General features: G+C 58.7%; 214 protein-coding genes, 4 tRNA genes, 4 pseudogenes and 1 riboswitch (2 of these 223 only partly in view). Of the genes and pseudogenes, 110 read left to right on the top strand and 112 right to left on the bottom strand.

The window, feature by feature from the left end:
• From KB890_RS18435 to KB890_RS18455, 5 genes are all read right to left on the bottom strand, one after another.
• A protein-coding gene (locus tag KB890_RS18435; protein WP_020324915.1) for a DsbA family protein crosses the window boundary here: on the bottom strand, window positions 1-430 show its 5' portion. It extends 182 nt beyond the left edge of the window; the window shows 430 of its 612 coding nt (coding positions 1-430); its start codon is at window positions 428-430; its stop codon lies off the left edge, out of view.
• A gap of 1 nt (window position 431) precedes the next feature.
• Window positions 432-2,441, bottom strand: coding sequence for a protein-disulfide reductase DsbD family protein (locus KB890_RS18440; protein WP_020324913.1), 2,010 nt, complete (start codon window positions 2,439-2,441; stop codon window positions 432-434).
• A 49-nt stretch (window positions 2,442-2,490) separates the two neighbouring features.
• The gene (locus KB890_RS18445; RefSeq protein WP_020324911.1) at window positions 2,491-2,850 is read right to left on the bottom strand and encodes a hypothetical protein; all 360 of its coding nucleotides are present in this window, start codon (window positions 2,848-2,850) and stop codon (window positions 2,491-2,493) included.
• A 124-nt stretch (window positions 2,851-2,974) separates the two neighbouring features.
• Entirely contained in the window at window positions 2,975-4,408 is a 1,434-nt protein-coding gene (bglA, locus tag KB890_RS18450; RefSeq protein ID WP_004185559.1) for a 6-phospho-beta-glucosidase BglA, read from the bottom strand.
• A 118-nt stretch (window positions 4,409-4,526) separates the two neighbouring features.
• A complete protein-coding gene (locus KB890_RS18455; protein WP_002916321.1) occupies window positions 4,527-5,255 on the bottom strand; it encodes a MurR/RpiR family transcriptional regulator in 729 nt (242 codons plus the stop codon).
• Window positions 5,256-5,304: 49 nt separating this feature from the next.
• On the opposite strand from KB890_RS18455, the gene yqfB reads away from it, so the two are divergent.
• Both yqfB and trhA read left to right on the top strand, forming a co-directional pair.
• On the top strand, window positions 5,305-5,616 hold the full coding sequence (gene yqfB / locus KB890_RS18460) for a N(4)-acetylcytidine aminohydrolase (protein ID WP_004144734.1): 312 nt from the start codon (window positions 5,305-5,307) through the stop codon (window positions 5,614-5,616).
• A gap of 163 nt (window positions 5,617-5,779) precedes the next feature.
• Window positions 5,780-6,439, top strand: a complete 660-nt coding sequence (gene trhA, locus KB890_RS18465) for a PAQR family membrane homeostasis protein TrhA (RefSeq protein WP_002916317.1) — start codon at window positions 5,780-5,782, stop codon at window positions 6,437-6,439.
• Window positions 6,440-6,589: 150 nt separating this feature from the next.
• Here the strand turns inward: trhA and ygfZ are convergent, their stop codons facing one another.
• Window positions 6,590-7,573 carry a tRNA-modifying protein YgfZ gene (gene ygfZ / locus KB890_RS18470; protein WP_020324927.1) on the bottom strand — a complete coding sequence of 328 codons (984 nt, stop codon included), beginning with the start codon at window positions 7,571-7,573 and terminating at the stop codon, window positions 6,590-6,592.
• A 245-nt stretch (window positions 7,574-7,818) separates the two neighbouring features.
• Between ygfZ and sdhE the strand changes: the two genes are divergently transcribed.
• Together sdhE and KB890_RS18480 are read left to right on the top strand one after the other, a co-directional pair.
• The gene (gene sdhE / locus KB890_RS18475) at window positions 7,819-8,085 is read left to right on the top strand and encodes an FAD assembly factor SdhE (protein WP_002916312.1); all 267 of its coding nucleotides are present in this window, start codon (window positions 7,819-7,821) and stop codon (window positions 8,083-8,085) included.
• Complete coding sequence (locus KB890_RS18480; protein ID WP_002916310.1) at window positions 8,066-8,476, top strand: protein YgfX; 411 nt, start codon at window positions 8,066-8,068, stop codon at window positions 8,474-8,476. Before sdhE ends, KB890_RS18480 begins: the two co-directional genes overlap by 20 nt.
• A gap of 6 nt (window positions 8,477-8,482) precedes the next feature.
• Here KB890_RS18480 and fldB read toward each other — a convergent pair whose 3' ends face one another.
• Window positions 8,483-9,004: a flavodoxin FldB gene (fldB, locus tag KB890_RS18485; RefSeq protein WP_004144730.1), complete on the bottom strand. Its 522-nt coding sequence runs from the start codon at window positions 9,002-9,004 to the stop codon at window positions 8,483-8,485.
• A gap of 100 nt (window positions 9,005-9,104) precedes the next feature.
• Here fldB and xerD point away from each other — a divergent pair, with 100 nt between their 5' ends.
• The 5 genes from xerD (at window position 9,105) to lysS (ending at window position 15,187) form a co-directional block, all read left to right on the top strand.
• Window positions 9,105-10,001 carry a site-specific tyrosine recombinase XerD gene (gene xerD / locus KB890_RS18490; protein WP_004144729.1) on the top strand — a complete coding sequence of 299 codons (897 nt, stop codon included), beginning with the start codon at window positions 9,105-9,107 and terminating at the stop codon, window positions 9,999-10,001.
• Window positions 10,002-10,023: 22 nt separating this feature from the next.
• A complete protein-coding gene (dsbC, locus tag KB890_RS18495; protein ID WP_002916301.1) occupies window positions 10,024-10,737 on the top strand; it encodes a bifunctional protein-disulfide isomerase/oxidoreductase DsbC in 714 nt (237 codons plus the stop codon).
• 5 nt (window positions 10,738-10,742) lie between these two features.
• A complete protein-coding gene (gene recJ / locus KB890_RS18500) occupies window positions 10,743-12,476 on the top strand; it encodes a single-stranded-DNA-specific exonuclease RecJ (protein ID WP_004149758.1) in 1,734 nt (577 codons plus the stop codon).
• 85 nt (window positions 12,477-12,561) lie between these two features.
• Window positions 12,562-13,660 (top strand): peptide chain release factor 2 gene (gene prfB, locus KB890_RS18505; RefSeq protein ID WP_095858446.1). Its coding sequence is split into 2 segments (ribosomal slippage): window positions 12,562-12,636 and window positions 12,638-13,660, totalling 1,098 coding nucleotides; the frame shifts between segments, so codons are not numbered across the junction.
• A 9-nt stretch (window positions 13,661-13,669) separates the two neighbouring features.
• Window positions 13,670-15,187, top strand: a complete 1,518-nt coding sequence (lysS, locus tag KB890_RS18510; protein ID WP_002916299.1) for a lysine--tRNA ligase — start codon at window positions 13,670-13,672, stop codon at window positions 15,185-15,187.
• Between the two features lie 234 nt (window positions 15,188-15,421).
• On the opposite strand, the gene idi is transcribed toward lysS, so the two are convergent.
• From idi to KB890_RS18530, 4 genes are read right to left on the bottom strand one after another with little or no spacing between them, the layout of a single operon-like run.
• The gene (gene idi, locus KB890_RS18515) at window positions 15,422-15,976 is read right to left on the bottom strand and encodes an isopentenyl-diphosphate Delta-isomerase (RefSeq protein WP_002916298.1); all 555 of its coding nucleotides are present in this window, start codon (window positions 15,974-15,976) and stop codon (window positions 15,422-15,424) included.
• A gap of 53 nt (window positions 15,977-16,029) precedes the next feature.
• Window positions 16,030-16,746 carry a DUF554 domain-containing protein gene (locus tag KB890_RS18520; RefSeq protein ID WP_004144724.1) on the bottom strand — a complete coding sequence of 239 codons (717 nt, stop codon included), beginning with the start codon at window positions 16,744-16,746 and terminating at the stop codon, window positions 16,030-16,032.
• Between the two features lie 12 nt (window positions 16,747-16,758).
• A complete protein-coding gene (locus KB890_RS18525) occupies window positions 16,759-17,337 on the bottom strand; it encodes a UbiX family flavin prenyltransferase (protein ID WP_020324920.1) in 579 nt (192 codons plus the stop codon).
• An 11-nt stretch (window positions 17,338-17,348) separates the two neighbouring features.
• Window positions 17,349-18,842, bottom strand: coding sequence for a UbiD family decarboxylase (locus KB890_RS18530; protein WP_020324928.1), 1,494 nt, complete (start codon window positions 18,840-18,842; stop codon window positions 17,349-17,351).
• A gap of 211 nt (window positions 18,843-19,053) precedes the next feature.
• Between KB890_RS18530 and KB890_RS18535 the strand changes: the two genes are divergently transcribed.
• The 3 genes from KB890_RS18535 (at window position 19,054) to KB890_RS18545 (ending at window position 20,923) form a co-directional block, all read left to right on the top strand.
• A complete protein-coding gene (locus KB890_RS18535; protein WP_004181230.1) occupies window positions 19,054-19,953 on the top strand; it encodes a LysR family transcriptional regulator in 900 nt (299 codons plus the stop codon).
• A gap of 102 nt (window positions 19,954-20,055) precedes the next feature.
• Window positions 20,056-20,769, top strand: a complete 714-nt coding sequence (gene actS, locus KB890_RS18540; RefSeq protein WP_004157874.1) for an amidase activator ActS — start codon at window positions 20,056-20,058, stop codon at window positions 20,767-20,769.
• Window positions 20,770-20,849: 80 nt separating this feature from the next.
• A tRNA-Gly gene (locus KB890_RS18545) sits at window positions 20,850-20,923 on the top strand.
• A 167-nt stretch (window positions 20,924-21,090) separates the two neighbouring features.
• Here the strand turns inward: KB890_RS18545 and KB890_RS18550 are convergent.
• Complete coding sequence (locus KB890_RS18550) at window positions 21,091-22,479, bottom strand: MFS transporter (protein ID WP_094965644.1); 1,389 nt, start codon at window positions 22,477-22,479, stop codon at window positions 21,091-21,093.
• Between the two features lie 129 nt (window positions 22,480-22,608).
• Between KB890_RS18550 and KB890_RS18555 the strand changes: the two genes are divergently transcribed.
• On the top strand, window positions 22,609-23,538 hold the full coding sequence (locus KB890_RS18555; protein ID WP_002916293.1) for a LysR family transcriptional regulator: 930 nt from the start codon (window positions 22,609-22,611) through the stop codon (window positions 23,536-23,538).
• A gap of 362 nt (window positions 23,539-23,900) precedes the next feature.
• On the opposite strand, the gene KB890_RS18560 is transcribed toward KB890_RS18555, so the two are convergent.
• The 4 genes from KB890_RS18560 to KB890_RS18575 are packed head-to-tail and all read right to left on the bottom strand — an operon-like array spanning window position 23,901 to window position 26,651.
• A complete protein-coding gene (locus KB890_RS18560; protein WP_004181228.1) occupies window positions 23,901-24,704 on the bottom strand; it encodes a carboxymuconolactone decarboxylase family protein in 804 nt (267 codons plus the stop codon).
• Window positions 24,705-24,736: 32 nt separating this feature from the next.
• Complete coding sequence (locus KB890_RS18565; protein WP_004181227.1) at window positions 24,737-25,756, bottom strand: aldo/keto reductase; 1,020 nt, start codon at window positions 25,754-25,756, stop codon at window positions 24,737-24,739.
• 20 nt (window positions 25,757-25,776) lie between these two features.
• Window positions 25,777-26,334, bottom strand: coding sequence for an NAD(P)H-dependent oxidoreductase (locus KB890_RS18570; RefSeq protein WP_004181226.1), 558 nt, complete (start codon window positions 26,332-26,334; stop codon window positions 25,777-25,779).
• An 8-nt stretch (window positions 26,335-26,342) separates the two neighbouring features.
• Window positions 26,343-26,651: a superoxide dismutase gene (locus KB890_RS18575; RefSeq protein ID WP_004151785.1), complete on the bottom strand. Its 309-nt coding sequence runs from the start codon at window positions 26,649-26,651 to the stop codon at window positions 26,343-26,345.
• Between the two features lie 138 nt (window positions 26,652-26,789).
• Here KB890_RS18575 and KB890_RS18580 point away from each other — a divergent pair, with 138 nt between their 5' ends.
• On the top strand, window positions 26,790-27,689 hold the full coding sequence (locus tag KB890_RS18580) for a LysR family transcriptional regulator (protein ID WP_004174493.1): 900 nt from the start codon (window positions 26,790-26,792) through the stop codon (window positions 27,687-27,689).
• Window positions 27,690-27,860: 171 nt separating this feature from the next.
• Window positions 27,861-28,136, top strand: a complete 276-nt coding sequence (locus KB890_RS27745) for a hypothetical protein (protein ID WP_004174494.1) — start codon at window positions 27,861-27,863, stop codon at window positions 28,134-28,136.
• Window positions 28,137-28,139: 3 nt separating this feature from the next.
• Here KB890_RS27745 and KB890_RS18590 read toward each other — a convergent pair whose 3' ends face one another.
• On the bottom strand, window positions 28,140-28,712 hold the full coding sequence (locus KB890_RS18590) for a DUF1349 domain-containing protein (RefSeq protein ID WP_002916283.1): 573 nt from the start codon (window positions 28,710-28,712) through the stop codon (window positions 28,140-28,142).
• A 30-nt stretch (window positions 28,713-28,742) separates the two neighbouring features.
• Window positions 28,743-29,036, bottom strand: a complete 294-nt coding sequence (locus KB890_RS18595; RefSeq protein ID WP_002916282.1) for a YciI family protein — start codon at window positions 29,034-29,036, stop codon at window positions 28,743-28,745.
• Between the two features lie 218 nt (window positions 29,037-29,254).
• Here KB890_RS18595 and KB890_RS18600 point away from each other — a divergent pair, with 218 nt between their 5' ends.
• The 5 genes from KB890_RS18600 (at window position 29,255) to KB890_RS18620 (ending at window position 33,870) form a co-directional block, all read left to right on the top strand.
• Window positions 29,255-29,584, top strand: coding sequence for a metalloregulator ArsR/SmtB family transcription factor (locus KB890_RS18600; protein WP_002916281.1), 330 nt, complete (start codon window positions 29,255-29,257; stop codon window positions 29,582-29,584).
• Between the two features lie 51 nt (window positions 29,585-29,635).
• Entirely contained in the window at window positions 29,636-30,928 is a 1,293-nt protein-coding gene (locus KB890_RS18605; RefSeq protein ID WP_004181225.1) for an arsenic transporter, read from the top strand.
• A 9-nt stretch (window positions 30,929-30,937) separates the two neighbouring features.
• Window positions 30,938-31,360, top strand: a complete 423-nt coding sequence (arsC, locus tag KB890_RS18610) for a glutaredoxin-dependent arsenate reductase (protein ID WP_004181224.1) — start codon at window positions 30,938-30,940, stop codon at window positions 31,358-31,360.
• Window positions 31,361-31,832: 472 nt separating this feature from the next.
• Window positions 31,833-33,386: a peptide MFS transporter gene (locus KB890_RS18615; protein ID WP_002916277.1), complete on the top strand. Its 1,554-nt coding sequence runs from the start codon at window positions 31,833-31,835 to the stop codon at window positions 33,384-33,386.
• A gap of 184 nt (window positions 33,387-33,570) precedes the next feature.
• Window positions 33,571-33,870, top strand: coding sequence for a DUF1889 family protein (locus KB890_RS18620; RefSeq protein WP_002916274.1), 300 nt, complete (start codon window positions 33,571-33,573; stop codon window positions 33,868-33,870).
• Between the two features lie 62 nt (window positions 33,871-33,932).
• Here the strand turns inward: KB890_RS18620 and KB890_RS18625 are convergent, their stop codons facing one another.
• Genes KB890_RS18625 through KB890_RS18640 form a run of 4 tightly spaced genes read right to left on the bottom strand, consistent with a single transcriptional unit; the run spans window position 33,933 to window position 38,632 of the window.
• On the bottom strand, window positions 33,933-35,381 hold the full coding sequence (locus KB890_RS18625) for an MdtP family multidrug efflux transporter outer membrane subunit (protein ID WP_020324924.1): 1,449 nt from the start codon (window positions 35,379-35,381) through the stop codon (window positions 33,933-33,935).
• The gene (gene mdtO, locus KB890_RS18630) at window positions 35,378-37,315 is read right to left on the bottom strand and encodes a multidrug efflux transporter permease subunit MdtO (RefSeq protein WP_004181223.1); all 1,938 of its coding nucleotides are present in this window, start codon (window positions 37,313-37,315) and stop codon (window positions 35,378-35,380) included. The genes KB890_RS18625 and mdtO overlap by 4 nt, the downstream gene beginning before the upstream one ends.
• Window positions 37,316-37,327: 12 nt before the next feature.
• Window positions 37,328-38,353 (bottom strand): multidrug transporter subunit MdtN, encoded by a 1,026-nt coding sequence (mdtN, locus tag KB890_RS18635; protein ID WP_004181222.1) that lies wholly within the window; start codon window positions 38,351-38,353, stop codon window positions 37,328-37,330.
• Between the two features lie 6 nt (window positions 38,354-38,359).
• A complete protein-coding gene (locus KB890_RS18640) occupies window positions 38,360-38,632 on the bottom strand; it encodes a YtcA family lipoprotein (RefSeq protein ID WP_002916204.1) in 273 nt (90 codons plus the stop codon).
• Window positions 38,633-38,837: 205 nt separating this feature from the next.
• Here KB890_RS18640 and yjdI point away from each other — a divergent pair, with 205 nt between their 5' ends.
• Together yjdI and KB890_RS18650 are read left to right on the top strand one after the other, a co-directional pair.
• Entirely contained in the window at window positions 38,838-39,068 is a 231-nt protein-coding gene (gene yjdI / locus KB890_RS18645) for a 4Fe-4S mono-cluster protein YjdI (RefSeq protein WP_002916202.1), read from the top strand.
• 11 nt (window positions 39,069-39,079) lie between these two features.
• The gene (locus tag KB890_RS18650) at window positions 39,080-39,352 is read left to right on the top strand and encodes a GNAT family N-acetyltransferase (RefSeq protein WP_002916201.1); all 273 of its coding nucleotides are present in this window, start codon (window positions 39,080-39,082) and stop codon (window positions 39,350-39,352) included.
• A 42-nt stretch (window positions 39,353-39,394) separates the two neighbouring features.
• Here KB890_RS18650 and KB890_RS18655 read toward each other — a convergent pair whose 3' ends face one another.
• The 11 genes from KB890_RS18655 to KB890_RS27750 all read right to left on the bottom strand — a co-directional run bounded on the left by KB890_RS18655 (window position 39,395) and on the right by KB890_RS27750 (window position 49,939).
• Window positions 39,395-40,807: an EAL domain-containing protein gene (locus KB890_RS18655; RefSeq protein WP_004181221.1), complete on the bottom strand. Its 1,413-nt coding sequence runs from the start codon at window positions 40,805-40,807 to the stop codon at window positions 39,395-39,397.
• Complete coding sequence (locus tag KB890_RS18660) at window positions 40,804-41,709, bottom strand: fimbrial protein (protein ID WP_004151788.1); 906 nt, start codon at window positions 41,707-41,709, stop codon at window positions 40,804-40,806. The genes KB890_RS18655 and KB890_RS18660 overlap by 4 nt, the downstream gene beginning before the upstream one ends.
• A 17-nt stretch (window positions 41,710-41,726) precedes the next feature.
• Entirely contained in the window at window positions 41,727-42,212 is a 486-nt protein-coding gene (locus KB890_RS18665) for a type 1 fimbrial minor subunit FimG (protein WP_004229447.1), read from the bottom strand.
• 27 nt (window positions 42,213-42,239) lie between these two features.
• Window positions 42,240-42,767 (bottom strand): type 1 fimbrial adaptor subunit FimF, encoded by a 528-nt coding sequence (locus KB890_RS18670; RefSeq protein WP_004181218.1) that lies wholly within the window; start codon window positions 42,765-42,767, stop codon window positions 42,240-42,242.
• Window positions 42,768-42,777: 10 nt separating this feature from the next.
• Entirely contained in the window at window positions 42,778-45,390 is a 2,613-nt protein-coding gene (locus KB890_RS18675) for a fimbrial biogenesis usher protein (protein ID WP_004181217.1), read from the bottom strand.
• 81 nt (window positions 45,391-45,471) lie between these two features.
• A complete protein-coding gene (locus KB890_RS18680; RefSeq protein WP_004144024.1) occupies window positions 45,472-46,158 on the bottom strand; it encodes a fimbria/pilus periplasmic chaperone in 687 nt (228 codons plus the stop codon).
• Between the two features lie 67 nt (window positions 46,159-46,225).
• Window positions 46,226-46,762: a type 1 fimbrial minor subunit FimI gene (locus tag KB890_RS18685; protein WP_004174507.1), complete on the bottom strand. Its 537-nt coding sequence runs from the start codon at window positions 46,760-46,762 to the stop codon at window positions 46,226-46,228.
• 70 nt (window positions 46,763-46,832) lie between these two features.
• Window positions 46,833-47,381, bottom strand: coding sequence for a type 1 fimbrial major subunit FimA (fimA, locus tag KB890_RS18690; protein ID WP_002916190.1), 549 nt, complete (start codon window positions 47,379-47,381; stop codon window positions 46,833-46,835).
• Window positions 47,382-47,861: 480 nt separating this feature from the next.
• A complete protein-coding gene (fimE, locus tag KB890_RS18695) occupies window positions 47,862-48,470 on the bottom strand; it encodes a type 1 fimbria switch DNA invertase FimE (protein WP_002916189.1) in 609 nt (202 codons plus the stop codon).
• A 464-nt stretch (window positions 48,471-48,934) separates the two neighbouring features.
• A complete protein-coding gene (gene fimB / locus KB890_RS18700; protein ID WP_022631422.1) occupies window positions 48,935-49,540 on the bottom strand; it encodes a type 1 fimbria switch DNA invertase FimB in 606 nt (201 codons plus the stop codon).
• A gap of 150 nt (window positions 49,541-49,690) precedes the next feature.
• Complete coding sequence (locus KB890_RS27750; protein WP_002916186.1) at window positions 49,691-49,939, bottom strand: hypothetical protein; 249 nt, start codon at window positions 49,937-49,939, stop codon at window positions 49,691-49,693.
• Between the two features lie 818 nt (window positions 49,940-50,757).
• On the opposite strand from KB890_RS27750, the gene KB890_RS18705 reads away from it, so the two are divergent.
• The gene (locus tag KB890_RS18705; RefSeq protein ID WP_020324914.1) at window positions 50,758-51,714 is read left to right on the top strand and encodes a nickel/cobalt transporter; all 957 of its coding nucleotides are present in this window, start codon (window positions 50,758-50,760) and stop codon (window positions 51,712-51,714) included.
• On the opposite strand, the gene KB890_RS18710 is transcribed toward KB890_RS18705, so the two are convergent.
• A complete protein-coding gene (locus tag KB890_RS18710) occupies window positions 51,711-52,217 on the bottom strand; it encodes a MarR family winged helix-turn-helix transcriptional regulator (RefSeq protein WP_002916184.1) in 507 nt (168 codons plus the stop codon). The genes KB890_RS18705 and KB890_RS18710 overlap by 4 nt on opposite strands.
• An 81-nt stretch (window positions 52,218-52,298) precedes the next feature.
• On the opposite strand from KB890_RS18710, the gene KB890_RS18715 reads away from it, so the two are divergent.
• The gene (locus KB890_RS18715) at window positions 52,299-53,195 is read left to right on the top strand and encodes an EamA family transporter (protein WP_004181213.1); all 897 of its coding nucleotides are present in this window, start codon (window positions 52,299-52,301) and stop codon (window positions 53,193-53,195) included.
• A 95-nt stretch (window positions 53,196-53,290) separates the two neighbouring features.
• Here the strand turns inward: KB890_RS18715 and KB890_RS18720 are convergent, their stop codons facing one another.
• Window positions 53,291-53,500 (bottom strand): YdgH/BhsA/McbA family protein, encoded by a 210-nt coding sequence (locus KB890_RS18720; RefSeq protein ID WP_002916131.1) that lies wholly within the window; start codon window positions 53,498-53,500, stop codon window positions 53,291-53,293.
• A gap of 705 nt (window positions 53,501-54,205) precedes the next feature.
• On the opposite strand from KB890_RS18720, the gene mrkA reads away from it, so the two are divergent.
• From mrkA to mrkF, 5 genes are all read left to right on the top strand, one after another.
• On the top strand, window positions 54,206-54,814 hold the full coding sequence (gene mrkA / locus KB890_RS18725) for a type 3 fimbria major subunit MrkA (RefSeq protein ID WP_000756959.1): 609 nt from the start codon (window positions 54,206-54,208) through the stop codon (window positions 54,812-54,814).
• A 95-nt stretch (window positions 54,815-54,909) separates the two neighbouring features.
• Window positions 54,910-55,611, top strand: coding sequence for a type 3 fimbria chaperone MrkB (gene mrkB, locus KB890_RS18730; RefSeq protein ID WP_000820818.1), 702 nt, complete (start codon window positions 54,910-54,912; stop codon window positions 55,609-55,611).
• A gap of 11 nt (window positions 55,612-55,622) precedes the next feature.
• Window positions 55,623-58,109, top strand: a complete 2,487-nt coding sequence (mrkC, locus tag KB890_RS18735) for a type 3 fimbria usher protein MrkC (protein WP_004181211.1) — start codon at window positions 55,623-55,625, stop codon at window positions 58,107-58,109.
• Window positions 58,100-59,095, top strand: coding sequence for a type 3 fimbria adhesin subunit MrkD (mrkD, locus tag KB890_RS18740; protein WP_004149659.1), 996 nt, complete (start codon window positions 58,100-58,102; stop codon window positions 59,093-59,095). The genes mrkC and mrkD overlap by 10 nt, the downstream gene beginning before the upstream one ends.
• 13 nt (window positions 59,096-59,108) lie before the next feature.
• Complete coding sequence (gene mrkF, locus KB890_RS18745; protein ID WP_002916122.1) at window positions 59,109-59,744, top strand: type 3 fimbria minor subunit MrkF; 636 nt, start codon at window positions 59,109-59,111, stop codon at window positions 59,742-59,744.
• 34 nt (window positions 59,745-59,778) lie between these two features.
• Here the strand turns inward: mrkF and mkrJ are convergent, their stop codons facing one another.
• The 6 genes from mkrJ to KB890_RS18775 form a co-directional block, all read right to left on the bottom strand.
• A complete protein-coding gene (gene mkrJ, locus KB890_RS18750) occupies window positions 59,779-60,495 on the bottom strand; it encodes a cyclic-di-GMP phosphodiesterase MrkJ (protein ID WP_004181208.1) in 717 nt (238 codons plus the stop codon).
• Window positions 60,496-60,638: 143 nt separating this feature from the next.
• Entirely contained in the window at window positions 60,639-61,211 is a 573-nt protein-coding gene (mrkI, locus tag KB890_RS18755) for a transcriptional regulator MrkI (protein WP_002916079.1), read from the bottom strand.
• A gap of 17 nt (window positions 61,212-61,228) precedes the next feature.
• Window positions 61,229-61,933: a transcriptional activator MrkH gene (gene mrkH / locus KB890_RS18760; RefSeq protein WP_094965481.1), complete on the bottom strand. Its 705-nt coding sequence runs from the start codon at window positions 61,931-61,933 to the stop codon at window positions 61,229-61,231.
• A 382-nt stretch (window positions 61,934-62,315) separates the two neighbouring features.
• A complete protein-coding gene (locus KB890_RS18765; protein ID WP_004181205.1) occupies window positions 62,316-63,194 on the bottom strand; it encodes an aldo/keto reductase family oxidoreductase in 879 nt (292 codons plus the stop codon).
• Between the two features lie 118 nt (window positions 63,195-63,312).
• Window positions 63,313-64,542, bottom strand: a complete 1,230-nt coding sequence (locus tag KB890_RS18770; protein ID WP_002916058.1) for an amino acid permease — start codon at window positions 64,540-64,542, stop codon at window positions 63,313-63,315.
• 123 nt (window positions 64,543-64,665) lie between these two features.
• Complete coding sequence (locus tag KB890_RS18775; RefSeq protein ID WP_002916056.1) at window positions 64,666-65,127, bottom strand: multidrug/biocide efflux PACE transporter; 462 nt, start codon at window positions 65,125-65,127, stop codon at window positions 64,666-64,668.
• A gap of 102 nt (window positions 65,128-65,229) precedes the next feature.
• On the opposite strand from KB890_RS18775, the gene KB890_RS18780 reads away from it, so the two are divergent.
• From KB890_RS18780 to ompK26, 3 genes are all read left to right on the top strand, one after another.
• Window positions 65,230-66,099, top strand: coding sequence for a LysR family transcriptional regulator (locus KB890_RS18780; protein WP_004181203.1), 870 nt, complete (start codon window positions 65,230-65,232; stop codon window positions 66,097-66,099).
• Between the two features lie 118 nt (window positions 66,100-66,217).
• Window positions 66,218-67,396 carry an acetyl-CoA C-acetyltransferase gene (locus tag KB890_RS18785; RefSeq protein WP_002916052.1) on the top strand — a complete coding sequence of 393 codons (1,179 nt, stop codon included), beginning with the start codon at window positions 66,218-66,220 and terminating at the stop codon, window positions 67,394-67,396.
• A gap of 248 nt (window positions 67,397-67,644) precedes the next feature.
• Complete coding sequence (gene ompK26, locus KB890_RS18790) at window positions 67,645-68,340, top strand: KdgM family porin OmpK26 (RefSeq protein WP_004143995.1); 696 nt, start codon at window positions 67,645-67,647, stop codon at window positions 68,338-68,340.
• Window positions 68,341-68,475: 135 nt separating this feature from the next.
• Here the strand turns inward: ompK26 and KB890_RS18795 are convergent, their stop codons facing one another.
• Together KB890_RS18795 and KB890_RS27700 are read right to left on the bottom strand one after the other, a co-directional pair.
• On the bottom strand, window positions 68,476-69,651 hold the full coding sequence (locus KB890_RS18795; protein WP_002916048.1) for an oligogalacturonate lyase family protein: 1,176 nt from the start codon (window positions 69,649-69,651) through the stop codon (window positions 68,476-68,478).
• A 143-nt stretch (window positions 69,652-69,794) separates the two neighbouring features.
• A complete protein-coding gene (locus KB890_RS27700; RefSeq protein ID WP_004143992.1) occupies window positions 69,795-69,926 on the bottom strand; it encodes a hypothetical protein in 132 nt (43 codons plus the stop codon).
• Window positions 69,927-70,136: 210 nt separating this feature from the next.
• On the opposite strand from KB890_RS27700, the gene kduD reads away from it, so the two are divergent.
• Window positions 70,137-70,898: a 2-dehydro-3-deoxy-D-gluconate 5-dehydrogenase KduD gene (gene kduD / locus KB890_RS18800; RefSeq protein ID WP_002916003.1), complete on the top strand. Its 762-nt coding sequence runs from the start codon at window positions 70,137-70,139 to the stop codon at window positions 70,896-70,898.
• A gap of 295 nt (window positions 70,899-71,193) precedes the next feature.
• A complete protein-coding gene (locus tag KB890_RS18805) occupies window positions 71,194-72,615 on the top strand; it encodes an arabinose-proton symporter AraE (protein ID WP_002916001.1) in 1,422 nt (473 codons plus the stop codon).
• On the opposite strand, the gene KB890_RS18810 is transcribed toward KB890_RS18805, so the two are convergent.
• A complete protein-coding gene (locus KB890_RS18810) occupies window positions 72,612-73,607 on the bottom strand; it encodes a LacI family DNA-binding transcriptional regulator (RefSeq protein ID WP_004181200.1) in 996 nt (331 codons plus the stop codon). The genes KB890_RS18805 and KB890_RS18810 overlap by 4 nt on opposite strands.
• A 94-nt stretch (window positions 73,608-73,701) precedes the next feature.
• Between KB890_RS18810 and KB890_RS18815 the strand changes: the two genes are divergently transcribed.
• From KB890_RS18815 to KB890_RS18830, 4 genes are all read left to right on the top strand, one after another.
• Window positions 73,702-73,836, top strand: a complete 135-nt coding sequence (locus tag KB890_RS18815) for a hypothetical protein (RefSeq protein ID WP_020325082.1) — start codon at window positions 73,702-73,704, stop codon at window positions 73,834-73,836.
• 12 nt (window positions 73,837-73,848) lie between these two features.
• A complete protein-coding gene (locus KB890_RS18820; RefSeq protein ID WP_002916000.1) occupies window positions 73,849-75,090 on the top strand; it encodes an MFS transporter in 1,242 nt (413 codons plus the stop codon).
• 19 nt (window positions 75,091-75,109) lie between these two features.
• Entirely contained in the window at window positions 75,110-76,543 is a 1,434-nt protein-coding gene (locus KB890_RS18825; RefSeq protein WP_004193635.1) for a glycoside hydrolase family 32 protein, read from the top strand.
• A gap of 121 nt (window positions 76,544-76,664) precedes the next feature.
• Window positions 76,665-78,008 (top strand): carbohydrate porin, encoded by a 1,344-nt coding sequence (locus KB890_RS18830; RefSeq protein ID WP_004181196.1) that lies wholly within the window; start codon window positions 76,665-76,667, stop codon window positions 78,006-78,008.
• Between the two features lie 59 nt (window positions 78,009-78,067).
• Here KB890_RS18830 and KB890_RS18835 read toward each other — a convergent pair whose 3' ends face one another.
• The 5 genes and pseudogenes from KB890_RS18835 to KB890_RS18855 all read right to left on the bottom strand — a co-directional run bounded on the left by KB890_RS18835 (window position 78,068) and on the right by KB890_RS18855 (window position 83,075).
• Complete coding sequence (locus tag KB890_RS18835; protein WP_002915998.1) at window positions 78,068-79,354, bottom strand: ABC transporter substrate-binding protein; 1,287 nt, start codon at window positions 79,352-79,354, stop codon at window positions 78,068-78,070.
• Window positions 79,355-79,370: 16 nt separating this feature from the next.
• Window positions 79,371-80,498 (bottom strand): ABC transporter ATP-binding protein, encoded by a 1,128-nt coding sequence (locus KB890_RS18840; protein WP_004149643.1) that lies wholly within the window; start codon window positions 80,496-80,498, stop codon window positions 79,371-79,373.
• Between the two features lie 12 nt (window positions 80,499-80,510).
• Window positions 80,511-81,413: pseudogene (locus KB890_RS18845) on the bottom strand (carbohydrate ABC transporter permease).
• A complete protein-coding gene (locus KB890_RS18850) occupies window positions 81,406-82,296 on the bottom strand; it encodes a carbohydrate ABC transporter permease (protein WP_002915995.1) in 891 nt (296 codons plus the stop codon). The pseudogene KB890_RS18845 and the gene KB890_RS18850 overlap by 8 nt, the downstream one beginning before the upstream one ends.
• Before the next feature lie 452 nt (window positions 82,297-82,748).
• Window positions 82,749-83,075 carry a cupin domain-containing protein gene (locus KB890_RS18855; protein ID WP_002915993.1) on the bottom strand — a complete coding sequence of 109 codons (327 nt, stop codon included), beginning with the start codon at window positions 83,073-83,075 and terminating at the stop codon, window positions 82,749-82,751.
• Window positions 83,076-83,214: 139 nt separating this feature from the next.
• Here KB890_RS18855 and KB890_RS18860 point away from each other — a divergent pair, with 139 nt between their 5' ends.
• Window positions 83,215-83,928, top strand: coding sequence for an aspartate/glutamate racemase (locus KB890_RS18860; RefSeq protein WP_004174519.1), 714 nt, complete (start codon window positions 83,215-83,217; stop codon window positions 83,926-83,928).
• Here KB890_RS18860 and KB890_RS18865 read toward each other — a convergent pair.
• Window positions 83,894-84,820, bottom strand: a complete 927-nt coding sequence (locus KB890_RS18865) for a LysR family transcriptional regulator (RefSeq protein ID WP_004181193.1) — start codon at window positions 84,818-84,820, stop codon at window positions 83,894-83,896. The two genes, KB890_RS18860 and KB890_RS18865, sit on opposite strands and share 35 nt — an antisense overlap.
• Before the next feature lie 136 nt (window positions 84,821-84,956).
• Here KB890_RS18865 and lysA point away from each other — a divergent pair, with 136 nt between their 5' ends.
• Complete coding sequence (gene lysA / locus KB890_RS18870; protein WP_004181191.1) at window positions 84,957-86,219, top strand: diaminopimelate decarboxylase; 1,263 nt, start codon at window positions 84,957-84,959, stop codon at window positions 86,217-86,219.
• Here the strand turns inward: lysA and KB890_RS18875 are convergent.
• The gene (locus KB890_RS18875) at window positions 86,212-87,213 is read right to left on the bottom strand and encodes a LacI family DNA-binding transcriptional regulator (RefSeq protein WP_004229436.1); all 1,002 of its coding nucleotides are present in this window, start codon (window positions 87,211-87,213) and stop codon (window positions 86,212-86,214) included. The genes lysA and KB890_RS18875 overlap by 8 nt on opposite strands.
• Before the next feature lie 299 nt (window positions 87,214-87,512).
• On the opposite strand from KB890_RS18875, the gene KB890_RS18880 reads away from it, so the two are divergent.
• The 4 genes from KB890_RS18880 (at window position 87,513) to KB890_RS18895 (ending at window position 91,602) form a co-directional block, all read left to right on the top strand.
• Window positions 87,513-88,850, top strand: a complete 1,338-nt coding sequence (locus KB890_RS18880) for a PTS sugar transporter subunit IIC (RefSeq protein ID WP_004174520.1) — start codon at window positions 87,513-87,515, stop codon at window positions 88,848-88,850.
• A 7-nt stretch (window positions 88,851-88,857) separates the two neighbouring features.
• On the top strand, window positions 88,858-90,285 hold the full coding sequence (locus KB890_RS18885) for a glycoside hydrolase family 1 protein (RefSeq protein ID WP_004174521.1): 1,428 nt from the start codon (window positions 88,858-88,860) through the stop codon (window positions 90,283-90,285).
• Window positions 90,286-90,352: 67 nt separating this feature from the next.
• Window positions 90,353-91,126: a GntR family transcriptional regulator gene (locus KB890_RS18890; protein ID WP_002915985.1), complete on the top strand. Its 774-nt coding sequence runs from the start codon at window positions 90,353-90,355 to the stop codon at window positions 91,124-91,126.
• A complete protein-coding gene (locus tag KB890_RS18895) occupies window positions 91,123-91,602 on the top strand; it encodes a GNAT family N-acetyltransferase (RefSeq protein ID WP_002915983.1) in 480 nt (159 codons plus the stop codon). The genes KB890_RS18890 and KB890_RS18895 overlap by 4 nt, the downstream gene beginning before the upstream one ends.
• Here the strand turns inward: KB890_RS18895 and galR are convergent.
• Entirely contained in the window at window positions 91,563-92,579 is a 1,017-nt protein-coding gene (galR, locus tag KB890_RS18900; protein WP_002915981.1) for an HTH-type transcriptional regulator GalR, read from the bottom strand. The genes KB890_RS18895 and galR overlap by 40 nt on opposite strands.
• A 621-nt stretch (window positions 92,580-93,200) precedes the next feature.
• On the opposite strand from galR, the gene aas reads away from it, so the two are divergent.
• Both aas and lplT read left to right on the top strand, forming a co-directional pair.
• A complete protein-coding gene (aas, locus tag KB890_RS18910; RefSeq protein WP_002915977.1) occupies window positions 93,201-95,360 on the top strand; it encodes a bifunctional acyl-ACP--phospholipid O-acyltransferase/long-chain-fatty-acid--ACP ligase in 2,160 nt (719 codons plus the stop codon).
• Window positions 95,353-96,546 carry a lysophospholipid transporter LplT gene (gene lplT / locus KB890_RS18915; RefSeq protein WP_002915976.1) on the top strand — a complete coding sequence of 398 codons (1,194 nt, stop codon included), beginning with the start codon at window positions 95,353-95,355 and terminating at the stop codon, window positions 96,544-96,546. The genes aas and lplT overlap by 8 nt, the downstream gene beginning before the upstream one ends.
• 102 nt (window positions 96,547-96,648) lie before the next feature.
• Here lplT and KB890_RS18920 read toward each other — a convergent pair whose 3' ends face one another.
• From KB890_RS18920 to KB890_RS18940, 5 genes and pseudogenes are all read right to left on the bottom strand, one after another.
• Window positions 96,649-97,689 carry an NADP(H)-dependent aldo-keto reductase gene (locus KB890_RS18920; RefSeq protein ID WP_002915975.1) on the bottom strand — a complete coding sequence of 347 codons (1,041 nt, stop codon included), beginning with the start codon at window positions 97,687-97,689 and terminating at the stop codon, window positions 96,649-96,651.
• Window positions 97,690-97,909: 220 nt separating this feature from the next.
• Window positions 97,910-98,128, bottom strand: coding sequence for a YgdI/YgdR family lipoprotein (locus KB890_RS18925; RefSeq protein ID WP_002915974.1), 219 nt, complete (start codon window positions 98,126-98,128; stop codon window positions 97,910-97,912).
• A 123-nt stretch (window positions 98,129-98,251) separates the two neighbouring features.
• On the bottom strand, window positions 98,252-98,965 hold the full coding sequence (locus tag KB890_RS18930; RefSeq protein ID WP_002915973.1) for a TerC family protein: 714 nt from the start codon (window positions 98,963-98,965) through the stop codon (window positions 98,252-98,254).
• Window positions 98,966-99,028: 63 nt separating this feature from the next.
• Window positions 99,029-99,724, bottom strand: a complete 696-nt coding sequence (gene mutH, locus KB890_RS18935) for a DNA mismatch repair endonuclease MutH (RefSeq protein ID WP_004143967.1) — start codon at window positions 99,722-99,724, stop codon at window positions 99,029-99,031.
• 88 nt (window positions 99,725-99,812) lie between these two features.
• Window positions 99,813-99,953, bottom strand: a pseudogene (locus tag KB890_RS18940) (hypothetical protein); the annotation flags it as partial.
• Between the two features lie 453 nt (window positions 99,954-100,406).
• Between KB890_RS18940 and rppH the strand changes: the two are divergent.
• The 12 genes from rppH (at window position 100,407) to recD (ending at window position 118,891) form a co-directional block, all read left to right on the top strand.
• Window positions 100,407-100,937 (top strand): RNA pyrophosphohydrolase, encoded by a 531-nt coding sequence (gene rppH, locus KB890_RS18945; protein WP_002915936.1) that lies wholly within the window; start codon window positions 100,407-100,409, stop codon window positions 100,935-100,937.
• Window positions 100,938-100,949: 12 nt separating this feature from the next.
• Window positions 100,950-103,196, top strand: coding sequence for a phosphoenolpyruvate--protein phosphotransferase (ptsP, locus tag KB890_RS18950; protein ID WP_002915935.1), 2,247 nt, complete (start codon window positions 100,950-100,952; stop codon window positions 103,194-103,196).
• A gap of 245 nt (window positions 103,197-103,441) precedes the next feature.
• A complete protein-coding gene (gene lgt / locus KB890_RS18955) occupies window positions 103,442-104,317 on the top strand; it encodes a prolipoprotein diacylglyceryl transferase (RefSeq protein WP_002915934.1) in 876 nt (291 codons plus the stop codon).
• Window positions 104,318-104,323: 6 nt separating this feature from the next.
• Window positions 104,324-105,118: a thymidylate synthase gene (thyA, locus tag KB890_RS18960; protein ID WP_002915933.1), complete on the top strand. Its 795-nt coding sequence runs from the start codon at window positions 104,324-104,326 to the stop codon at window positions 105,116-105,118.
• A gap of 185 nt (window positions 105,119-105,303) precedes the next feature.
• Complete coding sequence (locus KB890_RS18965) at window positions 105,304-105,855, top strand: prepilin peptidase-dependent protein (RefSeq protein ID WP_002915932.1); 552 nt, start codon at window positions 105,304-105,306, stop codon at window positions 105,853-105,855.
• Window positions 105,852-106,409, top strand: a complete 558-nt coding sequence (locus KB890_RS18970) for a prepilin peptidase-dependent protein (RefSeq protein WP_004143963.1) — start codon at window positions 105,852-105,854, stop codon at window positions 106,407-106,409. The genes KB890_RS18965 and KB890_RS18970 overlap by 4 nt, the downstream gene beginning before the upstream one ends.
• A complete protein-coding gene (locus KB890_RS18975; RefSeq protein WP_004181182.1) occupies window positions 106,406-106,813 on the top strand; it encodes a DUF2509 family protein in 408 nt (135 codons plus the stop codon). Before KB890_RS18970 ends, KB890_RS18975 begins: the two co-directional genes overlap by 4 nt.
• Entirely contained in the window at window positions 106,798-107,121 is a 324-nt protein-coding gene (locus KB890_RS18980; RefSeq protein WP_002915888.1) for a prepilin-type N-terminal cleavage/methylation domain-containing protein, read from the top strand. Before KB890_RS18975 ends, KB890_RS18980 begins: the two co-directional genes overlap by 16 nt.
• A 12-nt stretch (window positions 107,122-107,133) precedes the next feature.
• Window positions 107,134-110,511, top strand: coding sequence for an exodeoxyribonuclease V subunit gamma (gene recC, locus KB890_RS18985; protein WP_004149621.1), 3,378 nt, complete (start codon window positions 107,134-107,136; stop codon window positions 110,509-110,511).
• A 120-nt stretch (window positions 110,512-110,631) separates the two neighbouring features.
• Window positions 110,632-113,517, top strand: a complete 2,886-nt coding sequence (gene ptrA, locus KB890_RS18990) for a pitrilysin (RefSeq protein WP_022631423.1) — start codon at window positions 110,632-110,634, stop codon at window positions 113,515-113,517.
• On the top strand, window positions 113,514-117,050 hold the full coding sequence (gene recB / locus KB890_RS18995) for an exodeoxyribonuclease V subunit beta (protein WP_004181180.1): 3,537 nt from the start codon (window positions 113,514-113,516) through the stop codon (window positions 117,048-117,050). The genes ptrA and recB overlap by 4 nt, the downstream gene beginning before the upstream one ends.
• Complete coding sequence (recD, locus tag KB890_RS19000) at window positions 117,047-118,891, top strand: exodeoxyribonuclease V subunit alpha (protein WP_004181177.1); 1,845 nt, start codon at window positions 117,047-117,049, stop codon at window positions 118,889-118,891. Before recB ends, recD begins: the two co-directional genes overlap by 4 nt.
• Window positions 118,892-118,948: 57 nt before the next feature.
• Here recD and KB890_RS19005 read toward each other — a convergent pair whose 3' ends face one another.
• Complete coding sequence (locus tag KB890_RS19005) at window positions 118,949-119,269, bottom strand: hypothetical protein (RefSeq protein WP_002915873.1); 321 nt, start codon at window positions 119,267-119,269, stop codon at window positions 118,949-118,951.
• 229 nt (window positions 119,270-119,498) lie between these two features.
• Complete coding sequence (argA, locus tag KB890_RS19010; RefSeq protein ID WP_004149616.1) at window positions 119,499-120,830, bottom strand: amino-acid N-acetyltransferase; 1,332 nt, start codon at window positions 120,828-120,830, stop codon at window positions 119,499-119,501.
• 227 nt (window positions 120,831-121,057) lie between these two features.
• Here argA and amiC point away from each other — a divergent pair, with 227 nt between their 5' ends.
• Together amiC and cobD are read left to right on the top strand one after the other, a co-directional pair.
• Window positions 121,058-122,311 (top strand): N-acetylmuramoyl-L-alanine amidase AmiC, encoded by a 1,254-nt coding sequence (gene amiC / locus KB890_RS19015; protein WP_004174538.1) that lies wholly within the window; start codon window positions 121,058-121,060, stop codon window positions 122,309-122,311.
• A gap of 17 nt (window positions 122,312-122,328) precedes the next feature.
• Window positions 122,329-123,405, top strand: coding sequence for a threonine-phosphate decarboxylase CobD (gene cobD, locus KB890_RS19020; RefSeq protein ID WP_004143954.1), 1,077 nt, complete (start codon window positions 122,329-122,331; stop codon window positions 123,403-123,405).
• A gap of 3 nt (window positions 123,406-123,408) precedes the next feature.
• Here the strand turns inward: cobD and KB890_RS19025 are convergent, their stop codons facing one another.
• The 21 genes from KB890_RS19025 to pduA all read right to left on the bottom strand — a co-directional run bounded on the left by KB890_RS19025 (window position 123,409) and on the right by pduA (window position 140,176).
• On the bottom strand, window positions 123,409-124,275 hold the full coding sequence (locus KB890_RS19025; protein WP_004193729.1) for a GHMP family kinase ATP-binding protein: 867 nt from the start codon (window positions 124,273-124,275) through the stop codon (window positions 123,409-123,411).
• A gap of 91 nt (window positions 124,276-124,366) precedes the next feature.
• Window positions 124,367-125,581, bottom strand: coding sequence for an acetate/propionate family kinase (locus KB890_RS19030; protein WP_004181173.1), 1,215 nt, complete (start codon window positions 125,579-125,581; stop codon window positions 124,367-124,369).
• The gene (gene pduV / locus KB890_RS19035) at window positions 125,578-126,018 is read right to left on the bottom strand and encodes a propanediol utilization protein PduV (protein ID WP_004181172.1); all 441 of its coding nucleotides are present in this window, start codon (window positions 126,016-126,018) and stop codon (window positions 125,578-125,580) included. Before pduV ends, KB890_RS19030 begins: the two co-directional genes overlap by 4 nt.
• A gap of 4 nt (window positions 126,019-126,022) precedes the next feature.
• Window positions 126,023-126,373 (bottom strand): propanediol utilization microcompartment protein PduU, encoded by a 351-nt coding sequence (pduU, locus tag KB890_RS19040; protein ID WP_002915850.1) that lies wholly within the window; start codon window positions 126,371-126,373, stop codon window positions 126,023-126,025.
• Window positions 126,373-126,927: a propanediol utilization microcompartment protein PduT gene (pduT, locus tag KB890_RS19045; RefSeq protein ID WP_004181171.1), complete on the bottom strand. Its 555-nt coding sequence runs from the start codon at window positions 126,925-126,927 to the stop codon at window positions 126,373-126,375. Before pduT ends, pduU begins: the two co-directional genes overlap by 1 nt.
• A gap of 2 nt (window positions 126,928-126,929) precedes the next feature.
• A complete protein-coding gene (locus KB890_RS19050) occupies window positions 126,930-128,282 on the bottom strand; it encodes a 4Fe-4S dicluster domain-containing protein (protein ID WP_004181170.1) in 1,353 nt (450 codons plus the stop codon).
• Window positions 128,279-129,391 (bottom strand): 1-propanol dehydrogenase PduQ, encoded by a 1,113-nt coding sequence (pduQ, locus tag KB890_RS19055; protein ID WP_004174554.1) that lies wholly within the window; start codon window positions 129,389-129,391, stop codon window positions 128,279-128,281. Before pduQ ends, KB890_RS19050 begins: the two co-directional genes overlap by 4 nt.
• Window positions 129,392-129,402: 11 nt before the next feature.
• Entirely contained in the window at window positions 129,403-130,791 is a 1,389-nt protein-coding gene (gene pduP / locus KB890_RS19060) for a CoA-acylating propionaldehyde dehydrogenase PduP (RefSeq protein WP_004143947.1), read from the bottom strand.
• The gene (pduO, locus tag KB890_RS19065) at window positions 130,788-131,804 is read right to left on the bottom strand and encodes a two-domain cob(I)yrinic acid a,c-diamide adenosyltransferase PduO (RefSeq protein WP_004181169.1); all 1,017 of its coding nucleotides are present in this window, start codon (window positions 131,802-131,804) and stop codon (window positions 130,788-130,790) included. The genes pduP and pduO overlap by 4 nt, the downstream gene beginning before the upstream one ends.
• Window positions 131,805-131,814: 10 nt before the next feature.
• Window positions 131,815-132,090, bottom strand: coding sequence for a EutN/CcmL family microcompartment protein (locus tag KB890_RS19070; protein WP_002915814.1), 276 nt, complete (start codon window positions 132,088-132,090; stop codon window positions 131,815-131,817).
• Window positions 132,091-132,093: 3 nt separating this feature from the next.
• On the bottom strand, window positions 132,094-132,585 hold the full coding sequence (gene pduM / locus KB890_RS19075; protein ID WP_004181168.1) for a microcompartment protein PduM: 492 nt from the start codon (window positions 132,583-132,585) through the stop codon (window positions 132,094-132,096).
• Entirely contained in the window at window positions 132,582-133,214 is a 633-nt protein-coding gene (locus KB890_RS19080) for a phosphate propanoyltransferase (RefSeq protein WP_004181167.1), read from the bottom strand. Before KB890_RS19080 ends, pduM begins: the two co-directional genes overlap by 4 nt.
• A complete protein-coding gene (locus KB890_RS19085) occupies window positions 133,214-133,660 on the bottom strand; it encodes a BMC domain-containing protein (RefSeq protein WP_004181166.1) in 447 nt (148 codons plus the stop codon). Before KB890_RS19085 ends, KB890_RS19080 begins: the two co-directional genes overlap by 1 nt.
• 21 nt (window positions 133,661-133,681) lie before the next feature.
• Window positions 133,682-133,957, bottom strand: coding sequence for a propanediol utilization microcompartment protein PduJ (pduJ, locus tag KB890_RS19090; RefSeq protein ID WP_002915806.1), 276 nt, complete (start codon window positions 133,955-133,957; stop codon window positions 133,682-133,684).
• Between the two features lie 18 nt (window positions 133,958-133,975).
• Window positions 133,976-134,326, bottom strand: coding sequence for a glycerol dehydratase reactivase beta/small subunit family protein (locus KB890_RS19095; RefSeq protein ID WP_002915803.1), 351 nt, complete (start codon window positions 134,324-134,326; stop codon window positions 133,976-133,978).
• Window positions 134,316-136,148 (bottom strand): diol dehydratase reactivase subunit alpha, encoded by a 1,833-nt coding sequence (locus KB890_RS19100; RefSeq protein WP_004149610.1) that lies wholly within the window; start codon window positions 136,146-136,148, stop codon window positions 134,316-134,318. Before KB890_RS19100 ends, KB890_RS19095 begins: the two co-directional genes overlap by 11 nt.
• A gap of 12 nt (window positions 136,149-136,160) precedes the next feature.
• The gene (gene pduE / locus KB890_RS19105; protein WP_002915750.1) at window positions 136,161-136,685 is read right to left on the bottom strand and encodes a propanediol dehydratase small subunit PduE; all 525 of its coding nucleotides are present in this window, start codon (window positions 136,683-136,685) and stop codon (window positions 136,161-136,163) included.
• 14 nt (window positions 136,686-136,699) lie between these two features.
• The gene (gene pduD / locus KB890_RS19110; protein WP_022631424.1) at window positions 136,700-137,389 is read right to left on the bottom strand and encodes a propanediol dehydratase medium subunit PduD; all 690 of its coding nucleotides are present in this window, start codon (window positions 137,387-137,389) and stop codon (window positions 136,700-136,702) included.
• A gap of 10 nt (window positions 137,390-137,399) precedes the next feature.
• Window positions 137,400-139,064, bottom strand: a complete 1,665-nt coding sequence (gene pduC, locus KB890_RS19115; protein WP_020325071.1) for a propanediol dehydratase large subunit PduC — start codon at window positions 139,062-139,064, stop codon at window positions 137,400-137,402.
• 18 nt (window positions 139,065-139,082) lie between these two features.
• Entirely contained in the window at window positions 139,083-139,895 is an 813-nt protein-coding gene (gene pduB, locus KB890_RS19120) for a propanediol utilization microcompartment protein PduB (protein ID WP_004181165.1), read from the bottom strand.
• Window positions 139,892-140,176 carry a propanediol utilization microcompartment protein PduA gene (pduA, locus tag KB890_RS19125; RefSeq protein WP_002915737.1) on the bottom strand — a complete coding sequence of 95 codons (285 nt, stop codon included), beginning with the start codon at window positions 140,174-140,176 and terminating at the stop codon, window positions 139,892-139,894. The genes pduB and pduA overlap by 4 nt, the downstream gene beginning before the upstream one ends.
• A gap of 523 nt (window positions 140,177-140,699) precedes the next feature.
• Here pduA and pduF point away from each other — a divergent pair.
• From pduF to KB890_RS19235, 22 genes and pseudogenes are all read left to right on the top strand, one after another.
• Window positions 140,700-141,509, top strand: a complete 810-nt coding sequence (gene pduF, locus KB890_RS19130) for a propanediol diffusion facilitator PduF (RefSeq protein ID WP_002915732.1) — start codon at window positions 140,700-140,702, stop codon at window positions 141,507-141,509.
• 203 nt (window positions 141,510-141,712) lie between these two features.
• Window positions 141,713-142,624 (top strand): transcriptional regulator PocR, encoded by a 912-nt coding sequence (gene pocR, locus KB890_RS19135; protein ID WP_004181164.1) that lies wholly within the window; start codon window positions 141,713-141,715, stop codon window positions 142,622-142,624.
• A gap of 281 nt (window positions 142,625-142,905) precedes the next feature.
• Window positions 142,906-143,084, top strand: a riboswitch (cobalamin riboswitch).
• Between the two features lie 92 nt (window positions 143,085-143,176).
• Entirely contained in the window at window positions 143,177-144,553 is a 1,377-nt protein-coding gene (locus KB890_RS19140) for a cobyrinate a,c-diamide synthase (RefSeq protein ID WP_004181163.1), read from the top strand.
• Window positions 144,550-145,509 carry an adenosylcobinamide-phosphate synthase CbiB gene (gene cbiB / locus KB890_RS19145; protein WP_004181162.1) on the top strand — a complete coding sequence of 320 codons (960 nt, stop codon included), beginning with the start codon at window positions 144,550-144,552 and terminating at the stop codon, window positions 145,507-145,509. The genes KB890_RS19140 and cbiB overlap by 4 nt, the downstream gene beginning before the upstream one ends.
• Before the next feature lie 10 nt (window positions 145,510-145,519).
• Window positions 145,520-146,155 (top strand): cobalt-precorrin-8 methylmutase, encoded by a 636-nt coding sequence (locus KB890_RS19150; RefSeq protein ID WP_004181161.1) that lies wholly within the window; start codon window positions 145,520-145,522, stop codon window positions 146,153-146,155.
• Entirely contained in the window at window positions 146,152-147,291 is a 1,140-nt protein-coding gene (gene cbiD / locus KB890_RS19155; RefSeq protein WP_004181160.1) for a cobalt-precorrin-5B (C(1))-methyltransferase CbiD, read from the top strand. Before KB890_RS19150 ends, cbiD begins: the two co-directional genes overlap by 4 nt.
• Window positions 147,285-147,890, top strand: coding sequence for a cobalt-precorrin-7 (C(5))-methyltransferase (locus tag KB890_RS19160; protein ID WP_004174583.1), 606 nt, complete (start codon window positions 147,285-147,287; stop codon window positions 147,888-147,890). Before cbiD ends, KB890_RS19160 begins: the two co-directional genes overlap by 7 nt.
• Window positions 147,880-148,449 (top strand): decarboxylating cobalt-precorrin-6B (C(15))-methyltransferase, encoded by a 570-nt coding sequence (locus KB890_RS19165; protein WP_002915684.1) that lies wholly within the window; start codon window positions 147,880-147,882, stop codon window positions 148,447-148,449. The genes KB890_RS19160 and KB890_RS19165 overlap by 11 nt, the downstream gene beginning before the upstream one ends.
• Window positions 148,442-149,215 (top strand): cobalt-precorrin-4 methyltransferase, encoded by a 774-nt coding sequence (locus tag KB890_RS19170; RefSeq protein WP_004149602.1) that lies wholly within the window; start codon window positions 148,442-148,444, stop codon window positions 149,213-149,215. The genes KB890_RS19165 and KB890_RS19170 overlap by 8 nt, the downstream gene beginning before the upstream one ends.
• Window positions 149,196-150,251, top strand: a pseudogene (cbiG, locus tag KB890_RS19175) (cobalt-precorrin 5A hydrolase). The gene KB890_RS19170 and the pseudogene cbiG overlap by 20 nt, the downstream one beginning before the upstream one ends.
• A complete protein-coding gene (locus KB890_RS19180) occupies window positions 150,251-150,976 on the top strand; it encodes a precorrin-3B C(17)-methyltransferase (RefSeq protein ID WP_004143930.1) in 726 nt (241 codons plus the stop codon). Before cbiG ends, KB890_RS19180 begins: the two are co-directional and overlap by 1 nt.
• Complete coding sequence (locus tag KB890_RS19185) at window positions 150,973-151,758, top strand: cobalt-precorrin-6A reductase (RefSeq protein WP_002915627.1); 786 nt, start codon at window positions 150,973-150,975, stop codon at window positions 151,756-151,758. Before KB890_RS19180 ends, KB890_RS19185 begins: the two co-directional genes overlap by 4 nt.
• A 10-nt stretch (window positions 151,759-151,768) precedes the next feature.
• Window positions 151,769-152,563: a sirohydrochlorin cobaltochelatase gene (cbiK, locus tag KB890_RS19190; RefSeq protein WP_004181158.1), complete on the top strand. Its 795-nt coding sequence runs from the start codon at window positions 151,769-151,771 to the stop codon at window positions 152,561-152,563.
• On the top strand, window positions 152,560-153,270 hold the full coding sequence (locus KB890_RS19195) for a cobalt-factor II C(20)-methyltransferase (protein WP_004181157.1): 711 nt from the start codon (window positions 152,560-152,562) through the stop codon (window positions 153,268-153,270). Before cbiK ends, KB890_RS19195 begins: the two co-directional genes overlap by 4 nt.
• Complete coding sequence (cbiM, locus tag KB890_RS19200) at window positions 153,270-154,007, top strand: cobalt ECF transporter S component CbiM (RefSeq protein ID WP_002915621.1); 738 nt, start codon at window positions 153,270-153,272, stop codon at window positions 154,005-154,007. Before KB890_RS19195 ends, cbiM begins: the two co-directional genes overlap by 1 nt.
• 1 nt (window position 154,008) lies before the next feature.
• On the top strand, window positions 154,009-154,290 hold the full coding sequence (locus KB890_RS19205; RefSeq protein WP_002915619.1) for an energy-coupling factor ABC transporter substrate-binding protein: 282 nt from the start codon (window positions 154,009-154,011) through the stop codon (window positions 154,288-154,290).
• The gene (locus tag KB890_RS19210; protein ID WP_004181156.1) at window positions 154,277-154,954 is read left to right on the top strand and encodes an energy-coupling factor ABC transporter transmembrane protein; all 678 of its coding nucleotides are present in this window, start codon (window positions 154,277-154,279) and stop codon (window positions 154,952-154,954) included. Before KB890_RS19205 ends, KB890_RS19210 begins: the two co-directional genes overlap by 14 nt.
• Window positions 154,955-154,962: 8 nt before the next feature.
• Window positions 154,963-155,787, top strand: a complete 825-nt coding sequence (locus KB890_RS19215) for an energy-coupling factor ABC transporter ATP-binding protein (protein WP_004181155.1) — start codon at window positions 154,963-154,965, stop codon at window positions 155,785-155,787.
• Window positions 155,784-157,307 (top strand): cobyric acid synthase, encoded by a 1,524-nt coding sequence (locus tag KB890_RS19220; RefSeq protein WP_004174595.1) that lies wholly within the window; start codon window positions 155,784-155,786, stop codon window positions 157,305-157,307. The genes KB890_RS19215 and KB890_RS19220 overlap by 4 nt, the downstream gene beginning before the upstream one ends.
• Window positions 157,301-157,846, top strand: a complete 546-nt coding sequence (cobU, locus tag KB890_RS19225; RefSeq protein WP_004181154.1) for a bifunctional adenosylcobinamide kinase/adenosylcobinamide-phosphate guanylyltransferase — start codon at window positions 157,301-157,303, stop codon at window positions 157,844-157,846. The genes KB890_RS19220 and cobU overlap by 7 nt, the downstream gene beginning before the upstream one ends.
• 43 nt (window positions 157,847-157,889) lie before the next feature.
• Entirely contained in the window at window positions 157,890-158,945 is a 1,056-nt protein-coding gene (gene cobT / locus KB890_RS19230; RefSeq protein ID WP_004181153.1) for a nicotinate-nucleotide--dimethylbenzimidazole phosphoribosyltransferase, read from the top strand.
• Window positions 158,946-158,964: 19 nt separating this feature from the next.
• Window positions 158,965-159,102: a hypothetical protein gene (locus KB890_RS19235; RefSeq protein ID WP_153236425.1), complete on the top strand. Its 138-nt coding sequence runs from the start codon at window positions 158,965-158,967 to the stop codon at window positions 159,100-159,102.
• A gap of 68 nt (window positions 159,103-159,170) precedes the next feature.
• Here the strand turns inward: KB890_RS19235 and tssE are convergent, their stop codons facing one another.
• From tssE to KB890_RS19320, 17 genes and pseudogenes are all read right to left on the bottom strand, one after another.
• Window positions 159,171-159,596 carry a type VI secretion system baseplate subunit TssE gene (gene tssE, locus KB890_RS19240; RefSeq protein ID WP_004181152.1) on the bottom strand — a complete coding sequence of 142 codons (426 nt, stop codon included), beginning with the start codon at window positions 159,594-159,596 and terminating at the stop codon, window positions 159,171-159,173.
• A 3-nt stretch (window positions 159,597-159,599) separates the two neighbouring features.
• On the bottom strand, window positions 159,600-160,133 hold the full coding sequence (gene tssJ, locus KB890_RS19245) for a type VI secretion system lipoprotein TssJ (RefSeq protein ID WP_004181151.1): 534 nt from the start codon (window positions 160,131-160,133) through the stop codon (window positions 159,600-159,602).
• Window positions 160,114-161,196, bottom strand: coding sequence for a type VI secretion system baseplate subunit TssG (gene tssG / locus KB890_RS19250; RefSeq protein ID WP_004181150.1), 1,083 nt, complete (start codon window positions 161,194-161,196; stop codon window positions 160,114-160,116). Before tssG ends, tssJ begins: the two co-directional genes overlap by 20 nt.
• Window positions 161,160-162,920, bottom strand: a complete 1,761-nt coding sequence (tssF, locus tag KB890_RS19255) for a type VI secretion system baseplate subunit TssF (RefSeq protein ID WP_004181149.1) — start codon at window positions 162,918-162,920, stop codon at window positions 161,160-161,162. The genes tssG and tssF overlap by 37 nt, the downstream gene beginning before the upstream one ends.
• A 124-nt stretch (window positions 162,921-163,044) precedes the next feature.
• On the bottom strand, window positions 163,045-166,380 hold the full coding sequence (locus KB890_RS19260) for an ImcF-related family protein (protein WP_004181148.1): 3,336 nt from the start codon (window positions 166,378-166,380) through the stop codon (window positions 163,045-163,047).
• Entirely contained in the window at window positions 166,380-167,528 is a 1,149-nt protein-coding gene (locus tag KB890_RS19265) for a hypothetical protein (RefSeq protein ID WP_004181147.1), read from the bottom strand. Before KB890_RS19265 ends, KB890_RS19260 begins: the two co-directional genes overlap by 1 nt.
• Window position 167,529: 1 nt before the next feature.
• Window positions 167,530-167,790, bottom strand: coding sequence for a PAAR domain-containing protein (locus KB890_RS19270; protein ID WP_020325073.1), 261 nt, complete (start codon window positions 167,788-167,790; stop codon window positions 167,530-167,532).
• Window positions 167,791-167,969: 179 nt separating this feature from the next.
• Window positions 167,970-169,073, bottom strand: coding sequence for a T6SS immunity protein Tli4 family protein (locus KB890_RS19275; RefSeq protein ID WP_004181146.1), 1,104 nt, complete (start codon window positions 169,071-169,073; stop codon window positions 167,970-167,972).
• Complete coding sequence (locus tag KB890_RS19280; RefSeq protein ID WP_004181145.1) at window positions 169,048-170,829, bottom strand: esterase/lipase family protein; 1,782 nt, start codon at window positions 170,827-170,829, stop codon at window positions 169,048-169,050. The genes KB890_RS19275 and KB890_RS19280 overlap by 26 nt, the downstream gene beginning before the upstream one ends.
• 19 nt (window positions 170,830-170,848) lie before the next feature.
• Window positions 170,849-173,328 (bottom strand): annotated as a pseudogene (locus tag KB890_RS19285) (DUF2345 domain-containing protein).
• 215 nt (window positions 173,329-173,543) lie between these two features.
• Window positions 173,544-175,247, bottom strand: a complete 1,704-nt coding sequence (locus KB890_RS19290) for an OmpA family protein (RefSeq protein ID WP_004181142.1) — start codon at window positions 175,245-175,247, stop codon at window positions 173,544-173,546.
• 2 nt (window positions 175,248-175,249) lie between these two features.
• The gene (gene tssL, locus KB890_RS19295; RefSeq protein WP_004181140.1) at window positions 175,250-175,915 is read right to left on the bottom strand and encodes a type VI secretion system protein TssL, short form; all 666 of its coding nucleotides are present in this window, start codon (window positions 175,913-175,915) and stop codon (window positions 175,250-175,252) included.
• Window positions 175,912-177,252: a type VI secretion system baseplate subunit TssK gene (gene tssK, locus KB890_RS19300; RefSeq protein WP_211778003.1), complete on the bottom strand. Its 1,341-nt coding sequence runs from the start codon at window positions 177,250-177,252 to the stop codon at window positions 175,912-175,914. The genes tssL and tssK overlap by 4 nt, the downstream gene beginning before the upstream one ends.
• Window position 177,253: 1 nt before the next feature.
• On the bottom strand, window positions 177,254-177,502 hold the full coding sequence (locus KB890_RS19305) for a hypothetical protein (protein ID WP_020325078.1): 249 nt from the start codon (window positions 177,500-177,502) through the stop codon (window positions 177,254-177,256).
• 1,246 nt (window positions 177,503-178,748) lie between these two features.
• Window positions 178,749-178,825, bottom strand: a tRNA-Met gene (locus KB890_RS19310).
• Window positions 178,826-178,857: 32 nt separating this feature from the next.
• Window positions 178,858-178,934 (bottom strand) — tRNA-Met (locus KB890_RS19315).
• 33 nt (window positions 178,935-178,967) lie between these two features.
• Window positions 178,968-179,044: transfer RNA gene (locus KB890_RS19320), tRNA-Met, on the bottom strand.
• A 210-nt stretch (window positions 179,045-179,254) separates the two neighbouring features.
• Here KB890_RS19320 and mltA point away from each other — a divergent pair.
• Together mltA and tcdA are read left to right on the top strand one after the other, a co-directional pair.
• Window positions 179,255-180,352 (top strand): murein transglycosylase A, encoded by a 1,098-nt coding sequence (gene mltA / locus KB890_RS19325; RefSeq protein ID WP_002915579.1) that lies wholly within the window; start codon window positions 179,255-179,257, stop codon window positions 180,350-180,352.
• A gap of 87 nt (window positions 180,353-180,439) precedes the next feature.
• On the top strand, window positions 180,440-181,261 hold the full coding sequence (gene tcdA, locus KB890_RS19330) for a tRNA cyclic N6-threonylcarbamoyladenosine(37) synthase TcdA (RefSeq protein ID WP_004181136.1): 822 nt from the start codon (window positions 180,440-180,442) through the stop codon (window positions 181,259-181,261).
• Between the two features lie 42 nt (window positions 181,262-181,303).
• Here the strand turns inward: tcdA and csdE are convergent, their stop codons facing one another.
• Window positions 181,304-181,735: a cysteine desulfurase sulfur acceptor subunit CsdE gene (csdE, locus tag KB890_RS19335; RefSeq protein ID WP_004142894.1), complete on the bottom strand. Its 432-nt coding sequence runs from the start codon at window positions 181,733-181,735 to the stop codon at window positions 181,304-181,306.
• Window positions 181,735-182,940, bottom strand: coding sequence for a cysteine desulfurase CsdA (gene csdA / locus KB890_RS19340; protein WP_004174604.1), 1,206 nt, complete (start codon window positions 182,938-182,940; stop codon window positions 181,735-181,737). Before csdA ends, csdE begins: the two co-directional genes overlap by 1 nt.
• 197 nt (window positions 182,941-183,137) lie before the next feature.
• On the opposite strand from csdA, the gene KB890_RS19345 reads away from it, so the two are divergent.
• The 4 genes from KB890_RS19345 (at window position 183,138) to rlmM (ending at window position 186,139) form a co-directional block, all read left to right on the top strand.
• Window positions 183,138-183,362 carry a YgdI/YgdR family lipoprotein gene (locus KB890_RS19345; RefSeq protein WP_002915549.1) on the top strand — a complete coding sequence of 75 codons (225 nt, stop codon included), beginning with the start codon at window positions 183,138-183,140 and terminating at the stop codon, window positions 183,360-183,362.
• Window positions 183,363-183,713: 351 nt separating this feature from the next.
• Window positions 183,714-184,631 (top strand): glycine cleavage system transcriptional regulator GcvA, encoded by a 918-nt coding sequence (gene gcvA, locus KB890_RS19350; RefSeq protein WP_002915545.1) that lies wholly within the window; start codon window positions 183,714-183,716, stop codon window positions 184,629-184,631.
• A 19-nt stretch (window positions 184,632-184,650) separates the two neighbouring features.
• Window positions 184,651-185,046, top strand: coding sequence for a DUF423 domain-containing protein (locus KB890_RS19355; protein ID WP_002915543.1), 396 nt, complete (start codon window positions 184,651-184,653; stop codon window positions 185,044-185,046).
• Window positions 185,039-186,139 (top strand): 23S rRNA (cytidine(2498)-2'-O)-methyltransferase RlmM, encoded by a 1,101-nt coding sequence (gene rlmM, locus KB890_RS19360; protein ID WP_002915541.1) that lies wholly within the window; start codon window positions 185,039-185,041, stop codon window positions 186,137-186,139. Before KB890_RS19355 ends, rlmM begins: the two co-directional genes overlap by 8 nt.
• A gap of 48 nt (window positions 186,140-186,187) precedes the next feature.
• On the opposite strand, the gene fucR is transcribed toward rlmM, so the two are convergent.
• The 5 genes from fucR to fucP all read right to left on the bottom strand — a co-directional run bounded on the left by fucR (window position 186,188) and on the right by fucP (window position 192,025).
• The gene (gene fucR, locus KB890_RS19365; RefSeq protein WP_004142883.1) at window positions 186,188-186,898 is read right to left on the bottom strand and encodes an L-fucose operon activator; all 711 of its coding nucleotides are present in this window, start codon (window positions 186,896-186,898) and stop codon (window positions 186,188-186,190) included.
• Window positions 186,899-186,956: 58 nt separating this feature from the next.
• Window positions 186,957-187,379: an L-fucose mutarotase gene (gene fucU, locus KB890_RS19370; protein WP_002915538.1), complete on the bottom strand. Its 423-nt coding sequence runs from the start codon at window positions 187,377-187,379 to the stop codon at window positions 186,957-186,959.
• A gap of 1 nt (window position 187,380) precedes the next feature.
• Window positions 187,381-188,799: an L-fuculokinase gene (fucK, locus tag KB890_RS19375; RefSeq protein ID WP_004181132.1), complete on the bottom strand. Its 1,419-nt coding sequence runs from the start codon at window positions 188,797-188,799 to the stop codon at window positions 187,381-187,383.
• Between the two features lie 107 nt (window positions 188,800-188,906).
• Entirely contained in the window at window positions 188,907-190,682 is a 1,776-nt protein-coding gene (gene fucI, locus KB890_RS19380; RefSeq protein WP_022631428.1) for an L-fucose isomerase, read from the bottom strand.
• 32 nt (window positions 190,683-190,714) lie between these two features.
• On the bottom strand, window positions 190,715-192,025 hold the full coding sequence (gene fucP, locus KB890_RS19385) for an L-fucose:H+ symporter permease (RefSeq protein WP_004151076.1): 1,311 nt from the start codon (window positions 192,023-192,025) through the stop codon (window positions 190,715-190,717).
• Window positions 192,026-192,591: 566 nt separating this feature from the next.
• On the opposite strand from fucP, the gene fucA reads away from it, so the two are divergent.
• Together fucA and fucO are read left to right on the top strand one after the other, a co-directional pair.
• On the top strand, window positions 192,592-193,239 hold the full coding sequence (fucA, locus tag KB890_RS19390; protein ID WP_004181130.1) for an L-fuculose-phosphate aldolase: 648 nt from the start codon (window positions 192,592-192,594) through the stop codon (window positions 193,237-193,239).
• A 27-nt stretch (window positions 193,240-193,266) separates the two neighbouring features.
• Entirely contained in the window at window positions 193,267-194,415 is a 1,149-nt protein-coding gene (gene fucO, locus KB890_RS19395) for a lactaldehyde reductase (protein WP_004181128.1), read from the top strand.
• A 70-nt stretch (window positions 194,416-194,485) separates the two neighbouring features.
• Here the strand turns inward: fucO and xni are convergent, their stop codons facing one another.
• On the bottom strand, window positions 194,486-195,241 hold the full coding sequence (gene xni / locus KB890_RS19400; RefSeq protein WP_004142871.1) for a flap endonuclease Xni: 756 nt from the start codon (window positions 195,239-195,241) through the stop codon (window positions 194,486-194,488).
• 96 nt (window positions 195,242-195,337) lie between these two features.
• Window positions 195,338-197,281 carry a sigma-54-dependent Fis family transcriptional regulator gene (locus KB890_RS19405; RefSeq protein WP_004142865.1) on the bottom strand — a complete coding sequence of 648 codons (1,944 nt, stop codon included), beginning with the start codon at window positions 197,279-197,281 and terminating at the stop codon, window positions 195,338-195,340.
• Window positions 197,282-197,358: 77 nt separating this feature from the next.
• On the opposite strand from KB890_RS19405, the gene KB890_RS19410 reads away from it, so the two are divergent.
• The 9 genes from KB890_RS19410 to KB890_RS19450 all read left to right on the top strand — a co-directional run bounded on the left by KB890_RS19410 (window position 197,359) and on the right by KB890_RS19450 (window position 207,087).
• A complete protein-coding gene (locus KB890_RS19410) occupies window positions 197,359-197,475 on the top strand; it encodes a hypothetical protein (RefSeq protein ID WP_004219275.1) in 117 nt (38 codons plus the stop codon).
• 77 nt (window positions 197,476-197,552) lie between these two features.
• Window positions 197,553-198,725, top strand: a complete 1,173-nt coding sequence (ssuD, locus tag KB890_RS19415; RefSeq protein ID WP_002915347.1) for an FMNH2-dependent alkanesulfonate monooxygenase — start codon at window positions 197,553-197,555, stop codon at window positions 198,723-198,725.
• Window positions 198,726-198,771: 46 nt separating this feature from the next.
• Complete coding sequence (locus KB890_RS19420; RefSeq protein ID WP_004181126.1) at window positions 198,772-200,169, top strand: FAD/NAD(P)-binding protein; 1,398 nt, start codon at window positions 198,772-198,774, stop codon at window positions 200,167-200,169.
• Between the two features lie 73 nt (window positions 200,170-200,242).
• Window positions 200,243-201,649 carry an LLM class flavin-dependent oxidoreductase gene (locus KB890_RS19425; protein WP_004181125.1) on the top strand — a complete coding sequence of 469 codons (1,407 nt, stop codon included), beginning with the start codon at window positions 200,243-200,245 and terminating at the stop codon, window positions 201,647-201,649.
• The gene (locus KB890_RS19430; RefSeq protein WP_004174621.1) at window positions 201,646-202,668 is read left to right on the top strand and encodes a methionine ABC transporter ATP-binding protein; all 1,023 of its coding nucleotides are present in this window, start codon (window positions 201,646-201,648) and stop codon (window positions 202,666-202,668) included. The genes KB890_RS19425 and KB890_RS19430 overlap by 4 nt, the downstream gene beginning before the upstream one ends.
• Window positions 202,665-203,363: a methionine ABC transporter permease gene (locus KB890_RS19435; protein WP_002915267.1), complete on the top strand. Its 699-nt coding sequence runs from the start codon at window positions 202,665-202,667 to the stop codon at window positions 203,361-203,363. The genes KB890_RS19430 and KB890_RS19435 overlap by 4 nt, the downstream gene beginning before the upstream one ends.
• Window positions 203,360-204,238, top strand: a complete 879-nt coding sequence (locus KB890_RS19440; protein ID WP_002915265.1) for a MetQ/NlpA family ABC transporter substrate-binding protein — start codon at window positions 203,360-203,362, stop codon at window positions 204,236-204,238. The genes KB890_RS19435 and KB890_RS19440 overlap by 4 nt, the downstream gene beginning before the upstream one ends.
• Window positions 204,239-204,431: 193 nt before the next feature.
• Complete coding sequence (locus tag KB890_RS19445) at window positions 204,432-205,853, top strand: MFS transporter (protein WP_004181124.1); 1,422 nt, start codon at window positions 204,432-204,434, stop codon at window positions 205,851-205,853.
• Between the two features lie 10 nt (window positions 205,854-205,863).
• Window positions 205,864-207,087 (top strand): acyl-CoA dehydrogenase family protein, encoded by a 1,224-nt coding sequence (locus tag KB890_RS19450; protein ID WP_004181123.1) that lies wholly within the window; start codon window positions 205,864-205,866, stop codon window positions 207,085-207,087.
• A gap of 45 nt (window positions 207,088-207,132) precedes the next feature.
• Here KB890_RS19450 and KB890_RS19455 read toward each other — a convergent pair whose 3' ends face one another.
• The 5 genes from KB890_RS19455 to queF form a co-directional block, all read right to left on the bottom strand.
• Entirely contained in the window at window positions 207,133-208,074 is a 942-nt protein-coding gene (locus tag KB890_RS19455) for an aliphatic sulfonate ABC transporter substrate-binding protein (protein ID WP_002915261.1), read from the bottom strand.
• Window positions 208,075-208,212: 138 nt separating this feature from the next.
• Entirely contained in the window at window positions 208,213-209,580 is a 1,368-nt protein-coding gene (locus KB890_RS19460) for an L-serine ammonia-lyase (RefSeq protein ID WP_002915259.1), read from the bottom strand.
• A gap of 65 nt (window positions 209,581-209,645) precedes the next feature.
• Window positions 209,646-210,935 carry an HAAAP family serine/threonine permease gene (locus KB890_RS19465; RefSeq protein WP_004151070.1) on the bottom strand — a complete coding sequence of 430 codons (1,290 nt, stop codon included), beginning with the start codon at window positions 210,933-210,935 and terminating at the stop codon, window positions 209,646-209,648.
• A 509-nt stretch (window positions 210,936-211,444) separates the two neighbouring features.
• On the bottom strand, window positions 211,445-212,812 hold the full coding sequence (gene ppnN, locus KB890_RS19470; RefSeq protein WP_004181118.1) for a nucleotide 5'-monophosphate nucleosidase PpnN: 1,368 nt from the start codon (window positions 212,810-212,812) through the stop codon (window positions 211,445-211,447).
• Between the two features lie 111 nt (window positions 212,813-212,923).
• Entirely contained in the window at window positions 212,924-213,769 is an 846-nt protein-coding gene (queF, locus tag KB890_RS19475) for an NADPH-dependent 7-cyano-7-deazaguanine reductase QueF (RefSeq protein WP_004181116.1), read from the bottom strand.
• Window positions 213,770-213,837: 68 nt separating this feature from the next.
• Between queF and syd the strand changes: the two genes are divergently transcribed.
• The 8 genes from syd to KB890_RS19515 all read left to right on the top strand — a co-directional run bounded on the left by syd (window position 213,838) and on the right by KB890_RS19515 (window position 222,323).
• Complete coding sequence (syd, locus tag KB890_RS19480) at window positions 213,838-214,383, top strand: SecY-interacting protein (RefSeq protein WP_004181114.1); 546 nt, start codon at window positions 213,838-213,840, stop codon at window positions 214,381-214,383.
• A 631-nt stretch (window positions 214,384-215,014) separates the two neighbouring features.
• A complete protein-coding gene (locus KB890_RS19485; RefSeq protein WP_002915249.1) occupies window positions 215,015-215,344 on the top strand; it encodes a YqcC family protein in 330 nt (109 codons plus the stop codon).
• Window positions 215,344-216,138, top strand: a complete 795-nt coding sequence (truC, locus tag KB890_RS19490; protein ID WP_002915236.1) for a tRNA pseudouridine(65) synthase TruC — start codon at window positions 215,344-215,346, stop codon at window positions 216,136-216,138. The genes KB890_RS19485 and truC overlap by 1 nt, the downstream gene beginning before the upstream one ends.
• Before the next feature lie 4 nt (window positions 216,139-216,142).
• Complete coding sequence (locus KB890_RS19495; protein WP_002915235.1) at window positions 216,143-216,586, top strand: flavodoxin; 444 nt, start codon at window positions 216,143-216,145, stop codon at window positions 216,584-216,586.
• A gap of 471 nt (window positions 216,587-217,057) precedes the next feature.
• Window positions 217,058-218,410 (top strand): MFS transporter, encoded by a 1,353-nt coding sequence (locus KB890_RS19500; protein ID WP_002915225.1) that lies wholly within the window; start codon window positions 217,058-217,060, stop codon window positions 218,408-218,410.
• 2 nt (window positions 218,411-218,412) lie between these two features.
• Window positions 218,413-219,753, top strand: a complete 1,341-nt coding sequence (locus KB890_RS19505) for an enolase C-terminal domain-like protein (RefSeq protein WP_020324693.1) — start codon at window positions 218,413-218,415, stop codon at window positions 219,751-219,753.
• Between the two features lie 17 nt (window positions 219,754-219,770).
• Window positions 219,771-221,111 carry a glucarate dehydratase gene (gene gudD, locus KB890_RS19510; protein ID WP_002915223.1) on the top strand — a complete coding sequence of 447 codons (1,341 nt, stop codon included), beginning with the start codon at window positions 219,771-219,773 and terminating at the stop codon, window positions 221,109-221,111.
• A 72-nt stretch (window positions 221,112-221,183) separates the two neighbouring features.
• Entirely contained in the window at window positions 221,184-222,323 is a 1,140-nt protein-coding gene (locus KB890_RS19515; RefSeq protein WP_002915222.1) for a glycerate kinase, read from the top strand.
• 157 nt (window positions 222,324-222,480) lie between these two features.
• Here KB890_RS19515 and barA read toward each other — a convergent pair whose 3' ends face one another.
• A complete protein-coding gene (gene barA / locus KB890_RS19520; RefSeq protein ID WP_004151066.1) occupies window positions 222,481-225,231 on the bottom strand; it encodes a two-component sensor histidine kinase BarA in 2,751 nt (916 codons plus the stop codon).
• Between the two features lie 113 nt (window positions 225,232-225,344).
• On the opposite strand from barA, the gene rlmD reads away from it, so the two are divergent.
• The 3 genes from rlmD to mazG form a co-directional block, all read left to right on the top strand.
• Entirely contained in the window at window positions 225,345-226,649 is a 1,305-nt protein-coding gene (gene rlmD, locus KB890_RS19525) for a 23S rRNA (uracil(1939)-C(5))-methyltransferase RlmD (RefSeq protein ID WP_004181108.1), read from the top strand.
• Window positions 226,650-226,770: 121 nt separating this feature from the next.
• Window positions 226,771-229,008 (top strand): GTP diphosphokinase, encoded by a 2,238-nt coding sequence (relA, locus tag KB890_RS19530; protein WP_002915217.1) that lies wholly within the window; start codon window positions 226,771-226,773, stop codon window positions 229,006-229,008.
• A 111-nt stretch (window positions 229,009-229,119) separates the two neighbouring features.
• On the top strand, window positions 229,120-229,199 hold the 5' portion of the coding sequence (mazG, locus tag KB890_RS19535; protein WP_002915215.1) for a nucleoside triphosphate pyrophosphohydrolase. The gene runs 712 nt beyond the window's last position; only the first 80 of its 792 coding nucleotides appear in the window; its start codon is at window positions 229,120-229,122; its stop codon lies off the right edge, out of view.

The raw sequence follows: 229,199 nt of genomic DNA on the forward strand, positions 1-229,199 counted from the left end.
TATCGGTGGCGGTTTTCTTCTGCGCGGCGGCGATACTGGCGTCATCGTGATAGCCTTTTTTCGCCATCAGCCGCTGATGCAGCGCCCAGAATTTATCGGGCTGCTGACGCCAGGTGGAGAGCGCGATTTTAGCGGCATTCACCGAACTCTGCCCTTTAAACGGCAGCAGCTTAACGATGAGCTGGATGTCCGGATTATCGTGGACGATTTTTTCCAGCAGCGGATCAAACTGTTTGCAGTAAGGGCAGTTGTAATCGGTAAACGAGAGGATCGTGAGTTTTGGCTCTTTCGCGCCGGTGCGCGGGCTATTCGGATCGTTAAACAGCAGCTGGGCTAACTGGTCATTACCGTTCGATTGTGGTCCTTCCGCCGGGGCGGCGAAACTGAAGGCCGATACGCACAGCAGTAATAAGGCGGTGATAGCTCTCATGTTATTTTCCTTTAGCGGCGGACAGGGTGGCGAGAAGGTGTTCGCGGTCTAACAGCGCAGGCAGAATCTGTCCCTGCGGCAATTCCGGTCCGTAAATCTGGTTAAACGGCACCGCGGCGCTGCCGCGTGCGGTTAAAAACTGACTAATGTCAGCGGAGGGGCGGCTCCAGTCGCCGCGCAGGGCGACTACGTCTGGCGCTAACAGCGCCTGCTGGACGTCGTCGCGCAGCAGCACGTTGTATTTATTGGCTTTACAGGTCACGCACCAGTCGGCGGTGACATCAATAAATACCCGCTTATGCTCCGCCAGGGCGCTGGCGATAGCCTGCTCGCTGAGCGGCTGCCAGTTAACCCGGTCGCGGCGCGGGCCCTGGCCGTCCTGTTGGGCGACAAAGGCGACGGCGCCCGCTACCACGATGGCCAGGGCGCCCGCGCGCAGCGCCGTCTGCCAGCGGTAGCGCCAGGCGGTGGCCACTAGCAGGGCGATGGCCAGAATCACCAGCAGGGTAAGCACCGGCGTACGGCCGATGTGGATCGTCAGCAGGCTGACCAGCCATAGCGCTGAACCAAGCATCATTAGCCCCAGCACCACCCGCAGATGATTCATCCAGCGGCCCGGGCGTGGCAGTCGTTGCGCCAGACCCGGCCACGCGACGATCAGCAGCCACGGCAGGCTCATGCCGATCCCCATGGCGAAGAAAATGCCCCACAGCAGCGGCAGGGGCGCCACCAGCGCCACCGAAACGGCGGTGCCAAGGAACGGAGCGGTGCAGGGCGTCGCCAGCAGGGTGGCGAAGGCGCCCTGCCAGAAATGGCCCATTAAGCCGTTGCCGCCCCTGGTGGCGAGGAAAGTGCTGGCGCTGGAGGAGAGGCGGATTTCGAACAGCCCCAATAAACTGGCGCTGAACAGCACCATCACCAGCGCCATCGCGCCGATAAACCACGGGTTCTGGAACTGGATGCCCCAGCCGAGCGCCTGATTCCCCAGGCGTAGCGCGGTCATCATCAGCGCCAGCGCCAGGAACGAGACGACGATCCCGCACACCGAGGCGAGGAACTGCCGCCGCACCGCGCCGCGTTCGCGACCTTCGGTTTGCACCAGCGAGCCGAGCTTCATGGCCAGCACCGGCAGCACGCAGGGCATGACGTTGAGAATAAGCCCGCCGGCCAGCGCCATCAGCAGCACCCAGCCTAACGCCAGCCCCGGCGCGGCGCTGCCGGCGGCGACGGCGATTTGGCTTTCCTGCGCCTGACCGCTATCGGCCAGCACCAGCGACAGCGTTTTGCCGCTCAGATCCGGCGCCGCTTCGCCCCAGCTATCGGTGACTGGTACGGTGGCGGTCAGCGTATCGCCGCGGCTGGTAAAGCTCGGCTTACCGAAATCGACATCCTCCATGCTGTCGATAAACAGCGCTGGCTGCTGCCAGCCGGCATCGCGGCGGGCGGTCACCGTCAGTTTGCCGCTGACGTAGCTGGCGGTCAGCTGCGAAGTCAGGCCATCGCGCAGCGGCAGTGTGCCCATCGCGCGGGTAAAATCATAATTAAATCGCTCCCCCGCCAGAGTCGTCATATCCAGCGAAAAGGGATAGTCAGTGAGAATACAGACATTGCTGCAGGTAGAGAGCGTCAGGACGCCGCTAAGCGTCGGCGGTATCTTCCCGCGCAGCGTCATCGGAAAGCTGACGTCGCCGTGATAGCCCTGAGTGGAAATGCCCGCGACGTCGAAGCGCTGCGGCGTCGGCCAGCGCCAGCTCACCTCCAGCGGCGTGTGCCAGGCGATAGCCGGCGCGATGCCGCCTTCCCCTGGCGAGCGCCAGTAGGTTTTCCAGCCCTTTTCCAGCGCTACGTCTAAAAGCAGGCGAGTGTCGCCATTGCTCTCGGTTTGCGCCCGCAGGCGCACGCTGGCGTGTTGATTGTCGGCGGCGCGCAGCCAGCCGCTGTCGGCGGCCTGGCTGACGGGCAGCCATAGCCAAAGCAGGCAGACCAGTAGTCGCCTGAATACCATATACATAAGTTTGCTCCGTAAGTGATGAATTAACCTGAACTGTCAGGAGAATCAATCACTCACGGAAGATGCATAATCGCAGATGCACCCGCAATCGGGGTGAGGAGATAACGCGGGGAGGCCACTGGCGTTCGATAGGCGGCGGGATCGCCGCCAGCACCGCCAGCAGCAGGGTGATAGCCAACAGCGCCCCTTCAAACAGCATCGGCGGAACGGCCATCAGCGACTTGGCGCTGAGCTCGCACGGCGTGACCGGCGCCTCGGCCTGATCCTGGTTTTGCTGTAGCGACGGGCTGTCGACGGTGAGGTTCATGACCAGCGCGTGCATCCCGGCCATCCGTTGAGCGGTGCAGGTTAGCACCACCAGACAGGCCAGGAGGACAAAAAGAATGGCTTTGCGTTGTCGCTTAATCATGATTGCCTCAAATATTCACGAGGCTTATCTTAACGGGCGAACGGGTTTTGGCAATGGTAAAGCTGTAAAGAAGTGTCTGGCGGATAAGCAATTAGCCCTCCCCCGGCCGGGAGAGGGCGGTTAGTTACAGGTTCTCACCGTTGCTGGCGATGACCTCTTTGTACCAGTTAAAGCTCTTCTTGCGCGAGCGGGACATGTCGCCGGTGCCATCGTCGTGTTTGTTGACGTAGATGAAGCCGTAGCGTTTGCTGTACTGCCCGGTGGTGAAGGAGACGCAGTCGATGCAGCCCCATGGGGTATAGCCCAGCAGATCGACGCCGTCATAAGTGACCGCTTTGATCATCTCTTCGATGTGGGCGCGCAGGTAGTCGATGCGGTAGTCATCGTTGATGCTGCCGTCGGATTCTACTTTGTCGTAGGCGCCAAAGCCGTTTTCCACGATAAACAGCGGCTTCTGATAACGCTCATACAGTTCACACAGAGAATAGCGCAGGCCGACCGGGTCAATCTGCCAGCCCCAGTCGGAAGCTTTGACGTGCGGGTTCGGCACGCTGCCTTCGAAACCGGAAATGGCGTCGCCAGTGCCGCCCTCGGCTTTCACCGCGTTGGTCATGTAGTAGCTGAAGCCGAGATAGGCGCAGGTACCTTCGCGCAGGATCTGCGCGTCGCCGTCTTCCATCCTGATGTTGAAGCCGCGGCGTTCCCATTCATTCAACACATAGCTCGGGTAGTAACCGCGCAGCTGGACGTCGGTAAAGACGTAGCGCTCGCGCATCGACTCCTGGGCGAACATGACATCTTCCGGTTTGCAGGAGTAAGGGTAGAGGGCGACCATCGCCAGCATGCAGCCGACCTGCATGTCCGGGTTGATGCGCCGCGCCGCTTTCACCGCCAGCGCGCTGGCCACGAACTGGTGATGCAGCACCTGGTACATGGTCTCTTCCGGATTGTCATGCTCGGTATAGACCACCCCGGAGCAGCAGTAGCCGAACAGCGGCGCGCGCCAGTTGCGCTGGTTGTTGATCTCGTTAAAGGTCATCCAGTATTTCACTTTGTGCTTATAGCGCTCGAAGACCACTTCGGCGAAGCGCACAAAGAAATCGACCACTTTACGATTGGTCCAGCCGCCGTACTGCTGCACCAGGTGCAGGGGCATCTCGAAGTGGGAGAGGGTGATCACCGGTTCGATGTTGTACTTCAGTAGCTCGTCGAACATGTCGTCGTAGAACTTCAGCCCCTCTTCATTCGGCTGGGTTTCGTCACCCTGCGGGAAGATGCGGGTCCAGGCGATAGAGGTGCGGAAGCACTTGAAGCCCATCTCGGCGAACAGTTTGATGTCTTCTTTGTAGCGACCGTAGAAGTCGACGGCTTCGTGGTTCGGGTAGTATTTTCCCGCTTCGACCTGGTGAGTGATTTCGCGCGGCACGCCGTGCGCCCCGCCGGTCAACACATCGCAGATGCTGGGGCCTTTGCCGCCCTGATCCCAGCCGCCTTCAACCTGATGCGCGGCGACCGCGCCGCCCCATAAAAAATCTTTCGGAAGGGTTAATTTTTTCATCCTGGCTAATCTCTCTAATAACTATTGTTCTCGAGTCTAGCAAAGTGAAAGTGAATGTCACGATATAACAAATTCCGCCAAAGGTAATATGTTACATCAAAAAAACAGGCTGTTATTTTTAGCTGATTTTGCGCGCTAATTTACGTCCGAGGGATTCGAGAATATAGATCACTGGAATTTGCGTTGTAATATCGTAGACGCCGCCAATGCGCGTCTGCGGCACGTGCCAGGAGAGATTGAAATCAGCCAGTTTGGCCAGCCGCGAATGCTCATGGCTGGTAATCGACATCACCTTGCAATGATGTAGGCTGAACTGGCTGGCAAAGCGCAGGATCTCTTCCGTCTCGCCAGAGACGGAAAGCACGATCGCCAGCGCGTTGCGGGCCATATCGTTGGTTACCGGAAAATAGGGGTCGTCAATATGGTTGCTGAATTTACCGACGTTGGAGAAGAAGCGTGCGCCATATTTCGCCAGCGCGCCGGAGGTGCCGGCGCCGACAAAAATAATACGTTCGGAGGCGAGAATAATATCGACGGCCTGCTCGAGTAATTCATCGAACTCGTCATTATTGACGCTTTTAAAAAAGCTCATTATTTCGCTGGCGCCGATATTTGCCTGTTGAGGCTCATTCTGCTCGAGATATAATTTAAAGCGCACGCGAAATTCAGAGTAGCCCTCGCACTGCAGTTTGCGGCAGAAGCGTAACACGGTGGTCGTGGAGACCCCGGCGGCCTCGGCCAGTTCGCGGATGGTCATGTACATCACTTTGTCACGATTTTTAATGACGTAGTGGTAGACCATCATCTCAAGATTATTGAGACTGGCGACAGCGGCGTGGGAGAACATACTCACAGGGCGAACTCACAATTCATAATGACCAGGACGGAATTATATCATGCAGGCCAATGACATTACCTTTTTTCAGCGTTTTCAGGACGACATCCTCGCCGGGCGCAAAACCATCACCATTCGCGATGCAGCGGAGTCGCACTTTAAGCCCGGCGATGTGCTGCGCGTTGGGCGCTATGAAGATGACGGCTATTTTTGCACCATCGCCGTGACCGCGACCTCGACGGTGACGCTCGATACGCTGACCGAACAGCATGCGCAACAGGAGAATATGACTCTCGGGCAGCTGCGGCAGGTCATCAGCGACATCTATCCTGGCGAGAGCCAGTTTTATGTCATTGAATTCAAAACGCTTTAAGATAATCAGGAACAGCTGTGAGTTGAAATAAAAATGTAACTTTATGATTTTAAAGTATTTACAAATATACATCGTTTTATTTTAGCTAACAGGTGTTCACTGGAATCATTCTCAGTTACCCTAAGTGGGCAATGAAAGCGTTCTTGTTTTCACGGAGTCCAGTATGGTTCGCAAACCATTAATCACTCAGGGATATTCTCTGGCAGAGGAAGTTGCCAACAGCATCAGCCACGGGATCGGGCTGGTGTTCGGTATCGTCGGCCTTGTGTTGCTGCTGGTGCAGGCGGCGGATACAAACGCCAGCGCGACGGCGATCGCCAGCTACAGCCTGTACGGCGGCAGCATGATTATGCTGTTCCTCGCTTCCACGCTCTATCACGCGATCCCGCATCAGCGGGCGAAACAGTGGCTGAAGAAATTCGACCACTGCGCCATCTATTTGCTGATTGCCGGGACCTACACGCCGTTTTTGCTGGTGGGGTTGAATTCACCGCTGGCGAAGGGGCTGATGATCGTCATCTGGAGCCTGGCGCTGCTGGGGATCCTGTTTAAGCTGACCATCGCGCACCGCTTTAAAATTTTGTCGCTGGTGACCTATCTGACCATGGGGTGGCTGTCGCTTATCGTGGTCTATCAGCTGGCGGTGAAGCTGGCGGTGGGCGGGGTAACGCTGCTGGCGGTTGGCGGGGTGGTGTACTCGCTGGGGGTCATCTTCTACGTCTGCAAACGTATTCCTTATAACCACGCTATCTGGCACGGCTTCGTGCTCGGCGGCAGCGTGTGTCACTTCCTGGCGATTTATCTTTACATCGGCCAGTCCTGATAAACATCCCACGGTGGCGCTGCGCTTACCGTGGCTACAATACTCTACGGCCTGGAAATTCCACGGTGGCGCTACGCTTACCGTGGCTACGATATTCTGCGGCCGGGTAGCCCGGCTAAGGCGCAAGCGCCGCAAGCCGGGAACTTTTCCTTAATTTTCTTCCAGCGAATACGGCAATGGTTTGATGCTCAGGCTGCCGGCATCGTCGCGTACACGGAACACGCTGTCCGGTTCCATGTCGTTATTCATCACTACCTGGACCATCAGGCTTCCGTCATCCAGCTGTACGGCTGCCAGCACCGTACCGGTGCGGCGCCAGTTGTCGCCCATCTTCAGCTCCAGGTCTTCCCCGGCTTCCGGCACCCGGCTGGCGGTCCCTGACAGCGTCCACAGCGCGCGCTTATTGGCGCCGCGGAATTTCGCCCTCGCGACCATTTCCTGGCCGGTGTAGCAGCCTTTTTTGAAGCTGATGCCGCCCAGCGCCTGCAGGTTGGTGGCCTGCGGAATGAACTGCCCGCTGTTAGCGCTGTCGATAACCGGCAGGCCGGCTTCAATATTCAGCGCCAGCCACTGTTGGCTGTTGTTAAACTGCGCTTCGCCGCGCAACGCGTCGGTGACGCGGTTGGCGGTGTCGACACCGGTCACCAGCAGGAAGCGCTCGCCCGGGTGTTCAAACCACAGCAGGCTGGTGGCGCCTTCGCTGACCACCGGGGTGGCAGCGTCGGGCAAGGCGGCGAACAGCGGCGCCAGCGCGGCGCGCGCCTGGAAGCCGGCCACCCCCAGCAGAACCAGATCGTCGTTGGCGGCAATGGTGACTTTGGAGAAGACGGCATATTTTTTCAGCTCGGTCAGCTGCGCGTCGCGCAGGCTGCGGCGCTCAATCCACGCGAAGCCGCCCTCGCGACGGAATACGCGCAGGTTGCTCCACATCTTGCCTTTGGCATCACAGTGGGCGGCAAGCAGATGCTGGGCATCGGTGAGATGACTCACATCGGCGGTAATCTGCCCCTGCAGATATTTTTCGCTGTCCGGCCCGCTAATTGTCGCCAGCGCCCAGTCATCCAGGGTCATCAGCGTTAACGGCAGACGAGCGGAAGAGGAAGGCTGACGCGGAGGAAAAGGTGTAAAAGCCATAGTCATATCCTGAATCGCTTAACGCAGTGTGTGTGACCAATGGTAAAAGAGCTATAGTGCATTGCAAGTGCTTTCAACAGGCCATTTGTGCGCTGGCGTGAGACAGCCGCCTGACGCAGGGAATCAATAAACCCATCATTATTTTAAGGTTTTTATGGAAGGATGCTCGCATTCAGCGATATTCCTGTAAAGTTACGGCAGAAAACGGGTTAAACTAACCTATATTTTGCTGCTGGAAGGTCAACATGGACATTAACAATAAAGCACGTATCCACTGGGCATGCCGCCGCGGGATGCGCGAACTCGACATCTCCATCATGCCGTTCTTTGAGTATGAGTACGATACCCTCAGCGACGCTGACAAACAGCTGTTCATTCGCCTGCTGGAAAATGACGATCCGGATCTGTTCAACTGGCTGATGAACCACGGCAAACCGGCCGATGCGGAGCTGCAGCGGATGGTAACCTTAATTCAGACACGGAATCGGGAACGTGGTCCTGTGGCAATCTGATCTCCGTATCTCCTGGCGCGCGCAGTGGTTTTCCCTGCTGCTTCACGGCGTGGTGGCGGCCCTGGTGCTGTTGGTTCCCTGGCCGCTGAGCTATACCCCGATCTGGCTGCTGCTGCTGTCGCTGGTGGTCTTCGACTGCGTGCGCAGCCAGCGACGGATCCATGCCCGTCGCGGGGAAATAAAACTGCTCACCGATTCCCGTCTTCGCTGGCAAAACGCCGAATGGGAGATCCTCGGGACGCCGTGGGTTATCAATAGCGGTATGCTGCTGCGTTTGCGCCATGTCGATACCCGGCGCGGACAGCATCTTTGGCTGGCGGCGGACAGCATGGACGCCGGAGAGTGGCGCGATCTGCGCCGGCTGGTGCTGCAAAAACCGGCGCAGGAGTAAGCCGCGTCAGGAAAAGTGTTCGGCCATTTCGCCGAGGATCTGCTCGCACCAGCTCTGGATGCGCTCGTCGCTCAGGTCGTACTGGTTGGTTTCATCCAGCGCCAGGCCAACGAACAGTTGGCCATCGGCGATCACCGGTTTCGGGCTGGTGAACTCATAGCCTTCGGTTGGCCAGTAGCCGACAAACTTCACGCCCTTGGTCGCCAGCTTGTCATGCAGCATGCCGAGCGCGTCAAGGAACCATTCGCCGTAGCCCAGCTGATCGCCCATGCCGTACAGCGCGACGATCTTTCCCTCGAGGTTCAGGGTGTCCAGCTGATCCCAGACCGCTTCCCAGTCTTCCTGAATTTCGCCGAAATCCCAGGTCGGGATGCCAAGGATCAGTACGTCGTACTGGCTCATCAGCGCGGGGGAGTCATCTTTCAGATTGTGCAGCGTCACCAGTTCGGGGCCGATGATATCGCGGATTTTCTCCGCGGCCATTTCGGTGTAGCAGGTACTGGAGCCGTAAAACAGACCTATATTCATCGCGTAAACATCTCGATTCTTGCCGTGAATGGCGGGCAGTGTACCAGAAAGGCGTCCTCTTAAGGCATAATGAGAGCGTTTAACGAACAAAGAGGCCGATGTGAAACAGGATCTGGCACTAATCGAACAGTTTCTCGATGCCCTTTGGCTGGAGCGCAACCTGGCGGAGAATACGCTCAGCGCCTACCGTCGCGATTTGACGATGTTAGTTGAGTGGCTGCACCATCGCGGCCTGTCGCTGGCAAGCGTTGGCAGCGACGATCTGCAGGCGCTGCTGGCTGAGCGGCAGTCCGGCGGCTACAAAGCCACCAGCACCGCGCGCCTGCTGAGCGCCGTGCGCCGTTTTTTCCAGCATCTGTACCGGGAAAAAATTCGCCCGGACGATCCCAGCGCGCTGCTGGCCTCGCCGAAGCTACCGCAGCGGCTGCCAAAAGATCTCAGTGAGGCGCAGGTTGAGCGCCTGCTGCAGGCGCCGCTGGTGGAGCAGCCGCTGGAATTGCGCGATAAAGCGATGCTGGAGGTGCTGTATGCCACCGGCCTGCGCGTCTCGGAGCTGGTGGGACTGACGATGAGCGACATCAGCCTGCGGCAGGGCGTGCTGCGGGTGGTGGGAAAAGGCAACAAAGAGCGGCTGGTGCCGCTGGGGGAAGAGGCGGTACTGTGGGTGGAAAATTACCTCGAGTATGGTCGCCCCTGGCTGCTGAACGGCGTGGCGTCGGATGTCTTATTTCCCAGCCAGCGCGCCCAGCAGATGACGCGCCAGACCTTCTGGCATCGGATTAAACACTATGCCGTACTGGCGGGGATCGACAGCGAAAAGCTTTCCCCGCACGTGTTACGCCATGCGTTCGCCACGCATTTGCTCAATCATGGCGCCGATCTGCGCGTGGTGCAGATGCTGTTAGGACACAGCGATCTCTCCACCACGCAGATATACACCCACGTGGCGACCGAGCGTCTGCGACAACTTCATCAACAGCACCACCCGCGGGCGTGAGTGCTGAACAAAAGGACTGATTATGAAAAAAGGTTTATTGATGTTCACCCTGCTGGCGGCCTCCCTTTCAGGAGCGGCGCACGCCGATAGCGCGGCAATTAAACAGTCGCTGGCGAAGCTGGGTGTGCAGAGCACCGATATTCAACCATCGCCGGTTTCCGGGATGAGCACGGTGCTGACCGACAGCGGCGTGCTGTACGTGACCGACGACGGCAAACATATCATCCAGGGGCCGATGTACGACGTGAGCGGCGCGCAGCCGGTCAACGTCACCAACCAGCTGCTGCTGGGTAAGCTGAACGCGCTGAGCAATGAGATGATTGTCTACAAAGCGCCGAAGGAGCAGCACGTCATCACCGTCTTCACCGATATTACCTGCGGCTACTGTCATAAACTGCACGAGCAGATGAGCGACTACAACGCGCTGGGGATCACCGTGCGCTATCTGGCTTTCCCGCGCCAGGGTCTGCAAAGCCAGGCGGAGCAGGACATGAAGGCCATCTGGTGCGCGAAAGATCGCAACAAAGCGCTGGATGACGCCATGAATGGTAAAGGCGTGCAGCCGGCGAGCTGCAGCGTAGATATCGCCAAACATTACACCCTCGGCGTGCAGATGGGCGTCAACGGCACCCCGGCGATGGTCCTCAGTAACGGCATGGTGCTGCCGGGCTATCAGGGGCCGAAAGAGCTGAAGGCGTTCCTCGATGAGCACAAAAAACAGACAAGCGGTAACTGATTCGCGTGAAACAACAGATACAACTACGCCGCCGCGAGGCGGTTGACGGCGTCGAACTCCCCGCCGACCTGCCGCCGCTGCTGCAGCGGCTATATGCCAGCCGCGGGGTGCGCAGCGCGCAGGAGCTGGAGCGCAGCGTCAAAGGCATGCTCCCCTGGACGCAGCTCACCGGCGTTGAAAAAGCGGTCGAGATGCTGCATGACGCGTTCCAGAAAGGGTTGCACATCGTGGTGGTCGGTGATTTTGACGCCGACGGCGCCACCAGCACCGCGCTCAGCGTGTTGGCCCTGCGCGCGCTGGGTTACGGCAACGTCTCCTATCTGGTGCCGAACCGCTTTGAAGACGGCTACGGTTTAAGCCCGGAAGTGGTCGATCAGGCCCATGCTCGCGGCGCGCAGATGATCATGACCGTCGACAACGGGATCTCGTCCCATGCCGGCGTCGATCATGCCCATGCGCTGGGGATCCCGGTGCTGGTGACCGATCACCATCTGCCGGGCGAGACGCTGCCGGCGGCGGAAGCTATCGTTAATCCCAACCTGCGCGATTGCGACTTCCCGTCAAAATCACTGGCCGGGGTGGGGGTGGCGTTTTATCTGATGCTGGCGCTGCGCACTTTTCTGCGCGATAAAGGCTGGTTCGACGCTCGCGGCATCCCCGCGCCGAACCTTGCCGAGCTGCTGGATCTGGTGGCGCTTGGCACCGTCGCGGACGTCGTGCCGCTGGATGCTAACAACCGTATCCTCACCTGGCAGGGGTTAAGCCGCATTCGCGCCGGCAAATGTCGGCCCGGTATTAAGGCGCTGCTGGAAATTGCCAACCGCGATCCGCAAAAGCTGGCGGCCAGCGACCTCGGTTTCGCCCTCGGGCCGCGCCTGAACGCGGCGGGACGGCTGGACGACATGTCGGTCGGCGTCGCGCTGCTGCTGTGCGACAACATCGGCGAAGCGCGGGTGCTGGCCAACGAGCTCGATGCGCTTAATCAGACGCGCAAAGAGATTGAGCAGGGGATGCAGGCGGAAGCGCTAACGCTCTGTCAGCAGCTGGAGCGCAGCGCCGATACCCTGCCCGGCGGGCTGGCGATGTACCATCCGCAATGGCATCAAGGGGTAGTCGGCATTCTCGCCTCGCGGATTAAGGAGCGCTTCCATCGCCCGGTTATCGCTTTTGCGCCTACCGGCGACGGCACGCTGAAAGGCTCCGGTCGTTCCATTCAGGGGTTGCATATGCGCGATGCGCTGGAGCGCCTTGATACGCTTTATCCCGGGCTAATCCTGAAGTTCGGCGGCCACGCGATGGCGGCGGGCTTATCGCTGGAGGAGGCGCGTTTTGAAGAGTTTCAACAGCGCTTCGGCGAGCTGGTGACCGAATGGCTGGATCCTGCGCTGTTGCAGGGCGAGGTGGTTTCCGATGGCCCGCTGGCGGCGGCGGAGATGAGCATGGAAGTGGCGCAGATGCTGCGCGACGCCGGGCCGTGGGGGCAGATGTTCCCGGAACCGCTATTTGACGGTCGTTTTCGCCTGCTGCAGCAGCGGCTGGTGGGCGAGCGTCACCTGAAGGTGATGGTCGAACCGGTTGACGGCGGGCCGCTGCTGGACGGTATCGCCTTCAACGTTGATACTTCCATCTGGCCGGATAACGGCGTGCGTGAAGTCCAGTTAGCCTACAAGCTCGACATCAACGAGTTCCGCGGCAACCGTAGCCTGCAGCTGATCATCGATCACCTCTGGCCAAATTGACAACAGTGTAGGAATAAGGGCGCGAATCCGGTAGAATTCCGCTCTTATCACCGCATTTTGACAAATCCATTAAAAGAAACCGACCATGTTTGAAATAAATCCGGTAAAAAACCGCATTCAGGACCTCACGGAGCGCTCCGACGTTCTTAGGGGGTATCTTTGACTACGATGCCAAGAAAGAGCGTCTCGAAGAAGTAAACGCCGAGCTGGAACAGCCGGACGTGTGGAACGAACCCGAACGCGCCCAGGCGCTGGGTAAAGAGCGTTCTTCCCTGGAAGCCATCGTAGATACCCTGGATCAGATGTCCCAGGGGCTGGAAGACGTTGCCGGCCTGCTGGATCTGGCCGTGGAAGCGGATGACGAAGAGACCTTTAACGAAGCCGTCGCCGAGCTGGATACCCTGGAAGAGAAGCTGGCGCAGCTTGAGTTCCGCCGCATGTTCTCCGGCGAATACGACAGCGCCGATTGCTACCTTGACATTCAGGCCGGTTCCGGCGGCACCGAAGCCCAGGACTGGGCCAGCATGCTGATGCGCATGTACCTGCGCTGGGCGGAAGCGCGCGGCTTTAAGACCGAAATCATCGAAGAATCCGAAGGTGAAGTCGCGGGGATTAAATCCGTGACCATCAAGATCATTGGCGATTACGCCTACGGCTGGCTGCGTACGGAAACCGGCGTTCATCGTCTGGTGCGTAAGAGCCCGTTCGATTCCGGCGGCCGCCGTCATACCTCCTTCAGCTCCGCGTTCGTTTACCCGGAAGTGGAAGACGATATCGATATCGAAATTAACCCGGCCGACCTGCGCATTGACGTATACCGCGCCTCCGGCGCCGGTGGTCAGCACGTTAACCGTACGGAATCCGCGGTGCGTATTACCCATATCCCGACCGGGTTGGTGACGCAGTGCCAGAACGACCGTTCGCAGCACAAAAACAAAGACCAGGCCATGAAGCAGATGAAAGCAAAGCTTTATGAACTGGAGATGCAGAAGAAAAATGCCGAGAAGCAGGCGATGGAAGACAACAAGTCCGATATCGGCTGGGGCAGCCAGATCCGCTCTTACGTGCTGGATGACTCGCGTATTAAAGATCTGCGTACCGGGGTGGAAACCCGCAACACTCAGGCGGTGCTCGACGGCAGCCTGGACCAATTTATCGAAGCAAGTTTGAAAGCAGGGTTATGAGGAACCAACATGTCTGAACAACAAGCACAGGGCGCTGACGCGGCAATTGACCTTAATAATGAACTGAAAACCCGTCGCGAGAAGCTGGCTGCGCTGCGTGAGCAGGGCGTCGCATTCCCGAACGATTTCCGTCGTGACCATACCTCTGACCAACTGCACGCTGACTTCGATGGCAAAGAAAACGAAGAGCTGGAAGCGCTGAACGTTGAAGTGGCCGTTGCTGGCCGCATGATGACCCGTCGTATCATGGGTAAAGCGTCCTTCGTGACCCTGCAGGACGTAGGCGGCCGCATCCAGCTGTACGTGGCGCGTGATGACCTGGCGGAAGGCGTTTATAACGACCAGTTCAAAAAGTGGGACCTCGGCGACATCATCGCCGCCCGCGGTAAGTTGTTCAAGACCAAAACCGGTGAGCTCTCTATCCACTGCACCGAGCTGCGTCTGTTGACTAAAGCTCTGCGCCCGCTGCCGGACAAATTCCACGGCCTGCAGGATCAGGAAGCGCGTTACCGTCAGCGTTACCTGGACCTGATCTCCAACGATGAATCTCGTAAGACCTTCAAAGTGCGTTCGCAGATCCTGGCGGGCATCCGTCAGTTCATGGTTGGCCGCGGCTTTATGGAAGTAGAAACCCCGATGATGCAGGTGATCCCGGGCGGCGCTTCCGCGCGTCCGTTCATCACCCATCATAACGCGCTGGATCTGGACATGTACCTGCGTATCGCGCCGGAACTGTACCTCAAGCGTCTGGTGGTTGGCGGCTTCGAACGCGTCTTCGAGATCAACCGTAACTTCCGTAACGAAGGGATCTCCGTTCGTCATAACCCAGAGTTCACCATGATGGAACTCTACATGGCTTATGCGGATTACAAAGATCTGATCGAGCTGACCGAATCTCTGTTCCGCACCCTGGCGCAGGACATCCTCGGCAATACCGAAGTGCCTTACGGCGACCAGGTGTTCGACTTCGGCAAGCCGTTTGAAAAACTGACCATGCGCGAAGCGATCAAGAAATACCGTCCGGAAACCGAGATGGCGGATCTGGATAACTTTGATTCCGCGAAAGCGATCGCTGAATCTATCGGCATCAAAGTGGAGAAGAGCTGGGGTCTGGGCCGTATCGTGACCGAGATCTTCGAAGAAGTGGCGGAAGCGCACCTGATCCAGCCGACCTTCATCACCGAATACCCGGCGGAAGTTTCTCCGCTGGCGCGCCGTAACGACGTCAACCCGGAAATCACCGACCGCTTTGAATTCTTCATTGGCGGCCGTGAGATCGGTAACGGCTTTAGCGAGCTGAACGACGCCGAAGACCAGGCGCAGCGCTTCCAGGATCAGGTTGATGCGAAAGCCGCAGGCGACGACGAAGCAATGTTCTATGACGAAGACTATGTCACCGCGCTGGAACACGGCCTGCCGCCGACCGCTGGTCTGGGTATCGGTATCGACCGTATGGTCATGCTGTTCACCAACAGCCACACCATCCGCGACGTTATTCTGTTCCCGGCGATGCGTCCGCAGAAATAATCGCCCTTCGCGAAAAGCAAAAAACCCGGCTTGCCGGGTTTTTTTATGTCTGATGTGAGGTCCTAAGGCTGGCGTAGCCTGGCTCAGCGCAGCGCAAGCCGGGGATCCCGGATGGCGGCGTAAACGCCTTATCCGGGCTACGCAATGGCGCAGAACCGTAGGCCTGTGCAAGCGTAGCGCCGCCAGGCATTAATGACAGGCACAGGGCTGCGCCTGGCCTGGAGAATAGTCAGCTTACCCGCGCAGACGCGCAACAAAGTCGGTCAGCGCCTGGCGGGCGTCCCGATTTTCCGCTTCCAGCACCATCCACGGGCTGAACGCCCACGGCGTGGCGGCCAGCGCGCTTAACATGGTTGCCAGGTCAACCCACTGATAGTCCATGACTTCATCGTCGTTAGGCTGCACTTCGCTTACCACGCGCGCGGCATATACCGGGCACACTTCGTTCTCAACGATACCGTTTGGAGCGACCGCCCGGTAGCGGAAGGCCGGGTGAACCGGCGCGATATCAGAGATCTCCACACCGAGTTCGAAGCGACAGCGGCGCGTGACGGCCTGCTCGAAGGTCTCGCCCTGCTGGGGGTGTCCGCAGACCGAGTTGGTCCATACCCCGGGCCAGGCTTTTTTGCCCAACGAACGGCGAGTGACCAGTAACTGACCCTGCTGGTTAAACAGCCAGCAGGAAAACGCGAGATGTAAAGGGGTATCAAACGTATGGGCGGCATACTTCTCCAGCATACCGGCAGGCTGATCCTGCTCATCCAGCAAAATGACGTGTTCCCCGGCCATGACGACTCCTGAAAATAAAAAATGACCCGGCACAAACCCGCCGGGTCATGTACTCAGGCCACTAGGGTAGCCCATAAATGGGAGAAAGGCATTACCAAAACAAGCCCTGGCAGCATGTTGGCGACCGGGAAAAGCTTAATGTTGCAGATGCGCAATCCAGTGGCCACCATCAGCAATCCACCGGCGCAGGAGAAATCCGCCATCATTGACGGCGTGATCATCGGCAGAATAAACACCGCTAGCATCGCCAGCGCTACCTGAATCACGATCTGCGGGATAGCGATGGTCATCACCGCGTAGCCCAGCAGCGTCGCGAAGATCCCGGCGGTAAAAAGATCGAGGATGGTTTTAATGTACAGGATTGATGGATCGCCGCTCATACCTTCGGTCATGGCACCAAAAATACCGGTACCGCTGGCGCAAAACAGGACCAAAATAGCCACGAATTTTTCGGTGAACTCTTCATGACCTAATCCCTGAACGGGTGGAAGAACTTTATTAATCAACCCGCGCGTTGATCCCGCCGCGCTGCCGATGCGTTTTTCCAGATGCAGCAGTTCGCCGAGGAAGGCGCCGAGTACCATCGCCAGCACTACCGCCGGCATATATTTCACCTTCAGTACCAGGGTGATACCCAGGCCGACGGAGCAGAGACCAAAGGTCATCGGCAGGGCTGTTTTGACGCGTTCCGGAAGTTTTCCTCCGGCCATTGCGCCGATCAATCCGCCGATAATCACGGCGGAACCATTTACATACGGACCAATTAACATTGCGAGTTCCTGTTACGTGTAAAGCAGCTCGCCCTCACCCCAGCGCGGGATGTTATTGACCTCCAGGTCAAACAGGTCAAGCGCGCGGTTTACGCTATGGGTAATAATGTCATCTGCGCTTTGCGGACGCTGATAGAGTGCAGGCACCGGCGGAAAGATGATGCCGCCCATCTCGGTAACTGCCGCCATATTACGTATATGGCCGAGATTAAACGGCGTCTCGCGCGCCAGCAGTACCAGCCGACGACGTTCCTTTAGCACTACGTCCGCCGCGCGGGTAAGCAGATTATCGGTGAGACAGTGGGCGATAGCGCCCAATGATCGCATCGAGCAGGGGGCAACCAACATCCCCAGCGTTTTAAACGAGCCGCTGGAGATGGACGCGCCCAGATGGTTGATGGGATGTACCACGTCAGCCAGCGCCATCACTTCATCTAAGCGGTAATCCGTTTCCAGCTCGCAGGTTTTTTCCGCACCTTTGGAGACCACCAGATGAACCTCTATCGCCAGTGGCCGCAAAAGTTCCAGCGCTTTCACGCCGTACTGGAACCCGGAAGCGCCGCTAATCCCAATGATGATGCGTGGTGTCATGGTATTCGCCCTTATTCGAAGTCCGGCAGGAAACGTTTTACATCAACCGCTTTGAACTTAGAGCGCTCAAAGTTGTGTTTCAGATGGAACGGTACGGTGCAGTCGAAAATGGTTTTGCACGACATTCCCTGCTGCAGCACGCTCGGGCTGTACTCTGGCACCTGCGACGGGTCGAGCGGATGACAGCGCACACCCGGGATCATTACGGTATCGACATCACCCTGGTAGCGGGTTTGCATCGCCCACAGCACATCGTCGCTATCGAAAATATCAACATCCTCATCCACCAAAATGACGTGCTTCAGCTCCGGGAAAGCGGAGAACGCCAGGAGCGCCGCCTGGCGCTGGCGGCCTTCATCGGCAGGGGAAGATTTCTTAAATTGCAGTACCGCCAGTAGTTTGCCGCCGCCTGCCGAGTGGGCGAAGACGTTGAGTAATTTGCCCGGCATGGCGCGCTCCACCATATCGAGAATACTCGCTTCGGTCGGGATCCCGGCCATGTTGACATGTTCTTCGCCAGGTCCGACGGTGGTGCGCCAGATAGGCTGAGTACGATGGGTGACGGCTTTGACTTTAATAACCGGAATCGCCTCTTTCGCTTCACCGGTATAGCCCGGGAACTCCGGCATTGCGCGGCCGGTATGGGTGTTCTGATCTTCGCGTACGCGCACGTTCGGCAGCAGTTCGCCTTCGATAACGATTTCGGCGTGGGCAATGGCTTTTTCATTAATAGTCTTACATTGCACCATCTCCACCGCGCGGCCACGCAGCGCGCCGGCGATGCTTAGCTCGTTGAAACCCAGCGGGGTGGTCGGTGGCTCAAAGCAGGCGGCGATTTCGATAGCCGGATCGACGCCGATACTGATCGAAATAGGCAGCGGCTGGCCCGCCGCTTCCGCCTTCATGCGGAAGGCATCGATATGACGACCCGGCGTCAGCCACATTGATAGCTCATCGCGGCTCTGGACACACAGGCGATGAATAGTGATATCGGATTCGTGGGTTTGCGGGTCGGAGGCGTAGCACAGGCCCATAGTGATATACGGACCGGCATCTTCTTCGGTGTTAGTTGGCGCAGGCAGCAGTTTACGCAGATCAAAATCAGCATCGCTGGCGAGGTGAACCACTTCCTGGCATACCGCCGTGCCCTGTACTATGGTTGGGCTAATAGCATTTTCAACGGAATCTTTCAGCAAATGACCCAGTTTTGCCGGTTCACACTGCAGGAACTGGCTAACGCGCTGGCGCGAGCCGTTCAGACCGATGGCCACGCTGATATCGTCGAACCCCTTAATTTTGTTAAAGACCATGACCGGGCCGTTCTTGCGCGTTGGGCGCTGGCAGGTGCCGCCGGCGCCCACGTAGCGGTAAACGCCTGAGAGCTCGGCGTGAGGATCGACTTCGGTATCGGTCTCAACATATTCGTCCGGCAGCGTTTTTAACAGTGCCAGAGCCGAACGTAAATCATGCACCGGTGACGGCGTTTTTTTATCTGAATTTGCCATGAGTGTTCCTTTAAAAAGCAATTTTGCTAAGCGCACAATATTTTTCTTCGATAAATTAAACAAATACCGTTTACCGGATGGTCAGTAGATCAAAAAAGTTGGTTTTAAAAAAATGTTAATAAACAATTAATCAATATGGTGAATTCGACGCGGCTTTTTATTTCTCAGCGTTAGTGTGATACTGCCCGGAAGATAATTAATGAGGCCGGTCATGGATCTTAAACGCTTACGCTATTTTTGCCGGGTAGTGGAACACGGTTCGGTGAGTCAGGCGGCGAAGTCGCTCAATATGGCGCAACCACCGCTCAGCAAGCGGATTCAGGAGCTTGAAGAAGAGCTGCAGGTTTCACTTTTCGAGCGCCGCGGCAACCGCATTGAACCGACGGAAGCGGGGTATTTCTTATATCGAAAAGGCTGTGAAATTTTACGCCAGGTGGAGGATACCGCTCGGGAGACGGCCGATATTGCGCAAAAGACCCGCGTGGAAGTACGTATTGGCTTAACTCATCTGTACCAGAATTATTTTCAGCCTTTATTAATGGAGCTCTATCGGCGCAATCCTGAAACCGCGATAAATATCTCGGTGACTGACTCAAGTCATCTGGAAACATTATTAAATGAAGGCGCTATCGATCTGGCATTAATACAGCGACCCTACCGCGGAGAAGGCTTCGATTATATCTCCTTCGACCCCATTAAACTGGTAGCGGTCATTAATAAAAAATGCCTGTCGCAACCGCCTTCCAACCCCTATGACTACAATGCTCTGGCGGAGATGCCGCTGGTGCTGCTGCACCGGGCGAAAGATTCCGGCACCTATGAAATGTTAATGGACCTGTTCCGTAAATCCGGCGTTAGCGCGAAGGTGATTATGCATATTACCCAGCCCGGAGTGATCCTCGACTGGCTGGAGGACGGGCTGGAAGCGGCGACATTGCTGCCATCTTCGGAAGTGAATGCCGAAAAACTTCCTCATTGCTATGTGGTTGATGTCTTCCCCTCACCGCAAATATTTTATCCGGCTCTGGTGAAATTGCCGTCGATGCCGTATCTGCCGGCGCTGATGGATATTATCGCCGGGGGTTATCCTTTTACCGCGCCGAGGGAGTAGAGATCAGAGAAAAAGCGTAGAGCATTGGGGATTGTTGCACGGACTGGTATGATATTCGCCCTGATTGCGAGGTAAGTGGTTGTGTTAAGTGCAGGATGCCTGATGATGAAACGCTTTTATATGACACTGATGCTGGCGGCAAGCCTGGTGCTGGCCGGCTGCTCCAGCACCTCCGATTCCGGTGGCACCTACACCGTTAAACGCGGCGATACCCTGTACGGCATCTCCCGCACCACCGGCACCAGCGTTCGCGATCTGGCCCGCCTGAATAACATCTCCCCGCCTTACACCATTGAGGTGGGGCAGAAGCTGAAGCTTAACGGCAGCAGTTCAACGAAGACAACGAAGAAAAAATCTTCCTCTACGCGCACCGCGGCGGTCACGCCTTCGTCCGCGGTACCTCAGTCCTCTTGGCCGCCGGTGGGACAGCGCTGCTGGCGCTGGCCGACCAGCGGCAAAGTGGTCCTGCCTTATTCCACCGCCGATGGCGGCAATAAAGGCATTGATATCGCCGGAACCCGCGGCCAGCCGGTGTATGCCGCCGGGGCGGGCAAGGTGGTCTACGTCGGCAATCAGCTGCGCGGCTATGGCAACCTGATCATGATTAAGCACAGCGAGGATTACATCACCGCCTATGCCCACAACGATAAGCTAATGGTGAATAATGGCCAGAGCGTGAAGGCCGGCCAGCAAATTGCCACCATGGGCAGTACGGATGCCGACTCAGTGCGGCTGCATTTCCAGATCCGCTACCGGGCGACAGCCATCGATCCGCTGCGTTACCTGCCGCCGCAGGGAAGTAAACCTAAGTGCTAAAAGGTTATTTTATCGCCAGTCAGCATCCGGCAGGCTTGTCACAGGGTGCGTAAGGGCTATAATGCTTCTCGCACCTCTTCGCGGGCGTAGTTCAATGGTAGAACGAGAGCTTCCCAAGCTCTATACGAGGGTTCGATTCCCTTCGCCCGCTCCAAATTCAAGTCTCCTGAAGTCTACCAAACTCAATTTTCCCTTGATAAATCAGCGGTTATAGCATTCTGTTAGTCTATTGAACTCCGACGGAAGACTCCGCTTTGGTTGCGGGATCGGCGTTTTGCGCTGCTGGCGCTGGAGTCGTAGCGTTTAGTGATATTTTCGCGCTTATCCTGTTTCCGCAGGATGAGTGATTTTACGCAACCGGCTCGCGCTGACGACGACCGATACCGCAGAGGCCGCGGCGGCGCTCCACAGCGCAACATGAATTGACCTTTCATCTGCTGCCAGCAGAACGGCTACGGCGGCGGCTCCCAGGCACTGCCCGAAAGTGCGCATAATGGATAAAACACCGGACGCATAACTCGCGTGCTCACGAATAACGTTTGAGAGCATTTCCCGGTTATTGGGACTCTGAAAGCAGCCAAACCCTATTCCGCATACCAGACTTCGCAGGCAGATATCCCACATTGAAGGTCTGGCGGGTAACGTCGCCAGCAGGATCAAACTGACGACAAATATCACCAGCCCCAGGGTGGATATCGCCGGGGCTGATATCGTGTCCGCCCAACGGCCTGCATGCGGCGCAATCAGCACGATCCCTAATGGCCACGGCGTAAACAGCAGGGCAGACACTACCGGACTGTAGCCGTATTCGCTCTGAAACAGGAAGGGTAGCGCAATAAAGGTGATCCCCTGGCTGACGAAAGCAACCATCGACGTGAAGGCCGCGAGGGTAAAACGTTCATTTTTAAACATGCTCGGCGGCAGTAAGGGAGAACCCGTGCGGCGGATTTGCCAGATAAAAGCCATGCCGCTCAGCGCAGCGAGAGCCATCCAGCAAAGGCTGCCGAATTGAGAAGTAGCGTTCTGTAGGCTGTTCGCCGCCATGATCGTCGAACCCAACAGCAGCGCCGACAATATGGCGCCCACGGTGTCGAAGGTCGCCTGCATACGGATCGCATCCCGCGGCAGCGCTCTGACCGCCAGCAGTAAGGCGAGGGTGCCGGGAAGAACGTTTATCGCAAACAGCCATTGCCAGCTAAGGGTGTGAAGGATCGTACCGCCCAATACCGGGCCGATAGCGGAGCTCGAGGCAATGAGCAGGGCATGGAACCCCAGAATGCGGCCAAGTAAGCGTCCGGGAAATACGGACCTGAGTATTGCGGGGGCAATACTCAGCGTCGCCGCGCCGCCGATCCCCTGAAGCACGCGCATACCGATAAGCACTTCGGGCTTATTCGCCAGCGCACAACCCAGTGATGTCAGGGTAAAGGTCGTCAGGCCCGCCAGAAATACGGGGCGATAACCCAGACGGGCCGCAAGCGCCGCGAATATCGCCAGCGTCATCGCAGCCGCCAGCAGATACCCGTTGGCGAACCAGACGGCAATACTGGCAGGTACCTGCATCTCCTGAGCCATGGAGGGCAGGGCAATGTTGATCATGGTGCCATCAAACACGCCCATTAAGGTGGTGGTCATTATTGCGGCCATCACCCGTGCGCGCGCCGGGCCAGGTAGTCCTTCGTCGCCGGGGTGACTGGAAAAGAGCGTCATCATTTGTCCTCTGAGAAGAGTGTATGGATGACAAAACTATAAAGATGGCTTTTACCAGGCGGAAGGCGCACTATTTTCACTTTATTGTTGCATCAAACGCCTTATCTTAATGTGCTGGGAGGAAGGGTAATGTCTGATCCCGATTTTAATTTGCTGGTAGCTCTCGACGTATTGCTGAGTGAAGCGAGTGTCGCAGGTGCGGCTCGTCGTCTGAACCTCAGCACTTCGGCCATGAGCCGGACATTAAGCAGGTTACGCGATGTCACAGGAGACCCGATCCTGGTACGCGCCGGGCGTAACATGGTACTGACCCCGTGGGCCGAAGCGACCCGGGATCGCGCCAGGCGTGCAGTGCACGATGCCAGGGCGGTATTACAGCCCTCAACTGAAACGTTCAGCGCGCAAAATCTGGCGCGTCTTTTTACCATCAGGGCAAACGATGGTTTTGTGGTGGCGTTTGGGCCTGCGCTTATAGCAGCGGTTGCCGACGCCGCGCCGGACGTCTGTATACGCTTCGCGCCTAAGCCGGAAAAAACGTCGCGCTATCTTCGGGAAGGGCTGGTTGATCTGGAGATTGGCGTTCAGAGTAATATGGGGCCAGAAATACGGCTGCAACGACTGTTTGAGGATCGGTTTGTTGGCGTCGTCCGTAAAGGGCACCCGCTGGCTAAGCAGGCTGAAATAGGCGTGAGTGATTATGTCGCCTGGGGCCATGTGGTAGCGTCACCCGAGGGCGCGTTGCACGGATCCGTTGACGATGCGCTGGCCGAACTGGGGACAAAACGTAAAATTGCGAGCGTCGTACCGGGATTTCCGACAGCACTTTCCGTGGCGCTGGAATCGGATCTTATTGCCATGATACCCGCACTCTATTTACTCAATCAGCAGGTAACGGACCAGGTACACCTTTTCGAGCTGCCGTTCAAAAGCCGTCGTATTACGGTATCGCAGATGTGGCACCCAAGAATGGAACGCGACCCCGGTCACCGCTGGCTGAGAGAGCAAATTCTTGCGATATGCGGTGTGGCCAGGTCAGTCATGACTAAGGAGCCTGTATAGCGATTGCTATAACATCAATGTATATTAAATTAATAATTCAACTTGCTGATATTTAAGGTTAAATGCATCAAGCGAAGTAGCGGTGTATTAGCTAAATTGAGATGTCCATCTCTGACCAAATAGACATGTCCGCGCTACCGTCTCGCCACAGCGATCGCTGCTTTCAAAGGATGAGACTCATGACGGCATACGTAACGGAAATTTTCTCAATGAGCGATGTGAACAGACTCACGATCGAAGTCTCTATACTTCAATAGACCGTTTATGTTCTTTCCGCGAGACCTGATCGAAAGCCCTCGTGGTACCTTTAAATTAACAATTAACGATAAATAAAGGACAGCTTCCCTGTCCTTTATTCTTTTTTATTCAGTTTTGCTCTCGCGCGATCGTAATACCTCACCGACCACCGGGGCGGCGGTAAACGCATTTGGCCATCCCGCGTAGAACGCCGCCTGGGCGACCACTTCTCCGGCCTCTTCAGCCGAAAGCCCATTATCCATAGCTCTGTTTAGGTGGTAGCCAATCTGCGCGCTCTGTCCGGCGGCGATTAACGCGCTGACCGTCACCAGACTTCTGTCGCGGGGCGTAAGCGCGGGCCGTTGCCAGAGGTCGAGAAACAGCGGGTCGGCGGTAAATTTAACCAGGCCAGGCGAAATGGGGCCGACATTTTTTTCCACGGTGTCTGCACGCTGTTTCTCTACCTGTTCATTGAGTGGCAGCAGCGTTGGCGAGGCGGCGGGCAGGGCCTCTGCCGTCACGCCCCTGGCTTCAAAGATGGCTTTAGCGACGCTGACGGCTGACATCGCATTGGGCCAGCCAGCGTAGAAGGCGAGGTGAGTAATGATCTCTGACACTTCCGCTGGCGTCACGCCGCTATCGAGCGCAACGGCAATATAGTGCTTCAGCTCGCCTGGCTGGTTGCGGGCAATCAGCATCGCTACGGTCACGATGCTACGGTCGCGGGCGGAGAGGGTGTCACGTTGCCAGAGGTCGTTGCTGATGGCCTCGCGGCCGAAGCGCGCCAGCGCCGGGGAGACCGCTTGAATATCAGCGTCCGCAAGGGTGGAAGGGGTAATTTTCATCATAGCTTCATCTCTTTGTTCGTGGGCATAAGTAAAATCAGACAGCACAAGCGACAAGGCTGCCGCGGCAATCACGTTTTTCATATTTGCTCCTTTCCGATCCGCAGGGCGGATCGTTAGCGCGTCCACACCTGAGGACGGTCTTTGGCTTGCGGCGTGTTTTGCGCCATCACGCCTGTGAGGAAGTGCGGCTGATAGGCTTCTTCCAGATAACGGATGTCTTCCGGGCTCAGTTGAAGGGCTACAGCGTTGACCGCGCCGTCAACATGATGCTTTTGCGTGGCGCCGATCACCGGGGCGGTGACTTTAGTCAGCAGCCAGGCCAGCGAAATTTCGGTCATGGAGACCTGATGCCGTTCGGCAAGTTCGGCGACGCGGGCAATAATGAGCCGGTCCTGCTCTGCCGTGCCGTCGTATTTGCCCCGGGCATAATCATCTTCCACCTCTCGCCGCGTGTGGCCTTCTAAGCGGGAGAGACGGCCGCTGGCCAGCGCGCTATAGGGAGTCATGGCGATACCCTCTTCTGCGCACAGCCCGAACAGCTCTCGTTCATCTTCACGCATAATCAGGTTGTAGTGGCTCTGCACAGAAACAAAGGATGTCAGCCCTTCGCGTTCGGCAAGGGCGTTCGCCTTCGCCAGCTGCCAGGCATAGCAATTGGAAATGCCAATCGCGCGCACCTTGCCGGCGGTCACTGCGGTGTGCAGCGCCTCCAGCACGTCGATAACCGGGGTGTTGTAATCCCAGATGTGGTAGATGTAGAGGTCGATGTAGTCCATCCCGAGGTTTCGCAGACTCTGGTCAAGCGAGCGGGCTATCGCCTGTTTTCCGCTGATCCCCTCGGCAATCTGCGCGGCGGTTCGTGGCAGAAACTTGGTGGCCAGCACCACCTCCTCGCGTTTTGCCATCTCCCGCAGCGCCCGGCCAACGTACCGTTCGCTGGAGCCGTTCTGATAGGCGATGGCGGTATCGTAAAAATTGATGCCCTGTTCCAGAGCGTGGCGGATGATGTCCCGGCTGGCTGTTTCGTCCAGCGTCCAGCGATGCTGACCCGTTGACGGATCGCCAAACCCCATACATCCCATGCAGATACGGGAGACCAGTAAATCACTCTTCCCGAGCCGGGTATACTGCATCGTTATTTTCTCCCTTTGGGTTATTCCACCAGAGTATTAAGCCGCGCGATCAGTCTGGCCGCGTGTTCCCGGGCAAGCGTTTTTTGCTGAGCGATTTTGTCGGCATCCCGGTCGGCGTAGCTAATACCGCAGGTATAAACCGGCGCCAGCAGCTCAAGATTGCACAGCCTGGCCGTGGTCTCGAAGGGAAGGAGATACTCCTCAATGGCATGGCCAAAGAAACCGTCAGCGGTATAGAGCGCCTGTGGCGCTCCCGTGGTGAAGGAGAGGATCAGCTTTTTACCACCCAGTTTCGCCGTTGAGCCATGGGCGAAGCCGTGGACAAATACCTCGTCCAGCCACTGTTTCATTAACCCGGGCAGCCCATACCAGCTAAAGGGAAACTGCCAGACAATCACATCCGCCTGCAGCAGGCTTTCCTGCTCAGCGGCGATGTTGAATTTGCCGTCCGGATAGAGCCAGTCCAGACGACGGATTTCCGCATCAGGCAGGGCGGTCGCCAGCTCATCGAGGATGGTGGCGTTGGCGATGGAATGGTTAAGATCCGGATGCCCGGAAACGACAAGAATATGAGCCATTCCCAACGTTACTCCTGATGTTTAAATTCAGCAGAGAAGAGATTTTCCCAGCTAATAAACGAGCCGAGTGGAATACACTCGAAGGTTAATAGACCCGCTTTTGCCAGCGGAAATTCGGCCATGACATTATTCGCCTCTTCCACGGTGTCGCACTCGAGGAAAATAGCGACGCCGGGTCGATCCTGACGGAAATAGATGTCGCGAATAAAGCCTGACTTGTACAGTCCCCAGGCGTGCAGGGCTTCTGCGGTAAGGTGCGGCGCATAGTGTTCCAGCGTCGCGCCGGGGGCAGGGATATCCAGACATAAAATTCGCATAGTTGTCTCCGGAAAGTCGTTGTCAGCGGGAAGAGACAAAAGTATACGAGCCGCAGGGGGGGAAGATTAGGCGGTCATTGACTTAAGAATATTTAGCCTGTACTTAATAATCAGGCGAGGGTGTCTTAAGGAGATGCTATGAATAACGCGCTTTATAATCAGATACGCATCTTTCAGAGCATTGCGCGCGAGGGCAATATCTCGGCCGCCGCGCGCAAGCTCGAAATCACGCCGCCGTCGGTCAGCAATGCGCTCAGGCTGCTGGAGGAGCATATTGGCCACCCCCTTTTTGTGCGCACTACCCGGCGTATCGAGCTGACGGAAACCGGGCAACAGCTGCTGGAGCAGACCGCCGCGGCGGTGGAGACACTGGAAAAGTCGCTGGAAATCATCCGCGACCAGAATCAGGAGCCCTCCGGGGCAGTGAGAATAACCCTCTCGCGCTTTGCCTACCTGCTTATTCTCAAACCGGCGATGGCGGCATTTTGTCAGCAATATCCGGGGATCCAGCTGGAAATATCGGTCTATGACGGTACCGTCAATATTATTGAAGAACGTTTCGACCTTGGGATCCGCTTTGGCGATATTCTCGAAGGCGGCGTGGTCGCCCGCCCGTTAATGAAGCCGTTTCGTGAAGGGCTATACGCCTCCTCTGCCTATCTTGCCGAATATGGCGTGCCCGCGATGCCTGCCGATCTCCATCATCACCGGCTGATTGGCTATCGCTTTATTACCAACAACCGCATCCTGCCGCTGATCCTCAATGACCACGGCGAGCAGCTCACCGTCGAGATGCCCGGACAGTTAATCAGCAATGATATTGACGTCATGGCCGACGGTATTCGCCACGGACTGGGGATTGGCCGTTTATTTGAACCTATCCTGCAATTACAGCCCGATCGTGAGCAGTTTATTCCCGTGATGGAGGACTACTGGAAAACCTATCCGCCGGTTTATCTCTATTACCCAAAAAACGCAGGCAGAACGAAAAGGGTGAAAGCCCTGATTGATTTCCTGATAATGCATGCCGCGGAATAAAGGCTATTTTGCGTGCGAAATATCTGAAGGCACAGATCCTGTCTTTCCCTCAGTCTTAACCCTATACTCCTTGCGGATAAAGCGGTTTTTATCGCGATGATTTTTGCCGCTCAACGGCTTAACCCATCACCAACGTCATAGGCTGGGAATATCAATAAGGGAGAGGTATCAATGGGCAGACGCTTCATAGTCTGTATATTCGCGCTGGTGGCGTTTTCGGCCAGTGCTGCGCATGGTGTTCACGGTGGCCATAACGGGCAGTCGGTGAGCGCTGGCGCCGACGGCGGCAACGGTTCGAACGGCGGCGATATCGATAATTCCTCGGGTCGGGCAGGGTGCCCTGGCGGCACCGATCCCGATAAGCACGGTCATTTTTATCTCCCTGGCACCAGCGAACCCTGCAATCCTGGGCCCCAGGATGCAGAGAAAGTCGGGTCTTCCCGCTAGCGTTCAGCTCAGATCGTGCAGCGCTTTGTCCAGCGGCGGGGAAAGCTGAATATCCTGAAACGCAACCGCCAGTCCGCCACGCTCCGGTGAGCAGCACATGACGCCCGCTTTCACCGGGCCTGGCGGAAAGTAGCCGAGCCGCAGCAGCGGCCAGCGCTCGCCGTCGGTTGAATACTGCAGCCTTAACGCGTCGCCCTTGCGGGTCAGCCGCAGCCAGAAGGTGCGCGGGTCGCCGGGGAAAAGCCCGGTGGCCCAGTCGGAGTGGGTTAGCGTCAGTACGCTGCCGATGGCCGGGGCATCGTCATTGAATTCAATTCCCGCCTTCAGCCAGGTCTGCTCGTCGGCCATCATCATCAGCCCGGCCTGGTCGTAAAGCGTGGTGAAATCCGCACAGATTTTTGCCTGCAGGGTAAAATCGCCCGCCACTTCTGCGGCATAGAGATGGCCAGAGAAGCGCTCGAAGCCATACCAGGTATGGCGCCAGAAGTCGGTATGCTTATTAGTGACCACCGTCAGGCCGTCGGAATCGCGGCGCCACTCGGCAGGTTCATTGATCCAGTGAAAGTACGGCTGCATTTTTCCTCCGGGATATGCTTTCAGACAGGGTTATAACAGCGACTGCAGCGCGGGTGACGCCATGCTGGCCTCAAAGGGAATAATCTCTGTACGGGCGAGACCCAGCTGCTGGAAGGGATCCTGGCTCAGACGCGCTTGCAGAGTTTCCCGGCTATCGCATTTTGCCAGAATGACGCCGCCGGTGCGGGGAATACGGCGGCCGGAGGCGAGAAAGAGGCCGTCGGCATAGCCTTTTTTGAGCCATTCGATGTGGGCGGGGATCGCACGGTCAACCTCTTCGAGCGGTTTTATATACGTTAAAACAACCACATAAATCGTACTCATCCTGAAAGCCCTGGCAATCCAATGGGATCTCCAGCCTGACATATTTCGATGATGGATAAAAGAAAACGCGGCATTTTTCCGTGCTATTTAGCAGGGATGGCGGGGCGAAAAATCCCGGATGCTCACCGCAGACGTGAATTAATATATATGTTTTTTCGCATGTATATTGATCTTTCTTTGTGGCCCCGTATGCTGTCCGTCACGCTTGAGGAGAAATCATGTCTTTATTGCCCCTGCAACTGTTCAAAAACCTCGCCGATGAAACTCGGCTGGGGATCGTATTGCTGCTCAAGGCGCGTGGAGAGCTGTGCGTGTGCGATCTCTGTACGGCGCTCGCCCAGTCCCAGCCCAAGATCTCCCGCCATCTGGCGATGCTCCGTGAGAGCGGATTGCTGCTGGATCGTAAACAGGGTAAGTGGGTCCATTACCGCCTCTCTCCGCAGATGCCGGCCTGGGCGGCGCAGGTGATTGAGCAGGCCTGGCTCAGTCAGCAGGAGGATGTGCGGCTGATGATCAGCAGACTGGCTGGCGGGCCGGGTTGCCGGTAAAAAATTTATCTTAACATATATGATTTTTCGAATGTGATTGGCGGAGGAACGATGTTGCTGGCAGGTACGATTTTTATCCTGACCCTGGTGCTGGTGATCTGGCAGCCGCGGGGGTTAGGGATCGGCTGGAGCGCGGCATTTGGCGCGGCGCTGGCGCTGGCCACCGGTGGCGTACAGGTAGCCGATATCCCGGTGGTATGGCATATCGTCTGGAATGCGACCGCCACCTTTATCGCCGTTATCATTATCAGCCTGCTGCTTGATGAGTCTGGCTTTTTCGAATGGGCCGCGCTGCATGTTTCCCGCTGGGGAAGAGGCCGGGGTCGTCTGCTGTTTACCTGGATTATCCTGCTCGGCGCGGCTGTGGCGGCGCTGTTTGCCAACGATGGGGCGGCGCTGATCCTCACGCCAATCGTGATTGCCATGCTGCGAGCGCTGGGGTTCAGCAAGGGAACGATGCTGGCCTTTGTCATGGCCGCCGGATTTATTGCCGATACCGCCAGCCTGCCGCTGGTGGTGTCGAATCTGGTGAATATCGTTTCGGCAGATTTCTTTGCCATCGGCTTCAGGGAGTACGCTTCGGTGATGGTGCCGGTCGATCTCGCGGCGATCCTCACCACCCTGGCGATGCTGCACCTGTTCTTTCGCAAGGATATCCCGCCGGCCTGGGATATGGCGTTACTGAAAGCGCCGGCCACGGCGATAAAAGATCCAGCGACGTTCCGCACCGGCTGGGGCGTGCTGCTGCTGTTGCTGGCTGGCTTTTTCGTCCTTGAACCGCTGGGGATCCCGGTCAGCGCCATCGCGGCGCTCGGCGCCGGGATCCTGTTTGCTGTCGCGAAGCGCGGGCGGGTAATTAACACCGGCAAGGTGCTGCGCGGCGCCCCGTGGCAGATAGTGATCTTCTCGCTGGGAATGTATCTGGTGGTGTATGGTCTGCGAAACGCCGGGTTAACGGACTATCTGACCACGGTGCTGAACATGCTGGCGGAGCGCGGCCTCTGGGCCGCGACGCTGGGCACTGGTGTTCTGTCGGCCTTCCTCTCTTCGATCATGAATAATATGCCCAGCGTACTGGTCGGCGCCCTGTCGATTGAAGGCAGCACGGCATCAGCGGCTATCAAAGAGGCTATGATATATGCCAACGTCATCGGCTGCGATCTGGGGCCGAAAATTACGCCAATTGGTAGCCTGGCCACGCTGCTGTGGCTGCATGTGCTGGCGCAAAAGCACATCACCATCGGTTGGGGTTATTATTTTCGCTGCGGCATTATCATGACCCTGCCGGTACTGCTCGTGACGCTGGCCGCGCTGGCGCTGCGTCTCTCCTTCAACCAGCCATGAGAACGTACTATGAGCATCACCATTTACCATAACCCTGACTGCGGCACCTCGCGTAATACGCTGGCGCTGATCCGTAACAGCGGCGCCGAGCCCACCATTATCTATTATCTGGAGACGCCGCCGTCGGGTGATGAGCTGCGCCAGCTGCTCGCCGCGATGGGGATCCCGGTGCGCGCGCTGCTGCGGAAAAACGTCGAACCCTACGACGCGCTGGGCCTGGCGGAAGACCGGTTTACTGACGACCAGATAATCGACTTTATGCTTCAGCATCCGATCCTGATTAACCGTCCGATCGTAACGACGCCGCAGGGCACCCGACTCTGCCGCCCGTCAGAGGTGGTGCTGGAGATCCTGACGGCGCCGCAACAAGGCGCATTCGTGAAGGAGGACGGTGAGCCAGTCATTGATGCCGCAGGGCAGCGTGTGAAATAGCGCGCAGAATGGCGCCGGCTGTAGCAGCCGGCATGCCGTGTTAAACCTGCTGTATGGTAGGCTCTCCAGGTATGTAGCGCCTGGATTGCTGACAATATTCTCGCTTAGCGCTATTTCTCCACTATCCAGTCTGTTTCCCTTACTTTTCCTGCCGTTATACACCGCCTCTGCGCCGGTGGTTTATGTCTCTCGATAAATTATTAACTGTTTGTTTTTAATGGGTAAAATTTCGTTTTGTGCGTAATGATATAAAGTCAACGTCGTTTGCATTATTGCGAACATTAAATCTGTAAAACTAGATGTTTGTCGACTTTTCATCTAAAAAGGGAAGGTAAGGGGCTGGACAAAACCATTGCGTGGTTATCAAATGGTTAAAAATGCTCGTGTTTGATGTTAATACAAACAAATTATAAATCGTCAGCCTGCTTTATACGGTTAACTTGCGCTGCGGCGCACCTTACCTGGAGAATTTATGCATTCCTCTGTTAATAAAAACGAAAGCCGTACCTTTTTCGGCCATCCTTATCCGCTGGGCTCCCTGTTCTTCACTGAAATGTGGGAGCGCTTCTCGTTTTACGGCATCCGTCCTTTACTGATCCTGTTTATGGCGGCGACGGTGTACGACGGCGGCATGGGCCTGGCGCGAGAGAACGCCTCGGCGATCGTTGGGATTTTTGCCGGCAGTATGTATCTGGCCGCGCTGCCTGGCGGCTGGCTGGCGGATAACTGGCTTGGCCAACAACGCGCCGTCTGGTACGGCTCTATCCTGATCGCCCTGGGGCACCTGTCGATCGCTCTGTCAGCATGGCTGGGCAATGATCTGTTCTTTATCGGTCTGATGTTTATCGTCCTGGGTTCCGGGTTGTTTAAAACCTGTATCTCGGTGATGGTCGGCACCCTGTATAAAAAGGGCGACGCGCGCCGCGACGGTGGTTTTTCGCTGTTCTACATGGGGATCAACATCGGCTCGTTTATCGCGCCATTGATCTCTGGCTGGCTTATCAAATCGCATGGCTGGCACTGGGGCTTCGGCATCGGGGGGATCGGGATGCTGGTGGCGCTGATCATTTTCCGTGTCTTTGCCGTACCGTCGATGAAGCGCTATGACGCGGAGGTTGGCCTCGATTCCACCTGGAACAGCCCGGTGGCGAAAAAGAATGGCGTTGGAGCGTGGCTGCTGGCGCTGGCTCTGGGAGTGGCGGTGCTGGTCACGCTTATCAGCCTGGGCACGATCGTGATTAACCCGGTGGCGGTGGCCAGCGTGCTGGTCTATGTAATTGCCGCCTCCGTGGCGCTCTATTTCATCTGGCTGTTCGTCTTCGCCGGACTCAACCGTAAAGAGCGGGCGCGCCTGCTGGTATGCTTTATTTTGCTGGTCTCGGCGGCCTTTTTCTGGTCCGCGTTTGAACAGAAACCGACCTCCTTCAACCTGTTTGCTAACGACTACACCAACCGGATGATCGGCGATTTTGAGATCCCCGCGGTCTGGTTCCAGTCGATTAACGCCTTGTTTATCATTCTCCTCGCGCCGGTATTCAGCTGGGCGTGGCCTGCGCTGGCGCGTAAAAACGTTCGTCCGGGCAGTATGACCAAATTCGTCATTGGCATCCTGTGCGCAGCGGCGGGCTTTGGCCTGATGATGCTGGCGGCGCAGAACGTTCTGAGCAACGGCGGGGCCGGTGTGTCGCCGCTGTGGCTGGTGGGCAGCATCCTGATGCTGACGCTCGGTGAACTGTGCCTCAGCCCGATTGGGCTGGCGACCATGACTCTGCTGGCGCCGGAGAGAATGCGCGGCCAGATGATGGGGCTGTGGTTCTGCGCCAGCGCGCTGGGTAACCTGGCGGCGGGCCTGATCGGCGGTCATGTGAAGGCCGATCAGCTGTCGCTGCTGCCGGACCTCTTCGCCCGCTGCTCCATCGCATTGCTGATCTGCGCCGCCGTGCTGGCCGTGCTGATTGTCCCGGTCCGCCGGATGCTGGAGAACAGCCGGTCCAGCGCCGCGCAAAAATCCCTCAGCAACGCCTGACGCGATCCTCAGGCCGGCCCTACGGGGCCGGCTTGTTTTTTGTCCAATCCCCGCCCCAGCAGAACAAAATCCCCTTTTCACAATGCGCGATGTCCCATAACGTGAGCGTGTTCTTTGAAATCACGTCGCTTTCCGGTCCATAGTGTAGTCAGGTTTACTATGTGGTTAATATAAGGACACACCTATGCCAGCAGTCATTGATAAAGCATTGGATTTCATCGGTGGTATGAATACGTCTGAGCCAGTACCACAGTCTATGGATGAAAGTACCGCGAAGGGAATTCTCAAATATTTAAAAGAACTGGGCGTACCAGCCACCCCGGCCGACGTCGCTGCGCGCGGCCAACAGCAGGGCTGGAGCGCTGGGTTTACCGACAAAGTGGCGGAGTGGGCTGAACGGGTCGCCGCCGGCGAACGGCTGGTGATTAAGCATCCGGAATTCTTTTCCACCTATATGCGGGAAGAGCTGCGCGCCCTGGTGTAATCGCCGCGCATCCACCCCGCCCCTTCAGCTTAATGCCTTCCCCTATTGGGAAGGCATTCTTGTTACTGCCCTCGATAGCCGCCGCCCAGGGCTTTGATCAGGGTAATGTCGGTGCTTAGCCGCTGGGCCTCAATGTCCAGCAGCAACAGCTGCTGGGCGAGGACCGCCCGGCGGGCTTCTTCGGCGGCGTAGCGGCTGAGGAGGCCGCGCTGATAATGGGCGCGAGCGCTATCGGTGGTGGTCTGCGCCGCGGTGACTTTTAGCTGCTGCAGCGCGCGCTGCTGATTCAGGTCGTTAAGCTGGCTGGAGCTGATGGCGACATCGCGAACCGCATCCAGCACCGCCTGGTTGTACTGTTTGATCAGGATGTTGCTGGCGGTGCGTACCGACTGCAGATTAGCGTTCAGACGGCCGCCGTCGAAGATCGGCAGATACAGCCCGGGCAGCAGGTTGATCTGCTGGAAAGAGGACTTAAACAGATCCCCGACGCTCAGGGCGTTATAGCCCCAGAACGCTTTGATATCAAAATGGGGATAGAAGGCCGCTTTCGCCGCATCGACCTGGCTCAGGGAGGCGGTGACGTAGCCGCGCAGCGCCTGCAGGTCCGGACGGCGGGCCAGCAGCTCGAAAGAGAGCGACGGCGGCAGCGTCTCCTGGAGCGCCGGCAGCGCCACCGGATGGATGGCCGGCATGCTCTGCGCATCGGCGCCGATCAGCGCCCGCAGGGTTTCACGATACTGGGTCAGCATCCCCTCGGCGCTAATGATCTGCTGGCGAGCGGCGAGCTGTTCGGCCTGGGCGTTGGCCACATCCACACTGTCTTCCAGGCCGCGCCGGGTCCGGTGCTCGTGGGCTTCCACCGAGAATCGGGCAATGCCCTCCAGCTCCTGCAGCAGCGCGATTTTCTGGAACGTCGCCTGCATGGCGAAATAGAGCTGCGCCACGCTGCTGGCGATGTCGAGCTCAATGCCGGCGGTCTCCGCCAGCCGGGCGTTTTTCTCGCCAATAGCGGCGGCGACCCGGGCGCGATCGGCCCCCCAGAGATCGATATTCAGCTGCGCCCCGACGCCAACGGTATTCAGCGTATACCAGGGGCCGTTTTTATCCACCGGCAGGGAGTATGAGTAGGGCCAGCTAAAGGATTTGTCGGTGATCCGCAGGCGGTTTTGCGCCGCGACGGCGGTGGCCTGCAGGCCCATCGCCGACCGGGCGAGTTCCACCGTGGACTGCGACTGGGAGATGCACAGCCGGGCGGCCTGCATGGTCGGCGAGTTCTGCAGCGCCCGGTTGATCAGCATATTGAGCTGAGGATCATCATAGGCCTCCCACCAGCGGGCGGCCGGCCAGTCGCTGTTCGCCAGGTGGATCACCTGCGCCAGCTGGGCCTGCTGCGGATTGACGATGGCGACCTGGGCAGGCTCATCCTGGATCAGCGCGCAGCCGCTGAGCAGCGTCAGCGTCAGGGTAAAAAGAGTGCCGCGCAGGCGCGCGGAGAAAGGAAGGATCATCATGACGTTTTAGCCTGTTGCTCAGTCGCTATCGGTGTCGGCCCCCAGTCGGGCAGGGCGGCCAGCGCGGCGGCCAGCGCCGGGCCAAAGGGGTTAGTCAGGTCGGCGGTCAGCTGTTCGCCAGGCGCCGTCGCCTCCTGTTCGATACGTTCAGCGTAGCGCCGCAGCTGTTCGGCGCAGCGGGTCAGGGTCGGGTCTCCCGGCGCGGCGTTGAGTCGGTAGCCTTCGCTGAGGCGGGCGATCTCCTCGGCCTGGGCGAGGGTGGCGCGCATCGGCCAGCCTTTCGCCTGGGGCCAGGGGTGAGCATACGTGCCCAGCGGTTCGGCGCGAACCCGGTGGATCAGCGCTTCGCTGTCGGTGAAGGCGACAAGCAGGGGAGCCAGCGGAACCGCCTCCTTCGGGGCGGCGAGGCAGTCCGCCAGCCGGCGATAAAGTGCCGCAAGGCGGGTTTTCAGCTGCGGCGCTTCGCTGTCCGGCCAGAGATACAAATGAACAATGGAGGAGACCAGCACCCCGAGCAGGATGCCCAGCACCCGATCCCGCAGCTCGGTGAGGTTCGTCAGCGGAGCAAACCAGCTGAGAAAGGCCAGCGCAAAGGTGAAACCAATCTGGATCCCGGCGTAGGCGATACGCTCCGAGCCGGCGGCAATCCACGCCGCCAGGGCCAGCACCGGCAGGGACATCGCCAGCAGGCCCGTCAGCGAATCGGTCCAGGGCTGGACAAAGACGATTAACAGCAGCGCCAGCAGGGAGGCGAGCAGCGCCCCGCCGATGCGCAGCCATGTCTTTTGCATCGTGGCGCCCAGCCCGGGCTGGGCGACGATCACGCAGCTCAGCATAATGGTATGTAGACCCTGCCAGTCGGCAGCGGTATAGAAGACATAGCAGATTAGGGTCGCCAGCAGGGTCTTGAGCGCAAAATGGAGATATGCCGGGTTGCGCCAGGCGTCCGGTGCCAGTAGGGGCGCCTTCTCCACCTCACCCTGCGGCAGGGCAACCGGCTCACCCTGCGCCAACCGCTGCAGAGTGGTAGCCATCTCCTGCAGAACAGCGCGATTGACGCCGCGACCGCTGAGCGTCAGGGGAGGAATAGCGCCGTCAAACGGCTCCTCGCTAAGGGCGTTCTTCAGCTGAATTACCGCCTGCGACAGCTGCTGGCGATCGTCACTATCCGCCTCGTCTGCTTGCAGCAGGGTCGCCAGCTGGTAGCAGCGCAAAGTGGCGGCCAGCCGCGAGCGCCAGGCCTGGGGAGCGGCGGCGATCTCCGGTGTCGCCCGGCTGACCTGGGCGAACAGCGACTGCAGCTGATTGAACTGCGCGGCGGTCTCGCCGAAGGTCGGTGGCGCTTCAGCGTCCGGGGCCGCCAGCCGCCGGGCGACCTCGTGCAGCATCCCGGCCAGACGCGCCTTAAACTGGTTGCCGGGAAAGGCCTGCTGAAAGCAGGCGTTGACCAGCAGGGTGACGAGGATCGCGGTGTTAATCGCCACCCACAGCCAAAGCAGCAGCCGCACCAGGATCTCGCTCTGGCTGGTCATCGACGGGAAGGTCTGAGCGTAAATCACCGCCAGCGCCACCACGAAAAAGGCCAATCCCAGCTTGCCCAGCACCCGCATCAGATAGAGGGCGCAGAAAAAGAGCGCCACGGAAGCCGCCAGGCGGATCAGCGGGTAGTCATAGGTCCACTTGATGATCAGCAGCACGCCGCCGAGCGCCACGGTGACGGTGACAAAAAAGACCACGCTGACCAGCTTAATCATCAACACGTTAGGCTGGCTGACGTAGAATACGACGATCAGCGCAACGGCCAGGAAAGGGATCTGCAGGGTCATAAACAGGGTGATGAGCACCGCGCAGCTTAGCGTCAGGCGCAGCGTGTAGCTGGCGCGTCCCGGCGCGTCGCGCAGTTCCTGGCGTAAAAAATGGGCGAGAGGAAACATAGCGTCGCCCGGCTACGGCTGCAGCACGGCGCTGGCCGAGGCGCCCATGCGGAACAGTTCCGGGTCGGGATCGCTGACGGCGATTTTCACCGGGAAGCGCTGCGAGACGTGGACCCAGTTAATGCTTTTCTGGATCAGCGGCAGCCCTTCGATGACGCTCCCACCTTCGGGCAGGACCCCGGAGCCGACCGAATCCACCACCCCGTTAAAGGTCCGGTTGTGGTTGGTCATCACGGTGATCCGCGCCGCCACGCCGGGGCGCACGTTGTTCAGGTCGGTTTCGCGGAAGTTCGCGATCACATACCAGCGGTCGTCATCCAGCAGGGTGAAGACCGGCTTCAGCGCCGAGGCGTACTGGCCAACGGTGGTTTTCAGCGCCACCACCACGCCGTTGAACGGCGCGCGCACTTCGGTAAATTCCAGATGCAGTTCAGCGAGGGCGATTTGCGCCAGGACCCCGGCGCGTTGCGCCACCATGGCATCCACGCCGGTCACGGCCGCCGAGGCCTGTTTGGCCTGCAGCAGCGTGGCCTCCAGCTCCGCCCGCGCCGCTTTCTCAGCGGTGCGCGCCTGATCGAGATCTTCCTGGGAAGCGAACCCCTGCGGCACCAGCGGCTCAAGGCGGATACGCGTGGAGGTGGTCTGCTTAACCAGCGCTCTGGCGCGCTCGACGGCGGCCGCCACCGACTGGGCGTTATACTCCTGCGCTTTGATGGTGCGCTGGGTCAGCATGATCTGCGCGTCGAGGGTCGTCAGCCGGGCTTTCGCGTCATCGAGCATTGCCTGATAGGGGCGGGGGTCGATGCGGAACAACAGATCGCCTTTTTTCACCCGCTGGTTATCGCGAATGGGCATCTCCACGATGCGTCCGCTGACCTCGGGCACTACATCGATGGTATCGGCATAGACATAGGCGTCATTGGTCTCCGGCGAGGTTTGCAACTGCCAGATAACGAGGATCAGCGCCAGGATGGCGGCAAGGACCAGCGCCAGCAGAGGCCACTTTTTGCGTAACAGGGGAGTGCGGGAAGTTGTCATAAGCGATCAGTGAACAAAAAACAGAAACCACAGCAACGTGGCGAACAGGAACATCAGCGCGACGTAGCTGAAGACCAGGGGAGAAAAGCGCGGCTGCCAGCCTTTACGGGTAATCAGGATATGGCAGGGGATCAGTAAAAACGCACCGCCCAGTAAGCAGAAAAACCAGCCGGGAAAAGCAGCGCCCAATACCGGGATCTCTGGCGAAAGTGAGCAGCCGGAAAGCGGCAAGACGAGCAGTAACCGCGCCGGGCGGGCGATGGTGGCAATATGATTCAATGGAACATCCCTGAGTGATCATACCAGTGTGTCATGAGTGTAATCGCCTCGTTGCGGGAATGAAAGTCAACCGATCGTTGACTGCGGGATCCTTGCGCGATGGGAGAGCATGATGTGAGGCGTCAATTCCCGCGCTTGCGCATAGTCAGCCGCCACGGCGAGGGCTATGCTTAGCCTGAAAGATAAAAACGACCGAGGCAATGTCATGGATAAGGAATTACTGGAAGCCGGCTACCGGGCCTACACCGGGGAGAAAATCGACGTCTACTTTAATACGGCGATCTGTCAGCATTCCGGGAACTGCGTGCGCGGCAGCGCGAAGCTCTTCAACCTGAAGCGTAAGCCGTGGATTATCCCGGATGAAGTGGATGTCGCGACGGTGGTAAACGTGATTGATACCTGCCCGAGCGGCGCTCTGCAATATCGTCATAAATAAGCGAGGAGAAGATGGAAATACTGGAAGGGCATAACAAATTTTATGTTAACGACGCGCAGGGAAACCAGGTGGCGGAGATTGTTTTTGTTCCCACCGGCGAACACCTCAGCATTATCGAACATACCGATGTTGATCCCAGCCTGAAAGGCCAGGGCGTGGGGAAACAGCTGGTGGCGAAGGTAGTGGAAAAAATGCGCCAGGAGCAGCGGAAGATTATCCCTCTCTGCCCGTTTGCCAAACATGAATTCGATAACACCCGCGAATACGACGATATTCGCGCATGACGTACCGGCACCGGTGCTAACCGGTGCGCTTTTCTCGCACCCTCAACGATCCGCCGGATCGCGCTGGTGGGAAAAGCGGCGGATCAGATCCGGGAGATGTTCACGCCGCATCGGTGGTGAAAACAGATAGCCCTGGAAGCGATCAATCCCCAGCGATTTTAACTGCGTAAATTTCGCCAGTGAATCCACCCCTTCCGCCACACAGCGACTGTCGCTTAACTGGCAGTAGTAGGCCAGGCTTTTTATTAGCGCAAGCGCCTTTGGATCGTGCTGGGCGTCGTTGACGATGCTCATATCCAGTTTATACGCATTGAAGTGCAGTCGACGCGCCGGAAAGATAACGCTCCCCTGAGAAAAGCAGTCGTCCAGCATCACGCGCACGCCAGCACGTTGCAGCTGCGCCACGTGGGCGGCGGAGCGGCTCTGATGGCGAAAATCGATAGTTTCAGCATATTCCAGCACCAGCCTTGCCACGCCCTCTGGCTGCCGAAGCTGCTGGCGAGCGGCTTCCACCATCCGCAGCAGGCTGTCACTGTCGGCGAGTGAGGAGGGTATGTTGACCGAAAAATAGAAGGTGCCTGGATACTCATTAATATTCTGCACGGCCTCCTGCAGAACAAAGGCCGTAAGCAGCAGCCAGGTGTAGTCGGCGCGGAAGTGCGGCAGAAAGGTCTGGGGGTGAAGTACCTGGCCGCGGTGGCGCCAGCGGATCAGGATCTCCACCCCCTGTAGCTGTGAGCGACTATCGACGATAGGTTGAAAAACCGGGAAGACCTGGCGATCGTGAATCGCTTGTACCCATTCCTGTTCAAACGCCGTCAGTGCGTTTGCGGGTGAGCGCGGCAGCAGCGTGCGCGGAAAGCGGGGGGCCAGATGCGGATGACATTCCACCAGCTTTTTCACCCCAGCCAGCCGCTGGGTGTAGAGCGTTTTCTGGCTCAATCCGAGACGTTGGGCCTGCTCGCCTATCGTCTGCCCTTGCAGCAGGGCGAGGATCACCTTGAGCTCGGCGTGGGTCAACCCGACGACCCGTTTTCCGTGGATCAGGGCGGCTTCGCTGGCAAGCCGCTCAAGCCGCGGCGCATTCTCCAGCCGATGGGCCAGCTCCGCGCAGGACAGATCGGCGGGGGCAGTATGGACGTTGCGCAGACGATCCGGATGGCTCACCTGATAGAGCAGCGTTTGCCGCAGCCAGATGGCCGGGCTGCGGCTCAGAATCAACATCGGTAACGGCGGCAAGGCCTCGTCGAGTAGCCTTGCCGCCTGGCGCAGCGTGGTGAGCATCCACAGGGGATCGTCAGGGAGATACACCACGATCCGCTTCACGGCGGCCAGCTCGCGCAGGGACACGCCCTCGACCGGCAGCTCAACGGGCCGCTTCGCGGCGTTCAGCATCAGCTGGCTCAACCCGCGGGCGGCCAGCGAGCAGGGCGAGAGGATATAATCGGTCATCATTGATAGACAAAGGTGATGCCGATGATCGACTGCACGTTGCCGGCGGTAACCTGGCCTGTGGTCCGGGCATAGGTGGCCGTCAGGCCGAGGTTGACCGGCGAGGTGCCGACGGTGCCCAGCGAGACCGTGCTGTTCGCCGGGACGGCGCTGCCGTTGCGCGTCAGCTGAACGCCTATCCCCTGCGCCGGCGAGGCGGAGGCGGTATTGGTGAAGATCGCGTTGGCGCTGTCCGCGGTGGTGCCGGAGAGGTAATACCCCAGCTGCTGGCTTTGCGCGCAGTGGACGGTGAGCGGCACGGCCATCGATCCCGGGTAGTCGGGGAGGGTGACGGTGACATCGCGGGCGGAGACGTCGCAGCCGCCGGTGGGGACCACCACGTCGTTGTTGGCGTAGATGTTCCAGATGAACTGGAAGGAGTCGCTATTGTAGTTGTTGGTCTGATGCAGGATCAGCACCGCGATTAACGATCCTGCGGTGATGGCCACCCCACCGGCAGTGCTCACCGGCGTCAGATACAGGACGGCTGGCCAGGGTTTATCGGTCCGTGAATCATAAATCACCCGCGCGGTTTCCGTGGTGGTCGGGAACGGGTAAGAGGTGCCGTTATATTTCACGGTGCCTGAAAAACTCGACAGCACACCGCCATAGGCGGATCCGCGCTGCAGGGTCACGTAGTCGGTGATCGTTTCCGGATAGTCGTTATGGCAAAAAATCTGCGTGGAGAGGTCGACCACCAGGTTTTGCCCGACGTTCACCGCCGGGGTCAGGTTAACGTAGACGTTGGCTGACCCGCCGCCGATGGGAATCGTCGCCCCGGTGGCCGTTTTGCAGGCAAAGGACCAGGCGTTCATCGACCAGCCCAGCAGCAGCAGGGTGGTGAACAGGGGGATTATTTTTTTCATCATGATGCTCTCCTGGCTCAGGCGTAGGTATAGGTGACGTTAATCACCGCCTGAATGGTGCCTTGCGTGGCGCCGCCGTTGACGGACAGCGCCCTGACCTGCAGCGGGAAGCGAGCGGACTGGCTGGCCTCATCCACCTGTACCGACTGGCTGCTGCCATTGTTCAGCGTGGTGCCGTCCTCGTTCTGCAGTTCGAGCTGAATATTGCCCGCCGTTCCCTGGTTTTTGTAATAGCCGGTGCTGTCCGCCGTTCCGCTGAAGGTGGCTTTCACCCGTGAAGTACCCACGGGGCAGTTGCTCAGATCCAGCGCCACGCTGTGCCAGGCCGATGCCGAGCCCGCACCGATCAGGCTAAAGGTATAGAGATCGCCCAGCTCGACGGTGGCATTGACGGTGGAAACCGTGCAGGGTCTGGCCACCACCTTCCCGTTGACGGTGAGAGTGACGTCGGCCGCCCGCAGGGAAGCGCTCGCGGTTAACAGGCCGGCCAGCAGCCAGCCCACATGAGTCCATTTCATTTCAGCCTCCGCTTACTGAAATTCCAGGGTGAATGTCGCTGTCGCATTGACATGCCCGGCGGTGACGGGCACCTGAGTGGCCATCAGCCGGGCGTAAAAGTTGAGAATATTGGTCTGGCCCGGGGTCAGCGTGGTCCAGGTCATGGTGGATGACGGCGCATTGACCGGCAGCCGGGACTGCTGCTGATCGAGAATTTCCACCCCCATTCCTGCCGCCGCCGAGGCCCCGGCATCGAGTTTTAACAGGCTGGTGTTGATGCTGTCCGCCACGCCGGTGAAACCGACCTTCACCGCGGTGACGGAAGTGCCGCAGGGCGACAGCACGATGCGGAACGGCACCGGCGGCGTCGTCGCCCCAACGGCATAAAACTGCTTCGCGGCGTTATCCTGTAAATCGACAGTAAAATCCTTCGATTCGCCGGCTACCGCGCAGGCGTTATCGCGGACATAGCCGCTGATGGCGATCGTGCTATCGGCGGCAAGCGCAGCCGGTGCGCCCAGGGTGAACAGGGTGCCCAGCAGATACTGCAGTGTTCTCATCATGATCTCCTTAGCGGCACGCGACCGAAAGCTGACTGAGCGCCTGCTGCTGGCTCTCCGGCGGCAGACGGTAATCGGCCACGCACTGAGCGTCCGGGCCATCGCCCCATTTCACCCGCACTTTGCCCGCCAGCGCCATCCCGCTCAGGTAGACCTGGCCGTTGTCCGCGACGATGCTGCCGCTCTGGTTGCTGTCGCCGGTGGCGAGGGCGCCAAACGGCACCGGTTTGCCGCGATGGGTCAGCGTCATCAGGATCTTCATCCCCACCTGGGCGTTAAAGTTGGCGCGGACAATCGCCCCATGGGTGGGCACCACGCTGACCACCGCATCGTCAAGGTCGACATTGTCCGCCAGGGTGTTGGTATCCAGCGCGATCCGGTTTTCACGATACTCAGTGGCATAAGGCAGGACGGCATACCCGCGCCAGTCGGTGCGTACCCCGGTCTGGTTTTCCACTTTCACGCCGCCGGCGCCGGGGGCTTTCACCAGCACCACGGTATCGTTTAACGGTTGGCTCAGGGTGATGCCGTTGGCGTGCGCCAGCACGCCGCCGCTGACCCCGTAATAGAGCTGTTTAAAGCCATCGCTGCGGCTGTAGCCGACGTTGGCGTTGCCGTAGCCGCCGCGGTAGTTGAGGGCGGTGTAGCCTGTGCTCCCGTTGTCGCCGTTGCCGCCGCCGGCATAGCCGGTCTGCACGCTATAGCTGAGGTTGTTGTCTTCCAGCAGGGTGCCGTACAGGCCCGCCAGATTGGTCATGCGGCCATTGAGATCGTGCGACAGGCTGTAGCTGGCGCTGGCGTGCCGCCAGACCGAGCGGCTGTCGGAACGCAGCCAGTGGCTGAAGGGGATATTGATATTGATCGCCAGCATTTGATCGCGCCCCTGCTGCCAGGCGTTTTTTGTCAGGCTGTAGCTTAGCGACCAGTTGATATCGTCCACGGCGGCGTTGAGGCCGGCCTGCAGCTGCTCATCGGCATCGTCGGTGCCCCAGTAGGTCTGGTGGCTACCGCTGAGATAGAGGGTGGCGGTGCGCCCCAACTGCTGAGTCACGCTCAGCTGCACCTTGCCGCGCTTGCTGTAAGCCAGATTGTAGTAGTCGGTAAATTTCGGTTTTACCTGGATAACGCCGTCCTGGGTTTCCACACTGTAGCCGCTCATCCGGCGGTAAGTGGTATCGGCAAAGTTATAATAGCCGCGGGTAGAGTAGCGGTAGCCCACCAGCTGCAGGTTGGTGCCGGTCTCATCCAGGGATTTGTTATAGAGAAAACGCACCGACTGCCCCTGATGTTCGCTGTCGTCAGCCAGGGTGGCGTTGGCCTGAGTGATATCCAGCGACAGGGCGCCGAAATAGCCCATGTTTTTCCCCACCCCAAGGTTAAAGGCGCGATAGCGGTCTGCCAGCTGGGTGCCGCCGTAGAGCGTCCAGCCTGCCGGCAGGCCATGCATGACCGTGCCCTGGAAAAAATCGGGCGTTTCCTGCTGACTGTTGCCGCTGCGGTACTCCCCGGCGGTGAGGGCGAAGCGGGTATGGCCTTCACGCTGGAGAACCGGCACCGTTGACCAGGGCACGCTGAAGACCTGGCGGGAGCCATCCGCTTCTTTGATCGTGACCTGCAGATCGCCGCCATTGCCCGCGGCGTAGAGATCGTCGATGGTAAATGGTCCCGGCGGCACTGTGCTCTGGTAGATTTCGTAGCCGTTTTGCCTGATTGACACCTGCGCCGTGCCGCGGGCGATCCCGTGGATCACCGGCGCAAAGCCTTTCTGGCTGTCCGGTAGCATATTGTCGTCGGAGGCCAGCTGGGCGCCGCGGAAGTTGATCCCGTCGAAGACATCGCCGTTGGTGTAGCTGTCCCCTAGGGTGAGTCGCGAACGCAGAGGCGTGATGTCCCGCTCAAGCCAGCTGTTAACGTGCTGCCAGCGATTCTCGTTGGATGAGGTGCTACCGCCGCTGCTGTAGCTCCAGGTGCTGTTATCGCGCAGACGCCAGGCGCCAATGTTCAGGCCGCTCTGTAGATTCAGATAGGCGTAACGGCTGCTGCCACCTGTGGTGTTATGGGCGTTATTGCCCGTGAAGTTATAGTTAATCAGCCCGGCGGTGATACCGTTATCCCACAGCTCCGGCGGAATATAGCCGCGCGCATGGTTACCCATAAATGCCTGGGGGACGGTGAGGTACAGGCGTTGCTGCCCGACGTCGAAGCGCGTGGTAGCTTCGCTGATAAGCGTGGCCAGCGGCACGCAGGCCGTGCTGTCCAGCGTCGCCATGCCCGGCACCCGACCGGTATCCACACCCATGCTCGCCAGCTGGCCGCGCGTCAGGCAGGGTGACAGACCGTGACCCTGGGCATCGGCCTGGAAAGTGACGTCCCGGGTGGTCATAAAACCATTGTTGAGATAAATATCGACGCGATAGGTGCCTGGCGGAACCTCCTGGCCTTTTTCAAATCCCGACAGGTCAGCCACCGCCGCCGGATCGTCAGCTAAAAAGCGGGGGTTAAAATAGAGGTCCGCCCGCGCGGCAAACGGCTGTGAGCAGAGCCACAGCGCCAGCGCCGGAGATACCAGGCGCCGGGCAGTTCGGCAACCTAAATGATCCAGTCCATATTTCCGATGTGACATTATCCCTCCGGTCCGACGTTGCCCGGCTGTCATTGCTTCTGGTCATGCGCAGCGTGTCCCGCGCGGCGGGGCGCTTCTGGGTTAGCGCAGCACGCCATTCATTTTCGGCGTCAGCGCGCCGTAATCATTAATCGTGCGATAGGTGATGGTGTTCCCGGCATCCGCGGGTAGCTTGACGCTGGTTTTGCCCATCGGCGGTACGAGGGCGTTCTCCAGAATGCGTGTCCCGGCGTTCAGTTCGGTCACCGTCAGGTAATAGGGGGTGGGGTTCGTCAGCGTCAGCGACGATCCGCTACGGCTAAAGGTCAGCTTTTCCGCCGCTTGATCCGGAGGCAGGGCCAGTTTTCCCGGACGGTAGTAGAGCTTGATGCGGCTGATAATCGCCAGCTGCAGGGTATTGTCGCTGAGCTTTGATTTATCCATCGAAGGGATCGCCTTCACGTTCATCCAGAACAGACTTTCCCGATCCTGCGGCAGCTGGTTATTTGTGGCGTCGATAATGCGCAGGGTGTTCTCTTTTTTACCCTGCATGGCAAACAGCGGAGGAGTGATGACAAACCGGCCGTCTCGCTGACCATCGGCATTTTCCACCCATGACTGAATAAGCCAGGTACTGTTGTCATCATTATTGGTCACCGCGAGCTGGACCTGCTTCTGTCCCGCCGGGTAGATAACCCGGGTCGCGCCAAGCGCAACGCCCGCCTGCGCGCTGGCGCTAAAGATACTGGCGGCGAAAAGCACACATCCTGCCAGTAAGCCATGCGCCATCGTTGCCGTTTTTCTCACATTATCTCCTTGTCTGCTCACCGTGTTGTCCTGTTTGTCTGCGGATTAATTACTGATAGGTCAATGAGAACCAGGCCTGGGCATTGGCTGCACCGCCGGTGACCTGGCGTCCGGTCGCCCGATATTTGGCGACGAAATTTAGCGTCGTCGGTCCGCGGTAGAGTGATATCCAGCGATCCGCTGGACGATTGAGCGGGAGCTGCTGGCCCTGGCTGTCGAATAGCGCAATACCGATCCCACTGGCGATCCCCGGACCTTCACCCACCGACAGCACGTCGGGGTTTTTTCCATCAGCCACGCCGTGAAAGGTCACACCCACATGCTGGCTGACCGCCGTACTGCAATCCTGTAAATGAATCGCGAAAGGGATTGGGTTGCTGTCTTCGCCGACAGCATGAAATCGATTACTGCTGATCTGCCCCAGATTGACCGTCATCTGCCGATCGCCGGCTTCGACGCGGCAGGAGCTCGCCATTATCAGGCCCTGAAAACGCATGCTGCCCCCCGGCAGCGTGACGTTCCAATGATTACCGGCCAGCGCCAGCGGAGGCAGTAGCAGCAGCAGACCAGATTTCATTCCCTGCATCGTTTCACTCCGGTTGAAAATAGAGAGCGGGCCCTCCTGGCCCGAATAGCTTCCCTGCCTGACTCGGGTCTTACTCGTACTGCACTTTGAACGTGGCATCCGCGTTCGCTATACCAGCCGTCGCTGCGCCGGTCGCGTAGTAACGTGCCTGGAACGGGATGATGTTGGGGCCGTCATTCAGCGTGGTCGCAGCACTGAAGGTGGCGCCGTCCAGTGCCAGTGGCGTACCGGTATTGTCGAGGATCTGCACGCCGACGTTGGTTGCGCTGCCGGCGGCAGAGTTTTGCAGGGCCAGAACGGTGGTATTGCTGCTGTCGATGGCCGTACCGGCGAAGGCGACGGACGCTTTGGTGGCTACCGTAGTGTCGCAATCATCCAGCTGGATGTTGAAACCGACGGCCGAACTGGTGCTCCCCGCCGTGGCCAGTTTCGCGGAACGCACCTGGCCTAACTGAACGGTTTGATCGATAGAGCCGGCATCCACCGCACAGGCCGCATTAACGACTTCTCCTTTAAAATGCACGGTCCCGCCGTTGACCGTGGTGGTATCGGCCAGAGCTGCCGTGGAGCTCAGTGACAGGGCTGACACAACAATCATTGCCAGTGTTTTGATTTTCATACTGTTTTCCTTTGAACGATGTCGAAATAACGAACCGGATTGGCAGCCGTTGTGCCTTCCAGGCATTTCAGATTTCAGCCGAGTGGTCCGGCTGCCGGCTCTGCACAGTTTTCGCCCAACCGATGAGACAATTGGGGCCATTTTGACTCGTTGGGATAAATGATCTGTATTTTGTGTCAACCTGGTATTCTGTGGTTTTAAATTCTGCCAAATTTGGTTTTTATGGTAATATAATCTGGTGTGGTGGGAGGGGGTGCGAAAGGAATAGCGATGGCGTTGGCGACGGATCGCCGGTGCAGCAGAGATATGGTTAGAGAAAATTGAGTAATTGCAGGTTTAAAAATAGATAATAATCAATGAGATGTGATTTTTTTTTGCGGAAATATGGCGCAGTGAGTTGCAAAATATGTCAAAACATTTTTATGATATAAACAGTTTGGCCCCAATTGATCTGTTCGTTATTTTTTTAATTCTTTAAAATCAATCTGTTATTTCATTTTTCGTCTTCTGGTCTTTTTCCTCTAAAAGATTATTTCTTTCCCAGATGCCAGCGAAACGTGCCGCATTACTGGCGGTGTAACGTACTGTGTGACGAATATTGCGATGTCCTAGATAATCCTGTATCAAACGCGTATCTGTCCCTCTTTCCGCCAGTTCATAGCCGCAGGCGTGACGCAGCATATGGGGGTGAGTGTGCGTGACGGTACCCGCATTTTCCCCGGCGGAGCGAATAATACGATACGCCTGCTGGCGGGAGAGCGCGGTGCCGCGGCGGGAGATAAACAGTGCGTCCGTTTTGTCCGCCGCTTTCCAGCCGGCACGGACCAGGCTCCAGCGCTCAATCGCCTCGCGCTCATCAAAACGCAGTGGATGAATCGTCGAAAAACCATTCTTTAATCGCCGCACATTAACCCGCCCTTCATGGAGATCCAGATCGTGATAATGCAGATCCAGCAGTTCGCTAATGCGCATGCCATGGCGAAAGGCCAGCAGAATGAGGCAGTAGTCCCGTTCGCCGGTAGGGCCCTGACGAGCAGCCTGCATCATGGCCTGAACTTCTTTGGCGGTTAGAAAACGACGTCGGTTCACAATAGTTGCTCCTGAAAATAGGTATGAATGACCGTCACAGCGAAACCATACGCCATGACGAAATAGGTTCTGTAATGCTAAAACGGTACAGGGTGAAGATGATTAATCACGAATTGATAACATATTACATTGCCAGACACTAAAAATATCGTCGGGTGATAATTCTTAATTTTAAAGATTTTAATCATCGGCTCAATAGTATCTGTGCGGGTTGCCGCCAGGTATATAAAATGAAAGGATATTTTTCACTACCAGCCGTTATTAAAAACACAGCCGCGGAAATTTTTCCCACCAATAAATACCCAGTCTAATTCCTGAGTAAACGCAGGGTTATATTAACTCTCAGTAATAAGGATTAAATAAGAACTTGTGGGAACAGTAATCCTAATTAACGCAGGGTTAATAATCATGAATATTTTAATTTGTCGACCGATCGCGATACAACGCCATCCGTGGCGTCAAGGCTATTGGATCAGCGACGATCGCTGTTTGTCACGGGGATTGTCCCAGATGCCATAGAAGCGTCCCGCATTGCTGGCGGTATACCAGACGGTGTGGCGGATATTGCGATGCCCGAGATAATCCTGTATCAAGCGGGTATCGATTCCCATATTCGCCAACGCAAAGCCACAGGAGTGCCGCAGCATGTGCGGGTGGATCTCCAGTGGCAGCCCCGCCAGTCCCCCTGAGGACGCGATAATCTGATAAAACTGTTGGCGGGAAAGGGGATTACCTTTGCGGGAGAGAAACAGCCATTCGCTGGCGGCCTGCGGCCAGCTGCTGCGAATGGCCAGCCAGCGCTTTAGGGCGTAGATCTCTTTATCCAGCAACGGGCGGGTAGTCGAAAACCCTTTTTTAAGCCGATGGATGTAAACACATCGGGCAGCAAGGTCGATATCCGATATTCGTAGACGACAGATCTCGCTGGCGCGCAGACCATGGATGAAGCACAGTAACGTCAGGCAATAATTACGTGCAGCATAAGGACCGGTATCGGCCGCTTTAAGTAAAGACTCAATTTCATTCTGAGTCAGGAAGTTCCTTTTTTTTATGTCGGCGTTATTCGTCATGGTTTTCCCTTTTATTGCAGGCATATTTTTGGTTTTCCGAGCCTGCGTCAGGTCATTGTTAAATTTGACTGCCTTTTTATTTTGAAACAGCGTGGTGATAACGTTTTAATTTGCTACGAGCGCGAGCGGTATCATGGGCTAGCTCCATTGCTAACGATAAGAGGCCGCGATCTGAAGGGTAAAGAAAGGGTGAGCTGGCTGAACTGATGAATCTTTCCTGGGGGTTTCCACGTCCTGTACATCCCTGATCCTCTTGATGATACCCGCATGATGATGAAGGCTTGGGCTTCCGGCCACGGCAAGGCGGCTATCAATGCCGTCATGATTGATTGCCTGTTTACTGGGCAATGTCACCCCAGTAAACCAGCCTCCCTCGCCGACAACCTTCGGGAATGGCATGAGAAATTTCTCAGACAAAATACAACCTTAAGTCGTCTGGATAGCATTCACTGCAAAACTACAACAGTGATTAAACCATACTGCAAAAAGCCTGGTGATAATAGCATTGTCTGTAATAGAGCACATTACGCCGTATTTCAACGGGTAAGCTTAATCTGGTACATGCGGTTGAATGAGATGAAAACTCGTCACGGTCAACGTATACAGGAAGATATCAATGGGAGGTAGTAGAGGACAGGTAAGTATTGCGACACGGTCTGGCGGCGGGTTGGAATACTCGCTTCGGCGTGGGAAGGACTCACATCCAGGATACGCCGAAGCCTGCCGGTTCACCACTTTTCGTCACGTGCCACCTGGCGCTTGTCGCTGCGCCAGGTGGCCTGTACGGAAAGCGATGGCAGCAGTAACCAGGGTAAGTAAGCCTCTTTTCATGGGAGTGATCCTGCTGAAGAGTACAATAAATAGCAGTTAAAGAATATTCTTGCCGGAAGCGCAGCATAATAACTGACAAAAAATGCTCGCCAAGAAATAACTTATTTATTTTTATCTGTGATTTTTTGAGTAATTATTCCTGTTAAAAGGTATTGGTAACCAATAACGCATAAAAAGATATAGCTGTGGTATGCTCAAGATATTGAGGCATTCTGCGCTAATACGGTGTCGGGAAGATAGCGATCGGTAGATAATGCGGAGCCTGGTGACTACGAACAATCCCGTGAACAGCTTCGACAAATTCCTCACCCTTCAGCGCTGACACCTTCGCTCGCCTGTCGTAAAGTTGCTGTCAGGCGGTTTACGTTTACTACAATGGTATAACGATGACGACTCCGATTGCGCTCCGCGACTGGCGCCTGCTGGCGGCCGGGTGCGGCGGCCTTCTACTGCTGGCCGCCGCTATCACCTTGCACAGCCACTGGGGTGACTTTCTCCAGTGGTGTCTCGCCACCCAAATTACCCTGCATCGCTATCTGGTGATGTACCTTCTGTTGCTGAATAACCATCAGTACAGCGGCGGTATCTGGCTGCTGGTGGGGGCCTTTCTCTATGGCGTGCTGCACGCCGTCGGACCGGGACACGGTAAATTTATCGTGACGACCTACCTGAGCACCAATCAGGAGAGCCTGACGGCGGCGCGGGTGGTGCCCTTTCTCGGCAGCCTGTTGCAGGGCGTCACTGCGATACTCTTTGTCTTTATTCTTGCGGTGGGGCTGAATCTGGCCGCCGGCGATCTTAGCGCCAGCCGCTGGTACGTCGAGAAGCTCAGCGCCCTGACCATCGGCGTCTTTGGGGCTTATGTTATCTTTCGCGCTCTGCAAAGCCTGTGGCCGACAAAACAGGTGATTCGCCGTCTGACGCCAGCGCATCAGCATGACGCCTCGTGCGGCTGCGGCCATCACGGCGTGGGGCAGGATCTGCAGGGCGCTGACTGGAAGACGCGCCTTGGCGTGGTGCTGGCTATCGGCGTTCGGCCCTGTAGCGGGGCGATCATGATTTTATTATTCGCCAATGCGTTGGGGATTGTTAGCTGGGGCATCGCCGCGGTGATGAGCATGGCGCTGGGCACCGCGCTCTCGATCCTCGGTCTGTCGCTACTGGTTCACTATGCGCGCCATCGGACGGTCAAACGATTGGCCACGAATCACCGCCCGCGGCCCTGGCTGGTTCCGCTGATGAAGATCCTCGGCGGTCTGGCGCTGATCCTCTTTGCCGTGGGATTGTTTTTCAGCGTGGTGCCGATCAGCGCCAACGGCGACTTTATCGCCGCTGGCTGTTAGCCCGTTTCCAGCAGTCGCATCAACACCCGCAGCGCCTGATCCAACTGCTGGCGTTCACCGTCACTGAGTCCTGCCAGCAGTTGCCGTTCGTTGTCGACGTGGGTTTCCACTGCGGCATCGATCCGTTCGCGTCCGGCGGAAGTCAGGGCGACCAGCATACTGCGGGCATCCTCCGGATTGGGCAGGCGGGTAATAAACCCGCGTTTCTCCAGCGCCTTCAGACGATGGGTCATGGTGCCGGAGGTAATCATCAGCGTGGAGAAGAGCTGGGTGGGCGAAAGTACGAAAGGCGCTCCGGCGCGCCGCAGCGTCGCCAGCATGTCAAACTCCCAGCGCACCAGATCGTGGCGCGTAAAGGCCACTTCCACCTGCGGCTCCAGCAGCATAGCGCATCGTTTCAGGCGACCTATCGGCCCCATGGGGCTGCAGTCGAGGTCTGGCCGTTCCCGCTGCCACTGGGCTAGGATGCGATCCACGGCGTCGATCGGCGGTGATTTGTCCATTAGTGCTCACTTGTCTTGATATCAAGATACTTGGCGGTACATACTTCACTCACTAATTTACCTTGAAGTGAAGATAAAATCATGGCTTTTCTCTCACGTAATCTGATTCTCGACCTGCTGCTCACCGCGCTGGCGCCCGCTATCTGGGGGACGACCTACATCGTCACCTCCCAGTTTCTTCCCCCTGACCGCCCATTTATTGCTGCGCTGCTGAGGGTGCTGCCGGCAGGTATCGCCCTGCTGATCTGGAGCCGTCGTTTTCCGCAGCGCGGCGAATGGGCAAAGCTGATCGTTACCGGCATCTTAAATATCGGCGCGTTTCAGGCGCTGTTGTTTATCGCCGCCTATCGCTTACCCGGCGGGCTGGCGGCGGTGATCGGCGCGATCCAGCCGCTGCTGGTGATGCTCCTCGCCTGGTGCGTCGACCGGCAGCGCTCGCCCTGGCTGGCCGTGTTATCCGCCATCGCCGGCATACTCGGTATGGCCATGCTGCTGCTGTCGCCGCACACCGTCCTCGACCCGCTGGGCATCGGCGCTGCGTTTCTCGGGGCGATCAGTATGGCGCTGGGCACCTGGCTCTCCCGGCGCTGGGCGCTCTCCCTGCCGATCGTCGCGCTGACCGGCTGGCAGCTGACGATCGGTGGGGTGGTGCTGGCCCCGGTGGCGCTGATCGTTGACCCTCCTTTGCATCAGGTAACAGTGCTGCAGGCGGCCGGCTATCTGTGGCTGTGCCTGGCGGGCGCCATGCTGGCCTATGGCCTGTGGTTTCGGGGGATTGGCCGCCTCTCACCGGTGGCCGTGTCGGCGATGAGTCTGCTGAGCCCGGTGACCGCCGTGGTACTGGGATGGATATTCCTCGGACAAAAGATCCAGGGGATGGCGCTGATGGGATTGATCGTGGTGCTGGCGAGCGTGCTGTCTATCCAGCGCGCGCTGGCGCGTCAGGCGGCGGGAGCAAAAACGAAAAAAGCCCCGTAACGGGGCTCGACATTGCTGCGTGCGGGGTGGGCGGCGGGAGCCAGACCAGCCACCCGCAGGCGGCCTGTCCGGCAGCTCCCTCTGCAACCATTCGCTTATTTAGACAGCTCGGCGGTCATATGGACCTGGTTGCCGGTGTACGCTTCGGTAATGTGATAGGAAGCGCCTTGTTCTTTCGCAATGGTTGCGATTTTCGCTTCTGCGCTGTCCAGGGTGTCTGCTGTCACGCTCACCGGATGAGCGAAGCTAGCGAAAGAGACCAGGGAGAGCATACCGGCAGCGGCGAGTAATTTTACGTTTTTCATGGTGTTTGTCCTTTTAACTTTTATGGTGGAAAGCATGTTTGCTTTCGATGGACTTATAATAAGTCTGCTAACTATAACGCGCGTGGCAAAAAGTGCGATTTAGATCACATTTTTATGGCGGTTTGATGGCGTAAACATGATCGTTTATCTATTTTTTAATTTAAAAACAATGAATTAATGATTTGCCCCTGAAAGGGGGTATCACATGGGCTGCCCTTGTTCAGGGAGAGGAATGCGCCTCATTCATGCTTTCACCATTCGTTGTGTGAATGGTTTGGTGCTGTTTTCACCACCGCAAAGGCAGATTCAGACTTATCGCGATGGCCTTCCGAGGGCTTTTTCTGCATGCTGTTGCGGTCACTTTCTCTCGCTCTGGCGTTAGGCTTGCTGCGCTGTAAATAACCACCCTCGCGTTTTCATCTATCAATGACTGTTTATTAATAGTCGATGGTTATCTGTTATATAACTTAATGAAACGTGAACAAATGTATATTTGTCGGCGAATAAATAGCATTCTTTGACGCCGATAGCACCAGCGAACTTATATTTTTAGGTTCGTTACCTGACGCCTTAAATATTGCGGCTCCCGGTCAGTCGAAGATTCTATTAGCAGTGGCATAAATCAGCATCGCCTGATGTTTCTGGTTCTATGCGAATTCACAGTGTGCTCATTGATTCGTAATTCACTCTGACAAGGAAATGGCAATGAAAAAGGTTCTTCTCTCTGCAGCAATGGCAACCGCGTTTTTTGGCATGACTGCTGCCCATGCAGCTGATACCAATGTTGGCGGCGGCCAGGTTAATTTCTTCGGTAAAGTTACCGATGTATCCTGTACTGTTTCCGTTAACGGCCAGGGCAGCGATGCGAACGTTTACCTGTCTCCGGTAACCCTGACTGAAGTTAAAGCGGCAGCAGCGGATACTTACCTGAAACCGAAATCTTTCACCATTGACGTCTCTAACTGCCAGGCTGCTGATGGCACTAAACAGGATGACGTAAGCAAACTGGGCGTGAACTGGACCGGCGGTAACCTGCTGGCTGGCGCAACCAGCAAACAACAGGGCTACCTGGCGAACACCGAAGCTTCCGGTGCTCAGAACATCCAGCTGGTGCTGTCTACTGACAACGCTACCGCGCTGACCAACAAAATCATCCCGGGTGACAGCACTCAGCCGAAAGCGAAAGGCGACGCTTCCGCTGTAGCTGATGGCGCGCGTTTCACCTACTACGTAGGCTACGCCACCAGCGCGCCGACCACGGTAACCACCGGTGTGGTTAATAGCTACGCGACTTACGAAATTACTTACCAGTAATTCCGTCAGAAAATAAAACTGCCCCGCGATGGGGCAGTTAATAACAATAATAAAGCGGCAATGTCCGCCGCTTGTATTTTTATTCTGAGGTCAGCATGAAGCGTATTGCCCTTTTTTTCTGTTTCATTTTTAGTTTTGCGGCCCATGCCAACAATATTATTGTTAACGGTACCCGCTTTATTTATCCAGGAAATGAAAAAGAAATAACGGTACAGCTTTCAAATAACGCCGACCGTCCGGCGCTGGCGCAGGCCTGGCTGGATAACGGCGATGCCGATGCCACACCGGATACCATTACCACCCCGTTTATTATCACCCCGCCGATTTCGCGCGTTGACGCCAAGAGCGGCCAGACGCTGCGTATTAAGCTCGGCAGCAGCGCCGGTCTGGCGAAAGATAAAGAGACGCTGTGGTGGCTGAATCTGCTGGAAATTCCGCCGGTGGTGGCCAATCAGAAAAATGAAGGCCAGAACGTGCTGCAGCTGGCGATCCGTTCGCGCTTTAAATTTATTTATCGTCCTGCCGGACTGGGCAACCGCGATGCGGCGGCCGAGAAGCTGACCCTGACCGCCAGCGGCAGTAGTCTCGCCATCAACAACCCGACGCCGTTCTACATTACCGTCAGCCGTATTTCCCGCGACGGCGGTAAAGCCCTGAACAGTAAAACCGTGATGCTGGCGCCGCAGTCCAGCCAGACGGTGGCGCTCTCCTCCGCCGTCAACCGCGGCGAAACCCTGACCGTTAACAACATTAATGACTATGGCGCCGATGTCGCAGTGAAAGTGGCCGTTAAATAAGGGAAAAGCTAATGAAGCAGAGGTCATTCTGCCCGGGAAGATTAAGCACCGCGATCGCCATCGCGCTGTGCTGCTTTCCGCCATTTTCCAGCGGACAGGAAAACCCGGGAACGGTATATCAGTTTAACGACGGCTTTATTGTCGGCAGTCGCGAAAAGGTCGATCTGTCGCGCTTTTCGACCAGCGCGATTACCGAAGGCACTTACTCCCTTGACGTCTACACCAACGACGAGTGGAAAGGGCGCTACGATTTACGCATCGCGCGCGATAAAGATGGTCGGCTGGGCGTCTGCTACACCAAAGCGATGCTGGCCCAATATGGCATCGCGGCGGAAAAGCTCAATCCGCAGCTGAGCGAGCAGGAGGGCTACTGCGGTAGCCTCAAATCCTGGCGCAACGAAGAAAACGTCAAAGACAACCTGGTCCAGTCCTCCCTGCGGTTGAACATTTCGGTACCGCAGATCTATGAAGATCAACGCCTGAAAAACTATGTCAGCCCGGAGTTCTGGGACAAAGGTATTACCGCGCTCAATCTTGGCTGGATGGCGAACGCCTGGAACAGCCATACCTCTTCGGTGGGCGGGTCGGATAACAGCAGCGCCTATCTGGGCGTCAACGCCGGTCTGTCGTGGGACGGCTGGCTGCTGAAGCACATCGGCAACCTGAACTGGCAGCAGCAGCAGGGTAAAGCGCACTGGAACAGCAACCAGACCTATCTCCAGCGCCCTATCCCACAGCTCAACTCCATCGTCAGCGGCGGGCAGATTTTCACCAATGGTGAATTTTTCGACACCATCGGTCTGCGCGGGGTTAATCTTTCCACCGATGACAATATGTTCCCGGACGGCATGCGCTCGTATGCTCCGGAAATTCGCGGCGTGGCGCAGAGCAACGCCCTCGTCACCGTGCGCCAGGGCAGCAATATTATCTATCAGACCACCGTTCCGCCCGGACCGTTTACCCTGCAGGATGTCTATCCTTCCGGCTATGGCAGCGATCTTGAGGTCTCGGTGAAAGAAGCGGATGGCTCGGTAGAAGTGTTTAGCGTGCCTTACGCCTCCGTCGCCCAGCTGCTGCGTCCGGGAATGACCCGCTACGCGCTCTCCGCCGGTAAAGTGGACGACAGCGCGCTGCGCTACAAGCCGATGCTCTATCAGGCGACCTGGCAGCACGGGATCAACAATCTGTTGACCGGCTACACCGGGGTCACCGGTTTTGACGACTATCAGGCCTTCCTGGTGGGGACAGGGATGAACACCGGCATCGGCGCGCTCTCTTTTGACGTCACCCATTCGCGGTTGAAGAGCGATGCCCATGATGACTCGGGTCAGAGCTATCGCGCGACCTTTAACCGCATGTTTACCGATACCCAGACCAGCATCGTGTTGGCGGCGTATCGCTACTCGACGAAAGGTTATTACAACCTCAACGACGCGCTGTACGCCGTCGATCAGGAAAAAAATAGTCGCAGCAACTACACCCTGTGGCGGCAAAAAAACGGCATGACCTTCACGGTGAACCAGAACCTGCCGGACGGCTGGGGCGGGTTTTATCTCAGCGGCCGTATCTCCGATTACTGGAACCGCTCCGGGACCGAGAAGCAGTATCAGGTCAGCTACAACAATTCATTTGGTCGTCTCTCCTGGTCGGCGAGCGCGCAGCGCGTCTATACGCCAGACAGCTCCGGTCATCGTCGCGACGATCGTATTTCACTCAACTTCAGCTACCCGCTGTGGTTTGGCGATAACCGCACCGCCAACCTGACGTCGAACACCTCGTTCAATAACTCGCGCTTTGCCAGCTCGCAGATTGGTATCAACGGTTCGCTGGACAGTGAAAACAACCTTAACTACGGCGTGTCGACCACCACCGCCACCGGCGGTCAGCATGATGTGGCGCTCAACGGTAGCTACCGTACGCCATGGACCACCCTCAACGGCAGCTACAGCCAGGGCGAAGGCTATCGTCAGAGCGGCATTGGCGCCAGCGGGACGATGATCGCCCACAGCGGCGGCGTGGTGCTCTCACCGGAAAGCGGCTCGACGATGGCCCTGATTGAAGCCAAAGACGCGGCCGGGGCGATGCTTCCGGGATCGCCGGGCACCCGTGTGGACAGCAATGGTTACGCCATCCTGCCGTATCTGCGCCCGTACCGGATTAACACCGTGGAAATCGACCCGAAAGGCAGCCATGACGACGTGGCCTTCGATCGCACCGTGGCGCAGGTTGTGCCGTGGGAAGGCAGCGTGGTTAAGGTCGCGTTCGGCACTAAGGTGCAGAACAACCTCACCCTGCAGGCGCGCCAGGCGAACCACGAGCCGTTGCCGTTTGCGGCAAGTATTTTCTCCCCCGACGGCAAGGAGATCGGCGTTGTCGGCCAGGGCAGCATGATGTTTATCAGCGATGCGAACGCCAAACGCGCGATTGTGAAGTGGAGCGGCGGGCAGTGTTCGGTGGATCTGGGACAGCAAACAACAAAGGATAGCGTATGTCGCTGAGGAAATTACTAACGCTTTTTATCGTCTTAATGGCGCTGGGAACCACCTCGTCCTGGGCCTCCTGTACGCGTCTCTCATCGCCAACGGTGATGCTGGACATGGTGGTGGGCAGGGTGGTGGTGCCCCCGGATCTGCCGGTGGGCTCGGTGATCCTTACCCGCGACTGGACGATGAGCGCTCCCGGCGGGGCAAGCTATCGCTGTACTTCCGGCACCAACCGCTTTGCGGCGAAGATCGTGTCGCCAGGGGCCACGGACCTTGGAAATAAAATCTACTCCACCAACGTGCCGGGAATCGGCATGCGTTTCAGCCGCGGCGGCGCAACGGTAAATATCGTCTATCCCGACGTCTTTTCGTCCCGGGTATATAACACCACCAACTATTCCCTCGAAGGGTCGCGCTTTACGCTGGAGATTATCAAAACCGCGGCAACCACCGGCAGCGGCACCCTGGCGGCGGGTAAGTACACCTCCTACGACTGGGAGAGCGGCGGTAACCCGATCCTCGAAACCTATCTGAGCGCCAACGCCATCACCGTGGTCTCGCCCTCCTGTTCGGTGCTGAGCGGGAAAAATATGAATGTCGATGTGGGTTCCATCCGGCGCACCGACCTGAAAGGGGTCGGCACCACCGCCGGCGGGAAGGATTTTAATATCGACCTGCAGTGCAGCGGCGGCCTGAGTGAAACGGGATATGCCAACATTAGCACCTCGTTCTCCGGTACCCTGGCCACCAGCACTACCGCTACCATGGGCGCCTTGCTGAATGAAAAAGCCGGCAGCGGGATGGCGAAAGGCATTGGCATCCAGGTGCTGAAGGATGGCTCCCCGCTGCAGTTTAATAAGAAATACACCGTCGGCCGCTTGAATAATCAGGAGACCCGCTACATCACCATACCGCTGCACGCGCGTTTTTATCAGTATGGCCCGACGACCAGCACCGGCGAGGTGGAGTCGCATATGATCTTTAACCTGACGTACGATTAATACGGGAGGGGGAATGAAGGGATTGCCGAAAAACACTATCGCGTGGCTGCTATTTTGCGGCAGCCTCGCCGCCCCCTCGGCGTGGGGTTTTGAGACCAATTACGATCGCGGACGGGTCGATTTTGCCGGGCGGGTGACGGATATTTCCTGTAGCGTCGCGCTAAACGGCGGCCAGCATGCCGGCAGCGGTAATGTCTGGCTGGCGCCGGTCAGCCTGGCGGAAGTCCACGATCGCGGTGCCGGGGCGTTTATGAAACCGCAGCCGTTTACCCTGGCACTGTCAAACTGCCAGCTGCGCCATGATGGTGGGGCAGCCTCGCAGGATGAGGTGCGTCGGGTCAGCGTGCGCTGGGTCGATGGTTTTTTACTGACGGCGGTCGGTAACGAAAACGCCGGGTATCTGGCCAATACCTTGCCGGATGGAGCGCAGAATATTTATCTGGCGCTATCGACTAACGATAATAATACTCTGGATAAGAGTAATAAAATTGTCCCGGCGGACCCGCAGCAAAATCAGGTGCGTTTGCAGGAAAGCGCGGTCAGCGGCGGCCTGTTCACCTATTACGTTGGCTATGTTTCGCCAACGCCGAAAAGCGCCACCAGCGGGCCGATTACCAGCTGGGCAACGTGGGAATTAGTTTATAATTAAGTGACGTTAAAAAGCCGGGAATTCCCGGCTTTTTTTACATGGCAATATGATCGGCGACCAGTTGTTCAATACTGACTTCCCGCCAGTAATGTCCCTGGATAGCAAACCACTCCATTCCCTGCAGCCATTCTTTATGGGCTTCGCTTTCGACACCTTCAATAATCACATTATGATGGTTGCGCGATAAAAAGGTCACCAGCGCATCCATCAGCTGGCGGCCGGACTCTTTGCGCATCAGGTGCCAGAAAAAATCCTTATCAATTTTCACATAGTCAAAGTGATAACCGCGAATAGCGTTAATTCCCGCGTAGCCGGAGCCGAAGTCGTCGAGCCACAGTGAGGTATCCTGTGGGCTCTGCCAGGCGGCAAGAGAATTATGCAGCAGATTCTCGGCGTTTTCGGTTACCTCGAAATGGACGCAGGTCAGGGCGGCGATTTTGGCTTTTATATCCTTCTGGCGCAACAGGTTCAGGATATGGTCATCAACGTTAATTGTTGCGGAAATATGGTTACGTAAAAACCAGGCTTTATGCTTTTCAATCAGTGCCAGTTGTTCGAGAAAAATACGTTCACGAACGGCGGCGGTAGCATGGCGGAAAAAATCTTCGGGGGAAATAGAAAGATTATCAAAGCGGCTTAAGCATTCCACCGCGACCAGAGTACCTTGTGGGGAAAACATTTTCTGAAAGACGTAGCGTACAGCGATATCATTACGAGATAAAATGTTGTCTTCGAATATTTTAGTGTTCATTATCCCTCTTCACGAGGTTAGTCAGACAATAGGCAGAGGATACATTAATTATAGGCTACCTGATGATTAATGGGAATGGCGGGAAATGTAAATCAACAGCGAATAAGTACGCTTTATCCGCTACTGATTTACCGGGAGAACATTTAGCATTGATGGAGAGCGGCAATACGCTGATTCATAGTGCGGGAATTATCAATACCCAGTTTTTGCATGATATGGATGCGGTGGCTATGAACCGTTTTATGAGCAATGCCGAGCAGGGCGGCAATACGCTTATTATTATTGTTGGCAATGAGCAGTTCGAGGATCTGACACTCCCGTGGTGAAAGCTGTTTGCGCAATCCTCGCGGCGGCAGTTCGCTGACGCCTTTGGCGCGCTGGACGATAGATGAAAAAAGAGTTAGCGGAGATTTCTCACTAATAATCATAGCGTTGTCAAAGTTTATCAACTCTCTGCACAGCCCGACAATGTCGCTTTTCACCATTAGCACCGGCTGCTGGCAGCGCAGCAGGGAAAGGCGGAGCGCATTCAGCAGATCGACGATTCTGATGGCAGAAATATCCTTATTAATTAAATTGAAAATAATCGTCTGGGCCAGTGGCAGATGTTTCTCATGGATGACATCGGCATAACTCAGACGGGTGGCATTTTCATGGCTATCAATAAGGTAGTGATAGATTGAGTGACCAATGAGATTGTCATTGGTGTACAGCAATATACTGTCCAAGGTTGTCAGATTCTCTTTTTGCGCTTGGCTTCTAAGATCAGGTCCAGCAGTATCTTCTCTATTCTGCGCTGGTCATCGAGATGGCGGAACTTAAACTGGCAGGATATCTGATAGTAGCTCTCACTCTCTTCATTAGCGTTATCCAGGGTGATAACAATGACATTTTTGACCACCAGGTCGATGGTGATCTCGCCATATTCTGCAAGCATAAGTACGGCGTTTTTCAGTAAGGCGTTGTGGCTGAGAAATTTAAGATTCGGCGTTTTGGTCATCAATGCGCAACCGCCATCTGAAATGTCTTTGATATCGAAAAGATAGTTTTCGCCGTTTTTATGGCGGCCGCGGCAATAAAAGTCATGCTCATGGCGTAAACGAAAGCGGGGATCGCGGCGACGCTGCACTACCTGCAGGCATTCAGGCAATGAAAAAGCGTAGCGGATACCTTTATCGACACCGCTATTGTCATGTTTTGTCAGGGCCGCATTAAACTCTATTTTCCCTGAATCGCTATGCAGGAGAAAGCGAATTTTATGCCCGGACGGGATTTTGCGATGGGTCTGAATATGAAACTCGGCAAAGTCCACGCGCGTCAGTTGGGTTATGATACTGGTGTTGTTAAAAAATATTTCAATTTCAGTACGTTTGCGCAACTCCTCTCTGAAAATAGCAATAAATTCATACTTACTGGTCTTTATCGTTCCCTCTGTCATATGCATCCCTTGTAAATAGTTGTCGTGAGGCGTTTGATTTTTCTTATAGCAATAGCAACATTCTGATTGGGTTAATCAGATGTTTTTATGAGCGTTTGATGTTATTGACTATCTTTGCAGCCAGATTGATATGTATAAACTTGGAATTTGATATTGTATTTCCTGTAATCAAGAGTTTCGAATTTTGGTCATGACAAAAACGACAACGGCCTCCAAGCTGGAGACCGGTCGAAGGATAAAAACTTAAGTTTAATTAACGGGGATAATGAGAGAACGATCGTCGATCACGCCCCATTTGTAGGATCTATAGTGCCAGTAGCGGTGAGGTTTTTCCAGGCAAATATTGAGGAGGGATAGGGTTCCCTCCATTTTGTCTGGCAGGTCAGCGGCGCGCGGCGGTGGCGATATTATCGAGGGTGCGCAGCGCTTCCGCAGGCAGGACCAGCTCGGCAGCGGCAATATTTTCCGCGAGGTGCGTGCGGGAGGAGGTGCCGGGGATCAGCAGAATATTTGGCGCTCGCTGGAGCAGCCAGGCGAGGGCGACCTGCATCGGCGTCGCCTCAAGCGAAGCCGCGACCTCGTTCAACTCCTGCGCCTGCAACGGCGTAAAACCGCCCAGCGGGAAAAAGGGCACCCAGGCGATGTGCTGGGCGGCCAGCGCATCCACCAGCGCGTCGTCGGCGCGATGGGCAACGTTATAAAGGTTTTGCACGCAGACGATGGGCGTCATTTTCTGCGCATCCGCGACCTGCTTTGCCGTCACGTTGCTGAGGCCGATATGGCGGATTAATCCTCGCTCTTTCAGTTCCAGCAGGGTGGCGAGTGGCGCCTCCAGCGAACCCTCCACCGGGCCGTGCGGGCTCAGCATACTGCGCAGATTAACCACTTCCAGTACCTCGAGCCCCAGGTGACGCAAATTGTCTTCAACGGCCTGGGTCAGTTCGGCGGGCGACATGGCCGGTAGCCAGTTGCCTTTCTCGTCACGGCGGGCGCTGACCTTGGTGACAATGCATAGATCGTCAGGGTAGGGGTGGAGCGCTTTGCGGATCAACTGATTGGTGACATGTGGACCGTAGAAATCAGAGGTATCGATATGGTTTATCCCGGCCTCGACGGCGGCCTGCAGGACGCGCACCGCTTCTTCAGGATCTTTGGGCGGGCCGAAAACACCGGGGCCGGCCAGCTGCATCGCGCCGTAACCTAAGCGATAGACCTGGCGATCGCCGAGCGTGCCGGGACCGGATAAGGTGACACTGGACATAAGAACTCTCCTCACGGTGGCTAAGCCGTAAGTGTAATCCGCTCACAAGGAAGGCAAGGGGGAGAATATTGTCAGAATGTGCGACAGCAGCTCAGGCAGCCGCTGTCGCCAGAGGGGATTAGCCGAAGAACATCACCGACACGCAGAGCAGACCAACCACCAGCGTAATGGCGTTACCCACCGAGCGGTACGGCTTCAGCGCCGGAATGAGCCATGTCGACAGCGTGGGCATAATAAACAGGATCATGGCGATAAGCGGTCCGCTGATAGCGTAGATCATTGAGATCGCATTCGGGTTGATAAAGCACACCGCAAAAGTGAAGGCGGAGACCAGCAGGATCGACATCGCGCGGTTGAAAGCGCGGCTCTTACGCACGCCCAGCAGGCCCAGCGAGCTTTTGACGATTTCGCTGGCGCCTTCAATCACTCCGAAGTAGGTTCCGAGAAACGATTTCGACATAGCGACGACGGCGACGATGATGCCGGTCACCGCCAGCCATCCCGGCGCGCCTGGCACCATCGACAGGGCGGAGAGGATAGTCACCCCCTGATCGCGGGCGGTCTCTATATAGGTTGCCGGGATCGCCAGCAGACAACTGAAGACAAAAAACAGCACGCTGGCGCAGATGATGGTGTAGGCCACCTTCATGATTTTTTTGCATTTACCCATGGCCAGGTCGCCGTGTTTCTCCTGCTGATCGATAGCAAAAGTCGAGATGATCGGCGTATGGCTAAAAGCGAAAACCATCACGGGAATAGAGATCCAGACCTGGTGGAGCGTCTGCGGGCTGAACTGCATCTGGCTGGTGAGATGCTCCGGATGCCAGTCGCGGATTAAATAGAGGGAGAGAAACAGGAAACAGGCGATAAGCGGGAAGACCAGAAAGCCCATCACCTTGATGGTGACCTGCCGTCCCATGAGAAAGATCAGGTTGAGGACCAGCACGACCCCCAGACTCAGCAGCGCACGCAGCCCTGGGGTCATCGGCGTGCGATGCGCCACCTGTTCGGCCAGCGAGTTGGTGATGGCCACGGCGTAGATGAGCACCACCACAAAGAAGGCAAGGAAATAGAGGCCGGTGATCAGGTTGCCAATTTTCTTACCATAGTAGTGATTAACTGCGCCGGTGATCCCGGTTCCCGGCGCGATATTGGCCGAGAGAATAAACTGGCTCAGCGCTTTGTGGGGCCAGTAAGTGAGCGGCCAGGCGACCAGCGCGGTGATGAACAGCACAATGGCGCCAGCCGAACCCAGCTGGATCGGTAGAAATAGCGTCCCAGCGCCTACTGCAGTGCCATATAAGGCAAAACTCCATAGAGTTTCTTCTTTAGACCAAATTTTAGACATTATGCGACTTTATCAACCGTCAAACCAAAAAAAAGGAGTGCAATTTACCATATTTATGGTTCGTCTGTTGCGATAGTTTTTGGTGATAAAGTCACGGCGGATCGTCGAAGATCCGCGCCGGGATTAACCGCGCGCCGTCTGGCGCGGGCGGCGGTGACGAATAACGCGCTCGCGCAGGGTGTCCCATACCCAGTTAAAGGCCATGGTGTAGGGCAGGAAGAAAAGCATAAAACCGATCTCCAGCATAAACGCCTGCAGCAGCGAGACGCCCAGCACGATCGCCACCATGGTGACGCCAATGATGACGAATCCGGTTTCGAAACCGAGCGCGTGCAGGGCGCGTACTTTCAGCTGGCGGGGGAAGCGGGAGACCGGCCACAGGCGATCGAACGCCGCGTTATAGATAATGTTCCATACCATCGCCAGGGTGGCGAGCAGAATGCTCAGTCCGCCCATCTCCACTACCGAGCGCTGCATCAGCCAGGCGGCGGTAGGGGCGAGGATCAGCGTCGCCAGTCCTTCGAAGGTGATGGCGTGGATAACGCGTTCGGTGAGCGTCTTGCGCTGATGTGGGGTCTGTTGCATGGCGAGCTACCTCCAGTTTTAGCCTGAACAGGAAATTACCCGGCAGTTTATGGAAAAATATGATAAAAAAAAGATAGGACCCATCGATATTGTAGATACATCATGCGTTATTCACCGGAAGCCTTAACCGCCTTTGTCGAGGCGGTCGACAGCGGATCGTTCTCCGCCGCCGCCCGCCGCCTGCGGAAAAGTCAGTCGACGATCAGTACCGCCATCGCCAATCTGGAGGCCGATCTCGGTGTAATCCTCTTTGACAGGGCAACGCGGCAACCGACGCTGACCCCGCAGGGGGAGCAGGTGCTGAGCTATGTCAAAGCGATTCTTGCCGCCAGCGAGCGGCTGGACGAACTGGCTGTGTCGCTGTCCGGCGAGACGGAGCCGCGGCTGACCTTCGTGCTCTCCGATACTCTGCACCCGGACGTGCTGGAAGATCTGCTGGTGCAGTTTGACCGCCGCTTTCCTCATACCGAGTTTGAGTGTTTGATTGGCGAAGACGAGGATGTGATCGATCTCCTGCAAAAATCCCGCGCCCAGGTGGGGCTGATTGAGGCGAGGGAGCGCTACCCCACCGATATCGGCAGCACCCGCCTGCCGCTGCAGACGGCGATGGGCATTTATGTAGCCCCTGGCCATCCGCTGGCGGCGCAGGGTAAGGTCGCCTGGGATGAGCTGCGCAGCTGGCGCGAGCTGCGTTTGAGCACCTTTCTGGCCAGCGCCACCGAACCTGCCGCAGGCCAGGTCTGGTCGGCGCCAAACTACCTGCTGCTGCTCAGCATGGCGGCGCAGGGGTTCGGCTGGTGCATTCTGCCCAGCGCGCTGGTGGCGGAGTTTGCGCCGCAGGGCGGGCTGGTGGCGCTCGATATCCCCGGCTGGCCGCGGGCAATTTCAGTCGATCTGCTGTGGAATAAGAAAGCGCCGCCGGGAGCGGCCGGCAGCTGGCTGCGTCAGTATCTGCAGCGGCGTGAACGTTAACGAATAGCTATTTCTTTGTGATTGGCTTCACTTTTTTTAAACAATTACAAAGTTTTTTGATAACAATTATCTAGTATATCGCTGTTTCTTTGCGCAAATGCATGGGCAGGGGTAGAGGATGAAGGATGTCGTGATCGTCGGCGCGCTGCGAACGCCGATTGGCTGCTTTCAGGGCGCATTATCGCGCCATTCAGCCGTCGAGCTGGGGAGCGTGGTGGTGAAGGCGCTGGTGGAGAAGACGGGAATCGATCCGCACAGCGTGGATGAGGTGATCCTCGGCCAGGTGCTGACCGCGGGGACCGGACAAAATCCGGCGCGTCAGTCCGCTATTCGCGGTGGGCTGCCTAACACCGTATCGGCTATCACCATTAACGATGTCTGCGGTTCCGGCCTGAAGGCTCTGCACCTCGCTACCCAGGCGATCCAGTGCGGGGAAGCGGACGTGGTGATCGCTGGCGGCCAGGAGAATATGAGCCGAGCTCCGCATGTGCTTACCGACAGCCGCACCGGCGCCCAGCTGGGCAACAGCCAGCTGATTGACAGTCTGGTGCATGATGGGCTGTGGGATGCTTTCAACGATTATCATATGGGCGTCACGGCGGAAAACCTGGCCCGGGAATTTGGCATCAGTCGCGAGCTGCAGGACGCCTGGGCGCTCAGCTCACAGCATAAGGCGCGCAAGGCGATTGATTCCGGTCGCTTTCGCGATGAGATCGTCCCGGTTGTCACCGAGCATAACGGCGCGGCGCGCACCGTGGATACCGATGAACAACCGCGGGTGGATGCCAGCGCGGAAGGGCTGGCCAGCCTGCAGCCCACCTTCGATCGCCTTGGATCGGTAACCGCCGGCAACGCCTCAAGCATCAATGACGGCGCGGCGGCGGTAATGATGATGAGCGAGGCTAAAGCGCTGGAGCTGGGGCTGCCGATCCTTGCGCGGATCCGCGCCTTCGCCAGCGTCGGCGTCGATCCGGCGCTGATGGGCATTGCCCCGGTGCATGCCACCCGTCGCTGTCTGGAGCGGGCCGGCTGGCGGCTGGACGACGTCGATCTGATCGAAGCCAATGAGGCCTTTGCCGCTCAGGCGATCTCGGTTGGCCGGGTACTGGAGTGGGATGAGCGCCGGGTCAACGTCAACGGCGGCGCGATCGCCCTCGGCCACCCCATCGGCGCCTCCGGCTGCCGGATTCTGGTGTCGCTGGTGCATGAAATGATCAAGCGCGATGCCCGCAAAGGTCTGGCGACGCTGTGCATTGGCGGCGGTCAGGGCGTGGCGCTGGCGGTAGAACGCGCATAGCGCTATACCTCGATTTCCATGGCCTCCTGCGGGAGGCCTTTTTTATGCGCCGTGCTTTGCCGAACCCTTATTTTTCCCCTCCCTCTTTCACTCTCCCCGGCGAAATTATTGAGCTTCGTCACGTCTTGTTGTGCCACCTTTTTTGAAACAAATAACTACGATCCTGGTCACTAAAACTATGGTGTCTAAAAAATAAAATGATGTTTCATAAAAACGAAATGTCATTTTATTTATTGTAAGGGTACCCTATGTTAAAACGATCTCTGGTTCTCGCCGCCCTCTGCGGTATGTCTTTTGCGGCAACCGCGGTAACGATAGATTTACGTCATGAATTTATTGATGGCGGAAAGAGTGATAAAAGTAATGCTGACCGCGTCTCCGTTTCTCACCGCTTTGCCAACGGCTTAGGCTTTACCGTCGAGGCCAAATGGCGCTCAGGCGGCGACAACGGTTCGCAACCCTATTCGGACGTGGTGGGCAATGGCCATGAAGACACCATCAGCTGGCGCTGGAAAGCGACGTCGAACCTGTTCCTCACTCCCGGGTTTACCATTGAGAGCAACGACAGCCGCTCCATCTACAAGCCGCACCTGCACGCGCAGTACAGTTTCGACAACGGCTTCTATGTCGCCGCTCGCTATCGCTATGAGTACACCCGCTACCCGAACAACGCCGGCAAAGATGATGACAAAGTTAACCGCGGCGACGCGTGGGCCGGATTTGTCCTCGGCGACTGGCGTACAGAGCTGAACTATGTCTATGCCCGCAGCTCGGAAGGGGTCAGCCGCAACGACAATAAACCCTACTCGCAGGAATATAACGTGAAGGTGGCCTATAAGCTGGATAATAACTGGTCGCCGTATGGTGAAATTGGCAACGTCGGGGTCAATGACCGCAGCGATCGTCAGACCCGCTTCCGCGTTGGGGTGGCCTACTCGTTCTGACCGACCATTCATCCCTCATCGTTTGTTTTCCCCGGCGCCGTCAGCCGGGGTTTTTTTATGGGGGAAAGAGAAGGGACAAAAAAAGCCCTCCATGAAGGAGGGCAAGGCCAGTTACAGAAAAAAGTGTGGCGTGGATCAGGCGCTCAGCATTGACGGGTGCGCGGGTAATTTCGCGATATAGATGGCCGGTTTACCGTCTTTATCGGAGCTGAACAGAATGGCGCTATCGTCCGGGGTAAATGAGGGGTGCGGGTGCGTTACCTGGCGGCTGTTGGCCACCGTCGCCCACGAGGTATCATGGCGCGCGACGCGGAAGTAGCGCTTTTCCGCCACGTTAAAGACATACAGCCAGGGATCGTTATCAATGGAGTAGCCGCCGGTATCCTTGACATCCACCGGTGTACCTGAGCCATCGCCTACCAGCAGCGTGCCATCGAAATTGCTCATCAGATGCGAGCAGGCCGGCATCGTCATCAGGGCCTCGTTGACGCCGCTTTCGGGATCAAAGCGATAGATCGTCCGCCCCTGCTGGCCTTTCAGATAGGAGACGTAGATCAGCGCCGAACCGTCCGGCACCCAAAATTCATGAGTACAGCTTTCGCCTGGAGCATGCGCTTTGACTTTGCGAACATGGCTGCCATCCTCGTTGACCAGCCACATGCGGGCGTCCACCAGATCGTGCGGCCCTTCATGGCAGAAGGCGACGGTATGGTCGTCGAAGGGACGATAGATCGGGTGTCCCAGCCAGATTTTTTCCTCATGGATCACCTGGCTCTCACCGCTGCGCAGGTCGACGCGCAGCAGGCGGCAGTGCGGTCCTTTATGGAAGAAATCATGGAAAATCTGCCAGTCGTTGAGTGGCGTCCAGTCGCTTTTGGCAATCTCAATGCCCACCAGTTTGCTGCAATCGCTGTTTGCCACCCAGGTGCCATACCCTACCCAGTCATCGCTAACGCGATAAACTTCGCGCTCGGCGAGGGTGGTCAGGTTGACTTCCAGCAGGATACGGTCATTTTTCACGTAATAAAGCGACTTATCGTCCGGGGAGAGGAAGCCGCCGAAGGTGTTATCCCCGGCGCCTTCGGTTAGCTGGACGGCCTCGGCGCTGGCGATATTCAGCAGATAGTAGTTCCAGTGGCCGTCAAACTCGCCGGCGAACAGTAAATGGCTGCCATCGTTAAAAAAGCACTTCTGATAGAAGTAGTTGCGATGACAGGTGACCTCCGGGGGGGTTAAGCGGGTGACTTCCGCCCCGGTATCCGGATCGTGGCTGACGTGATAATTCAGTTTGACCCGCATGCCTTTAGCCATGTAGTGCTCCTTTCTTTCCTGCGATGCCGCTGGACCAGAGGCGTGTCGCTGAGTGATATGTTTTAAAAGACAGGTATTAATTTATCAAAACATTGTTTCATTATTTGTGATGGCTCACGCAGTTCAGCGTAATTCCCGCGTTTTCAGCGGGCTGCTGGCTTCGCTTCGGCACCTCTGCAGACAATCGGTAGAATCTTCATCTTTTCAAAACCTTTTCCGGCCTGGCGCGTGCCGGGAGGCTCCTTCGCTTTTTCTTTTTTTGTAATCGTCATCATAAAAAATGAAACATCGTTTTAAATAATATTGAAAATGGCTGGGGGCGGGGCTAAGATGGCATCCATCAGCAAAACGGAACTCTGTTTTATTTTCATTATGGTGGGCTATGCCCGAGAGTTCGCCCCACGCTCAGTCGCGCCGCCGGCGCGGACCGGGCCGAGAGAACCTTGCCTGCAAACAGCAGGCTCTGAACGACTAAGGAACATAATATGATTCTTGATGCATTCTCCCTGCAGGGAAAAGTGGCCGTCGTGAGCGGATGCGATACCGGTTTAGGTCAGGGGATGGCCCTCGGGCTGGCGGAAGCGGGCTGCGATATTGTCGGTATCAATATCGTCGAACCGGTGGAGACTATCGAGCGGGTAACCGCGCTGGGACGCCGTTTTCTCAGCCTGACCGCCGACCTGCGCCAGATCGACGGTATTCCTCAGCTTCTGGAGCGGGCGGTGGCGGAGTTCGGCCATATTGATATTCTGGTCAACAATGCCGGCCTGATTCGCCGCGAGGACGCGCTGGCGTTCAGCGAAAAAGACTGGGACGACGTGATGAACCTCAACATCAAGAGCGTATTTTTTATGTCCCAGGCGGCGGCGAAACACTTTATCGCCCAGGGCAGCGGCGGGAAGATCATTAACATCGCCTCCATGCTGTCGTTCCAGGGGGGGATCCGCGTGCCGTCGTATACCGCATCCAAAAGCGCGGTGATGGGCGTCACCCGCCTGCTGGCCAACGAGTGGGCCAAACACAACATCAACGTCAACGCCATCGCCCCGGGGTATATGGCGACCAACAACACCCAGCAGCTGCGCGCCGACGAGCAGCGTAGCAGCGAAATCCTCGATCGCATTCCCGCCGGGCGCTGGGGGCTACCGGCCGATCTGATGGGGCCAGTCGTGTTCCTTGCCTCCTCAGCCTCCGATTACATCAATGGCTACACGGTGGCGGTGGACGGCGGCTGGCTGGCGCGCTAACCGTCCGCGATGGCCGGAGTCTGTGGTATCGCTCCGGCCATCTGAGCAATTATTGTCCATACGGCAAAGTGCGGATCGTCCATACTCCGGAACACGGGTATAATGTTACCGCTCTGTATAAACAGGGTTATTAACTATTGGAAACGCATTTTTTGTTACTTTGAAAGTTTAATGTCCATCACAAAACCCATCCTGCCAGCAATATAGTCCATATCTTTGGCTTATCCTGCCTGACCTATTCATCCACCAGTCACGTACTTTCGTCTTATGTCTTACTCTGTGTGGCAGGAAAAAAATGACTTCAATCAGTAACGACTCTACATTATCGCCGCGGACGCAACGTGATACCCGGCGGATGAACTGGTTTGTTTCCATCGCCGCGGCGGTGGCGGGCTTGCTCTTTGGCCTGGATATCGGCGTGATATCCGGAGCGTTGCCCTTTATAACCGACCATTTCACCTTATCCAGCCAGCTTCAGGAGTGGGTGGTTAGCAGCATGATGTTGGGGGCGGCGATAGGCGCGCTGTTTAACGGCTGGCTGTCTTTCCGCCTTGGCCGTAAATACAGCCTGATGGCGGGGGCCGTACTCTTTGTGGCCGGCTCTATCGGATCCGCTTTTGCCGCCAGCGTGGAGGTGCTGCTGGTGGCCCGCGTAGTGCTGGGCGTGGCAGTCGGGATTGCCTCTTATACCGCGCCGCTGTACCTCTCCGAGATGGCCAGCGAGAACGTGCGCGGGAAAATGATCAGTATGTATCAGCTGATGGTCACCCTTGGCATTGTGCTGGCGTTTCTTTCCGATACCGCCTTTAGCTACAGCGGTAACTGGCGCGCCATGCTGGGCGTGCTGGCGCTGCCGGCGGTGATCCTGATCATTCTGGTCGTCTTTTTGCCGAACAGCCCGCGCTGGCTGGCGGAGAAGGGACGCCATATCGAAGCGGAAGAAGTGCTGCGGATGCTGCGCGATACTTCGGAAAAGGCGCGCGACGAGCTTAACGAGATCCGTGAGAGCCTCAAGCTGAAGCAGGGCGGTTGGGCGTTGTTTAAGGTCAATCGTAACGTGCGCCGGGCGGTGTTCCTGGGCATGCTGCTGCAGGCGATGCAGCAATTCACCGGCATGAACATCATCATGTACTATGCGCCGCGTATCTTTAAAATGGCGGGCTTTACCACTACTGAACAGCAGATGATCGCCACCCTGGTGGTGGGCCTGACCTTTATGTTTGCCACCTTTATTGCGGTGTTCACAGTGGATAAAGCGGGCCGCAAGCCAGCGCTGAAAATCGGCTTTAGCGTGATGGCGCTGGGCACTCTGGTGCTGGGCTACTGCCTGATGCAGTTCGACAATGGCACCGCATCCAGCGGCCTCTCCTGGCTCTCCGTCGGCATGACCATGATGTGTATTGCCGGGTATGCGATGAGCGCGGCGCCGGTGGTGTGGATCCTCTGCTCCGAGATCCAGCCGCTAAAATGCCGCGACTTCGGTATCACCTGCTCGACCACCACCAACTGGGTGTCGAACATGATCATCGGCGCCACTTTCCTGACGCTGCTTGACGCGATTGGCGCCGCCGGCACCTTCTGGCTCTACACGGCGCTCAACGTGGCCTTTATCGGCATCACCTTCTGGCTGATCCCGGAAACCAAGAATGTCACCCTCGAGCACATTGAGCGCAACCTGATGGCGGGCGAGAAGCTGCGCAACATCGGTAATCGTTAATGTGAGGCGCGCGGCAACCACGGGCTGGCGACTTTGCGCGTCTCCCGATGGTTGTCGCCGTGAATGATATGCAGGGCGCTCAGGCGCCCGATGTCATAATGCGGCAGTTGCACTGTGGAGAGCGGCGGTAGAAACAGATCGCCAATGCCCACCATGTTGTCGTATCCCACTACCGCCACGTCCTGTGGAATGCGTAACCCCTGGCCCAGCAGCGTCTGATAGACCATAAACGCGATGCGATCGTTGCCGCAGATCACTGAGTCAAAGCCAGGTTTACCCTCGCGGATATGCGCCAGCACCACCGCCGGGATATCGTGGTAATGCTCATCGCCCTGGCCCATATACGAATGGCTCAGATGGTCCGGTTCGATACCGGCCTCCCGGCAGGCGCGCTCCAGCCCCAGGCGGCGGCGGATCGTCGCCGGCTGGCTGGCGGGTAAGTGCAGGCACAGCGGACGACGATAGCCAGCGGCAAGCAGGGCTTTCACCGCGTCGTACTGCCCCTGTTCATCGTCCGGGATATAGCTGGCCACCGGCTGGCTGAGGCTTTCGCAGTTGGCCAGCACGCAGGGCAGAGTCAGCAGTTTTTCCGGCAGCGGTACCTGGCGCAGGCCCATGGTGGTAAAGATAATGCCGTCCGGACGGTGGGAGAGGAGCAGGTCGACCACCGCTTCCGGACGATCGTCAGAAAACATATTGACCACAAAGCTGTTCCAGCCGTGGGCGCGGGCCGTCTCTTCGATCGATAAGGTGATTTCCACCGAAAACGGTGTGGTGACGGTATCCAGCGCCAGCACGCCGATGGTGCTGGGGGTTGCGCGCGCCCCGCGGATCTTCTTCGCCGACAGGTCGGGGACGTAGTTGGTTTCGGCGATGGCGGCCTGCACGCGGGCCAGTGTCTCAGGCTTCAGCCGCTCCGGGGTGTTCAGCGCCCGTGAGACGGTCATCAGAGATACATTCGCCAGTTTTGCTACATCTTTCAGGGACGCCATTTTTTCCTCCGCCATTGCCGCAGAGTACAGGCTATACAACTAAGTCGCTGATGTAAAAGAGTGAAACGATTTTCTGCTATCGCCGTCGTGAGCTATGCTGCGGTTGATTTTTGATCGCGATCGCATCTTCGTTATGTTAACGTTAACTTTTGTGATTAACATCATATATCGCAGCGAATCTACCTGCGTTTTGTTTTTTGTTAACGTTACCATAATTGCATTCCTCTAACACGAGAATGTCATGATGAAAGCGCCTCACTCACACAGCTACCCGTTGCTCAGTGCCTTACTATTTTTCTTTTTCGTGACCTGGTCGTCATCCGGCTCCTTGCTCTCTATCTGGCTTCACCAGGAGGTTGGGCTGAAGGCAGGCGATACCGGTATTATCTATGCCGTACTGTCGGTTTCCGCGCTGTTTGCGCAAGTTTGCTATGGATTTATCCAGGACAAGCTGGGGCTGCGCAAACATCTGCTCTGGTATATCACCGCGCTGCTGATCCTCTCTGGTCCGGCGTATCTGCTGTTCGGCCACCTGCTGAAAATCAACGTCCTGTTGGGCAGCATCTTTGGCGGGATCTATATCGGTTTGACCTTTAACGGCGGCATCGGCGTGCTGGAATCTTACACCGAGAGGGTGGCGCGTCAGAGCCAGTTTGAATTCGGCAGGGCGCGGATGTGGGGCTCGCTCGGCTGGGCGGTGGCCACCTTCTTCGCCGGCCTGCTGTTTAACATCAATCCGCAGCTTAACTTCCTCGTCGCCAGCTGTTCCGGGCTGGTGTTCTTTATCCTGCTGGCGCGTCTGCGGGTCTCCTCGGCGCCGCATGCGATGCAGGAGGCGGTATCGGGCGGTAAGGTGACGCTGGAAGATGCGCTGCGCCTGCTGACGCTGCCGCGGTTCTGGGCGCTGGTCTTTTTCGTCATCGGCACCTGCATCTACGGCGTCTATGACCAGCAGTTCCCGGTCTATTTCTCATCGCAGTTCGCGACCCTGCAGGAAGGCAATGAGATGTATGGCTACCTCAACTCCTTCCAGGTGTTCCTCGAGGCGGCCGGCATGTTCTGCGCGCCGTGGCTGGTGAACCGCATCGGCGCCAAAAACGGTCTGATTTTCGCCGGCATGGTGATGGCGATGCGCATGGTGGCCTCCGGTCTGGTGGAGGGGCCGCTGCTGATCTCCATCACCAAACTGCTGCACGCGGTGGAGTTGCCGATACTGCTGGTGGCTATCTTTAAGTACAACAGCCTCAACTTCGATAAACGTCTCTCCTCCACCCTCTATCTGGTGGGCTTCGCCTGCACCAGCTCGATTATCGCCAGCGTATTGTCGCCGCTGGCGGGCTACAGCTATGAAAAATATGGCTTCGCCCAGTCCTACCTGATCATGGGCCTGCTGGTGTTCTGCACCACCTTTATTTCCATCTTCTTGTTGCGCTCCGGCAAATCCTCCGCCGATCCGCTGGTGTCGCAACCTACCGCTATCTGAATCAAAAAGAGTGAAAATGATGACTTACACAATCTCCCGGGCTGAACAGGTACTCCAGACACAACGCCAGGCGCTGAATCTGCGCTGGTATCCGCACTATCACCTGGCGGCCCGCGCCGGGTGGATCAACGACCCAAACGGTCTGGTGTGGTTCGACGGCTGGTACCATGCCTTTTATCAACATCACCCGTACTCCACCCAGTGGGGACCGATGCACTGGGGGCACGCGCGCAGTAAGGATCTGGTGCACTGGGAGCATTTGCCGGTAGCCCTGGCGCCGGAGGGCCCGGAGGATAAAGACGGCTGCTTCTCCGGCTCGGCGGTGGTCGATGGCGATACCCTGGCGCTGATTTACACCGGGCATAAGTTCCACGGCGATCCTGGCGACGAAGCCAATCTGTATCAGGTGCAGTGTCTGGCCACCAGCCGCGACGGGATCCACTTTGAGCGCCAGGGGATGGTGGTCGACACCCCGCCGGGTATGCACCACTTCCGTGACCCGAAGGTCTGGCGTGAAGGAGACTGCTGGTACATGATCGTCGGCGCGCGCGAAGGCGATACCGGCCAGGTGCGGCTGTACCGTTCAGCCGATCTGCGCCAGTGGCAGGACGCGGGGGTGCTGGATGAAGCGGAAAGCACCATGGGCTATATGTGGGAGTGCCCGGACTTCTTCACCCTCAACGGCAAACGCGTTCTGATGTTTTCCCCACAGGGGATGCAGGCCGCGGGGTTCAGCAACCGCAATCTGTTCCAGAGCGGCTATCTGATCGGCGAGTGGCAGCCAGGCCAGCGTTTTATTCGCCATGGCGAATTCCGGGAGATGGATAACGGCCACGATTTCTATGCCCCGCAAAGCTTCTCCACCCCCGATGGCCGGCGGATCGTGATTGGCTGGCTGGATATGTGGGAATCGCCGCTGCCGGAGCAGCAGGACGGCTGGGCGGGCATGCTCTCCCTGCCGCGCGAGCTGAGCCTGAGTGCGGATGACCGCCTGCAGATGCGCCCGGCGAAAGAAGTGGAGAGCCTGCGCGGCGCCTGGTTCCCGTGGCCGGTCAGCACCCTGAACAACCAGCAGACGACGATGGTCGACAACTGCGAGGCGATGGAGGTGAATCTGCGCTGGGACTGCGCCCGCAGCAGCGCCGAGCAGTATGGTCTGCGCTTTGGCGATGGCCTGCGCATCTACGTGGATGCCCAACAGCAGCGTCTGGTGCTGGAGCGGCATTATCCGCAGTATGGCCTGTGCGGGACGCGCAGCGTGCCGTTGACCGCCGGAGCGGATCTCAACCTGCGAATATTTTTCGATAGCTCTTCGGTGGAGGTTTTTGTCAATGACGGCGAAGCCTGCCTGAGCAGCCGTATCTATCCGCAGGCTCCCCGCCGTGAATTAGCGTTATTTGCCTGGAGCGGCTCGGCGGCATTAACCGAAGCCGGCGCCTGGCAGCTCGAATAATAATAAGGCTGTTGTCGTTAATAACCCGTCTTTGACGATGGGCGGGTTATTATTGCCTGCATCGTCGTGCGTTACCCATTAATAAAAAATTCAGTTCATTCCATAATAAAAGGGTTTACCGATGAATAAAATCTGGGTCGGGTGTTTTCTGACGTCTCTGTATCTGCCATCCGTTATGGCGCAGGCGCCGTTATCGCTGGAGGAGCGACTGGCGCAAATGGAGCAGCGGCTAAAGGCGACGGAGGCGCGCGCCGCCAGCGCAGAGGCGGAAATTAAGACGCTGAAAGGCCAGCAGCAGGCCGCGACGGTCGCCCGCGCGGCGCCTGCTTCGCCGCGTTTGCAGCTAAATGACAATGGCGAATTAAAATTTTATGGCGACGTCGAATTTAACCTCGATGGCGCCAGTCGCACCGGCAGCCTGACGTCGGTCAAAACCAGCGCGAATAAAAGCTGGGCGCCCGGCGATAAAGAGCGCTGGGATATTAACGGTCGTATTCTGCTGGGTTTCGATGGCAGACGGAATGGCGCCGACGGGCAATATGCCGGATTCAGCGTGCAACCTCTGGCGGATATGGATGGCAAAATGAATCTTGATGATGCGGTATTTTTCTTCGGCCAGCAGGATGACTGGAAAATAAAAATAGGCCGCTTTGAAGCCTGGGATATGTTCCCGCTGAATCAGGATACCTTTATTGAATATTCAGGTAATACCGCCAACGATCTCTATTCCGATGGCTATGGCTATATTTACATGATGAAAGAGGGGCGCGGGCGCAGCAGCAGCGGCGGTAACCTTCTGTTCAGCAAAACGGTGGATAACTGGTATTTCGAAGTTAACACCCTGGTGGAGGACGGCAGTTCGCTGTTTGTCGATCAGAACTATCATGGTAACGCGCTGGAAAACCGCAAAAATGTGGTGTACGTGCGGCCGGTGGCGGCGTGGCAGTCCGGCGCCTGGTCGGCGGCCGCGGCGATAGAGAGCAATCTCGTCAACAATGCTTACGGCTATCAGAGCCAGAGCGGACGCTGGGTCGACCAGTCAAACCGCACCGGCTACGGGCTGACCATGAGCTGGAACACCCTGAAAAGCGATCCGCAGGATGGGGCGGTGATTAATCTGAGTACCGCCCTGCTGGACGCGGCGGACGAAACCGACTTCAGCGCCGGGATCAACGCCCTTTGGCATCGCGTGGAGCTGGGCTATATCTATGCGCACAATAAAATCGACCAGTTCAATATGGCCGGGGTGACCAGCGAATGCGATGGCGATTGCGCTATCCTGGCGCCGGGGCGCTATGACATCCATACCCTGCACACCTCCTGGCAGTTGCCGAATATCATGGCGATGCCGAACTTCAATATTTACCTTGGCGCCTATGCCTCGTGGCTCGATTCCACGGCAGCGAAGAGCGGGAATCCCGATGAACGCTACGGCGCCCGGGTGCGCTTTAAATATTTCTTCTGACAGGGCCGTCTGGCAGACCCTCCCGCGGCGTGCGCCGCGGGAGAGTTCAGACGGGCAGGTTAGCGCATCGCGCGGCGCAGAATGCGGTCGGTCTGGCGCTGGAAGTCCTCGGCCGCTTCTTCCACCGACTTTTTACCGTAGTCGATGTACTGCAGGGTGGTGCCGAACTGGGCGACGATCTGCGGATCGTCGAAGTACGGGGAGACCGGCAGAGCGGTGGGCAGGGATTGCGCCAGCTTCAGGCCGGACACCGCCGGATCGTCGGCTTTGATTACCCCATCCTCGGTCAGGTAGGTGACCGCCGCTTTACTCAGCGGCACGCCGCGCTCCAGTCCAAGAATATCCACCCCTTCTTTGCTGTTCAGCAGGAAGTTAATCACTTTCGCCGCCGCCTGCGGGTTTTTCGTCGATTTGCCAATCGACAACATTTGCGCGGGCTTGAAGAACAGTCCGGCATCGGTGGCGCCCGGCAGCATCGGGTATTCCCCCAGCACCAGCTTCGCCGGCGGCTTCAGGTTATCGGAATATTTGTTGATGGTGGAGTTCCACATGTAGGTCCCGCCCCATTCGCCCTGGATCCACGGCTTCATTTCGTACATGTTGCTCTTGCCGAAGGAGGCATAGTAGCGGGTGTCCGGCATCACATGGCTGTCGATAAGCTTCTTATACATACCGAAGAAATCCGCCCACTGCGCTTTGCTGTAGGAGAATTTTCGCCCTTTCTCATCGATGGCCGGCTGATTGTATTTTTGCACCATATAAGAGTTGAGCAGGGCCAGCACGTCCTGGTGTTCGAGCACCACCGGGTAGTACTGTTTCCCGAGCTTGCTTTCGAAAGTTTTTCCCGCCGCCATGAGTTCATCCCAGGTTTTCGGGAAGGGGATGCCCGCCTTTTTCCATGCTTCGTCGTTAAAGTAGAAGACGCGGGCGGTGACGGAAATTGGAATACCGTTAAGCTTGCCGTTGACCGTGGTGGACTGCAGTTCTTTGGCGTCGAACTGGCTGAGGTCGATCTCGTCTTTCAGGGTATTCAGATCGTAAAAGCCATCGCCATTTTTCGAAAAGATCGGCAGCCAGTTCCAGTTGGTCTGCATCACGTCAGGCTCGGTACCGCCGGCAATCTGGGTGGTCAGGCGTGAAAGATGGCCGTCCCAGCCGGTGTATTCTGCTTTGACGTTGATGTCTGGGTTTTGTTTGTGGAATTCCTCCAGCGCCTTGAGGGTGACCTGATGGCGGCCGTTGCCCCCCCACCAGGACATACGCAGGTCGACATCCTGCGCTAGCGAAGAGAAGGCGCTAAGGCCCAGGGTGGCGGAGAGGGTGGCGCTTATCAGCACGTTTTTCATTGTTATGCTCCAGGGTTCACAGAGAGAGGTTCTGTTCGGTTTTGGCGTCAAAGATGTGACACTTGTTGAGATCAAAGGTGAAATAGACTTTGCGATTCAGTCCCTTGGCAATCATCGGCTTCGCATCGTCCGACGGCACGCGGGCGGTCAGCTCATAATCAGCAACCCTGAGATAAACAAAGAATTCATGTCCCATGTTTTCTACGCGTACCATTTCACCCGCGCAGGAACCTTCGGCAAACGGTTCATCGGAGAGAGAGACAAACTCCGGGCGCACGCCAAAGAACACCTGCTGATTCTTATGGGTTTCAACTTTGCTTTGCAGCCGATCGTTGAGCGGCAGCCGCTGATCGCCCAGCGTCAAATGCAGGCGACCACCGTGCTCAACCAGCTGGCTGGGACGAATATTCATCTCCGGCGCGCCGATAAACCCGGCGACAAACATATTTTTCGGCTGGTGGTAGAGATTGTCCGGGGTATCAACCTGCATAATGTGGCCGAGCTTCATCACGCAGATGCGGTCGCCCATGGTCATCGCTTCCGTCTGATCGTGGGTGACGTAGACGGTGGTCGCCGGTTTGCCAGATTTTTTCAACTGCTTATGCAGATCGGAAATGCGGATCCGCATCGAGGCGCGCAGCTTGGCGTCAAGGTTGGAGAGCGGTTCGTCGAACAGGAAGACGTCCGGTTTTTTGACGATCGCCCGGCCCACCGCCACGCGCTGCGCCTGGCCGCCGGAGAGCTGGCGCGGCAGGCGATCGAGCAGTTCTTCCAGTTCGAGAATTTTCGCCGCTTCTTCCACCTGTCTGTCGATTTGCGCCTTCGGCAGCTTGCTTAGCTTGAGGCCAAAGGCGAGGTTTTCGCGCACCGTCATATGCGGATAGAGGGCGTAGTTCTGGAACACCATCGCGATGCCACGGGATTTAGGCGCCAGGTTGTTGACGATTTTGTCCCCAATCCGCACCTCGCCGCCGCTGATGGTCTCCAGACCCGCCAGCATGCGCAGGGTGGTCGATTTGGCGCAGCCGGAGGGGCCGACGATCACCATAAATTCGCCATCGGCAATCTTCAGGTCGATACCATGCACCGCTTTAAACCCGTTGGAGTAGACTTTTTCCAGTTTGTTGAAAATCACTTCAGCCATGATATTTCCCTCTTAACCTTTGATTCCGCTGCTGGTCACGCCCTGCACGAAGTAGCGTTGAGCCAGGAAGAAGACAATGATGGACGGCAGAATGGAGATGCTCGCCATTGCCAGAATTTCGTTCCACGGCGCGCCTTCCGTGACGTCGATAGACATTTTTAGCGCCAGCGCGATGGGATACTTATCGACGCTCTAGACGTAGATCAGCGGACCGATAAAGTCGTTCATCGACCACATAAACTGGAACAGCGCCACCGAGATAATGGCCGGCTTGAGGATCGGCACCACCACATACCACAGCACCTGGATGGAGTTGCAGCCGTCGATCTGCGCCGCCTCTTCCATATCGCGCGGCACGCCGCGCAGAAACTGGATCAGCATGAAGACGAAGAATCCCTGGGTGGCGAAGGCCAGCGGCAAGTACAGCGGCAGATAGCTGTTCAGCATCCCCATTTCGCGGAACATCAGGTACTGCGGGATCAGCAGGACGGTGCTCGGCAGCAACATGGTGGTGATAAGCGTTGCGAACCAGAACTTCTTCCACGGGATCTCAAAGCGTGCGAAGCCGTACGCCACGATGGTGGAGGAAATGATCGTTAACACCACTTTCGGGATCACATACTTAAAGGTGTTCAGCATATAGTGGCCGAAATGGTATTCGGTGCCGGTCTTCCAGCCGTTGATAAACCCGTCCCAGGTGGCGTGGGCAGGCCACAGCCCGAGGGTGGTGAAGATCTCATGGTTCGGCTTGAACGAGGCGGAGAACATCCACGCCAGCGGGTAGAGCATCAGCAGGCCGACGAATATCAGCACGACGTAGCGCACCACCCGGCTCACCTTTTCCCGGCGCAGCGTACGGGCGACCTCACGATCGGCGTCGCTCATCACCGGCGCCATCTGTTGAATATCAGCCATTTTTGCCTCCCTTATCGGCGGAGTAGAAGACCCAGTATTTCGATGACTTAAAGGCGATCGACGCAAAGACCGCCACGACGAGGAACAGCACCCACGCCAGCGCGGCGCCATAGCCCATGTCGAAGTACTTAAAGGCGGTATCGTAGATATAGAGTGAGAACAGGTAGGTGTAATAGGTCGGACCGCCGCCGGTTATCACGTACGGGCCGGTAAACTCCTGGAACGCCTGGGTGGTCTGCATAATAAAGTTGAAGAAAATCACCGGGGTGATCAGCGGCACGGTGACCTTCATGAACATCTGCCACTTTGAGGCGCCGTCAATCATTGCCGCCTCATACTGCGACTGCGGAACGTTCTGCAGCGCGGCGAGGAAGATGACCATCGCGGAGCCAAACTGCCAGACGCGCAGCAGGGTGACCGACATCAGCGCCAGGGAGGGTTCCCCCAGCCAGTTGATGGCATCGATGCCAAAGACGGCGAGAAAACTGTTCAGCAGGCCGTCAATGGCGAACAGGGCGCGCCACAGCACGGCAATCGCCACCGAGCTGCCGAGGATCGACGGAATGTAGTAGGCGGTGCGGAAAAAGCCGATGCCGCGCAGTTTGAAATTGAGCACAAAAGCAATGCCGAGGGCGAAAGCCAGTTTTAAGGGGATGGTTAAAAAGACGTAGGCAAAGGTCACCCCCATCGATTTCCAGAACAGGCTATCCTCGGTCAACATATAGCGATAGTTTTCGATGCCGTTAAATACCGGCGGGCTCATCAAGTCGTACTCGGTAAAACTGAGAAAGAAAGATGAAACAAAGGGAAAAGCGGTAAAGACGATCAGCCCGATGATATAGGGCGATATCCATGCCAATCCCAGCAGCTTGTTTTCATTCATACATACCTACCTGGCTTACGAGTTGTAATACGGATCCGGTGACGCCGCGCTGTCGGCCTTTTACGCCTGACAACGCAAAAATGTCTGAACGCTTCCTCTGCTTAACATGTCCTTGTTAATTAATGGGTTATTCTTTAACTGGTCTAGCAGGTAAGGGCTGACAGCCCCTTTTTTTATGCTGAACTGTTTTTTATAAAACACCGTTTTAATTTCATTTTATTGCGATTTGTTTCTGCGTCATGCAGATCAGGATGGAAATGTGATCAAAGTCGAAACGATGTTTCAAAAAGGTGAGGTGGTAAGCATTTTGGCCGTAAAGGGCGCCTGAAAGGAATGAAAAATTAGGCTTAACTGAGCGGGAAATATTATTACCAGGATAATGATTGTGGCAGCATCTTTTTATTGAAGGGCGCCGGGCAGTAACCGGGGACGGCGAACGCCCCCGTTATGGATTAGCCTTCAAGAAAATCTTCGCGAATGGGAGTAAAGGTATCGAGCAGCGTGCCGGGCTGCAGGCAGACGCAGCCGTGCATAATCCCCGGCCGCTTATACAACGTATCGCCGGCGCTGACGACGCGCGTCTCCTCGCCGATGGTGAACTCGAACTCGCCGGAAAGCACATAGGTGAGCTGTTCGTGAGGATGGTTATGCATCGGGCCGACGGCGCCGGCGGCAAAATTCACCTCCACGGCCATCATTTTGCCGTCGTGGGCCAGAATGCGGCGGGTTACGCCATTGCCGAGGTCTTCAAGGGTGGTGTCTTTATGAAAAATAAACATCGGGCGATCCTGTTTTTAAAGTGAAACATTGTTTCATTTAACTTATCCCACTCTTCATGAAAAAGAAATACGCGGCCAGAGAAGTGGAAAGTTGATCACAAGTTTGCTTCACTGGCAGAAACGACATAAGGAGCAGAAGATGAAAACCATTGGCCTGTTAGGCGGCATGAGCTGGGAGTCCACGATCCCCTATTATCGGTTGATCAATGAGGGCGTTAAGGCGCGACTGGGCGGCCTGCACTCTGCCAGCCTGGTGCTGCACAGCGTCGATTTTCACGACATCGAAGCCTGCCAGTCCGCCGGCGACTGGGATCGCGCCGGGGAGATCCTTGCTGAGGCCGCGATCGGGCTGCAGCAGGCGGGGGCCGAAGGCATTGTCCTGTGCACCAACACTATGCATAAAGTCGCAGATGCCATCGCCGCCCGCTGCCAGGTTCCCTTCCTGCATATTGCCGATGCCACCGGACGGGCGATTGCCGCCAAAGGTCAGCGCCGGGTCGCGCTGCTGGGCACCCGCTATACCATGGAGCAGACCTTTTACCGCGGTCGTCTGCAGGAGCAGTTTGCCATCGAGACGCTGATCCCTGAGGCTGACGATCGGGCGCAGATCAATCAGATCATCTTCGACGAACTTTGTCTCGGCACCTTCAGCGAGGCGTCGCGGGATTATTATCTGCAGACGATCGCCGCCCTGGCGGAGCAGGGGGCGGAAGGGGTTATTTTCGGCTGTACGGAGATTGGCCTGCTGGTGCCTGCCGAGCTCAGTCCGCTGCCGGTCTTTGACACCGCGGCGATCCACGCGGAAGACGCGGTCAACTTTATGCTCTCTGCAGGACCGACGCCAGCGGCGTGAGGATCTGCGGCAGACTCTGCTGCAGGTGGGCAACAAAGGCGTCGACCAGCGCCGAGCGCGGGCGGTGGAGAGGGCGGATCAGGCTGACGGTAAACGGCACCTCGACGCTGAAGCGGCGCACCACCACGCCGCTATCGGCATAGTCCAGGGCGGTTAACGGATTCACCACCGAGATCCCGGCGCCGGCGCGCACCATGGCGCAGATCGAGGCCGCGCTGTGGGTTTCGACCACCATCCGCCGTTTAACCTGATGCTCAAGGAACAGGGCGTCGAGCAGCTGGCGATAGCTGTCGGTGCGCGACAGGCTGATATAGTTTTCGCCCTGTAAATCGGCGGGGGTCAGCGTCGCCTGCGCCGCCAGCGGATGTCCGGCGGGCAGCACGCAGACTTCATTCAGCGTCAGCAGCGGGGTGCGTTCGGTGCCCGCGGGGGTATGCAGGGTCTCCGTCAGGCCAAGGTCATGGCGCTGGGCGGAGAGCCACTCCTCCAGCAGCGGCGACTCCTGGGGGACGATCTGCAGGCTGACCTCCGGGTAGCGAGCGAGAAACGGCGGCAACAGCAGCGGCAGAAAGGACTGGGAAAACACCGGCAGACAGGCGATCGACAGCTCGCCCTGGCGGAACTCGCGCAGGCTCTCGGCGGCGCTGACGATACGGTCCAGGCCATACCAGGAGCGCTGAACCTCCTCAAACAAACGCAGGCCCTGCACCGTCGGCTGCAGGCGACCGCGGGTCCGCTCAAACAGCTGCAGGCCGAGCACCTTCTCAAAGCGCGCCAGCTCGCGGCTGACCGTGGGTTGCGAGGTGTGCAGCATTCGCGCCGCTTCGGTCAGGTTGCCGGTGGTCATCACCGCGTGAAAGATTTCGATATGACGCAAATTGACGGCTGGCATGCGGTCTCCGTGAGGCTCGGCTGAAACCATATCATTTTTGCATAGAGTCGCGATAAAACGATATTTTTTATTCGTCTGTCACTGTGGCGTAATCAGAAAAAACAGCGACCAACACACGCACTGCACCGGAGTTCTTATGCCACACTCGCTTTACGCCACCGATACTGACCTGACCGCGGACAACCTGCTGCGCCTGCCGGCGGAATTTGGCTGCCCGGTCTGGGTCTATGATGCGCAGATTATTCGCCGCCAGATAGCCCAGCTCAGCCAGTTCGACGTGGTGCGTTTTGCGCAAAAAGCCTGCTCTAACATTCATATTCTGCGTCTGATGCGTGAGCAGGGGGTGAAGGTGGACTCGGTGTCGCTGGGGGAGATCGAGCGGGCGCTGGCGGCAGGCTACGATCCGCAGCAGAATCCCGAGGATATTGTCTTCACCGCCGATCTGATCGACGACGCCACCCTCGATCGGGTGAAGGCGTTACAGATCCCGGTGAACGCCGGCTCGATCGACATGCTGAGCCAGCTGGGCGAGGTGTCGCCGGGCCATCGCGTCTGGCTGCGCGTCAACCCGGGCTTTGGCCACGGCCACAGCCAGAAAACCAATACTGGCGGTGAGAATAGCAAGCATGGCATCTGGTACAGCCACCTGCCGGCGGCGCTGGAAGTGATGCGACGCTATCAGCTGCAGCTGGTCGGGATCCATATGCATATCGGCTCTGGCGTTGACTATGGTCACCTGGAGCAGGTGTGCGGCGCGATGGTGCGCCAGGTCGTCGACTTTGGCCAGGATCTGCAGGCCATCTCCGCCGGCGGCGGTCTGTCGATTCCTTACCGCGAAGGTGAAGAGGCCATCGACACCGCCCACTATTATGGCCTGTGGAACCGCGCCCGGGAGCAGATCGCGGCCCATCTGGGGCACCCGGTGAAACTGGAGATTGAGCCCGGGCGCTTCCTGGTGGCCGAGTCCGGCGTGCTGGTGTCGCAGGTGCGCAGCGTGAAAGAGATGGGCAGCCGTCACTTCGTGCTGATTGACGCCGGCTTTAACGACCTGATGCGCCCGGCAATGTACGGTAGCTATCACCATATCACCGCTCTGGCGGCGGATGGCCGGGATCTCAGCGCCGCGCCGCAGGTCGAAACCGTGGTGGCCGGGCCGCTGTGCGAATCCGGGGATGTCTTTACCCAGCAGGAGGGGGGCAAAGTCGAGACCCGCCTGCTGCCGGCGGTAGCGCCTGGGGATTATCTGGTGCTCCATGACACCGGCGCCTACGGGGCTTCGATGTCGTCCAACTATAACAGCCGTCCGCTGCTGCCGGAGGTGCTGTTTGATGGCGGCAAGGCGCGGCTGATCCGCCGTCGCCAGACCATCCAGGAGCTGCTGGCCTTAGAGCTTATTTAAAAAAAGGTCCCGTCGTCACCGACTCGCGAAGCACCAGCGTGCCGGTAAACGGCGGGATCGTTTCTATCGGCTGCTGATTGGCAAGCTTGATTGCCTGGTCGATAGCCGTAGTGATCATGTTGTCGATCGGCAGATAAACCGTCGACAGCCCCGGCTCCAGCCATTTCGCGCTTGGCGCATCGTCGAAGCCAAACAGCGACACATCCTGTGGAATACGCAGCCCCGCCTGATGCAGCGCCTTTGACGCCCCCAGCGCCATATCATCGTTACAGGAAAACAGCGCGCTGAAGCGGGCTTTCTCGTCCAGCAGTTCCCGGCACAGTTCGTAGCCGCGAGTCATCGTCGAGTCCCCATACTTCACCCGGCTCGGATCCCACTCAATACCATGTTTTATCAGCGCGTTGCGGTAGCCCTGCAGGCGAGCCTGGCCGGTAGGGGTATGCATCGGGACGGTGATGCAGGCGATATCGCGGTGGCCCTGGGTAATCAGATACTCCACGGCCTGGAAGGCGGCTTCCTGCTGTTCGAAGAACACGCAGCGTTCGCGGGCCTGCGCCACATCGCGGTTAATCACCACCAGCGGCATGGCGATCGAGTTAATCAGCGACATGATCGCCTTCTCGCTCATGTGCCGGGTATAGAGGATGATCGCATCGCACTGCCGGTCGGCGAGCATCTGCACCGCTTCCTCTTCGCGCTCCGGCGTATCATGGCCGTCGGTGACGATAAGCTGCTTTCCCCAGGCTTCGGTCTGGCGTGACGCCTGCTGCAGCAGACGGCCAAAGTAAAAGCCGTCAAAGGTGGAGACGACCAGCCCGATACTATTGCTGGTCTGATTGGCCAGCGAGCGTGCAAGGAAATTGGGCCGGTAGCCCAGCTCTTCCATCGCTTTAAAGACCTGTTGGCGGGTGCTCTCTTTCACCTGACCTGTGCCGTTCAACACGCGGGAAACCGTCGCTTTCGAGACGCCTGCGCGAATTGAGACATCCAGCATTGTAGCCATTCATCGATTCCTGATTTCACGTGGTAAAGCGCAGTTTATCACAGACCGAAAAGGGACATATCGACGGGGCGGGGCGGAAAAACCATCGCGATCACGCTTTTGGCAGGAACTGACGAGCCGACAGACTCTGGTATGCCAATGTCGATTTTATCGGATATTTGGGATACCACTGTGCGCGTTGCGAGCGCTGTCACAGAACTATTTTTGCCTGGCGACTATGTTTTGGTATGCCAAAAGTCTCTGGCTGTTCACCTGGCCGCAATAAGCCCTTTACACTGAGGTACTCTTTTATGGCATTACAGGACAAACTGATCGACGCGCTGGGGCGTTTCGCGACGACATTCAACAGCTATCGCTACATTATGGCGATCAAATCGGCGTTTATTACCCTGATGCCGGTGATCATCGTCGGGGCCTTTTCGGTGCTGATCTCCAATATGGTGCTGGATCCGAAGAATGGGCTCGCCAGCTTTTCCTCGCTCTCCTTTCTTGCGGCGCTGAAGCCGATCACCAGCGCGCTAAACTACGCTACGCTCAACTTCCTCAATATCGGCGCCGTGTTTCTGATCGGTATTGAGCTGGGGCGGATCAACGGCATCAAAAGCCTGTTTCCCGGCCTGTTGGCGGTGATCTGCTTTATCTGCGTCACGCCGACCACGGTAGAGATGATGGTCGATGGCCAGATGCACGTGGTGAAAGATGTCCTGCTGCGCCAGTTTTCCGATACCCGCAGTCTGTTCCTTGGGATGTTCATCGCCATTCTGTCAGTGGAGATTTACTGCTGGCTGGAGGGGCGCAAGGGACTGAAGATCAAAATGCCGGATACCGTGCCGCCGAACGTCTCTGCCTCTTTTTCCGCGCTGATCCCGGCGATCATCACCACCACCGCGATCGCCACCTTTGGTTTTCTCTTTCACCAGCTGACGGGAATGTATCTCTACGATGCGGTCTACCAGGTGGTGCAGCAGCCGCTGGAGCGGGTGGTGCAGAGCCTGCCGGGGATCCTGCTGCTGATGTTCGTCGCCCAGCTGTTCTGGGTGATCGGCATTCACGGCAACCAGATGATCAAGCCGATCCGCGAGCCGCTGCTGCTGGGAGCGATCACCGTCAATATGAGCGCTTTTGAGCAGGGGAAAGAGGTACCGAACATCATCACGATGCCCTTCTGGGATGTCTACATGAGCATCGGCGGCTCGGGGCTGACCATCGGCCTGCTGATTGCGGTGATGATCGCCACCAGGCGCAAAGAGATGAAAGAGATCGCCAAGCTGTCGATAGGCCCGGGGCTGTTCAATATTAACGAGCCGGTGATCTTCGGGATGCCGATCATGCTTAACCCGATCCTCGCCATCCCGTTTATCATCACCCCGCTGGTGACCGGCAGCATCGGCTATTTCGCCACCCTGACCGGCTTCGCCGGCAAGGCGGTGGTGATGGTCCCCTGGACCACGCCGCCGCTGATCAACGCCTGGCTCTCCACCGCCGGCTCGATGGGGGCGGTGGTGACCCAGCTTATCTGCATCGTCGTCGCGGTGCTTATCTATCTGCCTTTCGTCAAAATCGCCTCCCGCCGTGCCGATGCCGCGCAGCGTCAGGTAGACAATCAACAAACCGCCAACCCTGTCTGAGGAGCCTATGACTACCGTACGGATGACCATTCCCGATGATTTTATCCTTGGCGCGGCGGCTTCCGCCTGGCAGACCGAAGGCTGGAGCGGGAAAAAACCAGGGCAGGACTCCTGGCCCGATCTCTGGTACAAAAACGATCGCCACGTCTGGCATAACGGCTATGGCCCGGCGGTGGCCACCGATTTTATCAACCGCTTTCAGGAAGATGTGCAGCTGATGAAGCTGGCCGGGCTGACCCACTACCGTACCTCAATCAACTGGTCGCGCTTTCTGACCGACTATGAAAACGTCACGGTGGATGAGGAGTATGCGGCCTATTACGACCAGCTGTTCGATGCGCTGCTGGCCAACGGCATCACGCCGATGATCTGCCTTGAGCATTATGAATTGCCCGGCTATCTGCTGGAAAAGTATGGCGGCTGGGGGTCGAAAACGGTGGTTGAGCTGTTTGTGCGCTACGCGGAGAAGGTGTTTGCCCGCTACCACCCGAAGGTGACGCGCTGGTTTACCTTTAATGAGCCAATTGTGGTACAGACCCGGGTCTATCTGGATGCTCTGCGCTGGCCCTATGAGCAGAACACCAGCACCTGGATGCAGTGGAACTATCATAAGGTGCTGGCGACCGCCAGCGTCGTGAAGCGGTTTCGCGAGCTCGGCTATCCCGGGACCGTCGGCTGCATCCTCAATCCGGAGGTGACCTACCCACGCTCACGCGCCCCCCATGACCTGCGCGCGGCGGAGATCTACGATCTATTCTACAACCGCATGTTCCTCGACCCGCTGGTGCACGGCGTCTGGCCGCCGGAGCTTCTCGCGCTGCTTGAGCAGCATCAGGTGACGTGGGAGACCAGCGAGGAAGATCTGGCGGTTATCCGCGAGCACACCGTCGATGAGCTGGGGATTAATCTTTACTACCCGCACCGGGTCAAAGCCCCGTCGCGGGCCTGGCATCCGCATACCCCGTTCCATCCGGCCTGGTATTATGAGCCGTTTGAGCTGCCCGGCCGGCGGATGAACGCCTCCCGCGGCTGGGAAATCTACCCGCAAATCATCTTTGATATGGCGATGCGGATAAAAAATGACTATCGCAACATCCCGTGGTTCGTGGCGGAGAGCGGGATGGGGGTGGAAAACGAAGGCCAGTTCCGTAACCGCGAAGGCGTCATCGATGACAGCTACCGCATTCGTTTTATCAGCGAACATCTGTGGCACACCCTGCGCGCCCGCGAGGCAGGGGCCAACTGCCAGGGCTATATGCTGTGGGCGTTTACCGACAACGTATCGCCGATGAACGCCTTTAAAAACCGCTACGGGCTTATCGAAATCGATCTGCAAAACCATCGCGCCCGGCGACCCAAAGCCTCGGCGCACTGGTTTCGTCAACTGGGCGAACGGCGTGAACTGGTGCTGGATATCGATGATGAATACCGCTAGCCGGGGGCAATATTTGCTAAGATAGCGGCGTATTTGACTCGCAGGCATGTAACGCACAGGTGATTTTGTGGAAAAAGCGATAGTTCCGCCGGAAAAGAAGCCCTATCAGGAGATTGGTGATGACCTGCGCGCCCAGATCGCGCAGGGGCGCTACCCGGTCGGGTCGCGTTTGCCGCCGGAACGCCATATTGCCGAAACCTATGGCGTCAGCCGGACCATCGTGCGCGAAGCGCTGCTGATGCTGGAGCTGCAGGGGACGGTGGATATTCGTCAGGGATCCGGGGTGTATGTCATGCGCATTCCCCACGAGAACGACAGCGAAGAGGAGCAGCTGCTCAGCAGCGACGTCGGCCCGTTTGAAATTCTCCAGGCGCGCCAGCTGCTGGAGAGCAACATCGCCGCCTTTGCCGCGAAAATGGCCACCCGCGCCGATATCGACAATCTGAAGCGGATTATTGAACAGGAGCAGCGGGCAATCGCTCTCAACGACACCGCGCAGGATAACGCTCGTCTGTTCCATCTGGTGCTCGCCGGGGCGACGCAGAACCAGATGCTGTTGGCGACGGTAGAGCGGATCTGGCTGCAGATGGACAGCAGCCCGCTGTGGCAGCAGTTCAATGTGCATATTGCCAGCCGCGCCTGGCGGCTGAAATGGCTCGGCGACCGGCAGACCCTGCTCGCCGCGCTGCGGCGTCGCGATGTGATGGGCGCCTGGCAGGCGATGTGGCAGCATCTGGAAAACGTCAAAAACAGCCTGCTGGAGCTGTCCGATGAGGACGCCCCCGACTTTGACGGCTATCTGTTCGACTCAGTGCCGATTTTTCAGGGGAAGCTGGTATGACGATCCTGCCGCTGTACGCTGCGCCGCAGTATGCCCCGCAGGTGACCGACTGGCTGTGGCAGGCCTTTGGCGGCGAGACGCTGCCGCGGCAATTCTTCGCCAGCATCGTGCAGCATAGCCAGACGGCGGAGGCGCTGCCGTTGACCTTTATTGCGGTGGAAGGCGAGCAGTTGCTCGGCACGATTGGCCTCTGGCGCTGCGATTTGATCAGCCGCCAGGATCTGTTTCCCTGGCTGGCGGCGCTGTACGTCGCGCCCGCCGCCCGCGGTCAGGGGCTGGCCGGAAAACTGCAGCGGCATGTGATCGATTATGCCCGCCGCGCGGGCTTTCGGGAGCTCTATCTCTACTCCGCCTGCCGGGATTTCTATGAACGCTTCGGCTGGCGCTACATCGGCGAGGGGCTGGATTACCCGGCCACCGCCGTGCACCTCTATCGCTATGACTTATCGCCTTCCTGCGGGGCGACCACCGAGTGACGACGGACCAGCGTCGGGCTGAACAGATGGGTAATCTCCGGCGCCGGCCGCTGCTCCGCCAGGGCTAAAGCCAGCTCGGCCGCCTGGGTCGCCATCGTGACGATCGGATAGCGGACGGTAGTCAACCGCGGGCGGACATAGCGCGAAATCAGGACATCGTCGAAGCCAATCAGCGAAATCTCCCGTGGAACGTCGATGCCGTTGTCATTCAGCACCCCCATCGCGCCGGCGGCCATCGAGTCGTTATAGCAGGCGACGGCGCTAAAGTGGCGGCCGCGGCCAAGCAGTTCGGTCATCGCCTGTTCGCCGCCGCTTTCATCCGGCTCGGCAAACGTGACCAGCCGGTCGTTGCACGGCAGGCCGCTCTCCTCCAGCGCCGCGTAGTACCCCTGCAGCCGATCTTCCGCATCGGAGATATCATGGTTTGAGCACAGATAGCCGATACGCGTGTGCCCCTGCTGGATCAAATGGCGGGTCGCCAGCCAGGCGCCGTAGCGGTCGTCCAGCGCCACGCAGCGGGTTTCATATCCGGGCAGGATGCGGTTGATCAGCACCATGCCGGGGATCTGTTTCATTAACCCCGCCAGTTCCTCATCGGGGATCATTTTGGCGTGCACCACCAGCGCCGCGCAGCGATGGCGGATCAGCTGCTCTATCGCCTGGCGCTCCTTCTGCACGTTGTGGTAGCCATTGCCAATCAGCAAAAAATTGCCGGTGCGGTAGGCCACCTGTTCGACGGCTTTGACCATCGCGCCGAAGAAGGGGTCGGAGACATCGCCCACCACCAGACCGACGGTTTCCGTTGACTGCTGGGCCAGCGCCCGGGCGTTCGCGTTGGGGTGATAGTTCAGGGTTTCCATCGCCGCGCCCACGGACTGACGCGAAGCTTCGCTGGCTTTGGGAGAGTTGTTGATGACGCGGGAGACGGTAGCGACGGAGACTCCTGCGAGTCGGGCTACATCCTTAATAGTCGCCATACCATGCCTTTTCTAGGGTAAGCGTTTACATACTGCTATGTTACGGGAAAGAGCGGCAGATTCAAGGCGCGGCGGCGAAGGAATGGCGCAAATGTGATTCAGCGCGGGCTTATCGGTGACCTGTTTACATTGACGCGATCGGTAATTGAAACCGGCGCAGGGAAATACAAACCTTTGCTTACACTTTGCGATGCGCTGTTGCGAATGTTCGCTGGTTTGTTCGCGGATCCGGTTGATATTCTGGCTATCCCAGAGGTATTGATAGGTGGAGTCAACGTCACGTTGACCACTTTACTTACACCAGCCTGCGCAGATGCGCAGGTTTTTTTTTGCCCGCTATCGGCGTTGTTACAGATAGCGAAAATCGTAATACCTCGTTGCACTTAGGCTCACTCCCTTGCGTTTTCCCGCTGGCCCGTTACGGCCAAAAAACGTGACAATCGAGATCCCAGAGGTATTGATAGGTGAGTTTCTCAGGTACGCTCTTCGTACTGAACGTCTTACACCGACCTGCGCGGATGCGCAGGTTTTTTTTATTCCGAAAATCCCCCCGCTGCACTGCTTTCCCATGCCTTCTCGTGTAACCTGCTTTGACTCATCAACCGGTCACATGGAGTTGTTATGCTTTTGGGATTTTTCAGACTGCTGTTCAAGGGGTTATACCGGGTCAGACTGACCGGCGACACGCAGGCTTTATACCAGCAAAAGGTCTTAATCACCCCGAACCACGTCTCTTTCCTCGACGGCATTCTGCTGGCGCTGTTTTTGCCGGTCCGACCGGTTTTTGCGGTCTATACCTCAATCAGCCAGCGCTGGTTTATGCGCGCGCTGACGCCGATTATCGATTTTGTGCCGCTGGACCCGACCAAGCCGATGTCGATCAAACATCTGGTGCGCCTGATTGAGCAGGGGCGGCCGGTGGTTATTTTCCCGGAAGGGCGAATTTCGGTCAGCGGCTCGCTGATGAAAATTTATGACGGCGCCGCCTTTGTCGCCGCCAAATCGCAGGCGACCATTGTGCCGCTGCGTATTGAAGGCGCCGAACTGACGCCCTTCAGCCGGCTGAAGGGGCTGGTGAAACGTCGCCTGTTCCCGCGTATTCAGCTGCATCTCCTGCCGCCCACCCATCTGCCGATGCCCGAGGCGCCGCGCGCCCGCGACCGGCGGAAGATCGCCGGGGAGATGCTGCATCAGATCATGATGGAAGCCCGGATGGCGGTGCGCCCGCGGGAAACCCTGTATGAGTCGCTGCTGGCGGCGCAGGACCGCTTCGGCGCGCGCAAACCCTGCGTGGAGGATATCAACTTCCAGCCGGATACCTATCGCAAGCTGCTGACCAAAACCCTGTTTGTCGCCCGCATTCTGGAAAAATACAGCCAGCCGGGCGAGAAGATCGGCCTGATGCTGCCTAACGCCGGCATCAGCGCGGCGGTGATTTTCGGCGCTATCGCCCGCGGGCGTATTCCGGCGATGATGAACTATACCGCCGGGGTGAAAGGGCTCAGCAGCGCGATAGCCGCCGCGGAGCTCAACACCATTTTCACCTCGCGCACCTTCCTCGATAAAGGCAAACTCTGGCACCTGCCGGAGCAACTGACCCAGGTGCGCTGGGTATTCCTGGAAGATCTTAAAGGCGATATCACCCTCGCTGACAAACTGTGGATTTTTGCTCATCTGCTGGCGCCGCGTCTGGCGCAGGTTAAGCAGCAGCCGGAAGACGCGGCGATGATCCTCTTCACCTCCGGTTCAGAGGGCAATCCGAAAGGGGTGGTGCACAGCCATAAGAGTCTGCTGTCCAACGTCGAGCAGATCAAAACTATCGCCGACTTTACCGCCAATGACCGCTTTATGTCGGCGCTGCCGCTGTTCCACTCTTTTGGCCTCACCGTCGGCCTGCTGACGCCGCTGCTTACCGGGGCGGAAGTGTTTCTCTATCCCAGCCCGCTGCACTATCGCGTGGTGCCGGAGCTGGTCTACGATCGCAACTGTACGGTGCTGTTCGGCACTTCGACCTTCCTCGCCAACTATGCCCGTTTCGCCAATCCGTACGATTTCTACCGCCTGCGCTACGTGGTCGCCGGGGCGGAGAAGCTGCAGGAGAGCACCAAACAGCTGTGGCAGGATAAATTCGGCCTGCGCATTCTCGAAGGCTATGGCGTGACCGAGTGCGCGCCGGTGGTCTCGATTAACGTGCCGATGGCGGCGAAGGTCGGCACCGTGGGCCGCATCCTGCCGGGGATGGACGCCCGCCTGCTGGCGATGCCAGGCATTGATCAAGGGGGGCGGCTGCAGCTGAAAGGGCCGAACATCATGAAAGGCTACCTGCGGGTGGAAAACCCCGGCGTGCTGGAAGCGCCTGCGGCGGAAAACCAGCACGGCGAGATGGAAGCGGGCTGGTATGACACCGGGGATATCGTTACCTTCGACGAGCAGGGCTATGTCCGCATTCAGGGCCGCGCGAAGCGCTTCGCCAAAATCGCCGGCGAGATGATCTCCCTCGAGATGGTGGAGCAGGTGGCCCTCGGCGCGTCGCCGGACAAAATGCACGCCACGGCGATTAAACAGGACGCCAGCAAAGGCGAGGCGTTGGTGCTGTTTACCACCGATAATGAACTGACTCGTGAAGCCCTGCTGCGCTACGCTCGCCAGCACGGCGTACCGGAGCTGGCGGTGCCGCGAGATATACGCTGGCTGAAACAGCTACCGGTGCTCGGCAGCGGCAAGCCAGACTATGTCACCCTGAAAAATATGGTCGACGAGGCGGAAACAACCCATGAGTGAGTCAGTACATACTAACCCTTCGCTGTACTCGAAAGGGATGCTGGCGGTGATCTGCGCTCAGTTCCTGTCGGCCTTCGGCGACAATGCGCTTCTCTTCGCCACCCTGGCGCTGATGAAGCAGCTCTATTATCCGGAGTGGAGCCAGCCGGTCTTGCAGATGTTGTTTGTGGGCGCTTACATCCTCTTTGCCCCCTTTGTCGGCCAGTTCGCCGATAGCTTTGCCAAAGGCCGGGTGATGATGGTGGCCAACGGCCTGAAACTGCTCGGCGCCGGCTGCATCTGCTTCGGCGTCAATCCGTTTATCGGCTATACGCTGGTGGGGATTGGCGCCGCCGCCTATTCGCCGGCCAAGTATGGCATTCTCGGCGAACTCACCACCGGCGATAAGTTAGTGAAGGCTAACGGACTGATGGAGTCCTCGACCATCGCGGCGATCCTGCTGGGCTCCATGGCCGGCGGGATCCTCGCCGACTGGCACGTGCTGGCGGCGCTGATCGTCTGCGCGCTGGTCTACGGCGGGGCGGTAGTGGCTAACCTGTGGATACCCAGGCTGCCGGCAGCGCGTCCGGGGCAGTCGTGGCGTTTTAAGCCAATGACGCACAGCTTCTTCAGCGCCTGCCGGACGCTGTGGCGCAACGGCGAAACCCGCTTTTCGCTGATGGGCACCAGCCTGTTCTGGGGCGCTGGCGTGACCCTGCGTTTCCTGCTGGTGATCTGGGTGCCGGTGGCGCTGGGCATTACCAGCAACGCCATGCCCACCTATCTTAATGCGATGGTGGCGGTGGGGATTGTGCTGGGTGCCGGGGCGGCGGCGAAGCTGGTGACCCTGGAGACGGTGTCGCGCTGTATGCCGGCCGGGATTTTGATCGGTATCGCGGTGATAGCCTTTGCGGTGCAGCAGTCGCTGCTGCCGGCGTTCGGTCTGCTGCTGCTGCTCGGGGTGTTCGGCGGGTTCTTTATCGTACCGCTGAACGCGCTGCTGCAGGAGCGTGGGAAACATTCGGTCGGGGCAGGTAACGCCATTGCGGTACAGAACCTCGGTGAGAACGTGGCGATGCTGCTGATGCTGGGGCTCTATTCCCTGGCGGTGAGCGTGGGCGTTCCACCGGTCGCCGTGGGGATAGGCTTTGGCGCGGTATTCGCCGTGGCCATTGCCGCGCTGTGGGTCTGGGGGCGGCGTAAATAACCTCCCGGCTTGCGCTGCGCTTGACTGGGCGATGGGTTCGCCAATATCTGCTCTTCGATAGCCCGGGTAAGGCGTATACGCCTTACCCGGGGCTTTGCTTTCTTACGGCGCCGGGTAGGTATAAACCTGATGCACCGCCTCAATCTCCGCTAATACCTCTTCGCTCAGCTCAAGCTGCAAACTTTCCACGTTGGCCTGCAGCTGCGTCATGGTCGTCGCCCCCAGCAGGGTGCTGGCGACAAACGGCTGCCGACGCACAAAGGCCAGCGCCATTTGCGCCGGATCGAGGCCGTGGCGTTTGGCGATATCCACATAGGCCGCTACCGCTTTCTGCGACTGCTCGCTGCTGTAGCGCGTAAAGCGGCTGAACAGCGTATTGCGCGCCCCCGCCGGCTTCGCACCGTTGAGATACTTGCCGGTCAGTGTGCCGAAAGCCAGGCAAGAGTAGGCCAGCAGCTCCACGCCTTCGAACTGACTCACTTCCGCGAGGCCGACTTCAAAGCTGCGGTTCAGCAGGCTGTAAGGATTCTGAATAGTCACGATCCGCGGGAGGTCGTGCTTATCCGCCAGGTGCAGATAACGCATCACGCCGAAGGCGGTTTCGTTCGACACGCCGATGTAGCGGATCTTCCCGGCGCGCTGGAACTCGGTCAGCGCTTCGAGGGTATCCAGCAGCGTCACGGCGGGCGCGGCGTCGGCCCAGGTATAGCCCAGCTTGCCAAAGCAGTTGGTTGGCCGCTGCGGCCAGTGAACCTGATATAAATCGAGATAATCGGTCTGCAGCCGCTTCAGGCTGGCGTGCAGCGCCTCGCGGATATTTTTGCGGTCCAGGACGTGATTGGGCCGAATGCTGCTGTCGTTATTGCGCGCGGGGCCGCTGACTTTCGAGGCGAGCACCAGCTTTTCGCGATTGCCGCGTTTCGCCAGCCAGTTGCCGACGTAGGTTTCAGTCAGCCCCTGGGTTTCCGGGCGCGGCGGGACCGGGTACATTTCGGCGACATCGATCAGGTTGATGCCGTTGGCAACCGCGTAATCGAGCTGCTGGTGGGCATCGGCCTCGCTATTCTGTTCGCCAAAAGTCATGGTTCCCAGCCCGAGGGTGCTGATTTCAAGAGAACTGTGTGGGATACGGTGATACTGCATAGCCAGCTTCCTTTTTATTTATAAGGTCAGGCATTCCCCGACAAAGGAGTATCAACATGGCAGAGGGTGAGAAAAAGAGGAAGTAAAAAATCAAAAAAGCCGGGTGACGAGGAGGGGCGGTGGGTGAAACCCGCGGCGTCCTGGTATATCCCGACTCTTCTCAAAAGACTGGTGGTCGGTAAGCGCAGCGTCAACAGAAGCTGGGGCCGACAGGGAAAGATTAACGCTTAATGATTTGCGAAACGTCGTCACGATTGATCTGCATTTTATTACCCTGCTGATCTTCGTAACTGATTAAACCGGTATCGTCATCCACGGTAGGTTTACCGTCGGTCAGGATCATTCGCCCATCTTTGGTCGCCATGACGTAATCGCTGCTGCAACCGGAAACCGAGAACGCCAGTCCTACGGCGGAAATCAATACTGCCCATTTCTTCATCGTCAACACCTCTTCAGTAGCTGCACCCCATACCCGTCTATTAATAGCCTGATTTGTGAGACATAAAAAGCAGTAAAGTCTGAAAAAGGGTTGCAGCCTGTGACCAGGCTGCAATTTTGTGGTTTACAGCGGGTTTTTCTTATTACGCAGCAGGTTAAGGCTCTCCACCGCGATAGAGAAGAACATGGCGAAATAGATGTATCCCTTCGGCACATGGACGTCGAAGCTTTCCAGCATCAGGGTAAAGCCGACGAGGATCAGAAACGACAGCGCCAGCATTTTCACCGAAGGATGACGGTCAACAAAATCGCCGATGGGTCGCGCGGCGAACATCATCACCCCCACCGCGATCACCACCGCCGCCATCATGATGAACAGATGATCCGACAGGCCGACGGCGGTGATCACTGAATCGAGGCTAAAGATGATATCCAGCAGCATGATCTGCACGATGGCGCCGAGGAAGGAGTGGACGTTGGTCTTCAGCCCCTCCTCTTCACCTTCGATAGATTCATGGATCTCTTTACTGGCTTTCCAGATAAGGAACAGCCCGCCGAGCAGCAAGATCAGATCGCGAAACGAGATCTCCTGACCGAAAACGGTAAAGAGCGGGTTGGTAAGCTTAACGACCCAGGCGATTGAGGCCAGCAGCGCCAGACGCATGACCATCGCGCCCATCAAACCGATCCGGCGCGCATGGGCGCGCTGGGCGGTGGGGAGCTTAGCCACGACCAGAGAGAGGAAAATAATATTATCGATCCCGAGTACGATCTCCAGCAGCGTCAATGTGCCCAGCGCCAGCCAGGCGTTAGGATCGGTTATCCATGCAAATAACATTGTTCAAAGTCCTGCAAAATAGAAAGCAGCAATTATATGCAACCCCCAACGCAGAACAAAAAATTAATCGTGTTGTAACAAGAAATGGCGGGCAAGCAGAGCGGCGGTAAAATTCTTTTTCAGATAGAAACCGCGCGGCAGCGTGAGGATTGTCTCCCCGCGGGCGCCGATGGCTTCGGTCAGCGCCTTGCTGTTGGCGGCTTTCGGTCTTAACTGCAGCACCTCGCCGTGGCGGGCGGTAATGCGCTCGACCTCACCGAGAACAATGAGATCCATCAGCTCTTCCCAGTCCATGCGCAGCTGGCGCTCCTCGTCTTCGTCCGGGCTCCACAGCAGCGGTGCGCCGACGCGCCGCGCCGCCAGCGGGATGGTGCGTTCACCCTCCACCGGGATCCACAGGACGCGCTGCAGCTTATGCCGTACATGGCTGCTCTCCCAGGTGACGCCGCTATTGCCGGTTAACGGGGCGACGCAGACGAAGGTGGTCTCCAGCGGGCGTCCCCGGCTGTCGATGGGGATCGTTTTGAGCTCGACCCCCAGCGCGGCGAAATCCTGCTCGGGTTTACTGCCTGCGCTGGCGCCCAGCCACAGCTCCAGCAGGATGCCCGTCCAGCCTTTATCGCGCTTCAGATCGCGCGGAATGGGGATCCCCGCCAGCGCCGCCAGCTCGCCCAGCGAATAGCCGGCCAGCTGGCGGGCCTGGGCCAACAGCTGTTCCTGACTTTGCGGCGGTGAGGCGAGCGGAGCGATAGCGGGCATAGGGCAATACCTTTGGTTAAAAAGTGAGCGCTAATTTTGCGCGTTGTGGATAGAGTTTACCGTTTTCTGAGTAACTATACCAATCCCATGATTTATATGGCTTTTTAAACTCATCATGCGGCTTATGAAAACGGTGTAAACGGGTTTTCCAGAACTGGTCACTGACAATAAACAGGATCTTACACCATGTTATCCACAGAAAAGTGGGATAACTGGGGAAAAGACTCACTACTGGTTCGATTTACAGCCTTGACGTGCGACGAAAATCGAATTTTTAGAGAAAATCTGCCGGTGGCCTGCGCGTAATCTGTGGATAAAATCGACATTGCTCGATCTTTCATCAGTCGGCGGATCGCATGTGTGATGATCGTCACGTTATGCTGTAATGTGTGAAAGGAATATATTCTAACTTTATGAATATGATACTATTATTTTCAGATGCTAGCGATGCGATGTTCGGATTACTCTGGGTTTTCCCGGGTTAATTCCGTACTTCTTCACAACTCTATCCACAGAAAAAGTGAATAAAATCGGCTGTCACGCGCTTTCATTGTTTATAACTCTGGCAATTACTGTGAGTTATTCAAATGTTATCCGTTCTCAGTGTGCGAACAGAGTGGTTTACCGTTTCCGGCGAGTGTGAAACAATCATTCACATTGAAGCTTATCTTGAGGTAGTCCGGTGATTGATGACGATGGCTACCGCCCAAATGTCGGTATTGTAATCTGTAATCGTCAGGGCCAGGTGATGTGGGCCCGGCGCTATGGTCAGCACTCGTGGCAGTTCCCGCAAGGGGGCATTAATCCAGGAGAATCCGCAGAGCAGGCGATGTATCGGGAATTGTTTGAAGAGGTCGGGTTAAGCCGTAAAGATGTGCGGATCCTGGCCTCAACCCGTAACTGGCTGCGTTACAAGTTGCCTAAACGTTTGGTGCGTTGGGACACAAAGCCGGTTTGTATCGGCCAGAAACAAAAGTGGTTTCTTTTGCAGTTGATCGGCAACGATGCGGACATCAATATGCAAACCAGCAGTACACCTGAATTTGATGGTTGGCGCTGGGTGAGTTACTGGTACCCGGTTCGCCAGGTGGTGTCGTTTAAGCGCGACGTCTACCGCCGGGTGATGAAAGAGTTCGCCAGCGTGACCATGTCGCTGGCGGAGAGCGCACCTAAGCCGCAAAACGCGCCTGCTTATCGACGTAAAAGAGGTTAAGCCACGCACATTATGCTCACTCGGTTGCGAGAAATAGTCGAGAAGGTCGCGAGCGCGCCGCGTTTAAACGAGGCGCTGGATATTCTGGTGACGGATGTCTGCCAGGCGATGGAGACGGAAGTCTGCTCGGTTTACCTGGCTGACAATGACCGACGCTGCTATTACCTGATGGCCACCCGCGGGTTAAAAAAACCTCGCGGGCGCACCGTTGCGCTGGCGTTCGATGAAGGCCTGGTGGGGCTGGTTGGCCGCCTGGCGGAACCCATCAACCTCGCCGATGCGCAAAAACACCCCAGCTTCAAATATATCCCCGCCGTCAAAGAGGACCGCTTCCGCGCCTTCCTTGGCGTGCCGATCATTCAGCGCCGCCAGCTGCTGGGCGTGCTGGTGGTCCAGCAGCGCGAGCTGCGTCAGTTTGATGAAAGCGAAGAGTCTTTCCTCGTCACCCTCGCCACCCAGATGGCGGCGATCCTCTCCCAGTCCCAGCTGAACGCCCTGTTCGGCCAGTATCGTCAAACGCGCATTCGCGCTCTGCCGGCCTCTTCCGGGGTGGCGATCGCCGAGGGCTGGATGGACGTCAGCCTGCCGCTGATGGAGCAGGTGTATGAAGCCTCGACGCTGGACACCGCCTCGGAACGCGAACGCCTGACCGGTGCGCTGGAAGAGGCGGCCAACGAGTTTCGTCGCTACAGCAAACGCTATGCTGCCGGGGCGCAAAAAGAGACGGCGGCGATCTTCGATCTCTACTCGCACCTGCTCTCCGACGCCCGCCTGCGTCGCGAGCTGTTTGCCGAAGTTGACAAAGGCGCCGTCGCCGAGTGGGCCGTCAAAAAGATCATTGAGAAGTTCGCCGAACAGTTTGCCGCGCTGAGCGACGGCTATTTGAAAGAGCGGGCCGGCGATCTGCGTACCCTGGGCCAGCGTCTGCTGTTCCATCTCGACGACAGTATTCAGGGGCCCAACACCTGGCCGGCGCGCATTATCCTCGTGGCGGACGAGCTGTCGGCCACCACCCTCGCCGAAGTGCCGCAGGATCGCCTGGCCGGCGTGGTGGTGCGCGATGGCGCCGCCAACTCCCATGCCGCTATTATGGTGCGGGCCCTCGGCATCCCAACGGTGATGGGCGCCGATATTCAGCCCTCGCTGCTGCATGGCCATACGCTGATTGTCGATGGCTATCGCGGTGAACTGCTGGTGGATCCTGAACCTGTCCTGTTGCAGGAGTATCAGCGCCTTATCAGCGAAGAGAACGAACTCAGCCGCCTGGCGGAGGACGATCTCCAGCGCGCGTCGGAGCTGAAAAGCGGCGAGCGGGTGAAAGTCATGCTTAACGCCGGCTTAAGCCCGGAGCACGAAGAGAAGCTCGGCAGCTTTGTTGACGGCATTGGCCTCTACCGCACCGAAATTCCCTTTATGCTGCAGAGCGGCTTCCCCTCAGAAGAGGAGCAGGTCGCCCAGTATCAGGGCATGCTGCAGATGTTTAACAGCAAACCGGTGACCCTGCGTACCCTGGACATCGGCGCGGATAAACAGCTGCCGTATATGCCGATCAGCGAAGAGAACCCGTGCCTCGGCTGGCGCGGGATCCGCATCACCCTCGATCAGCCGGAGATCTTTTTGATCCAGGTGCGGGCGATGCTGCGCGCCAACGCCGCCACCGGCAACCTCAGCATTTTGCTGCCGATGGTGACCAGTCTGGAGGAGGTGGATGAGGCCCGTCGGCTGATCGATCGCGCCAGCCGGGAAGTGGAAGAGATGATCGGCTACGCCATCCCACGTCCGCGCCTGGGGGTGATGCTGGAGGTCCCGTCGATGGTCTTTATGCTGCCGCAGCTGGCCAGCCGGATCGATTTTATCTCAGTAGGGACGAACGACCTGACCCAGTACCTGCTGGCCGTCGACCGCAACAATACCCGGGTCGCCAGCATGTATGACAGCCTGCATCCTGCGGTATTGCGTGCGCTGGCGATGATCGCCCATGACGCGGAGCGCTTTGGCATCGATCTGCGCCTGTGCGGCGAGATGGCGGGCGACCCGATGTGCGTGACGATCCTTATCGGCCTCGGTTACCGCCATCTGTCGATGAACGGCCGCTCGGTGGCGAGGGTGAAGTATCTGCTGCGCCGCATTGATATCGAAGAGGCGCAGGAGCTGTCGCGTCGCAGCCTCGATGCGCAGATGACCGCCGAGGTGCGCCATCAGGTGGCGGCCTTTATGGAGCGTCGCGGTCTCGGCGGCCTGATCCGCGGCGGGCGGTAGCGCCAGCCCGGGTGAGGCGTAAGCCGTAACCCGGGGATCCTCTGCTCGCACCCTCCGGCAAAGTAGGGGACCGCCGGGAAAACGGCATTCTGTTAGCATCCGTATACATATCTTTTACACGTTCGGCGCGGATCGCTCTTGTGGCTTATGCTATGATTCGCCTCCTTCGGCGTGCCCGTTTTGTTCGGGTATGGATCATCACCGCTGTCCACTTTCGGCGGAATAACAAGTCTTTATGGTGACAGATGAATAGTGGCTACCTGCATTTTCCGGAGTTCGATCCGGTCATTTTTTCTCTAGGCCCGGTCTCCCTCCACTGGTACGGTTTGATGTACCTGGTGGGCTTTGTCTTTGCGATGTGGCTGGCCACCCGTCGGGCGAATCGTCCGGGCAGCGGCTGGACGAAAAATGAAGTGGAAAACCTGCTCTACGCGGGCTTCCTCGGCGTCTTCCTGGGCGGTCGTATCGGCTACGTGCTGTTTTACAACCTGCCGGTATTTCTTGCCGATCCGCTGTATCTGTTCCGCGTCTGGGACGGCGGCATGTCGTTCCACGGCGGCCTGATCGGCGTGATCCTGGTGATGATTATCTTCGCCAGACGCACCAAACGCACCTTCTTCCAAGTCTCCGATTTTATCGCGCCGCTGATCCCGTTTGGTCTTGGCGCCGGGCGTCTGGGCAACTTTATCAACGGCGAGCTGTGGGGCCGCGTAGACCCGAGCTTCCACTACACGATGATTTTCCCGGGCTCCCGTGCCGAAGACCTGGCGCTGCTGCCGACGCATCCGGAATGGCAATCGCTGTTCGATACCTACGGCGCGCTGCCGCGTCACGCGTCGCAGCTGTACGAGCTGGCGCTGGAAGGCGTGGTACTGTTCCTGATCCTCAACCTGTTTATCCGTAAACCGCGCCCGACCGGCTCCGTTTCCGGTCTGTTCCTGATTGGCTACGGCCTGTTCCGCATCATCGTGGAATTCTTCCGCCAGCCCGACGCCCAGTTCACCGGCGGCTGGGTGCAGTACATCAGCATGGGGCAGATTCTTTCGATCCCGATGGTGCTTGCGGGTATCATTATGATGGTTTGGGCTTACCGCCACCGTCCGCAGCAACAGAATTCTTGAGGAACCATGAAACAGTATCTTGATTTGATGCAGAAAGTGCTCACCGAGGGCACGCCAAAAAATGACCGCACCGGCACTGGCACGATCTCCATTTTCGGCCATCAGATGCGTTTTAACCTGCAGGAAGGCTTCCCGCTGGTGACCACCAAGCGCTGTCATTTACGCTCCATCATCCATGAACTGCTGTGGTTCCTGCAGGGCGACACCAACATCGCCTATCTGCACGAGAACAACGTCACCATCTGGGACGAGTGGGCGGATGAGAATGGCGACCTGGGGCCGGTCTACGGCAAACAGTGGCGTTCCTGGCCTGCGCCGGATGGCCGCCATATCGACCAGATCAGCACGGTGATGAACCAGCTGAAAAACGACCCGGACTCCCGCCGGATCATCGTCTCGGCATGGAACGTCGGCGAGCTGGATAAAATGGCGCTGGCGCCGTGCCACGCCTTCTTCCAGTTCTACGTCGCCGACGGCAAGCTCTCCTGCCAGCTGTATCAGCGTTCCTGCGATGTGTTCCTCGGCCTGCCGTTCAATATCGCCAGCTATGCGCTGCTGGTGCATATGGTGGCGCAGCAGTGCGATCTGCAGGTCGGTGATTTCGTCTGGACCGGCGGAGACACCCATCTGTACAGCAACCATCTTGAGCAGACCAACCTGCAGCTAAGCCGCGAACCGCGTCCGCTGCCGAAGCTGGTCATCAAACGCAAGCCGGCGTCGATCTTCGACTACCGCTTTGAAGACTTCGAGATTGAAGGTTACGATCCGCACCCGGGCATTAAAGCGCCGGTGGCGATTTAACCCCCAGCAGAGATAACCAACCGGCGCTCGATGGCGCCGGTTTTTTTATGCCCTTCGCACCACCCGATGGGAGCGCTTTCCGTTACCACCGGGAGAAGGTTGTTTTCACCTGCCCCCCAGGCCACAGGTGGTTGCGGTGGGCGAAGTTGGGTAGACGTTCGCAAAAAAATGTTCTTCTGTCGAGTATGCAAAGCTTTTTTGCGTATCTGGCCGGGAAAGCTATTTTCCGTCGTCGCGCCAGGGCTAATCGCCGCGGCATACTCGACGCCATGAACAGAGAACATGGCTACACCCTGATGGAAACCCTGGTAACGCTGACACTGATGATGATCCTCAGCGTCGGCGGCCTGTACGGCTGGCAGCGCTGGCAGCAGCAGCAACGACTGTGGCAAACCGCCGTCCAGGTGCGGGATTTTCTGCTCTTTCTGCGCGATGACGCCAACGCCTACAACCGGGACCGCGTGCTTCGCGTCGGCCAGGACGAAGTGGGCTGGTGCCTGAGCGCGGAGGGGGAGGGGCCTGACTGCGCCTCGGGGACATCCTTCACGCTGCGCCCGCGCTGGCCGGGGATCACGCTGGCTGGCGTTACGCCTGGTCTGGGGTTTTATGGTCTGCGCAGCACCGCCTGGGCGGGGAATCTGCGGCTGCAGAGCGCGGCCGGCAGCTGGAGCATTGTGATCTCACACTGGGGGCGGATTCGTTTATGCCGCAGCGACAGCGCAGGAGGGTGTCAGTGAGCCGCCGCGGATTTTCCCTGGCGGAGGCGCTTATCGCCATGGCCATCGGCTCGCTGCTGCTGATGGGGGCCTGCCGCTTTCTGCCTGCCCTGCAGCGTCATATTCTGCGCCAGGGCGAACAGCTGGCCCTGGAGAACGAGCTGTGGCAGCGTGTGCATGCCGTGGGAAAACATCTGCAGCGCGCCGGGTACTGCCGGGGAGCGTGCGGCGGAGCCGGGCTGGAGCTAGCCGCTGGCGGGGAGTGTCTGATTGTGCGCTGGGATGCGAACAGCAACGGGAGATGGGAAACCTCCCCCGCGGCAGCGGCGGAGAGCACCGGCTTTCGCCTGCGCGACGGCGCGCTGGAGACCCTGCGCGGGGCCAGCGACTGCCGCGGCGGCGGATGGGAGAAAATCACCAACCCGGCCGCCATCGTGGTGACGCGCTTCTCGGTACAACGTCAGGTCACCCCGGGCTTCGCGCCGGAGCTGAGCGTGACGCTGGCGGCGCGCTCCGCGCAACAGACGGGCCTGACGAGCGAGGTTGAGCAGCGGGTGACGGGGTATAACCTGTGATCCGCCAGCGTGGAATGTCGTCGCTGCTGATGGTGCTCCTGTTGCTGACCCTCGGCAGCCTGTTACTCGAGGGGCTTAACCTGCAGCAGCGGGCGCTGCTGGCGCAAACCGCCAGCGAAACGCAGGCGATCCGCGATACGGCGATAGCCCATTCCGCGCTGCAGTGGGGAAAACAGCAGGTCTGGTCGGCGCAGGTGGCGCTGGCCTGCCGGGAGCAGGCGCCGCAGGGCTGGCGCGCCTGTCTGCGTATCTTCGGCGACGGTTCACTGGTGCTCAGCAGCGCCAGCGGCGAGGTGCAGGTCTGGCAGTCCGGCGAGGTGCGCGGCGGGCAGGTGCGTTTTTCCGCCCACGGCTGGAGCGATTTTTGCCCGCTCAGGGAGGCGAGCTTATGTCAAATGCCCTGAAGCGTCAGCGGGGGTTTAGCCTGCCGGAGACCGTGCTGGCGATGGCGCTGATGGTGCTGACGGTCACCGCGCTGGGCGGCTATCAGCGCGGAATGGCGCAAGGAATTGTCCAGTTGAACCAGACCCGTCAACTGTGGCGCGACGCGTGGCGCTATAGCCAGCTCTCCGCGCCGCCGTCGCCGGCACGCGGGCAGGTAAGCCGTATGCAGACATCGAGGCAAAGATGTGTCAGCATCACGGTAACGATCAGTAGACCCGTTGCAAAGCGGGTGCAGATGACCCGGCTGCATTGCCCGGTCAGCCAGTAGTCAGGAGCAATTATGTTAAGGGTATACCACTCAAACCGGCTGGATGTTCTCGAGGCGTTGATGGAGTTTATCGTCGAGCGCCAGCGGCTGGATGACCCTTTTCAGGCCGAAATGGTGCTGGTGCAGAGTACCGGCATGGCGCAGTGGCTGCAGATGACCCTGGCCGCGCGCTTCGGGATTGCCGCCAATATCGAGTTCCCGCTGCCGGCGAGCTTTATCTGGGATATGTTCGTGCGCGTCCTGAAAGATATTCCTGGCGAAAGCGCCTTCAGCAAGCAGAGCATGAGCTGGAAGCTGATGACCCTCCTGCCGCAGCACCTGGAGGAAGACGATTTTATCCTGCTGCGCCAGTATCTGAGTGATGACGGCGACAAGCGCAAGCTGTTTCAGCTGGCCGCCCGGGTGGCGGACCTCTATGACCAGTACCTCGTCTATCGCCCGGAGTGGCTGATGCGCTGGGAGGCCGGCCAGCGGGTGGAAGGTCTCGGCGATGCCCAGCAGTGGCAGGCGCCGCTGTGGCAGGCGCTGGTGAGCTACACCGCCGAGCTGGGGCAGCCGCAGTGGCACCGCGCCAATCTCTACCAGCGCTTTATCAGTACCCTGGAAAAAGCGGACGAACCGCCCGCCGGGCTGCCGTCGCGCGTCTTCATCTGCGGGATTTCCGCGCTGCCGCCGGTCTATCTTCAGGCGCTGCAGGCGCTGGGTAAGCATGTCGATGTCTATGTCTTGTTTACCAACCCCTGCCGCTACTACTGGGGAGACATTAAGGATCCGGCGTTCCTGGCGAAGCTGCTGTCGCGCCAGCGGCGCCATCACCGCGAGGCGCGCGCGCTACCCCTGTTTCGCGACACCGAGCAGGCGCCGGGGTTGTTTAATGACGCCGGGGAACAGGATGTCGGCAACCCGTTGCTCGCCTCCTGGGGGAAACTGGGGCGCGACTATATCTACCTGTTGGCGGGGCTGGAGCGCTATGAGGAGCTGGACGCTTTTGTCGACATCGCCCCCGATAACCTGTTGCATAACCTGCAGTCGGATATCCTTGAACTACGCAACGCGGCGGTGGCTGGGCAGAGCGCAGAGGCATTCGCCCACAGTCGCGACAAACGTCCGCTGACGCTGGATGACCGCAGTCTGAGCATTCACGTCTGCCACAGTCCGCAGCGCGAAGTGGAGGTTCTGCACGATAGGCTACTGGCGATGCTGGAGGCGGATCCGACGCTCACGCCGCGGGATATCATCGTCATGGTGGCGGATATCGACAGCTACAGCCCCTATATACAGGCGGTGTTTGGCGCCGCCAGCGGCGATCGCTGGCTGCCGTGGGCGATCTCCGACCGTCGCGCCCGAGAGTCGCACCCGGTGCTGCAGGCGTTTATCACGCTGCTCTCGCTGCCGGACAGCCGCTTCGCCAGTGAAGATGTGCTGGCGCTGCTGGACGTCCCGGTGCTGGCGGCGCGCTTTAATATCACGGAAGAAGGGCTGCGCTATCTGCGCCAGTGGGTGAACGAGTCCGGCGTCCGCTGGGGAATGGATGACGACAACGTCCGTGAGCTGGACCTGCCGGCGACCGGGCAGCATACCTGGCGGTTCGGCCTCACCCGCATGCTGTTGGGCTACGCGATGGACAGCCGCGAGGGAGAATGGCAGTCGGTGCTGCCGTATGACGAATCCAGCGGTTTGATCGCCGAGCTGGTGGGCAACCTCGCGTCGCTGCTGATGCAGCTTAATCTGTGGCGACGCGGCCTGGCCCAGCAGCGGCCGCTGGCGGAGTGGCTGCCGGTCTGTCGCGATCTGCTGAATGACTTTTTCCTGCCGGACAGCGAGACCGAAGCGGCGCTGGCGCTGATAGAGCAGCAGTGGCTGGCGGTTATTGATAGCGGTCTGGAGGCGCAGTATGGCGAGCAGGTGCCGCTGACGCTGCTGCGCGATGAGCTGGCCCAGCGCCTCGATCAGCAGCGGATCAGCCAGCGCTTTCTTGCCGGCCCGGTCAATATCTGTACCCTGATGCCGATGCGTTCGATCCCCTTTAAGGTGGTGTGCCTGCTGGGGATGAATGACGGGGTTTATCCGCGCACGCTACCGCCGCTGGGCTTTGATTTAATGAGCCAGAAGCCGCAGCGCGGCGACCGCAGCCGGCGCGATGATGACCGCTATCTGTTCCTCGAAGCGCTGATGTCCGCCGAGCAGACGCTGTATATCAGCTATATCGGCCGTTCGATACAGGACAACAGCGAGCGTTTTCCTTCGGTGCTGGTGCAGGAGCTGGTGGATTATATCGGCCAGAGCCACTGTCTCGCCGGTGACGAAGAGCTTGACTGCGACGCCAGCGAAGCGCGGGTTAAAGCCCACATCACCCATCTGCATACGCGCATGCCGTTCGACGTAGCCAATTTCCAGGAAGACGAGAACAAGAGCTACGCTCGTGAATGGCTGGCGGCCGCCGGCCAGCAGGGAGAGGCGCATAGCGATTTTATACAGCCGCTCACCGCGCCGCCGATTGACAGCCTGCCGTTCGATCAGCTCCTGCGCTTCTGGCAGCACCCGGTACGCGCGTTCTTTCAGCAGCGTTTGCGGGTCAATTTCCGCGCCGAAGAGGACGATATTCCAGACGACGAGCCGTTCACTCTTGAAGGGCTGAGCCGTTATCAACTGAATCAGCAACTGCTCAATACGCTTATTGAGGAGCAGGACGTCTCGGCTATGTTCCGCCGCTTTCGCGCCGCCGGCGAGCTGCCGTATGGCGCCTTTGGCGAGCTGGTCTGGGAGACGCAGCGCCTGGAGATGCAGGCGCTGGCCGAGCGGGTGATGGCCGAGCGCCAGCAGGCGCAGAGCATGGAGATCGATCTGCAGTGCGGCGGCGTGAACCTGACCGGCTGGCTGCAGCAGGTGCAGCCGGACGGTCTGCTGCGCTGGCGGCCTTCGCTGCTGAGCGTCTCCCAGGGGATGCAACTTTGGCTGGAACACCTTGTCTACTGCGCCAGCGGCGGCACCGGCGAGAGCCGGCTGTTTGTGCGGAAAGAGGGAGAGTGGCGCTTTCCGGCGCTGGCGCCCGCCGAGGCGCAGGCGTACCTTAACGAGCTGGTGGATGGCTATTTGCTGGGGATGTCGCAGCCGCTGCTGCTGCTGCCGGAAAGCGGTGGTGCCTGGCTGAAAGCCTGTTACGACGCCGAAAAGGATGTCATCTTAATGGACGAAGAGACGCAGCAGAAAGCGCGGAGCAAATTCCTGCAGACCTACGAAGGGAACATGGTGGTCAGCGGGGAGGGCGCCGATATCTGGTATCAACGCCTGTGGCGTTCGCTGGAGCCGGCGCATTACGAAGAAATCATTGCCCAGACGCAGCGTTATCTGTTACCGCTATATCGTTACCATCGGTCCACACAAATTTAAATAGTATAAAAATTGCGCACTGAATGGCGGTTCATTTAATATGCGCAACGTATCACGGACTGATGGACATAAAAGGCTGCACGCTGTGCAGCGCAAGTTTGTTAATGATGAGGTTCGTGAATGCCCCGCAGTTTATGGTTCAAGGTTTTTGTAGTGCTGGCCGCCCTCTGGGCGCCGTTTAGTCAGGCCGACACCGGATGGCAGCCGATTCAGGAGACGATCCGCAAAAGCGAAAAAGATACGCGTCAGTATCAGGCGATCCGCCTTGATAACGACATGGTCGTGCTGCTGGTTTCCGATCCGCAGGCGGTGAAATCGCTGTCGGCGCTGGTGGTGCCGGTGGGATCCCTGCAGGATCCGGCAGATCATCAGGGGCTGGCGCATTTTCTGGAACATATGACGCTGATGGGGTCGCAAAAATATCCCCAGCCTGACAGCCTTGCAGAGTTTCTTAAGCTGCACGGCGGCAGCCATAACGCCAGTACCGCGCCCTACCGCACCGCGTTTTATCTTGAAGTGGAAAATGATGCGCTGGACGGGGCCGTAGATCGCCTGGCCGACGCCATCGCCGCGCCGCTGCTGGATAAAAAATATGCCGACCGCGAACGTAACGCGGTCAACGCCGAGCTGACGATGGCTCGGACGCGAGACGGGATGCGCATGGCCCAGGTCAGCGCGGAGACCATCAACCCGGCTCACCCGGCGGCCCACTTCTCGGGTGGCAACCTCGAGACGCTCAGCGATAAGCCCGGCAGCCCGGTGCTTGATGCGCTGCACACCTTCCGCGATAGCTGGTACTCCGCCAATCTGATGAAAGCGGTGATCTACAGCAACAAGCCGTTGCCGGCGCTGGCGCGCATGGCTGCGGACACCTTTGGCCGCGTGCCGAATCGTCAGATCAGCAGGCCGGAAATTACCGTCCCGGTGGTCACGGATGCGCAAAAAGGCATCATTATTCACTATGTGCCGGCGATGCCGCGTAAAGTGCTGCGCGTCGAGTTTCGCATCGACAACAACAGCGATCGCTTCCGCAGCAAAACCGATGAGCTGGTCACCTATCTTATCGGCAACCGCAGCCCGGGCACGCTCTCTGACTGGTTGCAAAAACAGGGTCTGGCGGAAGGTATCCGCGCCGATTCCGATCCGGTGGTAAACGGCAACAGCGGCGTACTGGCGATCTCAGCCACCCTCACCGACAAAGGCCTGGCGCACCGCGATGAAGTGACGGCGGCCATTTTCAGCTACCTCGACCTCCTGCGTACTCAGGGCATCGATAAACGGTACTTCGACGAACTGGCGCATGTACTGGCGCTGGATTTCCGCTATCCGTCGATCAACCGCGACATGGACTACGTGGAATGGCTGGCGGACACCATGATCCGAGTGCCGGTCGAACATGCGCTGGACGTGGTGAATATTGCCGACCAGTACGACCCGCAGGCGATCAAAGACCGGCTGGCGATGATGACCCCGCAGAACGCCCGCATCTGGTATATCAGCCCCCAGGAGCCGCATAACAAGACGGCCTACTTTGTCGATGCGCCGTATCAGGTGGATAAGATTAGCGAGCAGACGTTCGCTGACTGGCAGCACAAATCGCAGGCCATCCAGCTGCAGCTGCCGGCGCTCAACCCCTATATTCCGGATGACTTCACCCTTATCAAAAGCGATAAAGCCTGGCCGCATCCGCAGCTGATCCTTGATGAACCGACGCTGCGGGTGGTGTATGCCCCGAGCCAGTATTTTGCCAGCGAGCCGAAGGCGGACATCTCCCTGGTGCTGCGTAATCCCCAGGCGATGGACAGCGCTCGCCGGCAGGTGATGTTTGCCCTCAACGATTATCTCGCCGGCATCGCCCTCAACCAGCTCAGTAACCAGGCGGCGGTCGGCGGCATTTCGTTCTCTACCGGCGCTAATAACGGATTAATGGTCAATGCCAACGGCTATACCCAGCATCTTCCGGCGCTGTTCAGCGATCTGTTGCAGGGATACTTCAGCTATACGCCGACCGAGGAGCAGCTGGAGCAGGCCAAATCCTGGTATGCGCAGATGATGGATTCCGCCGAGAAAGGCAAAGCCTACGATCAGGCGATTATGCCGATCCAGATGGTCTCGCAGGTGCCGTACTTCCAGCGCGAAGTGCGCCGGGCGCTGCTGCCCTCCATTACCCTTAAAGAGGTGCTCGACTACCGCGCCAACCTGAAAACCAGGGGGCGTCCTGAACTGATGGTGATCGGCAATATGACCGCCGATGCCGCCACGACCCTGGCCCGCCAGATCCAGCAGCAGCTGGGCGCCGACGGCAACGAATGGTGCCGTAATAAAGACGTGGTGGTGAACCGGCAGCAGCTGGCGATCTTCAACAAAGCGGGCAATAGCACCGACTCCGCGCTGGCCGCGGTGTTTGCGCCGCCCAACGTGGATGAGTTCAGCAGCACCGCCGCCAGCACCCTGCTGGGGCAGATCATTCAGCCGTGGTTCTACAACCAGCTGCGTACTGAAGAGCAGCTCGGCTACGCGGTCTTTGCCTTCCCGATGAACGTGGGGCGCCAGTGGGGCATGGGCTTCCTGCTGCAGAGTAGCGATAAGCAGCCGGCCTTCCTCTGGCAGCGGTTCCAGGCCTTCTTCCCCACCGCGGAGGCGAAGCTGCGGGCGATGAAGCCGGAAGAGTTTGCTCAGCTCCAGCAGGCGGTGATAAGCCAGATGCTGCAGGCGCCGCAGACGCTGGGCGATGAAGCCTCGAAACTGAGCAAAGATTTCGATCGCGGTAATATGCGTTTTGATTCACGTGATAAAGTAGTGGCTCAGATTAAACTGCTGACGCCGCAAAAACTTGCCGACTTCTTCCATCAGACGGTGGTGGATCCGCAGGGCATGACGATCTTGTCCCAGATTTCCGGTAGCCAGAATGGCAAAGCGGACTATGCCCAGCCGAAAGGCGGCAAAGTGTGGGAAAACGTCAGCGCATTGCAGCAATCCTTACCCCTGATGCGAGAGAATGAATGACCGACACCGCTGAGTCTTTGGATCCCCTGCGCTTGCCCCTGATCGGCGAGCGCCTGATAGAAGCCTCTGCGGGCACCGGAAAAACCTTTACCATCGCCGCGCTGTATCTGCGGCTGCTGTTGGGGCTGGGCGATGAGGCCGCCTATCCCCGCGCCATCAGCGTTGAAGAACTGCTGGTGGTGACCTTTACCGAGGCGGCGACCGAAGAGCTGCGCGGCCGTATCCGCAGCAACATCCACGAACTGCGCATCGCCTGCCTGCGCGGCGAATCCGACAATCCGCTCTACAGCGCGTTGTTGGCGGAGATCGCCGATAAAGATGACGCTGCGAAGACGCTGCTGCTGGCTGAACGGCAGATGGACGAGGCGGCGGTATTCACCATCCACGGCTTTTGCCAACGGATGCTGAGCCTTAACGCCTTCGAGTCGGGCATGCTGTTCGAGCAACAGCTGATCGAGGATGAATCCCGCCTGCGCTATCAGGCCTGCGCCGATTTCTGGCGCCGCCACTGCTATCCCCTGACCCGCGATATCGCGGCGGTGATCCACGACGTCTGGAAAGGGCCGCGCGATCTGCTGAAGTCCCTTGACCGCTGGCTGCAGGGCGAAGCGCCGCAGCTTAAGTCGCCGCCAGCCCCTAACGAGACGCTGGCCGAACGCCATCAGCAGATCATCGCCCGCATTGACTCGCTCAAGCAGCAGTGGCGTGAGCAGGTGGGCGAGATCGAAGGCGTGCTGGAAAATTCCGGCCTTGACCGGCGGAAGTTTAATCGCGGCAACCAGGGCAAGTGGATGGAGAAAGTGAACGCCTGGGCGCAGGAAGAGACGTTAAGCTACCAACTGCCCGACGCGCTGGAGAAATTTGCCCAGTCGTTTCTGCTCGAGCGCACCAAAGCCGGTGGCGAACCGCCGGTGCATCCCCTGTTTAGCGCCGTAGAGTCGTTGCTGGCCTCCTCGCTGACGCTCACCGATCTGGTGCTGGCGAGAGCGATGGTCGAGATCCGCGATGCGGTCGCCCGCGAAAAGCGCCGCCGCGGCGAGCTGGGGTTTGACGATATGCTCAGCCGGCTTGACGAGGCGCTGCGCGGCGACAGCGGCGAGACGCTGGCCAGCGCCATTCGCCAGCGTTTTCCGGTGGCGATGATCGATGAATTTCAGGACACCGACCCTCAGCAGTACCGGATTTTTCGCCGCATCTGGCGCCGGCAGCCGGAGACGGCTCTGCTGCTCATCGGCGATCCCAAGCAGGCCATCTACGCCTTTCGCGGCGCCGATATCTTTACCTATATGAAAGCGCGCGGCGACGTTGCCGCGCACTACACCCTCGATACCAACTGGCGCTCCTCGCCGGGCATGGTGGGCAGCGTCAATCGGCTGTTCAGCCTCAGCGATAACCCCTTCATGTTCCACGAGATCCCGTTCCTGCCGGTGAAGGCGGCGGCGAAGAACAAGGGGCTGCGCTTTACCGTTGACGCGGCGGACGTACCGGCGATGAACGTCTGGCTGATGCCCGGCGACACTGTCGGGTCTGGCGATTATCAGACCTTTATGGCGCAGCTCTGCGCCACGCAGATCCGCGACTGGCTGAGCGCCGGTCAGCAGGGGCGCGCGCTGCTGTGGCGCGGGGAAACCTCGCGCCCGGTACAGGCTTCGGATATTACCGTGCTGGTGCGCAACCGGCTGGAGGCAGCGCAGGTACGTGAAGCGCTGCAGACGCTGGGCATTCCCTCAGTCTACCTCTCCAACCGCGACAGCGTTTTTGAGACGCTGGAGGCCCAGGAGCTGCTCTGGCTGCTGCAGGCGGTGCTGGCCCCGGAGCGGGAAAATACCCTGCGCAGCGCGCTGGCGACGTCGATGTTTGGCCTGACCGCGCTGGATATTGAAAACCTGAACCAGGACGAGCAGGCGTGGGACGCGCTGGTGGAAGAGTTCAGCGAATACCGCCAGATTTGGCGGCAGCGCGGGGTGATGCCGATGCTGCGGGCGTTGATGACAGCCCGGCATATCGCCGAGAACCTGCTGGCGACCCGCGGCGGCGAGCGGCGTTTAACCGACATTCTGCACATCAGCGAACTGCTGCAGGAGGCGGCCAGCCAGCTGGAAAGCGAGCATGCCCTGGTGCGCTGGCTGGCGCAGCATATCGCCGAGCCGGACAGCAACGCCGCCAGCCAGCAGATGCGTCTCGAAAGCGATAAGCACCTGGTGCAAATTGTCACTATTCACAAGTCAAAAGGGCTGGAATACCCCCTGGTCTGGCTGCCGTTTATCGCCCGGTTTCGTAAACAGGACCAGGCGTTTTACCACGATCGCGAGACGTTCGCGGCGGTGCTGGATTTGTGCCAGGATGAGGCCAGCCTCGAGCTGGCGGAGGCGGAACGACTGGCGGAAGATCTGCGCCTGCTGTACGTGGCCCTGACCCGCGCGGTCTGGCACTGCAGCCTCGGCGTGGCGCCGCTCAGCAGCCGGAAATCCGGCAACAGCGATTTCCACCTCAGCGCGCTGGGACGGCTGCTGCAGGCGGGCGAAGCCATGGACGCCGCCGGGCTGGCTGCGCGGCTGGCGGACTTCTGTCATGGCGATATTGCATTACAGATTCCGGGCGAACTGGATCTCACCCCGTGGCAGGCGCCCGCGGCGACCATCCCGCGATTGTCGGCGCGCGAGCTGCAGCGCCGCATCGCCGACGACTGGCGGGTGACCAGTTACTCCGGACTGCAGCAGCATGGTTTCAGCGGCGGGCAGGATTTGCTGCCGCGTCTGGATGTTGATGCCGCCGGCGTCGGCGAAGTCGTGGAAGAGCCGCAGCTGACTCCGCACCAGTTCCCGCGCGGCGCCGCGCCGGGGACCTTCCTGCACAGCCTGTTTGAGGAGCTGGACTTCACCCAGCCGGTGCCGGAAGGGTGGATGGCGGAGAAGCTGCAGCTGAGCGGGTTTGACGCGCAGTGGGCGCCGGTGCTGACCGACTGGCTGGGGGGCGTGCTGAAGACCCGCCTGCCGGGGCCGGATATCGCGCTCAATCAGCTTGCGGCGCGGGATAAACAGGTGGAGATGGCATTTTACCTGCCCATCGCCCAGCTGCTGACGGCGGAGCGCCTTGACGCGCTTATCCGCCAGTACGATCCCCTCTCTGCCGACACGCCGCCGCTGGATTTCCGCCAGGTGCGCGGCATGCTGAAGGGCTTTATCGATCTGGTCTTCCGTCACGAAGGCCGTTATTACCTGCTGGATTACAAATCCAACTGGCTGGGGGAAGATCGCGAGGCCTACACCCGGCCGGCGATGGAGCAGGCGATGCGTGCCCACCGCTACGATCTACAGTATCAGCTGTATAGCCTGGCGCTGCACCGCTATCTGCGCCACCGGCTGGCCGATTATGACTATGACCGCCACTTCGGCGGCGTGATTTATCTTTTCCTGCGCGGCATGGACGGGCAGGAGGGGGGGCAGGGGATCTTCACCACCCGGCCGGTGCGACCGCTGATTGACGGTCTGGATCAGCTTTTTGCCGGAGAAACTCAGGAGGAGGCCTCATGACTTTCGAACAACTACTGCTGGCGGCGGTGGAGCAGCGTCTGCTGCGGCCGCTGGACGTCCAGTTTGCCCTGATGGTGGCGCAAAACGACCCGCCGGCGGTCAAGCTGGCGGCGGCCTTGCTGAGCCGGGATGCCGGCGAGGGGCACGTCTGTCTGCCGCTCTCGCGGTTGAGCGGCGACGAGGCGCTGAGCGGTAAAGCGGGGGAGATCCGCGATCGGCTGCTGGCCGAAGCCGGCGCGCCGGAGGACTGGCCCGCGCTGCTGCTCGCGTCGTCGGCGGTAAGCTGCGGCGATGCCCCGGCGCCGATGATTTTGTGCGGCGACCGGCTCTACCTGAACCGGATGTGGCGCAACGAGCTGACCGTCGCCCGCTTCTTCAATGACGCCAACCGGGTGCTGGAGATGGATGAGGCGCGGCTGGCGGCCACCCTGAATGCGCTGTTTCCCGCCACCGGCGAAACCGACTGGCAAAAAGTGGCCGCGGCAGTGGCGCTGACCCGCCGCATCTCGGTGATCTCCGGCGGTCCCGGGACCGGGAAGACCACCACCGTGGCGAAGCTTCTGGCGGCGCTGATCCAGATTGACGACAGTCCACGCTGTCGTATTCGCCTCGCAGCGCCGACCGGGAAAGCGGCGGCGCGCCTGACCGAATCGCTGGGGGCGGCGCTGAGAAAGCTGCCGCTGACCGACGCGCAGAAAGCGTTAATTCCCACCGAGGCCAGCACGCTGCATCGTCTGCTGGGCGCCCAGCCAGGCAGCCAGCGGATGCGCTATCACGCCGGCAACCCGCTGCATCTGGACGTGCTGGTGGTGGATGAAGCCTCGATGATCGACCTGCCGATGATGTCGCGGCTTATCGACGCGCTGCCGGCCCACGGGCGGGTGATTTTCCTCGGCGATCGCGACCAGCTGGCCTCCGTAGAAGCGGGGGCGGTGCTGGGGGATATCTGCGCCTGGGCGAGTTCGGGCTATACCGCCGCGCGAGCGCAGGAGCTGACCCGGCTGACCGGTTCGCCGGTGCCGGCGGGCGAGGGGGCTATCGCGGGCGCGCTGAGAGACAGTTTGTGCCTGCTGCAAAAGAGCTATCGCTTCGGCAGTCACTCCGGCATCGGGAGCCTGGCGCGGGCGGTGAACGCTGGCGCGCGCGCGGAGGTGAAGGCCACGTTGCGCCAGCCGTTTGACGATATCGCGCTTCATCCCCTCAGCACGACCGAAGAGTACGAAGCCATGCTCGGCGCGGCTCAGCAGGGCTATGAGCGCTACCTGCAGCTGCGCCGCGAGCGGGCCGAACCGCAGGCCATGCTGGCCGCTTTCAGCGAATTCCAGCTGCTGTGCGCGCTGCGCGAGGGGCCGTACGGCGTGAGCGGCGTCAATGAGCGGCTGGAGCAGCGGCTCAACCGCCAGCGGGCGATCGCCCTGCCGCGCCACTCTCGCTGGTATGATGGCCGACCGATCATGATATCGCGCAACGACAGCGCGCTGGGGCTGTTTAACGGCGATATCGGCATCGCCCTGGAGCGCAACGGCGAGCTGCGGGTGTGGTTCCTGATGCCCGACGGCGCCATCAAGTCGGTGCAGCCGAGCCGTCTGCCGGAGCATGATACCGCCTGGGCGATGACCGTGCATAAATCGCAGGGCTCGGAGTTCGAACACGCGGCGCTGATCCTGCCGGCGCGCAGCGTCCCGCTGGTGACCCGCGAACTGGTCTACACGGCGATCACCCGCGCGAAACGGCGGTTGTCGCTCTATGCCGACGAGCAGGTGCTCTCCCAGGCCATTGTGACGCGCACCGAACGGCGCAGCGGCCTGGCGGAGATTTTCGCCGGGCGCGAAACCCCCTGAGACGCCGGGTCCGGGCGATGGACAATGCTGCAGCCGTCGCCCGGGCTGGCGGAAAAATCAGTAACTAAAGAACAGAGGGATAAGCCAGAGCGCCGAGATCGAGTTCATCGCGAAAAAGCGGACTGCTGCGCCGCCGGCCAGCGGTGGGGTGGAACAGCGGGCACAAAAAATCACCAGCGAGGAGATGAGAAGATTCATGCCGGACGTCAGGGCCAGCAGAAATAATATCGCGATGGCGGCGCCGAGCGCGGCATAGCCATGCTGATGATGGCGCTGGTTATCCCAGAGGAGCAGTATCATCAGCAACCACGGATAGAGGGCGACCGCGGTGGTGATGAGATTAATATGTCTGACCAGCCAGTTCGGTTTGGTTTCCATTCTTTAAGCGATCCTTACAGGGCGGGTGGCGGCCGCGGCGCCAGTCGACGTCCTGTCGACAGCCAGTAGCATATCGGTGAGCCAGCGAGAAAGAAATGGCCTGCGCGGAAACCAGGAATTTCGCCCGCGTGCGTACGCCAGGCTGGCGGGAAGAGGGGCGGGAGACCGGCCGGGGATAAAGCGATAAGCGTCGCGCTATCCCGGGCCGTTAGATAGAGAGGAGAAGGGCTTAAGCGAGGTCGGCCATCAGCACCTTCGACCGACGCTGATAGTTATACATCTGCTTTTTACTCTCCGGCAGCAGGTCGATATCCACCGGCGTGAAGCCGCGCTCCTGGAACCAGTGGATGCTGCGGGTGGTTAACACGAACAGTTTGCTCAGTCCCATCTGCCTGGCCTGAGCGGCAATACGCTCCAGCAGCACCTCTCCCCGCGACGAGCTCCGGTAATCCGGATGCACCGCCACGCAGGCCATTTCGCCGATCTTCTCTTCCGGGAAAGGATAGAGGGCGGCGCAGGCGATGGTGGTGTTATCGCGCTGAATAATGGTGAATTTATCGATCTCCATCTCCAGCTGTTCGCGGGAACGGCGTACCAGAATGCCCTGCTGCTCGAGCGGGCTTATCAGCTCAAGAATACCGCCGATATCATTGATGGTCGCCCGACGGATCTGCTCCGCGCTCTCCATGACGATCTGGGTGCCGATGCCGTCGCGTGAAAACAGCTCCTGCAGCAGCGCGCCATTTTCCTGATAGCTGATCAGGTGGCAGCGCCGTACGCCGCTGCGGCAGGCCTTCACCGCCCCGCGCAGGAAGCGCACGGTGCCGGAGTTATAGTCTTCGTCTGCTTCCAGCTCTTCGACGCGGGCCTGCGCCTCATTAGGGAACAGTTCGGAGACAATTTCCCCGGCCTGGTTGTAAACCCCTTGCGACGAACAGAAGCCGATCATTTTCTCCGCCTTCAGCTTGATGGCCAGCTGGGTAGCGATCTCTTCCGAAGTCAGGTTAAAGCTCTCGCCGGTGACCGACACCGCGACCGGCCCCATCAGGACAATGGCGCCGCTGTCGAGCTGACGATGAATCGCCTCTTCGTCAATGCGGCGAATGCGTCCGCTGTGGCAATAATCGACGCCGTCATCGACGCCCAGCGGCTGGGCAATGATAAAGTTGCCGCTGACAACGTTGATATGGGCCCCCTGCAGCGGGGTGTTGTTGAGGCTCATCGACAGACGGGCGGTGATCTCCAGCTGCAGCATCCCCGCCGCCTGCTTAACCAGCTCCAGCGTTTTGGCGTCAGTCACTCGCGTCTGCTTGTGATAGACCGGCTCGTGATGGTGCTCGGCGAGGTTAGCGTCAATCTGCGGGCGGGCGCCATAGACCACCACCAGGCGAATGCCCAGGCTATGCAATAATCCTATGTCATTGACAATATTTGAGAAATTTTCATGCTCAATGGCTTCGCCGCCCAGCATGATGACAAACGTTTTTCCCCGATGGGCATTAATATAGGGAACAGAATGGCGGAATCCTTCTACCAGTTCAGTGCGACGTTCCTTCACCATGACAAACCCTCAATGCATGATTATTCGTAATTATTGTATTTTTATTCTGTTTTGCCGTTAAACGCAAGCCCCAATTTGAGGCTAAGCCGCGAAAAACATGTGACCCGGCGCAGGGTGTCAATGAATGTTTACCCTTTTATAGATGACAGGTTATATGCCTTTCGTTAAAGTTTCTGGTCAATCTGTTTGTTTTGGGTATAAATGCGTTTTTATTGCTTGGGAGTGGCATGTCGGGAAACAACTCTGGATTAAGCCGTCGCCGTTTATTGCAGGGGGCGGGCGCCATGTGGTTAATGAGCGTGAGCCCTGTTGGGCTGGCCGCCGCCGCGCGGGTGGTCGCTGTTCGCGTCTGGCCAGCATCGACCTACACCCGCGTCACGGTGGAATCGAATCATGTGCTGAAATACCGGCAGTTTGCCCTCAGTAATCCGGAACGGGTAGTGGTCGATCTGGAGGGGGTTAACCTGAACTCGGTACTGAAGGGCATGGGGGGGCAGATCCGCGCTGACGATCCCTTTATTAAGTCCGCCCGGGTGGGCCAGTTTGATCCGCAAACCGTGCGCATGGTCTTCGAACTCAAGCAGAACGTTAAGCCGCAGCTGTTTGCCCTCGCGCCGGTGGCCGGCTTTAAAGAGCGTCTGGTGATGGATCTCTACCCCGCCAACGCTACCGATGTTCAGGATCCGCTGCTGGCGCTGCTCGAGGATTACAACAAAGGCGATCTGGAGCGGCAGGTGCCGCCGGCGCAAAGCGGGCCGCAGCCGGGCAAAGCCGGGCGCGACCGGCCGATTGTCATCATGCTCGATCCCGGGCACGGCGGCGAAGACTCCGGTGCCGTGGGGAAGTATCGCACCCGCGAGAAAGATGTGGTGCTACAGATCGCCCGTCGCCTGCGGGCGCTGATCGACAAAGAAGGCAATATGAAGGCCTATATGACCCGCAACGAAGACGTGTTTATCCCGTTGAAAGTGCGTGTCGCCAAGGCGCAGAAGCAGCGCGCCGACCTGTTCGTGTCGATTCACGCCGACGCCTTTACCAGCCGCCAGCCCAGCGGCTCTTCGGTGTTTGCCCTCTCCACCAAGGGGGCCACCAGTACCGCGGCAAAATATCTCGCCCAGACGCAGAACGCCTCGGATCTGATCGGTGGGGTCAGCAAGAGCGGCGACCGCTATGTCGACCACACCATGTTCGATATGGTGCAGTCCCTCACCATCGCCGACAGCCTCAAATTCGGCAAGGCGGTGCTGGAGAAAATGGGCAATATCAATAATTTGCACAAGAATCGGGTAGAGCAGGCGGGCTTTGCGGTACTGAAGGCGCCTGATATCCCCTCCATTCTGGTGGAGACGGCGTTTATCAGTAACGTGGAAGAAGAGCGGAAACTGAAAACGGCCAAATTCCAGCAGGAGGTGGCCGAGTCGATCCTCGCCGGGATTAAAGCCTACTTCGCCGACGGCGCGACGCTGGCCCGCCGCGGATAACCACACAGGAAAGGGACATGGCCTTACTGAAAAGCGCCCATGGCGGCAATATCCGCGAGGCCGCCGCCCTGCTGGGCATAGCCCCCGGCGAGCTGCTGGATTTTAGCGCCAACATCAATCCGCTGGGGATGCCTGCCTCGCTCAGGCAGGCGATCGTTGACAACCCAGGCTGCGCCGAACGCTACCCTGACGTCGAGTATCAACAGCTGCATCAGGCGCTGGCTGCCCACCATCAGCTGCCGGCGGCGCATATCCTCGCCGGCAACGGCGAAACTGAATCGATCTTCACCCTCGTCCACGGCCTTAAGCCGCGGCGGGCGATGATCGTCATTCCCGGTTTTGCGGAGTACCGGCGGGCGCTGCAGACGGTGGACTGCGAGGTGGTGGAGTATGCCCTGCGGGAGCGCGATGGCTGGCAGCTGACCGACGCGATCCTCGATGCCCTGACTCCGGCGCTGGACTGCCTGTTTCTCTGTACCCCGAACAACCCCACCGGCCTGCTGCCGGAGCGGGGCCTGCTGGAAGCCATTGCGCAGCGCTGCCGGGCGCTGAACATCAGCCTGATCCTCGATGAGGCCTTCCTCGACTTTATCCCCGACCAGCCGGGGTTTATTCCTCTGCTGGCGCAGCATCCGCACGTCTGGGTTTTGCGATCGCTGACCAAATTTTATGCCATTCCGGGGCTGCGTCTCGGCTACCTGCTGAACGCTGATGCCCAGGCGGTGGCCCGACTGCGCGCGCGACAAATGCCGTGGTCCATCAACGCCTATGCCGCCCTGGCCGGGGAAATTATTCTCCAGGATCGGGCGTATCAGCGGGCCACCTGGCAGTGGCTGCAGGAGGAGGGAGCGCGTTTCTATGCGCAGCTGCAGGAGATGGCCGGGCTGACCGTGTGGCCCGGGCGTGCTAACTACCTGTTCTTGCGCTGCGACAGAGCCGATTTTGACCTGCAATATGCCCTGCTGCGCCAGCATGTGCTGATCCGCAGCTGCGCCAACTACCCGGGGCTGGATAGCCGCTATTTCCGGGTGGCGATCCGCAGCGCCGAGGAAAACGACCAGCTGCTGGCGGCGTTGCGCCGGGTGCTGGCCTGAGGCCTACTGCAGGATGACGCCCCCGGGTACCATTGCCAACAGATGCTGCTGCGGCCAGTGGGCGGCGATGTCGCTGTCTGCCAGCCGCCATTGCAGAAATTCGACGTCATGCCGACGGCGGTCCAGTAGCAGGCCGACGACGCTGCCGCTGTGCGCCACGTTGAGACCATAGAGCCCTGCGCTTTCCACCAGGTCCAGCAGCGCGTCAAACCCCGGCTTAGGCAACAGCTGCTGGCTGGCAATGGCGCTGATGGTCGCTGCTTCGCCCAGCAGCTGCGGGTTGCCGCAGTGGCAGGCCTGCTGTACTTTCTCCCACGCCAGCTGCAGCCGGGAGGCGTTTGCCAACAGGCCCGGCTCGCGCGGCAACTGGTGATAGTCGGTGGTGCGCAGCGTCAGCGGGCTCTCCAGCACTAACAGGTCGAGCGCCGGCGGAGGGGGACAGGCGATTTGCGTGGCGGCGGTATTATGGTCGAACAGCGTCAGCTGGCGAAACAGGGTGCTGTCGGTAGGCTCCAGCGCGACGCACAGGCGCGCCAGCGTCGGCTCATCCAGTAGATGGCCCAGATGATGGGCGGTGGCGACGGCGGTGGCAGCGATATCGGCGGTGCTGCTGGCCATCCCTTTGGCCACCGGGATCGTTGAGTGCAGGGTGATGCGGATCTGCTGGCTCAGCGCTGGGGGGTAGCCCCAGTGGGCCAGCAGCTGGTCGACCATCGCCCGCGACAGCGGCCGCTCGTCTTTTCGCGGTACCCCGGTCTCGACCTCGACGGTGCTGTACCAGTCCACCGGACAGGAGACCAGCTTTTCGCTGCCGAGGATCCAGCCCTGGATAAGTTCTCCGCACGAGGCGGGACATTGTGCAACAGCCACGTTTTCACCTTTCCGCTTACCTTCGCCAGGGCGCATAGTGGCATGGCGACCCGCCGGTTACCATGATTCTCCGCAAGAGGAGGCGCGTCGTTTATGCCGACACCGCCAGCTCGCGCGCCTGCGGCAATGCAAGACGCATGACGTCGCGGGCAATCATTAGCTCTTCATTGGTGTTGATCACCGCCACTTTGACCAGCGCATTATCCGCCTGAATAAAGGTCGCGCTCCGCTGGTTTTTCTCGTCGTCCAGCGCGAGGCCGAGAAAATGCAAATTGCGGCAGATCGTCGCCCGCGCCCGGGCGGAATTCTCGCCTATGCCGCCGGTAAAGATCAGCGTGTCCAGACCTCCCATCTGCATGATATAGCTGCCGATAGTCGCGCGAATGCGTTCGGCAAACAGCGACAGCGCCAGAGCCGCCCGTTCGTTGCCGGCGTCAGCTGCCTGTTCGACGTCGCGGTAATCAGATGACACACCGGAGACGCCAAGCAGCCCGGATTCATTATTCAGCAACTGGCTGAGCTGCTGGGCGGATTTCCCTTCTTTCTCCACCAGCCAGGGAAGAATCGACGGGTCGATATCGCCGCTGCGGGTGCCCATCATCACCCCGGACTGCGGGGTAAAGCCCATTGAGGTATTCACCGATTGCCCGCCTTTGATGGCGCAGACGCTACAGCCATTGCCCAGATGGCAGCTTACTACCCGCAGGGCGCTCAGCGGTACGCCCAGCTTTTCCGCCAGCGCGCTGCTGACATAGTGATGGCTGGTACCGTGAAAACCGTAGCGGCGAATGCCCAGCTCGGCGTAATAGCGCCAGGGGAGGGGATAGAGCCAGGCCTCCGGCGCCAGGGTCTGGTGAAAGGCGGTATCAAAAACCGCCACCGCCGGTACCGCGGGTAACAGCTGGCGAAAGAGACGTATGCCCAGCGCATTGACCGGGTTATGCAACGGCGCCAGCTCCGCCAGGCGCTCGATCTCCCGCAGGGTATCGTCGCAGACCAGCGCGGCGTCTTTGAAGCGTTCGCCGCCGTGGGCGACGCGGTGGCCAACGCCGTCGATCTCCTGCAGGCTGCTCAGGATCCCGCGGCCGGTCAGCGCCTCCAGCAGCAGGGTCACTGCCTCATGGTGATCGGCGATGGGCAGCGTCTCCTGCCATTTCTGTGCCGACGTTTTCAGCGTGAAGCGGGCCTCGGGCAGGCCGATACGTTCGATCAACCCCTGACAGAGCAACGCCCCCTGCGGCATGTTAAGCAGCTGAAACTTCAGGGAGGAGCTGCCGGCGTTAATCGCCATGATTTTATAGGTCATTGATATTCCTCTGCATTCAGGCAGGCGAACAGGTCATCAAGCCCGTCGCCGGTTAACGCGCTGGTGATAAAGATATGTCCGGCGCCCGCCGCCTCGAGCCATGTCCTGACCTGTTGCAGACGGGACGGGGCGGCCAAATCGGCTTTAGTGATCACCCCGATGACCGGGCGGTTCATCGGAGCGGTAAACCCCGGAGAAAAAGGTGACCAGGGCGCATCGGCATTTAGTACCAGCGCGATGACATCGGCCTCGCAGGCGCTGGTGAGCAGTGCACTGTACAGGCAGCGGTTTTCCAGATATTCCCCGGGGGTGTCGATCGCGGCCGGCGTCCAGACGATGGCCTGGGTTTTCTGATAGCGCAGGGTTTCGCCACGCAATACCTGGGTCAACGAGGTTTTGCCGCACTGGCTGGGTCCGATAAGCATCAGGCGTTTCATGGGCTCAGGTCCGGGTAATTGGGCAGGCGGTGAAGCGCATCAGCTCACCGAGGGTGCGGGTGACCTGCCTGAGCGCGTACTCCACGGCGGAGACATCGCCGGTCAACACCACCGCGCCGGTGAAGCGATCGAGAAAACCGATCTCCACCGCGCCGGACTTGGTAGCGATGTCGCAGGCGATAATCGATGCTTCACTGGGGGTAATGGTAAGAATGCCGATGGCGGAGACCGCGTCCGGCAGACCCAGCTTTTTGAACAGATCTTTGCCAGGATTGGCAATGAGATGCGCCAGAGTGACCTGTTTGCCCGGGACATACTCCTGGATCATGCGTTCGGTAGGGGTTTGCGGTTCCATTATCCCTCCATCAGCTGTTGCCACAGCGCATCGTGCGGTCGCGGGATCACTGCCCGGTGAACCAGTAATCCTTTCTCGCCTGCGCTGTCGCTGGCCACCGTGACGGCGTTGTCGACATCGGCGATATCACCCGCCACCACCATGTAGCATTTGCCGCCGATACCAAACGCCATATGGACCCGCACCAGGGTGACGTTGGCCGCTTTCACCGCGTGGTCGGCGGCGCTGATGCACGCCGCCACGCTCCAGGTTTCGACGATCCCCGCCGCCTGCCGCTGCCCGACCACGTTGAGACCGCTGATCGCCGGTAGTACGCTGGGGTGAATGTTGGCCAGCACCAGGCTGTCCACCAGCATCTCCCCAGCGCGCGCGGTGCCGGCGGCGATTGCCTGCTGCACGGCGCCGACGTCGCCGCCGAGCATCAGCAGGAATTTCCCGGGGCAAAGGGTTCTGCAGAGCAGGAGCTGTACGTTCGCGCTTTTCAGCATGACGTCGCCCAGCTCCATCCCCCTGGCGATGCTGGTCAGTTCTAAAATTCCGATAGCCTGGGTCATGATTAACCTCTTACAAGCGTAATGGCCTGCTCCGTGATGGCGGAGACCAGGCCGTCAATACTGGCGTGCACCGGCGCGCCGAGGGCGTCGGCGGGGATATCCGCCAGTAGCTGGCCGCGCGTTACCCGCTCTCCCGGCGCGACGCAGGGCACGGCGCTGATGCCGATATGCTGGCGCAGGGGCAGGGTGACGCAGGCCACCTCCGGCTCCACCGCCGTCAGCGGCGCTTCCTGATACCAGGGATCAAGTCCCAGTTTGCTGATGAGCCGCTTGACCGGCACCAGGCGGTGCTTCGCCATCTCGTCCGCCGGACGCAGCGGTCCGTCGTAGCGCAGGTTTTTCGCCCTCAGCTCACGTTTCAGCAGACGGTTGATGCGCATGGGGGAAATACCCACCGGGCAGGCGACGCTCTCGCAAACGTTGCACTCCGAACAGGTCAGGGCGCTGAGCAGCAGCGACGGGGTGGCCGCCTGGCGATAGTTCACCGCCCGCACCAGCAGATGAGGGGAAAGCTCATGGCCGATCAGGTGCCGGGGGCATAAATCTGTGCATAAACGGCACTGTTCACAGACGGTGCGGGCGATGGCGAGCAGCGTTCGTTCATCCTGCCGCCGTCGCTGGATCAATGGATGGTTGCCCGGGAGCACCAGCAGGCCGCCGGTGGTTTTGGTGACCGGTGTCTCGAGGGAGGTAATAAGCGAGCCCATCATCGGACCGCCGTTGATAAACCCCGGATCGTCAACCGTCGCGCCGCCGGCCAGATCCAGCACCTCGCGCAGCGATATACCCAGTGGTACGGCCAGCGTCAGCGGACGGGCGACGGCGCCATTGACGGTCAACGTCCGGCGAGTCACCGGATAGCCCTGTTCCACGGCTCTGGCGATATTGAGCACCGTCTGCACGTTATTGACCACCACGCCGACGCTGACCGGCAGCGCGGCAGGTGGTACGCGGCGTCCCGTCGCCAGCCAGATAGTGAGCACCTCATCCCCGGCCGGATAGACGTCAGGCAGAATATGCAGCCGGGCCCATTCCGGGAGTCGTGGGGTTAGTGCCGCAATCGCCGGAGCATATTTCGCCTTCAGGGCAATGATCCCTTCCCGGGCGCCAGTGGCGGTCATCGCGTAACCCAGGCCGCGAATCAGTCGGTCAGCCTGCTGAGCCATCAGCTGTTGGTCAACCTTCAGCATCGGTTCGCATTCGGCGGCGTTCACCAGCACGGTGTCCACCCGGGCCTGCAGTTTGATGTGGGTCGGAAAGCCTGCGCCACCGGCTCCTACGACGCCAGCGGCCCGAACGCGTTCGCGGATCTCCGCTGCATCAATGCTTGATAGTGGCCCTATCGCTTCACTCATTGCAGGTTCTCCAGCAGTTGCGCGATGGCCGCGCCATCGACCGGACGCGGGTTGGTGCGCAGGGTGGCGTCGGCCAGCGCGGCCGGCACCATGGCGGGAATTCGCGATAAGAAAAGGGGATACTTTTCCTGCAGCGCGCCCTTGAGGGTGGGAATGGCGCACTGCTGTTTCAGCGTTTCCACCGCGGTAAGCAGCGCCTGGAAAGCTTCCTGTTCGCCAGCTTCGGGCGGGCAGAAGCGGCAGGCCCTGGCCAGGCGTGCATAGCGCTTAGCCGCTCGCGGCTCGCCGGCATTGAAGCGGATCACCGCGGTCAGCAGCAGCGCATTGGCCAGGCCATGGGGGAGGTGAAACTGGCCGCCAAGCTGATGGGCGATCGCATGATTGAGCCCAAGGCCAGCCTGGCTAAAGGCCATACCGGCGAGGGTTGATGCATTGTGCATTTTGCTGCGGGTCGCAATGCAGTCGCCCTGACGAATCGCAACGGGCAGGGCGCGAAACACCAGCCTGGCGGCCTTTTCCGCCAGCGCATCGGTAAAATCGGTGGCCTGCGGCGAGACCCATGCCTCCAGGGCGTGGGTCAGCGCGTCCAGCCCGGTATGGGCTGTGATGGTGGGCGGTACGCTAACCACCAGCGTCGGGTCGATGATCGCCATGTCGGGACAGAGCGCCTCATGGAACAGCGGGTACTTGATCCCTTTTTCCGGGTCGCTGATGACGCAGGCGCTGGTCACTTCAGAACCGGTACCGCTGGTGGTGGGGATCGCCACGCAGGTGTCGACAGGCAGACCGCCCTGCTGGCTGAACCAGACGATAGCCTTGGCGGCATCCATCGCCGAGCCGCCGCCGAAGCCGATCACCACCTGCGGACGCAGGGCCTGCATCTGCGCTATCCCTTTCGCCACGGTGTGAATGGTCGGATCCGGTGTAATATCGCTGAACACGCTGACGCGGTTGCTGGCGGGCAGCGCGGCGCGCAGTCGGTCAAGCAGCGGCGAGCGCGCCAGGAAGCCGTCGCAGACGATCCAGATGTGCTGATGGCTAAAGCGCTGCAGCGCGGCCAGGCTGCCCGGGCCGCTGTAGAGGCGCGTTTGCAGAGAAAAGGTATGCATGGCGCCCCCGGTTAGCGAATGGAAAAACCGTTGGTCAACACGCAGCGCCGCAGGCGGGCGAACGTCCGCGCGGAGGTGGTGCCTTCTCCGGTTGGCGTGGCGATGGTGAAGGTGGTAAACCCTTCGCCGCCGACGCCGATTCCCGCGTAAGACGGGCCATTTTTGACAAAAATGGAGGTCTGCAGCGTGCGTGCCGCCAGATTGAGCCGCGAGACATTCTGCGAGTGCATAATGGCGGTGTGGTGCAGACCCTCCTCAACGCGCAGGGCCAGCGCCAGGGCGCTGTCAAAGTCGGCGACCCTGACGATCGGCAGCACCGGCATCAGCTGCTCGCAGGTCACCCAGGGGTCGTTCGCCTCCACCTCGGCTATCAGCAGGCGAGGGGGGCGAGGCGGAACGGCGAGACCCGCCGCCGCCAGCAGCGCAGCCGGGCTTTTACCGACCAGTTTTTTATTCGCCGCGCCGTCGGGCAGGCAGACGGCACGCAGGGTATCGGCCTCCTGTCGGCTCAACAGCAGCGCGTCAAAATCCTGCATCTGCTGGATCAGGCGGTCAGCGACGGAGGCGACGACGATCAGGCTTTTTTCGGCGATACAGGGCAGGTTGTAATCGAAGGCGGCGCCGCTGATAATATCTTCGGCGGCTTTGACGAGATCGGCGGTTTCATCAACGATGCACGGCGGATTGCCGGCGCCAGCGCCGATCACTTTTTTACCGCTTTTCATGCCCATCGCCACAATGCCAGGGCCGCCGGTGATAGCCAGAACGGCAATCAGCGGGTGGGACATCATTTGCTGGGTGGCTTCAAAGGTCGGCTCGGCAACGGTCACCACCAGGTTACGGATCCCGCTGCAGCGGTAGGCGATCTCTTCGATCCTGGCGATAAGCTTCAACGAGACCTTTTTCGCGCCGGGATGGGGGCTGAAATAGACGCTGTTACCCGCCGCCAGCATGCTGATACTGTTGTTGATAATGGTTTCCGTTGGGTTGGTGCTGGGCGCCACGGCGCCAATAACCCCGAACGGCGAGTACTCAAACAGCACCATCCCGCCATCGCCGGTGAGGGCGCTGGTAGTGAGATCCTCTATGCCCGGCGTGTTTTCAAGAGCGGCTTTATTTTTCAGATATTTATCTTCTTTGTTGCCCATGCCGGTTTCCGTGGCGCTCTCTTCCGCCAGCGTCGCCAGCTCGGGGGCCAGCGTCTCCCGCAGGGCGCTGATAATGGCGCTGCGGGTTTTTAGCGGACACTGCTGATAGCGGAGAAAAGCCTGATGAGCGGCGTCGATGGCGCTGCCGACATCGCAGAAAATGCCCTGCTCTTGCTGAGGGGCAGGGGGCGTCGGCGCGAGCTTTTCACTGAGGATGGTGCGGATAAGGGTTTCCAGTTCTGCTGTATTCATTGATGAGTTCTCACGTTAATGGCCGCCATGGCAGCCTGTGCAATAGCCATATCCTGCTCGACGCTGCCGCCGCTAATGCCGATGCCGGCTATTAGCTGGCCATCGCGCCACAGCGGATATCCGCCGCCAAAGGTGACGACTTTGCCCTGCAGATGGCTCTCCAGACCGTACAGCGCAGCGCCTGGCTGTACGGTCGTCGCGAGCTCGTGGGTGGCGGTTTTCATGGCGACGGCGGTCCAGGCTTTTTTCGGCGCCAGCTCGCTGCTGACCAGCAGCGCATCGGGCATTCGCCAGGTCACGGTTTCGGTGCCGTGTGCGTCAACGATGCTGACCACCACCGGCACCTGCAGCTGGCGGGCGTGTTCAATGGCCTGACGGATGAGCTGATGCAGCTCGTGAAAGGAGAGCGACCCGGCCTGGGCTTTGGGCGCGTCGGGCGCAGGCGACCCGCTGGCGGCCAGATAGCGGGCCGCGATCTCCGTCACAAGGCGGCGCTGGTGAGCGGCATGATCCTCGCTGCGCGCCAGGGCATACAGGCAGTCAGATAAGCGGTTCAGATAACGCAGCAGTATCTGACGGATAGTAACCTCTGCCGCCAGCTCGACCAGCCGGCGCTCCGCCCGTCTGGCAACGGTGCGGGCCAGGTGCAGACGGCTGGCGGCTTCACAGCGTCCGGGCAATACAAACTGGTGCAGCGCCGGCACGCGGGCCATCTCGCGATCGATGGTCTGCTCCAGCAGGGCAATCTCTTCGCTGCTGATATAGCGCTTACCCGGTGATGGCTGTTCGCTGTCGCTGGCGAGCTCCGCGCTGAACCAAAAAATGTGCTGCTGCAGGGCTTCGAGCAGGGTGCGCTGTTCCTCTTCAGCGACGGCGCAGACGCACAGGCTCAGCATAGCGTTCAGTTCATCCAGGGTGCCGTAGGCTTCGACGCGCGGATGCGTCTTGCTGACCCGCTGGCCGGTAAAGAGTGATGTACTGCCGGCATCGCCGGTTCGGGTATAGATAGCCACAGGCGCCCCCTTAGCGTGAAAGTGAGTCAACAATGCCCACGACGGCAAGATCGATGGCCTCATTCGGGCCGCTGAAAACGTGGCGTGCGCTCGAGCCGCTGCAGAGCAGCACCAGCTCGCCGACGCCAGCGCCAACCGAATCTACCGCCACTTCATCGCCGCTCGTGGGGAGAATCGGACGATCGTCGTCCGCGCTTACCCGGCGCACCAGCAGCAGTTTTTTGCCGTTCAGAGAGGGCGATTTTTGCGTCGAGACGACGGCGCCGGTCACGCGTGCCAGATGCATAGTTCACTCCTGCTTAATCAATTGAACATGCCGCGCGACGGCCGCTTCGCGGGCGAGGGCGGTGATAATGGGGCGGCGGCGCAGCACCAGATAGCCGCCACTGAAACGGGCTACGTCGGCATAGGTGAGCACCGACGCGGCGTGAAGCCTGACGGGCTGGCCAAGCGGGTCGCTGAACGTCAGCGGCAAGCGGGCGAGTTTTTTTACCGCCAGCGCGGGGAGCAGGGCGGGAAGCAGCGTTAGCTGTACCCGAACGCCCCAGGCCATCGCCTCATGCAGTGCGCAACCGGCTGCCGCCAGCGCACGCTGGCCGGCAAGCTGCTCCAGCAGCGGTAAATCCACCTGCACGATGCGCAGCGAAGCGTGCTGGCACAGCAGGCTGCGGATATCCGCTTCGCCGAGCTGGGCCACGCTGAGCGTGGCCGTGCTGAGGGCGCGACGGCGCAGACGGGCGGCGACCTCTTCGACGATACGCTGCAGCATCGCGTGGTTCATGGCTTCGTCACCAGCGTTGCCCAGGCTTGCGCAGCGTCAGCGCCTGCCGCATTGGCCTCGTCAGTATCGATGTGCATCTCAAGACGCATATCCGGGGCAACGCGGACCGCCACGTTGTCGAAGATAAGCCGCCTGTCGCTGCCTTCGATCGCCACCGCGACGCTATCGCCATGGGAGACGCGCAGGATCAACGCATCAAGTGGCGACATATGAATATGTCGCTGGGCAACAATCGTCCCGCCGCTCAGCTGCAGTTCGGCAAAGGGGCTTATCAGGCGGATCCCCGGCGTGCCCTGCAGATTGCCGGACATGCGCAGCGGCGCGGCGATACCGAGGATCCGGGCGTCGGTGCGTGAGATTTCCACCTGGCTGGTCTGGCGCAAAGGGCCGAGCAGGCGCACGTTGTTTAATCGCCCTTTGGGGCCAACCAGGGTCACCGTCTGCTCTGCAGCATATTGTCCCGGCTGCAGCAGCGCTTTTTTCGGCTGGATGGGCTGCGCGGGAAAAAGCCTGGCATAGTCAGCCGCCGCTAAATGGATATGGCGACTGGAGATACCGATTGGAATGGGACGCTGGCGCATCTCATCCAGCACTTTGTTGACTGTCGAAGCCAGCTGTTGTTTATCCATTACGCGTCACCTCGTTTACCGGCGTGCAGGCACTGCGAGCGGGGATCGCCTTTTTGTCGTGGGCAGTGTGGGTCCAGGCACAGGTTGCAGGTTACCCGCTCCGTAGAGTGGGAAGGGGCGTCTGTGAGGGCCGTGTTCTCCTCCGTCACGGCGACTTCAGGCGCTGGTGAAGGCGCCTGGACGCGGGCCGGCAGCAGGCCTTCCCCGGGCCTGGCGATAACCTTCTGCGCTACCAGCCCCTGCTGCCGTTCGGCGAGTTCGGCCCCGGTCATCACCGCCGCCTGGACAGAGGCCACATCACCGGCGATCTTCACCACCATCCAGCCGGAACCGTTGGTCTTTTCCAGGGCGAGCAGCGTGATGGCGGCCGCTTTCGCCATAGCGTCGGCGCAGGTGATGGCCAGGGCCAGACCGCTGACCTCAAGTAATCCCAGTGATTGCTTCACGCGGTGCTCCTTTTTTGAGGGTCAGACGGATTTCGGCAGAATGGCCTCAACATCGCTATGCGGGCGCGGGATCACATGGCTGGACTTGACCTCGCCGACCACGCTGGCCGCCGCGCTGCCGGCGTCAACGGCGGCTTTGACCGCGCCGACGTCTCCGCGGACCATCACGGTAATCAGCCCGGAGCCAATTTTTTCGTAACCAATCAACTGCACGTTGGCGGATTTCACCATTGCATCAGCGGCTTCAATGGCGCCAACCAGGCCTTTCGTTTCAACCAGTCCTAGTGCGTTATTCATACTGCGTTCTCCTGTGGATTAAGCATGGCGATCCCGAAATGGGATCCCTTTGACGAGACGAGCCGCATTGTTGCCAGTGTTTCGCCGGGCCAGCCTGTTCTGGTGATACATCAGCGAAAACAGCGGAGTTGATGCGGGTAAATTTTTGTAGTGCACGATGAGCCGTTCCCGGTCGCAGGCGATGCCTACCTGCAGCGGCGAACGCTGCGCCGCCTGCCAGGCGTGATGGATAAGATCGCCGCCGGTCTGCGGCTGCAGAACAAAAGGAATGCCTTCCTCTTCAATGCCCAGCAGGACATCGCGCCACTGTTCGCTGCATTCGTCAGTGACGGCAATGACGATGGCGGGGGCGACTACGCTACTCTCCATGTGTGCCTCCTTTTTGCCAGGAAAGGAGTAATCCGCTGGCGACCGCATTGCGTGGGCCTTCACAGCCGCGGATATTGCCGCGCCCGGCAACCAGCCGGTAGTGCGCCAGCGCGTCGGTGACCAGCTGGGGGATCTCGAAATCGAGGGACGAGCCGCCCACCAGCACCACGAACGGGATGTCGCGAATGTTGCCGGTAGGGCTCACCTGGCGTAACGCTCGCAGGGCGTTGGTGACAAAGACGCGTGATTTGGCGCTACGGCGAATGGCGCGCACTTTCTCCAGCGGCAGATCGCCGGGCAGGGGAACCAGTTCATCCGGTTTCACCACGCAGACGCGGGCAAATACCGTCGGTGGTAAGGCCGACGGAAAAAACTGGACGCTGCCGTCTTCATGACGCAGATGAAACAGGCTTTCGACTTTTGCCAGCGGATATTTTTTGATCTCTTCCGCCAGGTAGCGGTCCTCAAGCCCCAGCTCGCGGGCGATGATCATCGTGACCATATCGCCGGCGCCGGCCAGGTGAGTGGCGCTGATCTCTCCCTGCGCATTGATAATGGAGGCGTCGGTCGACCCGGCGCCCAGATCGAGGATCGCCAGCGGGCGCGTGGTGCCGGGAGTGGTGAGCGCCCCAAGAATGGCCGCCTCCGCTTCGGCGCCGCCCACCTGAACCGCAATCTGCAGTTTGTGCTCAATTTCACGGGCGATGAGGGCCATCTGCAGGCGATCCGACTTGACCATCGAGGCGATACCCACCGCCTGCTCCAGCGAGAACTCTCCCGCAAGACCGCCGGTCACGCTGACTGGCACCGCCGTATCAACGGCCAGCAGATCCTGAATGCGGATCTCCTGAGCTGGCTTATTGGTAAGCTCCGCCATGGTCTGGCGCACGTGCTCAAGCATGCCGCCGATATTGGTGCCCGCTTCTCCCGCGACGTTGTCCAGTTTGCCGCAGCCGTCAACCGCTTTCATGATGGCTTCCGCCCCGGCGGCCACATCAACCTGTACGCTGCGCCCCTGAGCGATGAGCAGCAGATTACCTGCCGGAATAGCGCGGGCCTTGACGTCGCCGGAGGGGGTTTTCACCACCACGGCCGAGCGGTTGCCAATCAGCGCCCGCGCCATTGGCACGATATTTTTGGTCTCCTCGGCGTTGAGATCGAAAACGGTCGCAATACCGTAGGGGTTGGAGAGCGTTTCGATGATCTTACCGGGTAAAGCGACCTCGACGGCCGCCAGCATGCCAAGTGGAATCCGGTCGATATGCTGAACTTCGTCGATCACCGGTAGCGGTTGCTGTAGCCGGTTATTGACCAGCACGCCGTCATCCTGCTGCAAAATAATGCCGGTTATCTGATAGCCCGCTGCCGTTGCCGCATTGACCATCGCGGCGACATCGGCAAAGTCAAAGGCCGAGGAGACCACCAGAATATAGGGAGTGCCCGCGGAGCAGGACAGCAGCGCCTCTGGTGTGATGGTGATGCCGACCCCCAGTCCGACGCCGCCGGGTGTCTTCGGGTTATGGCCGATCATGGTGGACTCGGTGATGATGGTTTCCGTGATGGTTTCCATCGCCACATCGCCAATGACCGGCGTGGCTTCGTTAATGCGAATAAGCGAAATATCGCTGAGCTGAATGCCGGCCGCTTTTGCCGCCTGCGTTAGCGCCTCCTGGATACCGAACACATTTCGTAATGTGCCTTTTATACCCGTGGTTTCAGCCAACGCGCTGTGGCGAATGTTCAGCACACCTGCGTCATCGACCGTCGCCAGGGCGACTTCTGTCGAGGAGTTGCCAATATCAATGCCAGCGATATAGCGCATGCTTACCCCCTGTTAATCGTCGCCTTTGAGTTTCTTACGCTCGATGTACAGCCCGGCCGCTTCCCGAACAAAGGCGGCACAGAGTCGTGCCTGGTAGCGATGCTCGAGGTCATCAGCGATCGCCAGTAGCTCCGCCTGGGTGGAACGGTATGGGCGCAGGGCGTTGTAGATCTCAAGGATCCGGTCGTCGGGAACCGCGGTGAGCTCTGCGGCCCGCTCAAAGTTCATCGCCAGCCGATCGCGTCCGGCATCCTGGGCGATCGCCGCCTGCATACGCAGCGTTTCCGGAGTGATGCGCATGTCCTGCGCCGTAACGCGATCGCTTAATACGTTCTCCAGCGTCAGGTCATCGAGCGTTTTATTGGTAGCGGTTTTGACCCACTCCGGATGGCGGGTCGCTAACGGGTAGTCGCTAACTTTTGGCTGGCGAACGGTGTCGTTTGTCGGCGCGGCTGGCGCGGGCGTTATCCCGTCCTGTAGGCTGTTCATCCGGCTCAGCACGTCGCGTACCATGGATTCAATTGCGTCGGTATTCATCGGGATATCCTTTGTTAAAGCGCCACGCGCAGTTCCTGCGGGTTTTTGCCCGTCACCACGTATTTGGTCTCTTTAATGTGCAAAATGGCCGACTTCGCCTGGTATTTGGGACGAGCCATCTGATCGTTAAGCGTCGGCACCGGCTGCGGCGACTCGCGTTTGGCGTAGCGCGCGGCGTTTTTGCCAATCTGACGGTAGGTTTCCAGCGTCAGCAGCGGCGCCTGCGGGAAGAGTTCCAGATTGGAAAGCGGCGGCAGGCCGCGCTGGTGGATGACGGTGGTGCCTTTCGACTGAATACCGATCGAGATGCCGGAGCCGCTCAGGCGGTTGCCTTCCACTGCCACGAAGGCGACGTCAGAAGACTTAAAGCAGCGGATCACCCGGGCTTTGATGCCTTCTTCCTCAATGCCGGCGATCACTTCGCGCAGAATATTTTTATGCGGAATGCCGACGATATTGGCGGTTTGCGCCAGACCAAACGCTGGCCCGACGGCAATAATGACTTCATCCTGCTGCGTGCTGGGTTTGGCTTCGCCGATTTCCGTCAGGAAGCTGTCGCCGGACACAGGCGCAACGGCGACCGGCGCGGCAGAGGCGACAGAAGCCGCAGGCGCGCTAAAGGAGACCGGCTTATCTGCGCCTGATTTCATCTCCACCAGCACCTCTTCGATAATCTGGCGCAGCAGCGTTTCGTTAATTTCCATTTTTCACCCCTTAGCCAAGTTCATTGGGATCGAGCGCGCCCGGGATATTTTTAATCTCTTCCCAGCGCTCGCCTTGCAGGCGGTAGCCTGTTGCCGGACCGGCATAATCGTTCACGTCATTCACGGCCGAGAGCACCTGGCCCTCGCCAACAATGATGGCGGAGGTATGCAGGTAGTCGCCGGTGAGCTTGGCTTTCTGAATATTGAGCATGTCCTGGGCGACATCGGGGAAGCCGCCTTTCGCCAGGGCTTTCACCACCTCCAGGCCGTTGCGGTTCTTGTTGATGATCTCCTGAGCAAACTTGATGTCCTCGACGATATTGCGCTCAGGCATATCTTTTGAACCGTGGGCGTAGGTGGCGGCTTCTACTTCTTCATCCGTAATAGGCGGCAAACCCATGCCGGCAAATACCGCCTGCAGCGCGCGGGCGGCTTTGTTGCGAATGGCGATCACGTCCTCTTCACGCACCGGCCGCAGGCCGCCATCGACCTTCAGGTCGCGCTGGATCACGTTGTAGTCATCGAAGTCTTCGGCATCTTCGTTGGAACCGGCGAACATGTTGTCGTAGTTCGGCACCGCCGAGTAACCGGAGGAGATGAAGTCGGTGCCTGGCAGGAACTGCATCAGCAGACGCGCGGTACGCCGCATATCCGAGTGGGTAAAGGTTTGATCGTTGCTGGAGGCGCACTCCAGATCCAGCGCTGAGCAGATCAGGTTTTCCGCCAGTACGGCGCGGATCCCGGACGGCACGGCGGACGGTACGCCGATACAGCTGACGGAGCCATTCTGCAGGCCTTGCACCCCGGCGGCTTTGGTGATGTAGATGCAGCGCGCTTCGAGATAAAGCATCGATTTGCCTTCGGCATAGCCCATCTGTACTTCAGAACCGGAACCGGAGGTAAAGCGCATTTTCAGGCCGCGCGAGGCGTAGGAGGAGGCGAGGAAGCCTTTCGACCACGGGGTGTCATCGCCATCGGTAAACACCGGTTCCGTACCGTACACCGAAATGGTTTCGGCATAGCAGGTGTGGCCCAGCATACCCAGTTTCAGCTCGGTGGCTTCTTCCAGCGAACACTGGGTGAGGACGCCGGGACGGCCAACCTGTGAACCGACCAGCAGGGCGATGGCGTTGAACGGCGCGTAGCGCGCCACGGCGACGGTGGTCTCCTGCTCGTCAAAGCCGCGCCATGCGCCTTCAGCGGCGTCGGCGGCAATCTGTACCGGATTGTCTTTGATATTAGTGACATGCGCCTGCTGGGACGGCGTGCGGCGGGCGCGCATTTTTTGCATCGCCATCATCATCTCGACCACGTTCATATGCGACACCACTTCCACGATTTTCGCCGGGGTGATCGCGGTAGTGAGCGGCACGATGTCGCTGCGTTTAACGTTCGGGTCGCAGAGCATGTTGGCGAGCTTAACCGAATCCATGGCCATCACTTCTTCGGCCCGGGCGAGATTAATGCCGTAGCGCGCGATAAAGTGGTCAATCAGGTCGAACTGCTCAACCGGTTTACCGTCGAGTTCGGTCACCGCGCCGTTGACGATGCGGATAGAAGGTTTGGGATCGTTAGGACTTTCCATCGCGATAAAGCCCTCTTCAATCCACTCCTTAACGAAACCATCCTGATTCACAGGGCGTTTCGCCAGTGCTTCAAATCTTTTCGATCTCATGAATCAGCCTCGCGGATATTAAATGTAGGAGGGGCGATCGTTTTTCGGTTCGGCGCCCAGCGTCGCCAGTACGGTTTTGCCGATTTCCCGGGCGGAGATCACCGCCTGGCGCACCGCGCCAGAGTCGCCGGAAATCACCAGAATGGCTTCGTTGCTGAAACTGGTGCCGTGGGCCGGTGAGCTGTAAGCCACCACCTCGACGTTGGCTGATTTCAGCGCGGTATCGGCCATCAGCACGCCAACGGACGCCGGGGCGCCGACGATAATGCCGCAGGCGCGGCCCAGTGGGGCGCCGAACGCTTTTTCCAGGGCATAACTGGCGCGCGCGGTATACTGCAGCTCAATATGACCCGCTTCGTTGCCGTAGACATCGCCGAAGGTACGGTCCAGCTCTTTCAGCGCGACCTCAATCCCGCGTTTGACGTCGGAAACATCATTCCCGCCCAGCACAATCAGCGAGCCATGGCCGGCGCCGCCTTTGGTGTCGCGAGGAAGCTCAATGCTGACCACTTCGGTGTTGGTGGCTTTGACCGCTTCATCGGCGGCCATGATGTGCGGCCCGGCGCCGGTGCGGGCGCCGAGGATGCCGATAGAGCGGTAGTGTTTTTCGAGCTTCATCGCCTCCAGCAACGCGGCATCCACGTTGGCGATGACCAGCCCGAGGGTGTCGCCAATGGCGGTCCCGACAAATTCCGTTAAGCTGCAGCTTTTCTCTGCCATAGCCGTCTCTCCTGTGGGATGGGGGGTATCGGGAAGCGCCTGCTGCTCTGGCGTCGCTACACGGGCTATGACTTGCGCCATGATCTGTTCAACCAGCTCATTGCTGCTCATTGGCTATTCCCCTTCGGTAAGATTTTTTCAACATCGGTATGGGGGCGGGGAATGACGTGTACGGCTTTCACTTCGCCCACGTGGCGGGCTGCGGCGGCACCGGCGTCGGTGGCGGCTTTAACTGCCCCCACGTCGCCACGCACGATGACGGTCACCAGGCCTGAACCGATCCTTTCATAGCCAACTAATAAAACGTTGGCCGACTTAACCATTGCGTCAGCGGCCTCTATGGCTGCGGTTAAGCCTTTGGTTTCTACCATTCCTAATGCTTCTTGTTGCATAAAGACCTCGCAGGATATGTGCCAGTGAGGGAACTATATGGCGGAGCGGCGAAAAAGAATGGCTGAGTTGATGGTGGAGAGCGAAAAATAGTGGTTTTTATATAATATAAAATGGATTTATTTTATTTTATATCGTTGTTTTTATTTGATTTTATTGTTTGTATAAATGTGATTATATTGCAGTTCACGCTCCGTATTTACATTTTAAAAGGTGATTTTTTAAATTTTTTTTGCTATGCGATATTTTGCGTGATGTGATATTTGTTGAAAAATAAGCACTGCGCTTTCGCAATTTTTTATCATTTAGTTGGAAATTAAAATACCCCCTGAACGCCCGCCATTGCTGCATGGATTCGCGAACAAATAGCAATAAATTATTCTTCTTCGGCGACTTTACGCCGCCCGATTTCCGCAGGATGCCAACACTTTGCCGCTGCCGGTTTCTATAGTGGGCCTCGCCGTACCCAACGAGCCAGCGGATGGTTGGCTGGCCTGGACACGAACTTCGTCACGAGGTGTCACAATGAATGGTTCTTTACGCGCGCAATGTATCGCCGAGTTTTTAGGCACCGGGCTGTTTCTGTTTTTTGGTATCTGCTGCCTGAGCGCCCTGAAACTGACCGGCGCCAGCCTGGGGCTGTGGGAGATCTGTATTATCTGGGGACTGGGTATTTCTCTGGCGGTGTACCTGACGGCCGGCATTTCGGGGGGACATCTGAACCCCGCGGTCACCGTCGCCCTGTGGCTGTTTGCCTGCTTCCCGGGCAGAAAAGTGGTGCCCTATATCGTGGCTCAGGTCGCCGGCGCGTTTGGCGGCGCCGTGCTGGCCTGGATACTTTACAGCACCCTGTTTACGCAATTTGAAACGGTGCATCATATGGTGCGCGGCAGCCTGGAAAGCCTGCAGCTGGCCAGTATATTCAGCACCTACCCGGCGCCTGAGCTCAGCATCTGGCATGCGGCACTGGTGGAGGTGGTGATCACCTCGATGCTGATGGGGATGATCATGGCGCTCACCGATGATGGCAACGGCGTACCCAAGGGCCCACTGGCGCCGCTGTTGATTGGCATTCTGGTGGCGGTGATCGGCGCCTCGACCGGGCCGCTTACCGGCTTCGCGATGAATCCAGCACGCGATTTTGGCCCGAAATTGTTCACCTGGTTCGCCGGGTGGGGCAATATCGCCATGACCGGGGGAAGAGATATTCCCTATTTTATCGTGCCCATTATCGCACCGTTGTTAGGGGCCTGCCTCGGCGCCGCAATTTATCGTTTTCTTATCGCCAATAATCTGCCCTGTCATACCTGCGTGGAGGAAGAAAATACGCGTTAGCGTCATAAGGGGAATGTATCTGTGAAATAGCCAGGCTAATTTCATGAACCGATATCACGAACCGCTCAAAAAGTCTCCCCGGGTTGGGAGACTTTTGTTATTGTCAATGCACTTTTTTATCGTCGATGGGATCTGATGCTAAAAAAGGTAAATATGAAAAATATGTTTTATTTATAACAAAAAATTAACTGAGGGGTTTTATCATGATTTCTGCGAGTACCCTAAACTCAGAACTCATCAATAAAATCGCACAGGATTTTGCGCAAGCCACCAGTCTGGCGGTTGTGGTCGTCAATATTCACGGTGATGAGATTTCTGAATTGTTTAATTTCACGCCGTTTTGCCAGCTGATGCGTCAGCACCCGGAGCACAGCGGACGCTGTCGCATGAGCGACCGCTGCGGCGGGCTGGAAGCCTCGAAAAAAGACCAGCTGTGTATCTACCGCTGTCATGCGGGGTTAACCGATTTTTCCATCCCGCTGGTGATCGCCGGCCACCTGGTCGGCTTCGTGCTGTGCGGGCAGGTGCGTCTGAGCAATGATGTTGAACTGGTTGATATCTTGAACGTCGATGACCGCTGGCAGGACGATCCGGCGCTGGTCCAGGCGTTTCGCGATGTGCCGGAGATGGACTATTCGCGGGTTATCGCTTCGGCGGATCTGCTGAAGCTGATCGTCGAGAATTGCCTGAAAAAACAGCTCAACTTTGTGGTTATCAAAGATAACCCGTCGCAGAACGACCCGGCGCAGGCCAGCCGGGCGCCCTCGCCGCACGATGGCAAAATGAAGAAGGCGCTGCGCTATATCGACGCGCATCTCTCCGATGAGCTGCGTCTGGAGGATGTGGCGGCGCATGTCTATCTCAGCCCGTACTACTTCAGCAAACTGTTTAAAAAGTATCAGGGGATCGGTTTTAACGCCTGGGTCAATCAGCAGCGGATGGCGAGCGCAAAAGAGCTGCTATGCCACAGCGACTGGAGCATCGCCAGCATCGCGCGGAATTTAGGTTTTTCGCAAACCAGCTATTTTTGCAAAGTGTTTCGCCAGACCTATCAGGTAACGCCGCAGGCATTTCGTCAGCAAATTAATGCCGGATCACAAACTGAGTCTTTTTAAATGACAATATTTTGCTATTGCCGATTTTTGATATCCCCGAGTATCTTCATCAATATAAAATGAAAAAAACGACAGTAGAGCAATAAATTGTCATAGCGCAACAAAATAGTGATATTCGAGGGATAAACTACACCAGTTTTTATTTTTGTGATGAGATAGAGTGTCCGTTAATACGAGACAGCTGATTATCACAACACCGCTTTCCTTCACTGACGTCATTGTGACGAGTGATGAAACGGTAAAAGAAAACATAAAGTAATACCCGTCGATGCAGGGCGCATCGGCGAAACAAACCGACAGGTTCGACACCAGTTTGGTGTCAGGGAAGGGGGTGTAAATCCCCCGCAGCCCCCGCTGCTGTGATGCTGACGACCCCGCAAAAACCACTGATCGAAAGATTGGGAAGGGCGGGCGAGAACGAGGCTAAGCCAGAAGACCTGCCTGCCGGTAACTGACCAACAACTTCGGTGGGAAGTGGGTGGCTTAGCGGTGCGTGGTCGCAGGACCAGGCATGCGTGTAGCTATACCCTGACCGCCAGAACAGGACAGGGTATGGCAACCAGGCGTGCGTTCATTCTTGCGGGTACCGGCAGCGGTTGTGGCAAAACCACCGTTACGCTCGGCCTGCTCAGCTTGCTCCAACAGCGCGGTATGCGGGTGCAACCCTGTAAAGTAGGGCCTGACTACCTGGATACCGCCTGGCACACCGCCATCAGCGGCATCGCTTCCCGCAATCTCGACAGCTTTATGCTTCCCGCCCCGATACTCAACGCGCTGTTTACCGAACAGCTACAGCAGGCCGACATCGCGGTTATCGAAGGGGTGATGGGCCTGTATGACGGCTACGGCACCGACCCTAACTACTGCAGCAGCGCGGCAATGGCTAAGCAGCTTGGCTGCCCGGTGATTTTGCTGGTGGATGGCAAAGCGGTGTCGACCTCCATCGCCGCCACGGTGATGGGTTTTCAACATTTTGATCCGGCTCTCGACATCGCTGGCGTTATCGTCAATCGGGTCAACAGCGACGCGCACTTCCAGCTGCTGAAAAGCGCCATTGAGCGCTACTGTCAGGTGCCAGTGCTCGGCTATGTGCCGCGCGTGGAAGGCGTGGCGCTGCCCGAACGACATCTGGGACTGGTGACCGCCCGCGAGTCGGTGGTCAATCAGCAGGCATGGCGGGATTTTGCCAGCCTGCTGGGGCGCACCCTCGACATAGACCGGCTGCTGGCCCTCAGCGAACTGGCCGCCATGCCGATCGGCGAGGGGGGAGAACAGCTTGCCGCCGATGCCGGCGAAGGACTGACGCTGGCCCTCGCCGACGATGAGGCCTTCAATTTTTATTACCCCGATAACCTGGCGCTGCTGGCGCGCTGCGGCGTGAAGATGGTGCGCTTTAGCCCACTGCGCGATCGCCAGCTGCCGGCCTGCCAGATGATCTGGCTCGGCGGCGGCTATCCGGAGCTGCATGCGGCCGGGCTATCCGCTAACCACGAGATGCTGACACAGCTTCGCGCGGCGCACCGGCGCGGGGTGGCGATCTACGCCGAGTGCGGCGGCCTGATGTATCTGGGCACGACCCTGGAAGTCACCAGCGGCGAGCGCTACACGATGGCGGATATTATTCCCGGACACAGCCGAATGGGGACGCGTCTGACCCGGTTCGGCTACTGCGAAGCGCAGGCGCGGCAGCAGACGCTGCTGGCAGCCCCTGGCGAGTGGCTGCGCGGCCATGAATTTCATTACTCCGATTTTTCTCCCGCCACCCCCGCCGTACTGGCCTGCCGTAAACAGCGAGACGGTAAGACGCTCCAGCAGTGGCAGGGAGGATGGCAGTCCGGCAGCGCCTTTGCCAGCTATCTCCATGTCCATTTTGCCCAGCGTCCCACCATGCTCAACCACTGGCTGCGGGCAGCAAGGAGGGCGCTATGACCCTTCTCGCCTGGTGTGTAGCCTGGATACTTGATGTCGTCATTGGCGATCCGCCGCACTGGCCGCATCCGGTGCGCTGGATAGGTCGCCTGATCGCCGTCAGCCAGCGTGTAGTGCGACGCGTCTGCCATAGCGACCGGGCGCTGCGCATCGGCGGCGGGGTGATGTGGCTGGTGGTTATCGGCCTGACATGGGGCGTGGCCTGGGGCGTACTGGCGCTGGCGCACGGGATCCACCCCTGGCTTGGATGGCTGGTGGAAGTGTGGATGATCTTCACCGCGCTGGCGGGACGCTGTCTGGCACAGTCGGCGATGGCGGTGGCCCGGCCGCTGCAGGCCGGAGATCTCGCCGAAAGCCGGCATAAGCTCTCCTGGATTGTCGGGCGCGATACCTCTCAGCTCCAGCCAGCGCAGATCAACCGTGCGGTGGTGGAGACCGTGGCGGAGAACACGGTGGATGGCATTATCGCGCCGCTCTTTTTCCTGCTCCTCGGCGGCGCGCCGCTGGCCATGGCCTATAAAGCGGTCAACACCCTCGATTCCATGGTCGGCTATAAACACGAAAAATACCAGGCGATCGGCATGGTCAGCGCTCGTCTTGATGATGTAGCCAACTTCCTTCCCGCCCGGCTGAGCTGGCTGCTGCTCAGCCTTGCCGCGGTGCTATGCCGGGAAGATGGCGCCCGGGCGCTGCGTACGGGCTGGCGCGATCGCTATCAGCACAGCAGTCCTAACTGCGCCTGGCCGGAAGCGACCGTCGCCGGCGCGCTGGGGATCCGCCTTGGCGGCCCGAACGATTACTTCGGCCAGCGCGTTGAAAAGCCCTGGATAGGCGACGCCGTCCGCGACATCGCGGTGGACGATATTTCCCGAACCATTCGATTAATGTGGGTGGCGTCAAGCCTGGCGCTGGCGCTGTTTATCGGCGTGCGCTACTGGCTGGTCGGCGCGGCCTGAGGAGAACCTGATGCAGTACATCCAACAACCGCAGGCGATCGAGGCGAAAAGCTTCGACATCATCAGCGAGATCATCGCCGAAACGCGACCGGACTACCGTTTCGCCAGCCCGCTGCACGAGGCGATTATCAAGCGGGTGATCCACACCACCGCTGACTTCGACTGGCTGGATATTCTGTGGTTTTCTCCGGATGCCCTGATCGCGCTGAGTGAGGCCTTGAGCCGGCCCTGCACGCTGTATACCGATACCACCATGGCGCTGTCCGGGATCAACAAAACCCTGCTGGCCCGCTTTGGCGGCGAATGCCGCTGCTATATCAGCGACCCGCGGGTGGTGCGCGAGGCGCAAAGCCGGGGGATGACCCGCTCGATGGTGGCGGTGGATATTGCGGTGCAGGAGCCCGGGGAGAAAGTGTTCGTCTTCGGCAATGCGCCAACCGCGCTGTTTCGCCTGCTGGAACATCGCGAGACCGCCATCGGCGGCGTGGTGGGGGTGCCGGTCGGGTTCGTCGGCGCGGCGGAGTCGAAAGCGGCGCTCAGCGAGAGCGGCCTGCCGGCCATCGCCGCGCTCGGCCGCAAAGGGGGAAGCAACGTGGCGGCAGCGATTGTGAACGCTCTGCTTTACCACCTACGGGAGGCGCAATGAGCGATCAGACCTTTGACGCCCCGGTGTGGCATCACGGCAAAGCGCTGCGCAAGGGCTACACCACCGGCTCCTGCGCCACAGCGGCGGCAAAAGTGGCGGCGCTGATGGTGATGCGCCAGCATCTGATTCATCAGGTCTCGATCGTCACCCCCTCCGGCGTCACCCTGTGCCTGAACGTTGAGTCCCCGCACGTCGAAGGGCAGCAGGCGGTCGCCGCGATCCGTAAAGACGGCGGCGATGATGTCGACGCCACCCACGGCATGCTGATTTTTGCCCGGGTGATCCTCAATGACAGCGGAGAGATTAGCCTGCAGGGCGGGGAGGGCATCGGCACGGTGACCCGCAAAGGGATCGGCCTGCCGACAGGCAGCCCGGCGATAAACCGCACTCCGCGGCACACCATCGAGACCGCCGTGCGCGAAGCGATAGGTCCTACCCGCGGCGCGCAGGTGGAGATTTTTGCCCCGGAAGGCGCGCTTCGCGCGCAAAAAACCTATAACGCCCGGCTGGGGATCCTCGGCGGCATCTCGATTATCGGCACCACGGGGATCGTTACCCCGATGTCGGAAGAGAGCTGGAAGCGCTCGCTCTCCCTCGAGCTGGAGATAAAACGCGCCGCCGGGCTGGAGCGCGTGGTGCTGGTGCCGGGCAACCACGGTGAGCGCTTTGTCCGCGAGCAGATGGGCATCGACCCGCAGATGGTGGTCACCATGAGCAACTTCGTCGGCTACATGATTGAAGAGGCGGTTCGGCTCGGTTTCCGCCAGATTGTGCTCATTGGCCATCCCGGCAAACTGATCAAAATCGCCGCCGGGATCTTTCATACCCACAGCCATATCGCCGATGCGCGGATGGAAACTCTCGTCGCTCATCTGGCGCTGCTTGGCGCGCCGCTGCCGCTGCTGACGCTGGTCAGCGAGTGCGACACTACCGAAGCGGCAATGGAGCATATCGACGCCTGGGGATACCAGCGCCTCTATAACCATCTGGCTGAGCGAATCTGCCAGCGTGTTCTTGAGATGCTGCGCTTCACTCAGCAACCGCCCACCTGCGACGCGGTTCTGTTTTCTTTTGATAACCAGGTACTGGGCAGCAGCCGTCCGCTGGAGGCGATTGCCCGGGAGCTGACATGTTGACGGTCGTGGGAATGGGCCCGGCGGGGCTGCAGTGGCTGATCCCGGCCGCGCGCGAGGCAATCGCCGCCGCTGAGGCGCTGGTGGGCGGCAGCCGTCATCTCCAGCAGTTTCCCGACTTCGCCGGCGAGCGCTTCGCGCTGGGGGCCGATATGCCGGCGCTGCTGGCGTGGATTGAGGCCCGTACCGGGCGCCGCGTCGTGGTGCTGGCCTCTGGCGACCCGTTGTTCTATGGCATTGGCACCCGGCTGATTGCCCATTTTGGCCGGGAACGAGTGCAGGTGATCCCCGGCATCAGCGCGGTGCAGTACCTCTGCGCCCGGGCGGGCATCGACATGAACGATATGTGGCTGACCAGCAGCCATGGCCGGGCGGTGAGCTTCGATGCGCTGGCCGCCCACCGGAAAGTCGCCATGGTGACCGACGGCCGCTGCGGACCGCGGGAGATAGCCGCCCAGCTGATGGCCCGCGGCAAAGGCCATCGCTGGATGGTGATAGGCGAGAACCTGGCGATGGAAAACGAGCGGATCCACTGGCTGCCGGTCAGCGCCGTGGAGGACGAATATGAGATGAATGCGGTGGTGATCCTCGATGAAAGATGAGCTGTTTTTGCGCGGCGCCCAGGTGCCGATGACCAAAGAGGCCGTGCGCGCGCTGGCGCTGGCGAAGCTGGAGCTGCACCGGGCGCGCCATCTGATTGATATCGGCGCGGGCACCGGCAGCGTCAGCATTGAGGCTGCTCTACAGAACCCGGCGCTGCGGGTGACGGCGATTGAGCGTCAGGCCGACGCGCTGCGCCTGCTGGCGGAGAACCGGCAGCGCTTTGGCTGCGACAACATCGCTATCGTGGCGGGCGTTGCGCCGCTGGCGGTCGCCGACAAAGCCGACGCGATCTTTATGGGGGGCAGCGGCGGCCACCTGACGGCGCTGATCGACTGGTCGCTGGCGCAGCTGCATCCCGGCGGCCGGCTGGTGATGACTTTTATTTTGCAGGAAAACCTTCATAGCGCCCTGGCGCACCTGCGGCAGAGCGGCATCCACGAGGTGGACTGCCAGCAGCTGGCGGTCTCCACCCTGGCTACCCTGGGCAGCGGCCACTACTTCAAACCCCATAATCCCGTTTTTGTCATCGCCTGTCAGAAGGAAGAAAACCATGGCTGAGACTTTTGATCCCCATTGCGTGTGGTTCGTCGGCGCCGGTCCGGGCGATCGCGAACTGATTACTCTCAAAGGCTACCGTCTGCTACAGCAGGCGCAGGTAGTGATCTACGCCGGGTCGCTGATCAACACCGAGCTACTGGCCTACTGTCCGCCACAGGCGGAGTGCCACGACAGCGCCGCGCTGCATCTGGAGCAGATCCTCGACCTGATGGAGGCGGGGGTGAAGGCGGGAAAAACGGTGGTGCGTCTGCAGACGGGCGACGTCTCGCTATATGGCTCGGTGCGCGAGCAGGGCGAAGAGCTGACCCGCCGCGGGATCCGCTGGCAGGTGGTGCCGGGCGTCAGCGCTTTCCTCGGCGCGGCGGCGGAGCTGGGGGTGGAGTACACGGTACCCGAAGTCTCGCAGAGTCTGATTATTACCCGTCTGGAAGGGCGCACGCCGGTTCCCGCGCGCGAACAGCTGGAAGCCTTTGCCAGCCATCAAACCTCGATGGCGATTTACCTGTCGGTGCAACGTATTCACCGGGTGGCGGAGCGGCTGGTGGAGGGCGGCTACCCCGCGACCACCCCGGTCGCGGTGATCTACAAGGCCACCTGGCCGGAAAGCCAGACCGTCCGCGGTACCCTCGCGGACATCGGCGACAAAGTACGCGACGCCGGGATCCGCAAAACGGCGCTGATCCTGGTCGGCCCCTTCCTCGGCGATGAGTATCACTACTCAAAACTGTACGCAGCGGATTTTAGCCATGAATACCGTAAAGCCTGAATCCATTGCCCTGTTTTGCCTGACGCCCGGCGGCGTGCGGCTGGCAAAACGGCTGGCGGCCATGCTGCCGCTTACCTGTTACACCAGCGAAGCGCTGCAGGAAGAGGGGTTTATCCCCTTCAACGGCGGCTTTGCCAGCGCTGCCCGCTAGGCGTTCAGCAGCTTCTCGGCGCTGATTTTTATCGGCGCCACCGGGATTGCCGTGCGGGTGCTGGCCCCGCTGGTGAATGACAAGCTCAGCGACCCGGCGGTGGTGGTGATTGATGAGCGCGCCCGGCACGTCATCAGCTTGCTCTCCGGCCATGCCGGGGGGGCCAATGCGCTAACCCGCTATCTCGCCGGGATGCTCGACGCCGACCCGGTGATCACCACCGCCACCGACGTCAACGAGCTGGCCGCCCTCGACACGCTGGCCTTCCAGCTGAACGCCCGGATGACCGATTTTCGCGCGGCGGTGAAAACCGTTAACCAGATGCTGGTGAGCGGTAAGCGGGTGGGGCTGTGGTGCGACGGCGAATTCACCGGGGCGCTAAGCCGCTGCGACCGGCGCGGGTTTATCCCGGTAAGCAACCTGGCGAGCTTGCCGGCGCTCGACGCCCTGATCTGCGTCACCCTGCGCCGGTCGCTGCCGCCGCTGCCGGTACCTCACTGGAAGCTGGTGCCCCAGCGGGTGGTGGCGGGGATCGGCTGTCGGCGCGACACCCCCTGCGCGCTGCTCAGTACGTTGCTGGATCGCCAGCTTGCCGCTCAGCGTCTTGACCCGCTGGCGCTGAAAGCGATCGGCAGCGTGAGCCTGAAGGCAAACGAGCCGGGGTTGCGCCAGCTGGCTCACCGCTGCCGGGTGCCGTTCGAAACCTTCAGCGCCGAGGCGCTGCGCGAGCACGAGCACCGCTTTCCGGCCTCGTCTTTTGTCCGGGAGACGGTCGGCGTCGGCAGCGTCTCCGGCCCGGTAGCCTGGCTGCTGAGTCAGGGAAACCTGTCCGGCGAAACCCTGCGTGAGCAGGGCGTGACCATTACTTTGGGAGTAACACACTGATGTTAAGCGTAATCGGAATTGGCCCTGGCTCGCAGGCGATGATGACCATGGAAGCCGTGGAGGCCCTGCAGGCGGCAGAGATCGTGGTGGGCTACAAGACCTACACCCACCTGGTAAAAGCCTTTACCGGCGACAAGCAGGTGATCAAAACCGGCATGTGCAAAGAGATTGAGCGCTGCCAGGCGGCCATCGAGCTGGCGCAGGCCGGGCACAACGTTGCGCTGATCAGCAGCGGCGACGCCGGCATCTACGGCATGGCGGGGCTGGTGCTGGAGCTGGTTAATAAGCAGCAGCTGGACATTGAGGTCCGTCTGATCCCAGGGATGACGGCCAGTATCGCCGCCGCCTCGCTGCTCGGCGCGCCGCTGATGCATGATTTCTGCCATATCAGCCTTAGCGATCTGCTGACGCCCTGGCCGGTGATTGAAAAACGCATAGTCGCCGCCGGGGAAGCGGACTTCGTTATCTGTTTCTACAACCCCCGCAGCCGCGGCCGCGAAGGACATCTGGCGCGCGCCTTTGCGCTGCTGGCGGCCAGTAAAAGCGCAGATACGCCGGTCGGCGTAGTCAAATCCGCCGGACGCAAAAAGCAGGAGAAATGGCTGACCACCCTCGGGGAGATGGATTTTGCCCCAGTGGATATGACCAGTCTGGTGATCGTTGGCAACAAAGCGACTTACATCGACAACGGCCTGATGATCACCCCGCGAGGCTACGCGCTGTGAATCACGGCGACGTGCTGGTTATCGGGGGCACCAGCGATGCGCGGGCGATCTGCCAGCAGCTGGACGCCGCCGACGTGCGCTACACCCTGTCGGTGGCGACCCCTACCGGCGAGCGGTTGGCCGGCGATATCCGCGGGCAGATACGCTGCGGGCGTATGGAGTGGCAGCAGATGGCGGAGTGGCTCAGAGCGCAGCGCACCCGCTGGGTGATCGATGCCTCTCACCCCTACGCCGAGGTGGTCAGCCAGAATATTGTGCGCGCCTGCGCCAGCGTCGGGGTTCTGCTCAGCCGCTATCAAAGGCCGGAGCAGCTGAGCGATCTGCGCCATCCGCTACTTCACGTGGTCGGCGATCTGAACGAGGCCTGCGCGGTGGCTCGTCGCCTCGGCGAGCGGATCCTGCTGACCACCGGCAGCAAAGATCTGGCGGCCTGGCGGGCGGGACTGGCGGAGAAAACGCTGCTCGCCCGGGTGCTGCCGGTGCCGGAGGTGGTTCAGCACTGTAGCGATCTGGGGTTTGGCGTCGGGGAGATCTTCGCCCTCTGCGGGCCGTTCAGCGCCGAATTTAACGCCGCCTTTTATCGCCAGTGCCGGGCCGATGTTGTGGTGACGAAAGCCTCGGGGGCGGAAGGAGGCTATCAGGAAAAAGTACAACCCTGTCTTGATGCGGGGATCCCCTGCATCGTCATTACCCGTCCGGCGCCGCTGGTGACGGGCGATGAACTACTGCAAAGCCAGGCCGATTTCACTGCGCGGCTGACGCGCTGGCTGTCGGCGACTTGAGGAAGAGGATATGAAAAAAGCACTTCTGGTGGTGAGCTTTGGCACCAGCTATCACGACACCCGCGAGAAGAACATCGCCGCCTGCGAGCGCGATCTGGCCGCCAGCTGCCCGGATCGCACGCTGTTCCGCGCCTTCACCTCGGGGATGATTATTCGCAAACTGCAGCAGCGCGATGGTATTCATATCGATACTCCGCTGCAGGCTCTGCAAAAGCTGGCCGAGCAGGGATACCAGGATGTGGCTATCCAGTCCCTGCACATTATCAACGGCGACGAGTACGAGAAGATCGTTCGCGAAGTGCAGAGCATGCGCCCGCGCTTTCAGCGTCTGACGCTGGGCGCGCCGCTGTTGAGCGGTCATGGCGATTATGTGCAGCTGATGCAGGCCCTGCGCCAGCAGATGCCGCCGCTGGCGGCGACGGAGCGAGTGGTGTTTATGGGGCACGGCGCCAGCCACCACGCCTTCGCGGCCTACGCCTGTCTGGATCATATGATGGCGGTGCTGGGTTTTCCGGCGCGGGTGGGGGCGGTGGAAAGCTATCCCGAAGTGGACATCGTCATTAACGAACTCTCCCGCCAGGGCGTGACCGGCGTGCATCTGATGCCGCTGATGCTGGTGGCCGGCGATCATGCCATTAATGATATGGCCTCTGACGAAGACGATTCGTGGAAAACCCGCTTCAATGCCGCCGGTATCCCCGCCACGCCGTGGCTTAACGGGTTAGGGGAGAATCCGGCGGTGCGGGCGATGTTTGTCGCCCATCTGCAGCAGGCGCTGAACGACACGATGGAGAAAGCAGCATGAGCGGCAAACTATACGCCCTGAGCAGCGGGCCGGGGGCGGCCGATCTGATCACCGTGCGTGCGGCGCGGATCCTCGGCCAGCTGGATGTGCTGTATGCGCCAGCCGGCCGCAAAGGCGGCGACAGCCTGGCGCTCTCCATCGTACGCGAGTACCTGGGCGCACACACGGAGGTCCGCTGCTGCCATTTTCCGATGAGCGCCGACAGCGCGGAAAAAGAGGCGGTGTGGAACGACGTTGCCGCGGCGCTGGCCCAGGAGGTGGCGGCGGGCAGGCAGGTCGGGTTTATCACCCTAGGCGACGCCATGTTGTTCAGCACCTGGGTCTTTCTGCTGCAGCGGATTGGCTGCCCGGACTGGCTGGAGATTGTCCCTGGCGTTACCTCCTTCGCCGCCATTGCCGCGCGGGCGAAAATCCCGCTGGCCATGGAGCAGCAGTCGCTGGCGGTGATCTCCTGCACCGCGCCGGAAGCGGACATTGCCGCGGCGCTGCGCCAGCATGACAGTCTGGTGCTGATGAAAGTCTACGGCCGCTTCGCCCGCATTAAGGCGCTGCTGGCGCAGGCGGGGCTGCTGGATGCGGCGCTGATGATGTCAGAGGCCACCCTGCCGGGCGAGCAGTGCTGGCGCCGTCTGCGCGAGGTCAGCGATGACCAGCCGCTGCCCTATTTCTCGACCATCCTGGTTAACAAACAGTGGGAGGAGGCGTAATGAATCAGGTGAAATCGCTGAAGCAGCTTTCGTATGGGGGGCTGGCGGCCGCTGTTCTGCTGATCATCGTCCCGCAGGAGGCGTTCGCCATGCATATCATGGAGGGCTTTTTGCCGCCGATGTGGGCGCTGGCGTGGTGGCTGCTGTTTTTACCCTGCCTGTGGTACGGCCTGGTGCGCCTGCGGCGTATCGTTCAGGAAGAGAGCAATCAGAAGGTGCTGCTGGCCCTCTGCGGGGCGTTTATTTTTGTTCTTTCGGCGCTGAAGATCCCGTCGGTGACCGGCAGCTGCTCGCATCCGACCGGCGTCGGTCTGGCGGTGATCCTCTTCGGGCCGGGCGTGGTGGCGGTGCTGGGGGCGATCGTTCTGCTGTTCCAGGCGCTGCTGCTGGCGCATGGCGGCCTGACCACCCTTGGCGCCAACGGGATGTCGATGGCGGTGATCGGCCCGATGGTCGGCTATCTGGTGTGGAAGCTGGCCTGTCGGGCGGGGATCCGTCGCGATGTCGGGGTCTTTCTCTGCGCCATGCTGGCGGATCTGATGACCTACTTTGTCACCTCCGTCCAGCTCGGGGTGGCCTTTCCCGATCCGGCAACCGGGGCAGGCGGATCGATCGCCAAGTTTATGGGCATCTTCTGCCTGACGCAGATCCCGATCGCCATCGCGGAAGGCTTGCTCACCGTGATGATCTACGATCAGCTAACCAAACGGCGACTGATCGCCGCGGAGGCACATTAATATGAAAAAGACCCTGATCCTGTTGGCGATGGTGGCCGCCCTGATGATCCTGCCATTTTTTATTAACCACGGCGGCGAGTTTGGCGGCTCGGACGGCGAAGCGGAGAGCCAGATCCAGGTGGTGGCGCCGGATTATCAACCCTGGTTCCAGCCGCTATATGAACCGGCGAGCGGCGAGATTGAGAGCCTGCTGTTTACCCTGCAGGGCTCGCTGGGCGCGGCGGTGATTTTTTACATTCTCGGATATGCGAGGGGCAGACAGCGCCGTGATGACCGGGTTTGACCGACTCAGCTACCAGAGCCGCTGGCTGCAGGTGGAGCCAGAGCGTAAGTTTCTGCTCTGGCTGCTGCTGATGGCGCTGGCCTTTACGCTGCCGGCGTGGGGCCAGGCGCTGACGCTGGCGCTGACCGCCGCGCTGACCTGCTGGCTGCTGCGGGTCTCATTCTGGCGCTGGTGCCGCTGGATGGCGCTACCCTTTGGCTTTTTGCTGGTCGGCGTGCTGACCATTCTGTTCAGCGTCAGCCGCGATCCGCAGATGCTGTTAGCGAGCTTTCGGCTGGGCGCTTTCTCGATAGGGATTTCCGCCCAGGGGCTGGCCGTGGCCGGGGAGACCTTCTGGCGCAGCCTGGCGGCGATGGCGGCGACGCTCTGGCTGGTGCTTAATCTGCCTTTCCCCCAGTTGATTATTTTACTCAAGCGCGGTCGCGTACCGCGGCTGTTGACGGAGCAGATCCTGCTGACCTGGCGCTTCATTTTTATTCTGTTAGACGAGGCGATGGCGATTCACCGCGCGCAAACTTTGCGTTTTGGCTATGGTAGCGTGCCGCAGGGCTATCGCTCGCTGGCGATGCTGGTGGGACTGCTGTTCACCCGCGTCCTCCTGCGCTATCAACAGATGAGCACGGCGCTGGATATCAAATTGTACCAGGGTGATTTTCACCTCTAAGGATAAGTATGCTTGCCACAACCGATCTCTGGTTTCGCTATCAGGATGAGCCGGTACTTAAAGGGCTGACGCTGGATTTTTCCCGCCATGCGGTGACCGGCCTGGTGGGGGCCAACGGCTGCGGAAAGTCGACGCTGTTTATGAACCTGAGCGGCCTGCTGCGCCCGCAGCAGGGGGCGGTGCTGTGGCAGGGAGAGGCGCTGAATTACAGCAAGCGCGGTCTGCTGGCGCTGCGCCAGCAGGTGGCGACGGTGTTTCAGGATCCGGATCAGCAAATCTTCTATACCGATATCGACAGCGATATCGCTTTTAGTCTGCGTAACCTCGGGGTGGCGGAAGAGGAGATCGCCCGCCGGGTGGATGAGGCGTTGACCCTCGTCGATGCCCAGGGGTTTCGCCAGCAGCCGATCCAGTGCCTCAGCCATGGGCAGAAAAAACGGGTGGCAATCGCCGGGGCGCTGGTGCTGCAGGCGCGCTACCTGCTGCTTGACGAGCCCACCGCGGGCCTCGACCCACGCGGGCGGGCGCAGATGATCGCCATCATCCGCCGCATTGTCGGGCAGGGCCGGCATGTGGTGATCTCCAGCCACGATATCGATCTGATCTATGAGGTGAGCGACGCCGTTTACGTTCTGCGTCACGGCGAAGTGCTGGCCGCGGGGGATCCCGGCGAGGTATTTGCCTGCGCGGAGACGATGGACCGGGCAGGATTGACCCAGCCGTGGCTGGTGAAACTTCATAGCGAACTGGGGCTGCCGCTGTGTAAAACCGAGGCGGAGTTTTTTCAGCGGATGCACAACAACGCGATAGGCGCGATAAAGGAGGCATCATGACGCTGGCAGTGATGTTGCAGGGCACGGCTTCCGACGTTGGGAAAAGCGTGCTGGTGGCGGGACTGTGCCGCATTTTTCATCAGGATGGGCTGCGTACCGCGCCGTTTAAATCACAGAATATGGCGCTGAACTCCGGCATTACGCCGGATGGCAAAGAGATGGGCCGGGCGCAGATTTTCCAGGCCGAAGCGGCCGGGATTGCGCCGGATGTCCGCATGAACCCGATTTTGCTCAAGCCCACCAGCGACCGTCAGGCGCAGGTGGTCCTGATGGGGCAGGTGGCGACCAGCATGGACGCGGTGAGCTATCATCAGTACAAGCCGCGCCTGCGCGAGCAGATCCTCGCGGTCTACCAGAGCCTGGCCGGAGAGTATGAGGCGCTGGTGCTGGAAGGCGCCGGCAGTCCGGCGGAGATTAACCTGCGCGACCGCGATATCGTCAATATGGGCATGGCCGAGATGGCGCAATGCCCGGTGATCCTGGTGGCCGATATCGACCGCGGCGGGGTGTTTGCCGCGATTTACGGCACGCTGGCGCTGCTGCAGCCTCAGGAGCGGGCGCGGGTGAAAGGGGTGATCATCAATAAATTCCGCGGCGATGTGGCGCTCCTGCGCTCCGGGATAGAGCAAATCGAGGCGTTGACCGGGGTGCCGGTGCTGGGCGTTATGCCATGGCTTGACGTGGATCTCGAGGATGAGGACGGCGTCGCGCTGCAGGCCGGGAAATACCATCGCACCGACCGGCGCGATATCGACATCGCCGTGGTTCACCTGCCGCATATCGCCAATTTTACCGACTTTAACGCCCTGGCGGCACAGCCAGACGTCCGGGTGCGCTATGTCCGCGATCCGCAGGCGCTGGCCGACGCCGACCTGGTCATTCTCCCGGGCAGTAAAAATACCCTCGGCGATCTGTGCTGGCTGCGCGAGAGCGGCATGGCGCACGCGGTCGAGCAGGCCCGGCAGCGCAAGGTGCCGCTGCTGGGGATCTGCGGCGGCTATCAGATGCTGGGCGAAACCATTATCGATGAGGTGGAGTCTGGCCTTGGCGCCCAGCCCGGGCTGGGGGTGCTGAAGACCGTGACCCACTTCGCCCAGCACAAAACCACCACCCAGGTGCAGGCGACCCTGGGGTCTGCGCTCCCGGATTGGTTAGCCGACGCGGCGGGGCTGCGCGTCAGTGGCTATGAAATTCATATGGGCGAGACGCGCCGCGAGGCAGGCTGCCCGCCGCTGCTGCAGCTGCATAAAGCGGGGCAGGCAGTGGACGACGGGGCGATAAGCGACGACGGCCTGGCGTTCGGCACCTATCTCCATGGCCTGTTCGACAGCGATGCCTTTACCCGGGCGCTGCTCAACGGCCTGCGCCAGCGCAAAGGGCTGGCGCCGCTGGACAGCGCCCTGGAGTATGCCCGCTATAAAACCCGGCAGTTTGATCGGCTGGCCGAGGCCATGCGCGAACATATCGCCATCGATAAAATTTACGCCATCATGCGCCAACATCAGGAGCCTCTATGCTGACTCTGGTTACCGGCGGCGCGCGCAGCGGCAAAAGTCGCCATGCCGAGGCGCTGATTGCCGATGCGCCGCAGGTGTTATATATCGCCACCTCGCAAATCTTGGACGACGAGATGGCCGCAAGGATCCAGCATCATCGCGACGGCAGGCCCGCCCACTGGCGCACCGCCGAGCGCTGGCAGCAGCTTGATGAACTGATCACCCCGGCTATCGCCCCAGAGGAGGCGATTTTGCTGGAATGCATCACCACCATGGTCACCAACCTGCTGTTCGCGCTCGGCGGCGACAGCGACCCCGACGGCTGGGATTACGCCGCCATGGAACAGGCTATTGATGACGAAATTGGCGTGCTGATTGCCGCCTGTCAGCGCTGTCCGGCGCACGTCGTGCTGGTGACCAACGAGGTGGGGATGGGCATTGTGCCGGAGAACCGCCTGGCGCGGCATTTTCGCGATATTGCCGGGCGGGTCAATCAGCGCCTGGCGGCCGCGGCGGATGCGGTCTGGCTGGTGGTCTCCGGCATCGGCGTCAAAATCAAATAACTCAATCGCTGGCTGACCGGGCCAGCCCTGGCAGGGATTCTGTATGCAAAATTTAAACGCGGTTCTGCGGGCGATCCCCGCGCCGGACGCCGACGCCATGGCGCGGGCACAGCAACACATCGACGGCTTACTCAAGCCCCCCGGCAGCCTCGGGCGTCTGGAGGCGCTGGCGGTGCAGCTGGCGGGAATGCCCGGCCTGGGCGGCCAGCCGCAGGTGGCGAAAAAGGCCCTGCTGGTGATGTGCGCCGACCATGGAGTGTGGGACGAAGGGGTGGCGATTTCGCCGAAGGCGGTCACCGCCATCCAGGCGGCAAATATGACCCGCGGCACCACCGGCGTCTGCGTGCTCGCCGCCCAGGCCGGGGCGAAAGTGCATGTAATTGATGTCGGTATCGATAGCGAACCGCTCCCCGGCGTGGTGGATATGCGGGTGGCGCGGGGCTGCGGCAATATTGCCCGCGGTCCGGCGATGAGCCGTGAGCAGGGGCAGGAGCTGTTGCTGGAGGTGATGCGCTACACCCGCGCGCTGGCCCAGGAGGGCGTTACCCTGTTTGGCGTCGGCGAACTGGGGATGGCCAATACCACGCCGGCGGCAGCGATCGTCAGCGTCCTGACCGGCAGCGATGCGCAGGAGGTGGTCGGGATTGGCGCCAATCTGCCGCTGGCGAAGGTTGGCAACAAGGTGGAGGTGGTGCGGCGGGCTATCGCCGTCAATCAGCCCGACCCGAATGATGGCCTCGACGTACTGAGCAAAGTCGGTGGTTTCGATCTGCTGGGGATGACCGGTGTCATGCTGGGGGCGGCGTCCTGTGGGCTGCCGGTGGTGCTGGATGGCTTTCTCTCCTACGCGGCGGCGCTGGCGGCGTGTCAGATAGCGCCGGAGGTGAAACCGTATCTGATCCCGTCCCACTATTCGGCGGAGAAGGGGGCGCGTATCGCGCTGGCGCACCTGGGCCTCGAACCGTATCTCAATATGGGCATGCGTCTGGGAGAAGGCAGCGGCGCGGCGCTGGCGATGCCGATCGTCGAGGCGGCCTGCGCGATGTACCATCGCATGGGCATGCTGGCGGCAAGCAATATTGTGTTACCGAAGGGGTAAGCAGGAGATGGGGGCGGCAATGGCCGTTCCCGTTTTCGGCAGAGGTTTTGCCGGCGGCAGAAACAAAAAAACACCCTTGAGGGTGTTTCAGGTTGTTGGCAAAAAAGGAAAAAGCGTGTTTTTTCCTCCTTTGTGGTTATCAGCCGAAAATCAATAAATTGATTTTCCTTGTTACTTTTCTGGCGCAATCTGCAAGCTCAATGAAGGTGCGCTACCTGACATAAGTCACGCGCGCTCCTGCTGTTTAAGATGACGCAGCACAATCCGGCCTTCCGCAGAAAATATACCATCAAAGCGTATCCAGCCGGTATCGGGAAGTTGGGCATAAATAAGATAATTGAGATGCCCCGGACGTGGCTGCGGCTGCAGCTCCACGCGCAACTGGCTCAGGCGGGGTTCGTAGCGCAGTAACGTCTCTTCTATCTGGTGTATCAAACCATGAATACCCGCGGTCATTCCCTGATGAATCATGCTGAGGTCCGGCAAACCATAATCCGGTAAATGCGCCAGCGTTCCTGCCCGGCAGTTGATGATGCGCTGCATGTTGTCCATAACGGAGAGAATAAGCTGATCCCGCTCGCTGACCTGCTCCAGCGGCAGCTCGCCACTGAAGCTGAAAGTCAGCATTTCAAATAAAGAAGATGCTGCCATCGGTTACTTATCCTGAAGGGGGAGCAGGCGGAGATCGCTTCTCATCAGCTCTATGGTGCGGGGCCTGTCAGCTTCCAGTTCATCCCTTTTGAGTACCAATCGCCAACTGTTGCTTTGTTCATCGGGGTGATAAAACTGACCAACGATGGCGATAAACTGGGTCTCTTTATCCAGAGGGACATTCAGGGAAACCGCACCCGCTGGCTTCATCCAGACGGTATGTTTGGCCAGTACATCTGATTTCAGCGTTTTTTCTTCCTGCATAAGTAGCGTGTCATAGTTGGCCTCGTCAAAACGCTCACGTGTTTTCAGTTGCCAGACATGGATCATCGTGGAAAGCGGTGTGTCTTGCGCATCTGTATTCAGCGCGCTGCGCGATACAAAATCGAGATGCAGCGTTTTGATCTGCTTGTAGAAAATCGCCGATGCCACTTCTTTAGTGCCGTCAGTCACTCTCTGAGTCAGACCGCAGCCGCTCAGCAGCGTCACGGCGGCAAATACGCTGACTGCATGTCGTTTATAGGGTGTAAGAAACATGAGTAACACTCTCCCTGTCGCGGGTGGATGATGTGGGCATGAGTCCCTGATAACGCCCGAGACTGACCGTGACCGTACCGGCGACTGGGGCAGCAAAAGACGCCCGCAGCACGCCCGTTCGGCTTACCTGAACGCGCTGATTTCCTAACTGTGCCGGAGGCAGCAGACTGACGGGCAAGGTCAGTTGCAGGCGGGCCTGGTAGCGCCAGCCCAGATAGACACGCAACAGCACCAGCAGGTCGGTATGTAGTTGCCCGCCCGGCAGCCAGCCGCGTGCCTCTCCGTCGTCTTCGGTATACAGCTTCATCAGTAACTGGCTGTTAACGTCAGTGCCGGTGTTGCCCAGCAGTGCCCGAGTTTTCAGGCAAATACGTGATCTTTTTGATAAACCCGCAGGTTCAGGCAGGACAATTTGTTGTGGATCGTGCGGGATAACTGTCGCTTGCGTCTGGGGGGCCAGTAATCTGACCAGCGCCGTTATGCCTTCTGCTGTACGCGTCGGCAGACGCATCACGCTGAGTAATGCCAGAAAACGCGAGACCGGCGTGGCGATATGATTTTCGCTGCCGGGAATGCCCAGACCAATCAACCCCAGCAGGCAGCGGGAAATATTATCCACGGCTCCCGGTTCAAACGACGTAAGGTAATTATATTTGCGCCAGATACGATAGTACTGAGTGATAAAGCGATGGTTAAAAATGTCCAGAAACGCCATCATCGCTTCATGGCCGTCCCGGCGCTGCGCGATGTAGTCGAGATAGGCTGTCGGCAGCGGTGAATCCACACCGTACAGCCCCAGAAACGTGGTGCGCACCGTGGGTGGCGCGTCAGGATGATCCAAATCCTGTTCGACGCTTTTTAGTTCGCTTACCGGGAACCCCATCCCCGGATGTGGACGAAAACGGACAGGATCGTCTGCCGGATTGGTTGTGCTCCCCAGCAGTGGCGTCTGTGGTTGGCTTTGTTCAAGAAGCTGGCAGAAACGGTAAAAGTTAATTCGGTTAATGTCCGGAGCAAGCCTTTCCGTCAGCCCGGTACGCGCTGGCTGTGGTGTTCTGTCCATTGCAAACATTTTCCTGTAGGTTGCAGAATCAGCGTCAACTGAGTAAATAAGTGGATGTCGGCATACAGGGCGAAAAAGCGGTGCAGCAGTTCGCCAAACAGGGTGATATCGCCTTCGCCGGCGAAACCGTTGCTGTCCAGCGTGACCTGAATATCCACGCCGCGCAGTAGAAAACCTTTTTCAAAACGCTGAATCAGGTGATGCTGAACGTCAACGATTGCCTCCAGACGGCGTCGGTTCATTTCGCTTTCCGTCCAGTCGTACAGCGCCAGCGTGCCGCGCAAGATTTCGGCGTTGTCCATCATTGACAGGAAGTTGGAGCCTAAGTGGCTGAGAACCCGCCAGTGGAAACGGTCACGCGCCGGGGGATAACAGGGCTGCGTCGGCGCGCACAGGTTGCGCACCCGCAGTGTATGCTGCGTGGCGTAGACGGGGGTGTCCAGCACCGTGCTCTGCAGCGCTTTACGCGGAAGCTGACCGTTGGTGCCGGTCAGACTCAGGGACAGGGTTTCGTCTTCCAGCAGGCGGTCGATATCGAATGCGTCGCCCCCAAGGATCAGCCAGGTATCATGCAAACCGGAAGGGCCGCGTTTTACCCGCGTATGGTAATAACGTTCCGGCGAATCGTGACGCAACATCCCGCCCCGGTGGCGAAAACTGGAAAAGGGCACATATGCCTGACTGCCGGTGTGTCGCGAAGAAATAATATTATCGACGGAGTAAATTTCCGTATGCCCGTCCTGAATACGCATGGGGCGCAGCAAGTATTCATTTTCCAGCGGAGAAAGATGCAGTGGATCGGCTTCCAGCGGGAACAGGTTGATCACCGGTACGCAGTGCAGGCGGATATTTTCGGTGCTGAACGGCAGATCGTGAGACCAGCTTTCCGCGAGCACCACGTCAATTTCGAATCCACTCATTCCTGCCGGCCAGACCACATTCTCCAGCCCGTTGAGGGCGACAAACATAAACTTCTCGAGGAAGGTGAAATACTCCAGCAGCAGTTGGTAGCCGCTGAAGGCCGATTCGCCTTTTGGCCAGAGCGGATCGTCCTTACCGAACCCCATCGGGGAAAAATAGCCGTCCAGTGTCCGACGTTCCTCCCCCGGCAGGCGAAACCAGATTTGCTGCACCCCCAGCGTCAGCGCCCGGTGTAATGCACAAGCCAGCGGACTGTCCGCATTGAGATAGAGCGGCAGTCTCGATAAATCAATCTGTAACCCGTCGCCAGCCAGCGGGCTGCACTCAAAGCGCAGACGGATAACCGAGCGTCCATCCTGTTCGTACTGTAACGACACCTCTGGTAAAGCCAGCGGAAGCAGGGTGATATCCCGCGTGGCGCTGTAGCAGCAACGTGTCCGGTGTTCGCCGACGGGCCTCGAGAGCACCTGAAAATCACTCAGTGTTTCGCTCTGCTTCATTTGCCGATGATCGGTTAACAGTTCCACCACCGACAGCGACGGGATTGTACGCAGATAATGAGGCCACAGGAGGCTCACCAGCCCCTCAGTCAGTTCAGGTAGATCGTCATCCAGTTTTTCCCGCAGGCGGCCCATCAGGAAGGCGAAACCTTCGAAGAGACGTTCGACATAAGGGTCGCGCGCGCCGGGCTTATCGAGATTGAGCATAGCGGCGCGATCAGGATACGCTTGTGCAAACTCTTTACCCGCTTCACGCAGGTAGCGCATTTCGGCTTCGTAATAGCGTTGGGTTAAATCATCCATAATGAGCATTTCCTTAATAGCCGGTGATGATAATGGCCTGTCGTGGAGGCTTTTCCTGTCAGGCATATGGCGGCTTCTGGTTGCAGGGGCCTTTACCCGCCAGCGGGTTTACAGTTGCAGTCAGTCACTCATCCTCTCCATATTCCCTCCTGTCCGCCGCCCCTTTCTCTGTCAGGAATAGCTGCCCAGGCAGGCGGAAGTTTTTCAGCGTCAGAAGCGCCAACGGGCCTTTGCCCTGCTCGACGCGCATCAGGTAATGCAGCGGCAGACCGTCCGGCGCTTGCCACTGCAGCTTAAAGCTGCTGCTGTCCAGCTGTGTGACCTGCGCCTGTTCCAGCAGACGAATAAAACTCCAGCTTCCCCGGAAGTCGGCCAGAATACGTTCCATATTCTGCGTACTGGTCCAGCTCAGCGATGCGCCGGGCTGCCACTGCTCATGCGGCCAGCTGAAACGCTGCCAGCGTTCTTTCTGGTTGAAATATTCCAGTTGCTGGCCGTCAATCACCAGATGCGTTTTCATCACGTCACGTGCCGGTTTTGCCATCAGTTCAAAATGTACCCCGGCATCGCCGCTGGCAAAGGCTGTGTCGGCCACATCGCGCAGGCGATTCAGGGCGCGTAAAAACGCCGGGTTGATCGCCAGTCCCTGCGTGTTCATGGTGTCAGCCACCCAGTACCGGCCTTCGCGTTTCAACATTCCGGTGAGGTTGGTGGCAATAAACTGATTTATCCGCCCGTCGTCACGCAGGTACTGCGCCAGCAGGGGAAGTGAGGCGTCATTCGCTGTGTCTTTGAACGGGTAGCGCCCGGCAAAATCCTGCTCCCAGAGGTTGACAATAGCGCGCTGCCACTGCCGGTTAAGGCTATCCGCTGCGGGCGTCAGCACCTGTCGCCATGCCTGCTCCACCGGGCTAACAAACAACGACTGGCCAAAACCACTCCATTCTTCACCCAGACTGGCGGCTATCAGACGGCCATAATCGCGGGTATCGGTAAGATCGACCGTTTTCCCCTGAAATACGGTCTGCCCCAGCTGCTGGGTCATCTCCTGCGGGTCGGGGGCGTTAATCACCTGTTGTAGCTTGAGGCGCACACGGGTGACGCGGGTCAGCCAGGTTTGCAGGCTGAGCTGAGTATCACCCCGCCCTCCGGTTGTATCCCCGATCAGTCGCAACAGCGGGGCAAACGTTTTGTCCATTGGTCCCGCCGGTGTTTCATCTTTACGGACGGCATGCGACGTATTTTCCTTGCCGTTAAACAGTGCTTTTGCCGACTTTACCAATGAATCCGACAGGCCTGCGCTTTCCCTTCCGGTTGCCGCCTGCCATGCCACGGTATCCGTGAGCGCAATCAGCGGCGACTGGCGGGCATCAGCCATCAGCGTTAACTGGTCAAGCACGCCGGAAAGCGAGTCCTCTTTATTCCAGCGAATACTGTTGAGGAAGGCCTGCCAGCTACCGGCGAAATCGGTGAAGTAGCGTGTGGTCAGGCGGGCGCGCAGCACCTCAGGCGAGATATCGGCGGATGCGTCCTGCCGACGGTCACTGAGCACCCAGTCGATTTCCTCGCGCCGGGCGGTGACCACTTGTTCTATTGCCTCTTTTACCTGTCCTTCCCATGCCTGACGGGTAAACATTCCCGGTACGGTCTGTTCGGTACTGAAAAGCGGGTCTGCCAGCGTGTCGCCGGTCATGTCTGCCAGCGTAATATCGGCGTAGTTACGGGAGACCTGTTTCAGGACGTTCTGATAGAGAGTGTTTTCCGCATTGCGCACCCCAATCTGGCGCAGCAGAATTTTGCGTACCGCGCTGGTCAGTTGCGGCTGCGGGGCGATTTTCCACTGTGGATGCTCCGGCAGATTAGCCATCCAGAAGGTCAGCAGCGATGGCAGCACGCTTTGCCGGGTACCTTCCGGTACAGCTGCATAGCGTAGATGCTCTGCCATCAGCGTGGTGCTGAAAAAGGCGGCGTCAGATTTTTCCGGGCGGGACATCATCAGCAGCGCCTTAAGCTGTTTATAACGCTGTTCTCCCGTTGCGGTGCGTTGCGGACTGTTCGGCGGCAGGGCGATAAAGGCGTTCAATTGTTGCTGCAGATACGCGGCTGCGACATCGCGCACCAGCCGGTTTGCTGCCTGGGCATAACAAGGAAAGGCGGCGCTGAGCAGGTGCGCGTTACGTTCAAGACCGAAACGCTGATACCACGGCGCACCGTGGCGAATACGGTACTGCAGACGCTCGAGTTGGCTCTGTAAGGTATGCAGTGCGGCCAGTTGTTCTGAAAGCGGCAGGCGGATATCGCGCGCCCGCGTCGCCTGTATCCCGATTTCCTGAATCAGGGCACGGTTGGCGAAAAAGGAGGTCATCATTCCGGCCACCCATACCGCCAGCACACAGGCGCAGATCGCTAACATAGTGCGCCACCACGGAAAACCCACTCTGCGCCCCCGCGCATTATCGCCAGTCACGCCCAACCATACCGGCGATGGCAACCATGCGTGGATCGCGGCCTCTGGCGCGGGGGTAAGCGGAGGGCTGAACATCAGACCACGCAGTTGCAGGCAAGAAAACGCGCCACCGGCAAGGAGCGGTTTTAGCGCCGTCTTCCATTTAACAATACCGCCTTCAGCGAGCTGATGGGCAAGCCGTAACAGGAAATCGTGGTGGTCGTTATTCAGTAACTGCTGTACTCCCTGTGCGGTCAACTGCAGTGTCCGCGCTTCCAGCTGCGACGCCAGTTGTTCCGGCACGCAGTGTTCAGGCAACAGGCAACCGACGCTTTGTAGCGTACGTCCAGCCTGATAACCACCGCCATCACAAACTTGCCACAGATATAACGGGGCCTGAAAACCGAGCAATTGTCCGCAGGTAGCCAGCTCACGCCAACCTTTATCCAGTTGCGCCGTCTGGCAACATTGTTTTTCCGTCAGCGGCCAGATAATGCCGTCCAGCGGACGGAAATGGCGCAGTCTTTTCAGGGATGTCAAAAGTGTCGTATCCGGGGCTGCCGACGCGGAGCCTCCGTATATTAACACTGTGTGCTCGCCTTCCTGCCAGCGCTGCGCCGTTAATCCTGGTGCAATCGCTTCCACCTGCGTCGATTCCCCCATCACCAATAGCAGGCGGACTTTATGTCGCCAGAGCAGGCCATAGCGGGACCGAAGTTTTGATTTAAGAAGGATGTAAAAATCATCAGATAGTCGCTTTTCATTTTTGGCCGGCACTTCAGGCCGATAAATCGTCTGCTCTTTCTTTTGTTTCCTGAGCCACCAGAATGGTGAACACACCAGTCCGAATAACAGGATTGCAAATATCCCTCCCCATAGTGACCACGCCTGTTGGGCGGATACTCCTCTCCTTGCCAACAAATCCTGATTAATGAAAATCAATAAGGCACAAATTCCTGCCAGCCCTATAATAAGAAGAAGATAGCCCCAGAAACCATAGCGCGCAGTATGCATTATTTTTCCTCACGCTCAAAATAGTGGCCTGGTGTAATTAAACAAAGCCACTTTGTTTCAATTTCTTGTGATTTTTGACAAATAACCAACTGTTCTTTGCTCGTTTTCCTGGTGGCTTCAGTTAATATCGCCAGGGATAATGGAAATGCTAACTCACTTCCTGGGCCAAAAGAATGGTCAATCATGTGCAACGGCTGTCTCCTTGGCAGTTCCCATTCGTATTGGTTAGCATACTGCATAATGTTTTCTATTAGTTCATTGTTAATATTAGAAACCCAGATGTGTTGTAACTTATTTTTATTTAATTGATTGTATTCAACTAGTGTATTTAAATTCGATTCCAGCCCCTCGGGTTCTAATGTCATGGTTCGACCTATACCAGCGATAACGGGGATGGCATGTCGTTTTGCAAATGAATAAGAAGAAATTAACTGACCAGAAACTAATTCACTGTGTTTGCCAGAGGCATCTCCTGACCAGCGTTGTAGGCAAATGACTAAAACCAAACCGTCGAAATTTTCATTATCATAGAATGACTCAATGCATTCAATGGAGTTGACTGTCTCTGGAACCAGATCCCACTGCGAGAGAACCGCTTGCTCTATTGTTTTACACTCTTTGTTTTTAGACTGTAATATATAAATTGTCTGCAAATAGTTGCGATAACCTGGATACTGATGCTCCAGGTTTTGATGGATGTTACTCGTTATTGCAGTGATAGTGTTGCGCAATGGAAAAGAGAGGGGTCTCGCTTTTTGTGGATATGCAGGAATATCCTTAAGTGGTCCCAGTAATGAATCTATTCCTTCGCCATCTGGAGTGTAAATAACATTGCCAACTACTGCTAATTGTTTTTGACTCCATTTCCGCCAGTGTTCTTTTATTTGCTCTTTTTCAGTATTCCACGCCAGGCAGGAGGCAACGGATTGTTCATATTTATTAATCACAACGCCCATGGTGCATAACCAGAGGAATAATGTTGGTAATATGCCATATATCAATACGTCACCATATGTAACAAGATTAAAGATAAATAGCCCGCACAGTCCACCTATGGTTAATATGGGAATTAACAATATAATCCAACGTCTGTAATTTGGTTTAGGAAGGGGGCTTATTTCCGGTACTACGGGTATCATCCATCCCATATTATGACTCTATACTGTTTACCGATTGGGAGCTTATGACACGGCATCCACATGCGCACTGGCAATTATTCACGACGATGTTTTTACCTTGTTCCATCGCTGTCGAATCACCTTCCTGTATAGGATTAACCCCGTGTTTAGGACAGGAAACTAAATCTCCTACCAATGCAACCTGCACGCCGTTAATAAACATGGTTGAAGATGCGGTTATGACCTTACCTCCATGAGTAGTAGCATCACCTAAACAAACAAGTCCTGACATATTTTCTATCCTGTTGAGCGGTTGGTAAAAGAAATTGTAAAGCGTTATAAAAGGGCAGGGTGTGAAGATATGGCTTTAATATTCAACGTGTTCATTACTGTGGCAGACAGTATTGTAATATTGCGCTGATGTATTTTAATTTTCCAAAAAACATACGATTGCTAAGCATGTTATTGTCATTACCACTGGCTGGAGTGATATTTAATTGTTTCGGTTATATTCTCCCACAGCGCTACCAGTTCGTTCTCGGTTAATGCGTTATCCGCGTGCAACAGGTCAACGGTGTAATCCATCGACAACTCCAGTAGCTTATTCCCTTCTTTCTTATCTTGATGGATAACCAGTTCAAAATTATAAATTATGGCTGGTTTTGCATAATAACTATCAGTCTGTTTCGTCCACCATTCTGAAATCTCAAGGCCGTTGACCTTACGTTTGCCTTTGTACAGGGTTTCTCCGTATTCTGTTTCCACCACCCGGGCGTCCTTATCCAGCAACGGGGTGCCGGTATAACTATGGTTATCTGTCTTTAATGTGATAGTGACTTCTTTGCTGTTTTGATAGTTTATGGAAGTTTCATACTGCCCGAGCAGTGAGGCATCAACCTGCCCATACTGAATAGCTAGCTGATTGCCTGAGGGGCGCTGATTATCCTGGCGGGGTTGCAACCCTGACAGAATAGCCAGTAATTGTGATTTTTTCTCAGGGATGTTATATTTCAGACTAAATATTTTTCTTTTAGTGTCATATTTTTTATCACGAGAATCCTGAGCTTTCATTTTTATAATAAAGGATACTCCATCGTTCCACCTACAGGCCTCAAGCGTTCTGAATACATCGGAAATTGAATTTGTGTTTATATATTCAAATATTTTTCCTTTCATGTCAGAAGGAAGTTGATAAATCTGTTTAAGATAAGGCGCATCTTGAGGAAGTTGAGGCTGCATGTTTCTGAGTTCTTCTTCATGTCGTATCAAGAACTGCTGAAATGGAGGGAAGTATTGCCGTTTTGTTTCCACCGTGGTCATCTCTGAACCCTGGATAAACATCACCATCCCGGCTGGCGTAAATTCAGCCGGAAGCGCCACAGAATAAAAACCAAAGTACCGCGTTTCGGGGTGCTGCAATAATGAGGTGACCATCACTTTCTCCCTGTCATTTAATGAATACTGATACGCGCCGGGTTTGAATGCCAGCCATCCCGTGATAAATATCACCGTCGTCAGCAGCAGGCCGTTTCTCAGGCGATGTGGGCCATTAAGCAAAAACCATTTCTTTATCATAATTGACCTGCTGGGCAATTTTTATAATAGAGCGTAAGGCAAAAGCTTGACTGAGAGTATCCCGGTAAGCGGCTTCATGGAGAACCTGTACTGCCAGACGCTCCCGAATATTCTCATGAACGATTTGCCCGGCGCGCAAAGGTACCGTACCGTCGCCATTTTCACAGGCATCCCGTAGTGTAAAACGTTGTCCTACCCAGCCGTATACCACGTCGTTATCGCCCTTGAATTTCCATGCCTGCTCTTCCGGGGAAAGTTCATCTTTCACCGTTCGAACGGCGCTGACTTCACTTAAATAAAGGCGTTCGTCATTCATTTTAGGCGCCGGCGGCGTCTCACCTATTTGGCCGCTTGCCAGCGCCCCGCTCCAGACCGCCGTCTCCTGAGTCCGATGCGCTGCGGGTAATTCCCCCCCTTTTGATTTTCCATAAAATGAGTAGGTCTGGGGATGATATTTCCCCATCAGATTTTCATGAAATGCCTGAACATCAGCCAGTAAGTTACTATAAGCTTCCCAATCTGTATTAATTTGACTTGAATTCAATGTAGTGTTAAACGGATTCAACAGATTTTCATCCATTAGTTTCCACCATTTCTCTCGGTTCAGATATAGTCCACTATAAAGACAATCTTCTTTCTTATCGTCCTCTCCGACCGGAAGATCTGCGGGCAGCGTTAATGTACTACCGTCACGGTCAACGACCTTAAGCCAGTCGTCACCATAATCGTTGGCAGGGAGTAACTCCAGCGCGCCGGAAGACTGAGAGCCAATCGCCACCATCTCTGCTGCGTTGCGGCCAAGGATATGGCTGGTAAGATATCCTACAGCGCCAGCCAAACCGGACTCTGTATTTTCTGTACCGCGCTTCATGCGGGTATAGGTCGCTGCCGCGCCAACAGACGGCATCACACCGTGAACAATACCGTAAATCTTATCTCTGCCCTCCAGGCATTCGGAATAATATCGTGCCACTAGTCCTCCCATAGAATGGGTCACCAGAATGACTTTGCTGCACTTCATGCCCTGAGTTTGATACTTGTCAATAATCCTATCAACTTCTTCGCTAAGTCTTTTTGCCGACAGTACATTGGAGCCTAGCCAGTTGTAGCCCACGACATGTACTGGAAACTGATACAGTTTCATGACTTCAAGGTATGTTTCATCCAGGGAATCCACGCCAAATTCCAGCCCCAGTGGTTCATCAACTAATTTTTGATAAATCGCACTCAGCGTATTGTCTTTTATCGTTGGCTTATCCCGGTACAGTGCAGTCTGTAGCGCATCAAGAAAAGCGCCGTAGCTTGGGGCGGCTACCTCTCCCCAGCCTCGATCATGCCGCGAGCCAAAGAGTTCTTTTTCCGGCTCGTTATTATCCATTATCTTATTCAGCGCTTCAGCATAACGCTTCTTTCCCTCCTCATCATAATTGGAGGAGGGGTAGGGATGAATGGCTGAGACCTGCTCCTGTATTCCAGACGACAGCAGAATTCTTCCCCGGTTGTCTATTTTCACCCGTTCAGGATGAAGTAGCTGTTTTCTCTCCTTTGGCCCCGAAGATGGAAGTGTCCAGCCCAACAAGGAGGTTTCGCTATCGTATCGCCATACAGCTTTTGCATTCTTCTCTTCAGAGTTTTCTTTAAGATTCGTTCCCATTATTCCTGGCAGAAAAATAACCGGAATTACCCGCAGGTCCTCAATTTCCGCGGTGCCAACTTTATTTTTATCGGCACGATCCATATGCATCGTCGTAGACATATATTCCCTCCGAATATCCTTAATCTTCCTGATTATCTAAGAGATCAATTTTTATTGATTTAACAAAAAGCCCGCTCTGCACAGGTAGTTTCCCTTGATCGTCAGTCGTCATTTCAACGGTAGTGCCATCGCCGCGGGTAACGCGTACCTTTTGATTCTTTGCCGGTTTGCCGGTTGCATCCAGAGGATCTCAGGGGTGATGGCAAAATCAGTGGAATCCCATTCCTGCATGGCCTGACTGATACTCTGACCACTGAATTTTTGCCAAACCGCTCCACGCTCTATAATTTTATCTGGTGCGGCACATTCCACCGTGCCACCTCCAATTCGAATATATCCACCACCACTGGTTAGGATGATTTCATTTTTTGCGCTAATAAGAATTTTTCCGTCGCTACTGCTTATGCGCAGATCTTTACATGCATCCAGGAGCATTTCATCGCTTTGTGCCTGAATCTCCACTTTGCCTTTGCTGGCGAAAATTTTAATACCAAGCTTTTGAGCAAACAGACTTACTGCTTCTCCCGCAGCTACAGTGAATTTTTTAAATACGCTGAAATCCGTATTTTTCCCACTGGTGCTAATCAGGTTTTCCCCTGAGGATAATTGCAGGCTTTTGGGCGTAACCTGTGCAATCCCCGCGGGAGCAGAAAGCAGTAGCGCTGATTTTTTCAGCTCGGTCAGCGTTTCTGACAATAGCGTTTTTTGTGTCTGTAAATCCGCCAGCTCTGATTTTGCCACTTCAGCGGCGCTATGTAGTGCTTCCACTAAAGACAGCGCTTCCTGGAGCTGGCTTAACGCTTCATCCATCATCAGCGCCTGCCCCTGCGCCTTTTCCTGCTCATCGGCGCTGATAAAGACACCTTTTTTCGCTCTTATCGCACCCCACATATCGGTGCGCAGTTCGAAACCCTCACCGCGCTGCTGCTTCCCAGCATCCACCAGATGTCCCAGGTTCAGCTGGCTCTTTCCGCCGTACTCTGTGCTGACCTTGATGTGCTCCTTACCCCGCTCATCGTCCAGCCGGATTTTGTTATTCGCCGGGGTGCGCAGCACGTTGCGCTTATAGTTCTGGATGGTCACATGGTCGGTGTGCGCCGAGTCGTGTTTCACCCCGGCGATATATGGCCTGTCCGGGTTGCCATCCTCAAACGCGATGCTAACCTCGGTTCCCGCCAGCAGCGGCAGGTGCAGACCGTAAGTATCTCCCGCATAGGGGCGTGACTGCCGTACCCACAGGCTCTCGAAACCCGGTTTCCACGTATCCCGGTCAAAGTCCAGGTTCACTCGATAGCGCCCGTCTTTGTCGATATGAGCGTAGACATCATTTGCCGTGGTGCTGGTCACCCGCGCCGGGAGTGTCCCTGCCATCACAGGCCTGCGGATGAGAGGAGGGCGGTAGCCGTAGCGTTCGGAATAGGGGATGGCGGTGAATGCCAGTTCGTAACTGCGGTCTCGTGCTGCGCTTGCGGTAATCCCGGTTATCAGAATGCCCTTGCGGAATACCTCTGGCGCATCATTACCCTCGACCTTTATCTCCAGCCCCGGCATCAGCAGAGAACTGGTGCTCTGTCCCTTCAGGATGGCGCGTCCGTTCAGGTAGCGTTCGTGGCGGATACGCGCATAGAATGCACCACTCTCCGGCGTCGCTTTGTCACCCGTTTTCAGAAAATTGTCAGCGTAATGATAGGCTTCACCGTAGGTGGTGTTATCCCCGCCTGTTACGTCAAACTGGCCTGTTGTCATCTCCGCCATCGCTTCACGGTAGTTGTAATCCCGCGTCGTGACGGACCTCGATACCACGCTGTAGGCCGTGTTCAGATCCCACACTGCTTCGGTTCCGCTGTCGCTCATCCCCGAAGGGTGACGCAGCGGCAGCGTCAGGCCGCGCTCATAGCCACTCTGGTCGTCGTAAAACTCGATAACCCCGATTTTCAGTCGGGCGTCGGTACTGAACCGGAACCAGATACCCACCACCGACAGCAACCGTGAGATGAATGTCAGATCGTCTTCGTCGTACTGCATGACCTGCTCGCGTGACGGGTAGTCGCCTTTCAGGTTAAACACAAAGTCCTGACCGCGCATCTCATGCCGCTCGCGGAGTATTTTCTCCACGATTTGCGGCACCGTCTGGTTCTGATAAATCGCGTTCTGATGGCTGCGGGACAGTAGCGCCAGACGGGGCTCCAGCCGCACCTCATACCGCGCCTCGTCCCGTGAGGAAGACAATTGCTTAAATCCGGTGATCACCCCGTACAACGTACGCAGGGGAGTCTGCGTCGGTATCCCTTGCACCGGCGGGGCGGTCAGGCTGAATGCCCCGTCCTGCATCAGCACCGACTCCGGCGCAATAGACTTATCGCTGCTGGTAAACTGAATGTCATAGCGGAATGGGGCGCTTAATTGCTCCTTGCCTTCAAAGGACAGTACGTCCACGCCGCTGCTCAGGCCGCGGATTTTTAACGCGTGGTGTGAGTGGTCGAAGTTCTGTACATCCATCGTGGGCTTCCTTATTTCGTAACAAATTCCACAGAATTTCCTCTTGCGGGGCCCTGTTCAGGCACGCTACCGCCCATAGCCATGACCTCGTGCCCATCAGGTTTACATCAGGCTAAATTGTGAATAGCGGTTGCTCGGTACCGGTACCACCGATATTCAGCGAGCCGCATATCGAACCCGTGCCAAAAAAGCAGAAGGCTTCCTGCCAGCCATGGTTAGATGGCTGAAACTCCTTGTGGATTTAACTGAGATAACGCCGGTTCTGGCAGCATGTTCTGTTTCACGTCCTGACAGGCGTCAGTGCGGGGAACCAGACTGATTTCGACGCGCCGGTTAGCGGCCCTGCCTTCCGGCGTATTGTTAGTTGCCGCAGGATGGCTTTCGCCCAGCCCCTGTACGGCAAAACAGGTGGCCGGAATGTCGCTGGTCTGTAGCATCCAGTCGCGCACGGCTTCCGCGCGTCGCAGCGACAATTGCTGATTGGCTTTTTTATTGCCGGTGGTATCGGTATATCCGGTGACCACAATCAGCCAGCCCGGCCTTGCCCTGATATTTACCAGCGCGTTAATCAGCACTTTTGTCGAGCCGTCTTTCAGACGGGCCTGTCCGACGTCAAACAACGCCATGCTGTCGAGACGCACGCTCTGTACCGGTAATGCGTCTGCTACATCCCTTTTTTTCTCAGGTGGACGGTAATCGCGAATAACCCGCCATACCGGCTGGCGTAGCCGTTCGCCGGGATATAAGCCCAGACTGAGACGTAATGGCTCCCCTTCGCGAAAATAGCTATCCAGAATATTTGCATCGTCCTTCAGGACCGACAGGTGGTGGGCTTTAGCGGCGTCGTTGTCTGCCGGAACGGCATCATATTTATGTAGATCGTCGCTCACCCGCAGCAGCAGGCTGCGGTTTGCGGTTGCTGACAGACAGAGCGCAGCCACTCCTGCCACGGTGGTCATCAGCAGCGCCGCCACGCAGGCGCGGCGCACTGGCGTAAATCCTGATTGACGTGGTAACAGCGGCAGCATCATGTCCGGGAACGGCAGGGGAGATGCGCCGATCTTCGGTATCGCCTCCGGCGTCAGTCCCGTTTTTACCGTTGTCCATGTCTGCCACAGATTGCCTTCCAGCGCAGGCAGCGATGGCGCCTGCCCCATGCCCGCCGCCAGCGGCGGATACCCGTTCAGCTCTGGTAACACCATCTGATTGAGCCACTGCATCAGGCTTTCCATCCGCAGAATATGGCAAAGCCGCAGGCTGCTCCCATCGGTTCCGGGCTGTGCCGCCCATGCCGTCGGAGAGCTTTCTCCGGCGGGCGTCGCCACCTGAACCTTGCCGCCGGCGCAGATAAACCACGGTAGATCATCCTCTCGCCCTGTGCCGGGCAGCCAGCTCCACAGCAGCAGCGGCACTTTTATGCCCGCCCTGCGGCGCACTGTCGCCAGACCGCCGACAAAACGTCGCAATCGTCCCGCCAGAACAGCCATATCCAGATGAACAACCGGCACGACCGTGCAGGCCACACACAACTGAGAAGCCCATGCGGGGCGGTCAGCCAGCAGCACTTCAGCCTGTCTGATAAGTTGCTCTTCATCCGCAACATGCAGGTACAGCCCTCCCGCGACCTGCCGCAGCGGGTTTTCTGTGAATAACGATGCTGCCGCGTCGCCGCACACCAGCACTACGGGCTGCCGATATGTTTTGGGCGGCAATCGGGACAGCCATGCGCTGTCGGCCTCAGTCTGTCTTTTTTTTCCGCGCCAGCACGCCAGCAGGCCTACTGCGATGATGATAAGCGCCACTGTCACGCCAAATTTCATCGCCGTAGAGGCCTGATTGAATCCCAGCCATAGCGCCAGCACCAGCAGCATGCTCCACAGCAAAAGCGCCTGTTTCAGCGTGTTACTCACCCGGCTCATCTTCAAGACTTGCCTGTTGGCAGCAGTTCATCCACCAGTACATTCAGCCAGCTATGCAACCCCCACCAGACGCCAACCAGCACAAGCATTAGCAGTAGCAGCCAGCAAAAAGGAGACTGCCACAGGTAATGCTGACGCCTGGTCAAAGGCACGTTCAGCACTGCCGAATCTTCTTGCACCCTGAATGGCTCAACCCGCTTGCTGAACATCGCAATGAGATGCTGCCGTTCATCAGATTCGGGGTCCTGATAGCGCCCGCGAAACCCCAGCAACAGCACGCGATGAAAACAGGTCAGGACCGCCGGCGTGGGGGCTGGCTCCTGTAAAAACCGCTTCATACGCTCATACAGTAGTTCGCCCGCCTGAAGGGTATTGAAAAAATGCGACTGGAGAGGGTTTTTTAGCCAGACCATCTGGCCATCATCCATAACGTCCCGGCTGAGAACGGTTTCGTCCAGCAGCGCGCACTGAGCGTAAGTGATATGTTCTATGTCCTGCTGGCTGAATCCGGCTGCTGTCAGACGCTCGCGTACCCCTTCCACCTGCTGCAGACAATGGCGATATAGTTCCTGTCCGTGTCTTGCAGAAGTGCCCTGACGCAGTTCCACCACCGTCAGAAAGGTGTCGCGAAGTAGTACGTCAATGTCGATTTTCCGTTCCTGTGTCATGACCGCAGTACCGCAAAAAGCTCGGGCTTCAGATCGCCCAGCGTACCCGGCGCGTAAATCATGCAGCACCCGGCATCCAGCATGGCTTTAGCCGGAGCGCTCTGCATATCCAGCGCAAAGTACTGATTCTCCAGCCGTAATGGCAATGCAGCCGGAACCTGCGTCAGCGGAACAACAGGGACACCGTTCAGCGCAACATTAACCAACAACGTAACGTCATCCGGCGCCCCGATTTTGCAGAGTCGTGGTAACTGTTGCAGAACGACGTGCGTCGGCAGCGAGGAGCGAACAGAAAGGTAAAAATCCGCCTCTTCCCGCAGGCGTGGATCGTGAAGTTCGGCTTTCCAGCGGTTGCCGGGAAGGGATTCCAGCTCGAGCGCAATCACCCGCGACGGCAGGCTGGCTTCGAGCAGTTCGCTGAGCAGGGTAAAAAGCGGCGGAAAAACGGAGGCTGGAGCATCATGGACATATGCGGGAATGGCGCTCACGTTGTGTTCAAGGGAAAAGGTCAGCAACGCGCCGGCCAGATGAGCCAGTTCGCGCCAGACGAGTTCAGGATGGATGCTCGGATACCGTAAAAAATCACTTAGAACCGGTTCAGCGCTGTTCAACGCATTGAGTAACCAGAACAGGGACACATCCGCTACCGCGAAGTCCGCCATACGCTGATTGCTTTCCCGGCGCAGGGCCATCAGACGCCGGCACTTCGCTTGTAGCTGCAACAGCAACGTATCCAGTCGCTCCACCAGACCAATATGTGCGCTGAGGGCAAGCAGCGGCGGGATGTAGCTTTCATCCTGAGACCAGTTACCCTGACCATTCCGCGTCAGACGTGCAAGCGGGCAGGTGATGTAATCCTGATTGTTATCATGGGCGAAACGCAATGACAGCGCATGGCATTCAACGGCCATTTCTTCACTGTCGCTGCCATAAATATCCTGTACTTTATGCCATTCCTGACGATAACGCAGGGGTCTTTCAGTATGCTTTTCCTGTCCCAGATTACCGCCATTCGCATGTTCCAGCGGTAACGCCAGGACAACTATTGCCGTATTTTCCACCGCCAGAGTATGTAAATCACAAGCCAGAGGCAGCGCATCGGAAACTTCGGAGTCGATCAACGAGCCATCGGAAAAACGCAGGCGCAGGGTACGTAATTTTAACTTCCCTAACGCCAGCGCTTCTCTGTCAAACTCGACTCTCGCCACACCCCATGGATGACGGATACCCAGCTGTGCAATGCTGTTGTTACTGTACGTTTCCCAGCGGGCCTGCTGCTGAAACTGTTGTGAGGACAGGAACGTTCCCTCAGCCCATAGTGGTCGATGAATTTTCATACTACACCACCGCCCGGTCAGGTTTTTGCTTTTGGCATTTGAGAAACCTGAGACCGTGCCAGCGTGACTTAACGTGCTGGACGTCTGGCTGATGCATAACCACATCCTCCGCAGATTTCGCCAGACAGGAAAGTGGAGTATGGATAGCTACCGTCAGATGTATTTTTCTAAACAACGACTGATAAATACCGTCTGATCCCATCATTGTTGACATAGCCGCAGATGAAGAAATATGTTCCTTTGCAGACATCAAAATTTCCCTTTTGAAACTTTTATCCGGTTTTGCCCAATGACTTTCCCAGGCGTGCAGGTTAACCCCTCTCCTGTAACGACATTCTTGTTAATTCTTCCATCGCTCCAGGTTCAGTCATGGCGTTAGTGAAGTTGTTTTGGTTTAAATTAAGGCCAATTATTGGGGCTATAGTTAATAAATGTCTGGTGGACACTACAATCCCTGGCGGAGAGAAGATGTAGAGGTAACTTCACATTCATGGCGCTTCCTGTTTTCAGGCCCGGCTTTATGTTAAAGCGAGTTTCGGGAACATCGTTTAGAAATTTTTTAGCCATGTAGCTTCTCCCTGTCTAACTAACCCCTGTTTAAGTATCTGACCTTGATCCAATTTAACAGTTAAATAAAGCGTGGTGCAATATGGTCAGTGTCTGAAAGATCGTTATTATTACTACTATAAATAATTTGGCTCGTATCCTAAGATAGTTTTATTTATATGAAGTTTCTAAATTTATTGGCCATCAAGGACAATCTGCTTGGTTATGGCTAAGTATAAGCATAAAATACCGATAAACGATCGCGTAATAATATCGCAACGCCACTTTTTCGGAATAAATAAAAGCTTCTTTAATAAATGATATTTTTGCTGTGAATGATTTGGTGGCAAAAAGTTCGACCATCTACTGCGAGATTAGTGAAGTACAGAAGGGAAAAGATGGGATTAATACCATAATTTAAAACAATCAGAAGAAGCTCTGGTATCAAAAATATAACATTTGCATCAATTATCATGATTTATTCAGTAATGAAAGTATGGTGCTGACTTATAATGAAAACTATCATAGATACATTATCTCAATTAAATCCTGTTTGTTGCAGTGCCCTGTCTGGCAAGATAAGCACCGAAATATAATGATTATATCAAGTCTGCTATCTTCATTCTTGTTGGCCAGGGGCCGATTACAAACGTAAAGATAACGGTAGTTCCGGGAATTTAGTCCTTTTATTGCGCAAAACTCTAAATGAGTGGATTAAGTAAGTGGCTTTTAGCCGTACACTCATTTGTCCACGCATCATCTGTGGATCTCCTGAGAGATACAGGGAAGTATAAAAAAACGTTGATAAATTGCGGTTTCTTGTATTTCAGGGGCTGTTACGGATGACATAAAGCAAACCGGCGAGGGGGCGGCAATGGCCGTTCCCGTTTTCGGCAGAGGTTTTGCCGGCGGCAGAAACAAAAAAACACCCTTGAGGGTGTTTGTAATGTTGGTTGCGGGGGCCGGATTTGAACCGACGACCTTCGGGTTATGAGCCCGACGAGCTACCAGGCTGCTCCACCCCGCGTCACCGTACTGCTTCACTTTGTCAAATTTGATTGGTTGCGGGGGCCGGATTTGAACCGACGACCTTCGGGTTATGAGCCCGACGAGCTACCAGGCTGCTCCACCCCGCGTCACCGTACTGCTTTACTTCATCAAATTTTAATTGGTTGCGGGGGCCGGATTTGAACCGACGACCTTCGGGTTATGAGCCCGACGAGCTACCAGGCTGCTCCACCCCGCGTCCGTGGAAGCGCACTATACTCCGCTAGCGAGATGATGCAACCTTTTTTCGACCAAATCGACATTTTTGTAAGAATTGGCTTATAAAACGCCATGTTGTGGTGTTTTTTTACACAAATCTGTGCCATCGATGAGATCGCGCATTTCAATAGCTCCGGCGCTTTGTTATCTTCAACACGCACTAAGGCTTCGCAGCAAAAGATGAGACACCATGAAAGGACGTTGGGCAAAATATGTAGCGACGGGGGCAATGCTGGCCATGCTCGCCGCCTGTTCCTCAAAACCGACCGACCGCGGTCAGCAATATAGCGATGGCAAGTTCACCCAGCCGTTTTCACTGGTAAACCAGCCGGATGCCGTCGGGGCACCGATCAACGCCGGCGACTTCTCCGAGCAGGTTAATCAAATTCGTAACGCCTCGCCACGCCTCTATAATAGCCAGAGCAACGTCTATAACGCGCTGCAGGAGTGGCTGCGCGCCGGCGGCGACACCCGTACGCTGCGCCAGTTTGGCATCGACGCCTGGCAGATGCAGGGCGTCGACAACTATGGCAACGTCCAGTTTACCGGCTACTACACGCCGGTGGTGCAGGCGCGCCACACCCGTCAGGGCGAATTCCAGTACCCCATTTACCGTATGCCGCCGAAACGCGGTAAGCTGCCGTCCCGCGCCAGCATCTATGCCGGCGCGCTGAGCGATAACTATGTGCTGGCGTATAGCAACTCGTTGATGGATAACTTCATCATGGACGTGCAGGGCAGCGGCTATATCGACTTTGGCGATGGTTCGCCGCTCAACTTCTTTAGCTATGCCGGGAAAAACGGCTGGCCCTATCGCAGCATCGGCAAAGTGCTAATCGACCGCGGGGAAGTGAAGAAAGAAGATATGTCGATGCAGGCGATCCGCGAGTGGGGTGAAAAGCACAGCGAAGCGGAAGTGCGCGAGCTGCTGGAGCAGAACCCGTCGTTCGTGTTCTTTAAACCGCAGTCTTTCGCGCCGGTGAAAGGGGCCAGCGCTGTGCCGCTGATCGGCCGCGCCTCGGTGGCCTCCGACCGGTCGATTATTCCGCCGGGAACCACCTTGCTGGCCGAGGTGCCTCTGCTGGATAATAACGGCAAGTTTAACGGCCAGTACGAACTGCGCCTGATGGTCGCCCTCGACGTCGGCGGGGCCATCAAAGGCCAGCATTTCGACATCTATCAGGGCATTGGGCCTGACGCAGGCCACCGTGCCGGCTGGTATAACCACTACGGCCGCGTATGGGTGCTGAAAAACGCCCCGGGCGCGGGGAATGTTTTTAGCGGCTAACTCCCCTGGCCGTGCCTGTTGACCAGGGCGCCCGGATGACGCCGTTTGCGGCGGCCTCCGGGCGCTGTCATTTTGTTCTGAGGTTCTATGTCTGTTGTAATCAGCGATGCCTGGCGCCAGCGTTTTGGCGGTACGGCACGTTTATATGGTGAAAAAGCGCTGCAATGTTTTGCCGACGCCCACGTCTGCGTGGTCGGGATCGGCGGGGTCGGCTCCTGGGCGGCGGAAGCGCTGGCGCGGACCGGCATCGGGGCGATCACCCTTATCGATATGGACGATGTCTGCGTCACCAACACCAATCGTCAGATCCACGCCCTCAGCGGCAACGTCGGACTGGCGAAAGCGGAGGTGATGGCGGAGCGTATTCGCCTGATCAACCCGGAGTGTCGGGTGACGGTGGTGGATGATTTCGTGACCCCGGAAAACGTGGCGGAATATCTTGGCGTCGGCTTTAGCTATGTTATCGACGCCATCGATAGCGTCCGGCCGAAAGCGGCGCTTATCGCCTGGTGTCGCCGCTACAAGGTGCCGCTGGTGACTACCGGCGGGGCGGGTGGTCAGATTGACCCAACGCAGATCCAGGTCGCTGACCTGGCGAAGACCATCCAGGATCCGCTGGCGGCCAAACTGCGCGAGCGGCTGAAAAGCCAGTTTGGGGTGGTGAAAAACAGCAAAGGTAAGCTCGGTGTAGACTGCGTCTTCTCTACGGAAGCGCTGGTCTACCCGCAGGCGGACGGCAGCGTCTGCGCAATGAAGAGCTCGGCGGAAGGGCCGAAGCGGATGGACTGCGCTTCCGGCTTTGGCGCGGCGACGATGGTGACCGCGACCTTCGGGTTCGTCGCGGTGTCGCATGCCCTGAAGAAGATGCTGGCGAAAGCGCAGCGTGACGCTGCGGCTTCCGGAAAATAGTTTCCCCACCGGGCGCGGCGGCGGGAAAGCGAAATCGGGAGATTACCTTTCGCGGGCGGCGGCGAGCACCGCCTCGCTCAGGGCGCTGAGGCCCTGGCTGCGCGAGGCGCTGAGCTGGCCGCGCAGCCCCAGCTCGTCGAACAGCGCCAGCGGATCCTGCGCCAGGATCCCGGCGCGGGTTTTTCCTTCCACGGCGGTTAAAAGTACCGCCAGCAGACCGCGCACAATCCTTCCTTCGCTGTCGCCAAAGAAGTGCAGCCTGCCCTCGGCGTCCTCCTCATAGCCCAGCCAGACGCGGTTCTCACACCCGGCAATCTCATGGGCCTGCGCTTTGCGCTCGTCGGTCAGCGTCGGCAGCTTTTTGCCCAATAAAATCAGCTGACGGTATTTATCCTCCCACTGGTTCAGCGGGGCGAAGATCTGGCGCAGCGTAGCGTCGGTAATGGTTGTGCCGAAGGGGTGCAGAGTTGTCATTAATCCACCAGAATTTCCAGGGCGCGATCCACCGCGTGGACCAGCGCCGCAACATCGTCTTGGGTATTGTAGGGGGCGAAAGAGGCCCGCAGGGTGCCGCTGACCCCTAAGGCAGCCAGCAGCGGCTGGGCGCAGTGTTGTCCGGCGCGCAGGGCAATGCCGGACTCCGCCAGCAGCGTCACCAGATCGCTGTGATGAATACCCTCAAATTCAAAGGCCAGCAGGCTTGACTGCTGGCAGCGGAAAGAGCGGAAGCCCGGCCGTTTCGCCAGTTCCTCTTCCGCCAGGCTCGCCAGACTGCGGCTCCAGTTTTCCGCCTGGCCGATATCGCTCTGCGCCAGCCACTCCAGCGCGGCGCTGAGGCCGATAACCCCGGCGACATTCGGCGTACCGGCCTCGAGGCCATAGGGGGCCGGCTGCGGCGTAAAGCCGTCAAAGCTGACCTCGGCGATCATTTTCCCGCCGCCGAGCCAGGGCGACATCGCTGCCAGCAGCTCGCTTTTGCCGTACAGGGCGCCGATCCCAGTCGGGCCATACAGCTTATGGCCGGAAAAGGCGTAAAAATCGATATCCAGCGCCTGCACGTCAGCGGGGAAATGCACCGCCCCCTGGGCGCCATCAACCATCACCACCATCCCGGCGGCGTGGGCAAGGCGGATAGCCTGCGCCAGGTCCGGGCAGCCGCCGGTGACGTTGGACATCTGGCCGATGGCCAGCACCCGGCTGCGCGGGGTAATCAGCGCGCTGAGGCTGGCGATATCCGGCAGGCGGTCGGCGCCAAGCGGCAGCTTGACCACTCTGGCGCCGGTCTGCCCGGCCACCATCAGCCAGGGCACGAGGTTGGCATGATGCTCGGCTTCGCTAACGATAATTTCATCGCCAGGCTGCAGGCGCGGCCGGACGTAGCTCTGCGCCACCATATTGATGGCCTCGGTGGTCCCCCGCGTCCAGACGATATCTTTGCCGGACGGGGCGTTAAGCCACGCCGCCACGCGATCGCGGGCCGCCTCGTAGCGCTCGGTCAGCCGCTGGGCGGCGGCGAACTGGCTGCGATGGACATTGCCGGCGCTCAGGCGATAAAACTGGTCGCTGGCGTCGATCACCGCCAGCGGTTTGAGCGCTGTCGCCGCGCTGTCGAGATAGACGCCGGCATCGGCCAGAGCCGGAAACTGCGCGCGAAAGTGCGCCGGGTTGAATGCGTTCATGGAATTCCTCGTATCAATGCCGCGATCGTCGCGCAATTTGCCGGGCGTGACAAGGTCTCTGCGTCCTGTGGAATTGTCCGAATGTGACTCCACGTCGGTCAAAGAGGGTTATGCTGAAAAGTGTTGGGTTTGTGTTTTAACCTATTACTTAACGAGTTACGAATAGTATAAATAGCCGTAAGGAGAGAAGAATGAAAATGACTAAGGCCGCTGCGATTATCTCTGCCTGTATGCTGACTTTAGGCCTGAGCGCCTGTTCCTCTAACTATGTGATGCATACCAATGATGGGCGGACCATCGTTACCGACGGGAAACCGCAAACCGATAATGACACTGGCATGATCTCGTATAAAGACGCGTGGGGCAACAAACAGCAGATCAATCGCTCTGACGTGAAACAACTGGGTGAACTGGACGAGTAAGGCAGTAAAAAGGCAAAAAAAAGCACCGCGCGTTGCGGTGCTACATTAAATCACTATGGACAGACAGGGTAAATGTACAGGAAGTGAAAAGGGGTAGCTTTGCTACCAGGGTCTGCAAAAACAGACCAATTGCAAACACAACAACACAACATCACAACCGTAAGCCAAAAGCTTGATGGAACACGCATTCCAAAAAAAGCTTCTCGTTCCGGCTCAGGAAGTGCCGCCACTATAGGTATTTGCTGGTAGAACCTCAACGGACAATTTATAATGGCTCAGATAAAAAAAACTAATAGGTTAATCATTGTTTCCTATTTGTTAAATTGAGTTAACATCTAAGCCAGAATAACCATGTCGAAGCGATTACCACCTCTGAATGCATTACGTGTTTTTGATGCAGCCGCACGTCATCTCAGCTTCACTCGGGCAGCCGATGAGCTTTTTGTGACGCAGGCCGCAGTCAGCCATCAAATCAAGTCTCTCGAGGATTTTCTGGGCCTTAAGCTGTTCCGTCGGCGCAATCGTTCGCTGCTGTTAACGGAAGAAGGGCAGAGCTATTTTCAGGATATTAAAGAGATTTTTTCGCAACTGACGGAAGCGACGCGTAAACTGCAGGCGCGCAGCGCCAAAGGGGCATTAACGGTCAGTTTATTGCCAAGTTTCGCCATTCAGTGGCTGGTGCCAAGACTCACAAGCTTTAACTCAGCTTATCCGGGAATCGATGTCAGGATCCAGGCGGTGGACCGTCAGGAGGATAAGCTGGCGGACGATGTCGATGTGGCGATTTTTTATGGTCGCGGCAACTGGCCGGGCCTGCGTGTGGAAAAATTGTACGCCGAGTATCTGCTGCCGGTCTGTTCCCCGCTCTTGCTCACCGGCGACAAAGCATTGAAAACGCCTGCCGATCTGGCGCAACATACCCTGCTTCACGATGCGTCCCGCCGCGACTGGCAAACTTATACCCGTCAGCTTGGTCTAAGCCATATTAATGTGCAGCAGGGGCCGATTTTCAGCCATAGCGCGATGGTGCTGCAGGCGGCCATTCACGGGCAGGGCGTGGCGCTGGCCAACAACGTCATGGCGCAGTCCGAAATTGAAGCCGGTCGTCTGGTGTGTCCGTTTAATGATGTTCTGGTCAGTAAGAATGCGTTTTACCTTGTTTGCCATGACAGTCAGGCAGAACTGGGTAAAATAGCCGCTTTCCGGCAGTGGATCCTGGCGAAAGCGGCAAGTGAACAAGAAAAATTCCGCTTTCGTTATGAACAATAATTACTTGTAGGGTAACAACATGACCAGCCGTTTTATGCTGATATTCGCCGCGATTAGCGGCTTTATCTTTGTGGCTCTGGGCGCCTTTGGCGCGCATGTCTTAAGTCAATCGCTCGGCGCGGCGGAGATGGCCTGGATCCATACCGGCCTGGAGTATCAGGCCTTCCATACCCTGGCGATTTTTGGTCTGGCGGTGGCGATGCAGCGTCGGATCAGTATCTGGTTCTACTGGAGCAGCGTATTTCTGGCGTTAGGGACCGTGCTGTTCAGCGGCAGCCTCTATTGTCTGGCGCTCTCTCATTTACGTCTGTGGGCGTTCGTGACCCCGGTGGGCGGCGTAAGCTTCCTCGCCGGTTGGGTTTTAATGTTAATTGGTGCAATTCGTCTGAAACGTAAGGGCGTTGTTCATGAATAAGGTTGTCCTCTATTGTCGCCCTGGGTTTGAGAAAGAGTGCGCAGCAGAAATTACCGATAAGGCAGCCCGCCTTGAGGTGTTTGGTTTTGCCCGGGTCAAAGAAGACTCTGGCTATGTAATTTTTGAAGGTTATCAGCAGGACGACGGCGAGAAGCTGGTGCGCGATCTGCCGTTCAGCTCGCTGATTTTCGCCCGACAGATGTTTGTGGTCGGCGAACTGCTGCGCGACCTGCCGCCGGAGGATCGCATAACCCCGATCGTCGGCATGCTGCAGGGCGTGGTGGAGAAGGGTGGCGAGCTGCGTGTGGAAGTGGCGGATACCAACGAAAGCAAAGAGCTGATGAAGTTCTGCCGCAAGTTTACGGTGCCGTTACGCGCGGCGCTGCGCGAGGCGGGCGTGCTGACCAACTATGAAACGCCAAAGCGACCGGTGGTGCATGTGTTCTTTATCGCACCCGGCTGCTGCTATACCGGCTACTCATACAGCAACAACAACTCACCGTTCTATATGGGCATTCCGCGGCTGAAGTTTCCCTCCGACGCCCCGAGCCGTTCCACCCTCAAGCTGGAAGAGGCGTTCCACGTCTTTATTCCGGCGGACGAGTGGGACGAGCGTCTGGCGAACGGCATGTATGCCGTCGATCTCGGCGCCTGCCCGGGCGGCTGGACCTATCAGCTGGTGAAGCGCAACATGTGGGTCTCTTCGGTCGATAACGGCCCGATGGCCCAGAGCCTGATGGATACCGGCCAGGTGACCTGGCTGCGCGAAGACGGTTTCCGCTATCGTCCGAACCGCAACAACATCTCGTGGATGGTCTGCGATATGGTGGAGAAACCGGCGAAGGTGGCGGCGCTGATGGCGCAGTGGCTGGTCAACGGCTGGTGCCGGGAGACCATCTTCAACCTCAAGCTGCCGATGAAAAAGCGCTATGAAGAGGTGTCGCAGAATCTGGCCTATATTCAGGCCCAGCTGGACGAGCACGGCGTTAACGCCCAGATCCAGGCGCGTCAGCTGTATCACGATCGTGAAGAAGTGACCGTTCACGTGCGCCGCCTGTGGGCCGCCGTCGGCGGACGTCGCGACGAGCGTTAATCCTTCCCCCTCAGGCCGGAGACGCGTGCGCGTCCTCCGGCCTTCCCCTTAAGGCTGCGGCGCATCCGACACAATATGCGTCACGTCATCCAGATGACCAATCCTCGCCTCGCCGGAGCGGTTGAACTTGCTTTTGTCGATCAGCAGTAGCGACTGCGCCGCACGCTTAAGCAGGATCGATTTGAAGTCGGCATTGAACGCATTGGAGTCCCACAGCGCGCCCTGCGGGTCGATGCCTTCGCAGGAAAAAATAAACAGATCGATCTCCAGCGATTTCAGCTGGGAAATCAGCGCCGGGTTCACGTAGCAGCCATATTTCCGCTGCAGAGTGCCGCCGGAGCAGGTGAGCGTGATCTGGTCGCGTTTGGCCAGCTCCTGGCAGATGGGCTGGCTGTTGGTAAAGACGTGCAGCGGGCGGTCCGGCAGCTGGCGGGCGAGATACCAGCAGGTGGAGCTGGCATCGAGGGCGATCACCATCCCTTCGTCAATCCAGGCCAGCGCTTCGCGGGCGATGTCGGCTTTATGCGCGTAATGGCTTTTCAGGCGCATGTGGAAAGGATCGCCGCTGTCCTGGCTGCGCTGGTGGATCACTTTGGCCCGGCCGTGGTTACGCAGCACTTTGCCCTGCGCCTGCAGCTCGCTCAGATCGCGGCGAATAGTTTCCCTGCTGACGTTGAGCTGTTTTGACAACGTTTCGGTGGTCAGGCTGCTGTGGGTGATCAGGAGATCGACGATCGCCTGCTGGCGGGCTGCTTTCATTTATTCTCATCCCATCATTGATTGAGCGTCTGCATCAGGCAGACGCTCCGGCATGAGATTACGGCGTGACTCCTTTTTTTAAAAGGATATTTCCGTACTTAGCGCACTCTCCTGTGATAACGATCGCAAAGGCTTTTTGCGCCCGGTCGTAGAAGGCAAAGCGGTCAATCCGCACGATATCCGGGCAGGGGGCCTGCGCCGAGAGCGCCTGCCGATAGCGCTGTTCCACCGTCGGGTCGAGCGCATCGCCTTCGACGGCGGCCATCATCACCACCGGCGGCGCATAGCTGTCTAATTCGAACAGCGGGATAATCGCCTGCAGCAGATCGCTGACTCGCAGGCCATCGGCGCGGATCACCTGCGGCCCCATGCTGTGCGCCGGGAAATGGGCATCGGAAAAAATGATTTCATCCCCATGGCCCATTTCGGCCAGCACTTTCAGCAGTTCCGGCGATATCAGCGGGGAAATGGTTTTGAGCATCTCAGGCTTCCTCTATCAGTTCAGGTTCAGTTTGCGGCCAGAAATAGCGGTAGCGGTACGCGACCTGCGCTCTGGCCTGTTCTGGCGAAGAGAACTCGCCCACGCCATACCAGCCAAACATCGCCGCGCCGGCCACCGTGGTTTCGGCATCGTCGAGGACTTTGATCGGTATCCCGAGTCGGTTGGCCTTGATCTGGTTCCATAGCGCGTTGCGGCTGCCGCCGCCCACCAGCAGCAGCTCTTTCGCCCTGAAGCCGCCGATTTTTTCCAGGGTTTGCAGATGCTGCGCCAGCTGATCGCTTAACCCCTCCAGCGCGGCGCGGTAAAAATGGCCGCGGGTGGTGTTGAGCGTGACGCCCTGCCAGCCGGCGTGCTGGCTGGCGAGCAGGTCGCACTGCATCCTGACGCCCTGGGCGCCGGGCGGGATCGCCTGCGCTTCGTCAATCAGCGTCTGCCATGGGGTGTCAGCGCTCCACAGCAGTTTGCGCACCCACTCGAGCACGCCGGAGGCCAGCCACTGCATCCCCGGGTTATAGCGGCCCGGCTGGCTGTCCAGCTCGCAGGTGGAGCCGCTGTAGTCACAGAGCAGCGAGGTGTCGACCTGCGCGCTGCGTACCATCAGGATCTCCCAGGTCCCGGAGGAGAGCACCGGCTCATCCTGCCCGGCGCCGGCGCCAAACAGAGCGAACTGGGTGTCATGCCCGGCCGAGATAACCGGGATCCCGACGGGGAGGCCCAGCAGCGCAGCGGCCTCCGGCAGCAGGGCGCCGATCGGCTGGCCTGCTTCAACCAGCCGCGGGAACAGGCGGCGCGGCAGGCCGGTCGCCTGCAGGATCGGCGCGCTGAAATCGCGCTGCCGGAGATCGAGCATCTGGCTGGTGCCCGCCATGGTGAGGTCGGTGGTGAACTCCCCGGTCAGCCGATGGTTGATCAGCGATGAAATAAACAGCCAGGCATGGGCCTGCGCCAGCAGCTGCGGGTGGTTCTCTTTCAGCCACACCAGCTTATACAGGGTGTTGAACGCAAACGCGCCGACGCCGGCTATCTGCTGCAGCTGGCGCGCGGGCATATACTGGCTGATATTCTCCATCACCGCCGCGGTGCGCGGGCATTTCCAGCTGATGATCGGATACAGTAGGGCGCCCTGCTCATCCACCAACGCGCCATCGACGCCAAAGGTCGTGACGGTGATGCCGCGCACCGTGCAGGAGGCCAGCTGGTCATGGATCTGCCGACAGCAGTCGGCAAAGCGCTGCATAATGGCCTCCAGCGACCACTGGTGCCAGTCGCTTTTTTCCGCCGCGATGTCGCTGGCGTTCGCCGTTGCGGCGCGGGCGATAATGTTCCCTTGTCGATCCACGGCCATCGCCCGCACGTTCGTGGCGCCGCAGTCGAGGACCAGGATAACGTCTTGCTTCATAGTGACTCCCGAAACAACATTGCCGGATGGCGCAGCGCTTATCCGGCCTACAGACCGCGCGCGTCTGTAGGCCAGGTAAGCCTGCGCCTCCGGGCGAAACCAACCTGTTAACGCTTATACAGCGGCCCGTAGTTCTGGCAGGCGCGGTAGTCCTGGCCCTCGATATCCATGCCGTGCGCGGCCCAGGCGGAAGGGCGATAGATTTTCGCCTCTTCCACGTTGTGCATGCAGACCGGAATGCGCAGCATGGCGGCGAGGGTAATGAAATCTGCGCCAACGTGGCCGATGGTCAGCACGCCGTGGTTGGCGCCCCAGTTGGCCATCACCGAGTACACATCGCTGAACGGGCCCTTGCCGGTCAGGCGTGGGGCAAACCAGGTGGTGGGCCAGGTGGAGTTGGTGCGGGCGTCGAGCTGGTCGTGCATCGCTTTGGGCAGCGCTACGCTCCAGCCTTCGGCAATTTGCAGCACCGGCCCCAGACCTTTGATGATGTTCACCCGGGTCATGGTGAACGGCACGCCGCCTTCGGTCAGGAAGCGGGAAGAGAAGCCGCCGCCGCGGAAGTATTCGTGGATCGCCGGGCACCATTCGGTCGCCGCGAGGCAGGCATCCGCCTCGCTCTGCTCAATCTCCCAGTGGGGTTTCATCGTCGGATTGCCCTGCGCGTCGCGCTGCTGGCAGGAGCCGTCCAGCGCCGCAGAGCCGGAGTTAATCAGGTGAATGATGCCGTGCTCCGCCCGCCCGGTGAGCGGCTGCCCGGTGACCCGTTCAACGGCATCCGGCGACCAGTAGGTGCGTACGTCGGCAAACACCTGGGCGGTGCCGGTGAGCTGATGGCCCATCAGCATGGCCACGCCGTTGAGGCTGTCGTTTTCGGTAGCGACGACAAACGGTTCGCGCACCCCGTTCCAGTCAAAAGAGCTGTTGAGCAGCGCTTCGGCGGTATCGCCATTGGGGTATTGATCGGTCCAGTGGCGCTGACCCTGGAAACCGGCGGCGATGGCGTTGTAACCCAGCGACTCCTCCACCAGCCCTTTTTCTGCGAGCTTCGGGTTGCCCTGCATCATGTCGCGGATGCACATCGCCATCAGCAGGCTCTCTTTCAGCACCGCGCGGCTCTGCGTTTCATTGCGCTTATACTGTTCAGCGTTCTGATCTTCGCCGTAGCGGAAGTGTTTATCCGCCCACGCCAGCGCCATCTCCAGCTCGGTTTCATCATAGATTTTTTGATCGATTCGCCGGCGCAGCTCCGTTATGTCGACAGCCTGCACCTTCATGCCGAGCCAGGACTCAAAAAAGTTGTGGTCGACGATAGATCCGGCGATGCCCATTGAGACGCCGCCCAGCGACAGATAGCTTTTCCCTTTCATACTGGCGACAGCCAGGCCGGCGCGAGCGAAGCGCAACAGCTTTTCTTCGACATCCGCCGGGATCGAGGTGTCATCGGCATCCTGCACGTCATGTCCGTAGATGGAGAACGCCGGGATCCCTTTCTGGCTATGGGCCGCCAGCGCCGCGGCCAGATAGACCGCCCCCGGACGCTCGGTGCCGTTAAAGCCCCAGATGGCCTTCGGGCGCAGCGGATCCATGTCGATGGTTTCGCTGCCGTAGCACCAGCAGGGGGTGACGGTGATGGTGACGCCGACGTTCTGGCTGCTGAATTTCTCTTCACAGGCGGCCGACTCGGCCATGCCGGCGATGCAGGTATCGGCAATCACGCACTCCACCCGGGCGCCGCAGGCGTGGCGCAGTTTCTCGCTGATAAGCGCGGCGGTGGCTTTCGCCATGTTCATGGTTTGCGCTTCCAGCGACTCGCGGACCCCCATGCGACGACCATCGATTACCGGACGAATACCGATCTTCGGTAAGCTGATTTTTTTCATTACAGATCCCTCAGGTTATGCGGATAACAGGTTTAGTTCGTCGCCGCTTGTGAACGGAAACGGGCAAAAATAAAGATGATGGCGAAGCACAGCGCCGGGACCAGTTCGGCGGTCGGGATATTGCCGGCGGCGTCGCTGACAAAGCCCATCACCGGGGTAACGATCCCGCCGCCGATAATGGTCATGACGATAAATGACGAGCCATATTTGGTGTCCTGGCCCAGATGCTTAATCCCCAGCGAGAAGATGGTCGGGTACTGAATGGACATAAAGGCGCTGCACAGGGTCAGGGCCAGCAGACCGACGTGGCCGCCGCTGAAGGCGGAGAGCAAACAGAGCAGCATGGCGATAAACGCATAGATAGCGAGCACGTTGTGCGGCGCGAAGCGGCGGATAAGCCAGGTGCCGGTAAAACGGCCGATAAAGAAGCAGACCATGGTGGCGGTCAGGTAGTTGGCGGCGAAACCGGCCGTCATGCCCGGGATCTCTTCGATAGCGTAGCGAATCAGGTAGCTCCAGCAGGCGGTTTGCGCGCCGACGTAGCAGAACTGGGCCAGTACCGCCCAGCGCCAGTGGCGGATGCGCATCAGGCGCGTCAGCGAGGCGAAAAAAGTGCTCTGCGCGCTGTCGCTGTGGTCATCGCTTTGCAGGGAGGGGAAGCGGGTGCAGACGATCAGCAGGGCGACCAGCAGGACAATGGCCACGATAATCATATAGGGGGTTTGTACCGACAGGACCAGACTGTGCTTCCAGGCGCTGAGCTGTTCCGGCGTCATTTTATCCAGCACCTCCTGCGGCTGATGCGGGACGTTAGACAAAATAAGACTCTGGCCAAATACCACGGCAATAATGGCGCCGAATGAGTTAAAGGTCTGGGCCAGATTAAGGCGGAAGTGACCGCCGCTTTCCGGACCGAGGACGGTGACAAACGGGTTGGCCGCGGTTTCCAGACAGCCAAGCCCGGCAGCGATAATAAATAATCCAATGAGAAATAAGGTGTAATTCATCACTTCGGCGGCAGGCCAGAACAGCGCGGCGCCGCAGGCATATAAAAACAGCCCCGTAAGGATGCCGGCTTTGTAGCTGAATTTTTTCATCAACATCCCGGCGGGGATGGGAATAATAAAATAGCCAAAGTAAAAGGCCGATTGAATTAATCCGGCCTGGAAGTTAGTCAGGGTAAAGGCCTGTTGAAATTGCGGTAATAAAATATCATTCAGATTATTTGCCACCGCCCACAGAAAAAAGAGGGAGCACAGCAGAGCGAAAGGAATAATGTAGCTCTTACTCTGCCCGCTCTCCATGGCGCGGTAACTTTGCGTTGGTATCGTTGTGTTTCCCATAGCGTCCTCATCAGTTCAGAAGCATTTACAACAGCATTCAGGGCGCAGTCTGGTGCTGCAGCAGACCGCAAAATTAAGTGAGCTCAGGTGACGCGCCGGTGAGTGAAATGAAAGTCACGGCGGAACTCATGGCTTCATTTTCAAATAAAAACCGTCTGTTAATATGATGATGGTCACACTTAACGTACTGTGGGCCATTTTATGTGATTGTTGTCACTTTAATTTTTCAAAAACGCTGACCGTTTGAGAAAATAAATTCACAAAACCACAACGCTAATGACCGAATGAATATATATCGTGGAAAACGGGCAAATGTTACAAAGAAATAAAATGCCCGCTTGATGAAATATTATTAAGAACGGGCATTTTAATCTCTCTCGTAATGGGCATGGTTGCTTTATTCATGGCGGAATAATTGACGCGGCTCACAAAAAATAATCATGAAAATTCCCCTTTGAATATTCAGGTTGATGATGAAGACCATTATTCACCCTATCCCACGGTAGCCGACGATATTTCTGTTGCCCTGCCGTTGATGGATGATGAGTCACCAAAAGAGGAACGCAATGGAAAGAAACAGACTGGCCCGGCAGATTATCGATACCTGCCTGGAAATGACCCGCCTGGGGTTAAATCAGGGGACCGCCGGCAATGTCAGCGTGCGCTATCAGGGAGGAATGCTGATCACCCCTACCGGTATCCCATATGAAAAGCTGACGGAAGACAAGATCGTCTTTATTGATGCCGAGGGCCAGCATGAGCAGGGAAAACTGCCCTCCAGCGAATGGCGTTTTCATCAGGCGGCCTACCAGACGCGACCCGATGCCCAGGCGGTGGTCCACAATCACGCTGTCCATTGTACGGCGGTGTCGATCCTCAACCGGCCCATCCCGGCCATCCACTATATGATCGCCGCGGCCGGCGGGAATTCGATCCCCTGCGCGCCCTATGCCACCTTCGGCACCCGCGAACTGTCTGAGCATGTCGCGGTGGCGCTGAAGCACCGCAAAGCCACGCTGCTGCAGCATCACGGCCTGATCGCCTGCGAGGCCAGCCTGGAGAAAGCGCTCTGGCTGGCGCATGAAGTGGAGGTCCTGGCCCAGCTCTACCTCAGTACGCTGGCGATTACCGACCCGGTCCCGGTGCTGGATGACGAGGCGATCGCCATCGTGCTGGAGAAGTTCAAAACCTACGGATTACGCATTGAAGAGTGATGCCGCAACGCTAACAGGAGAGCCACGATGGCAAACAGAATGATCCTCAATGAAACGGCATGGTTTGGCCGGGGGGCGATAAACGCATTAACCGATGAAGCGGTGCGGCGCGGTTATCGTAAAGCATTGATCGTCACTGACAGCACTCTCGCCCGCTGCGGCGTGGCGGCGAAAGTCACCGACAAACTGGATGCCGCCGGGCTGGCATGGGATATATTCAGCGACGTGATCCCTAACCCGACCATCGCCGTGGTCCAGCAGGGGCTGCAGGCCTTTCAACGCAGCGGGGCGGATTACCTGATCGCCATCGGCGGCGGTTCGCCGCAGGATACCTGTAAGGCGATCGGTATTATTCAGCGTAACCCGGAATTCGCCGATGTCCGTAGCCTCGAGGGGCTGTCGCCCACCCGTCAGCCCAGCGTGCCGATCTTCGCGGTGCCGACCACCGCGGGTACCGCGGCGGAGGTGACGATTAACTATGTCATCACTGATGAAGAACAGCGGCGCAAATTCGTCTGTGTCGACCCGCACGATATTCCGCAGGTGGCCTTTATCGATGCCGATATGATGGACGCTATGCCGCCGGCGCTGAAGGCGGCTACCGGCGTGGACGCCCTGACGCATGCTATCGAAGGGTACCTCACTCGCGGCGCCTGGGCTTTGACCGATGCTCTGCACCTCAAGGCCATCGAGATCATCGCCGGCGCGCTGCGCGGCTCGGTTGCCGGCGACGCCGGCGCGGGGGAAGCTATGGCGCTCGGCCAGTATGTGGCGGGGATGGGATTTTCCAACGTTGGGCTTGGCCTGGTACACGGTATGGCGCATCCGCTCGGCGCTTTTTACAACACGCCGCACGGCGTGGCGAATGCCATCCTGCTGCCGCACGTGATGCGCTTTAATGCTGAGGCGACCGGGGAAAAATATCGCGACATCGCCCGGGCGATGGGCGTCAGGGTGGAAGCGTTAAGCCTGACCGCCGCGCGCGAGGCGGCAGTAGAGGCGGTCTGCCAGCTTAACCGCGATGTCGGTATTCCCGGCCATCTGCGCGAGGTGGGCGTCAGGAAAGAGGATATTCCGGCGCTGGCCCAGGCGGCGCTGGCGGATGTGTGTACCGGCGGCAACCCGCGCGAGGCGAGCCTGGCGGATATCGTCGGGTTATATCAGGCGGCCTGGTGATTGCCTGGCCCGGGTAAAGCAGGCAGTGCCGGAGGCAGTCACCCTGCACCGGCGCACCTCTTAACGATGGTCAGCGCGTCAGCCGCAGCTGTTGCAGATTGCCGTCCAGCTGGAGGTCGGTCTGCAGGCGGGCCACCTCCCGGCAGGTGAAGGCCATCTCCTGATGCGCGGCCAGCTTTTTACGCCACTTCTCCGGGACCTCGGCCAGACGGGCGTACAGCCCCTCCAGGTCCTGAAACTCGTTCAGCAGCTGGGCGGCGCTTTTGGGTCCAATGCCCGCCACGCCCGGCACCTTCGAGCTGCTGATCCCCGCCAGCCCCCAGTAATCCGCCAGCTGCTCCGGGGTGACGCCGAACTCGCTGGCGATGAAGGGGGCGTCCAGCCAGCGCTTCTGAAAGTAGTCGCGGATGCGGATGGTGGGCGACAGCAGCTGGCAGTAGCCTTTGTCGGTGGAGACGATGGTGGCCTGATGGCCCGCCTGGGCCACCTTCACCGCCAGGGTGGCGGCGAGATCGTCTGCTTCGCTGCCCGGCGAGGCCCAGCAGCGGATCCCCCGCTGTTCGAAGGCGGCCCGCAGCGCCGGCATCTCGGCGACCAGCGTCTCCGGCATCGGCGCGCGGCCGGCTTTGTACTCCGGCAGGCGCTGGTGGCGCCAGCCGTGGGCGCGATCCTCATCATCGAACACCGCCACTGCGTGGGTGGGCTGACTGTGGACAATCAGCTGCTCCAGGGCATGCAGGCAGGTATCGACGCAGGGTGAACCCTGCACCGCGTGGATGCGGCGGATCAGATTTAACGCGTCGACGATTAACAGATGAACAGCCACAGATACCCCCTTATTCTCAGCGTCTTTAGGGTAACATCGCCATCAGATCGAGGCTATCTGCGCCTGAACAATCAGGAAGATAACGCGCAAATTTCGCTAACTGACCGCCATCAGCGGTCTGATGACGTCCGGCGCGGGTTCACCGTACCACACCGCTTCGCGCACCGGGACCGGTTTGGCGATAAGCCCGAGGGCGTAAAAGCGATCGGCGATGGTCTGCTGGGCGCGGATCACCGACAGATCCATCGGCCGCGGGCGATGGCTGCGGCGGGCGAGGGCCATGCTCAGCGACCGGGCGTCGATCCCCAGCTCTGCCGAGAGTAAGCGGGCCGCTTCGCCGCGATGCGAGTCGATAAACTGCCCGGTGTGGGTCAGCTCCGTCAGCAGGCGGCGCATGATATCGCCATGCTGAGCGAGGTAGTCCCGTCGCGAAAGATAAAACTGATGGTTGTTGACCCGGCCTTCGCCGCTGGCGACCACCCGCAGCTCGCCGGTGTGTTCGGCGTCGCTGAGCAGCGGATCCCACATCATCCAGGCGTCAACCGCCAGATAGTCGCTGGCGGTCAGCGGATATTTCGGCGGGGTATAGACCACCCGCACATCGTTCAGACCCAGGCCGGCGTCCTCGAGGATCTGCAGCAGCAGCCAGTGGACATTCGACCCTTTATTGAGGGCGATGCGTTTACCGCGCAGATCGCTGAGCTGGCGAATGTCGCTCTCCTGCGGGACGACCATCGCCACGCTGCGCGGCGCCGGCGGCTCCCACGCCACGTACATCAGTTCGCTATTGCTGGCCTGGGCAAACACCGGCGGCGCTTCTCCGGTGGTGCCGAAGTCGATCTCGTTGCAGGCGAGGGCGTGGAGGAGCTGCGGTCCGGCAGGAAACTCACTCCACAGCACGTTGACGCCGAGGCTGGCGAAGGCGGTTTCCAGGCTCTGACGGGCTTTCAGGATCCCGAGGCTGCCGAAGCGCTGGTAGCCAATGCGCAGTTCGCGATCGGCCCCGGCTGCGTTGGCGAACGCCCGCGGCGGCGCAGGCGGGCGGCGGCGGCTTTTGATCAGCCCGAGGTTAGCGAGCTGGGTGCGCAAGGTATGCCGGCTGATCCCCAACAGCGCGGCCGCCTGGCTCTGGTTATCGTCGCAATGTGCCATGGCGTGGCGAATCAGGGCGCTGGTCACTCGCTGCCACAGCGGCTCGCCGGGAAGCGCCAGCTGGTGGCGAATAAAGTCGTCCAGTTCATGATCGCTCGCCGGCCCCGGGGCGTCGTTGAGCGTCGCCAGGCGCAGCTGGGCAGGACTGATCTCCTCTTCTTTACTGAGCAGCACCGCGTTGTGCAGGGTGTTTTCCAGCTCGCGAATATTGCCCGGCCACGAATAGTCCATCAGCCGGGCCAGTGATTCCGGCGCCAGACGCAGGGTTGGCCGCCCGAGGCGCCGGGCGTAGAGTGATAAAAAGTGGTGCGCCAGCAGCGGGATATCCTGCCGACGCTGGCGCAGCGGCGGCAGCGGCACCACCGCGATATTCAGTCGATAGTAGAGATCCTCGCGAAAGCGGCGCTCGCGGATCGCCTGGGCCAGGTCAACGTGGGTGGCGGCAATCACCCGGACATTCACTTTAATCGCTTTGCGTGAGCCGACGCGGGTAATTTCACGCTCCTGCAGCACTCGCAGCAGCTTGACCTGCAGCGGCAGGCTTAATTCGCCGATCTCGTCCAGCAGCAGCGTCCCCCCTTCCGCGGCTTCAAACCAGCCGGGCTGTCCCTGCTGCGCGCCGGTGAAGGCGCCTTTCTCATGGCCGAACAGTTCGGCTTCGGCGAGGCTCTCGGTCAGCGCGCCGCAGTTAACGGCCAGAAACGGCTGCTGGCGACGGGCGCTGTGATGATGGAGATAGCGGGCCACCACCTCCTTGCCGGTGCCGGTTTCGCCCACGATCAGCACGGTCGCCTCCGTTGGCGCGAGTTTGTCCAGCAGGCTCTGGAAGGCCTTCGACGCCGGGTCGATCAGCGCGGGAGCGGTGGAAGGGGATTCTGGGTTCAGCATAGAGGGCCTCCGATCGTTGATGCTCTGAACTTATCCTGCGGCGGCCGCAGAAACCAGAGGGGGAAGGCCCGCGGCTGTTGCAAATGCGCCAGCGGATGCGCGGCGGCTGCGCGATTTGCAACAGCGCGGCGCGGCGAAGCCGTTTTCAGTGCATTGATTTTAAAAGATTAATTTTTTATTCACCATTGGCATGATTATCGCTAACACTCATATAACCAAATTAAAACATCTCTTCGATAAATATCGGATATGGTTATATAGGAAATAGATAATGACGCAGCAAGCTCCCGACAAGATCAATGTCTTCTGGTTCTTACCTACCCATGGCGATGGCCGTTATCTGGGTACCACCGAGGGTGGACGCCCGGTCGATTTACCTTATCTGCAGCAGGTGGCGCTGGCAGCCGACAGCCTGGGCTACTACGGCGTGCTGATCCCCACCGGTAAAAGCTGTGAAGATTCGTGGCTGGTGGCCTCGGCGCTGGCGCCGTTGACCCGCCGTCTGCGCTATCTGGTGGCGGTCAGGCCGGGCCTGCAGCCGCCAACCCTGGCGGCGCGGATGGCGGCCACCCTCGACCGTTTATCGGAAGGTCGGCTGCTGATCAACGTCGTTACCGGCGGCGACCCGGTGGAAAACAAAGGCGACGGTATCTTCCTCAGCCACAGCGAGCGCTATCAGGTGACCCGCGAATTTCTTGATGTTTACACCCGCCTGCTGCGCGGGGAAAAAGTGGATTATCACGGCGAGCATATTCACGTGGAAGGCGCTGAGGTGTTGTTCCCGCCGGTGCAGGAGAATGGCCCGCCGCTCTATTTCGGCGGCTCTTCTGATGCGGCCATTGATGTGGCGGCCGAGCAGATCGACAGCTATCTGACGTGGGGCGAACCCCCGGAACTGGTGGCGGAGAAGCTGGCGGTGGTGCGCGAGCGCGCCGCGGCCCGCGGACGCACCCTGCAGTACGGCATTCGTCTGCACGTCATTGTGCGCGAAACGGAAGAAGAGGCATGGGCCGCCGCCGACCGGCTGATCGCCCATCTTGACGACGATACCATTGCCCAGGCGCAAAAGATCTTCGCCCGCATGGACTCGGCCGGCCAGGCGCGGATGAGCGCCCTGCATCAGGGATCGCGCGATAATCTGCGCATTGCGCCCAATCTGTGGGCCGGCGTCGGACTGGTGCGCGGCGGCGCGGGTACCGCGCTGGTAGGTAATCCGCAGCAGGTAGCGGAACGCATCCGCGAATATCAGGCGCTCGGCATCAGCAACTTTATCTTCTCCGGCTACCCACATCTGGAAGAAGCGCACCGCTTTGCTGAGCTGGTGATGCCTCTGTTGCCGCTGGAAAACGGGGCCTCGTCGAAGGCGCGTAGCGTGAACACCGGTCCGTTTGGCGAAACCATCGGCGGCGATAAGCGCCCGGTGCGCCAGGTCAGCGCCAGCTGATGGCCCGGAGCGCGACCATGAGACAGCATACCGGAGGAGGGCAGCGATGAGTGCAGAACCGCATATCGTGATTATCGGCGGCGGCTTTAGCGGCGCGGCGGTGGCGATTGAGCTGCTGCGCCTGGCGCCGAATGGGGTGCGCGTGACGCTGCTGGAGCCGCGCCAGTCCCCCGGGGCCGGGGTGGCCTACTCCACTGCGGAGCCGACGCACCGGATTAACGTTCCGGCCGCTCGCATGCAGCTGGCCGGCGACGAAGAGGGCGCCTTCGATCATTGGTACCGCCATCAGCCTGTCTTTACCGTCGATGTGCAGGCGCTGCGCCCGGACGGTTCCGTCTACCCTCAGCGCGGCCAGTTTGGTCGCTATGTGGCGCAGCGTTTTGCCGACGCCGCGGCGTCCAGCGGCGGACGGCTTCGCCACCTGCGCGATCGGGCGCTCGCTTTTCATCAGGGGACGGTGACCACCGACGGCGGCCTGCAGCTTAAGGCCGATCTGCTGGTGCTGGCGATCAGTCATCCACCGCCTTCGCTGCCGGCACAGGCCGAAGCCTGGCGTCATCATCCGGCGCTGATTGCCAACCCGTGGCAGCCAGGCGCGCTCGATGCCATCGCCCCACACGCCCGGGTGGCGGTGATGGGCACCGGATTAACCATGGCCGATACGGTCGCGACGCTGGACCGGCTGGGCCACCGCGGCAGTATCGTCGCCTTTTCGCGCCATGGCCTGCTGTCGCGCGGCAACCTTAGCGGCGCAGGGGCAACCTGGCCTGGCGACTATCAGCAGGGCAGCCTGCGCCAGCGCCTGCGCCAGATCCGCCTCGACGTCGCGTATGCGGCGCAGCAGGGCCTGAGCTGGCAGGTGGTGCTGGATGCGGTTCGTCAGCAGGGGCAACGGATCTGGCAGGCGCTCAGCGTCGCCGATCGCCAGCGTTTTCTGCGCCATCTGCGCCATTACTGGGATGTCCACCGCTACCGCGTGGCGCCGCAGGTCGCCGAGGTGCTGGAGGCGCGCCAGCGCACGGGCAGTCTGCAGGTGCAGGCGGCCAGGCTACTGTCGATAAGCGGTGAAGGCGAAACGCTGTGTCTGACGCTGGCGCGGCGCGGCGGCGGCGTGCAGACGCTGAGCGTCGATCACCTGATCCTGACCACCGGACCCGCACACCGCGCCCTGACCGACAGCCAGCCATTTTTACAGGACCTCGCCCGCCGCGGCCTGATTCGCGCCGATGCCCTCGGCATGGGCCTGGAGGTGGACAGCCGTTCCCGGGCAGTGGCTGAGCCGCACGTTGAGGCGCTGCCGGTGCTGGTGGCCGGTCCGGCCGCCCGCGGGCGTTTTGGCGAACTGATGGGCCTGCCGCAGGTAGCCGACCATGCCGCTGACGTGGCGGCGCAAGCGTTACTCACGCTCGGGATCCCGCAGGACTCCCGATGTCCTGCGTACTGAATACCTCTCTTTCTTTTCCCTGATTCATTTTGCCGCGTGCGCCCCGGCGACGGGCCGCGCTATGGAGATTGCTATGTCATCACAACGTGAAATTCGTCTTAACGCTTTCGATATGAACTGCATCGGCCATCAGTCGCCGGGCCTGTGGGCGCATCCCCGGGATCGCTCCTGGCAGTATAAAGATCTGGAGTACTGGGTGGATCTGGCGCGGCTGCTGGAGCGCGGCAAGTTCGACGGGCTGTTTATCGCCGACGTGCTGGGGATCTATGACGTGCTGAACGGCAGCGGCGATGCGGCGATCCGCCAGGCGACGCAGGTTCCGGTCAACGATCCGCTGGCTCTGATCACCCCAATGGCACTGGTGACGGAGCATCTGGGCTTCGGCCTGACCGCCTCGCTGTCGTTTGAGCATCCTTACCCCTTCGCTCGTCGTCTGTCGACGCTCGATCATCTGACCAAAGGGCGGGTGGGCTGGAATATCGTCACCTCCTATCTGGAGAGCGGGGCGCGCAATATCGGCCAGCAGACCCAGACCGACCATGACACCCGCTATGACTATGCCGATGAGTATTTGCAGGTGATCTATAAGTTGCTGGAGGGAAGCTGGGAGGATGGGGCGGTGCTGCGCGACAGAGAGCGGAAGATCTTCAGCGATCCGCGGAAAATCCATCCCATTAACCATCAGGGACAGTTCTTTTCCGTGCCGGGGATCCACCTCTGCGAGCCATCCCCGCAGCGCACGCCGGTGCTGTATCAGGCGGGGGCGTCCAGCCGCGGCAAACAGTTCGCCGCCGGCCATGCCGAATGCGTCTTCGTCGCAGCGCCGTCGAAGGTGCTGCTGAAGAAGACGGTGGCGGATATTCGCCGCCGGGCAGCTGAGGCGGGGCGCGATCCGCACAGCATCCTGATCTTCAACCTGCAGACGGTGATTGTCGGCGACACCGACCGCGAGGCACAGGCGAAGTGGCAGGAATATAAGCAGTACGTCAGCTATGAAGGCGCGCTGGCGCTGCTCTCCGGCTGGACGGGGATCGATTTCGGCCAGTATCAGCCGGATCAGGTGCTGAAGTATCTGCACACCAACGCCATTCAGTCGGCGGTGGAGGCCTTTTCGACCGCTGATCCGAACCGCCAGTGGACGGTGCAGGCCCTGGCCGATTGGGCGGGGATCGGCGGCTTCGGTCCGCTGGTGGTTGGCAGCGCGCAAACCGTGGCGGACGAACTGCAGTCCTGGGTCGAAGAGACGGACGTCGATGGCTTTAACCTCGCCTATGCCGTCACTCACGAAACCTTCCGCGACGTCGTCGAGCTGCTGGTGCCTGAGCTGCAAAAGCGCGGCGTCTTTAAGCAAGAGTACCGCGAGGGGACCCTGCGCGAAAAACTGTTCGGCGGCGGCCCGCGTCTGGCCGCGCCTCACCCGGGCGCCAGCTACCGCCGCGATGCGCGCACGGCGGCATCGGTAGAGGAGAAGGTGACATGATCGCTATTGATGACCTGCATAAAAGTTACCGCACGGCGGATGGCCGGCTCAGCGCGGTGCTGAAAGGGCTGTCGCTGCAGGTGCCTGAGCGCTCCATCACCGCGGTGGTGGGGCCGAGCGGCGCCGGTAAATCAACCCTGGCGCGCTGCATCAGCCTGCTGGAGCAACCGGACAGCGGCAGCATTCGTATCAATGGCCAGGATCTGTCGGCGCTGTCCGGCGAGGCGCTGCGCCGGGAACGGCGGGCGATTGGCACCGTTTTCCAGTCTTCGGCGCTGTTGAGCCGCAGGACCGCCTGGGAGAATGTCGCCCTGCCGCTGGCGTGGCTTGGTGTGGTGGAGCGCGATATCAAGGCGCGGGTTGGCGAGCTGCTGGAGAGCGTCGGCCTGAGCCACAAAGCGGATGCCTGGCCGGCCCAGCTGTCAGGCGGCCAGCGCCAGCGGATCGGCATTGCCCGCGCGCTGGCGCTGCGCCCGTCCGTTCTGCTGGCGGATGAAGCCACCTCCGGCCTCGATCCTCAGGCCACGGCCTCGGTGCTGGCTCTGCTCAAGCGGCTGCGTGATGAGTACCAGCTGGCGATCGTCCTGATTACCCATGAAATGGACGCGGTGCGCACGGCGGCGGATGCGGTGGCGGAGATCCGCGACGGGACGATCGTCCAGTACGGGCGGATCGAAGATCTGCTGGCGCGTCCCGATTCTCTGCTCGGCCAGCAGCTGTTGCCGCTGACGCCGGCGGCAGCTACCCACAGCGATCTGCTGCTGCGTCTGAGCTACCGCTGGGATGTGCCGGTGGCCACCGACTGGATCAGCCGCCTGAGCCAGCAGTGGGCGCTGCAGATCGATCTCCTTGGCGGTCACGTCGAGGTGATTAATGGTCGGCTGGCCGGTCGCCTGCAGGCCGGAGTGCGCTTTCAGGGCGAACGCCTGTCGCCCGCGCGACTGCAGGGCCTGCTGGCGCAGCTCGGCATAACGGCGGAGATCCTCGACAGTGCGCCGTTGCTCAGGGAGGCGGTATGAAACCGACAGTCATCAGTCAGGATACCCCCTGGGGCGAAATCCCTTCGCTGCTGCTCCCCGCCTATGGCGAAACCTGGCTGATGGTGGCCATTGTGATGCTGTTTGTCGTCACGCTGGGAGGGCTGGTGGGGGTGGTGTTGTTTAATGCCTCGCCGCGGGGCTTATTTCCGCACGCACTGCTGTACCGGCTGCTGAACTGGGTGGTCAATATGGGACGTTCGCTGCCGTTTCTGGTGCTGATGGCCGCCATTATCCCGTTCACTTACTGGCTGACCGGCACCACGATTGGCATCCCCGCCGCGGTAGTGCCGATGATCGCCGCCGGCGTCCCGTTCTTTGGCCGTCTGGTGGAGAACGCGCTGCGCGAGTTGCCGGCGGAGGTCACCGCGGTGGGGGTCGTCTGCGGCGGGTCGCGCTGGCAAATCATTGCCAGCGCGCAGCTCAGTGAAGCCATGCCCGCGCTGGTGGCGGCGGTGACGCTAAACCTGGTCTCGATGATCGAGTATTCGGCTATCGCCGGGACCATCGGCGCCGGCGGCATCGGCTACCTGGCCGTGGTGTACGGCTATCAGCGCTTCGACAACCACATCATGATCGCGACGATCGTTGCCCTGATCGCCACGATCCAGTTGATTCAATTTTTGGGTGACCGTCTGGTCAACCGTTTACGCCACACGCAGGGGAACCTTGTATGACAACAGAGCAATTTGAGTTACGTAAAGCGCGGCGATGGCCCTGGCTGGCGGCGCTGGCGGTGATTATCCTGCTCGCCATCGCCTTCTGGTGGTGGCGGGGACATACCCAAAGCCAGCAGGTGGTCTTCGGCAGCACGTTAAAAATTCACTACGAGCCGGCGATGGCCGGCGAGCAGCGGATCATTGAGTATATTAATCAGCATATTGCGCCCGATTACGGTCTGAAACTGGAGGCGGTGGGGGTGCAGGATCCGGTCCAGGCTGACCGCGCGGTAGCGGAAGGTCAGTATGCCGGGACGATCTATCAGCATCAGTGGTGGCTTAAACAGGTGGTGGACGCTAACGGCTTTGCGCTGTCGACCACGGTGCCGGTGTTCCAGTGGGCGTTTGGCATCTATTCCGACCGCTACTCGTCGGTACAGGCGTTGCCCAACGGCGCGACCATTGTCGTGCCTGACGATGGCGCCAATCAGGGGCAGGCCCTGTGGCTGCTCCAGCGCATTGGGTTGATCTCGCTCGACCCGGCGGTGGAGCCGCGCACGGCGAAGCTGAAAAATATTGTCGGTAACCCGCATCAGTTTGTCTTTAAAGAGCTGGATCTGCTGACCATGCCGCGGGCGTTAAATTCGGTGGATGCCGCCATCGGCTATGTCTCGCAATTTGACGCCGGGAAAGTGCCGCGTGAGAAAGGCATATTATTCCCGCCGGCGCCGCGCACCTTTGCTTCGCAATTAGTGATTGGTACACCGTATTTATCGCAGGAAAATATCGTCAAATTAAAACAGGCTTTTTCTGACCCGCGGATCCAGACGTGGTTAAAAACCACCGATGACCCGCTGGTAAAAGACGTATTAGTTCCAGTGTCCGCGGAATAAGCGTCCTGCACGACGTCTATTTTCGTTGTTATTTATTTCCCTTGAGGATGCGTGAAAGCGCGTCCTTTTTGTGCTGGTGATATTTATTAACTTATTGATTATATTGATTTTTATAGAATGATTTGTTGTTTTGATTCTCGTCGCGCGCGGTCTATAACCGCTGATGACCTGCACAAAATAATAAGGTGAAAAAATGAGTACATTACCAGTGGATAATCCCGGTATCGCTTCGGTACCGGTCAGTAGCGTCGGGGATGTGGCGCGGCTAATTAATTCCGGCAAGGAACAAGCGAAATATGCGCGGATGATTGTCTTCCTCGCGCTGGGGGGCGTTTTTCTCGACGCATATGACTTAACCACGCTCTCCTACGGTATTGATGACGTTGTACGTGAATTTCAGCTCTCACCGCTGCTGACCGGCCTGGTGACTTCGTCCATTATGGTCGGGACTATCGTCGGCAATATTATCGGCGGCTGGCTGACCGATAAATATGGTCGCTATTCGGTTTTTATGGCCGATATGTTCTTTTTCGTGATTTCGGCTATCGCCGCCGGGCTGGCGCCGAACGTCTGGGTGTTGATTGGCGCCCGTTTCCTGATGGGCATCGGCGTTGGCATCGACCTGCCGGTAGCGATGTCCTATCTGGCCGAGTTTTCCCGCTTTGCCGGCAAAGGCAACAAAGCGGCTCGCCTCGCGGCGTGGTGCCCGATGTGGTACGCCGCCTCAACCGTCTGCTTTCTCATTATCTTCGGCCTCTATTTCCTGCTGCCGCAGGAGCATCTTGACTGGCTGTGGCGCGCCTCCCTGCTGTTCGGCGCCGTGCCGGCACTGCTGATTATTGCCGTCCGCAGTCGGTTTATGAATGAATCCCCGCTGTGGGCGGCGAACCAGGGCGATTTGACCTCCGCAGTGCGTATTTTACGCGACTCCTGGGGGATCCATGCCCATGAGGTTCCGGCGGCGAAGCCGGCGCCAGCGCCGAAAGTGAGCTTCCGCGTGCTGTTCGAAAAGCCCTACCGCGAGCGGACTATCGTCGCCGGGGTGATGAATATCTGTATCTCCTTCGAGTACACGGCGATTGCCTTTTTCCTGCCGTCAATTCTTGCCCAGTTCCTCGGGGCTGGCGTCTTCGAAACTATTTCGGCATCGCTGGGGCTGAACGCCCTGTTTGCTTTTACCGGCGGGCTGCTCGGTATGCATCTGGCGTGGAAATATCCTTCGCGTCATGTGGCGATAGCCGGCTTCGCCCTGCAGTTTGTGGCGCTGATTGTGCTGGCGCTGGTGGGGCAACCGCACGCAACGGCAGGCATCGTGCTGGCTATCGCGATGCTGGGTCTGTGGCTGTTCGCCGAAGGGTTTGGCCCGGGGGCGCAGCTGATGATCTACCCGGCGCTCTCCTATCCTACTGCCATTCGCGCCACCGGGGTCGGTTTCAGCCGGGCACTCTCCGGGATCGGCAGCGCGCTGGCGTTGTTTATTCTGCCGCTGCTGCAGGCCTCCCTCGGCACGCAGATGTTCTGGGTGGTCTCGCTTGCCGCCATTATTCCCATTTTCTTCCTGCTGGCGGTCCGTCATGAACCGACGCGAGAAGATATCGACGCAATCCATGAATAAGGAACTGACAATGACCTTGCTCTCCACTGGCACCGATTATGATGCGCTGGCGGCTGCCTTCCGCCCGATATTCACCCGTATCGCCCAGGGCGCTGCGGAGCGCGAACAGCAGCGTATTCTGCCCGAGGAGCCGATCCGCTGGCTGAAAGAAGCGGGCTTCGGCACGCTGCGTATCCCGCGCGAGAAGGGCGGCTGGGGCGCTTCGCTGCCGCAGCTCAGCGCGCTGCTGATCGAGCTGGCGCAAGCGGACTCTAACCTGCCGCAGGCCCTGCGCGCGCACTTTGCCTTTGTGGAAGATCAGCTGAATCAGCCGGATTCCGCCGGGCGCGACCGCTGGTTTCGTCGCTTCCTCGACGGTGAGCTGGTGGGCAGCGGCTGGACGGAGATCGGCGCGGTTAAGCTGGGAGAGGTGAACACCAGAGTGACGCCGACAGAGGGCGGCTGGCGACTCGACGGCGAGAAGTTTTACAGCACCGGCGCGCTGTACGCCGACTGGATCGATGTGTTTGCCCGGCGCAGTGATACCGCCAGCGATGTGATAGCCCTGGTCAGCACCCAGCAGACCGGCGTGGTGCGGGAAGATGACTGGGATGGCTTTGGCCAGCGGTTGACCGGCAGCGGGACTACCCGCTTTACCGGCGCCCGGGTGGAACCCGACCATGTCTATGATTTTGCCCGGCGCTTTCGCTATCAGACCGCCTTCTACCAGCATGTGCTGCTGGCGACCCTCGCGGGCATTGGCCTGGCGGTTGAGCGGGATGCGGCGCAGGGCGTTAAACAGCGTTCCCGGATGTACAGCCACGGCAACGCCGCCGTGCCGCGCGATGACGCCCAGGTACTGCAGGTGGTTGGGCAGATCAGCAGCTGGGCATGGGCGACCCGGGCCGCGGTCCTGCAGGCCGCGGAATCGCTGCAGCAGGCCTATGTGGCGCACATCAGCGACGACGACGCGTTGATTGCCCGGCGTAACCAGCAGGCGGAAGTGGAAGCGGCGCAGGCGCAGGTGATCGCCAGCGACTGGATCCCGCGGGCGGCGACGGAGCTGTTTAATGCCCTCGGGGCATCGGATACGCGAACTCGCCTTGCGCTGGATCGCCACTGGCGCAATGCGCGGACGGTTGCCTCGCATAATCCGGTGATTTATAAGGCACGTAATATCGGTAACTGGCTGGTGAACGGTGAAGCGCCCACCTTTATCTGGCAGATAGGCAATGGTGAGAAAACGGCGGGGTAAGCCTGTCGGCGACGGGAGGCGCAGAGCTTCCCGTCGTCAGGAAAATCAAGGTTTATCCAGCGACCAGGTGGCGCTGCGCACGTCGACTTTCACCGGCAGCAGGCCGATGCGCGTAAAGGTATCCGCCAGCGCCTGCTGTTCGTTATACACCGCCGGGGTCATGCGTTCGGCACCGTAGGGCAGGCGGGCCAGGGTCTTCAGCCAGATGGCTTTATCCAGTCCGGTTGAGGTCGACAGCAGCCCGGCGGCCTCGTCCTGATGGCTGTTCGCCCACGCGCTGAGTTTACCCAGCTCATCCACCACCTGCTTTGCTGTCTCCGGGTAGGTATCTGCAAACTTGCGGCTGGCGAGATAGAAGGTGTAGTGCGGCACCAGCCCCTCGGCATTGCGGATCTGTCGGGCTTTCGCGTTGGTTTCCACTTCTGCGAGGAACGGATCCCAGATCACCCACGCATCAATCGCCCCGCGCTGGAAAGCGGCGCGGGCGTCCGCCGGCGGCAGATAGACCGGGGTGATGTCTTTATAGCTGAGGCCCGCTTTTTCCAGTGCGGCAACCAGCAGGTAGTTGACGTCAGACCCCTTGTTCAACCCCACGCGCTTGCCCTTCAGGTCGGCCACGCTGTGGATTGCCGACTGTTCAGGCACCACAATCGCTTCCGTTTTCGGGTTAGCGGGGGAGTGGGCAAGGTAGACCAGATCGGCTTGCGCCGCCTGGGCAAAGGCCGGAGGCGCATCGCCGGTCGCGGCCAGATCGATACTACCGACGTTCAGCCCCTCCAGCATTTGCGGCCCGGCGGGGAATTCGACCCAGCGTACGGCAATGCCCTGTTTTTTCAGGCTCTCATCCAGCGTGCCGCGGTACTTCAGCAGCGCGAAGATATTCGCCTTTTGATAGCCGATGTTGACGGTTTCCGGCGCTTTGGCCAGCGCGGAGGTAGAGAGGGCGGCGAGGACCAGCAGCCAGGCGGGGCGGAATCGGTTGGACATTGTCTGTTCTCCTTAGCGGTTTTGCGTAAGGTAACAAACAGCGCTTATAACCATTAAATAACTAAAATTTTATTGATATAACAAAAAGAGTTATGCAGGACGATGGCCCGACACGCCGACGCGTGGCGGGCCAGCAGGTTAATCGCAGGCAACAATCTTCATCGCCAGACCACCGCGGGAGGTTTCCCGGTACTTGGCGTTCATGTCTTTGCCGGTTTCGTACATGGTCTCGATCACTTTATCGAGACACACGCGCGGCTCGCTGGTCCGGCGCAGCGCCATTCGCGCGGCGTTGACCGCTTTCACGGCAGCGATAGCGTTGCGTTCGATGCACGGCACCTGCACCTGGCCGGCGACCGGGTCGCAGGTCAGGCCGAGGTTATGCTCCATAGCGATCTCTGCCGCGATGCACACCTGACCCGGGCTGCCGCCCAGCAGTTCCGCCAGACCGGCCGCCGCCATCGAGCAGGCGACCCCCACTTCACCCTGGCAGCCGACTTCGGCGCCGGAGATGGAGGCGTTCATCTTATACAGCGAACCAATCGCGCTGGCGACCAGCATATAGCGGGCCAGGGAGTTGCTGTTCACCTTGCGGATAAACTTGTCATAGTAGGCCAGCACCGCCGGCACGATACCGCAGGCGCCGTTGGTTGGCGCGGTCACCACCCGGCCGCCGGCGGCGTTCTCTTCGTTCACCGCCAGGGCGAACATATTGATCCAGTCGACCACCGCCATCGGATCGCTGTTGGTGGTGTCCTGGCTCACCAGCATACGGCGCAGCGCGGCGGCGCGGCGCGGGACGCGCAGTTTGCCCGGCAGGACGCCTTCGGTGGTGATGCCGCGCTCGATACCGGCGCTCATTACTTCCCACACCGCGGCGAAGTGTTGCTCAAGGGCTTCTTTGCTGTGCAGCGCCAGTTCGTTCTGCATCATCAGGCCGGAGAGCGACAGCCCGGTTTCACGGCAGTGACGCTGCAGGTCGGCGGCGTTTTTGTAAGGGTAAGGAACGGCAACCGGCGCCTCGGTAGTCTGGCCGAAGTGCTCCTCATCAACGATAAAGCCGCCGCCGATAGAGTAATACGTCTGGCTGTAGAGCACCTTGTCGCCGGCCAGGGCGGTGATGCGCATGCCGTTCTCATGCAGCGACAGGTTGTCGGCATGGAAATTCATGCACTGATCCACCGGGAAGTCCACTTCGTGCTGACCGTTGGCCAGCATCAGGCGGCCATGGGTATTAACGTCCTGAATAAAGCCCGGAATGGCGTCGATGTCGACGGTGTCCGGCAGGTTGCCGGCGAGTCCCATGATAATCGCGATATCGGTATGGTGGCCTTTACCGGTCAGGGAGAGGGAGCCGTAGACGTCGACGACGACTTTGCTCACCTCGGCCAGCAGGCCGCGCGCGATCAGGTCGTCAGTGAATTGTTTGCCCGCTTTCATCGGTCCAACGGTATGGGAGCTGGAAGGGCCAATGCCGATTTTAAAGATATCGAATACGCTGATCATATGTATTCCCGTGCTGTCGGAAAGCGCGCCGCCGTAAAGCGGCGCGGGGGGAGGCGTTGAATGAATTAGCTGAACAGAGAGTAGAAGATCGCGGAGATGGCAATCAGGCCCATAATCACCACGAAGACGTTGCTGATATGGCCGCTGTATTTACGCATCGCCGGGACTTTCTGAATCGCGTACATCGGCATCAGGAACAGGATCATCGCGATAATCGGGCCGCCAAGGGTCTCGATCATACCGAGGATGCTCGGGTTCAGGGTTGCCACAATCCAGGTGGTGATCAGCATGAACAGCGCGGTCAGCTTGTTCAGTTTGTTGATTTCAATCGATTTGCCTTTACTGCGCAGGGATTTAATCACCATGCCGTTAAAGCCTTCGCGAGCGCCCAGATAGTGGCCAAGGAAGGATTTGGTGATGGCGATCATCGCGATGATCGGCGCCATCCAGGCAATGATTGGCGCGTTAAAGTGGTTCGCCAGGTAAGACAGAATCGAGATGTTCTGCTCTTTCGCCGCCGCCAGGTCTGCCGGAGAGAGGCTCAGAACGCAGCTGAAGACGAAGAACATCACGGTCAGCACCATCATGATGTGGGCGCGAGCGAGGATACTGGAGCATTTCTTCTCAGCGCCTTCGCCGTACTCTTCACGTTTGGCTACCGCGAAGGAAGAGATGATCGGCGAGTGGTTGAAGGAGAAGACCATCACCGGGATCGCCAGCCACAGGGTCATCAGCAGGCCGTTGCCGGTAACGGAAGCGCCGCTCAGGGAGAGCGTCTCCAGCGCCGCGCCGTTCCACTGCGGGATCAGATACAGGGCGAGCACCATCAGCGCGATAACGAATGGGAAAACCAGCACGCTCATCGCTTTCACAATCATCTGCTCGCCGAAACGCACAATGGTCATCATGCCGACAATCAGGATCAGCGACAGAATGGCGCGCGGCGGCGGCGTCATGTGCAGCTGGTGCGCCATGAAGGTTTCGACGGTGTTAGTGATCGCCACGCTATAAACCAGCAGGATCGGGTAGATAGCGAAGAAATAAAGCAGGGTAATCAGCTTACCTGCGCCTACGCCGAAGTGTTCTTCCACTACTTCGGTGATGTCTTCGCCCGGGTTTTTCCCGGAGAGCACGAAGCGGGTCATGCCGCGGTGGGCGAAGAAAGTCATCGGGAAGGCCAGAATCGCCATGATGATCAGGGGGATCATGCCGCCAACGCCGGCGTTGATCGGCAGGAACAAGACGCCCGCGCCAATCGCTGTACCGTACAGGCCCAGCATCCACATGGTGTCGGTTTTACGCCATCCGCTGCGGGTTTCGCCCGAAACGATGGTGCTGGTTTGAGTGGTTTCCATCTGTATCTCCTGGAGGAATCAACAAAATCTAATGAATAAATACAATTGCGTAACATGAAATTCGTTTAATTACGGTTTTTTTAGAAATTTTCTCCGTAATAATTGGGCCGGAAAGATACATTTATATGGTTTATGCATCAGTGATCGCGATCTCAAATGCAATAATCCACTTTCAATGTGCGTATTTTTAGTCCAACAGCCTGTTTCTGGTGATCAGCCAGCGATTTGTGGCGCGAAGGCTACCATTTGCAGCATATGAGATAAAAGCGGAGCGGCGTAATAACGAGGGATTTACTGTAAAAAAGAGAACTAGTCGACGTTTTTGCGCTTAAAACCATTTTTTGCAGTGATAATTGTCGCAGTTTTTACCAACGCAAACGTTTGGCTATGTAGAAATAATTCAGGTGATTGATTAGTAACAGAAAGGTTTTTAGCGCGTTCTGGAAGTCAGAGGAAGAGAGCCCGCCGGGGGCAGGCGTCAGGCGATGCCCCGGCGGGAGAGGGGGAAATCAGGCGATGATTTCGTAGCAAGGAATATAGGCGGTGCCGCCCGGAAGCTTCATGCGGTGCTGGGCGACGAAGCCCTGCAGCAGATCGTCCATACGGCGCATCATCTCCGGATCGCCGTGCAGTTTGTAAGGACCGTACTGCTCAATGACCTGGATGCCCACCTCTTTGACGTTCCCCGCGACAATCCCGGAGAAGGCACGACGCAGGTCGGCGGCCAGCACTTCCACCGGCTGATCCGGGGAGAGTTTGAGGTTGGCCATGTTCTCGTGGGTCGGATCAAACGGCATCTGCAGGTCCGGCGAGATGCGAATCGACCAGTTAAAGCTATAGGCGTCATCGGTCTCGCGACGGCTCTCTTTCACCAGCGGCATCGCTTTTTTCATCTGCCGCGCCACTTCCGCCGGGTCGTCAATGATGATCCGGTAGTGGCGACGGGCCGATTCGCCCAGGGTATGGGTGATAAACTCGTCCAGTACGCGGAAGTAGTCGGCGCTCTCCTTCGGCCCGGTGAGGATCAGCGGCAGCACCTGCGCTTTGTTGTCGGGGTGCATCAGAATACCCAGCAGGTAGAGCAGCTCTTCGGCAGTGCCGACGCCGCCCGGGAAAATAATGATCCCGTGGGCGATACGTACGAAGGCCTCCAGACGCTTTTCGATATCCGGCATGATGATCAGTTCATTGACCAGCGGGTTCGGTGGTTCCGCAGCGATAATGGATGGTTCGGTCATGCCGATAAAACGGCTGTCTTTGTAGCGCTGCTGCGCATGGCCGACGGCGGCGCCTTTCATCGGCGCCTCCATTGCGCCAGGCCCGCAGCCGGTGCAGATATTCAGTTCCCGCAGGCCCAGCTGCGTACCGACGCGGCGGGCGTAGAGATATTCGTTTTCGTTGATGGAGTGGCCGCCCCAGCAGACGATCATGTTCGGCGCCTCGCCGACGTGCAGCGCGCGGGCGTTGCGCAGGATCGAGAACACCAGGTTAGTGATATGAACCGAACTTTCGAGATCGAGGTTCGGGAAGCGAACGGTATTGTGGATCTGGCCGTAAACGAACAGGATATCGCGCAGCACGGCGAACAGGTTGGCCTGCAGGGAGCGGATAATCCGCCCGTCAACGAAGGCGTCTTCCGGCGGGTTGATCAGTTCCAGCTTCACGCCGCGTTCGCGCCGCAGCACGTTAATCTCGAAATTTTCGAAACGGGACAGGAGCTCCTTGCTGTTATCGGTCAGGCTCCCCGAATTGAGCACAGCAAGCGAGCAGTTGCGAAAGAGTTGGTACAGGTCGCTGCTGGCGGTGCGCTTAAGCATATCCACTTCCAGCTGCGACAGCATATCCATTGAACCAAGCGGGCTAACATGTGTAATCAAGTGAACTCCTTACAGGACGCTTATGGTCTTCCTGTGATTACAATAGCCCTGCGAACGGCGTTTCCACAACCTTGCGCGCGCCTAAACGCACGCAAATTGTGAAATTGTTTATTATTGACGGGCGAGGCGGCCGGTGGCGGGGGAAAAGTCGCCATTGCTGCGCCAGGGGTTGATATCCAGACCGCCGCGCCGCGTATAGCGGGCGTAAACGGAAAGCGATTCCGGCTGGCAGAAACGGAGAATATCGTTAAAGATACGTTCGACGCACTGCTCATGGAATTCGTTATGGTGGCGGAACGAAACCAGATAGCGCAGGAGCTGCTCGCGGTCGATTTTCGCACCCCGATACTGGATCTGCACCGAGCCCCAGTCCGGCTGATGAGTGATAAGGCAATTGGACTTCAGCAGGTGGCTGACCAGCGTCTCCTCCACGATTTTGCCGCTGGCGGCGCCCTGCAGGTAATCGGCGCTGAAGTGATAGTTATCGATCTCGATATCCTGATCGTCGATGCAGGTGCCGTGCAGGCGGGCAATCGGCTGGCCTTCCAGTTCATCCAGGCGGTAGAGCGATACCTTCACCTTCCCCTGCGCGCAGGCGCTGAGATCGCGAGTCAGCGTCTCTGCAACGTCCTGCCAGCTGGCGAAACGGGTCTGGTTAAAGCTGTTGAGATAGAGCTTAAAGCTTTTCGACTCCACCAGATTGAGGCTGGTATCGGGCAGCTCGACGTGGCCGACAGCCACCTGCGGCAGACCTTTGCCGTTCAGCCAGGAGAGTTCGTACAGCGTCCAGATATCGGCGCCGTGAAACGGCAGATTATCGGCATGCAGGCCCAGCGGGTCGCGGTTTAAACTGCGCGGCACGCTCTGCAGCAGCGAGGCGTCATAGGTATCGCGGTAATCGGTTGATTTACCGAGCGTCAGGCCGGCCAGCGCCTGATGATTATCGTAAGAAGACATGTTTCACCATAGTAAAGCGGGTACACTATTGCTCCAGTGTATCCTGTCTAACGTGAAGAGAGAAACCGGTGGACCATCAGACAGCAGAAGCGCTACGCGCTTTTACCCAACGATATTGCGCCCTCTGGCAGCAGCAGCGCCACAGCCTGCCGCGCAGTGAAGAGCTTTACGGCGTCCCGTCGCCTTGCGTTGTCGACACCCAGGGCGAGGCCGTTTTCTGGCAGCCGCAGCCGTTTTCGCTGGCGCAAAATATCAGCGCGGTTGAACGCGCCCTCGACATTGTGGTACAACAGCCGCTTCATTCTTATTATACCACTCAGTTTGCCGGCGATATGTCCGGCCGGTTTGCCGGCGAAACCTTGACGCTGCTGCAGACCTGGAGTGAAGAGGATTTCCAGCGGGTGCAGGAAAATTTAATCGGGCACCTGGTGGTGCAGAAGCGGTTGAAGCTGTCGCCGACGCTGTTTATCGCCACCCTCGAGAGTGAACTGGATGTGATATCCGTCTGTAATCTCAGCGGCGAGGTAGTCAAAGAGACCCTCGGCACCGCCAAACGCATTACGCTTTCTCCCTCACTTGCGGGTTTCCTCAACCACCTTGAGCCAGTTCTGTAATCCAGTCTGCCAGATCGTTTGTGAGAGATCTCTTACAAAACCTGTAAGAGATCGTCATCATTTAAGGTAAATTTAATCCATACTTTTTTATATAAGTTGTTGGTATTAAATCAGATCTTAATTTTTTCGTCCTTTTGAGTGGGGACTAATCTTAAGAGATTGTCTCAAGAAGGGTTGTAAGAAGGGGCAGAATCAGTGATCCTATGTCTGTCGACAGGACGTCGCGAAATGAAGCGAACATCAGGATGATGGCGCTTCTGCAGGACCCGCCAGGACGGCGTTGCAGGGACAGGCTTCAGGATGAAGCAAGGATAACGCAGGATCGCGTAATGGACACCTCCAGGATGGAGAACGAGAGCCGCTCAGGATGAACGGTGGATCAGGAAGATCGGGACAAACTTATGGATAAGTCATTTCGCATCGGGGTGGTGTGAAAGCAGGATGCACGTGTTTATGGATGAACATGGTCAGGAGACCTCAGGAAAAGTTTTCAAGGACGAGCAGGGAGCACCAATGTAGCGGGACTGCTGCAAAACGAACCGGGAGCACTGTTTATACAGTGCTCCCTTTTTTTATTTCTCCTGCGGATTTGCTATCCTGCGCCCGGTTTTTAACTCATCGAGGTTTCCCCATGACTCTTCACGATAGCGTGCGCGATCGCCTGCGCGCCATTGAAGCCCTGCTGCGCGAAACGGAGCACTGGCAGGAGACGGCGCCGGACAGCAGCGCCTTCGCCAGCGATAAGCCGTTTTGCCTGGATACCCTGGAGCCGCTGGAGTGGCTGCAGTGGGTCCTGATCCCGCGTATGCACCAACTGCTGGAGAGCGGCCAGCCGCTGCCGCAAAATTTTGCCGTTGCGCCTTATTACGAAATGGCTCTGGATCAGGCCCACCCGGTCCGCGAATCCATGCTGGCGGAACTTCTGCTGTTAGACGCGCTGTTTGCCGGTGAGCAGGCCTGATGCTGGAGATTATCTACCAGGACGACTGGCTGGTGGCGGTCAACAAACCCTCGGGCTGGCTGGTGCATCGCAGCTGGCTCGATCGCGACGAGAAAGTGGTGGTGATGCAGACCGTGCGCGACCAGATTGGTCAGCACGTTTTTACCGCTCATCGTCTCGACCGGCCCACCTCCGGCGTGCTGCTGATGGGATTGTCGAGCGAGGCGGGCCGGCTGCTGGCGCAACAGTTCGAGCAGCACCAGATCCGGAAGCGCTACCATGCGATCGTCCGCGGCTGGCTGATGGAAGAGGCGCTGCTGGATTACCCGCTGGTGGAGGAGCTGGATAGAATCGCCGATAAGTTCGCCCGCGAAGATAAAGGGCCGCAGCCAGCGGTAACCCACTACCGCGGTCTGGCGACAGTGGAGATGCCAGTGGCGACTGGGCGCTATCCCACCTCGCGCTATGGGCTGGTGGAACTGGAGCCGAAAACCGGCCGCAAGCACCAGCTGCGCCGTCATCTGGCCCACCTCCGTCATCCGATCCTCGGCGACAGCAAGCACGGCGATCTGCGGCAAAACCGCAGCGCCGCGGAACATTTTGGCTGTCACCGCCTAATGCTGCACGCCAGCGAGCTGTCGTTAACCCATCCTTTTACCGGCGAGCCGCTGACCCTGCGCGCCGGTTTTGACGACGTCTGGATGCGCGCGCTGTCGCAGTTTGGCTGGCGCGGGCTTCTCCCGCTAAATGAAAGGGTTGAGTTTGCCGACGACAGCGGTCAGGATGAAGAGAATAAGGTCAATCCAGGGAGATAATAGCATGGCGGAAGTCGGAATTTTTGTCGGCACCATGTACGGCAACTCGCTGCTGGTCGCGGAAGAAGCGGAAGCGATCCTCAGCGGACTGGGACACAAGGCTACCGTGTATGAGGATCCGCAGGTCAACGACTGGGAATCCTACACGGGTAAGTATGTGCTGGTGGTCACCTCCACCACCGGGCAGGGCGATCTGCCGGACAGCATCGTCCCGCTGTATGAGGGCATCAAAGATATGTATCAGCCTCACCTGCGGTACGGCATTATCGCGCTCGGCGACAGCACCTATGCCAACTTTTGCGGCGGCGGCCTGAAGTTCGATCAGCTGCTGCAGGAGCAGGGCGCGAAGCGCATCGGCGAGATGCTGAAGATTGACGCCAGCGAAGACCCGGAGCCGGAGAGCGTCTCCAATCCGTGGGTTGAGCAGTGGGCCACCCTGCTCGCATAAAAGCGCTGCCCTCTCCCTACGCAGAGGGCGCTCTTTCAATACGTCGCGGCCAGATACGCGGACGTCAAAATAGTAGCGCTTTCCAGGCGCCACGCCTTTAGGCAAACGCCACAATATCCTTAACAATATCATGGCTTAAGCCAGCCAGTTTCACCGGGTCAAGTGAGGTATTTCACACTCCGGCCCTTTTTGCTGCGCTATGCGGCGCCAGCGGCGCTGGCTTTTCATTTCCGTGAACTTCCCCCCATTCTTTCAGGCATTCGCCACAAACCACCTGCAATAGCGGCGTAAAAGCTGTGTGGATGCACGGTGAGCCGCGGTGTGCCTCTTCATATACTGCTCCAGCCAGTGATAAATGCAGTGCCAGATATAACGACAACTATCAAAACACGACCACGTCATTCTGATTACCCTACAGGTTGTGCTGTTCAGAATGAACGTAGCTAAACGCTATGATTCAGGAGTACAACAATGAGTTCATTAAGTCAGGCGGCGACGGCGGCTGAAAAGCGCACCAACGCCCGCTACTGGATAGTGGTGATGCTGTTTATCGTCACCTCTTTTAACTATGGCGACCGGGCGACGCTGTCGATCGCCGGTTCGGAAATGGCCAGGGATATCGGCCTTGATCCGGTGGGGATGGGGTATGTGTTCTCCGCCTTCTCATGGGCTTATGTCATCGGCCAGATCCCGGGCGGCTGGCTGCTCGACCGCTTCGGCTCGAAGCGCGTCTATTTCTGGTCGATCTTCATCTGGTCGATGTTTACCCTGCTGCAGGGCTTCGTCGATATCTTCAGCGGCTTTGGCATTATCGTTGCGCTGTTTACCCTGCGCTTCCTCGTCGGCCTTGCCGAGTCGCCGTCATTCCCCGGCAACAGCCGGATCGTCGCCGCCTGGTTCCCGGCGCAGGAGAGGGGGACAGCGGTATCGATTTTTAACTCCGCCCAGTACTTTGCCACCGTTATTTTCGCGCCGATCATGGGCTGGCTGACGCATGAGGTGGGTTGGTCGCATGTGTTCTTCTTTATGGGCGGGCTGGGGATTGTGATCAGCTTTGTGTGGCTGAAAGTGATCCACGATCCGAACAACCACCCGGGCGTGAACCAGAAAGAGCTGGACTATATCGCCGAAGGCGGGGCGCTGATCAACATGGATCAGAAGAGCAGCGCGCAGAAAGTGCCGTTTAGCGTCAAAATGGGACAGATCAAGCAACTGATCGGCTCGCGGATGATGATCGGCATCTATATCGGTCAGTACTGCATCAACGCCTTAACCTACTTCTTTATCACCTGGTTCCCGGTTTATCTGGTGCAGGCGCGCGGCATGTCGATCCTCAAAGCCGGCTTTGTCGCCTCGATTCCGGCGGTGTGCGGCTTTGTCGGCGGGGTGCTGGGCGGGGTGATCTCCGACTGGTTAATGCGCCGCACCGGCTCGCTGAACATTGCGCGCAAAACGCCGATTGTGCTGGGGATGCTGCTCTCCATGACCATGCTGATGTGTAACTATGTCAACGTGGAGTGGATGGTGATCGGCTTTATGGCAATGGCCTTCTTCGGCAAAGGGATCGGCGCCCTCGGCTGGGCGGTGATGGCGGATACCGCGCCGAAAGAGATTAGCGGTCTCTCCGGCGGTCTGTTCAATATGTTCGGCAATATCTCCGGCATCGTCACCCCAATCGCCATCGGCTATATCGTCGGCACCACCGGCTCGTTCAACGGCGCGCTGATCTACGTCGGTATCCATGCCCTGGTGGCGGTGCTGAGCTATCTGGTGCTGGTGGGCGATATCAAACGTATCGAACTGAAACCTGTAGCGGGACGTTAATCATGACTACTCAATCCAGCCCGATTATCACAGAGATGAAGGTCATTCCGGTGGCCGGGCACGACAGCATGCTGCTGAACATCGGCGGAGCGCATAACGCATGGTTTACCCGCAATATCGTGGTGTTAACCGATAACGCCGGCCATACCGGCGTCGGCGAAGCGCCCGGCGGAGAGGTCATCTACCAGACGCTGCTGGCGGCGATCCCGCAGGTGGTGGGCCAGGAGGTCGCCCGACTCAATCGCGTGGTGCAGCAGGTGCACAAAGGCAATCAGGCGGCGGATTTCGACACCTTCGGCAAAGGGGCGTGGACCTTCGAACTGAAGGTTAACGCGGTGGCGGCGCTGGAAGCGGCGCTGCTCGACCTGCTCGGCCAGGTGCTTAATGTGCCGGTCTGCGAGCTGCTGGGCCCGGGTAAGCAGCGTGATGCCGTCACCGTGCTGGGCTACCTGTTCTATATCGGCGATCGGCAGAAAACCGACCTTGGTTATCTGGACCATACGCCGGGCGATCACGAATGGTACCGCCTGCGCCACCAGCAGGCGTTGAGCAGCGAGGCGATAGTGCGTCTGGCGGAAGCCGCCCAGGATCGCTACGGTTTCAAAGACTTTAAGCTCAAAGGCGGCGTGCTGCCCGGCGAGCAGGAGATTGACACCGCGCGGGCGCTGAAAAAGCGTTTCCCGGATGCGCGCATCACCGTCGACCCTAACGGCGCCTGGCTGCTGGATGAGGCCATCGCGCTGTGTAAAGGGCTGCAGGATGTTCTGACCTACGCCGAAGATCCGTGCGGCGCCGAGCAGGGTTTCTCCGGCCGGGAGGTGATGGCCGAGTTCCGCCGCGCCACCGGGCTGCCGGTCGCCACCAATATGATAGCCACTAACTGGCGCGAAATGGGCCATGCGGTGATGCTCAACGCCGTCGATATCCCGCTGGCGGACCCGCACTTCTGGACGCTCTCCGGCGCGGTGCGGGTGGCGCAGCTGTGCGACGACTGGGGGCTCACCTGGGGCTGCCATTCCAACAACCACTTTGATATTTCCCTGGCGATGTTTACCCACGTCGGCGCCGCCGCGCCGGGCAACCCCACCGCCATCGATACCCACTGGATCTGGCAGGAGGGCGACGCGCGCCTGACCAAAGATCCGCTGCAGATTATTAACGGCAGCATTGCCGTGCCAGACGCGCCGGGACTCGGCGTGGAACTTGACTGGGAGCAGGTGCGCAGAGCCCATGAGGCCTATAAAGCGCTGCCGGGCGGCGCGCGCAACGACGCGGGCCCGATGCAGTACCTGATCCCCGGCTGGACATTCGACCGCAAACGTCCCGTTTTCGGCCGCCACTAATTAAAAAGGATGATGCTATGACGACTTTCTCTTCAACGCCCGTTGTCACCACCATGCAGGTGATCCCGGTTGCCGGCCATGACAGCATGCTGATGAACCTGAGCGGCGCGCACGCCCCGTACTTCACCCGCAATATCGTAATTATCAAAGATAACGCCGGCCATACCGGCGTCGGTGAAATCCCGGGCGGTGAAAAAATTCGCCAGACCCTGGAGGATGCCATTCCGCTGGTGGTGGGCAAAACGCTGGGCGAGTATAAAAACGTGCTGGGCGCGGTGCGCAATCAGTTTGCCGACCGCGACGCCGGGGGCCGCGGCCTGCAGACCTTTGACCTGCGCACCACCATTCACGTGGTGACCGGCATCGAAGCGGCACTGCTGGATCTGCTGGGCCAGCACCTTGGGGTCAACGTCGCCTCGCTGCTAGGCGATGGCCAGCAGCGCAGCGAAGTCGAAATGCTGGGCTATCTGTTCTTTGTCGGTAATCGCCATGCGACGCCGCTGGCCTATCAGAGCCAGCCGGATGAGCAGTGCGAGTGGTATCGCCTGCGCCATGAAGAGGCGATGACGCCGGATGCGGTGGTCCGCCTGGCGGAAGCGGCGTATGAAAAATATGGTTTCAACGACTTTAAGCTGAAGGGCGGCGTGCTGGCCGGTTTTGAAGAAGCCGAAGCGATCAGCGCCCTGGCGAAGCGCTTCCCGAATGCTCGCGTCACTCTCGACCCGAATGGCGCCTGGCTGCTTGAGGAGGCCATTCAGATTGGTAAACAGCTGAAGGGCGTGCTGGCCTATGCGGAAGATCCGTGCGGCGCCGAACAGGGCTTCTCCGGCCGCGAAGTGATGGCCGAGTTCCGCCGCGCGACGGGCCTGCCGACCGCCACCAATATGATCGCCACCGACTGGCGGCAGATGGGGCATACCTTGTCCCTGCAGTCAGTGGATATCCCGCTGGCGGACCCGCACTTCTGGACCATGCAGGGGTCGGTGCGCGTAGCGCAGATGTGCCATGAGTTCGGCCTGACCTGGGGTTCGCACTCTAATAATCACTTCGACGTGTCGCTGGCGATGTTCACCCACGTCGCGGCAGCGGCGCCGGGCAAGATCACCGCTATCGATACCCACTGGATCTGGCAGGAGGGCAACCAGCGTCTGACCAAACAACCTTTTGAAATCAAAGGCGGCATGGTGCAGGTACCGAGTACCCCGGGCCTGGGGGTTGAGCTGGATATGGACCGCGTGATGCAGGCAAATGAGCTATATAAGAAACATGGTCTTGGCGCCCGCGACGATGCGATGGCGATGCAGTATCTGATCCCGGGCTGGACCTTTGACAACAAGCGTCCATGCATGGTGCGCTAAAAGTCCGCCGGCCTCTGCGGGGGCCGGCATTGCGCGACAGCGCCAGGGGTTGGCTCAGAGTAAGGACAGCAGATGAAAATAGTGATCGCACCGGATTCCTGGAAGGAGAGCCTGAGCGCGCTGGAAGTGGCCAGTGCGATAGAGCAAGGCTTTCGCGAGATTTATCCTGACGCCGAGTACGTCAAGCTGCCGGTTGCCGATGGTGGGGAAGGGACGGTGGAAGCCATGGTGGCGGCGACCGGCGGGCTTCTGGTTCCGCTGACGGTCACCGGGCCGCTGGGCGAGCCGGTTGAGGCATTTTACGGGCTGTCCGGCGATCGCCAGTGCGCCTTTATCGAAATGGCGGCGGCCAGCGGCCTGGAGAGCGTCCCGCCGGCGCAGCGTAACCCGCTGCTGACCACTTCCTGGGGTACCGGGGAGCTTATCCGCCATGCGCTGGACGCCGGGGTAAGACAGATCATTATTGGTATTGGCGGCAGTGCGACCAATGACGGCGGCGCCGGGATGGCGCAGGCGCTGGGGGCGAAACTGCTGACCGCCGAGGGCCAGCAAATCGCCTCCGGGGGCGGCGCGCTGGAGACGCTGGCGCGAATCGATCTCAGCGAACTCGATTCGCGTCTGGCAGATTGCCGGATTGACGTTGCCTGCGACGTCACCAACCCGTTGACCGGCCCGCAGGGCGCCAGCGCGGTGTTCGGCCCGCAAAAAGGGGCGACGGCGCAGATGATCGACCGGCTCGATAGCGGCCTACGGCACTATGCCCGGATTATCGCCCGCGATTTAGATATCGACGTGCTGAGCCTTGAGGGCGGCGGCGCGGCGGGCGGCATGGGTGCGGCGCTGTATGCGTTCTGTGGTGCTCAGTTGCGTCCGGGCATTGAGATTGTCACCGATGCGCTACAGCTGGCTGAGCGGGTGGCGGATGCCGATTTAGTGATCACCGGCGAAGGGCGTATCGATAGCCAGACGATCCACGGCAAAGTGCCGGTGGGGGTGGCGAGGGTGGCGAAGCGTTTTAACGTCCCGGTGATCGGGATTGCCGGCAGTCTTACCGCCGATGTTGGCGTCGTGCATCAGCACGGGCTGGATGCGGTATTCAGCGTGTTGTATACCATCTGTACCCTTGATGAAGCGTTGGCCAATGCCGCCGCCAACCTGCGAATGACGGCGCGTAACGTAGCCGCGGTTTTGCAGATGGGCGACAGGCGGTAACCCGGCTGGCGCAGTGGTATTTGTAGTCCGGATAAGGTGCGTAGCACCGCGATCCGGGAACCATCCCCGGTGGCGCTTACGCTTACCGGGGCTACCAACCGAATACCGGACCGTAGGGCGTAGGCCGGATGAGGCGCGTAGCGCCGCTATCCGGGGTTTACACCCCCATCCGGCACGCTTCGCGGGCCACATTATCCATCTCATCTAACAGCTCAAGCAGCTCCGGCTCCAGATCCTCGGCGGCGGTGCCTGCCCGCAGCTGACTTTCCAGGGTATGGCACAGCTTTTTCAGCCGCGGCACGCCGCTATAGCTGCAGCTGCCGTGCAGTTTATGGATCAGATCCACCAGCCCTTCCGGCTGCTCGCCCACCAGCTGCTCCTCAACTTTGTTACGCACCTCCGGCATAAAGGCGATCAGCATTTGCAGCATCTCCCGCGCCAGGTCCGGCTTCATGGCCGCCTGGCGCAGCGCCAGCTGCCAGTCGAGCGTTTGATTATGATCGACGATCGGCTCTGCGGGCGGTAGCGACGCCGGAACGACGCTGTGCAGGCCGGGCTGATAGCGCAGCAGCAGTGCGTGCAGTTTCTCTTCTTCGATTGGCTTCGCCAGATAGTCGTTCATGCCGGCGCTCAGTAATTTCTCACGCTGGCCCTCCAGGGCGTGCGCGGTGACCGCAATAACCGGGGTTTGCTGATGATGGGACAGGTGATGGATAAGCTCACAGGCGCGGATGCCGTCCATATCCGGCATCTGAATATCCATCAGGATCAGATCCATCTGCAGCTGCTTGGCCTTGTCCACCGCCTGCTGGCCGCTGTCGCAGAGGATCACCTGCTGCACAAGATCATCCAGCAGGGCGCCAATCAGCTTCAGGTTAGCCGGGTTGTCGTCGACGGCCATTACCGTCATTGGCAACTTATGACTGTCGATCTGCATCAGCGGCGCGGAGGCAAGCGCGTGGCTGGTAGCCACCAGCGCCGGTAGCAGACGGGTGGTGGTGAGCGGCTTTAACAGGCAGGCGGCAACGCCGTCGCGCTTCAGGGCTTCGGCGCTGACCTGGGCATGGCACGGCAGGGCCAGCAGTACGTTATCGGACATCGCGCAGGCTTTGGCTAATTTTTCCCGATGCGGCGACAAATCGCGCATTGAAACCGGGATACCGACCAGCAGAATGTCATACTGCGCTTCCGCCAGCGAGGAGAAGGTAGGGCTATAGATAACCTCCAGCGGCGTAGCGGCCAGCATCTCCAGGGTACACTGCGCCGCCGTCGCGTTGGCTTCCACATAGGCCAGACGTTTGCCGACAAGCCCGTCGGTGTTCAGCGTATCCGGAATGGCGTTCGGGTTGAGATCGAGGCTGATATGGAACCAGAAGGTGGAGCCGCGGTTCGGCTGGCTGTGGAACGAAATATCCCCGCCCATCTCTTTGACCAGACGCTGAGTAATCACCAGCCCGAGCCCGGTGCCGCCGTGGCGGCGTGAAATACTGGCATCGGCCTGACGGAAGGCCTGGAATAGCCGGGACTGGTCGCGCTCGGGGATGCCGATGCCGGTATCGTGGATCTGAATTTCGATCTGTACCCGGGAATTACTGATGGCCCGCTGCTCCACCAGTACGTCGATATTGCCGTGCTCGGTAAATTTGATGGCGTTGCCCACGAGGTTGGTCACAATCTGCTGCAGACGCAGCGGGTCGCCGATAACGTTGTCCGGTACATTGTTCTTAATATTCAGCGTCAGCTCCAGCCCTTTATCGTGCGCGGAATGCGCCAGCAGGGTGACCACTTCATCAAGCGAAGTGCGCAGCAGGAACGGAATACTCTCCAGGATCAGCTTCCCGGCTTCCAGCTTGGAAAAGTCGAGCACGTCATTGATGATCGCCAGCAGATTGTTGGCCGAACGTTCGATGGTGGTCAGGTGGTCGCGCTGCGTAGCGTTGAGATCGGTTTTCAGCGTCAGGCGGGTAAAGCCGATCACCCCATTGAGCGGGGTGCGCAGCTCGTGAGACATATTGGCCAGGAACTCAGACTTAATGCGCGCCGCCTCCTGGGCGCGCTTTTTCGCCAGGTCCAGCTCGACGTTCTGGATCTCCATCTGCTCAAGCGTTTCCCGTAGATCGGAGGTCGCCTGGTCGACGTTGTGTTGCATCTCTTCGTGGTATGCCGCCAGCGACATGGCCATCGAGTTAATGCCATTTTTCAGCATATCCAGTTCGCCGAGCATAAAGCCTTCGACCCGGCTGTCCAGCTGTCCGCGGCGGATGCGGTCGACAGTGTTAACCATATTGCGGATTGGCCCGGTGACGTCGCGCATCAGCCTCCAGCCGAAGATTAACGCGATGCCGATACAGAACAGCATCATTACGCTGGAGATAAAAATCTCTTTGTACTGCTGGAGGCGAACCGATTTTAGATCCAGCTCCAGGGCGACGTAGCCCAGCATATTGCCCGGCATTTTAGCGTCAGATTCGGGTGATTCATCCGGAGAATAGCTTTCCGAGACAATAGGCGTGCGCAGGATCATCATGTCGCCATCGCGGATGACGCTGAGGTGACGGGGGAATGCCTCGCCTTTCGGGATCTGCAGTTCGCTGGGATTGAGCTGGTAATTGGAGGTGACAAATAAGCGGTTATGCGAATCGTACACCGAGATGGCCCGCACGATCTCCGAGTGGCGACGATGCAGAACGCTGATCAGCTGGCCGATGGATTCGCGGTTTTGCAAGTTCATGCCATATTCGCTGGAGACCGCCAGCGGTTCGATAATACTGGCGCCAGCGTCCTCCAGCTGGCGTTGCAGGTCGTTATAACGATGAGCGACAAAGAAAATACTGAGCAACAGTCCTATCAGGACGGTTGGCGCCAGAATCAGAATCATCATGCGAGCACGCAGGCTGTAGTTGGTCATGCGGTTCCATTATGGGAGAATATAGACATCATCGTTCTGTGCAGCGTCGCTGCGCCTCGCGGCGCTGCCGCTCTGAACGAGCTCGTTTTATTTGATTGAGACAACTCTCTACGATGGCGCAATTCTACTCTGCAAAACGGCGTGTGACGACGCGCCAGATCATAACCGTTACAGTCAACGACCTCGATCCCTTTGGTCAGGGTGTTGCCCGCCATCAGGGGAAGGCGTTGTTCGTGAGCGGCGTGCTGCCCCACGAGCAGGCCGAGGTGGTGCTGGTGGAAGATAAAAAACAGTACGCCCGCGCCGAGGTGAAACGCCGACTGACCGACAGCCCGCAGCGCCAGGCGCCGCGCTGCCCCCATTTTGGCGTCTGCGGCGGATGCCAACAACAACATGCCAGCATTCCGCTTCAGCAGCAAAGTAAACGCGCCGCGCTGGGGCGACTGATGAAGCGCGAGGTAGATGACGTCATCGCCGGCGCGCCGTGGGGCTACCGCCGTCGCGCACGCTTGAGCTTGAATTATCAGCCGAAGACCCAACAATTGCAGATGGGTTTTCGCCAGGCCAACGCCAAAGCGATCGTCGATGTGGTGCAGTGCCCTGTTTTGGTGCCCCAACTTGAGGCATTGCTGCCCGCTGTGCGCGAGTGCTTAAGCGCGCTGAGCGCATTACGCCATCTCGGCCACGTCGAGCTGGTGCAGGCGGACAATGGCCCGCTGATGGTGCTGCGCCATACCGCAGCCCTGCCGGCGACAGACAGGGAAAAACTGGAACGCTTTTCGCAAACTCACGGTCTTTCCCTGTACCTCGCGCCACAAAGCGAGATACTGGAGCATATTCATGGCGAAGCGCCATGGTATACCTCAGACGGACTACGCTTAGTGTTCAGCCCGCGGGATTTTATCCAGGTCAACGACGGCGTAAATCAGCAGATGGTGCGTACCGCACTGGAGTGGCTGGATCTGCGGCCAGAGGACCGGGTGCTGGATCTGTTCTGCGGGATGGGCAACTTTACCCTGCCGCTGGCGACACGCGCCGCCCATGTGGTGGGCGTGGAAGGGGTGCCGGCGCTGGTGGAGAAGGGGCGGGAAAACGCCGCCCGCAATGGTTTATCAAATGTCACTTTCTTCCATGAAAATCTGGAAGAAGACGTCACCCGTCAGGCCTGGGCGAAGCACGGCTTTGATAAAGTGCTGCTGGACCCGGCCCGCGCCGGCGCGCCGGGTGTGATGCCGCATATAATAAAACTGGCACCGCGGCGGGTGGTGTATGTTTCCTGCAACCCGGCGACGCTGGCGCGAGACAGCGAAACCCTGTTGCAGGCTGGATATCAGATTCAACGCCTGGCGATGCTGGATATGTTCCCGCATACCGGCCATCTGGAATCAATGGTGTTGTTTGAGCGCAGGCTTACATAAGGTCATTCACAACGTCGCAGAAGAGCCACCCTGGCCATGAATGCTGACGCGACCTGCAGGATGACATGTAGAAAGTTGAGGCTTGCCGACTTCGGCAGGCCGGTCCCTTAAGGAGAGGACAATGGTTGCGGTAAGAAGTGCACATCTTAATAAAGCTGGTGAATTTGACCCGAAGAAATGGATCGCGAGTCTGGGAATTTCCAGCCAGCAGTCGTGTGAGCGCTTAGCCGAAACCTGGGATTATTGTCGCGAAAAAACGCAAGGACACCCGCAGGCGGACCTGCTGCTGTGGCGGGGCGTCGAAATGGTGGAGATCCTCTCCACCCTAAGTATGGACATCGATACGCTGCGCGCGGCGCTGCTGTTCCCGCTGGCCGACGGCGAAGTTGTCAGCGAAGAGGTGATGCAGGAGAGCGTAGGTAAATCGGTCGTGACCCTGATTCACGGGGTGCGGGACATGGCCGCTATCCGCCAGCTGAAGGCTACCCATACCGACTCGGTCTCTTCCGAGCAGGTGGATAACATTCGCCGTATGCTGCTGGCGATGGTTGACGATTTCCGCTGCGTGGTCATCAAACTTGCTGAGCGTATCGCGCATCTGCGCGAGGTCAAGGACGCGCCGGAAGATGAGCGCGTTCTTGCGGCGAAAGAGTGCACCAATATCTATGCTCCCCTGGCGAACCGCTTAGGTATCGGCCAGCTGAAGTGGGAGCTGGAAGATTACTGCTTCCGCTATCTGCACCCGGCGGAATACAAGCGCATTGCCAAACTGCTCCACGAGCGCCGTATCGACCGCGAGCATTACATCGAAGAGTTTGTCGGCCACCTGCGCTCAGAGATGAAAGCCGAAGGCGTCAAGGCGGAAGTCTATGGCCGGCCGAAGCATATCTACAGTATCTGGCGCAAAATGCAGAAAAAACACCTCGCTTTCGACGAGCTGTTTGACGTTCGCGCGGTGCGTATTGTGGCTGAGCGTTTGCAGGATTGCTATGCCGCGCTGGGGATCGTCCATACTCACTACCGCCATCTGCCGGATGAATTCGACGACTACGTGGCCAACCCGAAACCCAACGGTTACCAGTCTATCCATACCGTGGTGCTGGGGCCGAGCGGCAAGACGGTGGAGATTCAGATCCGCACCCGGCAGATGCATGAAGACGCCGAGCTGGGCGTGGCCGCGCACTGGAAGTACAAAGAGGGCGCGGGAGCCGGCACCAGCGGCGGCCGCGGCTATGAAGACCGTATCGCCTGGCTGCGTAAGCTGATTGCCTGGCAGGAAGAGATGGCCGACTCCGGCGAGATGCTCGACGAAGTGCGCAGCCAGGTCTTCGACGACCGGGTGTATGTCTTTACGCCGAAAGGCGACGTGGTGGACCTGCCTGCGGGGTCGACGCCGCTGGACTTTGCCTATCATATTCACAGCGATGTCGGCCATCGCTGCATCGGCGCCAAAATTGGCGGCCGCATCGTGCCGTTCACCTACCAGCTGCAGATGGGCGATCAGATCGAAATTATTACCCAGAAGCAGCCGAACCCGAGCCGTGACTGGCTGAACCCTAACCTCGGCTATGTGACCACCAGCCGCGGACGCTCGAAGATCCACGCCTGGTTCCGTAAGCAGGATCGCGACAAGAACATTCTCGCCGGTCGGCAGATCCTCGACGACGAGCTGGAGCATTTGGGCATCAGCCTGAAGGATGCGGAAAAGCACCTGCTGCCGCGCTATAACTTCAACGAGCTCGATGAACTGCTGGCCGCCATCGGCGGTGGCGATATCCGTCTCAACCAGATGGTCAACTTCCTGCAGGCGCAGTTCAATAAACCTAGCGCCGCCGAGCAGGATGCGGCCGCGCTGAAGCAACTGCAGCAGAAAACCTACACGCCGCAAAATCGCACCAAGGACAATGGCCGGGTAGTGGTGGAAGGGGTAGGCAACCTGATGCACCATATTGCCCGCTGCTGCCAGCCAATCCCGGGCGACGAGATCGTCGGCTTTATCACCCAGGGGCGCGGGATCTCCGTGCATCGCGCGGACTGCGATCAGCTGGCAGAACTGCAGTCGCATGCCCCGGAGCGCATCGTCGATGCGGTATGGGGCGAAAGCTACTCGGCGGGCTACTCGCTGGTGGTCAGAGTGGAGGCGAACGATCGCAGCGGTTTACTGCGCGATATCACTACCATCCTCGCCAATGAGAAGGTGAACGTGCTGGGCGTCGCCAGCCGCAGCGATACCCGTCAGCAGCTGGCAACCATCGATATGACCATCGAGATTTACAACCTGCAGGTGCTGGGCCGGGTGCTCGGTAAGCTCAACCAGGTGCCGGATGTGATCGACGCGCGCCGTCTGCACGGCGGTTAATTCGTCTGTAGGCCGGATAAGGCGAAGCCGCCATCCGGCAATTTCGCAACGTCGGATAAGGTCTAAACGCCTTATCCGGCCGACTATTTTTAAAATTTCCAGGATTGTCACATGACTCAAATTGACCGCTTGCTCGGCATCATGCGCCGCCTGCGCGACCCGGAAAACGGCTGCCCATGGGATAAAGAGCA

It is taken from the genome of Klebsiella sp. P1954 (assembly GCF_018199955.1).
Lineage (GTDB): Bacteria > Pseudomonadota > Gammaproteobacteria > Enterobacterales > Enterobacteriaceae > Klebsiella > Klebsiella pneumoniae.

Excerpts from the sequence above, each read along its gene's own strand:
- KB890_RS18710 (WP_002916184.1), bottom strand. The coding sequence starts at position 52,217 with ATGGACAAATCACCGCCGATCGACGCCGTGGATCGCATCCTAGCCCAG.
- KB890_RS18715 (WP_004181213.1), top strand. The coding sequence starts at position 52,299 with ATGGCTTTTCTCTCACGTAATCTGATTCTCGACCTGCTGCTCACCGCG.
- gudD (WP_002915223.1), top strand. The coding sequence starts at position 219,771 with ATGACGACTTTCTCTTCAACGCCCGTTGTCACCACCATGCAGGTGATC.
- KB890_RS19165 (WP_002915684.1), top strand. The coding sequence starts at position 147,880 with ATGAAAGATGAGCTGTTTTTGCGCGGCGCCCAGGTGCCGATGACCAAA.
- galR (WP_002915981.1), bottom strand. The coding sequence starts at position 92,579 with ATGGCGACTATTAAGGATGTAGCCCGACTCGCAGGAGTCTCCGTCGCT.
- fucK (WP_004181132.1), bottom strand. The coding sequence starts at position 188,799 with ATGAAGCAAGACGTTATCCTGGTCCTCGACTGCGGCGCCACGAACGTG.
- KB890_RS18590 (WP_002916283.1), bottom strand. The coding sequence starts at position 28,712 with ATGCAGCCGTACTTTCACTGGATCAATGAACCTGCCGAGTGGCGCCGC.
- pduM (WP_004181168.1), bottom strand. The coding sequence starts at position 132,585 with ATGAACCACGCGATGCTGCAGCGTATCGTCGAAGAGGTCGCCGCCCGT.
- ptsP (WP_002915935.1), top strand. The coding sequence starts at position 100,950 with ATGCTCACTCGGTTGCGAGAAATAGTCGAGAAGGTCGCGAGCGCGCCG.
- pduC (WP_020325071.1), bottom strand. The coding sequence starts at position 139,064 with ATGAGATCGAAAAGATTTGAAGCACTGGCGAAACGCCCTGTGAATCAG.
- KB890_RS19070 (WP_002915814.1), bottom strand. The coding sequence starts at position 132,090 with ATGCATCTGGCACGCGTGACCGGCGCCGTCGTCTCGACGCAAAAATCG.
- mrkB (WP_000820818.1), top strand. The coding sequence starts at position 54,910 with ATGAAGCGTATTGCCCTTTTTTTCTGTTTCATTTTTAGTTTTGCGGCC.
- cobD (WP_004143954.1), top strand. The coding sequence starts at position 122,329 with ATGGCCTTACTGAAAAGCGCCCATGGCGGCAATATCCGCGAGGCCGCC.
- KB890_RS19425 (WP_004181125.1), top strand. The coding sequence starts at position 200,243 with ATGTCATCACAACGTGAAATTCGTCTTAACGCTTTCGATATGAACTGC.
- KB890_RS19515 (WP_002915222.1), top strand. The coding sequence starts at position 221,184 with ATGAAAATAGTGATCGCACCGGATTCCTGGAAGGAGAGCCTGAGCGCG.
- KB890_RS19485 (WP_002915249.1), top strand. The coding sequence starts at position 215,015 with ATGACTCTTCACGATAGCGTGCGCGATCGCCTGCGCGCCATTGAAGCC.
- fucO (WP_004181128.1), top strand. The coding sequence starts at position 193,267 with ATGGCAAACAGAATGATCCTCAATGAAACGGCATGGTTTGGCCGGGGG.
- pduU (WP_002915850.1), bottom strand. The coding sequence starts at position 126,373 with ATGGAACCGCAAACCCCTACCGAACGCATGATCCAGGAGTATGTCCCG.
- truC (WP_002915236.1), top strand. The coding sequence starts at position 215,344 with ATGCTGGAGATTATCTACCAGGACGACTGGCTGGTGGCGGTCAACAAA.
- KB890_RS18770 (WP_002916058.1), bottom strand. The coding sequence starts at position 64,542 with ATGTCTAAAATTTGGTCTAAAGAAGAAACTCTATGGAGTTTTGCCTTA.
- KB890_RS19150 (WP_004181161.1), top strand. The coding sequence starts at position 145,520 with ATGCAGTACATCCAACAACCGCAGGCGATCGAGGCGAAAAGCTTCGAC.
- KB890_RS19345 (WP_002915549.1), top strand. The coding sequence starts at position 183,138 with ATGACTAAGGCCGCTGCGATTATCTCTGCCTGTATGCTGACTTTAGGC.
- KB890_RS19095 (WP_002915803.1), bottom strand. The coding sequence starts at position 134,326 with ATGGAGAGTAGCGTAGTCGCCCCCGCCATCGTCATTGCCGTCACTGAC.
- ssuD (WP_002915347.1), top strand. The coding sequence starts at position 197,553 with ATGACGCAGCAAGCTCCCGACAAGATCAATGTCTTCTGGTTCTTACCT.
- ompK26 (WP_004143995.1), top strand. The coding sequence starts at position 67,645 with ATGTTAAAACGATCTCTGGTTCTCGCCGCCCTCTGCGGTATGTCTTTT.
- KB890_RS18980 (WP_002915888.1), top strand. The coding sequence starts at position 106,798 with ATGTCAAATGCCCTGAAGCGTCAGCGGGGGTTTAGCCTGCCGGAGACC.
- KB890_RS19405 (WP_004142865.1), bottom strand. The coding sequence starts at position 197,281 with ATGCTGAACCCAGAATCCCCTTCCACCGCTCCCGCGCTGATCGACCCG.
- KB890_RS18625 (WP_020324924.1), bottom strand. The coding sequence starts at position 35,381 with ATGATGATCCTTCCTTTCTCCGCGCGCCTGCGCGGCACTCTTTTTACC.
- KB890_RS18660 (WP_004151788.1), bottom strand. The coding sequence starts at position 41,709 with ATGAAAAAAATAATCCCCCTGTTCACCACCCTGCTGCTGCTGGGCTGG.
- KB890_RS18840 (WP_004149643.1), bottom strand. The coding sequence starts at position 80,498 with ATGGCTGAAGTGATTTTCAACAAACTGGAAAAAGTCTACTCCAACGGG.
- fimA (WP_002916190.1), bottom strand. The coding sequence starts at position 47,381 with ATGAAAATCAAAACACTGGCAATGATTGTTGTGTCAGCCCTGTCACTG.
- mrkD (WP_004149659.1), top strand. The coding sequence starts at position 58,100 with ATGTCGCTGAGGAAATTACTAACGCTTTTTATCGTCTTAATGGCGCTG.
- pduT (WP_004181171.1), bottom strand. The coding sequence starts at position 126,927 with ATGACCCAGGCTATCGGAATTTTAGAACTGACCAGCATCGCCAGGGGG.
- lplT (WP_002915976.1), top strand. The coding sequence starts at position 95,353 with ATGAGTGAGTCAGTACATACTAACCCTTCGCTGTACTCGAAAGGGATG.
- KB890_RS18795 (WP_002916048.1), bottom strand. The coding sequence starts at position 69,651 with ATGGCTAAAGGCATGCGGGTCAAACTGAATTATCACGTCAGCCACGAT.
- fucA (WP_004181130.1), top strand. The coding sequence starts at position 192,592 with ATGGAAAGAAACAGACTGGCCCGGCAGATTATCGATACCTGCCTGGAA.
- KB890_RS18680 (WP_004144024.1), bottom strand. The coding sequence starts at position 46,158 with ATGGCGCATGGCTTACTGGCAGGATGTGTGCTTTTCGCCGCCAGTATC.
- recC (WP_004149621.1), top strand. The coding sequence starts at position 107,134 with ATGTTAAGGGTATACCACTCAAACCGGCTGGATGTTCTCGAGGCGTTG.
- tssG (WP_004181150.1), bottom strand. The coding sequence starts at position 161,196 with ATGGACAGAACACCACAGCCAGCGCGTACCGGGCTGACGGAAAGGCTT.
- KB890_RS18650 (WP_002916201.1), top strand. The coding sequence starts at position 39,080 with ATGGAAATACTGGAAGGGCATAACAAATTTTATGTTAACGACGCGCAG.
- fimB (WP_022631422.1), bottom strand. The coding sequence starts at position 49,540 with ATGACGAATAACGCCGACATAAAAAAAAGGAACTTCCTGACTCAGAAT.
- thyA (WP_002915933.1), top strand. The coding sequence starts at position 104,324 with ATGAAACAGTATCTTGATTTGATGCAGAAAGTGCTCACCGAGGGCACG.
- pduV (WP_004181172.1), bottom strand. The coding sequence starts at position 126,018 with ATGAAACGCCTGATGCTTATCGGACCCAGCCAGTGCGGCAAAACCTCG.
- KB890_RS19280 (WP_004181145.1), bottom strand. The coding sequence starts at position 170,829 with ATGTCTACGACGATGCATATGGATCGTGCCGATAAAAATAAAGTTGGC.
- cbiB (WP_004181162.1), top strand. The coding sequence starts at position 144,550 with ATGACCCTTCTCGCCTGGTGTGTAGCCTGGATACTTGATGTCGTCATT.
- trhA (WP_002916317.1), top strand. The coding sequence starts at position 5,780 with ATGGTTCGCAAACCATTAATCACTCAGGGATATTCTCTGGCAGAGGAA.
- pduE (WP_002915750.1), bottom strand. The coding sequence starts at position 136,685 with ATGAATACCGACGCAATTGAATCCATGGTACGCGACGTGCTGAGCCGG.
- KB890_RS19180 (WP_004143930.1), top strand. The coding sequence starts at position 150,251 with ATGTTAAGCGTAATCGGAATTGGCCCTGGCTCGCAGGCGATGATGACC.
- pduP (WP_004143947.1), bottom strand. The coding sequence starts at position 130,791 with ATGAATACAGCAGAACTGGAAACCCTTATCCGCACCATCCTCAGTGAA.
- KB890_RS18445 (WP_020324911.1), bottom strand. The coding sequence starts at position 2,850 with ATGATTAAGCGACAACGCAAAGCCATTCTTTTTGTCCTCCTGGCCTGT.
- tssL (WP_004181140.1), bottom strand. The coding sequence starts at position 175,915 with ATGACACAGGAACGGAAAATCGACATTGACGTACTACTTCGCGACACC.
- dsbC (WP_002916301.1), top strand. The coding sequence starts at position 10,024 with ATGAAAAAAGGTTTATTGATGTTCACCCTGCTGGCGGCCTCCCTTTCA.
- tssF (WP_004181149.1), bottom strand. The coding sequence starts at position 162,920 with ATGGATGATTTAACCCAACGCTATTACGAAGCCGAAATGCGCTACCTG.
- KB890_RS19430 (WP_004174621.1), top strand. The coding sequence starts at position 201,646 with ATGATCGCTATTGATGACCTGCATAAAAGTTACCGCACGGCGGATGGC.
- KB890_RS18860 (WP_004174519.1), top strand. The coding sequence starts at position 83,215 with ATGAAAACCATTGGCCTGTTAGGCGGCATGAGCTGGGAGTCCACGATC.
- KB890_RS18455 (WP_002916321.1), bottom strand. The coding sequence starts at position 5,255 with ATGTTCTCCCACGCCGCTGTCGCCAGTCTCAATAATCTTGAGATGATG.
- KB890_RS18565 (WP_004181227.1), bottom strand. The coding sequence starts at position 25,756 with ATGCAGTATACCCGGCTCGGGAAGAGTGATTTACTGGTCTCCCGTATC.
- KB890_RS19210 (WP_004181156.1), top strand. The coding sequence starts at position 154,277 with ATGACCGGGTTTGACCGACTCAGCTACCAGAGCCGCTGGCTGCAGGTG.
- KB890_RS18930 (WP_002915973.1), bottom strand. The coding sequence starts at position 98,965 with ATGTTATTTGCATGGATAACCGATCCTAACGCCTGGCTGGCGCTGGGC.
- KB890_RS18765 (WP_004181205.1), bottom strand. The coding sequence starts at position 63,194 with ATGTCCAGTGTCACCTTATCCGGTCCCGGCACGCTCGGCGATCGCCAG.
- rlmM (WP_002915541.1), top strand. The coding sequence starts at position 185,039 with ATGAATAAGGTTGTCCTCTATTGTCGCCCTGGGTTTGAGAAAGAGTGC.
- KB890_RS18530 (WP_020324928.1), bottom strand. The coding sequence starts at position 18,842 with ATGGCAAATTCAGATAAAAAAACGCCGTCACCGGTGCATGATTTACGT.
- queF (WP_004181116.1), bottom strand. The coding sequence starts at position 213,769 with ATGTCTTCTTACGATAATCATCAGGCGCTGGCCGGCCTGACGCTCGGT.
- KB890_RS19275 (WP_004181146.1), bottom strand. The coding sequence starts at position 169,073 with ATGATAAAGAAATGGTTTTTGCTTAATGGCCCACATCGCCTGAGAAAC.
- KB890_RS19450 (WP_004181123.1), top strand. The coding sequence starts at position 205,864 with ATGACCTTGCTCTCCACTGGCACCGATTATGATGCGCTGGCGGCTGCC.
- kduD (WP_002916003.1), top strand. The coding sequence starts at position 70,137 with ATGATTCTTGATGCATTCTCCCTGCAGGGAAAAGTGGCCGTCGTGAGC.
- mrkA (WP_000756959.1), top strand. The coding sequence starts at position 54,206 with ATGAAAAAGGTTCTTCTCTCTGCAGCAATGGCAACCGCGTTTTTTGGC.
- KB890_RS18855 (WP_002915993.1), bottom strand. The coding sequence starts at position 83,075 with ATGTTTATTTTTCATAAAGACACCACCCTTGAAGACCTCGGCAATGGC.
- arsC (WP_004181224.1), top strand. The coding sequence starts at position 30,938 with ATGAGCATCACCATTTACCATAACCCTGACTGCGGCACCTCGCGTAAT.
- KB890_RS18775 (WP_002916056.1), bottom strand. The coding sequence starts at position 65,127 with ATGCAACAGACCCCACATCAGCGCAAGACGCTCACCGAACGCGTTATC.
- gcvA (WP_002915545.1), top strand. The coding sequence starts at position 183,714 with ATGTCGAAGCGATTACCACCTCTGAATGCATTACGTGTTTTTGATGCA.
- rlmD (WP_004181108.1), top strand. The coding sequence starts at position 225,345 with ATGGCGCAATTCTACTCTGCAAAACGGCGTGTGACGACGCGCCAGATC.
- KB890_RS18575 (WP_004151785.1), bottom strand. The coding sequence starts at position 26,651 with ATGCGAATTTTATGTCTGGATATCCCTGCCCCCGGCGCGACGCTGGAA.
- tssK (WP_211778003.1), bottom strand. The coding sequence starts at position 177,252 with ATGAAAATTCATCGACCACTATGGGCTGAGGGAACGTTCCTGTCCTCA.
- KB890_RS18875 (WP_004229436.1), bottom strand. The coding sequence starts at position 87,213 with ATGCTGGATGTCTCAATTCGCGCAGGCGTCTCGAAAGCGACGGTTTCC.
- amiC (WP_004174538.1), top strand. The coding sequence starts at position 121,058 with ATGTCGGGAAACAACTCTGGATTAAGCCGTCGCCGTTTATTGCAGGGG.
- KB890_RS18440 (WP_020324913.1), bottom strand. The coding sequence starts at position 2,441 with ATGTATATGGTATTCAGGCGACTACTGGTCTGCCTGCTTTGGCTATGG.
- KB890_RS18785 (WP_002916052.1), top strand. The coding sequence starts at position 66,218 with ATGAAGGATGTCGTGATCGTCGGCGCGCTGCGAACGCCGATTGGCTGC.
- pduD (WP_022631424.1), bottom strand. The coding sequence starts at position 137,389 with ATGGAAATTAACGAAACGCTGCTGCGCCAGATTATCGAAGAGGTGCTG.
- KB890_RS18655 (WP_004181221.1), bottom strand. The coding sequence starts at position 40,807 with ATGATGACCGATTATATCCTCTCGCCCTGCTCGCTGGCCGCCCGCGGG.
- KB890_RS19140 (WP_004181163.1), top strand. The coding sequence starts at position 143,177 with ATGGCAACCAGGCGTGCGTTCATTCTTGCGGGTACCGGCAGCGGTTGT.
- KB890_RS19160 (WP_004174583.1), top strand. The coding sequence starts at position 147,285 with ATGTTGACGGTCGTGGGAATGGGCCCGGCGGGGCTGCAGTGGCTGATC.
- KB890_RS19195 (WP_004181157.1), top strand. The coding sequence starts at position 152,560 with ATGAGCGGCAAACTATACGCCCTGAGCAGCGGGCCGGGGGCGGCCGAT.
- KB890_RS18520 (WP_004144724.1), bottom strand. The coding sequence starts at position 16,746 with ATGTTAATTGGTCCGTATGTAAATGGTTCCGCCGTGATTATCGGCGGA.
- KB890_RS19440 (WP_002915265.1), top strand. The coding sequence starts at position 203,360 with ATGACAACAGAGCAATTTGAGTTACGTAAAGCGCGGCGATGGCCCTGG.
- KB890_RS19500 (WP_002915225.1), top strand. The coding sequence starts at position 217,058 with ATGAGTTCATTAAGTCAGGCGGCGACGGCGGCTGAAAAGCGCACCAAC.
- fucI (WP_022631428.1), bottom strand. The coding sequence starts at position 190,682 with ATGAAAAAAATCAGCTTACCGAAGATCGGTATTCGTCCGGTAATCGAT.
- lgt (WP_002915934.1), top strand. The coding sequence starts at position 103,442 with ATGAATAGTGGCTACCTGCATTTTCCGGAGTTCGATCCGGTCATTTTT.
- KB890_RS19290 (WP_004181142.1), bottom strand. The coding sequence starts at position 175,247 with ATGAGCCGGGTGAGTAACACGCTGAAACAGGCGCTTTTGCTGTGGAGC.
- KB890_RS19455 (WP_002915261.1), bottom strand. The coding sequence starts at position 208,074 with ATGTCCAACCGATTCCGCCCCGCCTGGCTGCTGGTCCTCGCCGCCCTC.
- mdtN (WP_004181222.1), bottom strand. The coding sequence starts at position 38,353 with ATGACAACTTCCCGCACTCCCCTGTTACGCAAAAAGTGGCCTCTGCTG.
- fucP (WP_004151076.1), bottom strand. The coding sequence starts at position 192,025 with ATGGGAAACACAACGATACCAACGCAAAGTTACCGCGCCATGGAGAGC.
- fldB (WP_004144730.1), bottom strand. The coding sequence starts at position 9,004 with ATGAATATAGGTCTGTTTTACGGCTCCAGTACCTGCTACACCGAAATG.
- KB890_RS19235 (WP_153236425.1), top strand. The coding sequence starts at position 158,965 with ATGGCCGTTCCCGTTTTCGGCAGAGGTTTTGCCGGCGGCAGAAACAAA.
- KB890_RS18805 (WP_002916001.1), top strand. The coding sequence starts at position 71,194 with ATGACTTCAATCAGTAACGACTCTACATTATCGCCGCGGACGCAACGT.
- tcdA (WP_004181136.1), top strand. The coding sequence starts at position 180,440 with ATGTCTGTTGTAATCAGCGATGCCTGGCGCCAGCGTTTTGGCGGTACG.
- KB890_RS18670 (WP_004181218.1), bottom strand. The coding sequence starts at position 42,767 with ATGAGAACACTGCAGTATCTGCTGGGCACCCTGTTCACCCTGGGCGCA.
- KB890_RS18920 (WP_002915975.1), bottom strand. The coding sequence starts at position 97,689 with ATGCAGTATCACCGTATCCCACACAGTTCTCTTGAAATCAGCACCCTC.
- KB890_RS18885 (WP_004174521.1), top strand. The coding sequence starts at position 88,858 with ATGACTACCGTACGGATGACCATTCCCGATGATTTTATCCTTGGCGCG.
- KB890_RS19460 (WP_002915259.1), bottom strand. The coding sequence starts at position 209,580 with ATGATCAGCGTATTCGATATCTTTAAAATCGGCATTGGCCCTTCCAGC.
- KB890_RS18850 (WP_002915995.1), bottom strand. The coding sequence starts at position 82,296 with ATGAATGAAAACAAGCTGCTGGGATTGGCATGGATATCGCCCTATATC.
- KB890_RS18880 (WP_004174520.1), top strand. The coding sequence starts at position 87,513 with ATGGCATTACAGGACAAACTGATCGACGCGCTGGGGCGTTTCGCGACG.
- KB890_RS18525 (WP_020324920.1), bottom strand. The coding sequence starts at position 17,337 with ATGACACCACGCATCATCATTGGGATTAGCGGCGCTTCCGGGTTCCAG.
- KB890_RS18550 (WP_094965644.1), bottom strand. The coding sequence starts at position 22,479 with ATGACGCTCTTTTCCAGTCACCCCGGCGACGAAGGACTACCTGGCCCG.
- csdA (WP_004174604.1), bottom strand. The coding sequence starts at position 182,940 with ATGAACGCATTCAACCCGGCGCACTTTCGCGCGCAGTTTCCGGCTCTG.
- KB890_RS18685 (WP_004174507.1), bottom strand. The coding sequence starts at position 46,762 with ATGCAGGGAATGAAATCTGGTCTGCTGCTGCTACTGCCTCCGCTGGCG.
- argA (WP_004149616.1), bottom strand. The coding sequence starts at position 120,830 with ATGGTGAAGGAACGTCGCACTGAACTGGTAGAAGGATTCCGCCATTCT.
- KB890_RS18605 (WP_004181225.1), top strand. The coding sequence starts at position 29,636 with ATGTTGCTGGCAGGTACGATTTTTATCCTGACCCTGGTGCTGGTGATC.
- KB890_RS18810 (WP_004181200.1), bottom strand. The coding sequence starts at position 73,607 with ATGGCGTCCCTGAAAGATGTAGCAAAACTGGCGAATGTATCTCTGATG.
- KB890_RS19005 (WP_002915873.1), bottom strand. The coding sequence starts at position 119,269 with ATGGAAACCAAACCGAACTGGCTGGTCAGACATATTAATCTCATCACC.
- KB890_RS18825 (WP_004193635.1), top strand. The coding sequence starts at position 75,110 with ATGACTTACACAATCTCCCGGGCTGAACAGGTACTCCAGACACAACGC.
- KB890_RS18535 (WP_004181230.1), top strand. The coding sequence starts at position 19,054 with ATGGATCTTAAACGCTTACGCTATTTTTGCCGGGTAGTGGAACACGGT.
- mltA (WP_002915579.1), top strand. The coding sequence starts at position 179,255 with ATGAAAGGACGTTGGGCAAAATATGTAGCGACGGGGGCAATGCTGGCC.
- KB890_RS19220 (WP_004174595.1), top strand. The coding sequence starts at position 155,784 with ATGACGCTGGCAGTGATGTTGCAGGGCACGGCTTCCGACGTTGGGAAA.
- KB890_RS19260 (WP_004181148.1), bottom strand. The coding sequence starts at position 166,380 with ATGCATACTGCGCGCTATGGTTTCTGGGGCTATCTTCTTCTTATTATA.
- fucU (WP_002915538.1), bottom strand. The coding sequence starts at position 187,379 with ATGCTCAAAACCATTTCCCCGCTGATATCGCCGGAACTGCTGAAAGTG.
- KB890_RS18820 (WP_002916000.1), top strand. The coding sequence starts at position 73,849 with ATGATGAAAGCGCCTCACTCACACAGCTACCCGTTGCTCAGTGCCTTA.
- sdhE (WP_002916312.1), top strand. The coding sequence starts at position 7,819 with ATGGACATTAACAATAAAGCACGTATCCACTGGGCATGCCGCCGCGGG.
- KB890_RS18595 (WP_002916282.1), bottom strand. The coding sequence starts at position 29,036 with ATGAGTACGATTTATGTGGTTGTTTTAACGTATATAAAACCGCTCGAA.
- pduA (WP_002915737.1), bottom strand. The coding sequence starts at position 140,176 with ATGCAACAAGAAGCATTAGGAATGGTAGAAACCAAAGGCTTAACCGCA.
- cbiM (WP_002915621.1), top strand. The coding sequence starts at position 153,270 with ATGAATCAGGTGAAATCGCTGAAGCAGCTTTCGTATGGGGGGCTGGCG.
- lysA (WP_004181191.1), top strand. The coding sequence starts at position 84,957 with ATGCCACACTCGCTTTACGCCACCGATACTGACCTGACCGCGGACAAC.
- KB890_RS19205 (WP_002915619.1), top strand. The coding sequence starts at position 154,009 with ATGAAAAAGACCCTGATCCTGTTGGCGATGGTGGCCGCCCTGATGATC.
- yjdI (WP_002916202.1), top strand. The coding sequence starts at position 38,838 with ATGGATAAGGAATTACTGGAAGCCGGCTACCGGGCCTACACCGGGGAG.
- cbiD (WP_004181160.1), top strand. The coding sequence starts at position 146,152 with ATGAGCGATCAGACCTTTGACGCCCCGGTGTGGCATCACGGCAAAGCG.
- KB890_RS19080 (WP_004181167.1), bottom strand. The coding sequence starts at position 133,214 with ATGGATAAACAACAGCTGGCTTCGACAGTCAACAAAGTGCTGGATGAG.
- KB890_RS18600 (WP_002916281.1), top strand. The coding sequence starts at position 29,255 with ATGTCTTTATTGCCCCTGCAACTGTTCAAAAACCTCGCCGATGAAACT.
- pduJ (WP_002915806.1), bottom strand. The coding sequence starts at position 133,957 with ATGAATAACGCACTAGGACTGGTTGAAACGAAAGGCCTGGTTGGCGCC.
- KB890_RS27700 (WP_004143992.1), bottom strand. The coding sequence starts at position 69,926 with ATGATGACGATTACAAAAAAAGAAAAAGCGAAGGAGCCTCCCGGCACG.
- KB890_RS18835 (WP_002915998.1), bottom strand. The coding sequence starts at position 79,354 with ATGAAAAACGTGCTGATAAGCGCCACCCTCTCCGCCACCCTGGGCCTT.
- KB890_RS18895 (WP_002915983.1), top strand. The coding sequence starts at position 91,123 with ATGACGATCCTGCCGCTGTACGCTGCGCCGCAGTATGCCCCGCAGGTG.
- cobT (WP_004181153.1), top strand. The coding sequence starts at position 157,890 with ATGCAAAATTTAAACGCGGTTCTGCGGGCGATCCCCGCGCCGGACGCC.
- KB890_RS19100 (WP_004149610.1), bottom strand. The coding sequence starts at position 136,148 with ATGCGCTATATCGCTGGCATTGATATTGGCAACTCCTCGACAGAAGTC.
- yqfB (WP_004144734.1), top strand. The coding sequence starts at position 5,305 with ATGCAGGCCAATGACATTACCTTTTTTCAGCGTTTTCAGGACGACATC.
- barA (WP_004151066.1), bottom strand. The coding sequence starts at position 225,231 with ATGACCAACTACAGCCTGCGTGCTCGCATGATGATTCTGATTCTGGCG.
- KB890_RS18865 (WP_004181193.1), bottom strand. The coding sequence starts at position 84,820 with ATGCCAGCCGTCAATTTGCGTCATATCGAAATCTTTCACGCGGTGATG.
- ygfZ (WP_020324927.1), bottom strand. The coding sequence starts at position 7,573 with ATGGCTTTTACACCTTTTCCTCCGCGTCAGCCTTCCTCTTCCGCTCGT.
- KB890_RS18720 (WP_002916131.1), bottom strand. The coding sequence starts at position 53,500 with ATGAAAAACGTAAAATTACTCGCCGCTGCCGGTATGCTCTCCCTGGTC.
- KB890_RS18830 (WP_004181196.1), top strand. The coding sequence starts at position 76,665 with ATGAATAAAATCTGGGTCGGGTGTTTTCTGACGTCTCTGTATCTGCCA.
- KB890_RS18675 (WP_004181217.1), bottom strand. The coding sequence starts at position 45,390 with ATGTCACATCGGAAATATGGACTGGATCATTTAGGTTGCCGAACTGCC.
- mrkC (WP_004181211.1), top strand. The coding sequence starts at position 55,623 with ATGAAGCAGAGGTCATTCTGCCCGGGAAGATTAAGCACCGCGATCGCC.
- KB890_RS19445 (WP_004181124.1), top strand. The coding sequence starts at position 204,432 with ATGAGTACATTACCAGTGGATAATCCCGGTATCGCTTCGGTACCGGTC.
- fucR (WP_004142883.1), bottom strand. The coding sequence starts at position 186,898 with ATGAAAGCAGCCCGCCAGCAGGCGATCGTCGATCTCCTGATCACCCAC.
- KB890_RS27745 (WP_004174494.1), top strand. The coding sequence starts at position 27,861 with ATGGGCAGACGCTTCATAGTCTGTATATTCGCGCTGGTGGCGTTTTCG.
- KB890_RS18965 (WP_002915932.1), top strand. The coding sequence starts at position 105,304 with ATGCAAAGCTTTTTTGCGTATCTGGCCGGGAAAGCTATTTTCCGTCGT.
- cobU (WP_004181154.1), top strand. The coding sequence starts at position 157,301 with ATGCTGACTCTGGTTACCGGCGGCGCGCGCAGCGGCAAAAGTCGCCAT.
- KB890_RS18580 (WP_004174493.1), top strand. The coding sequence starts at position 26,790 with ATGAATAACGCGCTTTATAATCAGATACGCATCTTTCAGAGCATTGCG.
- KB890_RS19355 (WP_002915543.1), top strand. The coding sequence starts at position 184,651 with ATGACCAGCCGTTTTATGCTGATATTCGCCGCGATTAGCGGCTTTATC.
- KB890_RS19170 (WP_004149602.1), top strand. The coding sequence starts at position 148,442 with ATGGCTGAGACTTTTGATCCCCATTGCGTGTGGTTCGTCGGCGCCGGT.
- KB890_RS19050 (WP_004181170.1), bottom strand. The coding sequence starts at position 128,282 with ATGAGTGAAGCGATAGGGCCACTATCAAGCATTGATGCAGCGGAGATC.
- relA (WP_002915217.1), top strand. The coding sequence starts at position 226,771 with ATGGTTGCGGTAAGAAGTGCACATCTTAATAAAGCTGGTGAATTTGAC.
- KB890_RS19465 (WP_004151070.1), bottom strand. The coding sequence starts at position 210,935 with ATGGAAACCACTCAAACCAGCACCATCGTTTCGGGCGAAACCCGCAGC.
- KB890_RS18925 (WP_002915974.1), bottom strand. The coding sequence starts at position 98,128 with ATGAAGAAATGGGCAGTATTGATTTCCGCCGTAGGACTGGCGTTCTCG.
- aas (WP_002915977.1), top strand. The coding sequence starts at position 93,201 with ATGCTTTTGGGATTTTTCAGACTGCTGTTCAAGGGGTTATACCGGGTC.
- KB890_RS19435 (WP_002915267.1), top strand. The coding sequence starts at position 202,665 with ATGAAACCGACAGTCATCAGTCAGGATACCCCCTGGGGCGAAATCCCT.
- tssE (WP_004181152.1), bottom strand. The coding sequence starts at position 159,596 with ATGGCAGCATCTTCTTTATTTGAAATGCTGACTTTCAGCTTCAGTGGC.
- KB890_RS18555 (WP_002916293.1), top strand. The coding sequence starts at position 22,609 with ATGTCTGATCCCGATTTTAATTTGCTGGTAGCTCTCGACGTATTGCTG.
- KB890_RS19420 (WP_004181126.1), top strand. The coding sequence starts at position 198,772 with ATGAGTGCAGAACCGCATATCGTGATTATCGGCGGCGGCTTTAGCGGC.
- KB890_RS19495 (WP_002915235.1), top strand. The coding sequence starts at position 216,143 with ATGGCGGAAGTCGGAATTTTTGTCGGCACCATGTACGGCAACTCGCTG.
- csdE (WP_004142894.1), bottom strand. The coding sequence starts at position 181,735 with ATGACAACTCTGCACCCCTTCGGCACAACCATTACCGACGCTACGCTG.
- mrkF (WP_002916122.1), top strand. The coding sequence starts at position 59,109 with ATGAAGGGATTGCCGAAAAACACTATCGCGTGGCTGCTATTTTGCGGC.
- KB890_RS19270 (WP_020325073.1), bottom strand. The coding sequence starts at position 167,790 with ATGTCAGGACTTGTTTGTTTAGGTGATGCTACTACTCATGGAGGTAAG.
- tssJ (WP_004181151.1), bottom strand. The coding sequence starts at position 160,133 with ATGTTTCTTACACCCTATAAACGACATGCAGTCAGCGTATTTGCCGCC.
- KB890_RS19505 (WP_020324693.1), top strand. The coding sequence starts at position 218,413 with ATGACTACTCAATCCAGCCCGATTATCACAGAGATGAAGGTCATTCCG.
- KB890_RS19215 (WP_004181155.1), top strand. The coding sequence starts at position 154,963 with ATGCTTGCCACAACCGATCTCTGGTTTCGCTATCAGGATGAGCCGGTA.
- pduF (WP_002915732.1), top strand. The coding sequence starts at position 140,700 with ATGAATGGTTCTTTACGCGCGCAATGTATCGCCGAGTTTTTAGGCACC.
- ptrA (WP_022631423.1), top strand. The coding sequence starts at position 110,632 with ATGCCCCGCAGTTTATGGTTCAAGGTTTTTGTAGTGCTGGCCGCCCTC.
- cbiK (WP_004181158.1), top strand. The coding sequence starts at position 151,769 with ATGAAAAAAGCACTTCTGGTGGTGAGCTTTGGCACCAGCTATCACGAC.
- KB890_RS19265 (WP_004181147.1), bottom strand. The coding sequence starts at position 167,528 with ATGGGATGGATGATACCCGTAGTACCGGAAATAAGCCCCCTTCCTAAA.
- KB890_RS18780 (WP_004181203.1), top strand. The coding sequence starts at position 65,230 with ATGCGTTATTCACCGGAAGCCTTAACCGCCTTTGTCGAGGCGGTCGAC.
- KB890_RS19305 (WP_020325078.1), bottom strand. The coding sequence starts at position 177,502 with ATGTCTGCAAAGGAACATATTTCTTCATCTGCGGCTATGTCAACAATG.
- KB890_RS18560 (WP_004181228.1), bottom strand. The coding sequence starts at position 24,704 with ATGAAAAACGTGATTGCCGCGGCAGCCTTGTCGCTTGTGCTGTCTGAT.
- KB890_RS18815 (WP_020325082.1), top strand. The coding sequence starts at position 73,702 with ATGCTGCGGTTGATTTTTGATCGCGATCGCATCTTCGTTATGTTAACG.
- pocR (WP_004181164.1), top strand. The coding sequence starts at position 141,713 with ATGATTTCTGCGAGTACCCTAAACTCAGAACTCATCAATAAAATCGCA.
- KB890_RS18705 (WP_020324914.1), top strand. The coding sequence starts at position 50,758 with ATGACGACTCCGATTGCGCTCCGCGACTGGCGCCTGCTGGCGGCCGGG.
- pduB (WP_004181165.1), bottom strand. The coding sequence starts at position 139,895 with ATGAGCAGCAATGAGCTGGTTGAACAGATCATGGCGCAAGTCATAGCC.
- pduQ (WP_004174554.1), bottom strand. The coding sequence starts at position 129,391 with ATGCATACCTTTTCTCTGCAAACGCGCCTCTACAGCGGCCCGGGCAGC.
- KB890_RS27750 (WP_002916186.1), bottom strand. The coding sequence starts at position 49,939 with ATGCCATTCCCGAAGGTTGTCGGCGAGGGAGGCTGGTTTACTGGGGTG.
- mrkH (WP_094965481.1), bottom strand. The coding sequence starts at position 61,933 with ATGACAGAGGGAACGATAAAGACCAGTAAGTATGAATTTATTGCTATT.
- recD (WP_004181177.1), top strand. The coding sequence starts at position 117,047 with ATGACTTTCGAACAACTACTGCTGGCGGCGGTGGAGCAGCGTCTGCTG.
- mdtO (WP_004181223.1), bottom strand. The coding sequence starts at position 37,315 with ATGTTTCCTCTCGCCCATTTTTTACGCCAGGAACTGCGCGACGCGCCG.
- mkrJ (WP_004181208.1), bottom strand. The coding sequence starts at position 60,495 with ATGAACACTAAAATATTCGAAGACAACATTTTATCTCGTAATGATATC.
- idi (WP_002916298.1), bottom strand. The coding sequence starts at position 15,976 with ATGGCCGGGGAACACGTCATTTTGCTGGATGAGCAGGATCAGCCTGCC.
- KB890_RS19030 (WP_004181173.1), bottom strand. The coding sequence starts at position 125,581 with ATGACCTATAAAATCATGGCGATTAACGCCGGCAGCTCCTCCCTGAAG.
- bglA (WP_004185559.1), bottom strand. The coding sequence starts at position 4,408 with ATGAAAAAATTAACCCTTCCGAAAGATTTTTTATGGGGCGGCGCGGTC.
- KB890_RS18620 (WP_002916274.1), top strand. The coding sequence starts at position 33,571 with ATGCCAGCAGTCATTGATAAAGCATTGGATTTCATCGGTGGTATGAAT.
- lysS (WP_002916299.1), top strand. The coding sequence starts at position 13,670 with ATGTCTGAACAACAAGCACAGGGCGCTGACGCGGCAATTGACCTTAAT.
- mutH (WP_004143967.1), bottom strand. The coding sequence starts at position 99,724 with ATGCCCGCTATCGCTCCGCTCGCCTCACCGCCGCAAAGTCAGGAACAG.
- actS (WP_004157874.1), top strand. The coding sequence starts at position 20,056 with ATGATGAAACGCTTTTATATGACACTGATGCTGGCGGCAAGCCTGGTG.
- KB890_RS18570 (WP_004181226.1), bottom strand. The coding sequence starts at position 26,334 with ATGGCTCATATTCTTGTCGTTTCCGGGCATCCGGATCTTAACCATTCC.
- recB (WP_004181180.1), top strand. The coding sequence starts at position 113,514 with ATGACCGACACCGCTGAGTCTTTGGATCCCCTGCGCTTGCCCCTGATC.
- KB890_RS18615 (WP_002916277.1), top strand. The coding sequence starts at position 31,833 with ATGCATTCCTCTGTTAATAAAAACGAAAGCCGTACCTTTTTCGGCCAT.